Annotated in this window: 214 protein-coding genes, 1 tRNA gene, 2 other RNA genes and 2 pseudogenes (1 of these 219 cut by a window edge); 106 read left to right on the forward strand and 113 right to left on the reverse strand. The window is 56.1% G+C overall.

Features of this window, described 5'->3' with window-relative positions; genetic code table 11:
• From fusA to rpsL, 3 genes are all read right to left on the reverse strand, one after another.
• A protein-coding gene (gene fusA / locus FHS27_RS05490) for an elongation factor G (protein WP_184302792.1) crosses the window boundary here: on the reverse strand, nucleotides 1–1,077 show its 5' portion. It extends 1,017 nt beyond the left edge of the window; 1,077 of the gene's 2,094 nt are visible here — the first part of the coding sequence; it begins with the start codon at nucleotides 1,075–1,077; the stop codon falls past the left edge of the window.
• A 187-nt stretch (nucleotides 1,078–1,264) separates the two neighbouring features.
• Nucleotides 1,265–1,738, reverse strand: a complete 474-nt coding sequence (rpsG, locus tag FHS27_RS05495; protein ID WP_008676203.1) for a 30S ribosomal protein S7 — start codon at nucleotides 1,736–1,738, stop codon at nucleotides 1,265–1,267.
• Between the two features lie 72 nt (nucleotides 1,739–1,810).
• The gene (gene rpsL / locus FHS27_RS05500) at nucleotides 1,811–2,176 is read right to left on the reverse strand and encodes a 30S ribosomal protein S12 (RefSeq protein WP_008676202.1); all 366 of its coding nucleotides are present in this window, start codon (nucleotides 2,174–2,176) and stop codon (nucleotides 1,811–1,813) included.
• 533 nt (nucleotides 2,177–2,709) lie between these two features.
• Between rpsL and dapA the strand changes: the two genes are divergently transcribed.
• Nucleotides 2,710–3,612: a 4-hydroxy-tetrahydrodipicolinate synthase gene (gene dapA / locus FHS27_RS05505; protein ID WP_184302795.1), complete on the forward strand. Its 903-nt coding sequence runs from the start codon at nucleotides 2,710–2,712 to the stop codon at nucleotides 3,610–3,612.
• 157 nt (nucleotides 3,613–3,769) lie between these two features.
• On the opposite strand, the gene FHS27_RS05510 is transcribed toward dapA, so the two are convergent.
• Complete coding sequence (locus FHS27_RS05510) at nucleotides 3,770–4,732, reverse strand: deoxyhypusine synthase family protein (RefSeq protein ID WP_009097212.1); 963 nt, start codon at nucleotides 4,730–4,732, stop codon at nucleotides 3,770–3,772.
• 208 nt (nucleotides 4,733–4,940) lie between these two features.
• Between FHS27_RS05510 and FHS27_RS05515 the strand changes: the two genes are divergently transcribed.
• Nucleotides 4,941–7,781, forward strand: a complete 2,841-nt coding sequence (locus FHS27_RS05515; RefSeq protein WP_184302798.1) for a leucine-rich repeat domain-containing protein — start codon at nucleotides 4,941–4,943, stop codon at nucleotides 7,779–7,781.
• A 205-nt stretch (nucleotides 7,782–7,986) separates the two neighbouring features.
• Here FHS27_RS05515 and FHS27_RS31520 read toward each other — a convergent pair.
• A pseudogene (locus FHS27_RS31520) lies at nucleotides 7,987–9,102 on the reverse strand (O-antigen ligase family protein); the annotation flags it as partial.
• A gap of 192 nt (nucleotides 9,103–9,294) precedes the next feature.
• Here FHS27_RS31520 and FHS27_RS05520 point away from each other — a divergent pair.
• The 3 genes from FHS27_RS05520 to FHS27_RS05530 all read left to right on the forward strand — a co-directional run bounded on the left by FHS27_RS05520 (nucleotide 9,295) and on the right by FHS27_RS05530 (nucleotide 14,100).
• Nucleotides 9,295–10,722, forward strand: coding sequence for an NAD-dependent malic enzyme (locus FHS27_RS05520; RefSeq protein WP_184302801.1), 1,428 nt, complete (start codon nucleotides 9,295–9,297; stop codon nucleotides 10,720–10,722).
• A gap of 157 nt (nucleotides 10,723–10,879) precedes the next feature.
• Nucleotides 10,880–12,994, forward strand: a complete 2,115-nt coding sequence (locus FHS27_RS05525; protein ID WP_246419142.1) for a LamG-like jellyroll fold domain-containing protein — start codon at nucleotides 10,880–10,882, stop codon at nucleotides 12,992–12,994.
• A gap of 212 nt (nucleotides 12,995–13,206) precedes the next feature.
• Nucleotides 13,207–14,100 (forward strand): rhomboid family intramembrane serine protease, encoded by an 894-nt coding sequence (locus FHS27_RS05530; protein WP_221224897.1) that lies wholly within the window; start codon nucleotides 13,207–13,209, stop codon nucleotides 14,098–14,100.
• Nucleotides 14,101–14,572: 472 nt separating this feature from the next.
• On the opposite strand, the gene FHS27_RS05535 is transcribed toward FHS27_RS05530, so the two are convergent.
• Nucleotides 14,573–14,773, reverse strand: a complete 201-nt coding sequence (locus FHS27_RS05535) for a cold-shock protein (protein ID WP_009097195.1) — start codon at nucleotides 14,771–14,773, stop codon at nucleotides 14,573–14,575.
• Nucleotides 14,774–15,182: 409 nt separating this feature from the next.
• Here FHS27_RS05535 and ruvA point away from each other — a divergent pair, with 409 nt between their 5' ends.
• Together ruvA and FHS27_RS05545 are read left to right on the forward strand one after the other, a co-directional pair.
• Nucleotides 15,183–15,809 (forward strand): Holliday junction branch migration protein RuvA, encoded by a 627-nt coding sequence (ruvA, locus tag FHS27_RS05540; RefSeq protein WP_184303359.1) that lies wholly within the window; start codon nucleotides 15,183–15,185, stop codon nucleotides 15,807–15,809.
• 118 nt (nucleotides 15,810–15,927) lie between these two features.
• Nucleotides 15,928–16,842 (forward strand): response regulator, encoded by a 915-nt coding sequence (locus FHS27_RS05545; protein ID WP_184302803.1) that lies wholly within the window; start codon nucleotides 15,928–15,930, stop codon nucleotides 16,840–16,842.
• Here FHS27_RS05545 and FHS27_RS05550 read toward each other — a convergent pair.
• Nucleotides 16,805–20,530 (reverse strand): PAS domain-containing protein, encoded by a 3,726-nt coding sequence (locus tag FHS27_RS05550; RefSeq protein WP_184302806.1) that lies wholly within the window; start codon nucleotides 20,528–20,530, stop codon nucleotides 16,805–16,807. The two genes, FHS27_RS05545 and FHS27_RS05550, sit on opposite strands and share 38 nt — an antisense overlap.
• Before the next feature lie 384 nt (nucleotides 20,531–20,914).
• Between FHS27_RS05550 and FHS27_RS05555 the strand changes: the two genes are divergently transcribed.
• The 6 genes from FHS27_RS05555 (at nucleotide 20,915) to FHS27_RS05580 (ending at nucleotide 28,269) form a co-directional block, all read left to right on the forward strand.
• The gene (locus tag FHS27_RS05555) at nucleotides 20,915–22,546 is read left to right on the forward strand and encodes a MotA/TolQ/ExbB proton channel family protein (RefSeq protein ID WP_315854468.1); all 1,632 of its coding nucleotides are present in this window, start codon (nucleotides 20,915–20,917) and stop codon (nucleotides 22,544–22,546) included.
• Nucleotides 22,495–23,367, forward strand: coding sequence for a hypothetical protein (locus FHS27_RS05560; RefSeq protein ID WP_246419144.1), 873 nt, complete (start codon nucleotides 22,495–22,497; stop codon nucleotides 23,365–23,367). The genes FHS27_RS05555 and FHS27_RS05560 overlap by 52 nt, the downstream gene beginning before the upstream one ends.
• Before the next feature lie 63 nt (nucleotides 23,368–23,430).
• Nucleotides 23,431–24,561: a hypothetical protein gene (locus FHS27_RS05565; RefSeq protein WP_184302812.1), complete on the forward strand. Its 1,131-nt coding sequence runs from the start codon at nucleotides 23,431–23,433 to the stop codon at nucleotides 24,559–24,561.
• Between the two features lie 197 nt (nucleotides 24,562–24,758).
• Complete coding sequence (locus FHS27_RS05570) at nucleotides 24,759–25,988, forward strand: formylglycine-generating enzyme family protein (protein WP_184302816.1); 1,230 nt, start codon at nucleotides 24,759–24,761, stop codon at nucleotides 25,986–25,988.
• 53 nt (nucleotides 25,989–26,041) lie between these two features.
• Complete coding sequence (locus tag FHS27_RS05575) at nucleotides 26,042–26,968, forward strand: NAD(P)-dependent oxidoreductase (protein ID WP_184302818.1); 927 nt, start codon at nucleotides 26,042–26,044, stop codon at nucleotides 26,966–26,968.
• Complete coding sequence (locus FHS27_RS05580; protein WP_184302820.1) at nucleotides 26,965–28,269, forward strand: ArnT family glycosyltransferase; 1,305 nt, start codon at nucleotides 26,965–26,967, stop codon at nucleotides 28,267–28,269. Before FHS27_RS05575 ends, FHS27_RS05580 begins: the two co-directional genes overlap by 4 nt.
• Before the next feature lie 50 nt (nucleotides 28,270–28,319).
• Here the strand turns inward: FHS27_RS05580 and FHS27_RS05585 are convergent, their stop codons facing one another.
• Both FHS27_RS05585 and FHS27_RS05590 read right to left on the reverse strand, forming a co-directional pair.
• Nucleotides 28,320–28,907 carry a hypothetical protein gene (locus FHS27_RS05585; RefSeq protein WP_184302823.1) on the reverse strand — a complete coding sequence of 196 codons (588 nt, stop codon included), beginning with the start codon at nucleotides 28,905–28,907 and terminating at the stop codon, nucleotides 28,320–28,322.
• Nucleotides 28,908–31,475 (reverse strand): DUF6797 domain-containing protein, encoded by a 2,568-nt coding sequence (locus FHS27_RS05590; RefSeq protein ID WP_184302826.1) that lies wholly within the window; start codon nucleotides 31,473–31,475, stop codon nucleotides 28,908–28,910.
• Between the two features lie 415 nt (nucleotides 31,476–31,890).
• On the opposite strand from FHS27_RS05590, the gene FHS27_RS05595 reads away from it, so the two are divergent.
• Entirely contained in the window at nucleotides 31,891–32,550 is a 660-nt protein-coding gene (locus FHS27_RS05595) for a 3-keto-disaccharide hydrolase (RefSeq protein ID WP_184302829.1), read from the forward strand.
• Nucleotides 32,551–32,637: 87 nt separating this feature from the next.
• On the opposite strand, the gene FHS27_RS05600 is transcribed toward FHS27_RS05595, so the two are convergent.
• Genes FHS27_RS05600 through FHS27_RS05625 form a run of 6 tightly spaced genes read right to left on the reverse strand, consistent with a single transcriptional unit; the run spans nucleotide 32,638 to nucleotide 41,191 of the window.
• Complete coding sequence (locus FHS27_RS05600; RefSeq protein WP_246419147.1) at nucleotides 32,638–35,322, reverse strand: hypothetical protein; 2,685 nt, start codon at nucleotides 35,320–35,322, stop codon at nucleotides 32,638–32,640.
• Nucleotides 35,322–37,520, reverse strand: coding sequence for a vWA domain-containing protein (locus FHS27_RS05605; protein ID WP_184302831.1), 2,199 nt, complete (start codon nucleotides 37,518–37,520; stop codon nucleotides 35,322–35,324). Before FHS27_RS05605 ends, FHS27_RS05600 begins: the two co-directional genes overlap by 1 nt.
• Complete coding sequence (locus FHS27_RS05610; protein ID WP_184302833.1) at nucleotides 37,517–38,548, reverse strand: vWA domain-containing protein; 1,032 nt, start codon at nucleotides 38,546–38,548, stop codon at nucleotides 37,517–37,519. Before FHS27_RS05610 ends, FHS27_RS05605 begins: the two co-directional genes overlap by 4 nt.
• On the reverse strand, nucleotides 38,545–39,336 hold the full coding sequence (locus FHS27_RS05615; protein ID WP_184302836.1) for a hypothetical protein: 792 nt from the start codon (nucleotides 39,334–39,336) through the stop codon (nucleotides 38,545–38,547). The genes FHS27_RS05610 and FHS27_RS05615 overlap by 4 nt, the downstream gene beginning before the upstream one ends.
• Before the next feature lie 2 nt (nucleotides 39,337–39,338).
• A complete protein-coding gene (locus FHS27_RS05620) occupies nucleotides 39,339–40,220 on the reverse strand; it encodes a DUF58 domain-containing protein (RefSeq protein ID WP_184302839.1) in 882 nt (293 codons plus the stop codon).
• Complete coding sequence (locus FHS27_RS05625) at nucleotides 40,217–41,191, reverse strand: AAA family ATPase (protein ID WP_184302841.1); 975 nt, start codon at nucleotides 41,189–41,191, stop codon at nucleotides 40,217–40,219. The genes FHS27_RS05620 and FHS27_RS05625 overlap by 4 nt, the downstream gene beginning before the upstream one ends.
• 495 nt (nucleotides 41,192–41,686) lie before the next feature.
• On the opposite strand from FHS27_RS05625, the gene FHS27_RS05630 reads away from it, so the two are divergent.
• The gene (locus FHS27_RS05630) at nucleotides 41,687–43,147 is read left to right on the forward strand and encodes a sulfatase family protein (RefSeq protein WP_184302844.1); all 1,461 of its coding nucleotides are present in this window, start codon (nucleotides 41,687–41,689) and stop codon (nucleotides 43,145–43,147) included.
• A gap of 534 nt (nucleotides 43,148–43,681) precedes the next feature.
• Nucleotides 43,682–45,160, forward strand: coding sequence for a Gfo/Idh/MocA family protein (locus FHS27_RS05635; RefSeq protein WP_184302848.1), 1,479 nt, complete (start codon nucleotides 43,682–43,684; stop codon nucleotides 45,158–45,160).
• Between the two features lie 123 nt (nucleotides 45,161–45,283).
• Here the strand turns inward: FHS27_RS05635 and FHS27_RS05640 are convergent, their stop codons facing one another.
• Together FHS27_RS05640 and floA are read right to left on the reverse strand one after the other, a co-directional pair.
• Nucleotides 45,284–45,697, reverse strand: a complete 414-nt coding sequence (locus FHS27_RS05640; protein WP_184302851.1) for a hypothetical protein — start codon at nucleotides 45,695–45,697, stop codon at nucleotides 45,284–45,286.
• A 25-nt stretch (nucleotides 45,698–45,722) separates the two neighbouring features.
• Nucleotides 45,723–46,742 (reverse strand): flotillin-like protein FloA, encoded by a 1,020-nt coding sequence (floA, locus tag FHS27_RS05645; protein ID WP_184303365.1) that lies wholly within the window; start codon nucleotides 46,740–46,742, stop codon nucleotides 45,723–45,725.
• Between the two features lie 478 nt (nucleotides 46,743–47,220).
• Here floA and FHS27_RS05650 point away from each other — a divergent pair, with 478 nt between their 5' ends.
• From FHS27_RS05650 to FHS27_RS05660, 3 genes are all read left to right on the forward strand, one after another.
• The gene (locus tag FHS27_RS05650) at nucleotides 47,221–48,165 is read left to right on the forward strand and encodes a DNA integrity scanning protein DisA nucleotide-binding domain protein (protein WP_184302854.1); all 945 of its coding nucleotides are present in this window, start codon (nucleotides 47,221–47,223) and stop codon (nucleotides 48,163–48,165) included.
• 121 nt (nucleotides 48,166–48,286) lie between these two features.
• Complete coding sequence (locus FHS27_RS05655) at nucleotides 48,287–49,711, forward strand: class II fumarate hydratase (RefSeq protein ID WP_184302857.1); 1,425 nt, start codon at nucleotides 48,287–48,289, stop codon at nucleotides 49,709–49,711.
• 50 nt (nucleotides 49,712–49,761) lie between these two features.
• Nucleotides 49,762–50,313: an RNA 2'-phosphotransferase gene (locus tag FHS27_RS05660; RefSeq protein ID WP_184302861.1), complete on the forward strand. Its 552-nt coding sequence runs from the start codon at nucleotides 49,762–49,764 to the stop codon at nucleotides 50,311–50,313.
• Between the two features lie 49 nt (nucleotides 50,314–50,362).
• Here FHS27_RS05660 and FHS27_RS05665 read toward each other — a convergent pair whose 3' ends face one another.
• Nucleotides 50,363–52,600 carry a sigma 54-interacting transcriptional regulator gene (locus FHS27_RS05665; protein WP_184302864.1) on the reverse strand — a complete coding sequence of 746 codons (2,238 nt, stop codon included), beginning with the start codon at nucleotides 52,598–52,600 and terminating at the stop codon, nucleotides 50,363–50,365.
• A 136-nt stretch (nucleotides 52,601–52,736) separates the two neighbouring features.
• Between FHS27_RS05665 and FHS27_RS05670 the strand changes: the two genes are divergently transcribed.
• The 4 genes from FHS27_RS05670 to FHS27_RS05685 all read left to right on the forward strand — a co-directional run bounded on the left by FHS27_RS05670 (nucleotide 52,737) and on the right by FHS27_RS05685 (nucleotide 57,640).
• On the forward strand, nucleotides 52,737–54,173 hold the full coding sequence (locus tag FHS27_RS05670) for a DUF1598 domain-containing protein (RefSeq protein WP_246419149.1): 1,437 nt from the start codon (nucleotides 52,737–52,739) through the stop codon (nucleotides 54,171–54,173).
• A gap of 195 nt (nucleotides 54,174–54,368) precedes the next feature.
• The gene (locus FHS27_RS05675; RefSeq protein ID WP_315849953.1) at nucleotides 54,369–55,331 is read left to right on the forward strand and encodes a mechanosensitive ion channel family protein; all 963 of its coding nucleotides are present in this window, start codon (nucleotides 54,369–54,371) and stop codon (nucleotides 55,329–55,331) included.
• A 205-nt stretch (nucleotides 55,332–55,536) separates the two neighbouring features.
• Nucleotides 55,537–56,517, forward strand: a complete 981-nt coding sequence (locus FHS27_RS05680; RefSeq protein ID WP_184302870.1) for a hypothetical protein — start codon at nucleotides 55,537–55,539, stop codon at nucleotides 56,515–56,517.
• Between the two features lie 268 nt (nucleotides 56,518–56,785).
• A complete protein-coding gene (locus tag FHS27_RS05685) occupies nucleotides 56,786–57,640 on the forward strand; it encodes a 5'/3'-nucleotidase SurE (protein ID WP_246419152.1) in 855 nt (284 codons plus the stop codon).
• Here FHS27_RS05685 and FHS27_RS05690 read toward each other — a convergent pair.
• On the reverse strand, nucleotides 57,637–57,885 hold the full coding sequence (locus FHS27_RS05690) for a carbon storage regulator (RefSeq protein WP_009096881.1): 249 nt from the start codon (nucleotides 57,883–57,885) through the stop codon (nucleotides 57,637–57,639). The genes FHS27_RS05685 and FHS27_RS05690 overlap by 4 nt on opposite strands.
• Nucleotides 57,886–58,362: 477 nt before the next feature.
• Between FHS27_RS05690 and FHS27_RS05695 the strand changes: the two genes are divergently transcribed.
• The 6 genes and pseudogenes from FHS27_RS05695 to FHS27_RS05715 all read left to right on the forward strand — a co-directional run bounded on the left by FHS27_RS05695 (nucleotide 58,363) and on the right by FHS27_RS05715 (nucleotide 66,380).
• Nucleotides 58,363–58,435: transfer RNA gene (locus FHS27_RS05695), tRNA-Asn, on the forward strand.
• A gap of 379 nt (nucleotides 58,436–58,814) precedes the next feature.
• Nucleotides 58,815–59,054 (forward strand): hypothetical protein, encoded by a 240-nt coding sequence (locus FHS27_RS05700; RefSeq protein WP_184302875.1) that lies wholly within the window; start codon nucleotides 58,815–58,817, stop codon nucleotides 59,052–59,054.
• A complete protein-coding gene (locus tag FHS27_RS05705) occupies nucleotides 59,051–59,368 on the forward strand; it encodes a VF530 family protein (protein WP_184302878.1) in 318 nt (105 codons plus the stop codon). Before FHS27_RS05700 ends, FHS27_RS05705 begins: the two co-directional genes overlap by 4 nt.
• A 290-nt stretch (nucleotides 59,369–59,658) precedes the next feature.
• A pseudogene (locus FHS27_RS31605) lies at nucleotides 59,659–60,009 on the forward strand (Swt1 family HEPN domain-containing protein); the annotation flags it as partial.
• Between the two features lie 9 nt (nucleotides 60,010–60,018).
• The gene (locus FHS27_RS05710) at nucleotides 60,019–63,261 is read left to right on the forward strand and encodes a DEAD/DEAH box helicase (RefSeq protein ID WP_246419153.1); all 3,243 of its coding nucleotides are present in this window, start codon (nucleotides 60,019–60,021) and stop codon (nucleotides 63,259–63,261) included.
• A gap of 2 nt (nucleotides 63,262–63,263) precedes the next feature.
• The gene (locus FHS27_RS05715) at nucleotides 63,264–66,380 is read left to right on the forward strand and encodes a sacsin N-terminal ATP-binding-like domain-containing protein (protein WP_184302882.1); all 3,117 of its coding nucleotides are present in this window, start codon (nucleotides 63,264–63,266) and stop codon (nucleotides 66,378–66,380) included.
• Between the two features lie 187 nt (nucleotides 66,381–66,567).
• Here FHS27_RS05715 and FHS27_RS05720 read toward each other — a convergent pair whose 3' ends face one another.
• From FHS27_RS05720 to FHS27_RS05735, 4 genes are read right to left on the reverse strand one after another with little or no spacing between them, the layout of a single operon-like run.
• Entirely contained in the window at nucleotides 66,568–66,750 is a 183-nt protein-coding gene (locus tag FHS27_RS05720; protein WP_184302884.1) for a hypothetical protein, read from the reverse strand.
• Between the two features lie 28 nt (nucleotides 66,751–66,778).
• Nucleotides 66,779–67,180: a hypothetical protein gene (locus tag FHS27_RS05725; RefSeq protein WP_184302886.1), complete on the reverse strand. Its 402-nt coding sequence runs from the start codon at nucleotides 67,178–67,180 to the stop codon at nucleotides 66,779–66,781.
• Entirely contained in the window at nucleotides 67,177–68,757 is a 1,581-nt protein-coding gene (locus tag FHS27_RS05730) for a recombinase family protein (RefSeq protein WP_184302888.1), read from the reverse strand. Before FHS27_RS05730 ends, FHS27_RS05725 begins: the two co-directional genes overlap by 4 nt.
• Entirely contained in the window at nucleotides 68,754–69,254 is a 501-nt protein-coding gene (locus tag FHS27_RS05735) for a DUF2924 domain-containing protein (RefSeq protein ID WP_184302890.1), read from the reverse strand. Before FHS27_RS05735 ends, FHS27_RS05730 begins: the two co-directional genes overlap by 4 nt.
• Nucleotides 69,255–69,351: 97 nt before the next feature.
• Here FHS27_RS05735 and FHS27_RS05740 point away from each other — a divergent pair, with 97 nt between their 5' ends.
• Nucleotides 69,352–69,528, forward strand: a complete 177-nt coding sequence (locus tag FHS27_RS05740; RefSeq protein ID WP_184302893.1) for a hypothetical protein — start codon at nucleotides 69,352–69,354, stop codon at nucleotides 69,526–69,528.
• A 61-nt stretch (nucleotides 69,529–69,589) separates the two neighbouring features.
• Here FHS27_RS05740 and FHS27_RS05745 read toward each other — a convergent pair whose 3' ends face one another.
• From FHS27_RS05745 to FHS27_RS05760, 4 genes are all read right to left on the reverse strand, one after another.
• A complete protein-coding gene (locus tag FHS27_RS05745) occupies nucleotides 69,590–70,528 on the reverse strand; it encodes a hypothetical protein (protein WP_184302896.1) in 939 nt (312 codons plus the stop codon).
• A complete protein-coding gene (locus FHS27_RS05750) occupies nucleotides 70,485–71,678 on the reverse strand; it encodes a hypothetical protein (RefSeq protein ID WP_184302898.1) in 1,194 nt (397 codons plus the stop codon). Before FHS27_RS05750 ends, FHS27_RS05745 begins: the two co-directional genes overlap by 44 nt.
• A 5-nt stretch (nucleotides 71,679–71,683) precedes the next feature.
• A complete protein-coding gene (gene lexA / locus FHS27_RS05755) occupies nucleotides 71,684–72,337 on the reverse strand; it encodes a transcriptional repressor LexA (RefSeq protein WP_184302901.1) in 654 nt (217 codons plus the stop codon).
• Nucleotides 72,338–72,545: 208 nt separating this feature from the next.
• Entirely contained in the window at nucleotides 72,546–73,070 is a 525-nt protein-coding gene (locus FHS27_RS05760; RefSeq protein WP_184302905.1) for a hypothetical protein, read from the reverse strand.
• Nucleotides 73,071–73,382: 312 nt separating this feature from the next.
• On the opposite strand from FHS27_RS05760, the gene FHS27_RS05765 reads away from it, so the two are divergent.
• The 11 genes from FHS27_RS05765 (at nucleotide 73,383) to FHS27_RS05815 (ending at nucleotide 83,593) form a co-directional block, all read left to right on the forward strand.
• The gene (locus FHS27_RS05765; protein WP_184302908.1) at nucleotides 73,383–73,994 is read left to right on the forward strand and encodes a sigma-70 region 4 domain-containing protein; all 612 of its coding nucleotides are present in this window, start codon (nucleotides 73,383–73,385) and stop codon (nucleotides 73,992–73,994) included.
• Between the two features lie 109 nt (nucleotides 73,995–74,103).
• Nucleotides 74,104–74,343, forward strand: a complete 240-nt coding sequence (locus FHS27_RS05770) for a hypothetical protein (protein ID WP_184302911.1) — start codon at nucleotides 74,104–74,106, stop codon at nucleotides 74,341–74,343.
• 36 nt (nucleotides 74,344–74,379) lie between these two features.
• Complete coding sequence (locus FHS27_RS05775) at nucleotides 74,380–75,138, forward strand: ATP-binding protein (protein WP_184302914.1); 759 nt, start codon at nucleotides 74,380–74,382, stop codon at nucleotides 75,136–75,138.
• Between the two features lie 52 nt (nucleotides 75,139–75,190).
• Nucleotides 75,191–75,649 (forward strand): DUF669 domain-containing protein, encoded by a 459-nt coding sequence (locus FHS27_RS05780; protein WP_184302916.1) that lies wholly within the window; start codon nucleotides 75,191–75,193, stop codon nucleotides 75,647–75,649.
• Nucleotides 75,650–75,746: 97 nt separating this feature from the next.
• Entirely contained in the window at nucleotides 75,747–76,268 is a 522-nt protein-coding gene (locus tag FHS27_RS05785; protein ID WP_184302918.1) for a RusA family crossover junction endodeoxyribonuclease, read from the forward strand.
• Nucleotides 76,265–77,926 carry a DEAD/DEAH box helicase gene (locus FHS27_RS05790; RefSeq protein WP_184302921.1) on the forward strand — a complete coding sequence of 554 codons (1,662 nt, stop codon included), beginning with the start codon at nucleotides 76,265–76,267 and terminating at the stop codon, nucleotides 77,924–77,926. Before FHS27_RS05785 ends, FHS27_RS05790 begins: the two co-directional genes overlap by 4 nt.
• A gap of 27 nt (nucleotides 77,927–77,953) precedes the next feature.
• The gene (locus FHS27_RS05795; protein ID WP_221224899.1) at nucleotides 77,954–78,400 is read left to right on the forward strand and encodes a hypothetical protein; all 447 of its coding nucleotides are present in this window, start codon (nucleotides 77,954–77,956) and stop codon (nucleotides 78,398–78,400) included.
• A 54-nt stretch (nucleotides 78,401–78,454) separates the two neighbouring features.
• The gene (locus FHS27_RS05800; protein ID WP_184302927.1) at nucleotides 78,455–80,659 is read left to right on the forward strand and encodes a bifunctional DNA primase/polymerase; all 2,205 of its coding nucleotides are present in this window, start codon (nucleotides 78,455–78,457) and stop codon (nucleotides 80,657–80,659) included.
• Nucleotides 80,660–80,953: 294 nt separating this feature from the next.
• Nucleotides 80,954–81,232 carry a hypothetical protein gene (locus FHS27_RS05805; RefSeq protein WP_184302930.1) on the forward strand — a complete coding sequence of 93 codons (279 nt, stop codon included), beginning with the start codon at nucleotides 80,954–80,956 and terminating at the stop codon, nucleotides 81,230–81,232.
• Nucleotides 81,233–81,380: 148 nt separating this feature from the next.
• Nucleotides 81,381–82,187 (forward strand): AAA family ATPase, encoded by an 807-nt coding sequence (locus tag FHS27_RS05810; RefSeq protein WP_184302934.1) that lies wholly within the window; start codon nucleotides 81,381–81,383, stop codon nucleotides 82,185–82,187.
• 95 nt (nucleotides 82,188–82,282) lie between these two features.
• Nucleotides 82,283–83,593, forward strand: coding sequence for a DNA modification methylase (locus FHS27_RS05815; RefSeq protein WP_184302937.1), 1,311 nt, complete (start codon nucleotides 82,283–82,285; stop codon nucleotides 83,591–83,593).
• Between the two features lie 9 nt (nucleotides 83,594–83,602).
• Here FHS27_RS05815 and FHS27_RS05820 read toward each other — a convergent pair whose 3' ends face one another.
• The 15 genes from FHS27_RS05820 to FHS27_RS05890 all read right to left on the reverse strand — a co-directional run bounded on the left by FHS27_RS05820 (nucleotide 83,603) and on the right by FHS27_RS05890 (nucleotide 89,532).
• Nucleotides 83,603–83,923, reverse strand: coding sequence for a hypothetical protein (locus FHS27_RS05820; protein ID WP_184302940.1), 321 nt, complete (start codon nucleotides 83,921–83,923; stop codon nucleotides 83,603–83,605).
• Between the two features lie 3 nt (nucleotides 83,924–83,926).
• Complete coding sequence (locus FHS27_RS05825) at nucleotides 83,927–84,154, reverse strand: DUF4314 domain-containing protein (RefSeq protein WP_184302943.1); 228 nt, start codon at nucleotides 84,152–84,154, stop codon at nucleotides 83,927–83,929.
• A 10-nt stretch (nucleotides 84,155–84,164) separates the two neighbouring features.
• Entirely contained in the window at nucleotides 84,165–84,404 is a 240-nt protein-coding gene (locus tag FHS27_RS05830) for a hypothetical protein (RefSeq protein WP_184302946.1), read from the reverse strand.
• Between the two features lie 250 nt (nucleotides 84,405–84,654).
• Entirely contained in the window at nucleotides 84,655–84,885 is a 231-nt protein-coding gene (locus FHS27_RS05835; protein WP_184302949.1) for a hypothetical protein, read from the reverse strand.
• A gap of 15 nt (nucleotides 84,886–84,900) precedes the next feature.
• Nucleotides 84,901–85,380, reverse strand: coding sequence for a winged helix-turn-helix domain-containing protein (locus FHS27_RS05840; RefSeq protein WP_184302952.1), 480 nt, complete (start codon nucleotides 85,378–85,380; stop codon nucleotides 84,901–84,903).
• Between the two features lie 28 nt (nucleotides 85,381–85,408).
• An RNA gene (locus FHS27_RS05845) (hammerhead ribozyme type II) lies at nucleotides 85,409–85,479 on the reverse strand.
• Between the two features lie 5 nt (nucleotides 85,480–85,484).
• Nucleotides 85,485–85,739 carry a hypothetical protein gene (locus tag FHS27_RS05850; protein ID WP_184302955.1) on the reverse strand — a complete coding sequence of 85 codons (255 nt, stop codon included), beginning with the start codon at nucleotides 85,737–85,739 and terminating at the stop codon, nucleotides 85,485–85,487.
• A gap of 162 nt (nucleotides 85,740–85,901) precedes the next feature.
• Nucleotides 85,902–86,123, reverse strand: a complete 222-nt coding sequence (locus FHS27_RS05855) for a hypothetical protein (RefSeq protein WP_184302958.1) — start codon at nucleotides 86,121–86,123, stop codon at nucleotides 85,902–85,904.
• Between the two features lie 155 nt (nucleotides 86,124–86,278).
• Nucleotides 86,279–86,557 carry a hypothetical protein gene (locus tag FHS27_RS05860; RefSeq protein WP_184302961.1) on the reverse strand — a complete coding sequence of 93 codons (279 nt, stop codon included), beginning with the start codon at nucleotides 86,555–86,557 and terminating at the stop codon, nucleotides 86,279–86,281.
• 254 nt (nucleotides 86,558–86,811) lie between these two features.
• Nucleotides 86,812–87,117: a hypothetical protein gene (locus FHS27_RS05865; RefSeq protein ID WP_184302964.1), complete on the reverse strand. Its 306-nt coding sequence runs from the start codon at nucleotides 87,115–87,117 to the stop codon at nucleotides 86,812–86,814.
• Between the two features lie 108 nt (nucleotides 87,118–87,225).
• The gene (locus FHS27_RS05870) at nucleotides 87,226–87,504 is read right to left on the reverse strand and encodes a hypothetical protein (protein ID WP_149752566.1); all 279 of its coding nucleotides are present in this window, start codon (nucleotides 87,502–87,504) and stop codon (nucleotides 87,226–87,228) included.
• Nucleotides 87,505–87,550: 46 nt separating this feature from the next.
• Nucleotides 87,551–87,775, reverse strand: a complete 225-nt coding sequence (locus FHS27_RS05875) for a hypothetical protein (RefSeq protein ID WP_184302967.1) — start codon at nucleotides 87,773–87,775, stop codon at nucleotides 87,551–87,553.
• 39 nt (nucleotides 87,776–87,814) lie between these two features.
• Nucleotides 87,815–87,976 (reverse strand): hypothetical protein, encoded by a 162-nt coding sequence (locus tag FHS27_RS05880; protein ID WP_184302969.1) that lies wholly within the window; start codon nucleotides 87,974–87,976, stop codon nucleotides 87,815–87,817.
• Nucleotides 87,977–88,108: 132 nt separating this feature from the next.
• Nucleotides 88,109–88,384: a hypothetical protein gene (locus FHS27_RS05885; RefSeq protein WP_145273592.1), complete on the reverse strand. Its 276-nt coding sequence runs from the start codon at nucleotides 88,382–88,384 to the stop codon at nucleotides 88,109–88,111.
• A 287-nt stretch (nucleotides 88,385–88,671) separates the two neighbouring features.
• Nucleotides 88,672–89,532, reverse strand: a complete 861-nt coding sequence (locus tag FHS27_RS05890; protein ID WP_068258885.1) for an amidoligase family protein — start codon at nucleotides 89,530–89,532, stop codon at nucleotides 88,672–88,674.
• Nucleotides 89,533–89,780: 248 nt separating this feature from the next.
• On the opposite strand from FHS27_RS05890, the gene FHS27_RS05895 reads away from it, so the two are divergent.
• The 12 genes from FHS27_RS05895 to FHS27_RS05950 all read left to right on the forward strand — a co-directional run bounded on the left by FHS27_RS05895 (nucleotide 89,781) and on the right by FHS27_RS05950 (nucleotide 100,275).
• Nucleotides 89,781–89,987: a hypothetical protein gene (locus tag FHS27_RS05895; RefSeq protein WP_184302972.1), complete on the forward strand. Its 207-nt coding sequence runs from the start codon at nucleotides 89,781–89,783 to the stop codon at nucleotides 89,985–89,987.
• Nucleotides 89,977–92,238: a terminase gpA endonuclease subunit gene (locus tag FHS27_RS31525; protein WP_184302975.1), complete on the forward strand. Its 2,262-nt coding sequence runs from the start codon at nucleotides 89,977–89,979 to the stop codon at nucleotides 92,236–92,238. The genes FHS27_RS05895 and FHS27_RS31525 overlap by 11 nt, the downstream gene beginning before the upstream one ends.
• Before the next feature lie 103 nt (nucleotides 92,239–92,341).
• The gene (locus tag FHS27_RS05905) at nucleotides 92,342–92,539 is read left to right on the forward strand and encodes a hypothetical protein (RefSeq protein ID WP_068258875.1); all 198 of its coding nucleotides are present in this window, start codon (nucleotides 92,342–92,344) and stop codon (nucleotides 92,537–92,539) included.
• 63 nt (nucleotides 92,540–92,602) lie between these two features.
• Nucleotides 92,603–94,102, forward strand: a complete 1,500-nt coding sequence (locus FHS27_RS05910; RefSeq protein WP_184302977.1) for a phage portal protein — start codon at nucleotides 92,603–92,605, stop codon at nucleotides 94,100–94,102.
• Complete coding sequence (locus FHS27_RS05915) at nucleotides 94,068–96,110, forward strand: phage major capsid protein (protein WP_184302980.1); 2,043 nt, start codon at nucleotides 94,068–94,070, stop codon at nucleotides 96,108–96,110. Before FHS27_RS05910 ends, FHS27_RS05915 begins: the two co-directional genes overlap by 35 nt.
• Before the next feature lie 56 nt (nucleotides 96,111–96,166).
• Nucleotides 96,167–96,496 (forward strand): DUF2190 family protein, encoded by a 330-nt coding sequence (locus FHS27_RS05920; RefSeq protein WP_184302983.1) that lies wholly within the window; start codon nucleotides 96,167–96,169, stop codon nucleotides 96,494–96,496.
• Between the two features lie 9 nt (nucleotides 96,497–96,505).
• The gene (locus FHS27_RS05925) at nucleotides 96,506–96,856 is read left to right on the forward strand and encodes a DUF2190 family protein (RefSeq protein ID WP_184302985.1); all 351 of its coding nucleotides are present in this window, start codon (nucleotides 96,506–96,508) and stop codon (nucleotides 96,854–96,856) included.
• A 14-nt stretch (nucleotides 96,857–96,870) separates the two neighbouring features.
• Nucleotides 96,871–98,457, forward strand: coding sequence for a trypsin-like serine peptidase (locus FHS27_RS05930; RefSeq protein ID WP_184302988.1), 1,587 nt, complete (start codon nucleotides 96,871–96,873; stop codon nucleotides 98,455–98,457).
• Nucleotides 98,454–98,834 (forward strand): hypothetical protein, encoded by a 381-nt coding sequence (locus FHS27_RS05935; RefSeq protein ID WP_184302991.1) that lies wholly within the window; start codon nucleotides 98,454–98,456, stop codon nucleotides 98,832–98,834. Before FHS27_RS05930 ends, FHS27_RS05935 begins: the two co-directional genes overlap by 4 nt.
• Nucleotides 98,831–99,277 carry a hypothetical protein gene (locus tag FHS27_RS05940; RefSeq protein ID WP_184302994.1) on the forward strand — a complete coding sequence of 149 codons (447 nt, stop codon included), beginning with the start codon at nucleotides 98,831–98,833 and terminating at the stop codon, nucleotides 99,275–99,277. The genes FHS27_RS05935 and FHS27_RS05940 overlap by 4 nt, the downstream gene beginning before the upstream one ends.
• Entirely contained in the window at nucleotides 99,277–99,831 is a 555-nt protein-coding gene (locus tag FHS27_RS05945; protein WP_184302997.1) for a hypothetical protein, read from the forward strand. The genes FHS27_RS05940 and FHS27_RS05945 overlap by 1 nt, the downstream gene beginning before the upstream one ends.
• A 33-nt stretch (nucleotides 99,832–99,864) precedes the next feature.
• On the forward strand, nucleotides 99,865–100,275 hold the full coding sequence (locus tag FHS27_RS05950; RefSeq protein WP_184303000.1) for a hypothetical protein: 411 nt from the start codon (nucleotides 99,865–99,867) through the stop codon (nucleotides 100,273–100,275).
• A gap of 57 nt (nucleotides 100,276–100,332) precedes the next feature.
• On the opposite strand, the gene FHS27_RS05955 is transcribed toward FHS27_RS05950, so the two are convergent.
• Complete coding sequence (locus FHS27_RS05955; protein WP_184303002.1) at nucleotides 100,333–100,662, reverse strand: hypothetical protein; 330 nt, start codon at nucleotides 100,660–100,662, stop codon at nucleotides 100,333–100,335.
• A 185-nt stretch (nucleotides 100,663–100,847) separates the two neighbouring features.
• Complete coding sequence (locus FHS27_RS05960; protein ID WP_184303005.1) at nucleotides 100,848–101,168, reverse strand: hypothetical protein; 321 nt, start codon at nucleotides 101,166–101,168, stop codon at nucleotides 100,848–100,850.
• A gap of 103 nt (nucleotides 101,169–101,271) precedes the next feature.
• Here FHS27_RS05960 and FHS27_RS05965 point away from each other — a divergent pair, with 103 nt between their 5' ends.
• From FHS27_RS05965 to FHS27_RS05980, 4 genes are read left to right on the forward strand one after another with little or no spacing between them, the layout of a single operon-like run.
• Nucleotides 101,272–101,772 (forward strand): hypothetical protein, encoded by a 501-nt coding sequence (locus FHS27_RS05965; protein ID WP_184303008.1) that lies wholly within the window; start codon nucleotides 101,272–101,274, stop codon nucleotides 101,770–101,772.
• Nucleotides 101,773–101,792: 20 nt separating this feature from the next.
• Nucleotides 101,793–102,005, forward strand: a complete 213-nt coding sequence (locus FHS27_RS05970; RefSeq protein WP_184303011.1) for a hypothetical protein — start codon at nucleotides 101,793–101,795, stop codon at nucleotides 102,003–102,005.
• Nucleotides 102,006–102,029: 24 nt separating this feature from the next.
• The gene (locus tag FHS27_RS05975; RefSeq protein ID WP_184303015.1) at nucleotides 102,030–105,956 is read left to right on the forward strand and encodes a phage tail tape measure protein; all 3,927 of its coding nucleotides are present in this window, start codon (nucleotides 102,030–102,032) and stop codon (nucleotides 105,954–105,956) included.
• Complete coding sequence (locus tag FHS27_RS05980; RefSeq protein ID WP_184303019.1) at nucleotides 105,956–106,747, forward strand: hypothetical protein; 792 nt, start codon at nucleotides 105,956–105,958, stop codon at nucleotides 106,745–106,747. Before FHS27_RS05975 ends, FHS27_RS05980 begins: the two co-directional genes overlap by 1 nt.
• An 81-nt stretch (nucleotides 106,748–106,828) precedes the next feature.
• Here FHS27_RS05980 and FHS27_RS05985 read toward each other — a convergent pair whose 3' ends face one another.
• The 5 genes from FHS27_RS05985 to FHS27_RS06005 form a co-directional block, all read right to left on the reverse strand.
• Entirely contained in the window at nucleotides 106,829–107,221 is a 393-nt protein-coding gene (locus tag FHS27_RS05985) for a hypothetical protein (protein WP_184303022.1), read from the reverse strand.
• Nucleotides 107,222–107,224: 3 nt separating this feature from the next.
• On the reverse strand, nucleotides 107,225–107,530 hold the full coding sequence (locus tag FHS27_RS05990; RefSeq protein WP_184303025.1) for a hypothetical protein: 306 nt from the start codon (nucleotides 107,528–107,530) through the stop codon (nucleotides 107,225–107,227).
• Nucleotides 107,531–107,682: 152 nt separating this feature from the next.
• Nucleotides 107,683–108,549: a hypothetical protein gene (locus FHS27_RS30985; RefSeq protein WP_246419155.1), complete on the reverse strand. Its 867-nt coding sequence runs from the start codon at nucleotides 108,547–108,549 to the stop codon at nucleotides 107,683–107,685.
• Nucleotides 108,550–108,888: 339 nt separating this feature from the next.
• Nucleotides 108,889–109,104 carry a hypothetical protein gene (locus FHS27_RS06000; protein ID WP_184303027.1) on the reverse strand — a complete coding sequence of 72 codons (216 nt, stop codon included), beginning with the start codon at nucleotides 109,102–109,104 and terminating at the stop codon, nucleotides 108,889–108,891.
• 102 nt (nucleotides 109,105–109,206) lie between these two features.
• Nucleotides 109,207–109,485, reverse strand: coding sequence for a hypothetical protein (locus tag FHS27_RS06005; RefSeq protein WP_184303030.1), 279 nt, complete (start codon nucleotides 109,483–109,485; stop codon nucleotides 109,207–109,209).
• A gap of 6 nt (nucleotides 109,486–109,491) precedes the next feature.
• Between FHS27_RS06005 and FHS27_RS06010 the strand changes: the two genes are divergently transcribed.
• From FHS27_RS06010 to FHS27_RS06070, 13 genes are all read left to right on the forward strand, one after another.
• Nucleotides 109,492–110,064, forward strand: a complete 573-nt coding sequence (locus tag FHS27_RS06010) for a hypothetical protein (protein WP_184303033.1) — start codon at nucleotides 109,492–109,494, stop codon at nucleotides 110,062–110,064.
• A gap of 40 nt (nucleotides 110,065–110,104) precedes the next feature.
• Nucleotides 110,105–111,412, forward strand: coding sequence for a glycosyltransferase family 25 protein (locus tag FHS27_RS06015; protein WP_221224900.1), 1,308 nt, complete (start codon nucleotides 110,105–110,107; stop codon nucleotides 111,410–111,412).
• Between the two features lie 8 nt (nucleotides 111,413–111,420).
• Nucleotides 111,421–112,173, forward strand: coding sequence for a glycosyltransferase family 2 protein (locus FHS27_RS06020; protein ID WP_315854470.1), 753 nt, complete (start codon nucleotides 111,421–111,423; stop codon nucleotides 112,171–112,173).
• Nucleotides 112,166–112,879 carry a glycosyltransferase family A protein gene (locus tag FHS27_RS06025; protein ID WP_184303039.1) on the forward strand — a complete coding sequence of 238 codons (714 nt, stop codon included), beginning with the start codon at nucleotides 112,166–112,168 and terminating at the stop codon, nucleotides 112,877–112,879. The genes FHS27_RS06020 and FHS27_RS06025 overlap by 8 nt, the downstream gene beginning before the upstream one ends.
• 110 nt (nucleotides 112,880–112,989) lie before the next feature.
• Entirely contained in the window at nucleotides 112,990–113,496 is a 507-nt protein-coding gene (locus FHS27_RS06030) for a YiiX/YebB-like N1pC/P60 family cysteine hydrolase (protein ID WP_184303042.1), read from the forward strand.
• Nucleotides 113,493–114,344, forward strand: a complete 852-nt coding sequence (locus tag FHS27_RS06035; protein ID WP_184303045.1) for a radical SAM protein — start codon at nucleotides 113,493–113,495, stop codon at nucleotides 114,342–114,344. Before FHS27_RS06030 ends, FHS27_RS06035 begins: the two co-directional genes overlap by 4 nt.
• Before the next feature lie 23 nt (nucleotides 114,345–114,367).
• The gene (locus FHS27_RS06040) at nucleotides 114,368–114,724 is read left to right on the forward strand and encodes a hypothetical protein (RefSeq protein ID WP_246419157.1); all 357 of its coding nucleotides are present in this window, start codon (nucleotides 114,368–114,370) and stop codon (nucleotides 114,722–114,724) included.
• A gap of 365 nt (nucleotides 114,725–115,089) precedes the next feature.
• Nucleotides 115,090–116,286 (forward strand): elongation factor Tu, encoded by a 1,197-nt coding sequence (gene tuf / locus FHS27_RS06045; protein ID WP_184303050.1) that lies wholly within the window; start codon nucleotides 115,090–115,092, stop codon nucleotides 116,284–116,286.
• Between the two features lie 222 nt (nucleotides 116,287–116,508).
• Complete coding sequence (locus FHS27_RS06050; RefSeq protein WP_184303053.1) at nucleotides 116,509–119,928, forward strand: AAA domain-containing protein; 3,420 nt, start codon at nucleotides 116,509–116,511, stop codon at nucleotides 119,926–119,928.
• A 135-nt stretch (nucleotides 119,929–120,063) separates the two neighbouring features.
• Entirely contained in the window at nucleotides 120,064–121,278 is a 1,215-nt protein-coding gene (locus tag FHS27_RS06055) for a hypothetical protein (protein WP_184303056.1), read from the forward strand.
• Nucleotides 121,275–123,473 (forward strand): AAA family ATPase, encoded by a 2,199-nt coding sequence (locus tag FHS27_RS06060; protein WP_184303060.1) that lies wholly within the window; start codon nucleotides 121,275–121,277, stop codon nucleotides 123,471–123,473. Before FHS27_RS06055 ends, FHS27_RS06060 begins: the two co-directional genes overlap by 4 nt.
• 17 nt (nucleotides 123,474–123,490) lie before the next feature.
• Complete coding sequence (locus FHS27_RS06065; protein ID WP_184303063.1) at nucleotides 123,491–124,771, forward strand: DUF2357 domain-containing protein; 1,281 nt, start codon at nucleotides 123,491–123,493, stop codon at nucleotides 124,769–124,771.
• A 47-nt stretch (nucleotides 124,772–124,818) separates the two neighbouring features.
• Complete coding sequence (locus tag FHS27_RS06070; protein ID WP_184303066.1) at nucleotides 124,819–127,218, forward strand: hypothetical protein; 2,400 nt, start codon at nucleotides 124,819–124,821, stop codon at nucleotides 127,216–127,218.
• A 59-nt stretch (nucleotides 127,219–127,277) separates the two neighbouring features.
• On the opposite strand, the gene FHS27_RS06075 is transcribed toward FHS27_RS06070, so the two are convergent.
• On the reverse strand, nucleotides 127,278–128,597 hold the full coding sequence (locus tag FHS27_RS06075) for an McrC family protein (RefSeq protein ID WP_184303069.1): 1,320 nt from the start codon (nucleotides 128,595–128,597) through the stop codon (nucleotides 127,278–127,280).
• Nucleotides 128,594–131,134 (reverse strand): DUF4357 domain-containing protein, encoded by a 2,541-nt coding sequence (locus FHS27_RS06080; protein ID WP_221224901.1) that lies wholly within the window; start codon nucleotides 131,132–131,134, stop codon nucleotides 128,594–128,596. Before FHS27_RS06080 ends, FHS27_RS06075 begins: the two co-directional genes overlap by 4 nt.
• 324 nt (nucleotides 131,135–131,458) lie before the next feature.
• On the opposite strand from FHS27_RS06080, the gene FHS27_RS06085 reads away from it, so the two are divergent.
• From FHS27_RS06085 to FHS27_RS06145, 13 genes are all read left to right on the forward strand, one after another.
• Complete coding sequence (locus FHS27_RS06085; RefSeq protein WP_184303076.1) at nucleotides 131,459–131,662, forward strand: MerR family transcriptional regulator; 204 nt, start codon at nucleotides 131,459–131,461, stop codon at nucleotides 131,660–131,662.
• Nucleotides 131,663–131,694: 32 nt separating this feature from the next.
• Nucleotides 131,695–134,958, forward strand: coding sequence for a DISARM system SNF2-like helicase DrmD (gene drmD, locus FHS27_RS06090; protein WP_184303078.1), 3,264 nt, complete (start codon nucleotides 131,695–131,697; stop codon nucleotides 134,956–134,958).
• A 219-nt stretch (nucleotides 134,959–135,177) separates the two neighbouring features.
• Entirely contained in the window at nucleotides 135,178–135,930 is a 753-nt protein-coding gene (locus FHS27_RS06095) for a hypothetical protein (protein ID WP_184303082.1), read from the forward strand.
• Between the two features lie 22 nt (nucleotides 135,931–135,952).
• The gene (locus tag FHS27_RS06100; RefSeq protein ID WP_184303085.1) at nucleotides 135,953–140,674 is read left to right on the forward strand and encodes a type IIL restriction-modification enzyme MmeI; all 4,722 of its coding nucleotides are present in this window, start codon (nucleotides 135,953–135,955) and stop codon (nucleotides 140,672–140,674) included.
• Nucleotides 140,634–142,589, forward strand: coding sequence for a hypothetical protein (locus FHS27_RS06105; RefSeq protein ID WP_184303088.1), 1,956 nt, complete (start codon nucleotides 140,634–140,636; stop codon nucleotides 142,587–142,589). The genes FHS27_RS06100 and FHS27_RS06105 overlap by 41 nt, the downstream gene beginning before the upstream one ends.
• Before the next feature lie 241 nt (nucleotides 142,590–142,830).
• Nucleotides 142,831–143,322 carry a hypothetical protein gene (locus tag FHS27_RS06110; protein WP_184303090.1) on the forward strand — a complete coding sequence of 164 codons (492 nt, stop codon included), beginning with the start codon at nucleotides 142,831–142,833 and terminating at the stop codon, nucleotides 143,320–143,322.
• Nucleotides 143,323–143,462: 140 nt separating this feature from the next.
• Complete coding sequence (locus FHS27_RS06115) at nucleotides 143,463–144,653, forward strand: hypothetical protein (protein ID WP_221224902.1); 1,191 nt, start codon at nucleotides 143,463–143,465, stop codon at nucleotides 144,651–144,653.
• Complete coding sequence (dcd, locus tag FHS27_RS06120) at nucleotides 144,650–145,261, forward strand: dCTP deaminase (RefSeq protein ID WP_184303096.1); 612 nt, start codon at nucleotides 144,650–144,652, stop codon at nucleotides 145,259–145,261. The genes FHS27_RS06115 and dcd overlap by 4 nt, the downstream gene beginning before the upstream one ends.
• Nucleotides 145,262–145,439: 178 nt before the next feature.
• Nucleotides 145,440–148,838: a DISARM system helicase DrmA gene (drmA, locus tag FHS27_RS06125; RefSeq protein ID WP_184303098.1), complete on the forward strand. Its 3,399-nt coding sequence runs from the start codon at nucleotides 145,440–145,442 to the stop codon at nucleotides 148,836–148,838.
• Nucleotides 148,835–150,664 carry a DUF1998 domain-containing protein gene (gene drmB, locus FHS27_RS06130; protein ID WP_184303100.1) on the forward strand — a complete coding sequence of 610 codons (1,830 nt, stop codon included), beginning with the start codon at nucleotides 148,835–148,837 and terminating at the stop codon, nucleotides 150,662–150,664. Before drmA ends, drmB begins: the two co-directional genes overlap by 4 nt.
• A gap of 1 nt (nucleotide 150,665) precedes the next feature.
• Nucleotides 150,666–151,460 (forward strand): DISARM system phospholipase D-like protein DrmC, encoded by a 795-nt coding sequence (drmC, locus tag FHS27_RS30730; protein WP_221224904.1) that lies wholly within the window; start codon nucleotides 150,666–150,668, stop codon nucleotides 151,458–151,460.
• A gap of 262 nt (nucleotides 151,461–151,722) precedes the next feature.
• Nucleotides 151,723–152,091: a recombinase family protein gene (locus tag FHS27_RS06140; RefSeq protein WP_184303104.1), complete on the forward strand. Its 369-nt coding sequence runs from the start codon at nucleotides 151,723–151,725 to the stop codon at nucleotides 152,089–152,091.
• A gap of 236 nt (nucleotides 152,092–152,327) precedes the next feature.
• Complete coding sequence (locus FHS27_RS06145) at nucleotides 152,328–153,815, forward strand: recombinase family protein (protein WP_184303106.1); 1,488 nt, start codon at nucleotides 152,328–152,330, stop codon at nucleotides 153,813–153,815.
• Nucleotides 153,816–153,911: 96 nt separating this feature from the next.
• On the opposite strand, the gene FHS27_RS31780 is transcribed toward FHS27_RS06145, so the two are convergent.
• Genes FHS27_RS31780 through FHS27_RS06160 form a run of 3 tightly spaced genes read right to left on the reverse strand, consistent with a single transcriptional unit; the run spans nucleotide 153,912 to nucleotide 155,480 of the window.
• Complete coding sequence (locus tag FHS27_RS31780) at nucleotides 153,912–154,133, reverse strand: hypothetical protein (RefSeq protein WP_184303380.1); 222 nt, start codon at nucleotides 154,131–154,133, stop codon at nucleotides 153,912–153,914.
• Nucleotides 154,134–154,150: 17 nt separating this feature from the next.
• Nucleotides 154,151–155,131, reverse strand: a complete 981-nt coding sequence (locus FHS27_RS06155; RefSeq protein ID WP_184303108.1) for a reverse transcriptase domain-containing protein — start codon at nucleotides 155,129–155,131, stop codon at nucleotides 154,151–154,153.
• 10 nt (nucleotides 155,132–155,141) lie between these two features.
• Complete coding sequence (locus FHS27_RS06160; RefSeq protein ID WP_184303110.1) at nucleotides 155,142–155,480, reverse strand: helix-turn-helix domain-containing protein; 339 nt, start codon at nucleotides 155,478–155,480, stop codon at nucleotides 155,142–155,144.
• 779 nt (nucleotides 155,481–156,259) lie between these two features.
• On the opposite strand from FHS27_RS06160, the gene FHS27_RS06165 reads away from it, so the two are divergent.
• Both FHS27_RS06165 and FHS27_RS06170 read left to right on the forward strand, forming a co-directional pair.
• Nucleotides 156,260–156,865: a hypothetical protein gene (locus FHS27_RS06165; protein ID WP_221224905.1), complete on the forward strand. Its 606-nt coding sequence runs from the start codon at nucleotides 156,260–156,262 to the stop codon at nucleotides 156,863–156,865.
• Complete coding sequence (locus tag FHS27_RS06170; RefSeq protein ID WP_184303116.1) at nucleotides 156,862–157,404, forward strand: hypothetical protein; 543 nt, start codon at nucleotides 156,862–156,864, stop codon at nucleotides 157,402–157,404. Before FHS27_RS06165 ends, FHS27_RS06170 begins: the two co-directional genes overlap by 4 nt.
• A gap of 30 nt (nucleotides 157,405–157,434) precedes the next feature.
• On the opposite strand, the gene FHS27_RS06175 is transcribed toward FHS27_RS06170, so the two are convergent.
• Nucleotides 157,435–157,818 (reverse strand): GIY-YIG nuclease family protein, encoded by a 384-nt coding sequence (locus FHS27_RS06175; protein ID WP_184303119.1) that lies wholly within the window; start codon nucleotides 157,816–157,818, stop codon nucleotides 157,435–157,437.
• Nucleotides 157,819–157,880: 62 nt separating this feature from the next.
• The gene (locus FHS27_RS06180; protein WP_246419162.1) at nucleotides 157,881–158,306 is read right to left on the reverse strand and encodes a hypothetical protein; all 426 of its coding nucleotides are present in this window, start codon (nucleotides 158,304–158,306) and stop codon (nucleotides 157,881–157,883) included.
• Nucleotides 158,307–158,546: 240 nt separating this feature from the next.
• On the opposite strand from FHS27_RS06180, the gene FHS27_RS06185 reads away from it, so the two are divergent.
• Both FHS27_RS06185 and FHS27_RS06190 read left to right on the forward strand, forming a co-directional pair.
• Entirely contained in the window at nucleotides 158,547–159,218 is a 672-nt protein-coding gene (locus FHS27_RS06185; protein ID WP_221224907.1) for a metallophosphoesterase family protein, read from the forward strand.
• A gap of 99 nt (nucleotides 159,219–159,317) precedes the next feature.
• A complete protein-coding gene (locus tag FHS27_RS06190; RefSeq protein ID WP_184303122.1) occupies nucleotides 159,318–160,076 on the forward strand; it encodes a hypothetical protein in 759 nt (252 codons plus the stop codon).
• A gap of 148 nt (nucleotides 160,077–160,224) precedes the next feature.
• Here the strand turns inward: FHS27_RS06190 and FHS27_RS06195 are convergent, their stop codons facing one another.
• Complete coding sequence (locus FHS27_RS06195; protein WP_390852807.1) at nucleotides 160,225–160,590, reverse strand: DUF6992 family protein; 366 nt, start codon at nucleotides 160,588–160,590, stop codon at nucleotides 160,225–160,227.
• Between the two features lie 151 nt (nucleotides 160,591–160,741).
• Nucleotides 160,742–161,818: an integrase core domain-containing protein gene (locus tag FHS27_RS06200; protein WP_184303127.1), complete on the reverse strand. Its 1,077-nt coding sequence runs from the start codon at nucleotides 161,816–161,818 to the stop codon at nucleotides 160,742–160,744.
• Nucleotides 161,819–161,943: 125 nt separating this feature from the next.
• Between FHS27_RS06200 and FHS27_RS06205 the strand changes: the two genes are divergently transcribed.
• Together FHS27_RS06205 and FHS27_RS06210 are read left to right on the forward strand one after the other, a co-directional pair.
• The gene (locus FHS27_RS06205) at nucleotides 161,944–162,093 is read left to right on the forward strand and encodes a hypothetical protein (RefSeq protein WP_184303130.1); all 150 of its coding nucleotides are present in this window, start codon (nucleotides 161,944–161,946) and stop codon (nucleotides 162,091–162,093) included.
• Nucleotides 162,094–162,205: 112 nt separating this feature from the next.
• Nucleotides 162,206–163,045 (forward strand): IS66 family transposase, encoded by an 840-nt coding sequence (locus FHS27_RS06210; protein WP_246419165.1) that lies wholly within the window; start codon nucleotides 162,206–162,208, stop codon nucleotides 163,043–163,045.
• A gap of 255 nt (nucleotides 163,046–163,300) precedes the next feature.
• On the opposite strand, the gene FHS27_RS06215 is transcribed toward FHS27_RS06210, so the two are convergent.
• The 11 genes from FHS27_RS06215 to FHS27_RS06265 all read right to left on the reverse strand — a co-directional run bounded on the left by FHS27_RS06215 (nucleotide 163,301) and on the right by FHS27_RS06265 (nucleotide 181,089).
• On the reverse strand, nucleotides 163,301–164,101 hold the full coding sequence (locus FHS27_RS06215; protein WP_184303132.1) for a hypothetical protein: 801 nt from the start codon (nucleotides 164,099–164,101) through the stop codon (nucleotides 163,301–163,303).
• A 36-nt stretch (nucleotides 164,102–164,137) separates the two neighbouring features.
• The gene (locus tag FHS27_RS06220) at nucleotides 164,138–165,001 is read right to left on the reverse strand and encodes a hypothetical protein (protein ID WP_184303137.1); all 864 of its coding nucleotides are present in this window, start codon (nucleotides 164,999–165,001) and stop codon (nucleotides 164,138–164,140) included.
• Nucleotides 165,002–165,059: 58 nt separating this feature from the next.
• Complete coding sequence (locus FHS27_RS06225; protein WP_184303140.1) at nucleotides 165,060–165,728, reverse strand: hypothetical protein; 669 nt, start codon at nucleotides 165,726–165,728, stop codon at nucleotides 165,060–165,062.
• A gap of 677 nt (nucleotides 165,729–166,405) precedes the next feature.
• Nucleotides 166,406–167,392: a ParB/RepB/Spo0J family partition protein gene (locus FHS27_RS06230; RefSeq protein ID WP_184303143.1), complete on the reverse strand. Its 987-nt coding sequence runs from the start codon at nucleotides 167,390–167,392 to the stop codon at nucleotides 166,406–166,408.
• A 1,157-nt stretch (nucleotides 167,393–168,549) separates the two neighbouring features.
• The gene (locus FHS27_RS06235; protein ID WP_184303146.1) at nucleotides 168,550–169,281 is read right to left on the reverse strand and encodes a M48 family metallopeptidase; all 732 of its coding nucleotides are present in this window, start codon (nucleotides 169,279–169,281) and stop codon (nucleotides 168,550–168,552) included.
• Entirely contained in the window at nucleotides 169,281–172,412 is a 3,132-nt protein-coding gene (locus FHS27_RS06240; protein WP_184303149.1) for a type I restriction endonuclease subunit R, read from the reverse strand. The genes FHS27_RS06235 and FHS27_RS06240 overlap by 1 nt, the downstream gene beginning before the upstream one ends.
• A 7-nt stretch (nucleotides 172,413–172,419) precedes the next feature.
• Complete coding sequence (locus FHS27_RS06245; RefSeq protein WP_184303152.1) at nucleotides 172,420–174,819, reverse strand: DUF262 domain-containing protein; 2,400 nt, start codon at nucleotides 174,817–174,819, stop codon at nucleotides 172,420–172,422.
• On the reverse strand, nucleotides 174,816–176,609 hold the full coding sequence (locus tag FHS27_RS06250; RefSeq protein ID WP_184303155.1) for a DUF262 domain-containing protein: 1,794 nt from the start codon (nucleotides 176,607–176,609) through the stop codon (nucleotides 174,816–174,818). The genes FHS27_RS06245 and FHS27_RS06250 overlap by 4 nt, the downstream gene beginning before the upstream one ends.
• Nucleotides 176,610–176,721: 112 nt before the next feature.
• A complete protein-coding gene (locus FHS27_RS06255; RefSeq protein WP_184303158.1) occupies nucleotides 176,722–178,038 on the reverse strand; it encodes a restriction endonuclease subunit S in 1,317 nt (438 codons plus the stop codon).
• Nucleotides 178,035–180,773 (reverse strand): type I restriction-modification system subunit M, encoded by a 2,739-nt coding sequence (locus FHS27_RS06260; protein ID WP_184303161.1) that lies wholly within the window; start codon nucleotides 180,771–180,773, stop codon nucleotides 178,035–178,037. Before FHS27_RS06260 ends, FHS27_RS06255 begins: the two co-directional genes overlap by 4 nt.
• An 85-nt stretch (nucleotides 180,774–180,858) precedes the next feature.
• Nucleotides 180,859–181,089, reverse strand: a complete 231-nt coding sequence (locus tag FHS27_RS06265) for a helix-turn-helix domain-containing protein (protein ID WP_221224908.1) — start codon at nucleotides 181,087–181,089, stop codon at nucleotides 180,859–180,861.
• A gap of 172 nt (nucleotides 181,090–181,261) precedes the next feature.
• Between FHS27_RS06265 and FHS27_RS06270 the strand changes: the two genes are divergently transcribed.
• The 5 genes from FHS27_RS06270 (at nucleotide 181,262) to FHS27_RS06290 (ending at nucleotide 186,565) form a co-directional block, all read left to right on the forward strand.
• The gene (locus FHS27_RS06270) at nucleotides 181,262–181,540 is read left to right on the forward strand and encodes a hypothetical protein (RefSeq protein ID WP_184303167.1); all 279 of its coding nucleotides are present in this window, start codon (nucleotides 181,262–181,264) and stop codon (nucleotides 181,538–181,540) included.
• Nucleotides 181,537–182,604: a helix-turn-helix domain-containing protein gene (locus tag FHS27_RS06275; RefSeq protein ID WP_184303170.1), complete on the forward strand. Its 1,068-nt coding sequence runs from the start codon at nucleotides 181,537–181,539 to the stop codon at nucleotides 182,602–182,604. The genes FHS27_RS06270 and FHS27_RS06275 overlap by 4 nt, the downstream gene beginning before the upstream one ends.
• A gap of 74 nt (nucleotides 182,605–182,678) precedes the next feature.
• On the forward strand, nucleotides 182,679–183,392 hold the full coding sequence (locus tag FHS27_RS06280; RefSeq protein ID WP_184303173.1) for an ImmA/IrrE family metallo-endopeptidase: 714 nt from the start codon (nucleotides 182,679–182,681) through the stop codon (nucleotides 183,390–183,392).
• A gap of 57 nt (nucleotides 183,393–183,449) precedes the next feature.
• On the forward strand, nucleotides 183,450–185,135 hold the full coding sequence (locus FHS27_RS06285) for an SIR2 family protein (protein ID WP_184303176.1): 1,686 nt from the start codon (nucleotides 183,450–183,452) through the stop codon (nucleotides 185,133–185,135).
• On the forward strand, nucleotides 185,132–186,565 hold the full coding sequence (locus FHS27_RS06290; RefSeq protein ID WP_184303179.1) for an argonaute/piwi family protein: 1,434 nt from the start codon (nucleotides 185,132–185,134) through the stop codon (nucleotides 186,563–186,565). Before FHS27_RS06285 ends, FHS27_RS06290 begins: the two co-directional genes overlap by 4 nt.
• A gap of 39 nt (nucleotides 186,566–186,604) precedes the next feature.
• On the opposite strand, the gene FHS27_RS06295 is transcribed toward FHS27_RS06290, so the two are convergent.
• From FHS27_RS06295 to FHS27_RS06450, 33 genes are all read right to left on the reverse strand, one after another.
• Entirely contained in the window at nucleotides 186,605–186,904 is a 300-nt protein-coding gene (locus FHS27_RS06295) for a hypothetical protein (RefSeq protein ID WP_184303183.1), read from the reverse strand.
• 244 nt (nucleotides 186,905–187,148) lie between these two features.
• Nucleotides 187,149–187,559 carry a hypothetical protein gene (locus tag FHS27_RS06300; protein ID WP_184303186.1) on the reverse strand — a complete coding sequence of 137 codons (411 nt, stop codon included), beginning with the start codon at nucleotides 187,557–187,559 and terminating at the stop codon, nucleotides 187,149–187,151.
• Nucleotides 187,556–188,362 carry a radical SAM protein gene (locus FHS27_RS06305; RefSeq protein ID WP_184303189.1) on the reverse strand — a complete coding sequence of 269 codons (807 nt, stop codon included), beginning with the start codon at nucleotides 188,360–188,362 and terminating at the stop codon, nucleotides 187,556–187,558. Before FHS27_RS06305 ends, FHS27_RS06300 begins: the two co-directional genes overlap by 4 nt.
• On the reverse strand, nucleotides 188,359–189,072 hold the full coding sequence (locus FHS27_RS06310; RefSeq protein WP_184303192.1) for a glycosyltransferase: 714 nt from the start codon (nucleotides 189,070–189,072) through the stop codon (nucleotides 188,359–188,361). Before FHS27_RS06310 ends, FHS27_RS06305 begins: the two co-directional genes overlap by 4 nt.
• Nucleotides 189,065–189,838, reverse strand: coding sequence for a glycosyltransferase family 2 protein (locus tag FHS27_RS06315; protein ID WP_246419168.1), 774 nt, complete (start codon nucleotides 189,836–189,838; stop codon nucleotides 189,065–189,067). Before FHS27_RS06315 ends, FHS27_RS06310 begins: the two co-directional genes overlap by 8 nt.
• Entirely contained in the window at nucleotides 189,831–191,204 is a 1,374-nt protein-coding gene (locus tag FHS27_RS06320) for a glycosyltransferase family 25 protein (RefSeq protein ID WP_246419170.1), read from the reverse strand. Before FHS27_RS06320 ends, FHS27_RS06315 begins: the two co-directional genes overlap by 8 nt.
• Nucleotides 191,179–191,745 carry a hypothetical protein gene (locus tag FHS27_RS06325; protein ID WP_184303194.1) on the reverse strand — a complete coding sequence of 189 codons (567 nt, stop codon included), beginning with the start codon at nucleotides 191,743–191,745 and terminating at the stop codon, nucleotides 191,179–191,181. The genes FHS27_RS06320 and FHS27_RS06325 overlap by 26 nt, the downstream gene beginning before the upstream one ends.
• Nucleotides 191,742–194,447: a hypothetical protein gene (locus FHS27_RS06330; RefSeq protein WP_184303197.1), complete on the reverse strand. Its 2,706-nt coding sequence runs from the start codon at nucleotides 194,445–194,447 to the stop codon at nucleotides 191,742–191,744. Before FHS27_RS06330 ends, FHS27_RS06325 begins: the two co-directional genes overlap by 4 nt.
• Nucleotides 194,447–195,238 (reverse strand): hypothetical protein, encoded by a 792-nt coding sequence (locus FHS27_RS06335; protein ID WP_184303200.1) that lies wholly within the window; start codon nucleotides 195,236–195,238, stop codon nucleotides 194,447–194,449. Before FHS27_RS06335 ends, FHS27_RS06330 begins: the two co-directional genes overlap by 1 nt.
• Nucleotides 195,238–198,369 carry a phage tail tape measure protein gene (locus tag FHS27_RS06340; protein ID WP_184303203.1) on the reverse strand — a complete coding sequence of 1,044 codons (3,132 nt, stop codon included), beginning with the start codon at nucleotides 198,367–198,369 and terminating at the stop codon, nucleotides 195,238–195,240. The genes FHS27_RS06335 and FHS27_RS06340 overlap by 1 nt, the downstream gene beginning before the upstream one ends.
• Nucleotides 198,327–198,611, reverse strand: coding sequence for a hypothetical protein (locus FHS27_RS30735; protein WP_221224909.1), 285 nt, complete (start codon nucleotides 198,609–198,611; stop codon nucleotides 198,327–198,329). Before FHS27_RS30735 ends, FHS27_RS06340 begins: the two co-directional genes overlap by 43 nt.
• Nucleotides 198,611–199,126 (reverse strand): hypothetical protein, encoded by a 516-nt coding sequence (locus FHS27_RS06345; RefSeq protein ID WP_184303205.1) that lies wholly within the window; start codon nucleotides 199,124–199,126, stop codon nucleotides 198,611–198,613. Before FHS27_RS06345 ends, FHS27_RS30735 begins: the two co-directional genes overlap by 1 nt.
• A 421-nt stretch (nucleotides 199,127–199,547) precedes the next feature.
• Nucleotides 199,548–199,964: a hypothetical protein gene (locus FHS27_RS06350; protein WP_184303210.1), complete on the reverse strand. Its 417-nt coding sequence runs from the start codon at nucleotides 199,962–199,964 to the stop codon at nucleotides 199,548–199,550.
• Between the two features lie 15 nt (nucleotides 199,965–199,979).
• On the reverse strand, nucleotides 199,980–200,537 hold the full coding sequence (locus FHS27_RS06355; protein WP_184303213.1) for a hypothetical protein: 558 nt from the start codon (nucleotides 200,535–200,537) through the stop codon (nucleotides 199,980–199,982).
• The gene (locus tag FHS27_RS06360) at nucleotides 200,534–200,977 is read right to left on the reverse strand and encodes a hypothetical protein (RefSeq protein WP_184303216.1); all 444 of its coding nucleotides are present in this window, start codon (nucleotides 200,975–200,977) and stop codon (nucleotides 200,534–200,536) included. Before FHS27_RS06360 ends, FHS27_RS06355 begins: the two co-directional genes overlap by 4 nt.
• On the reverse strand, nucleotides 200,974–201,354 hold the full coding sequence (locus FHS27_RS06365) for a hypothetical protein (RefSeq protein ID WP_184303219.1): 381 nt from the start codon (nucleotides 201,352–201,354) through the stop codon (nucleotides 200,974–200,976). The genes FHS27_RS06360 and FHS27_RS06365 overlap by 4 nt, the downstream gene beginning before the upstream one ends.
• Nucleotides 201,351–201,629 carry a hypothetical protein gene (locus FHS27_RS06370; protein ID WP_184303222.1) on the reverse strand — a complete coding sequence of 93 codons (279 nt, stop codon included), beginning with the start codon at nucleotides 201,627–201,629 and terminating at the stop codon, nucleotides 201,351–201,353. Before FHS27_RS06370 ends, FHS27_RS06365 begins: the two co-directional genes overlap by 4 nt.
• Nucleotides 201,630–201,634: 5 nt before the next feature.
• On the reverse strand, nucleotides 201,635–202,669 hold the full coding sequence (locus FHS27_RS06375) for a hypothetical protein (RefSeq protein ID WP_184303225.1): 1,035 nt from the start codon (nucleotides 202,667–202,669) through the stop codon (nucleotides 201,635–201,637).
• Nucleotides 202,659–203,270, reverse strand: a complete 612-nt coding sequence (locus FHS27_RS06380; protein ID WP_184303228.1) for a hypothetical protein — start codon at nucleotides 203,268–203,270, stop codon at nucleotides 202,659–202,661. The genes FHS27_RS06375 and FHS27_RS06380 overlap by 11 nt, the downstream gene beginning before the upstream one ends.
• Before the next feature lie 23 nt (nucleotides 203,271–203,293).
• Nucleotides 203,294–203,644 (reverse strand): DUF2190 family protein, encoded by a 351-nt coding sequence (locus FHS27_RS06385; RefSeq protein ID WP_184303231.1) that lies wholly within the window; start codon nucleotides 203,642–203,644, stop codon nucleotides 203,294–203,296.
• A gap of 21 nt (nucleotides 203,645–203,665) precedes the next feature.
• The gene (locus tag FHS27_RS06390) at nucleotides 203,666–203,995 is read right to left on the reverse strand and encodes a DUF2190 family protein (RefSeq protein WP_184303234.1); all 330 of its coding nucleotides are present in this window, start codon (nucleotides 203,993–203,995) and stop codon (nucleotides 203,666–203,668) included.
• 55 nt (nucleotides 203,996–204,050) lie between these two features.
• The gene (locus FHS27_RS06395) at nucleotides 204,051–206,072 is read right to left on the reverse strand and encodes a phage major capsid protein (RefSeq protein WP_184303237.1); all 2,022 of its coding nucleotides are present in this window, start codon (nucleotides 206,070–206,072) and stop codon (nucleotides 204,051–204,053) included.
• Entirely contained in the window at nucleotides 206,041–207,534 is a 1,494-nt protein-coding gene (locus FHS27_RS06400) for a phage portal protein (protein WP_184303240.1), read from the reverse strand. The genes FHS27_RS06395 and FHS27_RS06400 overlap by 32 nt, the downstream gene beginning before the upstream one ends.
• A 60-nt stretch (nucleotides 207,535–207,594) precedes the next feature.
• A complete protein-coding gene (locus tag FHS27_RS06405) occupies nucleotides 207,595–207,792 on the reverse strand; it encodes a hypothetical protein (protein ID WP_184303243.1) in 198 nt (65 codons plus the stop codon).
• A 109-nt stretch (nucleotides 207,793–207,901) separates the two neighbouring features.
• On the reverse strand, nucleotides 207,902–208,144 hold the full coding sequence (locus FHS27_RS06410; protein ID WP_184303246.1) for a hypothetical protein: 243 nt from the start codon (nucleotides 208,142–208,144) through the stop codon (nucleotides 207,902–207,904).
• A gap of 166 nt (nucleotides 208,145–208,310) precedes the next feature.
• Complete coding sequence (locus FHS27_RS06415) at nucleotides 208,311–209,069, reverse strand: phosphate ABC transporter ATP-binding protein (protein ID WP_184303249.1); 759 nt, start codon at nucleotides 209,067–209,069, stop codon at nucleotides 208,311–208,313.
• Complete coding sequence (pstA, locus tag FHS27_RS06420; protein WP_184303252.1) at nucleotides 209,066–209,959, reverse strand: phosphate ABC transporter permease PstA; 894 nt, start codon at nucleotides 209,957–209,959, stop codon at nucleotides 209,066–209,068. Before pstA ends, FHS27_RS06415 begins: the two co-directional genes overlap by 4 nt.
• Nucleotides 209,952–210,779: a phosphate ABC transporter permease subunit PstC gene (gene pstC / locus FHS27_RS06425; RefSeq protein ID WP_221224911.1), complete on the reverse strand. Its 828-nt coding sequence runs from the start codon at nucleotides 210,777–210,779 to the stop codon at nucleotides 209,952–209,954. Before pstC ends, pstA begins: the two co-directional genes overlap by 8 nt.
• Nucleotides 210,780–210,786: 7 nt before the next feature.
• Nucleotides 210,787–211,647 (reverse strand): phosphate ABC transporter substrate-binding protein, encoded by an 861-nt coding sequence (locus FHS27_RS06430; protein ID WP_184303257.1) that lies wholly within the window; start codon nucleotides 211,645–211,647, stop codon nucleotides 210,787–210,789.
• Between the two features lie 63 nt (nucleotides 211,648–211,710).
• A complete protein-coding gene (locus FHS27_RS06435; protein ID WP_184303259.1) occupies nucleotides 211,711–212,628 on the reverse strand; it encodes a sulfurtransferase in 918 nt (305 codons plus the stop codon).
• A 33-nt stretch (nucleotides 212,629–212,661) separates the two neighbouring features.
• Entirely contained in the window at nucleotides 212,662–212,985 is a 324-nt protein-coding gene (locus tag FHS27_RS06440) for an ArsR/SmtB family transcription factor (protein WP_184303261.1), read from the reverse strand.
• 71 nt (nucleotides 212,986–213,056) lie between these two features.
• Complete coding sequence (locus FHS27_RS31530; protein WP_184303264.1) at nucleotides 213,057–215,324, reverse strand: terminase gpA endonuclease subunit; 2,268 nt, start codon at nucleotides 215,322–215,324, stop codon at nucleotides 213,057–213,059.
• A complete protein-coding gene (locus FHS27_RS06450; RefSeq protein ID WP_184303266.1) occupies nucleotides 215,314–215,520 on the reverse strand; it encodes a hypothetical protein in 207 nt (68 codons plus the stop codon). Before FHS27_RS06450 ends, FHS27_RS31530 begins: the two co-directional genes overlap by 11 nt.
• Before the next feature lie 249 nt (nucleotides 215,521–215,769).
• Here FHS27_RS06450 and FHS27_RS06455 point away from each other — a divergent pair, with 249 nt between their 5' ends.
• Nucleotides 215,770–216,627: an amidoligase family protein gene (locus FHS27_RS06455; protein WP_184303268.1), complete on the forward strand. Its 858-nt coding sequence runs from the start codon at nucleotides 215,770–215,772 to the stop codon at nucleotides 216,625–216,627.
• An 18-nt stretch (nucleotides 216,628–216,645) separates the two neighbouring features.
• On the opposite strand, the gene FHS27_RS06460 is transcribed toward FHS27_RS06455, so the two are convergent.
• Nucleotides 216,646–216,855 (reverse strand): hypothetical protein, encoded by a 210-nt coding sequence (locus tag FHS27_RS06460; RefSeq protein WP_184303270.1) that lies wholly within the window; start codon nucleotides 216,853–216,855, stop codon nucleotides 216,646–216,648.
• A 56-nt stretch (nucleotides 216,856–216,911) separates the two neighbouring features.
• Here FHS27_RS06460 and FHS27_RS06465 point away from each other — a divergent pair, with 56 nt between their 5' ends.
• From FHS27_RS06465 to FHS27_RS06510, 10 genes are all read left to right on the forward strand, one after another.
• Nucleotides 216,912–217,187: a hypothetical protein gene (locus FHS27_RS06465; protein ID WP_184303273.1), complete on the forward strand. Its 276-nt coding sequence runs from the start codon at nucleotides 216,912–216,914 to the stop codon at nucleotides 217,185–217,187.
• Nucleotides 217,188–217,258: 71 nt separating this feature from the next.
• Nucleotides 217,259–217,468: a hypothetical protein gene (locus FHS27_RS06470; RefSeq protein ID WP_184303276.1), complete on the forward strand. Its 210-nt coding sequence runs from the start codon at nucleotides 217,259–217,261 to the stop codon at nucleotides 217,466–217,468.
• Between the two features lie 251 nt (nucleotides 217,469–217,719).
• On the forward strand, nucleotides 217,720–217,962 hold the full coding sequence (locus tag FHS27_RS06475; protein WP_145215351.1) for a hypothetical protein: 243 nt from the start codon (nucleotides 217,720–217,722) through the stop codon (nucleotides 217,960–217,962).
• A 6-nt stretch (nucleotides 217,963–217,968) separates the two neighbouring features.
• An RNA gene (locus FHS27_RS06480) (hammerhead ribozyme type II) lies at nucleotides 217,969–218,053 on the forward strand.
• Complete coding sequence (locus FHS27_RS06485; RefSeq protein ID WP_184303279.1) at nucleotides 218,041–218,565, forward strand: winged helix-turn-helix domain-containing protein; 525 nt, start codon at nucleotides 218,041–218,043, stop codon at nucleotides 218,563–218,565. The genes FHS27_RS06480 and FHS27_RS06485 overlap by 13 nt, the downstream gene beginning before the upstream one ends.
• Nucleotides 218,566–218,577: 12 nt before the next feature.
• Complete coding sequence (locus tag FHS27_RS06490; protein WP_184303281.1) at nucleotides 218,578–218,808, forward strand: hypothetical protein; 231 nt, start codon at nucleotides 218,578–218,580, stop codon at nucleotides 218,806–218,808.
• Nucleotides 218,809–219,070: 262 nt separating this feature from the next.
• Nucleotides 219,071–219,256: a hypothetical protein gene (locus FHS27_RS06495; RefSeq protein ID WP_184303284.1), complete on the forward strand. Its 186-nt coding sequence runs from the start codon at nucleotides 219,071–219,073 to the stop codon at nucleotides 219,254–219,256.
• Nucleotides 219,253–219,486 (forward strand): hypothetical protein, encoded by a 234-nt coding sequence (locus FHS27_RS06500; RefSeq protein WP_184303287.1) that lies wholly within the window; start codon nucleotides 219,253–219,255, stop codon nucleotides 219,484–219,486. The genes FHS27_RS06495 and FHS27_RS06500 overlap by 4 nt, the downstream gene beginning before the upstream one ends.
• The gene (locus tag FHS27_RS06505; RefSeq protein ID WP_184303291.1) at nucleotides 219,486–219,716 is read left to right on the forward strand and encodes a DUF4314 domain-containing protein; all 231 of its coding nucleotides are present in this window, start codon (nucleotides 219,486–219,488) and stop codon (nucleotides 219,714–219,716) included. Before FHS27_RS06500 ends, FHS27_RS06505 begins: the two co-directional genes overlap by 1 nt.
• Nucleotides 219,717–219,719: 3 nt before the next feature.
• Nucleotides 219,720–220,040 carry a hypothetical protein gene (locus FHS27_RS06510; protein ID WP_184303294.1) on the forward strand — a complete coding sequence of 107 codons (321 nt, stop codon included), beginning with the start codon at nucleotides 219,720–219,722 and terminating at the stop codon, nucleotides 220,038–220,040.
• A gap of 9 nt (nucleotides 220,041–220,049) precedes the next feature.
• On the opposite strand, the gene FHS27_RS06515 is transcribed toward FHS27_RS06510, so the two are convergent.
• The 10 genes from FHS27_RS06515 to FHS27_RS06560 form a co-directional block, all read right to left on the reverse strand.
• Nucleotides 220,050–221,360 carry a DNA modification methylase gene (locus tag FHS27_RS06515; protein WP_184303297.1) on the reverse strand — a complete coding sequence of 437 codons (1,311 nt, stop codon included), beginning with the start codon at nucleotides 221,358–221,360 and terminating at the stop codon, nucleotides 220,050–220,052.
• Between the two features lie 127 nt (nucleotides 221,361–221,487).
• Nucleotides 221,488–222,054 (reverse strand): SMI1/KNR4 family protein, encoded by a 567-nt coding sequence (locus FHS27_RS06520; protein ID WP_184303300.1) that lies wholly within the window; start codon nucleotides 222,052–222,054, stop codon nucleotides 221,488–221,490.
• A gap of 389 nt (nucleotides 222,055–222,443) precedes the next feature.
• Complete coding sequence (locus FHS27_RS06525; RefSeq protein WP_184303303.1) at nucleotides 222,444–224,666, reverse strand: bifunctional DNA primase/polymerase; 2,223 nt, start codon at nucleotides 224,664–224,666, stop codon at nucleotides 222,444–222,446.
• A 47-nt stretch (nucleotides 224,667–224,713) separates the two neighbouring features.
• Nucleotides 224,714–225,169 carry a hypothetical protein gene (locus tag FHS27_RS06530; RefSeq protein ID WP_184303306.1) on the reverse strand — a complete coding sequence of 152 codons (456 nt, stop codon included), beginning with the start codon at nucleotides 225,167–225,169 and terminating at the stop codon, nucleotides 224,714–224,716.
• Nucleotides 225,170–225,217: 48 nt separating this feature from the next.
• Nucleotides 225,218–226,879, reverse strand: coding sequence for a DEAD/DEAH box helicase (locus FHS27_RS06535; RefSeq protein WP_184303309.1), 1,662 nt, complete (start codon nucleotides 226,877–226,879; stop codon nucleotides 225,218–225,220).
• Complete coding sequence (locus tag FHS27_RS06540) at nucleotides 226,879–227,466, reverse strand: RusA family crossover junction endodeoxyribonuclease (protein WP_184303312.1); 588 nt, start codon at nucleotides 227,464–227,466, stop codon at nucleotides 226,879–226,881. Before FHS27_RS06540 ends, FHS27_RS06535 begins: the two co-directional genes overlap by 1 nt.
• Nucleotides 227,467–227,560: 94 nt before the next feature.
• A complete protein-coding gene (locus FHS27_RS06545) occupies nucleotides 227,561–228,043 on the reverse strand; it encodes a DUF669 domain-containing protein (RefSeq protein WP_184303315.1) in 483 nt (160 codons plus the stop codon).
• A 52-nt stretch (nucleotides 228,044–228,095) separates the two neighbouring features.
• Complete coding sequence (locus FHS27_RS06550) at nucleotides 228,096–228,854, reverse strand: ATP-binding protein (protein WP_184303318.1); 759 nt, start codon at nucleotides 228,852–228,854, stop codon at nucleotides 228,096–228,098.
• 38 nt (nucleotides 228,855–228,892) lie between these two features.
• Nucleotides 228,893–229,132 (reverse strand): hypothetical protein, encoded by a 240-nt coding sequence (locus FHS27_RS06555; RefSeq protein ID WP_149495336.1) that lies wholly within the window; start codon nucleotides 229,130–229,132, stop codon nucleotides 228,893–228,895.
• Between the two features lie 109 nt (nucleotides 229,133–229,241).
• The gene (locus tag FHS27_RS06560; protein WP_184303320.1) at nucleotides 229,242–229,856 is read right to left on the reverse strand and encodes a hypothetical protein; all 615 of its coding nucleotides are present in this window, start codon (nucleotides 229,854–229,856) and stop codon (nucleotides 229,242–229,244) included.
• Between the two features lie 324 nt (nucleotides 229,857–230,180).
• Here FHS27_RS06560 and FHS27_RS06565 point away from each other — a divergent pair, with 324 nt between their 5' ends.
• Nucleotides 230,181–230,654, forward strand: coding sequence for a hypothetical protein (locus FHS27_RS06565; RefSeq protein ID WP_184303323.1), 474 nt, complete (start codon nucleotides 230,181–230,183; stop codon nucleotides 230,652–230,654).
• The last annotated feature ends 32 nt before the right edge of the window (nucleotides 230,655–230,686 follow it).

Consider the following 230,686-nt stretch of genomic DNA (forward strand, 5'->3'; position numbering starts at 1 on the left):
CCAGATCTGTGCGATGTTCTCTTTCTTGTCTCTGTTTGGGCAGAAGACACGAGAGTTCTGTTCGAGTTTGCCGCTGTAGACGCGGATCCAGTAGTTGTCGCCCGTCTTTGCAGGAAGGATTTTAAAAACGAGCCCGCAGAATGGTTCGTTGGAATCCGGTTTCCTCGTTTGTGGCTTGTCTTCTTTTCCAGGCGTGATGCCGACGACGGGAGGTCGGTCGAGCGGGCTGGGGAGGAAGTTCCCGACGCCCGTCATCAGGGGTTGGACGCCGATCCCGTGAAGAGCCGAGCCGCAGAAAACCGGTTGAATGACACGGTCGAGGCAGCCTTTGCGGAGGGCTGCGATAATCATCTCACTCGGTACCTCTTTTTCCTCGAGGGCGAGTGTCATCGCCTCTTCGCTGAGTTCATAAACCACTTCCATCAACTGTTCACGCCAAAACGTTGCGTCGTCCATCAATTCGTCGGGCAGTTCGGTCTCGGTGACCGTCTTGCCTTCGGTTTCAGGGTCAAACTGCAGCAATTTCATGCCGACCAGATCGATCACACCACGGAATGGGTTGTTAACGTGAGTGGGCCCTTCGCCGACCGGAATCTCGACCGCAACGGGGCGTCCGCCTAGTCGTGGTCCGATATCGTTGAAGACATCGTCGAAGCTGGCCCCTTCGCGATCCATCTTGTTGATGAAGACGATCCGCGGGACTTCGTAGCGATCCGCCTGGCGCCAAACCGTTTCGCTCTGAGCTTCAACGCCTTCGCGAGCGGAGAAGACCACGACGGCGCCATCGAGAACTCGCAAGCATCGTTCGACTTCCGCGGTGAAGTCGACGTGGCCGGGGGTGTCGAGTAGGTTGACGTTGTATTCGCCCCACGTGTATTTCACACACGCGCTGAAGATCGTGATCCCGCGGTCCTGTTCCTCTGGGTCGTCGTCGGTGTCGGTTGTCCCGTGGTCGACTCGCCCGACACGGTGCTTTTCACCACTGAGGTAAAGCATCCTTTCGGTGACTGTCGTTTTTCCGGCGTCGATGTGAGCAATGATGCCAATGTTGCGGAGCTTGGATATGTCGGCGGCCATGAGCGGGAACTAGGAGTCAGGTAGGCGTGCAGGGGCGGGGCAAAAGCCGTACGGGCGCAAAAAAAATCGCGATTCGGAAGAAACCGAATCGCGAGCAATTGTGATGTGTTTCGGCGTCGACGGATAGTCGAGTCGTCCTCTCTAGTGAAGGGAGCGACGTTATTGCCGGGGCAACGTGACCGAGTGCTTACCAGGCAAAGTGTGCGAACGCCTTGTTAGCGTCGGCCATGCGGTGAGTGTTCTCACGGCGGGTGTAGGCGGCACCTTCCTTCTTAAATCCTGCCAGCAGTTCGTCGGCAAGTTTGAGGTGCATCGGGCGACCCTTCTTCTCACGAACGGCACCGAGGATCCAGCGAATCGCAAGGCTCTGCTGACGAGCCTTGTTCACTTGCATTGGAACCTGATAGCTCGCACCACCGACCCGTTTGCTACGGACTTCGATGTAGGGCTTGATGTTTTCCAGTGCGGCTTCGAATACTTCGAAGGGGGTTTCCTCTCCTTCGTGTCGCTTGCCGATTTCTTCAAGTGCATCATAGAACACGCGTTGTGCGGTGGTCTTTTTGCCATCGAGCATGAGGCAGTTGATGAACTTGCTGGCGAGCAGTGACTGGTGCCGTGGATCGCCTTTGAGTTGCGAGCGACTGGAAGTGATTCGTCCCATGAAAGTACGTCGGTAGAGTGAGAGTTTGTGTGAGGTTGGATCAGAAGGTTCGATTGCGGCCGTGACCAAAAATTACTTTTTGGCACCGTAGCGACTGCGGGATTGTTTCCGGCCGTCGACGCCCAGTGCGTCACGCGATCCGCGAACAACTTGGTAACGCACACCGGGCAAGTCGCGAACACGACCGCCGCGGACGAGCACGATCGAGTGTTCCTGCAAGTTGTGACCTTCGCCAGGGATATACACCGTGACTTCTTTGCCGTTGCTCAACCGAACACGAGTGATTTTCCGCAGAGCGGAGTTTGGTTTTTTCGGCGTCATCGTCCGAACTTGGAGGCAAACGCCCTGCTTTTGGGGGCATTTTTCGAGAACCGGCGACTTGCTCTGGCTCTTCTTCAGCTTCCGGTTCTTGCGGACGAGTTGGTTGATTGTGGGCATAAATGGAAATCTAGACGTAAAAACCGCTTGGGGAGACGGATCCACCACAGCGATTGACAACGAAAGGGTGAGTCACTGGAAGTCGCGAAGTATCGCGAGTGAGGCAGATTTGTCAAGGCCGAACAAAAGACTCCGTTTTTCACTCCCTGTGAAACGCGTTTAGCCCTCGTGAAACATGGGTTTCTGCCGTTACACTGGCGTCTGTCTTCCAGGCGAATGCTGCCAAAATGCACCTGTCCGGCTGTAACCTCCCCCGTGGGGAGGCCCGCCAAGGCTCAACAGGTGCGAAATTTCGTCCGCTGCCCCTGAACCGATCGGTCCGCGGGTTGCCGGGACGAGGTTGGGCGTGTTGGTGTTTGGCTAGACAATTTCGGGCGAGGCAATTTTGCAGGTTCACGGCATTTGACTGGTTCGCGACGCGTCCGAACCTGATGCCCGCCGAACCCGCGTGGGTCTTCCCAGCTCGCTATCTTGCATTCCCACCAAATCAAATCAAACGATACACCTCTAGACGAGAGAGAGACCACCCGCAGATGAATCAACGCAAAGGGAGCGAGTTCGCCGGATTGGCAGTCGCTATTATTACGCCGTTTCGTGACGGAACATTGGATGTCGCTCGGCTCCGGGAACAAATCGAATTCCAAATCGATGCCGGAACGAACTGCATCGTGCCCGCCGGAACAACGGGTGAGTCGCCGACTCTGTCGCACGACGAGCACGAACGGGTCATCGCCGAGACGATTGCCTGTGTCGCGGGCCGAGTGAAAGTGATGGCGGGAACAGGCAGTAACAGCACCGCCGAGGCCCTGCGTCTAACTCGCCGGGCGGCTGCCGAGGGGGCCGACGCGACACTGCAGGTTGCACCGTATTACAACAAGCCGACTCAAGAAGGAATGTATCGTCACTTCAAGGCGATCGCCGAAGACGTCGATATTCCGGTCTGCGTGTACAACATCCCGGGCCGAACGGGCAAAAATATCGAAGTTGAAACCATCCAACGGCTCGCCGAATTGCCCGGGATCACGATGGTCAAAGAAGCAACGGGCTCGCTCGATCAATGTTCGGCGATTCTTGGAACGACCGATTTGACGGTCCTCTCGGGGGACGATTCGCTGACTCTGCCGATGATGAGTGTCGGTGCCGAGGGCGTGATTTCCGTTGCGGGGAACGTGGTGCCGAACGTCATGCTCGAATTGGTCCGTGCGGCCGCTTCGGGGGATTACACCACCGCCGCCGAAGTTCACCACCGGCTGTATTCGTTCTGCAGCATCATGCTCGGATTGTCGACCAACCCGATTCCCGTCAAGGCGGCGATGGAGATGCTCGGTCGCGATACCGGCGAACTGCGTTTGCCGATGGTGGCCTTGGACGATGCCGAACGAGCGATCCTTCAGGAATCACTCCAGAAATTTGGTATCGAATCCGCGGTTAGCTGATTCGTTGCCCTGCGCCTGATTCATTGCTCTGAGGGCGAGGCCGAGCCTGCGGCCGTTGTTCGCAGGTCGGCGCGGTGCCTGGAGTGATCGACGCTCGGGAGGTTGCTGCTCGTGTGATTAACGCTCGTCCAGGAGTGTTCCGAGCCGATTTGGTTTATTACCAGCCGAGTACGTGTGCGAAGACGAGCGGTGCACAGATGGACGCATCGCTTTGAATCATGAATTTCGGCGATTCGGGATCCAGTTTGTACCAGGTAATTTTTTCATTTGGCACGGCGCCGCTGTAACCGCCGTAGCTGGTGACCGCGTCGCTGATTTGGCAGAAGTAACCCCAGAGGCGGACATCTTTTTCGAGGTCCTGTTTCAGCAGTGGGACGACGCAGATGGGGAAGTCACCGGCGATGCCGCCACCGATTTGGAACATCCCGATTGGTGCATCCGCGCTGGTCGCTTCGTACCACTTGATCAGTCTCCCCATTTGCTCCGTGCCTGTGGCGAAGGCGGTGTGATTGGGGACGGTCCCGTCATAAACGCGTGCCGCATAGATGTTTCCCAGCGTCGAGTCTTCGATGCCAGGTGTATACACCGGGATTCCCGCGTCTTTCGCGGCCGCCATCCAACTGTTCTCGCGTGGCACTTGGAAGTGTTCCGCAAACGTGGGGTCGTCAAGCAAGGCGAACATGAAATCGGCAGGCATCCACGTCTCGTCGCTCGCAGCCTGTTGCACCCATAGTTTGGTTAGGCGATGTTCGAGGTGACGCATCACGGTTTCAGGGATACACGTGTCGGTGACCCGGTTGAAGCCTTCGTCTCGTAGTCGGACTTCATCTTCGACGGACAATGCTCGCCAGTCTTGAATCGTTTTATATTCGTCGTGAGCGACCAGGTTGAAGAGATCTTCTTCGAGGTTGGCCGCCGTGCACGTGATCGCGTGAACTTTGTCTTGGCGAATCATTTCGGCTAACGAGAGTCCGAGTTCGCCGGTGCTCATCGCGCCCGCGAGCGTCACCATCATTTTACCGCCGTTGTTAACAAAATCACCGTACGATCGAGCGGCGTCACGCAATTCGCGAGCGTTAAAATGACGAAAATGGGTTTCTAAGAAATCTGTGACTTTCACGGGTGGACTCGGGGTTGGCGAACAAGGACGCTAAACGGACGAACGCCAAATTGGTAGTGTTTTCTTTCTCGCGCGTCGATATGCCTCACAAAAACACTGGCTTTTCCAGAACAATTTGACAACGGTCTGGTTAAAACAAAGACAGCGCTCCTCTTGTTAGAATTGGCTCGAATCGCCGGTTTGCCTTATCTGAATTTGAAGTCGCCTCATGGTTTCCACGTCTCAAAGTGCCCCCACGCCAGCATCCGTGGAGAAGTCCCGGCGAGTTGCTCGTGCAATCGTCGTCGGGGTGATCATGGTGCTGTGGATGGGCTGGATGTGGGCCCCGCGGACGATATCGTCATCTGAAGCGATTTGGTTTCTACCGATGTCGACGGTCGACTCCACTGAATTTGATTATCAGCGTGCTAGCCGCAACGGCTACGTCGACAGGACGTTTTCTTTCTTTCCTACCATTAGCAACGGATGGAGCGTGGGAGGTTTTCCGGTCGATGCCTACCATTTCGTTCGCAACAGCAGGAGTACTCGATTCACGATCGTGCCGTTGGCGATGACGCTCAACCTTTTGTCGGTTGCGCTTTTGTTGGTTGGCGGCGTCTACTTAACGTATTTGGAGTCGCCGAAGGATGTGATATTAACCACGCTGTGGCCACGCGGTGGACGACGAAGTCGGGTCCTGATCGGTTTGACGCTGATCGCGTGTGTTATCGCGCCAATCGCATCAGTCTATTTTCGACGGTGTGAACGGGTGAACCGTCAGGCGTATCAGGCTCGCGAAGCCGGCGTCATCCGGTCGGTCAATCATCCCTTCATGACCTACATGCCGATTTGGTTTCAATCGGCCTTCACGCATATTCATCGGCTCGAGGTTTACGCGTCCGCGTGGGAATCGTCCTCAAAACAGGGCCGTTGGAGGGAACAGACGGATATCGAGCTCGCCAATTACCCTGCCCTTCAATCGGTCGGCCTGATAGGTCCGTTTTTATCGAAGAGTTTCGATGAAGTGGCGGAGTTGCCGCTGTTGGAATCACTCTCGTTGTATCGCGTCGAGAGCATCGACCGGGTCCAGGAGTTGGTCGCTCGAGTTCCCGTGCTCGATACACTTGAAATTCAAATGTCGCGAGGTCGGCGGTATCGCGGCGACCGCGGTTTGGACCGCTTTGATGAAATGAATTTTTATGCCGGGGGCTGGGACGATCGCGAGTGGGGGCGTTACGACCAAGACGACGAATCGTTCTACGAAGAGTCCGCAGACGATGAGAGCGATGAGGCTGATAGTGAGAGAGATTTTACTATCGCAAATTCCGGTGCAACGTTTGATTTCAGGCATCTCGACACCTTGCGAATTCTGAGGCTCGGTTATGTACCGGCATCCGCAGTGAACTTGGAAGCCGTCGTCTCATCGGCGAGAGAGTTGGAAGAGTTGGATTGGCAGGTTGCCGGATTGATGGACAAGAAATTCCATGTCGCTGAGCTTCCGAAGTTGAAGGTGTTGGTCATCAGTACGACCGAGACGGACGACATTCCCGTTGAGATTGAAGTCAAGCGGATGCCAAACTTGCACTCGCTGTTCCTGCCCCGGGAGCAATTGTTTGATCTCACATTGGATCGTGTGCCATTGCTGTCGTCGATTGAGTCGCGAGCGTTTTTCGCGATGGATGACGAAGACGGTGTCGACAGCATGCCGATGATCACTGGGCTCACGATCAAGGACGCCCCGAGTTTGATGACGCTGGATATCGTCTCGAATGAATTGAAACGCTTTGAAATCGAGGGGTGTGCTTCATTGCGGACACTGTCGCTCTCGGGCGAACGTCCCCCGGTTCGTTGGGGCTCGGGATCCTATAGCGATTTCGATCCCAATGATAACCCTGATGCTAGCGAGGCACTGCGATCGTTCTGGGAATGGCTGGCTAAGGAGCAGGGCCTTAATTCGCTTACTCTCGCCAATCTTAATCTGCGTCGCGTCGATTTCTCTGCGTTCGACAAACTGAAGTACCTTCGCTCCGTTTGGTTCTCTGATTGCAACGCGGCCGTGAATCAACTCGAGTTATTATCCGGTTTGCCCTCGCTGCGAGAATTGCATGCTCCGACAATCCAATTGTCTGAACGAGGAGTCAAACGGTTGCTCGAAGCCAATTCCAAATGGGAAGTCTTGCAGCTCGATTGGTCCAAGTTGGCAAGGATTGAGATACGCGACCAACTTCACTTGCGTAGTGCGATGGGAAACCGAGAACTCAGTGCGCAGACGATCCAACTCGAGAACCTGCCCCGTTTGCATGATCACATTTTCACTAAATCGAGTGTTCAAAAATTAGAGCTGCAGAACGTTCCGCAGCTTCAGGGCATTTTCGTTGCCGGTCGGATTCCTAAGGATGCTGAGATCGGAGGTGTGTCCGCGTTGGAGCATTTTTGCATCGCCGCATGTGACTTCACTCTCGAGTATCTCGAGGCGTTGAAGAGGTGTGAGAATCTGCAGACTCTTTGCTTGCCAAACTGCACTGTTCCGAACGAACTGTTCGAGCAATTGCCGAGCTGGCGAAAGCTATCCGCCGTTGACCTGAAGCTTCTTCGTATCACGCAGGACTCCGGAGAGGTCGTGCCATTTTCTGATGTGCACACCGCTTCGCTGGCTCTGATGCCGGGGCTCAGTCGGGTCAATTTGGATCGCACCGCAATCACTGGGCGATCGATTGCCATGTTGTCCAAATGCAAGGACTTGCAGGCTGTATCGGTGCGTGGTTGCAGGCTCAAACCGGGTGACCTCGATCCGCTCACAGAGAACCGCGTTCTGACGGAGCTCAATGTCACTTCGCGGATGCAGGTTCCAGAGGAACTCGAAGACGTGGTTGTTCGCGGTGGATTGATTGACGATCCGGACGAGATGAGCACGTTTGATATGTCGTGGAACTCGATCTTTACGGGTGAGCCACGGGCGAGAGAACGCTCCCGCGCGGTGCGACCAGAACGGCGCGGTCCGACGCCCGCCGGCGGAGCGGGGCCGCTGTCACGTCGCCGGCAAGAGCGTCGGCGTGAACCCACACCGTGACCGTTAAACCAGCGAGCGTGAAGGTATAGGTGTGGACCATTTCGATCACGCTGACGTCATGGAACATGCCGTTGCAGAAGTAGCCTGATAGGGCCCCGATCATCAGCATACCGATCTGGCGGTGCGGTGATCCATCGGGGTGCATTCGTGACAAACGCCATGCGATGCAAAGAACGCTGAAGACGAACAGCACATGTAGGCTGAGCCCGATCAGTCCCAGGTCGACCAGCAATGACAAGAACACATTGTGTTGTACATAGGGCCGTACGTTTTCGAGTGGGATTCCGTGGCTTCGGATGGAGTGATACGGCTCCGCCGCGGTCAAGTATTGGCCGAAACCGTGTCCGCCGAGTGGTCGATCAAGGAACATCTCCCATGCGACCGTTGCCAGCAGTGGGCGAAGCTCGACGCTCTTGGCCGCCTCGTTTGCGCTGAGTGCTTTGTCGCGTTTGAACGCCAGCAGCTGTTCTTTGAGTCCGAGCGTCATCGCTCCCGCAAAGACGATGGTTGCCACGAAAGCGACGACGCGCACCTTCACCGGAACATACAGCATTCCCAGAATCGCCAGTGACATCGCGGCCCCGCACCAAACGCTGCGAGTGAGTGTCGCGTAGCAACCCGCCAGTGCAACGACCGCGAGAAGTCCATAGATGGCTTTGCCGATGCGACCCGATGAGAAGAATCGGATCACGCATGCGCATAATCCCAACGTCATGACGATTCCATTTCCCGCCGGATTGAGCAACGGGCCGCGGCCTCGTCCATAGAATTCCCAAACGTCTCGATCGTTGATGAATCGTGGGAAGACCAACGCGCGTAGGTCCAACATCTCGCACACGGACGTTAATGACAGATAGGTGCCCAACACAACCAACATGGTGACAAGGGCGTCGATCGAACTTGTCAGTTCACTGCCGTCTTTTCCAAATCCGGTTCGTGCAACCAGGTAAGTCGCGGCAGGGATCGCAAGGTAAAACAGCCACCGGGCGATCGGCGGTTGGTCGGCATTGAACATTCCAAATCGCAGGCAGCTCAGGAGTGCCCAGATGACGAGGCCGATCACGACAAAATCGAGTCGATGGAGTTGCGGGATTGGTTCGCTCCGCCGGATCATGCGAAGGGCCAGAATCAGCATCACGCCCGCCCACGCGATCCGGTCCAAGCTCAACGAGATCGGGCCTTGAATCGAGAAAAACGAGGGGCCGAAAACCGTCCCCAGAACCAAAATGCCGATCACTGCCGAAAGCACGCGCATGCGTACGGCCAGGGGAAAGGCCCACGGGAGTGCGGCAATCATGAAAAAAAGTACAAGCCAGAACATGCCCAATCCTAGGTCGCGATTTTCGCCTTGGGAGAAAAAAATGCGGTGAGATCAACCGCTCCGCCGTCAGGGATCTCCGCGTTGCGCCGGTTATGATCTCGGCCGAGGTTCCCCTCCGGATGTGTTGGGATGCCCTTCATGGTAAAAGACTGCAATAGCGCGTCTCGCTCTTTTGTTCTCATGGTAAAAAAAATGACCCAGCACAGTCCCACCTATGCCATCACGATTCGTTTACGCTACGCCGACGCACCCGGTGCCATGGGCAAAATTACGACCGCGATCGGGGATGCCGATGGGGCGATTGGTGCGGTCGATATTGTCAATATCGCTGGGCATGCGATCTCACGTGACTTCACGGTCAACGCGAAAGACGTCGAGCACGGCAAGCGGATCGTCGAGTGTCTGAGGCAGGTCGAAGGGCTCGAGGTGGTCCACGTTTCCGACCGTGTGTTCCTGATGCACTTGGGCGGAAAAATTGAGGTGCTGTCAAAGTCGCCGATCAAGACACGGGACGACTTGTCGATGGCATACACGCCCGGTGTGGCGCGAGTGTGCAACTCGATTGCAGCAGACCCCGACGCCTCGTTCGCGCTGACTATCCGCCAAAACACCGTTGCCGTTGTTAGTGACGGTTCCGCCGTGCTCGGCCTCGGCAACATCGGGCCTCGCGCCGCGATGCCGGTGATGGAAGGGAAAGCGATGTTGTTCAAGGAGTTCGCGGGCGTGGATGCGTTTCCGATCTGTCTAGACACCCAGGATACCGAAGAGATCATTCGCATCGTTCAGTGTCTTGCTCCGACCTTCGGAGGGATCAATCTCGAAGACATCTCGGCGCCGCGGTGTATTGAGATCGAAGAACGTTTGGACAAGCAACTCGAAATTCCCGTGTTCCACGATGACCAGCACGGGACCGCGATCGTTGTTCTCGCCGGGTTGAAGAACTCGTTGCGGCGGATCGGGAAGGCGATGTCTCAAGTCCGAATCGTGATCAATGGTGCGGGTGCAGCGGGGACAGCGATTTGCAAATTGTTGATCACATCGGGGGCACGCAACATTATCGCGTGTGACCGAAGTGGAGCATTGCATTCCGGGGAAACGGAGTTGGACGCGACCAAGGAGTGGTTGGCGCAAAACACAAATCCGGAAGCCGTTTCGGGCAGTCTCAGTGAAGTGATTCGCGGCGCCGACGTCTTCATCGGTGTCTCAGCGGCCGATGTGCTGACCGTCGATGACATCAAGAGCATGAACAATGATCCGATCGTTTTCGCACTGGCGAACCCGGACCCGGAAATCAATCCGAGTTTGGCGGGGCCGCACGTCCGGATCATGGCGACCGGGCGAAGCGATTTCCCGAATCAAATTAACAACGTGTTATGTTTTCCCGGATTGTTCCGCGGAGTGCTTAATGTCCGAGCGACGACCGTCAATAATGAAATGAAAGTTGCCGCGGCCGATGCAATCGCCGACGTGATTCCGCCCTCCGATTTGCTCGATGACTACATCATTCCGAGTGTTTTTGATCGCAGGGTGGCTCAGGTTGTCGCTCAGGCGGTTTCCACCGCTGCGTTGGAAACGGGAGTCGCACGACGAAAAACGAAAGCTGCTTACCATCTCAGTTAAGCGGGGACTCGACTGTTCGTGTCAAGGCGAGTCGTCCGGATGGGCGTCGAGTATGCTGATGTGCGGTCATCGTTTTCAACCGGCTTGCGAGCGGGGTGTGTTTTCGCAGCGATGACTTTTTGAAGACTGCACATTTTCTTGCAAACTCGAGGTCCCCATGCGTTCGTTTTGTTCACCAGAAGACTTTGGCGATGATCTGTGTTTGATCCAGCAAACGGTCCGGGGGTGGGCATGGCAAACGCGTCTTCTTGTTGGACTGGCCGTTTGCTTGGCCGGGTCGGTGACGTTGTTTGCACACGAGGGAGCACATCCCTCGGGGCATTCGCACGCCGAGGGCGAGTCTGTCGCGGATGCGGTGAAGACCTCGCGGTCTAATGCGGTAATCCTGCCGTCACCCCCGACTGGCGACGATGTCTTTCATTTCGCCATTTATGGTGACCGTACCGGTGGTGTGCCTGCCGGTTTGAAGGTGCTCGAACAGGCCGTTGTCGACACGAATCTCCTCGATCCTGATCTCGTTATGACGGTGGGAGATTTGGTGCAAGGTTACAACGAGTCGGGCCAGTGGCTCGAGCAGATGCACGAATTCAAGGACATCGTCAACCGTTTGAATATGAAATGGTATCCGGTTGCGGGCAATCACGATGTTTACTGGCGGGGGCAAGGTCCGGCGCCTCAGGGGCATCACGAATCAAACTATGAAAAGCACTTTGGCCCGTTGTGGTATAGCTTCACGCATAAGAATGCCGGATTCATCGTTCTTTATTCGGACGAAGGTGATCCTGCCACGAATCTGAAGGCGTTCAACGTGGGGGCTCTGCAGAACATGAGCGATGAGCAGATGGCGTTCTTGGAGTCGGCGCTGTCGGAAATGAAAGAAAAGGATCACGTCTTTGTTTTTCTGCACCATCCTCGCTGGACCGGTGGAGGATACGAAGGCAGCAATTGGTCTCGCGTGCATCAGATACTCGCCGCGGCGGGCAATGTCACGGCCGTCTTCGCGGGGCATATCCACCACATGCGATATGACGGCGAGAAGGACGGCATCGCTTACTACGCCCTCGCAACGACAGGCGGTGCGCTGCGTGCGGAAATTCCTGACGCCGGTTATTTGCATCACCTCAATCTGGTGACCGTGCGGCAAGACCGAATTTCAGTGTCCGCGATCCCCATCGGCGCTGTGATCGATCCGAAACAGTTTACGCCAGAGTTCTTGGCCGAAGTCGAAGCCGCAGCCAAGGTTCGATGCGTGCAAACATCATCGGAACTCATCGTCGATGCGGACGGATCGTGTCGTGGCGATGTGACGATGAAGATTAAGAATCCTGGCTCTCGCGATGTCGATGTCACGTTAATGAATCTCCCGGCGAGTTCGCAAAATGGATGGCAGTCAACGCTGGATCACAGTCACTTCGTCATCGCAGGTGGCGAAGAGAAGGAGATTGCGTTTGAGATTGCTCGGAGTGTCGGTTCGATGGGACAGGTGGCTGTGCCGGCGGTTCGTATGGAAATCGACGTGTTAACCTCGGCCGCTCGCGTTCGACTGCCAGTCGTCGATTCACCGCTGAAAATCTCGCCCGGGCAGGTTCCCGCAGAGTATTTTGCCGGCAATGTGGATCGTTGTTTGTCGGTGACGAACGAGGCATCGGCGATCCGTATCGACTCTGCCGATCTCGATTTGCCCAATGGGCCCATGACCGTTGAGGCCTGGGTGCGGCCCACGGAGGTTGCCGGATATCGCGGTGTCTTGGCTAAGACCGAGAGTTCCGAATTCGCAATCTTCAGCGATGAAGGTGTTCCAGAATTCTCGATCCACGTCGGTGGGCGGTACGTCGTTGCGAAAGCGACTCGGCCAATGGTTGTTGATCGCTGGACGCACTTGGCCGGTGTGTTCGATGGCGACGAGGTGCGGTTGTTTGTTGATGGGACGCGAGTGGACTCGAAGCCGGCGAGAACTAAGGCAGACAAGCAGGAGCAACCTGTTCGGCGGAAGCGAAACAAGTTGCCGTTGTTTATCGGCGCGGACACGGACGCCCGCGGTGTGGCAGCGCGAGGGATGAGAGGATTGATCGACGAAGTGCGGATATCGAAGTCTGCCGTTTACACGGACTCTTTCACGCCTGAGGCACGCCATCTCCCAACGTCCGATACGGTCCTGTTGATGCATCTCGATCGTTCGATCGGTCCGTTCACGCTCGATCACAGCGCCTCGGCGTCGAAAGGCATGCTCGGGAGGTCGAGCGTTCTTGTCGAGAGTCCACCGAAAGACTGATCGGCGGCGACGGTTGGCGTGGTATCGAGATTGGATGCTGCAATGGCTATTTGTGAGGGCAGCGGCCTGTCGGTGTGGTAGCAAGCGTGTTTGAGGCGGATGGTGCGGGGCATGTCCGCCTGAGCGATTTTGCAGTTGTTTTCCCGTCGATGAGTCAGGCGATTTTGCGGTCCCGGGTTGCCCGTTTTGGTGCACGAGGTGACGATTGAGGAATGGAAACACCCTCAGATCAGCCCGTTGTTGCCTTTGAGTCATCGCACCGCGCTCCCTGTCAGGAGGTCAGTTTGGTGTTGCAGGCGATTGGCATTTCGTCCGAGATCGCCCGTGACAAAAACGGCTGGGTAGTGGTCGTCGACGCCGCCCGGCATTCGGTTGCGGTGGACGAAATTGACGACTACCTGCGAGACAAATCCGTCGAAGTGCCGCGAGTGGAGTCGCGGGTTCGTTTATTCGGTGGAGCGGTTGTTGGTGTCGTTTTTTACGTTTCGATACTCGTTTCCGTGTTCGTTCTCGACGGTATCTCGGCGTACGGTGTTTCGTGGAGCGACGTCGGGCATATGCGTGCCGGCGACGTCATGTCGGGCCAGTTCTATCGCACCGTCACAGCATTGATGTTGCATGCCGACGCGTTGCACCTGATGTCGAATTTAGCCTTTGGCGGATTCTTTGGTTTGTTGGTCGGCCGAATTTTTGGGGGCGGGATCGCGTGGTTGGCGATAGTCGTTTCGGGAGCAATGGGAAACGGACTGAACGCATTGCTGAGAGAGGCCGGGCACACATCGATTGGTGCTTCGACTGCAGTTTTCGCTGCGTTGGGAATTCTGGTGGCGCACGCGCTGCGCCCTCGGGCAGGTGACGCTTCGACCAGGATGCAGCGTTGGAGTCCTTTGATCGCCGGCGTGCTGATGTTTGCGTTCATCGGCCTCGAAGGGGAACGCACCGATGTGCTCGCTCACACGACAGGGTTGGTTTCAGGGTTGGTCGTGGGGGCGTTGTGCAGTCGATTGCCGGAGCGGATGTTTGCGAGCGAGGCGGCGCAGTTCGCTGCCGCGGGGATCACGTTTGCGATCATTGTCCTGTCGTGGGCAATTGCAGCAACCGGTTAATGCCGCTGAACGCGGATGCGGGCACATGCTCTCGCGGGAATACCTCGAGCAAACAGCTTCGTTTTGCCTGGTGCAGGGCAAACTTAACGAATCATTCAAATTGGCGAGGCGAGGCGTCGCGAATCGCTGCGAGAGTTTTTCCACGGTGAGCGTTGTTCGATCCGGCGTCGGCGCGCGGATTTGCAGCGTCGGGACCGTTTTTGGTTTAGGGGGAGCAGCCGCAAAAGAAACCAGAGCCGTCGGCAAAATCTGGTGGTGCGGGAGAGAGCGATACGCCTGATGTGGTTTGTGAAAACCTCGTCATGACGACCGCTCAGCAACCTCACGCGGCAGGTTGTTCCGGCTTGTTTCAAACCGTTTGCCGCGTTTTCTAATTCTTCACTTCTTCACTTCTGTATTTTATTCAACGAGCGGTGCGTATAACCGTTGTGATCGAAAACGACCGGTCGGGTCAACGTCCGCTGAGAATCAATTACTCAGCGAGTGAGACGTTCTCAGCGCAAGGTCCCTTAGGGCCTCGACCTTCGGTGTAAGTCACTCGTTGACCTTCGCGAAGGTCGTCGAATGCGACCCCCTGAAGACTCGACGAGTGAAAAAACAAGTCTTTGCTACTTCCAGTGTCGATGAATCCAAATCCCTTATCGGTGACTCGTTTGATCGTACCCTCTGCCATCTGTTCATTCCTAAAAGGTGTCTTGTAGCCGAACCCAAAAACAGTGTGCCCTCGGTGCTCGACTACTGCGGAAAAGTGTATCGCCCAGAGGCGGTTTTGGCGATGCAGGCCGCGGATTCAGTTTCGCATTTTTCGTTTTCCAAACGCGTTGACCCTGCGAATCGTTGTGAAATCGGCAACGAAAGAAGTTTCATGAAAACTTTCGTCAAGCAGACAATTCGGGCAGTTGTGTCCAATTTCAGCGTGTTCGCTCGGATTCGCGCAGCAATTCGACACTGAATCGGAGGCCGGCGGTCCGGCCCGATTGCGAATCTCTGGCGGCATGGCGGTTGATGTACTAAATTCGCCTACACGACGCACTTACATTGAATCATCCATTGAAAATGTCTCCATCCACGAAGGAAGCGAATTGATTAGCGCGATTGCTGGGACGCTCAGCCATGTCGGAGAAACAAGCGTGACGATCCAGGCCGGACCGTTCGACTACGAGGTATTTGTTGGTGATTTCACGCGGCGTCAGTTGCAACCGAAACTAAACGAAGACGTCCGACTGCATACGCTCGATTACATCGAGGGGAATACGACGGGCGGGCGATTGACGCCTCGCTTGGTCGGGTTTTTGACTCTTCCGGAGCGGCAGTTCTTTGACCTATTCTGCAGCGTCGACGGGGTTGGCGCGAAAAAAGCATTGCGAGCGATGGTCCGCCCGGTTCGTGAGCTCGCCGTTTTGATCGAGGAGCAAGACACCAAGTCGTTGTCGACGCTTCCCGGAATCGGCGCCGCGACGAGCGAACGAATCATCGCGAAGCTGCGTCGGAAGATGCCCCGGTTCGCGTTGATGGTCGCCGGAGAAGAATTGTCCGGAGGCGGAACGACGCAAAGTTCGCCGGTGGTCGAAGAAACCTACGAGGCCCTCGTCATGCTCGGCCACAGCGAAACCGATGCACGGCATTTGATTGACGAGGCCATCGCGAGCGGACGTAAATTCAAAGATACCGAGTCGTTGTTGACTGCGATTTACCAGAAATCAAAGTAATCACCTTGATTGCCGCGAACCTGATACAATCGTGGACGTGAACCTGTCACGTCGGCGATGGGGAGGGACACCCCTGGTCCGTCGGTTTCCTGACCAATTCAACTGTCACGAATTGAACATGCCTGAACCCACTCTCGTCCTTGCCGTTGATGACAGCATCACTCAGGTTACCGGCATGCAGATTATGCTGCAGCAGCACGGATATGAGGTGGTGACGGCTAGCAACGGACGACTGGCGCTCGAATCAATACGCGAACGCAGACCCGCGATCGTGGTGACCGACCTTCAGATGCCGGAAATGGACGGCCTGCAATTGGTCGCTGCCCTCCGCGAGGAATTTGCCGGTTTGCCGATTGTCCTAACGACGGCGAAGGGCAGCGAAGAAATTGCGGCCAAGGCACTGCGTCTCGGTGCGTCCAGTTACGTTCCCAAGCGAACGTTGAACGAAGATTTGGTGCCGACGATCGAACGCATGTTGTCGATGGTCGATGTGGCTGATCATCACACCAAGCCATCGTCACTGTTGAAATCCGTCCACCTGGAAATGTCGCTCGGCAACAACGACGTCGAAGTTCCGAACGTGATTGCCCGGTTGGAACAACCGTTGACGGAACTCGGCTTGCTCGACGATACGATGCAGATGCAAATTTCGACGGCGTTGGATGAGGCGCTCATTAACGCGATCATCCACGGCAACCTCGAAATATCGACCGAGTTGCGTTACGAAGGGACCGACGAGCAGTTCCGCGAAGTCGTTCACGCTCGACAAAAGCAGGAACCGTACCGTGATCGACACGTGACGATCCTGATGGAGGCCAACCGTGAAGAAGTGACCTTCACGATTCGTGACCAAGGCACGGGATTTGATGTCGGGGCGTTGCCCGATCCGACTGACTTCAGCAATCTCGGTGAATGCGGCGGACGAGGGCTTTTGTTGATCAACGCGTTCATGGACAAAGTCACACATAACGCCGAAGGCACCGAAATCGTGATGTTCAAGCGGAAGGCGGACGCGTCTCTTGAGACTGATTGAGGTCGCTCATATACGACCGAGTGCATCGAACGAGCTCGTCGAGCATCCACGCGGCCGTCGAAATGTCGCCCGTGTTGGCTTGCCTCTCTAAACGTTGGGCGGACGCCATCACCGGTTCGGCGCCGAGGCAACCGGCGGCACCTTTGAGCGTGTGAGCACTGCGGTGCAAGGCCAACGCATCGCTTTCGTTGAGTTGATCACGCATCAACGGAAGCAATTGGTCGGCTTCTTCGATAAACGCGAATGCGAGTTGCCTCGCCATCTCTTCGTCGCCTCGCGTTTTGTTGAGGACCGTTGCCCATGCCGAAGGGCATGCGTCCTCATCCGTGTCGAGCGAGTGGGGCGTGGCTTGACGCGTCGGCAACTTCTCGCCAAATGAACCGTCGTCGAGCCTCGCATTGGTTTGAGTCGATGGGTTTTCCGACTCGTCATCGTGCTCCGGTTCGGATTCCCTAAATGAGGGCGTCTCATCCAATGCCATTTCATGCTTGGGGGCAACGCGGCGTCGATTTGTGTTGTCGTGTTCTTGGGCGTTGACGCGTTCGGTCTCGCTAGCGTGCGTTGAAGTTCTGTCTTGGGGGTTGCTCTCGGAGTGTGACTGGCCTCTCACGCCGGTCGGTTGCTCTCCGCGTGCTTCCGTTTCGTGAGACTCAACTTCGGTTGTTTCGTCGCGGTCATCTGCCGGATCGGTCGACGCGGGCTCTCCAACGCCATTGGGTTGTGGTTGTTCAAAGGAGCGAATGCGTTCGTTCTGTGCCGATCGCTCGTTGAACAGCGACGCTTCGTTCAATGCGACGGCATCTTTCGGGTTCAACGATTCATCATCCGCGTTGAGTGACGCCGGGGCTTCGGCGAGGACTCTCTGTAGGTCGGCAACATCGAAGGGTTTCGAGATGTAGTCGTCCATGCCTGCGGCGAGGCAATGTTCGCGATCGCCTTTCATCGCTTCGGCGGTCATTGCGACGATGAATTGGTGTTTCCCTGTCGTCTTTTCGCCTTCCCGAATCACCGTGGTGGCTTCGAAACCGTTCATCTCTGGCATTTGAATGTCCATAAGAACGATGTCGAAATTCTCCCGTTCAAGTGCGTCAATCGCTTCGCGTCCGTTGACTGCCAACTCGACTTGGTGTCCCCATTTATTGAGGAATCCCAGAGCGACCCTTTGATTAACGATTCCATCTTCGACCAAGAGGATTTTTCGAGGTGCGATTTTGGGATGCGGATCTCTCTGCGGCGGAAGCAAACGTTTCTCATGGTCGACCCCCATGACTTCGAGTACGACGTCGCGGAGTTCGGACGCGATGACCGGTTTCGTTAGATAGCGGTTGATCCCGAGTTCACGCATGCGCGGCGAACTCAAGCCCGCGAACGAGGACGAGAGCATCACGATCGGGCCATGTCGAAACTCGTCTGACCGTTTGACGAGTTGTTCGGCAAAACCGACACCGTCGAGATTAGGCATGTGGTAATCGAGGAGGATCAGGCCGAACGGATTGCCTTCGGAAATTGATTCGGCGATGACGTCGAGGGCGGTCTCGCCGTCATCCGCCATGACCGGTTTGAGATTCCACAACTGCAAAATTTCTTGCAAGATACGACGGTTCGTCGCGTTGTCGTCAACGACGAGCACGCGGGTTCCGGCGATTTTGGAAAAGGCGGCGGGCCGGCGTGGAGTCTGGTCAGGCGAGATCCCCAGTCGCACGTAGAAATGGAACGTCGTGCCCACCCCGAGTTCGCTTTCGACCCACACTTTTCCGTCCATCATCTGGATCAACCGAGCCGAAATCGTGAGCCCCAGTCCCGTGCCTCCGAATCGCCGGGTCGTCGATGCGTCCGCTTGTGAGAACGCCTCGAAGATTTTCTCTTGTTTTTCTTTCGCGATCCCGATGCCGGTGTCGCGCACTGTGACGTGCAAAACTGCTTCGTCGTCGTCGAGTGTTTCGGGGTTAACGTCAACGACGACCTCACCGCTGTTGGTGAACTTGATCGCGTTGCCGACGAAGTTGACAACGATTTGACGGAGTCTGCCGGGGTCGCCGATCAATTCGTTCGGAATCCTCGGGTCAATGCGTCCAGCGAGTTCGAGCCCTTTTTCGTTGGCCTTGAGAGTGAGCAGCTTGATCGCTTTTCCGATGCAGTCTCTTAAATTGAATGTCACCGTATCGAGTTCGAGTCGACCGGCTTCGATCTTTGAAAAATCTAGAATGTCGTTGAGAAGTCGCAGTAGCGAGTCCGCAGACTGCTGCACCAGCGTGAGGAACTCTCGCTGTTCGGCGGTCATTTCGGTTCCCGAGAGCAGTTCCGTCATGCCGAGGATACCGTTCATCGGGGTCCGGATTTCGTGGCTCATGTTCGCCAGGAATTCGCTCTTGGCAGAGTTCGCAGCGTCCGCGATTTCTTTTGCCGCCAGCAATTCTTCGGCCGCCATGCGACGGGCGGTGATATCGCGGCTGATGCCGACCATCCCCATCACGTTGCCGTCTTTGCCGAACAACGGAACCTTTGTCGTTAAGAGCCACGTCGATTTACCGTCGGTCGATCGGAAGATGGTTTCTTCCTGGTCGATCAAAGGTTCGCCTGAACGCATCACGACTTGGTCGTCGGCAACGAAATTGCAGGCCAGCTCCGGAGGTGAGAAATCGTAATCGGTCTTGCCGATGAGCTCGCTCACATCCTTGACGCCCAACATGTCGAGGATCGCCTGATTGCCCGTCATGAATCGGCTGTATCGATCCTTGACATAGATGATGTCAGGGATGTTGTTCATGATCGTCTTGAGCAAGTCACGTTCGCGTGCGAGTTCCGTTTCGGCACGCACTTGGGCGGTCACGTTGCGTGAAATGCCAAACGTGCCAATGATTTCATCGCGATCGTTCCGCAGTGGCATTTTGGTGGTCGAGCACCACGAGTCCGGTTTGCCTTCGCGGGTTTCCTTTTCGACTTTGCCGATGATGGATTCCCCGGTGCGGATGATCCATCGCTCGTCTTCGAGTGCATCGGAGGCATGCTCGTCACCAAAGAAATCGGCATCGGTCTTCCCTACCGCGTCGTCCGCTTTAGCGAGACCAAACATCTCCGCCTGCGCTTGGCTGATTCGGATGAATCGACTTTTGCGATCTTTGAAGTAAACCGCGTCAGGAATGTTGTCGAACCAAGCGTCCATCAGAAAACGAGTGTGCTTTAGTTCAGCCTCTGTCCGCTTTTGCTGTGTCACGTCCCAACAGATCACCTCGACACCGGTGATGGTTCCATCGGAGTCGTATGTCGGAAGGCGGATGACCTCGAGGAAACAGGCACCGCAGAGTTCCCCGCGAAGCATGTCGAAGTCGAGGATGTCACGGTCGCGAACTTTGGGTAGGTACTCCTCGATCACGTGATCAGGTCGCCCGCTCTCCATCACCTTTTGTTCGATCTCGCATCCGACCTGGGCTACTTCCGACGAAAAAAGGTCGTAGTCTGTTTTGCCAATGATCTGATCACGCTCCAAACCGACTGATTCACAGAAGGCCTCGTTCACTTCCAAAATCCGTCCTTCGCGATCCTTTCGTAGAACGCATAGGTCCAGTCTTTCGCTTCGATTTTGACGTGAGCAAGCGGCCTTTTGGTAGAGGCTGTGGTAGACGTCGTGCGACGCCGCACCGTTGTCGCTGGCAGCAGACCGAGTGTTTTGAGGCTTGGAGTGGTTCATGAAATCGGCTCGCGTGGGGAATTGCTCGTTTTTATTCTACCCAGCCCACACCGAATTAACAGAAAACAAATTGGCCCGAAGCGATTGATTTGATGACTCAAACGCCACAATCCTCACCCACGCAAATTGGTGCGTCGTCGCATCGGATCGATTACGTTGAGACGATGCCATCTGGGATCCCCGAGTTTTCGCGGTGAGTTCATTTGGGTGCGACGCGGGTTTAATCAATCCATGTCTTCATTTATCGGTCTTCCCACGAGTACGTTTCGAACGCGCGCAATGGCCACGTTTTTCAAAATCTCCTGCCCCGAATGCGGCAAGTCACTGAAGGTCTCTGACAACTTGTGCGGCAAAAGTCGTGCATGCCCCTATTGTCGAGCCACCGTGCGAATTCCAGATTCGCCACCCGCAGAATCGAACGAACCGGAAGGATCGTTAAAAGACATCAAGATTGATCCGCGACCGCCGAGCGAGCGAGCGAGCGAACGAGCAGACGCGGCATCCGAGGCGACGGCAACCGTTTCGACAACGTCCGGTGGTGGCGTGGACCGACCTGCCGCCGAAAATCCGGGTGGGCAATCCGCTGCCGTTTCGGCCGCCGCAGGGGCGACACCCTCGATTGCGGTCGAAGCTCCTAAACGCGGCAAAACCGTCCGACGAAAGCGGGCCGAAAAGAGTTGGTTCCGTTCCAACAGCGAGTCGGCCAGCAGCGATGTTAGCCTCGTGTTGTCTGGGCTCATCGCTGCGGCAGTCACGGTGGTTTGGTTCGGCGTGCTGTATCCGTTTCGAGAGAGCTACTTTGGTGCACTGTTTTGGTTGCGGGGGCCGGTGCCTTTTCCCACCACGTTCTTGATGTTTTGGGCGATCGCCATTCTGGTGTTGAAATGGATGAGGTTGCAACAACAACGTGATGCGATGCTGCTTGACGTGTTGCCCACTGAGGTCTCACCCGAAATCACGATCAATTCGATTGATGGCTTTATCGAGCATATCAACGAATTGCCGGGAGCCAGCAGCGATAGTTTCTTGATCAACCGTGTTGTTCGAGGGATCGAGCATTTTCGAGTACGAAAGAGTGCAGCCGAAACGGTCACGATGATGGAATCGCAATCGGAAATCGATGCGAACAACGTCGCCGGCAGTTACACCGTCCTGAAGGTCTTCATTTGGGCGTTGCCGATACTCGGTTTTATCGGCACGGTGATGGGCGTTAGCAGCGCCGTCGCGAGTCTCGCGGGAAGCCTCAGCAGCGGCGGCAGCATGGATGCGATGAAAGGTGCGTTGCAAGAAGTCTTCGGAGGTCTTGGAACCGCGTTTGACACAACCTTGCTCGCGCTGATCATGAGCATGCTGGTGAAGATTCCCGCGTCGGCCTTGCAGAAAGGCGAAGAGGATCTGATCACACGAGTTGATGAGTATTGCAACGAGAATCTCCTGCGCAGGTTGAACGATGGTCGTGAGGGCGGTGCCGAACGTGGACTCGCAAGCGGCGAAGATGCGGCCGACACGCAAGTGTTTCGCGATGCCGTTGAGCAAGCACTCGGAACACAACACGCCGAAATGGAACGATGGCTTTCGAAGCTCGATGCCATCGGGGGACGGCTCACGTCACAGGTGTCCAAAGGATGGGACGAGGTGAACAACCGAATCGAGGAGCAGCAGAAAAAACATGTCCACGTGCTGCACGAACAACAACTCGATCAGCAGGCACGTCTGCAGGCTCAACTCGATCAGATGGCCAACGCTGCAGATAAGATTCAGTCGACCCTCACCAATCTCGCTTTGCAAACCGAATCGCTGCAGAATCAGGTCAACCAGACCTACTCGCAAACCGGCGAAACGTTGACGAAGCATCTCGACGGAGTTCAGACGGGGCTCTCCAGCCTCAGTTCGGTGCTGACCCAACTCGGTGACAAGCAGGTCATCGTGCAGCAGGTCGAATCGGCGTCGACGGCGAAGAAGGGATGGTTCGGTCGCAACGCCAAGGCTTCCCGACGCGGCGGCAGGAGGCCGTAGCCATGGCGAGGAGGCGAAACAGTTCCGACGACGACATCTCTTTGTTCCCGTTCCTCAGCATCATTGCGTCGGTCATCGGCGTTCTGACGATGATGATCGCAACGCTCGCGCTCGCCCAGACCGACACGCCTGACGTGGCGCAGATCGAGGAGTTCGAACAAAAGACGAAAGAACTCCGAGAAACTGACGAGGCGATCGAGAACCTTCGTCGCGAGATTTCGGTTTCGAATTCATCCGCCTTGCAACTGCGTGAACAGAAACAATTGCTCAGCATGACCGTCACCCAGCTAGAGGAGCTACTCGCGGAACTCGAGCAAGTTGAAAAGGAGCTGGCGGAACAGAAGGCGGTTGAAATCGTCATTCCGCCGGTCGACCAATCTTTGCGAGAAACCGCCGCCGACATGCAATCCCAAGCCGACGCACTGCGATCGGAAGTCGCTCAGTTGGAAAAAGACCTCGCCGAAAGGATTGATGCGAGTGAAGCAAACGTGACGGTGCTGCCTCAGGGCAGCGGGTTGGACTTCATTCCGCACTTTGTTGAATGTGCCGCCGATTCGATCGTTCTGCATTCAATCAATCCCACCAAACGGATTCGCCGAGCAGACGTCGCCAAGGACGAGGACTTCATCGCACTGATGGAGAAAGTCGTCAACGGCACTCGTGATTCGATTGTATTTCTGGTTCGCAGCGATGCTTTGGGGACTTACCGGGCATGCAAAAGCCTCTGTGATGAACGCGACGTTCGCAACGGAAAAATTCCGATCGTCGGACAAGGGCGAATCGATCTGAGTCAGTTCGCAACCGACGAACCTCGCGAGTAATCTCGCTTCGATAGGTCTGACTTCACTCTATTTGAACATTCATTCTCTTTCCTCCTGTCACTTATGCGACGCAAACCAGACGACGATGACGACGGCGGACTCGATTCTCTGCTCGACACGATGACGAATGTCGTTGGCATCTTGGTGCTCGTGCTTATCGTGACGCAGATCAGCGTGGCGGACGTCGTGACCAGAATCACCGCTGAGAACCAAATCGACGATGAAACGCTCGTTGAACTCACCGAGCAATTGGTCAACAAGAAAGAAGAGCAAGACGAACTGCAACGTGTTCTTGTCGACCCTCTCGATATCGATCCCGAGAAACAACGCCGTGAACTCGAGCTCAAACGTGAACTGCTCGAACGACGGCAGAAAGAACTTGCCAAAAAGCAGCAGGAGAAAAATTCGTATGCCGTGAAGATTGAAGAGGACCGAGAGAAGGCCGAAGCGAACCGGAGGATGATTGAGGACACGCAGGCCACGCGTGAAAAACTGCAGGCCGAACTCGAACGTTCGCTCGAACGCAAAGCCGAACTGCAAGCGAAACTGGAGTCAACGCCGAACACGCCCGCACCTGCGGATATCGAGGTCAGTATTCCTAATCCACGGCCGGCACCTTCGGGTGCGAAACAGTTGGTCTTGATCTGTGCCAACGAGCAACTCTATCCGCTTCGCCTCGACGACTTTCGAGAGCGAGCGGAAGCTCAGGCTCGACGGATCATCGCCAGGTTCAAACTCGATCGCGATCCGAGCAAGGGCATCGACGCCAATCGGTTTACGGAGTACTGGCAGCGATTGACGGATAAGGATGAGTTTTTTGATGTGGAGTATTTTGTCGCAGCAAACCGCTTCCCGCGTCTGCGTTTTTCGCCGCGTCCGGACGACGGTGCGGGAGAGAAGGAGATCGCTAACCCACGCTCCCGAATTCGCTCACCTCGCTTGCTAGGGGCCATCGATCCGGAAAAAATGTACGCTCGCTTTTTCGTGCTGCCGGATAGCTTTGGCGTCTACGTAACGGCTCGCCGTTTCTTCACCGAATCGGGCGTTCTCGCGGGTTGGGAGCCACAATCAGGCGATTGGCAATACCAGACGGGAGTCCCCGGTGGCATCGAGTTGGGGCCGCCCCGGCCGAAGAAGCCGACTCCGCCGCCAGACCCGAATACGAAACCGAAGCCGAACAATTTGATCGACTGAATTCGACCAATCGGCGGAGACAACAAGCGACCGAGAGCAGCTTGAGATGCCGCAGGCTGAGAAAATCTCGCCTGGGTAGCGGTGGCATTAGCCGCGAGGACGTCTAGAATAGGGGCTCGCTATGCAAACCCGTTCTTTCCCGCCTCAACACCCTCCCTCAATCTGAAGCCTCGATCTGATCTCGTGGCTTGAATCTCATGCTTTGCACCAAACCGAATCGAAAATTGAAATACTCTCCCCTGTTGGCCTGGCTGGTCGGTCTTGCTCCCATTCTAGCTTGCTCAACGGTTTCATTCGCTGACGCGACTGCCACGAAATCAAGTTTGGGAATCGCGACGGAGAAGCCCGCCGAAGGGCCGTCGGTTGCTCTGGAAGACGGCACGTTCATGGTGCCTTACACCCAACGGATTCCTGGAACGGACATCCAGTTTGAAATGATTCCTGTCCCCGGTGGCGCCTTCACGCTCGGAACACCCGAGGACGCCGAAGATTTCGTGGACGATGAGGGGCCAACGATCCCATTGAAAGTCAAACCGATGTGGGTGGCCAAGACGGAAACTCGCTGGGACATGTACAAAGAATACATGCGAATGTACGGCGTTTTCAAAGAGTTCGAATCGCAAGGGATCCGGCTCGTTGATGAGTCAAACATGGCCGACGCGGTGACGGCGCCGACGGAACTCTACGATCCATCGTTTACGTTCGAATACGGTTCGAAAGCAACGCAGCCTGCGGTCACGATGACACAGTACGCTGCTCAGCAATTCACTAAATGGCTCGCTCGAATGACGGGCGTCCAGTATCGCTTGCCAACCGAGGCGGAATGGGAATACGCGGCACGTGCAGGAACCACGACTGCATACAGTTGGGGAGACGATGCGGACGAGATCGAAGACTACGCGTGGTATTTCGACAATTCGCTCGACGGTCCCGGTGACGTCGGATCTAAAAAGCCAAACGCGTTCGGACTTCACGACATGCACGGCAATGCTGCCGAGTGGACGGTCAATGAGTACACCGAAGACGGATACGAATGGATGAAGGAAACCAATCCCGGCGACGCCACGAGTGCCACGCGTTGGCCCGAGAATCCTTACCCGTGCGTAGCCCGCGGTGGCAGTTGGGAAATGGATCCGCCAGACCTTCGCAGTGCTGCACGCTTGGCATCGGACGATGAAGAATGGAAATCGGAAGATCCAAACTTTCCACGCAGCCCGTGGTGGTTTACGAGCGACCCGTCTCGCGGTGTTGGTTTCCGTTTGTTCCGTTCGCTCGAATCGCTGCCTGATGAAACTATCAGCAAGTTTTGGGAAGCATCCTCGCAAGAAACGCTCGACGACGTCGAAAGTCGCGTGAGCGAAGGACGCAGCGGATACGGCTATGTCGACGAAGAGCTCGGCGAAGCAGCCAAGCAACTCGGTGAATAAACTCTCTTCGCCGTGGCCACTTTCGCGGTAAACACTGGAAGGACCGAAGTTCGTTGAATCACGACGGAGCAGTATCGCCTGCGGTGGCAGGCAAAACGCCGATCGGTTGGGTTGGCACAGGCGTCATGGGACGTAGCATGGTTGGGCATTTGCTGTCCGCCGGTTTTCCCGTCACGCTGACAACTCGGACGCGATCCAAAGCCGCGGATTTGCTCGACCAAGGCGCCCAGTGGGCCGATTCACCGAAGCAAGTTGCCGAGAAGGCTGAAATAGTTTTCGCGATCGTTGGCTATCCCGCTGACGTGCGAGATGTTTTCATGGACTCCGAAAGTGGCGTGCTCGCAGGGCTGCGTCCGGGTGGAGTTCTCGTCGACATGACGACGAGTGAACCGTCGCTGGCTATTGAAATTCACGACGTCGCCAAAAGTCGCGGTGTGCATGCTCTCGATGCACCGGTGTCGGGTGGTGACCGTGGCGCGAAAGAAGGCACATTGTCGATCATGATCGGCGGTGACGATGATGTCGTCCAACGCGTGATGCCGTGCTTTGAATGTTTCGGTAAAACGATCGTGCACCAAGGCGGCGCGGGCGCGGGCCAGCATACAAAAATGGTCAATCAAACACTGATTGCCACCGGCATGATCGGCGTGTGCGAGGCGCTCGTGTATGCGTCCCGTGCAGGGCTCGATTTACCAACTGTTCTCAAGTCGGTTTCCTCCGGCGCCGCTGGCAGTTGGTCGTTGAGTAATCTCGCACCACGGATGATCGAGCAAGATTTTGAACCTGGTTTCTATGTTGAGCATTTCGTCAAAGACATGGGCATCGCCCTCGCCGAGGCCAAACGGATGAAGTTGTCGTTGCCCGGGCTGGCACTCGCCGAACAGCTTTATCTTTCGTTGATGGCCAAAGGTGGCGAACGAGCGGGGACGCAAGCTCTCGTTCGAGCCGTCGCCGACATGTCTGGAATGGACTGGACTTGAATATCAGCTTTCGTCGCGGTTGGCCATGTTGGCTGTTCTTGGTCATCGCGGTGGTGGTCGTTCGAGGCGGATTTATTATCGCGAGATCGCACGCATTGAGTGATGATCCGGATGCTTACCGCGTGATCGCGGAGACTCTTTCCTCGACCGGTGTGTTCGGATTGCCGGTGGGAGACGGTGAGGCTCGTCCGACCGCGTTTCGTCCGCCGTTGTACCCGTGGCTCCTGTCTTGGTTCGTCGGTGCCGACGGGAAATTGTCGAATCTTCCACCCGCCATTCTGCAGTTCGTCCTCGGTGGGATTGCCGTCGGACTTACATGGGATATTGCCCGTCGACTGATTTCCGTTCGCGCCGGTTTGGTGGCAGCAATGATCGTGTTGGTCGACCCTATTCTGCTATGGCAGTCCACGCTCGTGATGACCGAAACGATCGCCACGACGCTCGCGATGATCGTTTGGTGGTGGTGGGTGGTGAGGGTTTGTCGTGTGTCGGTATCTGATACATCGGACGATTGTAACGTTTCGAAGATGCCCTCCTATCTCAACGCGGGCGTCATGGGGGGCTTGCTGTTGCTAACGATTTTGTGTCGACCCACGTTTTTGGTTTGGTCGGCGATGATTGTGCCCGCTATGTGGTTTGCCGGCCCGGTTTGTCGGATTCGGCGTACCGCGGTGATCGCCGCTGCGCTCCTCGTGATCGTGGGAGGAGTCAACGCCTGGACGCTCAGGAATATGACCGCGATCGGCCATCCCGTGTGGGGAACGACGCATGGTGGTTACACGCTTTTGTTGGCAAACAACGATTCATTCTACGACTATCTCGAACAGAAGCCGTGGCAACCTCTGTGGCATAGTGAAGCGTGGGAGCCGAGTGAGTTTTTCGAAGAGTATCAATCGCTGCCACACACCGGTGATGAGTGGGCCGATGACCGAGTCGCGTATGAGGCGTCCAAGTCGGTGATCTCTTCTCGTCAAGAAATGTTTTGCTACTCGTGCGGCGTTCGTATGTCGCGTTTGTGGCAGCCATTTCCTCACGCAACGGTTGGTCGGTCGACGGCGTCGATTCTCGCTGTCGGTCTCTTTCACACTACGGTGTACGTTTTCATTCTCGTGGCGGCGTGGCGATACCGGGATTACCTCTATCCGCGTCACTGGCGAGAATGGATTCGATGGTGGCCAGCGATCGCTTTGGTGATCACGCTGAGTGGAGTGCACGCGGTTTATTGGAGCAATCCGCGAATGCGATCACCGGCGATTCCAGCGTTGGCCATCGCCGCTTCCGCGGTCGTGCGGCGACGGTAGTAATCCTCTTGAGGCAGGTTGAAACGCGGTGTGCGTCGGGAGGAAGCGGTTCATTGCGGAGGTGCTGGAATCGCGTGAATCGTCCAGTAGACATCTTCAGTAAATGGCGTTCCGACATCATCCGTTAGCTTCATTTGCAGATGGAGTTGATCGGCAGGTTGTAAGTCCGGGATGTGCAGACGCAGCGTTTTTCCGTCCCTATCAAGCTTGGCTTGCTCGATCAGCAATCTCTGTTTGCCAACCTCTCCGGTGACAGGATGGTAATTCGCCGATCCGTACCCGCGTGTCCATTGGTAGTTCCATTGTTCGGCAACATAAGAACTGACGTTTTGGGTAGACTGACGATCGAGTTCGAAATTAAAGGTCAGTTTTAAGGTGTCAGAGTACACTTCGCACTGCGTCACCATGCGTGTCGGTTTGCCTGTGTAGCGAACACGGTAGATGCCTCCATCGGCCAATCCCGCTCGCCCGTTTTCGTTCCATCCGTTCATGCCGGTCACGTACACTTGCCCGTCAAACGGGTTGACGCGTCCACGCATGATCCCCGTTCCGAAATCATGTGGGCATTGCACGATCGCCGCTTGAGTGATCAATTCGCCTTCCTCGTTCGTGACCTCTTGTTGCATGAGATAGTACAATCACCCTTTCCCAAAACTGGTGTGCAGCAGTCGACCTGAGAGCGGGCCGAAACGCTCGTCGTCCACGAATAACTGTCCGCCCGATGAGTTGTCGACCTCCTGCGGCATCCAAATGATCGGCTGGTCATAGGTTTCTGGCGGAATGACTTTCGTGTGGTCGATTCTTCCACCGTCGGGGGCCCACTCGCGACTCCGCTGTGTTTGGACGTAACCGTAAAAGCCACCAGGCTTCACCAGGCTGATTTTTGACGCGGGCATCCACGTGCCTTGGTTATCACTTACCGTGACGCGATCGTCGGGAAGAATCCCCATGCCGTTGGGCGTTCGGAAACCAGTGCAGACCACATCGCGTGTTTTCCCATCGGGGGAAATTTTGATGACCGCACCGGGCAGTTTGTAGTCAGTGTATTGACCGCTTTTGGCGTAGTAAAAGTTGCCTTCGGTATCCGTTTGAAGGTCAAAGTTGAACGCGTGAAAGAAAGTCGATACGTCCGTGTCTGCGCTAAAGCTTTCATAGAAATCGGCTTCACCGTCGTTGTTGAAATCGTGCAATCGAGTGAGTCTGTCTTTGCACGTAACGTAGATCAGCCCGTCAACCACTTTGATGCCGAACGGTTCATACATTCCACCCGCAAATCGTTTCCATTGGAGGTTCAGCAGATCCTCGTCGATGCCCGAGACGATCCACACATCACCGCCCGTGGTCGCAACCGCCATGCGACCATCGGGAAAAAAGTCGAGTGCCGAGGTGCGGAACCAAGTATTCCAGGGCGTGGTTTTGGGCATCGTGATGGTGTCGACCGCATACGCTCCACGTTCAAAGCCTTGATAGCCAACCGTTTCGAGCGTCTCCGGCCATCGCGGATCACCTCCGTGCGTCATCGTCAGAGGTTGGATTGGAGGAAGCGGTTTTGAGGAGTCGGCGTCCGACGCGGATGCGAAACGAATAACATCAATCACTCGTGTTTGTTCGTCGGAAGGTATTCGGATGATCCAGCGATTCGCGTAATCTGTTTTCAAAATAACGCCATCGATGTCGCCGGAAATCCATGGCGGCTGAGAATCTGGGCCAGAGATTGCGGCGGTCAGCACGAGTGGTTTTCCGCCGCCGATTTGTAACGTGTGGCGGATCGCATCCTGTCCTTCAACGCTTGCGGGAACCTCGAGTATTTCGCGGCCGTCAATCGCATACGCGAGGACAACCTGGTCGCCGTGAAGGTAGTGACCATGGTAGTCGAGCCAGCGTTCTGGGAGCGGACCACGCGGCAAGAGATCCTCTGTCGGATAGTCAAGCGTTATATCGTGTCCCCATTTCCACATCGAGAGTCCATCGATCCGTTTCCCTTTCGGCTTCGGTTGTCCTTCGCCACGCCCTCGTTTGTGTTGCGTTTGGTCGACGTCCAAAAAACCTCCCGACCAAATGGCCGCTTGGTCCAACGTGTGCAAGTCATACGAGATGGTTTGGTTGGTCAATTGGATGGTCAGCGCACTGTTGACGTCGCGTCCCAATTGCGAGGCCAGTGCCGGACCGTAGTTGCGATCGGGGGCAGGTTTGAACTCGCCCATGTCAGTACCGGGCGGCAGCGACGCTAGGTATTCGTCAGTGACCGGTTCGTAATCTGGGTTGGACGCCTTCATGAATCGATGGCGAATGAAACCAATGACTTCGTATCGCTCTCGTGGCGATAACGCGGATGTTGCCGCCATCAAGCCATTTCCGCGTGACAGCGTCATGAACATGCTGTAAGGATCCGCGCCGAACTTCAGTTTTTGTTTTCCAAACGCACGTGCGGTCGGCAGCGACGGAGTGTTGCCATCGACGCCATGGCATTGAACGCAGGACGCCTCGTAGATTTTACGACCGCGTTTCAGTTTGCCTGATTCGATGGTGCGGATGATATTGGCATGATTTAGATTGCTGAGGTCGTCGTTGGACGTGAGTTGCTCGGGCGACGGTTTGAGTTCCGTTGCCCGTGTCGATCCGCCCTCGTGAATTGCAAAGAGGTAGCTAAGCAAATCCAGTAGCTCTTTTTGATTCTTGAATGTCGCCGTTAAGCCTTCTGGCATCATTGACGTCGGAGCACTCGAACGAACGTCAATTTCGTCCTTCTTAATGGAGATCTCTGATTGCAAATCTGCTGCGTCGCGAAGAACAATCGTCTCATCATTTTCACGCACCAGCATGCCTGAAACGATGTCGCCGTCATGAGTCACCAAGCGAATGGTCTCGTATCCTTTACGGATTGATCGAGACGGATGCAGAATCGCCTCAACCAAATGCACGTCGGTAATCCCTTCACCCAATTGCGAAAGAATAGGGCCCAACGGCGACGCCTGATTGTCACCTTCATGACACGCCGCACACGAAGCCGCCGAAGCATAGTAAACCAACGCCCCATCGACCGGATCGCCCCGCAAACGAGCCTCGTTCGCAACCCATTCCAATCCAGCCTCCTCAATCAGTTCTAGCAAAGACTGGCTTTCGCCACCAGATGATGGGAGACTGCCAGTCATCATCAATAGAGCAGCGAACACAAAACTAAATCGTGAAACGAATTCCGGCATCATAAAAGATCTTTCACGTGGGTTTCAAGCAACGTTACGTGGGTGTTAGCGTCTCAGCGTAACAAATCAGTTTGCATGCTGTACGGCTCGGCGCGAGCATGCGTCCGTAATGATAAAGCAATTGCAGACATTGCTCACAATCGGTTGGATGCCGGACTAGTTAGGACAATTCGTGTAGGTTCCCTACATTCGCAGGTTGGTTTGTTGCGATCAAGAAAGAACTCAGTCTGTGTAGAACTGTTGAAGAGCAGCGTATGTCCTGAGAGGGGCCATGCTGAAGGCGCTGATTTTGTTTGGGTTGGTCGGATTTGTGGTGGGGGTGGAGTACAATCTTTGCGGGTTTGGTTTGTGGCGTTTTTGACCGCGAACTTGTTGCTTTTGCCTTGCTGCCTCTTCCCGTCACTAGGAACTTGAATCAATGTTGATGCGATTGATCCCTCGTTTTGTTTTGCCGCTTTGTTTCTTTTCGGTGGTGTTTTTCGCCGCGACTTGTGGGGCGGGCGAGAAGGCCTCGCAAGCGGATGCCGCGGAGGAATCGTGGGTTTCGCTTTTCGATGGGGAGTCGATGGCGGGGTGGGAGAAAGTTGGCAAACGGGACAGTTACTGGGAAGTTGAAGACGGTGCCCTGTCAGGGTCTGGCAGTCAGTCGATGTTGGTTTGTACGAAAGGCCCGTACAAGAATTTTCGATACCGTGTTGAAGTGAAAATCAACGACGGTGGCAATTCGGGAGTCTATTTCCGTACCACACGGAAACCAGGTTTCATGGATGGATACGAGGCTCAGGTCGACAGCACTCACCGGGACCCAATTCGCACGGGTTCGCTGTACGGTTTCTGTCACGTTTACAAGCAACACGTTAAACCTGACACCTGGTTCACTTATGAATTAGAAGTCCGCGACGATGTCTGGCGGGGACGCGAGATGACACGGGTGAAGGTGGCCGTCGATGGCAACGAACTGTACGAATACATGGACTTCGCCAAAACCTATCCCGCGGGCCACTTTGCGTTCCAACAGCATGACCCTGGTAGCAAAGTTCAGATTCGCAAAGTCGAAGTCATGCCCCTGGACGATTGAATGCCACCCAGGACGAATGTTGCTGGTGTCGGCGGTCCTGCTGCGGTGGATCCGGGCCCGTTGCTTTGCTTGCAGAAGCTGAAGAGTTTAGAAGCGGCGATTGATAATTAATCGCGTTTCATCGGCGGGGATCCAGCACCGTCGGCCGTCGGCTAATTCGATCTCGAGCCAGTCGTCGCGGCGTGAAAGGACGCGGAATTCCAAACCGTCATGCAGCGACTCGTTGAAGGCGGTGTTGTACGTGTAGGAAGGGCCTTTGCGACCATAGATTTCACCGACGATGACAACCCCTTCTCCGCCGGAATGCATGTGGGCGTTAACGGCTAAAGCGATTGCAGCAAGAACGGTCGTGGTGGCAACGATGCAGCTGATTTTGGTTGCGAGGTTGCGATAGCGTTCATGGATCAATAGCAGTGCTATTAAACCGAAACCTAGAGGCACAATCGCCGCGCAGATCCAACGAAGCGGAAGTGCGCTCAGGCTCAGCGAGCGAGGTTCTTCCAATACGTCGACCGTTAATGCTCTCGCGGCACGGAGGTTTTCTCGGACCTGTTGGTCAAAGGGGCTGTAAATCTGAGCTTGACGATAACATGCGATGGCCCGCCCCAGTTCACCGGATTGGAACCATGCGTTGCCGGCGTTAAACCACGACGCACCCGGGCGGTGTTCTGAAGTGGCTGCACTCTCGAACTTCAACGCAGCCTGAGAGTACAACGCATTGGTTTCGGGCAATCCTGGCGTCGACTTCAGCGCTTCCTCAAAGAACGATTCCGCTTCGTTCCATTCTGACCCGAAGCCGATCGACGGTGTTAACGCTCCGATGAGCAGAAGGAGAGCGGAGAGCGTGCGGAATTTTGCAAACAAACGATCGGCAAGATGGTTGAGATTCGGCACCGTTGACGTCGGTTTCTGTTTCGAGAAATCAGATTGGTCGGCTGCCTCGTGTGCTTTCTCGATTAGCTCGATGTCGTCGTCTGCTAAGTCGAGGTCACGCAGCCGCCGTTGTGCATCCCCGCTCGTCCATGCACCTTCGGGCATTGAAAAACCCGTTGCCAGAAAGTTGCGGAATGCGAGCCATTTTTCGGTGGTTCCCTCGGGTGCGTTTCGCAGTTGTTTGTAAGCGAGTGCCTGAAGTCGATACAACGGGTTAATTGCGCGACGTCGTCGTTCGATCACCCAGGGACGAGCGATCGCGTAAAGCACGACGCCTGCGATTAGCCAAACGTAGAGATATTCGGCCAGGATTCCGGAGAAGCGATTCATGAAGTCTGTCATCTGTGTTGGCCGTGCGTTGTGCCAAATTCCATCGGGTTGATCAGTTAAGGTCGGTTCTGTCACCAGCCTTCGGACATCGAAAAAACGACTGCCTTCGTGCGGGTTGACCGTCAGGGGCACCGAAGCGGTTTGAATGTCGCGGTACGTTCCACGCTCGCTGTCGAAAACCGGGATTTGTAATGAGGGAAACGCGGTGACGTTGGTGGTAAGCGGGCGTACTCGGGCGCGGAACCCGGTTCCGTCGGGATACCAGGTTCGGCCGAATTCGGGTGAAACATGGAATCGACCACGCAGGCTACGTTGGAGTGTGAGTGGTTTCAGGTCCAGCATGCCGTGCGGTGCGTTGCTGTGGACGCGAAGATCGACCTCGACGACTTGCCCGACTTCCAATTCTTGGTCGGAAATCGAAACTTCGATTTCGCAAGGAGTGAAAAGGTTACTGAACCTTTCTGAACGATTTTCGCCGGGCAGAGGCTTTACGTCGATTGACATCGGCGGTGATTCGGCAAACACCCGCTCGTAGGACGTCAACGACGAGAGCGGTTCAAACAGTCCGTTGTTGTAGTAGGCGGCGTAAGGAGCGAAGGCGCCACCGTTTCCGTTTTGTAAGGCAACTTCCAGTCGCACCGCCGGAATCTCGATGAGCCCCGGTTTGTGAAACCGGACGAACATTGAGAAATGCACCGTGCCGAACTGTGTCGGTTGATCTTCGGGTGGTACACGTTCGACAATAAGCCGTCGACCACCGAAGGGCATTCCCATTTGGCGGTCTTCTTCCGCGGTGCAACGCGGGATTACGACTTCGATGTCATCGTTGTTGAAGAAGGCTGGGAAACAGCGCAAAGATCGGAATCGATTGGTGGCCTCTCGGCTCGACCATGTGACGTCCATCCGCAGTGGATCGCCCGCGTATACCGTAGTTGATGCGGGCGACAGTTCGAATCGCATTTCTTCGCTCGATTTGGGAGCACCGACGATGAACTGGGTGGCGGGGGTCCGATAGGAATGTGTCTCGGAGACGAATTCGAGTGAAGGGAAAACCGAGAGACCGGTGCGTCGTGGTAGGAAACGGATTACTGCTTTATGGGCGTCACCACTCCGAGTTTTTGCGCTGATGGATATGTCGATGAGGGAAACATCGTCGCTGATCGGCATCTCGTCCGGTTCGACGACCGATTCGGGAACCTCAACGGTGGCTGTCGCAACGACATCGGTGAACCAAGTTACTTGATCCAAATTCAACGCGACTTCGCTGATCTCTCTCTCAACGGTGGTCGCGTCGGTTTGGTTGGGATCGTTGGTTGCTAAATCGTTGGTTGTGATGTTATTGTTCGGACGGTTGTTTTCCACCGGTCCGTTTTCGTTTTGCGCGAACACGACCGACGACGAAACGATGGTCAAGACGATGAGCAGCAGCAACGACGTCATGCGTGAGAATTGAAGCGAGACCGCTGTGTTGAACCGTGTGCGTGCGCGAAAGACGGAAGAAGCAATCATTACCAATCTTTCTCCACGTTCGCCTGATTGCTCTTTGCTCGCTGCTGTTGTCTGAACTGCAAACTGCCCTGCTCTTCCATCAAGATATCTTCGACACTGTAGTTGGGCACCGGCAGCGGTTGCATGGACGAACCGCTCGCGAAGTCACCTTGTCCTTGCATCGATGACATCATGGCTTCTTCGGAGTCACTCGCTTCCATCATCTCATCGTATTCGGCGTCTTCATCCCACTCGCCTTCATCTGATTCCCCTGAATCGTTGCTCGATAGCATTTCAAGAATCTCTTGGATCTTTTTGATCGCGACGAGCTGTTGATCGCGTCCCGCGGGCCATGAGTTCCATTGTTGAAGTTTGCCGATCGCTTGTTCCTGCGCGTCGACGACTTGATCCATCAGTCGCAGCGGTTCCTCTAAGACGCTGACCTGTGGTTGCGATGAGTCGTTCACCTCGGAATCCGAAAGCGGGGCCTCGTTTTGCAATGAGATAGATTGGTCGATTGATCGCATGATCTGTCGAATCGAGGAACCTTCGTCGTGGAGCGATCGTTGAGTCTGCCTAAAACGTTTGGCGTCGGAAGACGCGGAATCGGGAGCCGATGGTGGAGGTTCCACGCCGGATTGGCCGCGTCGAGATCGCGTGTTCTGATTGGGGCGACCAGGAATTTCGTTTCGAAGTTCTGTCTGTTTCTCTTCTAGTTCTTTGAGCAGTTTCAATAGGTTTTGCATCTGCTCCTGGAGTTGTTGTTCGCGTTCATCTTCTTCCTCGATCAGTTGAATGTAATTCTCGATCAGCGATGCGGTGGGATCGAGTCGCATCGCCGCTCGCACGAATCGCGGGTTCATTCGGCACGCTTCCAAGAAACAGTTTTGTGCAATTTGGGCTCGCGAAAGAGCCTGTCGCGGTTCCGCTTCGGCTTGCTCCTGTGCTAGCGACACGTGACACAGTCCTTGATTGAATCGAATGGTTGCTAGTTGCGTTGGGGTAAGGCTCGAGGCGAGCCATTGTGATTCGATTGCATCGAACGCTTCCAATGCTTCGGAGGTTTTGCCGCTGTTTTGCAAACGGGCCGCTGTTTCAAATTGGCTGGTAAGACTCGTGTCCTCCGCGTTCACGGTGTTCCAGCCGATAGTTGAGAGCAATGCGATTAGCAGTAAGCTGGGCGATGGATTTGACGTCGGTTCACGCGTCGAAAAATGTTTTCCGGAAAGATGTCCAGCAATTTCCGCGGCAAGCAACATGGCAATCGCGATTCCGATGAGTAGGAGGCCAACTTCGCGGTAGACCACGTAGGTTTCTCCTCCCGCGGTGCCTGCGATCGGTTTGTTGATCGCGTATTGCGCATAGGTGCCGGCGAGGTCGAATGCCGATGTGCCGGCCGAAACATAAGTTGCATCGGTCGACATGCGTGCGAGCTGTTGCAGGCCCGTTTCGTTGAGTTTTGTCATTACGACATGACCATCGTGCTTCAAAACGTCTGGCTCGCCATCGTCTGATTCGCCATCGTCTGATTCGATTGGGATTCGAGATCCGACGGTGGAGTCTCCGATGCCGATGATGAGTAGACCGGTCTCGTTTTCTTGAAGCAGTTCGGCCACCCGCTTGTTTTGGTCGCCGTGTTCCTCGCCATCCGTCAGCACGACGAGATCCTGCATGCCCTTGCGTTCGGAATCGAATACGTTGTCGACGCTCTTTTCGGTCGCCGAGAGCAACGTTGTACCGCCGAAGTCGACTGCCCGCGGAGTCGCTTGGTCGAGCATGTAGCGGACGAATTCGTAGTCATGCGTGAGGGGGCAAAGGATGTTGGCGCTGCCCGCGTAAACCACCAACGCTACTCTTTCGGATCGAAAACTATCGAGTGCGTCGCGGATGCCATTTTTTGCAGCTTCGAGTCGCGAGGGAAACGCGTCTTTGGCCAGCATGCTTTGGGAGACATCGAGTGCAAAAACAACGTCGCGACCGCTCTGGGTGACCGAATGACGCCGAGGAAAAATGCCAGGGCGAGCGACCGCCAATAGTAGGAGCAGCAGCGCGAACAGCCGCAAGCCATCACGTAAAGAGGAGGGTTGGTTTGTGGAGCCACCCATTTGCCGGCGAACGATCTCGCGACGTTTCCGTGCACGGAGCATCAGCCAGCCGACCGGAATCAGAGTTAACAGCAACGCCAACAGGCTCGGGTTTTGGAATGCAAATGGACTCATGGCACCGTCCGCAACCAAGTCGCTTCGAGGATCAAGGCGGGGACCAACGCGAACAAGCCAACTGCGAGTGGCAGCCAAAACAATTCCGATACTCGTGTGTAGTTTCGAGTCACGATTCGCGACTGTTCGAGTTGGTCGACTTCGGCGTAAACCGAGAGCAGCGAATCGAAGTCAAATGCGGTTCGAAACAGTCCACCTGTTTCCGTTGCGATGTGTTCGAGCACCCGTTCGGCTTCGGAAAGCTGCGGTGGAGCTGAAGGGGAATTGGGATTGCCCGGCGCGTGGTCACCGAGACTGATGCAGTAGATGCGACATCCCCATTGACGGGCGAGTCCCGCCGCCTCGATCGGTTGGTGTTGCCCCGAATTGTTTTCGCCGTCGGTCAAAAGGATGATGACGCGGCTAGAGATTTCGCCTTCGAGACTTCGACGTTGGCGGACTTCGGGATCGTCGAGTTGTTCCAGTCTCGCGGCCGCTACCGCCAAGGCATCACCGTAGGCGGTGCCGTCTTCGTTGGGACGTTCTTGGATCTCGAGTGAGCGAACGAGCTGCAATAACGCGTCATGACCGAACGTCAGCGGGCTTCGTGTGTCGGCGTACCGCGCGAACGTGACCAGCCCTAAAAGATCGCCTTCACGACCGCTGAGCTCTTCACCGTCACCGGCGATAAACCGTTCCACCAATTCTTTTGCGACTTCCATTCGTGTTGTCTGTTCTTGGTCGGGCAATTGAATGTTCATTGCCATGCTGCTGCTGACGTCGACCAACAATTGGATTGCGATTCCTTCATTGACCTGAGTCGTGTGTGTTGATCCGGCCTGCGGCCTCGCCATAGCCAAGATGAACAAGGTCATGGCGAGGACACGGAGGGTCGGTGGGATCCAAAGAAACCGGGCTCTTCCCGAATCGGCGTGTTGCCAGAGTTGCAACGAGGGGACGGCGAGGGTGCCCCGGGTTCGTCGTTGGAAGAAAACCGCTATCGCGGGCAACGGCAGTAATAGCAAGAGCCATGGGTAGGCGAAGCTCATACCTGCAGCTCCGTTTGCAACGTGGAAGCCAGTGCAGCCGCATCCCTGGCGTGCTCCGGCACCTGGGCGGTGTGAGCGTACAGTGTCCGTTCGATCGTGGATCGCGTTTCGTGGGAGAGTTGGTGTTGAGGATCGTGTAGCAGCCGTTCGAGGTCGTCTCGTGGGATCGTTCCGGATTTCAAATCACGAATGATGCCATCTGTTTGTAAACGTGGTGCGTCCGTTTGAACGGTTTCTTCCGGTGCTCGTTTTCCAATGAGGAGACCGCCCAAAATGAGTAGTGCGAGCAAGCTCAGCACCGCCGCGACGGTTGCCGCGAATCGAGGAGATTGTTTGGCATCAGGCTGTTCGGCGGGCAGTGGTTCGGGCGTGTTTTGGAGATCGGTTTCGCCGAAAGGGGCCACCTCTAATTGCAATGCAGGAAGTTCGATTTGTTGGGTGCCCTCAGCCGTCGTGAGTGACACGGAGGCGTCCTCAATCACGGTGGTTCCCGAGGCAACGGGTTGGAAGAGCAGGCTTTCACGCTGTCGATATTGGCCTTTGGAAAACTCAACAGGCACTCTCTCGATAGCGATCGAATGCAGTTCAGAATGGGAGGGGACGTGCAATTCGAATTGTCCCCAACGCGTCCGGTTCATCTCCACGCGGAGTTCAACAGCTTCGCCAGGGTGGGCATGCTCGGGATGAAATCGTGCGGTGATCCCCGCAGACAGGTCGGTGGCTTGGGTAGTCAGCCAACCGGTAGCACCGCAAAAAACGATGATTGCAATTCGAACGAACTCCATCACGTTCACCCTCCCGTTTCGTCGGCAATTCGTCGCTGACGTGAATGGAAGAATCCCGCCAACGCCGTCACGCAATCTTCGCCCACGGCGACCTCCATCAGGCTAATTCCGCACTGCAGCATTTGTTCCTGCAAATCAACGTGATGGGGGCGATCTTGATGTTGAGTGCGTGACAGATCAACGTATCGATGATCACCGGTCTCGGTGTCCTGCATGTGGACGAGTTCATTGATCGAGTCCGTTTGGGCGGGCGGTTCAAGAACGTTGACTGCGTTGACGTCGTGACGGCCGGCGAGAGCTCGGAGTTCTTCGAGGTAGTCGGGAGCGAGGAAATCCGACAGCACAAACACCACCGAGTGTTTTCGGGCCATATGTCCGAAACGACTTAATACCGATTCAAAATGAGTGGTGCGGCCTTTGGGTTGAAAATGAAGGAGTGTGTCCATGATCCGCAACGCGTGGCGTCGTCCTTTTCCCGGTGGGATCACCATTTCGACGCGGTCGGAGAATAGGATCAGGCCCACACGGTCGTTGTTACGGATCGCGGCCATGGTCAACAGCGATGAAATTTCGACGATCGTCGCCCGTTTGCGTCCCTCAGGTGATTCGATAATCGAGGCGGAGACGTCAACCAAGAGATAAAGGAATTGTTCTCTCTGTTCGATGTACCGTTTGATGTGAGGTTCGCCGGTGCGTGCGGTTACTTTCCAGTCCATCGATCGGACGTCGTCTCCGGGTCGGTATCGGCGCACGTCTTCGAACTCGATCCCTTGTCCGCGGAAGATCGAGCGGTATTCGCCCGCGAGCAGATGCTCAACCGGTCGTCGGCACTGCAACTCTAAGAGCGAAAGCCTAGAGTCGGATTCGGCAACAGACTCCGTGATCATGACTCAACCACTGGCACCGCGTCGAGCATTTGTTCGAGCAAGTCGTCCGAGGTCACGGAATCGGCTTCGGCGCGATAAGTGATCGCCAACCGATGCCGAAGTACATCGTGCGCGATGTCTTTTACGTCCTGGGGAACCGTGTAGTCACGCCCATTCATCATGGCGTTACCTCGTGCAGCGAGCGACAGATAAATCGACGCTCGGGGTGAGGCACCAAACCGTACGTAACGTTCGATGTCCAAATTGTATTTGGACGGATGGCGTGTGCAGTCGACGAGGCGAACGATATACCGTTGAATCTTTTCATCCAGGAACGTTTTGTCCAAGACGGCACGCATCTGTGTCAGCTCTTCGAGCGTCAGTACCGGCTGGATATCGATCTTGGCTTCCGTCTTAGCCATCCGCTGCATGATTACCAACTCGTCTTCCATCGACGGGTAGCCGACCTTCAGTTTAAACATGAAGCGGTCGACTTGTGCTTCAGGGAGAGCGTAGGTGCCTTCTTGCTCGATCGGGTTCTGCGTCGCGAGTACCAGAAACGGCGATGGCAAATCAAAGGTCTCTTTGCCGAGGGTCACCTGTTTTTCCTGCATCGCTTCGAGCAAGGCGGATTGCACCTTCGCCGGGGCACGGTTGATTTCATCGGCCAACAAGAGGTTGGCAAACACCGGGCCCTTTTCGGGCGTGAACGTGTGGTGCCGAGGGTCGTAGACCAAGGTCCCCGTGAGGTCGCCCGGCAAGAGGTCAGGGGTAAACTGAATTCGGCTGAATTGAGCCTGAACGGCATTGGCTAGGCAATTGACAGTCAATGTTTTAGCGATGCCTGGCACACCCTCCAGTAGCACGTGCCCGTTGCACAGCATCGCGAGTAATAACCGGTCGACCAGTTCCTGTTGCCCCACCACGAATCGTGATACTTCGGTTCTTATCTGATCCAGTTTCGTGCTGGAATCGATCATTTGCGTCGCCATCGAATGGTGTTGTCGTAAGGTGGGTGGCTGTTTCTATCTAGCAGGGCCGCTCGACCAGCAGAGCTCTAATTGAACACGTTTTTCGAAAACACGCCACATGGGCGGCTTCATTCGCACCAGCGTGGACAAACGTCGCGATTCCCTCGTGTCGGTATAACGCGAGGGGCGACCTGTCGGCGACGCGTTTGTCGTGGAATGTTAGCGAGAACGTGTGCGCTCGCGTGCCCGAGGTGACCGCATGATAGTTATCGAAACTCGGCAAGTGGATCGGCCGGGAAGTAACCGAGCAAGAAAGAGGCGGCTAGCAATGTTTGAAGGGCGATAATCGACGAATGGGGAGGTTGGCGGGGTCGGCGTCGGGGGGCGGTCACGAACGGAACCACCACACGGCATCGTCGAGCAGCTATCTTTGGTGAAACGAGCTCTGGCAATTTTTAGAGAAGATGTGCGGGGGGCTCGCGGGACGGCATCCAACACAGAGGTGGAAAACGAGATATGAATACACTCACCAAACTGATTCTCGTCATCGGTTGCGTTCTCCTCATTGACGCTCGCTCGGGGCGTGAATGTCGGGCCGGTAATTGGGATCGTCCGAATGTTATTTTGGTGATGGCTGATGACATGGGGTGGGGGCAGACTGGATATTACGGTCACCCGATACTCCAAACGCCGAATCTGAATGCGATGGCCGCGCACGGATTACGAATGGATCGGTTCTACGCGGGCGGACCCGTGTGTTCGCCGACGCGAGCGAGCGTGTTGACGGGGCGGACGCACGATCGTACGGGAGTCTTGTCTCACGGGTACGCGTTGCATCGACAAGAGCGATCGATCGCGTCGGCCATGCGGGCAGCCGGATATGCAACGAGTCATTTTGGGAAATGGCATCTCAACGGTGTGCGTGGTCCGGGAGTACCGGTGCTGGCATCGGACGCTCACCACCCAGGGCACTTTGGATTCGATCATTGGCTCACGGTGACCAATTTTTTCGACATGAATCCGATCCTGAGTCGAATGGGTGAGTTTGAAGAGTTTCGTGGTGATTCATCGGAAGTCATCGTCAAAGAAGCTCTGAAGCACATTAGTCAATTTGCCGAGGAGGGCCGCCCTTTCTTTACCGTCATCTGGTACGGCTCTCCGCACGGTCCTTGGGAAGCGTTGCCGGGTGACCAGATTGCCGGAGAGCGTGAGAAGTCCGCGCATCATCACGGTGAACTCGTCGCCATGGACCGCAGCATCGGCACGCTTCGCGATGGCCTCCGCGAGTTCGGCGTGGATCGGGACACGCTCGTTTGGTTTTGCAGCGACAATGGTGGGCTCCCCGGTGTCGGTCATGATTCGGTTGGCGGACTGCGCGGCCACAAGGGAAGCGTTTGGGAGGGCGGGATTCGTGTTCCCGCTATCATTGAATGGCCCGCGAAAATTCGGCCCCGGGTGACTTCATATCCCGCGTCAACGATGGATATCTTCCCGACTCTGGTTGATGTTGTCGGTTTGCCCCGAGAGGTAATGTTGGAGAATATTGATGGGATGAGTCTTAAGCCCCTGATGGCGGGCGAGATCGAGCGACGTACCAAACCGATACCGTTTCACTACAACGAAAAAGCCGCGATCATCGATAACAGTTTGAAGATCGTTCAGGAGAAAATCGGTAGTGACAAATATCTATTGTTCGACCTCGATGCGGACAAGACTGAATCGACGGATCTCTTTGCCGCACGACCGGATGACGCCGAACGCATGAAAGCAATCCTTGATGAAACGGTAACGTCGATCAAACGCAGCCAAGCGGGTGAGGATTATCCCGAAGGTGAGGTGACACGTGAGGGGCCTCATGGACGCTTCTGGACCGAGATTCCTGATTATCAAAGGTTCCTCGATGAGTGGAGCTTGCGTCCTGAGTATGCAGGGCAGATTCGAAAGAGCCAAACGGCGAATGGTAAGGCGACGAAGTAGCCGAGCATGCGCCTAATCTGATCGCTTTGAACCATGTCGAATGCAGCACTAATGGGTTCAATTATTGAGTAGGCGATTCGGTTTCGTCTTTGAGGTGAGTTGATTCCGAGTCGCGACGCCTTTCTTCGGGCTTTTCTTTCAAAATGTCCGTAACGTTACCTCGTTTTTTGACATTTCCAAGTTGGGCAACGTCTTGCTGAATCGAGGTCTCCCGACTCGCGAGTACGAATTGCGACTGTCTCTGATGCGTGTGCCGATGTTGCATAGTGGCCGCAATTGCGTCTTGCCGGGAAACACCATCCGCTGGCATCGGGCGAGAGAACGTTTTCACGAATCAACGTGCTGCTGATACCGCGGACTGTTCGTTTCGTGCGTCGCGGACCGAATCTCGGTTACGCCATTTGCGATAAGGAATGGTTGCTCCATTCCGTATTGCCGAGTGAATGCCCGCATTCTGTACGGTTACAATCTTTAGTAGCCATCAAATGGAACTCCTTTGACTCAACTCTCCGTGTCCCCCTTAGGAATCTACCTGTGAACGAAATCCCTTCGTCTTCGAGTCGTCGAAACTTCATCAAGCATACCGCGGGAGCCGCTGCGGTGGCGTCGTCGGTTGGGCTGTCGGCTCAGCGAGCCCAAGCTGCCGCTGGTTCCAATGAACGCATGCGAATCGGATTTATCGGCCCAGGCGGTCGAGGATTTGGCGCTCATGTGAAGTCACTTTGTCAGCTCCATGAGTCGGGACGGCAGATCGAATTGGTTGGTGTCGCCGAGGTATACGAAACTCAACGAGACCGCGTTGCCGATCATATTAAGGAACACACGGGGACCAACCCCGGACGTTATGTCGACTACCGCGATATGATCGAGAAAGAAAATCTCGATGCGGTTTGTATCGGGACGCCCGACCACTGGCACCACAAGCAAACCGTCGACGCGTTGAAAGCCGGTCTAAACGTCTACTGCGAAAAGCCGATGACGAAGACGGTCGAGGAAGCGTTCAGTGTTGAGAAGCACTGGAAGGAGAGTGGCAAGGTCATGCAGGTCGGCGTGCAGTCCACGAGTCTTCCCGTGTGGGACGAGGTTCGCGCGTTGCTGCAAGAAGGAAAACTCGGCAAAGTCCTCGGGTTCCAGACCGAGTATTTCCGCAACAGTGATGTCGGACAGTGGCGTTACTACAAACTCGAAAAGGGAATGACGCCCAGCACGATCGACTGGAAACGTTGGCTCGGAAGTGATGAGGGCTTGGCACCGGAGCAGCCGTTCGACCGCGAAGTCTTTCGGCAGTGGCGACGATTTTGGCCCTTCGGCAGCGGGATGTTTACCGACCTATTTGTTCATCGCACCACGTCGATGTTGAAGGCGACTGGATTGCGGTTGCCCGGACGCGTTACCGGTGCGGGAGGGATTTTTATGGAGTATGACGGACGCGATGTTCCCGATGTCGCTACTGTGGTTGCCGACTTCAACGAGGGAGTCCAGGGATTAATTACAGCGACGATGTGCAATCAAGAGTCACGCGTGAATCAATTGATTCGTGGCCACTTTGGTACGTTCGAGTTCGGCAACGGAGAACAGTTCGACGGTTTTGATTTTGTTCCCGAGCGTGGTCCGGTCACGCACGTCCGTCAGGCTCCTGAACGTATTTCGACGACACCCGTCAAAAATACGACGCTGGCGCACTTTGAAAATTGGCTCGATGCATGTGAAGCGGCGGATCCGATGAAGTGCAACAACCCACCGGACTTGGGTGCGTCGGCAATGGCGGTTGTTAATCTCGGCGCGCAGAGTTACCGGAAGGGCAAGGTGTATTTCCTTGACGGTGAGAAGCGAGAAATTTCGACCGACGATCCTGGGTGGGCGAGTCGTTGGGAGAAATTGTCGGCCGCTCGTGGTGAACCGAATCATATTCCTGGCTGGAAGGCGGGCGATTACGGCAGCAAACTGATTGATCCCGAATACATGAGATACGGCGGTCCGTGGACGGACGGGGTGGATCCGTCGGAAGCGTAGGCGGGGCTCGTCACGCTCGGTTTGTTGCGTGACTCAAACGCAGGCGAGCGAGTTGTGTGTATGCAACTCGCTCGCGGATTGGGTGAGCAGCAATCCTCACGCTTTTGCTAGACCGTGGCGGGATTAGAAACGAGGGCGATTGAGAATCTCGCGGATTAAGAACGCTTGTCGTACGCCATCGGGGCGCGCCAGCATCGCCTTCAGTTCGCTCGCGGTGCTGGTCTGGCGTTTGGCAGGTTTTGCGTGGCCATGGGAGAGCCCCACTGAGTGTGAGATATCGGCGGGTTGAACGCGATTGCTATCGAAGCCTCGACTTTCCTCTTCGAGGATTTCGATGCCGAGGATGGTTTCGTCGTCATCGTCGTAATCCAACTGTGCCGCGTCGACCTGACGCTCACTCAGTGCGTTGGTGTACTGTCGCGGGCGCGAGCGGTTTTCTTGCTCGGCCGCACGTTGCGCTTCGACGCGCTGTTCGAGCGACTTTTGTTGTCGAATCTCGGCGGCGCGGCGGAGGAATTCTTCGAGATCGTTAGGCATCGCGGGGCGACCTTCGTAGAGATGATTATTGGTGTGCGTTGATGCTGGCCGATTCCGGACGTTCACCTGAGAGCGAACGCCGCATCTCGGTATCCGCGATGACGTTCTGCATTCGGTAGTAATCCATGATCATCAATTGGCCGCTGCGAAACGCGTCGGCCATGGCTCGCGGCACGGCGGCTTCGGCTTCGACGACTTCGGCCCGGCTCTGTTCGATCTTCGCTTGCATTTCTTGTTCTTCAGCGACGGCCGCGGCCCGTTTGCTCTCGGCATTTGCACGGGCGACGGCGGTGTCGGCTTCCGCTTGGTCGGCCTGCAGGCGGGCACCGATGTTGGCACCGACGTCGATATCCGCGATGTCGATCGAGACGATCTCGAACGCGGTTTGCGAGTCGAGCTTTTTGGCGAGCACCGCTTTACTGATCACGTCAGGATTTTCAAGAACGGCTTTGTGGTTGTCGGCGCTGCCGATCGCACTAACGATCCCCTCGCCGACCCGCGCGATGATGGTTTCCTCGGTGGCACCGCCGATCAATTGTTGTAGGTTGGCTCGGACGGTGACGCGAGCCTTGACCTTCAATTGAATCCCGTCTTTCGCGACCGCGTCGAGCGATGGTTTGGCGGCCCCCCGTGGCGGGCAATCGATGACTTTCGGGTAGACGCTTGTCTGGACCGATTCGAGAACATCGCGGCCGGCCAAATCGATTGCGGTGGCTTCGCGGAAAGTTAACGAAATTGTTTTGGCTTTCTTCGCGGCGATCAGTGCCCGGATTACCTGTTGCACGTTTCCGCCGGCCAGGTAATGAGCCTCCAACGCGCCGCCCGTCAGGTCGGGATCGTCGAGCCCCGCTTGGGTCGCCATGATCTTGCTTCTCACGATGGCCCGCGTGTTGACTTTTCGGAACGTCATCGCGATCAGGTTGGAGAAGCCGATGTTCGACTTCGTCAGCACGGATTGAATCCACAATCCGAAATAGCTGGCAAAGACGAAGAAAATCACCACGATGGCGACAAAGATCACCAACGCGCCGATGAGTGCGGCCATGTTCGTATTGGAGATCGCCGCGACCAGGCGGGGAGCCGAGACAAACGTGTCTTGAAGCAAATTCATGTGGCTTTTCGAGTGAAATTGGGGATGACGATTGGGGAAGAGGCGGACGGGCAATCGTCTCGGTATTGTAGCAGCGTCCGGCCCGATGGTGTGCCCGATTCATGCGATCTCGATCCCGTGAGGGGCGTGTCTCACTATGGAAAGTAAGCGAGTTCAGCTAAACTAGTGCACGGCCATCACCCTGTATTCGAATTGCTGCTGCGATTCTTGCAAAAGATCACATCCGCGGTGGGGACTTTGCAGGGGGATCCGGAGGTTGAAATGGCGAGCCTTTCTTCGCAAAAAGTTTCTCCTGTTTGAAACAACCGCTGGGCTCTCCGGTTCGGTGGCATTAAGGGCGTTGGCGGACATGTCTCCGTGAGCGACCGTTCGAGCGTCTGACATTTTCCTTTTCCAGTAGAATCTTCCAACGATGGCAACTCAGCGACTAACGAAACACAACGCAGCGATGATCCGCGCGGGCGTTTCGTTGTTGACCGATCGCGGGGCCGACGCGTTATTGCTGTTGTTGGACGGTGGGACGGACTGGAAACGGGTGTCGGAACTGTCCGATGCAACCAAAAATACTGTGATTATCGCGGTCGACACCCTCGATGATCTCGACGGAGCGGCCGAGGCGGGGTTGCGTCCGTTGGCCCTGAACAAAGAAAAGGCGCCGTTGCTCGAGCGTCTCCAAGAAGCGTTGCTCGAAGCCGCCGCCGATGAAATGATCCGCACCAACGGCGAAGTCGTCGCCGTGTATAGCGGTTTCCAACAAGGACGGCTCGATTCGATCAGCCACCTGCAGTTGGACGAGCGAATGCGGCGATTCACGGTCCGCGACCTGCAAACGCTCGAAAGCAGCGTGCCTCTGAAAACGATCAAAGCGGTCGTGGACCTCGCCTCGCAGATCGGTCGGGAAGGCCGCGAGGGAAAACCGGTGGGCACCATGTTTGTCGTCGGGGATACCCGCAAAGTTCTCGAGCATGCCAACGACAGCGGCGTCGACCCGTTTCGTGGTTACAACAAAAAACACCGCAATCTGCTCGACCCGAAGGTTCAAGAGGACGCGAAAGAGGTCGCCCAACTCGATGGCGCGTTCGTGGTTACCAGCGAAGGAATCATCGAACGCAGTCGTCAAATGCTGGAGGTGTCTCACGAAGACTTGAAAATGACCAAAGGTCTGGGGTCGCGACATTGGGCCGCAGCGGCAATTACGCGCAAAACGAAAGCCGTTTCGGTCGTCATTAGTCAGTCCACGGGTACCGTGCGTTTGTACCAAAATGGCTTTTTAATCCTGCAAATCGTGCCGATGGATAAGGCCGTGAAGTGGCAGGAGTTCGCCTTCGAACCGCCGCCGCAATCCACCGAAGACTGATCGCTTCGCCGATCGCTGGTCGTTCGCGCCTTGGCTCGGATTTGTTAGCTTCAACAGGCAATGAGGAACCCCACGGCGGGGCTCAACTTTTTCTGTCGCCAACTAATCTGAATCCGTCACCATGACCAAGACACGAACCGAACGCGACTCGATGGGCGAAGTTCACGTTCCCGCAGACGCTTATTACGGTGCCCAAACCCAACGGGCGGTCGAGAACTTCCCAGTCAGTGGTTGGGAATTGCCTTCCTCGATGATCTCGGCGATGGGACGCGTCAAGCTCGCCTGTGGAATCGCCAACCGTGATCTCGGCAAGCTCACCGGCAGCGGCAAGAACCCGCTTTCGGACAAACAAGTCGAGTCGATGCTTGCCGCTGCGACCGAAGTCGCCGAAGGGAAGCTCAGCGGCCAATACCCCGTCGATGTCTTTCAGACGGGCAGCGGGACGAGCAGCAACATGAACGTCAACGAGGTGATCAGCAACCGCGCGATCGAAATCGATGGCGGTGATCGCATGGCCGAAGTCAAGCCGATTCATCCCAATGACCACGTCAACATGGGACAGAGCACCAACGACACCTTCCCGACCGCGATTCATGTCGCAACCGCTGTTGAAATTCAAACACGATTGATCCCCACGCTCCAACGGATGCACGCGGCGTTAGTCGAGAAAGCAAAAGCCTGGGACAAGATTATCAAGATCGGACGCACTCACCTGATGGATGCCACGCCATTGCGGTTGGGGCAGGAATTCGGTGGGTTCGCACGTCAGATCGAATTGTCGATCGCTCGTGCTGAACGTGCCCGCGACGCGGTTCTGGAATTGCCCGTCGGTGGTACCGCCGTCGGCAGCGGAATCAACACGCACCCTGAGTTCGGCGCTCGTGTCGCAGCAAACCTCGCTGAGCAAACCGGGATCGCTTTTGTCGAGGCGGTCAACCATTTCGAAGGCAACGCCAATCGTGACGGCTTGGTCGAATCACACGGCGAACTGAAATGCATCGCGCAGACTCTGCTCGGAATTGCCAACAGTATTCGGTGGTTAGGCAGTGGCCCACGTTGTGGTTACTACGAGGTCAAGTTGCCGACCCGGCAGCCCGGTAGTTCAATCATGCCCGGCAAGGTCAATCCGGTCATGTGCGAATCCCTGATGCAGATCGCCGCACGCGTGATCGGCAACGATGCCACGATGACGATCAGTGGCGGTTGCGGCGGCAACTTCCAGCTCAATATCATGATGCCCGTCATGGCTCACACATCGCTCGAGTCGATCCGATTGCTCGATGGCGGTTGTGCCGCGTTCATCGACTTCTGTATCGAAGAAATGGAAGCCAATGAAGAAGCCTGCAACGCCGCCGTCGAACAGTCCTTGTCGATGTGCACCAGTTTGAATCCGTTGATCGGATACGAACAGGCCGCCGCGTTGGCGAAAGAGGCGTTCAAGACCGGGCAAACGATTCGCGAACTCTGCGTGCAGAAAAATATTCTTCCCGAAGATCAGCTCACCGAAGCACTTGATCCGTGGAAGATGACCGAACCGCAGGCGTAGGTTGGTGTCATGAGGAGTGAAGCCGTCACGACCTTGAACCGCACTTTCTCATGAATAAGAAACTCGTCCGCACGAGCAAATTTCTCAGCCTGGTGCTGCGGCATCAGCCTGAGGTGATCGGAATGAATCTCGACCGGGAAGGTTGGCTCGATATCGGTCAGTTGATCGAGAATGCCAACCGACGCGGCAATGTGATCACGCTGGAAATGCTCCACGAAGTTGTCGCAACCAACGAGAAGAAACGTTTCGCCCTGAGTGAGGATGGGCTGCGGATTCGAGCCAGCCAGGGACATTCCGTGTCGACGGTGAATTTGAATCTACCTCCTTCTGAACCGCCGAAGCTGCTGTATCACGGCACCGTCGCCGTGTTTCTCGACAGCATTCGCCAGCAAGGACTGCAGCGACGATCTCGCAATCATGTTCATCTGTCCGCGGATCGTGAGGTCGCCAAAATGGTCGGCCAACGGCGTGGTAAGCCCGTGATCCTTACCGTCGCGGCGGAAGACATGAACGCAGATGGTCACGCCTTTTACTTGTCCGCCAATGGCGTATGGCTGACCGAGGAAGTGCCGGCATGCTATTTAACATTTCCGTGCAATTGAAAATAGGGACACTGGTCATCGTTGGTGCCAAGTGTTCACCTCGGCGTTCTCAGTGGGTCGCGGTGTCCTCGGCCGCATATCGTTTCAGTTTTCGATCGAGCGTGCTGCGTTCGATGCCTAGAATCGATGCCGTTTGACTTTTGTTGCCGCCGGTGCGTTTGAGTACGCGTGCGATGTGTTGTCGCTCGAGTTGAGCGAGCGAGATCGGCGGTCCCGATTCCGAATTCGTCGGTTCAGGTGACTCGGTTTGCGACGCCGAACGTGACATCGGTGGGGGCGAGGGAGTATCCCCGGCGACGGCTCGCGTGAGCATCAACTCTTCGGCACCGATTTCGTGGAGCCCCTGAGTTTCTAACGGCGCCATCACGACGGCGCGTTCAATCACGTTACGCAATTCCCGGACGTTGCCCGGCCATGGATATTGGAGCAACTTCTTAGTCGCATCCGTTGTTAACTTCATTGGGCCACGTCCCATCGCTTGCACGAACGTGCCGACGAAGTGTTCGGCGAGCAACACAATGTCGCGTCCTCGTTCTCTCAGTGGCGGGACAACGATTTCAATGACATTGAGCCGGTAGAAAAGGTCTTGCCGAAACGTGCCCTTTTGCACCATTGCCTGTAGATCGCGATGAGTCGCCGCGATCACACGCACGTCGACGCGGATCGACGTGTGCCCACCGACTCGTTCGAACGGATGGCCCTCCAGCACGCGGAGCAATTTGGCTTGCAGGTCGAGGTTCATTTCACCGATCTCGTCTAGCATCAGCGTGCCACCGGAGGCGGCTTCGAATTTGCCTTTCTTCAAATCCGTGGCACCGGTAAATGCGCCTTTTTCGTGTCCAAACAGTTCGCTTTCGAGAAGGTCTTTCGAGAGTGCGGCGCAGTTCAAACAAACCATCGGTTCGTCCGCCCGCGGGCTCGCGTAATGAATCGCGGAGGCGACCAACTCTTTTCCGGTGCCAGATTCACCTCGCAACAAAACCGCTGCACCGGAGCGAGCCACTTGTGCGATCTGGTACTGCACCTGGGCGATCTTTTCGCTGCGGCCGAGAATCTGAACTCGCCCCGCGATTTGTTTTCGCAAACGGCGGATCGTCTCTTGCGAGTGATGCAAGGTTTGTTGCAGCCGTTGGCGCCGAGACAGCGACCGGCAGGCTTCGCAGAAAATTTCACATGCGGTCACGATTACCGCTAAATCGCGTTCGCTTAACGAGGGATCACCCGCGGTGGTGATCACGTGAAGTAGTCCGCTCGCGCCCGATCGTTCGTGTTTTTGGGTGTCGTTCTCGAGGGGCTTGTCGTTTGATCGCGATTCCGCGTTTGTTGCTGGTTCTGCTGAGGTGATCGTGGGCAGGTCCAGCGGCACCATTACGATCGACTCCACATCGATTTCGCCGCGTGTGTCTTCCGTTGCGAGCCTGCGGTCTCCGACGACATTTCGCGCCAACAGTGCGGATGCCCCCGGTGCACGAATTTGGCGAACGAGCGATTCGGGGGGACGCCGATATCTGTGCCCCTCACGCTGATGCACGTGACGGGGCATTGGAAGGTTGGGCATCGGAAGGTTTCCATCGGACTCAAAAATGTAAAGTCCGATTTCCGCTGCCGGAATTTGCGCCGCGAGCGTTTGCATTAATAGTTCTGCCGCTGGCTCGAAGTCGTCGTCGGGCAGTTCCAGGCGGCCCAACGCGAACGCCATTTGCAACAGCGACTGGTCCGACGCCGATGCCGGCCCGATCTGTCCGGGTCGGGAGGATTGTTCGTTGAGCGGGCGTGGCGGGCCGGTTTGATCCGTTGCGGTTGAATCGTTTTGGGACGCCAACGTTGAGGCGGGTGAACGCGAGACAATATCCAGCCACTCGGATTCCGTTTCATTGGCGAAACCCTCGCCGAGCATCAAGTCGTCCTGGGTTGCCTCGTCTTCGTAGTTTCTTGTCGCCTGGTCACTTGCGAGCCTTGAGTGATTCGGGTCGCCGCCCGACCAGTGTGCGAGATCGTGCGTGAATCGCATCTCGAACCCAGCGACCTGCAGCCGATCGCCCTCACCGAGCCTGGTGGGTTGCTCGATTCTTGCGTCATTGACGAAAACACCGTTCCGGCTGCCCAGGTCCTCGATGTACCAACTCGTCTCGTCGCAGGCCAATCTCGCGTGCCGCCGGCTCGCCCTGCCACTTCGTAAAACGACCTGGTTTTCCGACGATCGACCCAGGATTACCTCCGATGGAGGGACTAATCGGTACACGTCGGTCCAGCGAGAACCGCGATGAAGCACCAGATAGGCATCCATTATCGAGGAAACAGCGGGTGGCGGGGCAGGCTTGCTTGTCACTGGAAAACACCACAAGTATTCTAAACGGTTGCTAATAGTCTCAATCGTAGTCTCGATCCTACGAAACTTTTCACCTGAGCAGGAATCTGTCTCGATGCGTTCTCTCTTTCGACGCCCGTTTTCCACCAAATCCCCTCGGTCTCGCGTCAGTTTGCGTCGATTCGATCGAACGCCGATGGTTGGCTTGGCGTGCTTGACGTTCGTTTTGTCTCTCAGTGTCGTGTCGTCGACCGCTGAGGCAGGCCTTGGTTTAGGACAATCCAGTGCCGTCGGGGGTGTGATGATCGACCCCGAAGGCAACGTGCGGGCCGCCACACCACAAGAAGCCAAGGAAATGGCCGAATTGGTGCGAGCCGCCATCCAAGGTCCCGTCGGTGAACTCGCCGAAGTGACCGATAAACGAGTCATTTCTCTTGCCCGTCTGCAGCAGGCCCTTCGCGAAATGCACGAAACGGGCGGACGAATCGATGATGAAACCGCGTTCCTCGCTGGCTTGCAACGGATCGAATACGTCGTCGTTGATAAAGAGAACAATGACCTGTTGCTCGTTGGGCCCGCTGAGCCTTGGGAAGTCCGTGCCGATGGTGCGGTCGTCGGGAAGAACTCGGGCGGGTCGGTATTGCGACTCGATGACCTCGTTACCGCATTCCGCAGCGTCGAAGCGGCCCGCCGAGATGGCGGAATCCGTTGCTCGATTGAGCCAACCACCGAAGGACGACAACGCCTCCGCGGCTTCCTCAAAAACGTCAAACTCCGCCCCGGCCAAAACCCAGCGTTTCTGGAAGCCGGCATGCGAGAAGCGTTCGGTCCCCAAATGATCACGCTCGACGGAGTCGCCACCGACAGTCGATTCGCCCGCACGCTCGTCGCGGCCGACTTCGAAATGAAACGAATCGCCATGGCGTTGACCGAATCGCCCGTCAAAGGCTTGCCGAGCTACCTCGAGATGGCAAAAAATAAACGTCAATCGGCGGCTCAGAGCCCTCGTTGGTGGATGGCCTGCAATTATGACCCCGTCGCACGCGACGCCGATGGTCAGGTTTGGAAAATCAGCGGCCAAGGCGTCAAAACCATGACCGAAGAGGACATTGTCGCTGCCGACGGTTCGGTCGCCTCCGACGGACGTCAGGACCCGCTCGCCTTGAAGTGGGCCAATACAATGACGGAAAAATTTGATGCCTTGGCGAAAGAACGCCCTGTGTTCCGTGACCTGCGAAACGTCATGGACCTCTCGGTCGTCGCCACGCTGATCACGCAGGAAAACCTCGATCAGCAAAGTGGAATCGACCTCAACGTGCTGCGTGGCGGCGATTCACTGATCGAAACGGCCAGCTTCGACATGCCCAAATCGCTGACACCACAGTGCAGTTTCATTCACGGGCGTGCCGGTTGGACCGTCACCGCATCCGGTGGTGTTAGCATCAACGCATTTGGGATCGTCGATAATCAGGTTGAACAACCTGAATTGAAAACGCTCGTCTCGGTCAGCAGCGCGAGCGATTCGGATCGCTGGTGGTGGGATGGCGAGTGAGTAAAAGATCGAGACTCGTCTTGATTTGGTTGCCGGGCAATCGGTAAATCAGGGAGGTTTCACAGTCGACATGCGTACCGCTGTGACCATCAACTCCTACCTGTTCATTGTACCGGCATGAATCCATCTGAAAATTTCCCCAGCGATGCGGGAACTGTAACCGTTGACTCATCGGCCACAACGACGGCCGCTGATATGGCTCACACTCAGGATTCGATGGGCATTGCCGATGCCACGTCGACTCAGATTGCCAACATGACCAACGGAGACTTCAGTGGCCTCGCCGATTATGCGACCACGCACTTGGCACCGGCCGTCTTATCGGCCGGCATTGGCCTGTTTGTCATTTTCCTCGGGTATCTCGTTGCGAAATACCTGATGCGGGTCATCAGCCAACCGGTTTGCCGCCGTGTGGACGAAACCCTCGGTAAGTTTGTCGGCAAGATGGTCTTTTATCTGATCATGTTCGGCGTCGTCGGAGCTGTGCTCAGCAAACTGGGAGCCCCACTCGGTGGTCTCGCCGCCATGCTGGCTGCCGCGGGCTTCGCCGTCGGTCTCGCTTTCCAAGGAACGCTCAGCAATTTTGCCGCCGGTGTTCTGATGCTGGTCTTCCGCCCCTTCAAGGTCGGTGACGTTGTGACCGCGGCATCGGTGACGGGCAAGGTTAACGAGATCGACCTGTTCACGACCACACTCGATACACCCGACAATCGCCGCATCATTGTTCCGAACAGCTCAATCGCGAGCGGCACGATCGAAAACATGACCCACCATGCTCATCGGCGAGTGGAGATCTGTGTGGGCGTTGACTACGCCGCCGATCTGCAGACGACCCGCGAAGCATTGCAGCAAGCGGTTGATAATCTTGCCGCGAAAACCATCCCCGGTGAAGGCCGAGGTAGCGCCATCGTTCTCGCCGGGCTGGGTGACAGTGCCGTTAACTGGAAGGTTCGGATGTGGGTCTCCGCTTCTGACTACTGGCCCGTCAATGAACTGTTGCTCGCCGAAGTCAAAACACAGCTCGATGCAGCCGAGATCTCGATCCCGTTCCCACAAATGGACGTTCATGTGAAAACGGGGACAGACGCCGTTCTGTCAGCTTCCCCGTCTTCGCGAGTTCGCCCAGCCCGCCGCGCCGCCGACCGGCTCGCGAGCTAGAATATTTGCTTATTCCTGTCGCTGCCGTCACCAGACGGCGGACCACCACATCAGCCTCCCGCACGGGAGGTTGTTTCGTTTTGGAGGTCTGTCATCCGTATCACAATGTCAGCGATGACATCGGAACAAGCTCGTGCTCCTGTTTCTCGCGCGGTGCCCACGCTGAGAGATTGTCAGTTGGCAAGACGGAACTGCTGGATGAACGTTGTCTCGCCTCGAAACGTCGCGCATCTCTTTCGCCCGCATTGATATCCATCATGGCTTCTCACGCGTTGTGTCCGGTTTGTCGGTGAGGCTCAATCCGCTCGCTAGCCAAGCGGCCGCAAAAGACTATCCTGTGTGGCACGCCGGGCCGCGATCGGACGGCGCCTTGAATCTGATTAAAGGGCGAACAATGTGGCACACGAGTGACGGTGATCGTACCCTCGTCCGAGACGAGGCGGCCCTGGTCGGTAACGCGATCGACTCTCTCATCGACCGGTTGCTTGATCGGCTTAATTACGAGTCCCGAGATAGTAACAACGGCCAACCATTGAACGTTGAGACTGGTGTTACGCTGTTCGACGCGTTGACCCCGCACCAGCAGATTTGTCTTTTGCATTCGGTTGCGAGCTACCTGCTCCAGCCAACCGAGGACGTTCTGCCGCTCACCGCCGTGAACGAATCGGCGGTCGCGGCAATTTATGCGAACGCCACTCGGGAGATCGAGTTGGAAATCGCGGCGTCACAACTTCGCGTCCACGAATTTGACGACCGCGGATCTGCTGCCCGCTCCCGGTTCGATGATTTCAAGGATTTCTGTCCTGACGCTCCGCAGGATGCCGCGTTTGCCTATCCTGTGGATCCGTGTTATTGGCGGCAGCTTGCCGCCAATGCGTACAACGGCACGGGAGAATTCGCGTTCGTAGATGATGATGACGTCGACATGGTTCCTGAACTCGACTCGCCGGACGTGGACGAATGGCGGTATCTAGTCGAAGCCCTCAGTGATTGGGTGCTCTGGGACCGTGACTACGAAACGGCGGCATGCTTCCTCGATATTGATCCCAGGCGGGCCACAGCGACCAAAGCCGTCATGGGGATTGAGGGGGACTACTTTACGGGGCTTGTGCCTGATCCTCAGATGACCGAAATTCCACATCTCGTGTCCGCGACCCGAGAGATCGTGCGGCGTAAGCCTCGTTAGGACGCTTGCTCGTCTGCTGTAGCCACCGTCGCGAGGCGACGGACCACGTTCAGGTGAGGGTCGCTACGACATTCTAAGTCTTGGTTCGCTCATCAAGCTGCTCCAGAAACACAAACAGCCCACTCGCCCTCGGAGGCTTCATCTCGAGAATGGACCGTCTGAAAGTCGAAAAAGCATTCGTTCACCCGCGGTTCGTGTTTGCAAAAGGTTTGACCGTTTCACGCGGCAATCGACGCGTTCTCCGCCTCCCCCAACCCCGATGATGGGCATGCAGTTTCTGATCACTAACGATGACGGGATAGACGCACCTGGGATCCAAGCACTTCATCACGCTCTGCAGGCCTACTTGGTTAATCGCGGATATCACGATAGCGAGCTATTTGTCGTCGCTCCGGACTGTGGCAGAAGCGAGTGCGGGCACAGCGTAACGACCACTCGAGACTTGACCATTCGCCAAGCACGACCGGGATGGATAAGCGTCGACGGCACACCCGTGGACTGCGTGAGGGTCGCGTTGACGTGCATTTGCCCGTCGGTGGTTGCCGTTTTTTCCGGAGTCAACGCGGGGGCAAACGTCGGGTTGGACCTCATGGTCAGCGGCACTTTTGCGGCGGCGAGAGAAGCGGCGATCCATGGGAAGCCCGCGATGGCGATTTCGCACTACCGCCGTCCTGACATTCCTAAAACATGGGATCATGTCGGCAATTGGCTGGAGTCCACGCTTGACGCATTCTTCCAGCGTGAAGCGAACTCAATGTCGACGCACGGTAGGTCGACAACAACTTCTGCGTCCACCGCCGAGCGACGCGAAGTGATAGCGAAGAATAGAGTCGTTTGGAACGTGAACCTGCCTGCGGTTCCGCCTGATGTGCCCCATCCGCCACCGGTAGCACAGTGCTTTGTGGACGAAACGCCGTTAGTGCGACGCGGTCCCGAGCTACAGACGCTCCTTCACCCAGGTCAAAACGGCGACTCGACCGGCCTGCCCGTGGATGCCACGGTCAAACTCGTGTCCGAATTTCATGATCGCCCGCGAACGAGAGGCTCTGACGTCCAGCAATGTTTTGCAGGAAAGGTAACCGTCAGCTACGTGGATGCCCACGTAGCTTCCCGGGATCTCTAGCGATCCATTTGACCTGCGACCGAGACTCCACGCTCCAACATCGCGGCAACTGCCGATGGCGAAGCACTGTCCGACTTAGTCGATTTAGTGACTTGCTGCGTAGCTAACTCGCCTCGGACGATCGAGACCTCGCGAGGAGCCTCAATTCCGATTGCGACCCGGTTGCCCGCGATGCGGTTGACCGTGATCACGATGTTGTCACCGATTACGAGCTGTTCGCCTTCTTTGCGACTGAGAACCAACATGGTGAATCCTTTCTAAGGTTTCTTTAGGGTGAGTTTAGGGGATGCTTTGCATCGTTAGCCGGTTTAAAGCAATTCGCGGGCCAAATTCGCTCGTGCGGAGGGTTTGTTCACGAAAACTGATGCGGGAATCGGAGAAAGTTGATTTTCTTCGAGTTTTAGCTCAATGATCTGTGATTGATTGCCGATCGAAAATGATTCAGAGATGCTTGGTTGGTCGAACGATTTTTGCGTATCCTGGTCAAAACGAGACCTCGTCTCAACGTGAGACGATTTTGAGTCAGTGAGTTGCCCGTCTGACACTCTTACTATCAGGTGTCGGGGTGACACGTTTGGTCACCCCGAAATCGGAAGCGGCAAAAAAACGGCAAGAAATGTTTTGCCAACCGGGGCGAACCCATCTTGAAGCCGAGGTGCGACGAAGTTAACATCTCGCCCTTACGAGTGAGCGAGCGATCCATCGCCCCGCACCACTCCCAATCCCCTGTAGCTCAGTTGGTAGAGCAGGCGGCTGTTAACCGCCTTGTCACAGGTTCGAGTCCTGTCGGGGGAGCCTTCGTGGACAGTAGCGAAATGCTGCTGCCCACCAATTAACGCCAAAGGCCGATGCACCCGCATCGGCCTTTTTGCGTTTCGCCCCGCGTTTTGCGGGACTTTCGCCCGCGGCGTGGTTTTTCGCCTGCTTCTTGGACGGTTCGGGCACAGTGCCAAACCATTCCTTTCCCGCTGTCTAACCCCGATAGGACGACCGAAACTCTCGAAGTCTCTGGGTTAACATGGGCAGCCCAGTTAACAAAAATCGGCAGGCAGAGAGCTTTCGCGGGTCAGCAGAGAGAGAGTTCGAGACTTTCCTTTTCGACCATTGATTTACGCGGTCCCAACGGTCCCGATCAGCAGAATTGCCACGAGCTATTAGAGACAGAAGGCTTCCCTTGTTCGACGAAATCGCGACGCTCTTCGCCTCGGCACCGTCGGCCGATACGGTGCTTCAATTCCGACCTTCTTCGGCGTCAGTGGATCGTGCCAGCGAACTCTTGGAGCTGAACCGACGCGGCACTCTCGACGATGCCGCCCGAGAAGAACTGAACCAACTTGAGTTCGCCGAACTGCTGATGCAATCCGTGAAAGCTCGCATTCGACGCAAAACAACTGAGACCAAATCCTCGCCATGAATCAATCCGCGCCCGATCAACCCCAACCCAACAACCCGCTCCACGGCGTGACGCTTAAAGCGATCCTGGAATATCTGGTCACCGAGTATGGCTGGGATCGTCTGGGCGAGCGGATCAACATCCATTGCTTCAACTACGAACCGACGATCAACAGCAGCCTGAAATTCCTTCGCAAAACCGACTGGGCGCGAGCGAAGGTCGAGCGGCTGTACCTCGACTCACTCAGCTTCGATGAGCGGAAGGGCAAAAACGCGTCGGCCGACGAACCGACCGAGATGGCCAGCGTTTGGGATCGAGCCCATCGCGGCGAGTGACGGCCGCCGACGAATTCAAAATCCCGGCATTTGCTGCTTGTAATCGAACTGCAAATCAGCCTGGACGGAGTCGGCCGCCGACTATGCCAACATGAGCCTGGAAGAAACGCTCGCGATCCTGGATTGCGGGCCGACCTCTGCATTCAAGGTAGTCAGCATGCAAAGCACTGAAGCGTTTGCTACATCTATCCGCGGCCGAATGCGGTGTATTGCTGACCACCGATATTTCGTCTGTTAGAATGCCGATCTAATTTGGAAAAAATGAAGCCCTTGCTGTTTACACCCGTTTTATGAACGAACTTCTCCATCTATCAACCAGAGCATTCGCAGGTTTTTTGTCGATTAATTTACCGCAGCTTGGTGACAATTGGTGGCAGAAATTCGTCGTGAGTAAACTGAGTTTTCAGCAACAGCGAATGGTCGAGGAAAAGCGCATCGACGATTTGAAGCAGTTCGATTTTGCGGCCCTCGTAAGGCTTGTCGACCAGAATTGGTACGAACTTTCACGGTCTTTCAATTTACCACGCGAGGGTCGTAGTTGGATCAAGGAACTTCAGACCATTCGCAACCGCTGGGCACACCTCTCTTCGGAGTCCGTGTCTGCAAGTGATCGCTACAGGGATGCAGACACCCTGGACAGGGTTCTAGCGATGCTCGACGCCGACGGTGTCTTGCGTGGCAAAGTCGAGAAGTATAAGGACAAAGCGATTGCTGAAATGTCATCGCTGAACGCAAATGAGGAAACGAAGTCGAATTCCAGTCGTAGCGTCTCCTTCGATGTCAACAGCTCAGCATCCCCAGCCGAACCGGATGACAAGCCTGATCAAACTTCAGCGTCTTTCAGCGTAGGCGACATTGTTGTACTGAAGTCAGATTCTTCCGTTCTGGTTCCCATCATCGGTATCGACACTAGCGGAAGCGAAGTTAGATACAGTGTGTTCCACGAGGGAACGACCGCTCAGTACTACGAAAGCCAACTGACGGCAGAACAGCAACCAAGTGCTAAAGCGTCCACATTAACCGCGAAAGAACTACACGCGTATTTGACAAGTCTGATTTTGCTGTCGCCTTCATCGACGAAACTGTTCTCACTACGCAGCGGCCGAGTGCAATTCGTCCCCTATCAGTATCGGCCCGTTTTGAAGTTGGTCCGTGCTGATCGACCGCGATTGTTGATCGCTGATGAAGTCGGCGTTGGTAAGACGATCGAAGCGGGCTTAATCATCAAGGAACTGAAATCACGGATGGACATCTCCTCCGTGCTCATTATTTGCCCGAAGGCGCTGGTGGCTGAACGCAAATGGTACTTGGAGATGAAGCGATTCGATGAGCAATTCACTGCCTTGGACGGGTCAACCCTCCGTCATTGCATCAAGGAAACCGATCTCGATGGCGAGTGGCCTCAGCAATACCAGAAAGCAATTGTCCCCTTCTCGCTTTTTGACTCAAATTTGCTGTTCGGGCGCGAAGGAAAGAGTCGCAGAGCGAAGGAAGGCTTGCTGTCTCTCGATCCACCACCGAAGTTCGATTTAGTGATCGTTGACGAAGCTCACCACTTGCGAAATCCGCAAACGTTTCTGCATCAAGGAGTTAGATACTTTTGCGAAAATGCCGAAGCTGTCGTTTTCCTGTCGGCGACTCCTGTGCAGCTCGGCAGCGAAGATCTGTTTACGCTGCTAAACGTCTTGCGACCAGATTTGGTAATCGACCATGCAAGTTTTAATCAAATGGCCGCGCCAAACAAGCCAATCAACGCCGCGGTGAGTGAGTGCCGAGGCGCAGAAGTCGGCTGGCAAGGCCGAGCAGTTGAACATTTGCAAGAAGCCGCTGAGACCCAATGGGGAAAACTGTTCCTTCGCGAGTCGCCTGCATTCCAATCTGCCTTCGATCTTGTTCGACGTGACGAAATCTCGGATCACGATCGAGTCGCTATCACCCGAACGATCGAGGAACTTTACACATTCAGTTCGCTCATCAATCGTACCCGTCGTCGTGACATCGGCGAGTTTACAGTGCGAACGCCAGAAACGTTAAACGCCCCTTTCACCGTTAGGCAACAAGAGCTTCACGATAAGCTTTTGGATACGATCGCGAACATCCTGTCCATTTCCCATGGTCAACAGAACGTGAAGTTCATGATGACGACCGTTCGACGGCAAGCGGCAAGTTGCTTATACGGGCTCAAACCGCTGTTGAGCGATATCCTTCGAGGCAAATTGAAAGACTTGGAAGTCACTGACGAGTCCGGTGATGCACCAGCCGAGCTTGAGCCAGCATTGCTATCTCAAATCAAAGCAAGCGTAGATGAGATCATTTCGCTGGCCGAGAATCTCGATCCCGATGATCGCAAGGCGGATGAGTTGCTCCGGGTGCTACGAGACAAGGGCAAGATGTCAAACAACAAGGCGCTTTTGTTTACCACTTTTAGACATACGCTGAGCTACCTCGCTGGCCGCTGCGAACAGGAAGGCTTGCGTTTCGGTGTGATCCATGGCGGCATACCAGATGAGGAACGTGCCGATCTTCGCAAGCGATTTTCGTTTGAAAAAGAGCGTGGTGATGCGATCGACGTACTTCTCTCTTCGGAAGTCGGCTGCGAAGGTCTCGACTTCCAGTTCTGTGACTTGCTAGTCAATTATGACTTGCCTTGGAATCCGATGCGGATCGAGCAACGAATCGGTCGCATCGACCGTTATGGGCAGAAGAGCCAATCGGTTGCGATCGTTAATTTGATCACCCCAGGAACGGTGGACGCCGAAATCTACGAGCGATGCCTGCTTCGTATCGGGGTCTTCAACCACTCGGTAGGCGGTAGCGAAGAGATACTCGGTGAGATTACCGAACAATTGCGGAATATCGAAGAGAGCTTCGCCTTGACCGCAGAGCAACGCGAAAGGCAGTTGCAGCAGTTGGCCGACAACGGCATTAGGCGAATCCAGGAAGAGCAAACATTGGAATCGAAACAGGCTGAGCTATTCGGTTTGAATGTGCCGAACCAAACGTGGGAACGGGAAATCGAGGAGGCCGAATCGTTCTGGCTCTCTTCCCAATCGCTGCAGAAAACGGTGGAGGCTTACTTCGCGAACAAGCTCGATCCGTCTGGAGAATACGTCTTGGGCGAGAAGCCACTCAAAACGCTTCGACTCAATCAAGAGGCTCGGGCCACACTGCTCACTGATCTTCGTAAGTTTCCGCGTTCAATCGAACCCGTTTGGCGACATTGGGAGAAATGGCTCAAGGGAGATTTGCCAACGCTATCCGTCACGTTCGACCAAAAGACAGCGGCCGAAAACGACGGTACGACCTATCTCAATGTGCTGCATCCCCTGGTGCGACAGGCTGCCGATGCATTGCAGCGAAGCGGAGTTCTTACCGTTAGCCTGGAGGTGGTTGATGCCAATCTCGCTCCAGGCGAGTACGCATTTGCCGTCTACCAATGGCGAAACACTGGAGTGAAGCCAGACGAAACGCTCGTCGCTGTTTGCGATTCGCCCGTGGTTGAAGCTCGGCTGATGACACTGCTTCAGATGGCCACTGATTCAACCGATGGCAAAATTCAAGAAGCTGAACAGACTAAAACATTGGACGCACGACATCACTCGAAGTGGAGCGACGCTCGCGCGGAGCACATCGCTCGCAATCTTGAGTTGGTCCAACATCGGATCCAGAGTTTGCTTGCCAGTGGAAAAGCCCGTTGCCAATTACTCGAGGATCAAATCAACGCAGCAACGAATGACAAAATCACCCTGATGAAGCAACGTGAGCTTGCGTCGGCGCAAAGGGACGGTCAACGGCGACTTGAGGATCTAAAGAAGTCTTCGGAGACTGCGGACATCCACGCGAAACCGGTTGTGGTAGGACGCTTAGCGATCACGAACGAAACGGAGCGTTGAAAATGAGTTTTATCGAACAGGTTCGAGCGAAACGACAAAAGCTAGCTGATGTCTTAGTCGACGAGGAATACTCGGGGCTCCGGCAGTTCGTTGAAGAACTCTACCCCGACAAGGCTCACTTTCTGTATGAACTGCTGCAGAATGCCGAGGACACGGGGGCGGGCATTGTGCAATTTCGACTGGAGAAGAATCGGCTGGTTTTTGCTCACGATGGTAGACCATTTACTGACGACGATGTATGGGGAATCACCAATATTGGTAAAGGAACGAAAAGAGACGATGAGGACAAAATCGGACGTTTCGGCGTCGGTTTCAAAGCAGTGTTTGCCTATTCTGAAACTCCGTCGATCTGGTCACCGACGCATAATTTTAAGATCTGCGATCTCGTTCTTCCGACAGAAATCAAACCGCGCACCGCGAAAGACAACGCAACGGTGTTCGACTTCCCGTTCAACAACCCCAAGAAATCAGCGGAGGCTGCTTTCGACGAAATTGCGGAGGGCTTACAGTCGCTTTCCGAAGAACTACTGATCTTCTTAAGCCACATTCATCGCGTGAGGTGGGAGATTGTCGGTGGCGCTGAAGGCGGGTTAAAACGCATCGACCGGCCGCCACATTTGATCGAAGTACAAAAGAAGGTTGGCGGAAAGGTACTCGCGAGTTCTTCGTTCCTGCGTTTCAAGAAATCTGTTGATGGCTTGCCTTCACAGAACGTGTCTGTTGCGTTTCCGCTGGAGGCGAAAGACAGTGAAAAACCTCTTCAAGAGTCGGACCCAATCTCGGATGTCTTCCGCGTTGTTCCGGGTGCCCCTGCGCGGGTGTCCGTCTACTTTCCGGCTGAAAAGGAAGTCTCGGGTCTCCGATTCCATGTTCACGCACCCTTCGTTCCCGAATTAAGCCGCGCGAGTATTAAAGATACTCCAGCGAATGACCCACTATTCCAGCAACTGGCGGGAATGATGCCAGATGTTCTGGAGCAGATTCGCGGTCTCGGTTTACTAACAGTTGAATTTTTGAATGTGCTTCCACATTCGCAGGACGGTGTTCCCGCCAAGTACCAACCAATTCGAGATGCGATCATCGGGGCGATGAACTCAAGTCCACTTACGCCCACGCAATCGAAGAAACACTTGCCCGCAACGCAATTGTTTCAGGCAAAGGCAGCCCTGAAGGATTTGCTGCCAAGTGAAGATCTCCGTCAAGTATTGGAAGATGACACTGCATTCGATTGGGCTGTCGCTGCCCCGCAACGAAACAGCAATGCTGACCGCTTTCTTGGCAGCTTGGAAATTAAGCGATGGGACGTCGACCGTTTCGTGAGCCTTCTTGAACGCAGAAAGGGAGACGATGAGTACTGGGATCAGCGGACCTACAGGTACAAAATATCGGAGCCAAACGAAGAATTTGACGCTTGGTTCGCCTCCAAGGATGCCACTTGGCTCCAACGGTTGTACGCAATGCTGCATCGGGAATTGGGAGAGAACGGCGGGCTGGATCGTTTCAAGTCAATTCAGATCGTGCGGCTCACAGATCAGTCGTTTGCAAGGCCAGACCGATCGTTCTTCAGCAGAAACGGAATGGCAATTGATGATCGGTTTCCGCGTGTCGATTCGCAAGTTTACGAAGGCGGGAAAAGTAAATCAGACCAGGATGCAGCAAAGAAGTTTCTGGAAGCTGCCGGTGTTCGCGAAGTGGGAGAGAGAGAGCAAGTCGAAGCGATTCTGAATAGCACTTATGTAGGGAAAAACGAAATCGCATTTGACGATCATGTGAAGGATCTAAACCGATTTTTGCAACTGATTCACTCCGATCCCAATGCCGTCAAATTGTTTGTCAAGCGTCTGATATTGCTTGACGAACACGGCAAGCGCTCGTCCCCATCTGATATCTACCTCGATGAGCCTTTTGTTTCGACTGGTTTGTCGGCATTTTACAACGCATTCGACACAGGCGAAGGGCGTCATGCTTTGTCACCACGGTACGCGGAAGTCCGCAGCCATCGAGAGTTCATTTGCGAGTTTGCCGAGGCTGTGGGGGCATTGTCACGTCTGCAGGTCTGCCAGGTAAGCTGTGATCGAAACCCGAACGTAGGCTATCTCGTCCATCAAGCTCCCGGCAACCCGAGTCGCCACAAGATTGACAAGGACTATCAAATCCACGGTCTGGTGAATGCGTTAAAGAATCCATCGGTGCCATTGGCGAGACTTATTTGGTCAACGCTTGCAAGACAGACTGACATCAAATGGACGCGAGCAATTTATCGGAGCAATCAAACGCAGCAACTACGTGAAGATGTTTCGCAGTTGGTTGTGACCCTGCGAGATGCGAAGTGGTTGCCGCAGGGAGACGAATTTGTACGACCGGCCGAAGCTGATTTTCGATTGTTGCCAGAAGACTTCGAATACGCGCCAGGCTGGAAATGGCTTGCTGCGATAAAATTCGGCGAGAATGTCACTAAACGAACGGAAGAGTACAAGAAGAAAAAGGAGTTTGCAGCTGAGCTTGGTTTCGACGACGACCAATCCCTTGAAGATGCTAAGTGGTTTGCTGCCTTAGACGCCGAAGCTCGGCAATTGTTTAAATCCGAGTACCGTTCGCGTATGAGTGTCGATTTGCCTGAGCGTTCGTCCGCGAATCCCGAGCGACGCAGCGACAAGGTTGGTCAACTCGCACTGGACGCACCTGAGGAAGAGAAGGAAGTTCGTTCGAGATCGGTTTCGACCGTTATTGCGAGTGTGAAGAAGGAAATCAAACCGTACCTTCGAGAGCAGTATACGAACGCTGATGGCGTCATGTTCTGCCAGATTTGCCAGGCCGGTGTTCCGTTTTCTTTGGCCAATGGTGAACCCTACTTCGAGACGGTTCAGCTAGTTCCTAAAACGGAAAAACTCTTCTTCCAAAACTATTTGGCTCTCTGCCCGAATCATGCTGCGATGGTTCAGCTAGCGAACGATTCAAAGGACGCCATTGCTGAGCAGTTCGCAACTCTCGACGGTGACCGTTTACCGATCGTACTCGCTGGCAAGTCGCTTCATGTCTACTTCACCGAGACTCATCGGAAAGATCTTCAAGCTGTTATCAAATCGACCGGTCAATCCGAAACCAGCGAAGACCAATAAGAACGCTCAACCGCCGGCAATTGCTTTGGCGAGTTGCTCAAGGCCGTATAGATGGCACGTCGGCCTGCGATAGATGGCGATCGCCTGTGATGATGTGCTGAGGAAAATGCTGACGCTACGAATTCAGTTTGACGAGGTCACAGATGAAAACGGACCGCTGCGTGTGATCCTCGGTTAGCACGTTTCGTCAACAAGCGACGGCTTGGCGGCGACCGTTGATGTTCACGCCAAGGCCAGCGACACGCTGGTGATGCGTCGGTTGATCAGCCACTCGAGCGGTTCGTCGGTCGAGGGAACGAGTCGGCAACGCCGTATCTTGCATTTGGAATTCGCCGCATCGCCGGAGTTGGCCGACGGCGTTCAGTGGCATGATTCTGTTTCTCCGGCTTTGGACCTTGCTAGATAGCTTTGCCGGCGACCAAGCGTTTCCATGCGGTGCGTTGTTTGGTCCAGTTGGGTTCGATGGCGATTTGGCGGAGTTCTCGTTCTCGGAATTTCGGCTTGATGTCGGTGGTGGGCTGGAGGTCGAGGAGTGCTTGTTGGATGTCGGGGGCGAGGGTGGAGAGGTTGAGGATTTGCGTGACTCGGGCGCGGGTGATGCCGGCGGTGCGGGCGATTTCGGCTTGGTCTTTGAGTTGGCCGGTTTCGAGCAAGTCGTCCAGTCGAATAGCGAGCGCCATCAGTTTGGCGATGTGTGGGATTCGCGGTGGTGCAGGTTGTCGGCGGGGACGTTTTGAAGTGACGCGTTTTCGACCTTGCGGAGCGATAACGAAGTCGTATTGGTTTTTGATGTCGCTCATCGGCTTTCCTCTTGTTGCTGTGACTTGTGTTCGGCACTGAATGATTTCAGTCCCGTGGGGCTGAGCGTGATGGCGAAGGTGCTGTCGGAAGCGTCGTGGTCGATGCGTTCGATCAGCTTGCTGATTAGACGTCCGCGTTCGCCGTTGGTGAGGTGTTCCCAGAGCGATTGCAAATCCTTGATCGCCGACATGATCGTGTGACGATCGGGGGCCGCCGTGTGGATGTTGTTGAGTTCTTGTTGCAGTTCGGTGCGGCGGCGGAGGTCACGGGCAACTTGCTCGTTGAGCGACGCCAGCGTGTCGAGCCGTTTGGGTTCGCGTTTGTCGTCGCCGGTCGGCGTGGCGTAGGCTTCGATCGCTCGTTCGGTGTTTTGCAACGTCAGCGTGAGCGCGGTGAGTTCGTTTTCGAGTCGTTCGCCTTTGTTCCGAACCGTCTTGCGAACTTTCAAACAGGTTTTCTCGAGAAGGTCTTTGTCGATCGTGAGCGATTGCAGTTGGCCGACAATGAACTGTTCGACTTGGTCGGCCGGCAGCGACGGGCGGGGGCATGTTTTATGACCGCCACGGTTCGCTTTGCTGCAAACGTAGTAGCGGTATCGCTTGCCGTTCCCGCTGCCGCCGCTGGTCGTGTGTGTCATGGCGGAATCACAAGCGACGCAGCGAATCAGTCCGGTCAACACGCCCTGAGTTCGCCCGTGGACGCGATCACCGATGTTGATGCGGTTGGATCGTAGTTTCTTCTGGACCGCTTGGAAAAGTTCTTCGTCGACGATCGCTTCGTGTTCGCCTTCGTGGACCTCGTCGTGGTAGGTGACCTTGCCGAGGTACATTCGGTTGGTCAGCAACGTGTGCAGCGTGTTCTTATAGATCGGGCCGCCGCCGATCGACTTGCCCGACTTTGTGATCCACAACTTGGTTCGCCACCCGCGAACACGCATGCCTTCGATGGTTCCGATCAGGCCTTCGCTCTCCAGATAAAGCTCGAAGATTTGGCGGACCCGTTCGGCTTCGGATTCATTGACGACCAGCTTCTTGTTTTCGCGGTCAAGGTCGTAGCCGAGGATCGGTCGCCCGCCGAGGTATTTGCCTTTGCGACGAGCCGCGGCCATCTTGTCGCGAGTCCGTTCGCTGATGATCTCGCGTTCAAACTGGGCGAATGAAAAGAGGATGTTTAGAGTCAACCGGCCCATGCTGGACGTCGTGTTGAATTGCTGTGTCACCGAAACGAACGAGACATGGAGGTCGTCGAACGTTTTCATGATCAGGGCGAAGTCCATCAATGAGCGGCTGAGCCGGTCGACTTTGTAGACGATCACACAGTCGATCTTGCCGGCCTTGATGTCGTCCATCAAACGAGTCAACGCGGGACGGTCGATGTTGCCGCCGGAGAACCCGCCGTCATCGTATCGCGTCTCGACTTCGACCCAACCTTCGTTGCGTTGGCTGGCGATGTACGCCGAACCGGCTTCGCGCTGAGCGTCGAGTGAATTGAATTCTTGTTCGAGGCCTTCGCTGGTCGACTTGCGAGTGTAGATGGCACAGCGGATGGTCGTCGGTTCTTTGCTGGGAGCGATCATTTGGTGCCTCCTTTCTTCGGGTTGAGTTTGAAGAATGCGAATCCGTTGACGTGTGAACCGGTGACCTCGTTGGCGATCGCGGAAAGCGTTTCGTAGCGTTTGCCGTTGAAGTTGAAGTCGTCCTGGTTGACGGTGACGGTGATCGTTTGGCGCTTGTAAATCCTCACTAACACCGTGCCAGCCGGCGGCAAACGTCTGTCACGTCCTGGATCCGGCGCGACCGTGGTGTCGTCGGCGGATTCGACTTGTTGGGTGAATGACCGTGGTGGTCGCTTGCGAAGATCGGCATCGTCGGCCATTTCGAGGGCACGCCGGCGTGCTCGTTCGGGCAGTCCGCCCTCCTCGATCGCTTGCATTCGCCAGATGATCTTTTTGACCAACCAATCGCGGTTGTGGCTGCGCGGTGGGCAGCCGCAAACGTTTTCGTATTTGTCTTTCAGTTCGCCGGTCGTCAACCGTTTCATGTCGGCGACCTCGCGGGTGATGTTCAAACTCATGGGGTTCTCTGTGATGGAGAAATGGGGCGTTGAAAATCTCGGCGGTGTTTACCACCGGTCACAGAGAGCGATCGTTTTCGGGTGAGCTCAAGCCGACATGAGAACGATTCGGCGAGTCTTTTTCGGCCGGTTTGTCACGGGCGGCCAACCATCGGGCAACCCCATTGGCCAGGATCTCGGCAACCTCGCCAAGGTTAGTGTCTACATTTGCGTCGTCATCGTGCGGCATCCGGTACTCCGTTCGGGACAGGTCGAAAGTGGGCAACGGAGTTAACGCACCGTCGCTACTTGTAGACCTACCGGAAGAGATGCCGAAGTGACGAATGCGGCCAAGATTATTTCATCATTGGGTGACCGCGGCGGAGTCGCAGGATGGCTTCGATGTTGATGGCGGTGGACCAGAGCAGACGGAGTTCATCGGCTTGTTTGTCTTTGAGGCAGCGACTGACGTCCGAGGGTGTCATGTTGGTGGCTCGGGCGAGTTGGCTTTGCGTGGGACGCGGTAGAAGTTCGGGATAGCCGGACTCTTCGCTGGTTCGCATCGCGTGTTCGTACGCAGAGGCGAGGTGTTGTTTGAGTTCTTTGCGGAGAGCTTCAATCTTGGTGGCTCGGCTGGATCGTTTAGGTTTGGATGGTGATTCGGTGAGTTGGAAATCGAGGATTACGTCGTCGACCGCGTCCCACTCGAGAGTGAATGCTTCGTTGGTTATGGCTGCGACTTCTTCGATGGAGCTGACAGTGTTTGAAAGTTGTTCAGTCCAGTAGCTCGCGACCATTCGCGTCGGTGTGAATACGATCGCTTTGGGGCGAGTGGCGAGATGATCGCGGATCGTGTCGTCGTGTTTGCCAACGCTGCTCCGAATGAGGATCAACTCGCGACTGGTTCCATGGAACGCTCGGCGGCCGATTTGCCAGAGTCGTTCGGTTACGATTGGTTGCACGGAGATTCGTACATCCGCGAACAGGTGTGTTAGCGTCCGCGCGGTGTCAAAGATCACTTGATCGAGTTGATCCGGGTGCAACTTTTGAATGCCGCAGGTTTCGCAAACGATGAAGCCGTGGCGATTGCCATGGACATCGTTGCGATAGATCACTTCATGGTCGACCGCGCAGCCGGAGCATTCGCGAGTGACCGCCGGCGTCGTTTGGCGTAGCAACCCGAGTCGTTGGAACGGACCGAGTTGCGCTTTGTGAACGCGATTGACTTCGTCGACCGTGAAGACCGGCGGGTCAAGCTCCCAGCGACGCCAGACCGGATTGGTCGTTCGCTGCACCGTCGATCTCCCAAAGTTTGAGGTGTTTCTGAACGATCTCGGCGCGGTCCGGCGTCAGGCTTCGCAGATTGCATGTCCGTGGTGAGATGCGAATCTTGCGATGCCCGGCACTGGCGAACTTGGTGGCCGGAAAGTCGAATCGGATCTCGACCGTTTTCACGCGGAGTTCCCAAAGTTGCTGGTTCGATGCCACCAATTCTTCACTGATCGCCCGGTGGATCGTGTCCTCGGGATTGCCTCTGTCGATACCGGTGAACAATGGCCGGTTGGTCACCGGGTTGAGCATTGAGATCGTTTCGATGCGGGCGCGGATGTTGTCGGCCGGGTCGGTGGCGAGAGTTCGGGTGGGGTCTTTCAAGTGATCGAGTAGGTACGCTTGATTCGGATCGAACGGCCCGAGTTTCCAGCCCAACGCGACCTCGGAAAAAATCTGTTCGATGCGTTCCTTACGTGGTTGCTGCAGCGCCGTGCTGAGTTCGATCGAGCCGACCGCGCGATCGTAGGCCATGATGATTTGCACCGTCGGCCGAATCGCGATCGTCTTCAAATTGCCGCTGTCATCGTGAGTGTTTTCACAGCGAACGTAGTCATCGGGATTCGCGATGAAGTATTCCATCTCGCCTCGCGTGACTCGTTCGACTGTCACGTTTTGCCCGCGACCGTCATCTCGCAGCAGATTGCCGATCGCGATCGCCAGGTGTTCTTCGACGTTGCCGGCGAATTTCAGGTTGGCCGGGACGTCGTTGCGGCGTCGCCAATAGTTGCACGTTTCAAGTTTCAAGAACGTGGACGACGCGGCGAAGATCTCTGGTTCGTTCAAGCGAATCCACATCGCTCGACCATTCAGGTCGAGTTCTTCGGGAACGCGTGACATCAGGTCTTGCACGTCGAACAATCGAGCAGTGTCGTTGATCGCGGCCATGCCGGCTTCGCAAGCGAACGATCGAATGTTTTGTAAATCGACTTCGACGTCTTTGCGTTCACTGGGCAACAAATCGGTCAGGCAATTCAGCAGCGGACTGATTTCACGTTCGCCCAATGCGTCCCAGGGAACATCGGCGTGACCGGGGACGTGGCCTTTGAACCACGGTCGCAGCAGCGAGTTGGGGACGACGCGGAGCATCGTGGAGATCGGAGCGGGTTGAGGCATAGCAATTAACTTTCAGACTTTCGAGAAACACCAATGACTTTTCCAAGCACACGAAAGTCACTATCAGGCTGAACTTCGATCGGTTTGTACTTTCGATTTTCGGGCATCAACCGGACCACGCCGTCGTCCGTTTCCAGCCGCTTCACGGTGGCCTCGTCATCAATCATCGCGACAATGATCTCACCGTTTTCAGCGATCAGTTGCCGGCGAACGATCACGACGTCACCGTTTCGCATGTCGGCGTCCTTCATGCTGTCGCCACTGATCTCCAGTGCAAAGCATTGTCCGCGGCCGACCAAACCCGACGCCACCATCACTTCACCCAGACGGTTTTCCTCTGCCAACATCGCCGGCCCGGCTTTGACCACACCGATCAACGGCACCGACTTCATGGATCCGATCGACTGGCTCGGCCGGCGGATCACACGAAGGCTGCGAGCCTTTCGTGGTTGCCGGCGGACGTAGCCTTTGCGTTCGAGTTGCAGGATCAATTGGTGGGCACTGGCGGCGGTGATGCCAAGCTGTTCACCGAGTTCGGTCATCGTCGGGGCGATGCCGTTGCGGTCGATCGCGGCGGACAGTTCGTCGAGTGCTCGCGATTGACCTTCGGTGATTTCGGTTTGGCGTGGTCGTCCTCGTCCGGGTTTGGTGGGCTTCATGATGCGGCTTCCATTGCGGTGAATTCCTGTGGCTCGAATTAGCGCTGATATACTTCGTTTCGTGCTACAGCAAATCTAGTCCTGCCGATTGTTCCGTCTAGGCGAAATTTGCTAGCAAACCCGCAAGTCGTTGGCTGGCAAGGAAATCCATTCTTGAATTCGCGCTGATAGATGAGGTGGACATCGGGGCGGGGCGAGACATTCGGTGCTAGGTCAATTCACACAGCAACGGAATGTCGTCGGTTCGAGCGGGCCGAGGATCGTTTGCGAAGCGGGCATCGAACGCCGGCTTGGTGCCGAGGTTGGTCGTTTGAATACCTTCGATCGCAGGCACGAATTCAAAGGGCGACGATTGAAACCATGGCTTGCGGTTCTCGTCGAGGAGGCAGCCCACCAGATACGGCATGACGAAGGTTTCGCGACGCTCTTGTGAGACGACAGCGTAGTACCCGAACTCGCCGAGGCATTCTTTGATCGCATCCCAACTCGAGCCCGGCGGTATTACTTGGTCGACGATGATCTTTCGATAGCCGCACAAGAATTGAATCATTTCTTGGTCGGCGAGGATCTCGTCCGTGATATCGCAGCGGTCAAGTTCGGGGTTGAGCAGCAGTCGAACCAACTGTCCGAGCATCTTCTTCTCAAGGCGTTCCTCAACAGTCTCGCCGAAGAGTTCGTAACCGTATTTTCCGAGTGCTTCAGGGTTGTCGGGATCAAAGAGGGCGAGAGGCATCGTTTGGCTCCAAGGTAGATACGAAAGTTGAAAACAGAGTCCGCCAGAATGACGAGGAGTCGTGACACGTTTGGTCCAAGGCCCGAAAAGTTTTTTCGCCAGCGTCCCCACGAGCGGGTGGGCCGCGTTGCAGTTGGTGCGATTTCGTGCAACTGCAACAACAGAAATCTGGATGCGAAAAGACCGTGTTTTGCTTGGTGAAACGGCAATTCGCAAATTGCAAAGTGCGATTTCGTGCAACTTCGCCGGAGGGTGTGGCCGCTGCCGTGATGCGGCCTTTTCAAAACACTCGCCAGCCGACGGAGTCCGCTCGTGCCCAGCATTTCCGAACCCAAGACCACTCCCATCACACCCTCGTTGACGAAGGATCCATTCACCCGAAAGGTCGTCAGCCGCCGCGTTGGACAACTGCTCCGCCGGCCCGAGTTCGCCGGCGACACCGAAGACGATTTGACGCAAGACTTCCTCGGCCGACTCGCCGACGCGATGACCCGGCACAGCGACGAGGTCGGCCATCGCAACCCGTTCATCGTGATGATCGTCGATCGTTACGTCGCGACGCTCGTTGAACATCGTCAAGCGTCGATGCGACGGACCGAGACGCCGGTGTCGTTGAGCCAGACGATCGTTGACAGCGACATTGGTGCTGTCGAGATGGCTCAGACGATTGGCGAACACGAACAGGACCGGCGTTTGGAAACTCGCCGACTTGATCAAAACGATTACTCGAACTTGAAGCACGATCTGGCTGTGGTGCTTTCCCGGTTAACGCCGCAGCAACAAGAGTTCGTGCGTTTGCTCGGCGATCATTCGATTGCCGACATCGCGAGGCTGATGGGAGTGCCGCGAACGACGCTGAATTTTTGGCGAGCCAAGATTGTCAAAATCTTCGAGGAAGCGGGCCTTCACGAGTACACGTCGTGAATTTCTTTGGCCGGGCTTCGTCATTTCGAGGTTTGTTCCGGTAGGTCTACAAGTAGCCGGGGATCACTTCTTCGGCGTCACGCTTTCAGACCTCTCGCCGCCGGATCCCATGCCCGACATTTCCCTCGACATCGAACGCCGCGTCGCCCTTTCGCTTGCCGTTGGTCGCTACCTGCGATCGGCCGACCGCTTCAACGAGGCGTCGCGTGAATTCACCGGAGCCTGCAAGTCGCTCCGCAAACGACTCGGCAGCCAGCAACGGTTTGTCGTCCAAGTCGACTGGAAGCATTACCTCGTGACCAGCGATCGCGACGGCAATTTCGATGTCGAACCGATCGCGTCGCTCTAAATCAACCACTTACTCAATCAAGGAACTATCGAACCAATGACCAACCTACTTGAAACGATCCAGTCCGGCCGCCAATCGAAGCCGCCCCGTGTCTTGCTCTACGGGGTCGAGGGCATCGGCAAGTCTACGTTTGGCAGTGAAGCACCGAAGCCGATCTTCATTCAAACCGAAGATGGGCTGGATGAGATCGACTGTGACCGCTTTCCGCTGGCGACGACGTTTGATGATGTCATTGCAGCGTTGAAGACGCTCGCCAATGAGAAACACGATTACGAAACCGTCGTGATCGACTCGCTCGATTGGCTCGAGCGTCTTGTCTGGGACAAGCTCTGTCAGCAGTATGCCGTCGAGTCGATCGAGAAGGTCGATGGCGGGTACGCACGCGGTTACATGCACGCCCTCTCTCTGTGGCGTGACGTGCTGGATCTGCTCGGGACGCTTCGATCTCGCGGGATGGTGATCGTGTTGATCGCCCATTCCAAGGTCGAGCGTTTCGAGGATCCGGAATCTTCGCCCTATGACCGCTATTCGCCGCGGCTGCACAAACACGCCGCGGCTCTCATCAAAGAGTGGTGCGACGCGGTCTTGTTTGCGACGCGAAAGATGCGAACGCAAACCGAGGACGGCGGGTTCAACCGCAAACGCACCATCGCTCACGCCATCGGCAAGGAAGGCGGCGAACGTGTGGTGCGTGCTTACGGATCGCCGACCTGCGTGGCGAAGAACCGTTACGGCATCGCCGAAGAATTGCCGCTCTCTTGGCCGGCGTTTGTCGGTGCGATGACCGCCAACTGAACCATTCCTGATTCACTGAACTTTCCCTTTCCATCCAACCAAGGAACCAACCATGGCCAACCTTCAAGGCTTTGATGCCAACACCGTCGAACCATCCAACGACATGGAACCGATCCCCGACGGCAAGTACGTCGCGGTGATCACCGACAGCGAAATGAAGCCGACGAAAGCCGGCACGGGAAATTACTTGCAGCTTGTTTTTCAGATCGTGGAGGGCGAGTACGCGAACCGTCTGCTCTGGGTGCGACTCAACCTCGACAACCCCAACGCGACCGCGGTGGACATCGCCCGGCGGGAGTTGTCCGCGATCTGCCGATCCGTCGGCGTCTTGGTGCCCTCGGATTCGACGGACCTGCACAACTTGCCGTGCCTGCTGACGGTGAAGTTGAAACGTCGAAATGACACCGGCGAATTGCAAAACGAAGTGAAGGGCTATGCCAAGGTCGGCGCGACGGCCGAACCGAAGCCGGCCTCACAGATCAGTGGCACGGACGCCCCTTGGAAGCGATAGCCGCGGCCTCTTTTGGATCGCTTCCAAGCCTGACGCTCGGCCGGCACGGAATGCCGGCCGGGCGTTTTTTATTCAAACACTTCTTTGATGTTGCACCATGCAAAAACTGAAACTGCCTTATCCCCCTTCGGTCAATCGCTACTGGCGGCACGTCGGCTCGCGCGTGTTGGTCAGCAAGCAGGGGCGAGAGTATCGCACGGCAGTGGGCATGTACCTACATCGAAAGAACGTCAAACCGCTCGATGGCGATCTGGTCGTCGACATCACCTTGGAACCACCAGACCGACGCAAACGCGACGTCGACAACGTGCTCAAAGCGATGTTGGATTCGCTGCAAGCCGGCGGTGCGTTCCACGACGACAGCCAAATCGTGCGTTTGTCGATCGAAAAGCACGCTCCGTTCCCGAAAGAGGGGCGGGTATACGTTTACCTACAAACGCTGCCCGAGTCGATCGACATCTCAGAAGCGCGCACGTGCCTACGTTGCAACTTCGTCTTTGCCGCAAAGGGACCAGCCAACCGCATTTGTCCCGACTGCACCTTCATCAACAACACACTTCCCAACGCGATGCCGATCGTGCGAGGGGAAAAGCGACACAACGGGGAGCCATTGAGATGAAACTCCGCGGTTACCAACAAGCCGCCGTCGATGCGGTCTACGATCACCTTCGCAACCGCGACGACAATCCTGTTGCCGTTTTACCAACGGGTGCCGGCAAGAGTCTCGTGCTCGCAAAGATTGCGTCGGACGCCGTGAACCAATGGAACGGCCGCGTTCTGATCTTGGCTCACGTCAAAGAATTGCTGGAACAAAACGCCGACAAGGTTCGTCGGCTGTGTCCCGACATCAACGTCGGTTTGTATTCTGCTGGACTGAAAAAGCGTGACACCAACAATCCCGTGTTGGTCGCCGGGATCCAGAGCGTTTACAAGCGAGCATGTGATCTCGATCCGTTCGACTTGATCGTCGTCGACGAAGCCCACCTGATCTCAAAGAAGGGCGATGGCATGTATCGGCAGTTCCTTGCCGATTGCAAAGTCATCAACCCGAACGTACGAGTCATCGGTTTGACCGCGACGCCGTTTCGTCTCGATTCCGGCATGATCTGTTCGCCGGACCACTTTTTGAACAGCATCTGTTACGAGATCGGCATCAAGGAACTGATTCGTGACGGTTACTTGTGTCCGCTAGTTTCCAAAGCTGGTGTCAACCGAGCAGACTTTGGCGATCTTCGCGTTCGTGCTGGCGAATTCGTGACGGCGGATGTTGAACAACTGGCCGGCGATGACGCCCTCGTGTCCGCCGCGTGTGCCGAGATCGTTGAACTGACGTCTGATCGCCGGGCCGTGTTGATCTTTGCGTCGTCGGTGGCACACGGGCGTCAAGTCGTCGAAGCGTTGCGAGACAATCACGACATCGAATGCGGCTTCGTGACCGGACAAACACCGGCGGGCGAACGTGACGAGTTGCTCGCTCGTTTCCGTGGCGACGCACCGACATCATTGCTGGCCGACGAGCCGCTGCGATTCCTTTGTAACGTCAACGTGCTGACGACTGGCTTCGACGCGCCGCGAGTCGATTGCGTCGTGATGCTGCGTCCGACCATGTCGCCGGGCTTGCTCTACCAATGCGTCGGCCGCGGTTTCCGTCTGCATCCCGACAAACAGAACTGCTTGGTCCTCGACTTCGGTGGCAACATCGAACGCCACGGACCAATCGACCAAATCAAACCCAAGGACAAAGCCGCTCGCCCTGGCCAAGAACCGCCAGCGAAGGAGTGCGAGAAGTGTCACGCCCTGGTCGCTTGCGGATACGCGAGCTGCCCCGAGTGCGGTCACCCGTTCCCGCCACCGGACCGCGAAGCCCACGACGCCAAAGCCAGCGAGGCCGGTGTGCTTTCCGGTGAAGTTACAGACACGGACTATGACGTTCACGATGTGAGCTATCGCATCCACCGCAAACGTGACGCCGACGATGACGCGCCGCGATGCCTGCGAGTCGATTACATGATCGGCCTGGATCACTTTCAAAGCGAGTTCATCTGCATTGAGCATTCGGGCTATGCAAGACGCAAAGCCGAAGCGTGGTGGCGAGATCGTTGTCTTGATCCGTGTCCAAGCGACGCAGACGAGGCAATGGACCTCGCCGCGGCCGGACTACTGGCTGCGCCGGAGTCCATCACGGTTCGATCCATCGCCGGTCAGAAGTACGACCGCATCATCAAACAAACGCTTGGCGAACTGCCGCACGAAGCCCTCGAAGAAGCCCCGTTCTAACTCATGCCCTCCAATCAAGGATTTCCATTGGAACACACCATTCAACTCAACGACGGACCGCTCGATGGCGTTGAACTCGTTGTCGACAATCCGATCGCTTGCCGCATTCGCAGCATCACCGCAGAGGTGGCACTCGATCAAGACAAAGAACTGCTCGACGACAGTGACTTCACCGCCGCGAAGTACGATCTTTACCTCAACGAACCGACGGCCAGCGGCGAAGGCTGCGATCTGTGTTTCTATCACGAAGAATCAAAATTGCTACCGAACCATCCGTTGGCGAAGTTGCGAAACTTTCTATCCGAAAACGATCGCGAGTTCTGGGACGAGTGGGTGTTTGAAGTTTCGATGGCTTTGGATGCGTGCTTCGAGAACATGAGGACAAACACACGCGACGCCGCCGAGGCCGCCGAGCAATACAGGCTCGCAAAACGGCGTCTCAGCGAGGTGCCCAAGTTGGTCGACGAGTTCTAACCAGTCGCCGGCGTTGTTTGTGTTCTTGTTTCCTTCTCTGTTTTGTAGCTGGCGATGGCTCCCACCGATCAAGCCGACGTCCGATCGCAAGTCGCGATCTATCGCCAGCGCGGCTGGTTCTGTGTTCCGCTGCGCCCACGGTCGAAGTCGCCGTCGCGTCGTGATTGGACAAACCTGCGTTTGCAACCCAGGGCGATTCCCGAGAACAGCAACATCGGCATTATCCTTGGCGAACCATCCGGTTGGCTCGTCGACGTCGACCTCGATTGTTCCGAAGCAATCGAATTGGCCGACAGCTATCTGCCTCCAACGCCGTCGATCACCGGCCGGCCGTCGGCATTGCGATCGCATCGTTGGTACATCGCCACAGGCGCGAACACCGAAAAGCACCAAGACCCCAGCGACGGTTCGATGATCGTCGAATTGCGATCCACCGGAACGCAAACCGTCGTCGGTCCAAGCATTCATCCCGAAGGTGAACCGTACGATGTTCTCGATGCCGAACCAGCAACCGTTCCCGCCCCCATGCTGGCCGCGTGCGTGAAAGCTCTCGCAGACGCTGTGATTGTCAAACGTGGCGTGAGCTTGCAGCTTGCGAAGCCTGAGCCAAGACCAGAACCGAAACCATCGCAAGCTGGAAGCTTACGCCACCGCGACATCGAACCCCGAGCGATTGCGTACCTCAACTCCATGCCGCCGGCGATCTCCGGCAGCAGCGGTCACTCGCAAACCTTCGCCGCGGCGACCGCTCTGGTGCACGGATTCGGTATCGAGCCCGATCGAGCGTTGACGATCCTGCAAACCGAATACAACCCGCTATGCACGCCCCCGTGGTCCGATCGCGAACTGCAACACAAGATCAACCAAGCCGCAACCAAGTCACACGACCGCCCGTTCGGATGGCTTCGCGATGAGGGACCGAACGAATCGGTCGGCGAAACGGTCGACCTCAGCGGCTTCATGGTCGCACCAAAGACCGTTGCCACCAAAGCCACGGAACCCAAGCTCGCCGACTGTCCCGATCCCGGCCACCTGCCCGAACATCTGTTCAACGTGCCGGGCTTCGTTAGCAATGTGATGAAGTTCACGCTCGCCAATGCACCGTACCCCAACGTCGCGTTGGCGTTCTGCGGGGCGATGGCGTTGCAGTCGTACCTGGCGGGCCGCAAAGTCGCGACGACCGGTGATCTACGAACCAACATCTATCTGCTCGCGCTCGCCGGCAGCGGCACTGGCAAGGAATTTCCCCGCAAAGTCAATTCACAGATCCTATTTCAAATCGGCGAATCGCAATCGCTCGGTGACAAGTTCGCGTCCGGCGAGGGCATTCAAGACGCACTCGCCCGCAGCAGCAAGATGCTGTTTCAAAACGACGAGATGGACGGTGTGCTGCGACAGATCAACCTCGACCGCGACAGCAGCCGCGAATCCATCCCGAACATTTTGTTAACGCTCTACACCTCCGCCGGCGACTTCTATCCGCTGCGAGTGAAAGCCAACCAGAAGGAAGGCGGCTACGTCGACCAACCGCACCTAACGTTGTTCGGCACCGCAACGCCAAAGTACTTTTATGAATCGCTTTCACAGCGAATGCTCACCAACGGCTTCTTCGCCCGTCTGAACATCATCGACGTCGGCAAGCGTGGCAAAGGCCAAACGCCGGGATCGGCTCGTGACCTGCCCGATGAGATCCTCGAAACCGCGAAATGGTGGGCCGACTTCCATCCCGGCGGCGGCAACTTCATGGCCGTTCACCCGAAACCGCTGCGCGTGCCACTGACGACCGGAGCCGAAACTGCCATCACGGATCTGCGTCTGCAAACCGAGGTCGAATACGACAAAGCCGATGATGCCGGCGACGAAGTGGCTCGTGCCGCCTGGAGTCGCACATGCGAACACGCCAAGAAGCTCGCTTTGATCTATGCGGTCAGCGAAAACCATCTCCAACCCCAGATCACGCTCGATGCCGTTCGTTGGGCCAGCGAGTTCTCACTGCATCAAACTCGTCGGCAACTTTATCTCGCGTCCGTCCACGTTGCTGAGAACCCGTTTCACAAAGAGTGCTTGAAGTTCATGAAACGTCTTCAAGACGAAAGCTCCGGCGTGATCAGTCGTCGCCAGATCATGCGAGCAATGAAAATGAAATCGAACGAATTTGACCAGGTCGTTGATACGCTCGTTCAACAAGAGCAGATCAAGCCCGTCTGGATCGAATCGAAGACCAAGCCCGGTAAGGGCTATCAGATCACGGTCGATTAATCCGTCACCAATCTGTCCCAATTCGTCACCGCGGCGTGACGGTTCCGGCGATTCTTGCTGACCAAAACGGCTTTCAAACCGAGAACCGTCCCAATCTGTCACCCCCGAAAGTGACGGATTGGTGACAGATCTTTTCGGGCGAAAAGTCCCTAAATAACAAAAAAAACTCTCTCTCTTTCTTTATCTGTCCCCGTGTCACGCCCATGCCCCCGCGATACGCGTTTGTGCGCACGAGGGGGTGTGGCGACAGATTTCCGGTGACAGACTTCTTTTCCCAACCCGACGGAGCTGCCGATGCAAATCCGATGCGACGAGTGCCGATATTTCGAGCCGACGTTCAACCACCAAGGTCGCTTGACTGATCGAGGCGAGTGCCGTCGCCGTCCGCCCGCGATGGTTGGCGTCACCTCTGAAACGTTCATCGCCGACGGTCACTTCCCCATCGTCAATGACCACGACTGGTGCGGCGAGTTCGCATCGAAAGGCGACGCCGAAGCCAACGCCGCCTTCGATGCGGCAGCCCGCGAGGACGCGACCGACGCCGCCGTGTGCGGCCACGCCGGCGACGCGTAGGTACTCCCGGCCAGGGCGTTCTCTGGTCAGGGCCGCGGGAACAGCGGCGGTATTAGGCACAGTTTGTTTCGCTTGTCCGAATGAAACATGTCGCGTTGGTTGTTTGCCCTCGCCATCGTAAAATCGCGTGCAAAAGGACCGGAACGCTTTGAATAAATCTGCCCAACCTACCGTCCATGTCATCGCCGGCCCGAACGGTGCCGGCAAGACAACCTTTGCGATGAGCTACTTGCATGCGTTTGCCGGTTGCCGGGAATTCCTTAACGCAGACTTAATTGCCGCCGGCTTGTCGCCATTCAATCCAGACTCACAAGCGATTCCGGCCGGCCGCTTGATGCTCGGGCGAATTGAGGAACTCACTCGCGGACGCAAAACCTTCGCTCTTGAAACAACGCTCGCCGGCCGCGGACATGCCCAGCGGTTGGCAAGGCTCAAGCACGAGTACGGCTATCAAATCGAAATCGTCTTCGTGTGGTTACCGACCGCTGACTTCGCCGTCGATCGCGTCGCCAACCGAGTTCGCCAAGGCGGTCACAACATCCCCGAACCGGTCATCCGCCGGCGGTTCGACCAAGGCATCTTCAACTTCGCGAAACACTATGCCCCCGTCGCCGATCGCTGGGCAATCCTCGATGGCACTTGGTACCCACCCAGCCCCATCGCTCTGCACGAAAACAACCAAACAGTCTGTTTCGACACCCCAGCAATCAAGGCGATTCAAACTCAAACGCCAAACTTGCTAGACAAACCCCTGGCGATTTCAGCGAAACCAACTTCGTTTTTCGATCGACTTGAATCAGCCGCGAGTGAAACCACTCAAACGATTATCGCCGCGGCCGTCCGCGTTCCAACGCCGATCCTCGTTTGGGGCGACGGAGAAACCGTTCGGATCAATTCCATCACAGAACGACGCATTCCCGACCACGTCGGCGACGACTGGATGGATCAGATCTAGATAGCAAGCCAGCCAGCCAACCCACCCAAACATCTAACCAACCGCCCAACGACCGACCCTTTTCCGCTTCTTCCCCTTTGGAAAAGGACTCTGCCATGCAGGTCGAAATGTGGACGCTTGATCGGATCAAGCCTTACGAAAACAATCCTCGCATCAACGACGACGCGGTTGCCGACGTTGTGCAAAGCATCAACGAATTCGGCTTTCGCCAACCGATCGTCGTCGACACCGCCGGCGTCATCATCGTCGGCCACACGCGATTCAAAGCCGCCAAGGTTTTGAACCTCGTCGAAGTCCCGGTCCACGTCGCGACGGACATGGAACCCGAAGCGGTGCGGGCCTACCGGATCGCCGACAATCGCACCGGCGAGAACGCGGAGTGGGATTTTGAACTGCTGCCACTGGAAATCGGAGCCCTGCAAGACAGTGGGTTCGATTGTGAGTTGCTCGGATTCGACAGCGATGAACTAGCCAAGTTGCTCGACCCCGGCGTCGACCAGGGTTTGACCGATCCCGACGACGTGCCTGAGCCTCCCGACGAAGCGATCACCCAGCGTGGCGACATCTGGATCCTCGGCGAGCACCGTTTGATGTGTGGTGACTCGACCAGCGTCGAAGATCTCGATCGACTATTGGCCGGCGCGAAGATTCAGCTTTGCAATACAGATCCGCCGTACAACGTGAAGGTCGAACCCCGCAGCAAGAACGCGATCGCGGCCGGCAACAGTTCGTTCGAGGCCGGCAAGGGCAAGACGAAAGATGGCCCGAAGAAGATGCGGGCCAAGGACCGGCCTTTGGAAAACGACTTTGTTTCCGACGAAGAGTTCGACCGGCTGCTCAAAGCCTGGTTCAGCAACATCACCCGTGTGCTCGAACCCGGCCGGTCGTTTTACATTTGGGGTGGGTTCTCAAACATTGCGAACTATCCGCCGGTACTCGCCGCGGCCGGTTTGTATTTTTCGCAAGCGATCATTTGGGACAAACAACATCCTGTGATGACGCGAAAAGATTTTATGGGGGCGCACGAATGGGCGTTCTATGGATGGAAGGAGGGTGCGGCTCATAAATACTTCGGGCCGAACAACGCCACCGACCTTTGGCACGTCAAGAAGATCGCGCCGCAGAAACTCGAACACCTCACCGGCAAGCCCGCCGAACTTGCGGTCTTGGCGATGCAGTATTCGTCCCGCCGCGGCGAGAACGTACTCGACCTGTTCGGCGGTAGCGGTTCGACCTTGATCGGAGCCGAACAAACCGGGCGCAAAGCGTTCTTGATGGAACTCGATCCGCCGTACTGCGACGTGATCGTCGACCGCTTCCAACGCTTCACCGGCAAGAAAGCGGTTCTCGAACGAACCGGCGAGTCACCGATTCCCGTCGGTGCACGCGAGGAGAACATGCGATGAGCGGTCGCGTCAAACTTCTTGGTGCGTCCAACCCTTTTCGTTCATCAGGTAAACATGCTCGGCGTTCAGATATCGAGCCAACGCCGGCAGTTCCGCAGCGGATTTCAGTTCGTTGGTTTGCCGGCTGGTTTCAAAGTACTCCGGCAACGCCGGTCGCGGCGAAAGCGATCGGATCTCGCCAGCTTGGATCAGTTCGAGGGCTTCGTCGGGATCGACGTAGCCGGTTGTCAGAATCGGCATCACGTGGTCAGGGTAGCCGTCGAAGTGCAGGTAAGTTGCGAGGATGGTTTCGTCCGGCAACCGGATGGCGAGGATGGCTCTTGTGGACATGGATCAATCTCCGTGGGGTAGAGTTGTCGGCGTGTCGATCGTTGCGACGACATCCGGTGGAATGGAAAGCATCAATGACCGGCCGGTGTCCCAATCAACATCGACTTGCGTCCAATCGCCATGCGGATAAACGCCGGCCACCGTTCCGGTGGTGCCGACGGGAATCGGGTCGGGGTCGTCGGTCATCGAAACCAGGCGGACGCGGTCGCCCGCCTTCAGTTTGGTTTGCATGGTCACGTCCTTAGTTGCGAGCGTTGTTGGTTTCGTCGACCAGGGCGGCCACTTCGGAAAGCTGGGCATTGATCAAATTCAAAGCCCGAACGTGCGTCCAACGCAGAGCCTTGTTGTCGGGCTTCAACATGCGATCGAGTTGCAATTCAACGTGCTGCAGCAAGTCGCGTGAAATTTGGTGAGCGTTGTCGTAAGCAGCGGCTGGCTCGATCGGCCGCGGGGCGAGGGTTTGAACGTTGGCGTTCTTCATCGTGTTGTTCCGTGTGGGGAAGAAATTCGTGAAAACCGTTTCGGTGAGCACAGAGAGCCATGACTTTTCGCCGGCAGCAAGCGAAGTCCGGCGGACGTTCCTAGGAATGTTGAATGTTTTTCATTGCCGGCGAACGACCGCAACAAAGGCCGCGTGTCGGCCGACTCCGGTGCGCCGCATGGTTTGCCGCACAACGAGAAAACGCCCGACCGTGGCCAACGTCGGGCGAGTGTGGCGAAGCGTTCGCCGGCTAGAAGGAAAGTGGAACCAAGACGTGAGCGTTCGGTCCGGTTACCGCGAACTCGTGTCCGTTGGTTGTTGTGGCAAGGATGCGGTTGCCGCGGCGGGTGATCCCGACCACGGTCCCGCGTTCAAACCGGCCGGCGATCGTCCGCAGTTCGTAACCCATGTCGGATTCCGGCTTGGCGGTCTCGCCGTCAACCAAATCCTCGACCTCGCGTATGTCACCAATCGTTTTCATAGCGTCGCCTCCCCTTCAAACCCGCACCGTGAACCGGCCGCGTTCGGTTTTGACAAACCGGCTTTCGTCGCCGCGTTTGAGGTCGCGCAAAATGGCCGAGTACAAAGTCGCGTGCGGCGTCTTCCCGCCGGGGCTTTCCCAGAGGTTTTGTTCCACCATGGCGGTGATCATCTCTTGCGAGTTCATCGGTTCGCCGGCGGTTTCCAAAACCTGCAAAGCCGCTTTGACGCACGAAAGCTTTTTCTGGCCGCCGGCTGCCGTTTCCGTCTTCGCTTTCTTCTTCAACACCCGTTTGGGTTCACCGGTCGCCTGCGTCGCCACGCGGGCCGGCCCTTGAAGTCGGGCGGCGGTTTTGATGCGGACCTTTTTATTGGTCGCCAAATTGGTCGCGTCCCAACCGCCGGATGCATTCTCCGCGTCGATCCGGACCGTGACTTTTTTGTTGGTGACTTTCGCGAAGTACTCGCCGCCGATCTTTACGTCTGCCTTTTTCATCTTCGTCTCTCCGTTTGGAATCGTTCGTGGTTGGCTGCCATCGTCAGGCGGCGGGCACCAACCCGCCGCGACGCCGGCGTCCGTGCCGGAGTTTCGGCTTTGGTTCAAACGACCCCGCCCAGGTTGCTCTTGCGAAGCAGGTCGTACATTTGGGCAAAGATGTAGTGCTCGTCCAAAAGCGGGCCGGCCTTCGCCCCCAGGTCGGCGTCGGCCATTTCAAGGGCGTCGGCGAGCGGTTTGAGGTTGTCCGCGATTCGGTAGAAGTCTTCGCGGATACGTTGGTATGCGTCCGGGTCCAGCTTTTGCATCTCGGTGCGAAGGTTGGCGATCGCGGTCTTTTGGGTTTCGTTCAAAGCCATGTTTTGGTCTCTCGGAAAGGGTTTTGAAAAAGCGTTTTGCCGTTCGGCGTTAACACACATGAGCCATGACTTTGAAAACACCTCAAGCGAGTTCGGGCAGCTTTTCGCAGCCTTTTCCCATGTTTCTGGAAAGCTGCGATAACTCCCGACACACGGGCGAATTCAGTCTTTGAAATTCTTTTGGAAGTTCGCCAACAGTCCGTCGACTTCGTCGTGCAGGTCGTCCAGTTCACCAAACGTTTCGACCAGCCCGCGTCGCGAAACCGCTTCGGCCAGCGGCATGTTGGCGACCGCGTCGCGTAGTTGTTCGATCAAAAGCAACGCCGACGTTTGGGCGTACAAAACGTCGGCGGTCGAAGGTCGGTTTTGGGTGACGGTTGCCATGGGTGTGTCTCCGTTTGGAAGGGTTGGAAAGAACCGTTGCGGTGACACACATGAGCCATGCGTTTGCGAACGCATCAAGCGGAATCTGCCGGCGGTCGGCAATCATTCAAGAAGTTTTTCAAATGACCGCGACCGCCGGCCTTCGCCGCGGTCGGCTACCGGCCGATGTCGTCGTGAAGCGTCGCGTTCAACTCCATCAGCCCGTCGTAGAAACGTTGCAGAGCCGGGTAGACGTGCTGGCCGTCTTCGGGAGCGTAGATACCTTCGGGGTCAAAGTTGTCGACGTAGTCGGTCAATTCCGAAAGCATTTCGAGCGTCGCCGCCTTCAAGCAGCAATCCGCCGCTTGGCGTTGCCGCGCCGCGTAGCGCTTTTGCAGAACTTCGAGGCGGTTGGGGCGAGGGCGGCGGCCGTTGATTTGGGTTGCGGTTCGCATGGGTGTGTCTCCGTTTGGAAAGGAATGAAAAACCGTTTCGGTGACACACATGAGCCATGGGTTATTGAACAGCTCAAGCGAAGTTCGGCAGCAATTCGCAGGGTTTTTGAATGTTTTTTGATGTCGCCGATGTGGCCGACAAACGCGACGTGTCGCGTCGTTGCAACTCGCCGGCGAACCATGCCCGAACAAGAAAACGCCGCGGCGTTGGGCGAACGTCGCGGCGTGTGGCGGAGCGGCAAGTTCGCCGGCGGTCAGTCGTTTTCGTCGATCAAGTACTGCAGCAATTGGCGGTGTTCAAACAATGCCGTGAGTTTCGCTTTCGCTTCGCTAGCGTGGCGGGCGTCTTGTTCGGCGAACTCGGTCCAGCCCATCGAACACGGTTCGTCCGCGATCATCGCGTGGCATTCCTTGACCGCCGCGATCCCGCGGGCGGCCAATCGTTCGGCGGCTTTGGCGAGGTCGCGTTTGGCGTCGGGAATCATCCATTCGAGTTTCGCCAGTTCGGCGCGGATGGTGGTTTCGGGTGTCTTGGTTTTTGTCTCGGTCGCGTTTGCCATGGTGGCGTCTCCGGTTTGTTGGGTTGAAAGAAGAATCGTTTCGGAAACACACATGAGCCCTGAAACCGAAACGACATCAAGCGAAGTCCGACAGGATTCCGCGGGTTTTCAATTCATTTCGTCGGGCGGCACGATGACCGGCAAAATTCCGCTGGTCAGTTCTCGCATCGCCTTTTCGACTCGGTCGAGTTCGGCGATCAAAATCCTGCGTTCGTCACCCTTCGTTTTCCGGATCGCAATGTCCATCGCGTCGCGCAGGTCGGTCATCGTTTCGTAAGCCGAAAAGATTCCTCGGGTCATTCGCCGGCGAACGCGGCTGTCGAGTTTTTCCATAGTGGCGAGCAGCGTGCGTGCGTCCTTCTTGTCTTGTTCGGTGTAGTGCGGCATGTTTGGTTCCTTGTTTAGGTTCAGGAAAAGTGAAATGGTTTTGGGGTTAGTTTCCCGCGTCATCCGGCGAGAAATGGTTCTTCAAATCTTGCAGTTGTTCGCAAAGATGTTTGAGCGATCCAACGTCGTCCCAGCCGATCGCCGGCCCGTCGTCGGTCGGTGCCGGCGTGTCTTCAATGCGTTGGTGCAAGTCTTCGAGAAGCGTCAACGCCCGAGCGTGGGCGGCGATGTATTCGGCTTCGATGCGTTGGCGGATGTTGGCGTTGGGCATGTTTGGGTTTCCGTGCTGGAAGGGGAGGATTGGTTTCGTTCAGACGGTGGCGATCGTTGTGTCCAGCGTGGCGACTTCGATTCGTGTCCCGTCAACCATCGGGATGTAGAAGCCGCCGAAGGTTGGTCGAGCGGTATCGAAAACTTCGACACCGTTAATTCGGTCGCCGGGTTTGATCTCGTGGGCTTTGCGTTGCGTCATCGCGTCGTCTCCGTTTGCGGGAATGAAAAACCGTCTTGCGTTGACACACATGAGCCATGCGGTTTCGATCCCAGCAAGCGAAGTTCGGAAAACATTCGAGATGTTTTCCGAACTTCTTTTCACCGGCCGCGGCTAGCAATCTCGGCAGGTTTCCCAAGCCCGTTTGCTGCCGTAGCAGATCTGGCCGCCTTCGACGATGTAGACCATCGCGTCGTCGGCTACGTCTTGGTCGTCGAAGAATTCGCTAGCGTCTTCTTCGCTCGCTTCGTTCATCTCCGCGCCGCTGGTCAAACCGGCGATGCGGTTTTCAAAGGGCCAGTTTTGCTGCGTCATCAACCGCACTTCGCAGTCGTCGCCATGCGTTTCGCGGTACTCTTCCAAAAGCGTCATCAGTTCGGAAACCGTCATGTTTGTCTCTCCGTTTGGGTGAATGAAAAACCGTCTTTCGATGACACACATGAGCCATGCGTTTCGAGACGCAGCAAGCCGATCCCGGCAGTAATTCGCAGGGTTTCTTCATGTTTCTGGATGTCGCCAACGTGGCCGACAAACGCCTTGTGTGGCGATCGGAAAACAATGGCCTCCTACCTTTGACCTACCGGAAGAAGGCCACGTTTGACGAACGTGGCCGCCAGAAAACGAAGAAACGCCGCGGGGCAAACCGCGGCGTTGGTGATGCGGCAAGCCGCCGGCGATTAAACCGCCCGGTCGTACTTGCGAGCCATTTCGAGAAGCTTCTTTTTGACCGGTTTCCAATCGCAGGTTTGGTCGCCGGCGGTCAGTTCGCCGAACCGTTTGTTACGCAGGTCGCCCTTGTACCAACCCTTCGTCCAACCGAGTCGGTAGAACAGCCGGTTCAATTCCGTTTCCCCTTCGCCGGCACCCGGTCGGTCCCAGCAACTCTTTGTGCCCGGTTTCTTTGCGTAGTCCCAACCCGAGCACCGTTTGCTATTCAAGGCGAGTTCTACCAAGCCGAGTACAAGTTGCAGGTAGCCGGCAATTTTGTCTTTGTTGAGACTGCCGGCGAAGGCCCGAATCTCGATACGGTTCTTGCCGCGGGCGAGGTGCGTCAGGTTGAGCAAGTGGTAGCGGTCCGATTCACATTGGCGTTTCGCGGCGTCTTTGTTTCCGTAGTCCTTGATCCGTTTGGCCCAGCGGTTTTGTTCGCGGCGTCGCGTGCCGGTCGAAGCGTAGATGGCTCGTTCGTGGTTGCCGATCAGCGAGATGAGTCGCGAAAGGGCCGCGGCGTCGTTGCCGAAGCTGACCGTGACGTGAATGCCGGTCGAATAGTTGACCCGGCCGCCGCGAGCCGCGATCGCGTCGACCGCCGTCATCACGCTTTGCAGTCCTTCGTATCCCCGAAGGACCGGCGATACAAATTCGCAACCCTTCCGGCCGCGCCCCAGCGTCATGATGCTCGAATCGCGTTCGGCTTTCCAACCCGCCGGCAACCAAGAAACCGGCAATCCGTTGTGGTAGCCGCCGATCGGCGTGGGGTCGTTTTCAGGCATGGTGGTTTCGAGTTCGATACCGAAGGCGATGTCGTTGGCGTGCATGTTTGTGTCTCCGAAGGGGTTAAGAATTCGTTTCGTTGACACACATGAGCCATGCGTTTCGAGACACCTCAAGCGAAGCTCGGCAGTAATGTTTCAGTAATTCGCAGCTTTCTTTTCACGCCGACACGCGGCCACGTTTGCCCCTGTTTTGTTGTTCCAAACATGCGGCGAACCATGCCGGCGATGCCATTTCTCGCGACAGTCGACGGCGTGTTGCCCCTGTCGCGAAGTCCCCAACGGAGCCCGTCATGGAAGACAAGAAGCCGTCCGTCAGCCCCAACGCATTGACGGTCCAACAACTCGCCCAAGTTCTTTCCGCCGCGGCCCAACGCCGCGTGCAGGTCGAAAACATCCAGGCCGATATCGAAGCCGGCGCACCAACCAACGCCGACGGAACCCTCAGCGTTCTCGACTACACCGCATGGCAATTGCAGGAGATGCACCGTGGCCAATGACATCCGACGACTGAAGCCGAGCGAGTGCTGCCGGATGCTCAATAGCACGGCGCTCGGTGAGGTGATCAACGAACGGCAGCTCTACCGCTATCGAACGCGAGCCGGCAATCGCATCGGAGACGGTCAACACGTCGATCTTCTCCGGTTCAGTCAATGGCTACTCGAAGAACGAAACAAACCGAAACCGCCGGCGAGCGAAGACCCGTATGCAGACGCAAAAGAGCGAGCACGATCACGCAACGCAGCGATCGCGCAGGCCGGCCGAGACATTGGCGACCTCCCCGTGGTCGAGGACGCCGAGCGAAAAACAAAGGCCGCCGGCAGCTTCCAGTTCTTTTGCGAGGCGTATTTCAAGCTGACGTTTCATCTTTCGTGGTCCCCGGACCACATCAAGGTAATTCGCAAGATCGAAGAGGCGGTCGTCCGCGGCGGGTTGTTTTCCCTTGCGATGGCCCGCGGCTCGGGCAAGAGTTCGCTCGCCGAGGTCGCGTGCATTTGGGCGGTGCTCAACGGCTATCGCGACTTCGTTTGCCTGATCGGAAGCGACGAGGGCCACGCCTGCGACATGCTCGATTCGATCAAAACCGAACTCGACGCCAACGAACTGCTGTTGGCCGACTACCCGGAGGTCTGCTTTCCTATTCAAGCCCTCGACGGAATTTCCAACCGAGCCAATGGCCAGCTCTACCAGGGCAAGCGAACACAAATCGGTTGGACGGCCAAAGAGGTCGTGTTACCAACGATCGCCGGCAGCAAAGCGAGCGGCGCGATCATCAAGGTTGCTGGCTTAACCGGTCGCATCCGCGGCATGAAGTTCAAACGCCCTGACGGGAAAACGGTTCGGCCTTCGTTGGTCGTGCTCGACGACCCACAAACCGACGAGTCCGCAAGATCGCTTTCGCAATGTGCCAACCGCGAAGCCATCCTCGCCGGTGCGGTGCTCGGACTCGCCGGCCCTGGCAAAAAGATTTCCGGCATCATGCCATGCACCGTCATCCGTCCTGGAGACATGGCCGACAACATCCTCGACCGCGACAAACACCCGGAATGGAACGGCGAGCGAACGCGAATGGTCAACTCGTTCCCCACCAACGAAACATTGTGGGAACGATACGCCGAGATTCGCAGCGAAGGATTGCGAGCCGGCGATGGCGGAACTGCCGGTACCGAGTTCTATCGTCAAAACCGCAATGCCATGGACGCCGGCGCGGAAGTCTCGTGGAAAGAACGCTGCAACCACGACGAATTGTCGGCGATCCAACACGCGATGAATCTCAAACTCCAAGACGAAGCCGCGTTCTTCGCCGAGTACCAGAACGAACCGCTGCCAGCCGAGACCGTCGACGCCGATCAACTGACCGCCGACCAAGTTGCCTCCAAGTTCAACGGGATGCAGCGATGTCTGTTGCCGATCGCAGCCAATCATCTCACCGCCTTCATTGACGTCCAAGGCAAGCTGCTCTTCTATGTTGTCGCCGCTTGGGAAGACGATTTCACGGGTTACGTCGTCGACTATGGCAGCTTTCCTGAACAAAAACGTCCTCACTTCACCTTGAGAGACGCCCGGCATACTCTCGCAACCGAAGGCACCGGTCTGGAAGGATCTCTCTATGCCGGCATGGATCAGCTCACGACAGACTTGCTCGGTCGCGAGTGGCAACGCGACGACGGAGCGGCGATGAAGATTGATCGCTGCTTGATCGACGCCAACTGGGGCCATTCGACGGATGTGGTCTATCAATTTTGCCGACAGAGCCCACATGCCTCGGTGTTGCTTCCTTCGCATGGTCGGTTTGTCGGTGCTTCATCGAACCCTTTTAGTGAATACAAACGCCGCCCCGGTGATCGAGTCGGATTGAATTGGCGGATTCCGTCAATCCATGGTAAGCGGGCGATCCGCCATATCATCTACGACACGAATTGGTGGAAGTCCTTCACGCACGCACGTCTCGCCGTCGCGATGGGTGATCGAGGTTGTCTTTCCGTGTTCGGCGATCGGTCAGAGATGCACCGAATGTTCGCCGAACAAGTCACCGCGGAATACTTCGTGCGAACCGAAGGCCGGGGGCGAACGGTCGACGAATGGAAGGCACGACCCGAGCAGCCTGACAACCACTGGCTCGACTGTTTGGTCGGGTCCGCCGTTGCTGCTTCGATGCAAGGAGCCTTGCTTTTCGGCACCGATGCACCTGCAGCGCCGAAGCGACAACGAGTCAGCTTCCGAGACATGCAACGACGCAAACGCGACTAGCGAAAAACTATTTTCCAAAATTCGTGAGCCGTCTTCGTCATTTCGCATGTTCTTCCGGTAGGTCTACAAGCAGAGAGCCATTGTTTCGACCAGCGGAAGTTTAATGCCAGACGACCTCGAAGACGAGATTCGCGAGAACGCTGCCGGGCCGGCTAAGGCGTCCGGCGATGCCGGCAGTGTGGAGCAGCACAAGCTGACCGATCAGATCGCTGCCGACAAACATCTCGCCGGCAAGAAGGCTGTTGCCAAGCCGCATCGCGGGCTTCGCTTCAACAAGATCGTGCCGCCGTCGGCTGGCTGATCTTTCTTTCAATCCAACACCACGACCACAGGGCTGCCGGGGACGGCAACAGGAACAGCACGGATGCTGAAGCGTTTGTCAGGGATCATCGAGCAATTGCGCGGGCGGAGTCACCTTCCTCCGAACGCCTCTGGACGCTCGCCCCGGCAGCCCTTTTTTTCACGATTGCGAGCGAAGTACGACGCGGCGAACACGACGCTCGACAACATGAAGCACTGGTCGCGAGCGGATGGGCTTTCGGCCTCGTCCGCGAACAGTCCCGAGGTTCGACGCACGCTTCGCAACCGATCGCGTTACGAAGTCGCGAATAACAGTTACGCTCGCGGGATCACGCTGACGCTGGCGAACGACGTGGTCGGAACCGGCCCACGTTTGCAAATGCTGACTGCGGATGACGCTGCGAACCGTTTCGTCGAAGCAGAGTTCTTTGCTTGGTGCGAAGCGATTGGTTTGGCGGAAAAGCTGCGAACGATGCGGTTAGCCCGAGTCGCCGATGGTGAATCGTTCGGTTTGCTGACTAGCAACGAGCGACTCGATACGCCGGTCAACCTCGATCTGCGTTTGATCGAAGCCGATCAAGTCGCATCACCAACTCTTGCGAACGATTCAGCACGCTATGTCGACGGCATCCGTTTCGACGCCGATGGCAACCCGACCAGCTATGACGTGCTTCGCCATCACCCTGGCGACGATTTCTTTGCTTACGAAGAAGAATACAACACGGTTCCAGCCGCTGCCGTGCTGCACTACTTCCGCTGCGATCGACCGGGTCAGATTCGAGGCGTCCCGGACATCACGCCGGCGTTGCCACTGTTCGCACAACTGCGCCGCTTCACGCTCGCGGTGCTAGCCGCGGCCGAAACAGCCGCCGAGTTCGCCGGCATCCTGTACACCGACGCACCGGCCAACGGCGAAGCCGACGCTGCGGAACCGTTCGAGCCAATCGAACTGGAGAAGCGAATGCTTCTTACCATGCCCGGTGGCTGGAAAATGGCTCAGATGAAGAGCGAACAACCGGCGACGACTTACGCCGAGTTCAAGAAAGAAATCCTCAACGAGATCGCTCGTTGTTTGAACATGCCATTCAACGTCGCCGCCGGAAATTCGAGCGGCTACAACTACGCGTCCGGCCGTCTCGATCACCAAACCTACTTCAAGTCGATCCGCGTTGAGCAGACTCAACTTGCTCGCGTTGTCCTGGATCGAATCCTGACCGCTTGGCTCCGCGAAGCCATTCTCATCGAGGGCTATCTGCCCAACTCGCTTCGCACGCTCGATTCAACCTTCGAGCATCAATGGTTTTGGGACGGGCATGAACATGTCGACCCGGCCAAAGAAGCCAACGCCCAAAAGATCCGTCTCGCCAGTCATACGACAACTCTGGCCATCGAATTCGCGCGGCAGGGGCGTGACTGGGAGACGGAACTTAAACAGCGTGCGAAAGAACTTGCACTGATGCGTGACCTCGGTCTGACGATCGAGTCCGACGAATCTGATTCACAACCCGAAACCGAGGTCACGGAAGACAATGCCGAAGAGTCTCAAAGACAACAAGCCAATTGAAGCCGAAGCCGAATCGGTCCCCAGTTCACTGCGTATCGTTTGCGATGACGCCGCAACGATTCAACTGGCCGCCGCCGATGAACCAATCGAAGGTGAAGACAAACCGGCGCTTCGCAAGTTCAGCATGACTGCCTACACCGGCGGCGCGATGCGACTGGGTGGTTGGCCTTACCCAGTCGTCGTTGACCTCGCCGGCATGCGGGTCACCCGCAAGTCACGGCCGATCCTCAAAGACCACGATCGCGGCAGCATCGTCGGGCACACCGACGACATCACGATCAACGACAAGTCGCTTGTCGTCGCAGGCGTGATCAGTGGTGTTGGCACAACCGCCCAAGAAGTCATCGCAACGAGCGAGAACGGTTTCCCATGGCAGGCGTCGCTTGGCGCGAGTGCCGACAAGGTCGTCTTCATCCCCGAAGGCAAGATCGCTCAAGCCAACGGACGCGAACAAAAAGGCCCGGTGTACATCGCCCGCAAGTCAACGCTCGGCGAAGTTTCATTCGTCGCCCTCGGTGCCGACGACAACACCGAAGCCCGTGTCGCTGCCGGCAACTACGCCGACGTCGAAGATCCTGGCAATGAACCAGAAGAAACCGACACCGATCCCACCGACGACCTCGAACCCGTCAACGCAAGTTTGAACATGAGCACAAAACCCAAAACCGAAACGAAACCCGCCGAGAAGTCGCCGGTTGACGAGATGCGTGCCGAAGCCGCCGCGGAGTCGCGTCGTATCTCTGGCATTCGCAAGCTGTGTACTGAAAAACATCCCGACATCGAAGCCGACGCGATCGAGCAAGGCTGGTCCATCACCAAAACGGAACTCGCCGTGCTGCGAAGCGAACGCCCGAAAGCTCCCGAACAAACGCAAAACTCGCCCCGTCACGATCGCGTCGTCCTCGAAGCCGCCGCGTGTCTCTCTGTCGGCATTGAAGAGAAGGTTCTTCTGGCCAGCTACGGTGAGAAGACGCTCAACGCCGCCGACCCGTTCCGCCACATCGGCTTGCGAGAACTCGTCGCCGAATGTGCCCGCAGCGAAGGCATCGACGTTCCGCGAGTGTTCGGCGACGGAACAGCAACGATCCGCGCCGGTTTCAGTTCCATGAGCCTGCCCAGCATCATGGAAAACGTCATGAACAAGACGTTGCTGGCCGCCTACCAAAACACGCCGATCGCGGCGTTCGATCTATGTAGCGTAGGAACCGTCACCGACTTCAAGGAAGTGGCCCGCTATCGCTTGCTCGGCACTGGCGGCTTTGAACAAGTCGCACCCGACGGCGAATTGAAACACGGGAAACTGTCGGAACAGAAGTACTCGAACAAGGCCGACACCTACGGTCAGATTCTCACGCTGACCCGTCACGACATCATCAATGATGATTTGTCCGCGTTCATGGACATCCCACGTCAGATGGGACGATCCGGTGCCGAGTCGATCGACGATCTGTTCTTCACTCTGCTACTGAAGAACGCAGGCTTCTTCTCGTCCGCCAACGCCAACTTGCTGCAAGGTGCTGACACCAAGTTCGGTCCCGATGCGTTGACCGTCGCCAAGACAACCTTCCGCAAACAGAAAGCTGGTCCGGGCGGAAAACCCAAAGACCAAAAGCCGATCAACATCCGGCCCGAGTACTTGGTAGTGCCGGTGGAACTGGAAACCGAAGCTGAACTGTTGATGGGATCGTCACAGTTGATGATCGATGCCCAAGGATCGCCCACCAAGATTCCCGTCGATAACCCGCACCGCAACAAGTACCGCATCATTTCGACGCCGCACCTGTCGGATTCTTACTACCCCGGTGCCAGCGCCGCCGCGTGGTACTTGTTCGCCAACCCGAACGTGCTGCCGGCGTTTGAGATCGTGTTCCTGAACGGTCGACGCACGCCGATCATCGAGCGTGTCGAAATGCCGCCCAACACGCTCGGCATGGGATTCCGAAGTTACATCGACTTCGGTGTGAATTCGCAAGACCACCGCGCCGCCGTGAAAGTCGCCGGCGAGTGATCGCGGGCTGACTCATCTTCCTCAAGCCTCACCCCTCAGGTCTCAAGCCTCCCATCATGCAAGCTCAATACATCCACGACGGCAAACAAGTCGACTTCACCCCCGACGTTGACGTTCCCGTTGGTTCCCTCGTCATTCAAGGTGACCTCGTTGGCGTCACCAAACGTGATCTCAAAGCCGACACGCTCGGTTCCATCGCGGTCGAAGGCGTCTTTGACTTCCCGAAAGATCCGGTCGACGCCGAAACCTACACCGCCGGCCAGAAGGTCTTCGCGACCAATGACGGCATCGTGACCGAAGTCCCCGACGGCTCGGTTTTCCTCGGCAAGGTCGTTGACGATGCCGAACCCACCGACAACATCGTCCGCGTTCGTTTGAGCCAGTGATGAACCGACGTGAGCAATCCCATCATCGCACCCATCGGGGCGACGTTCGTCCACGAGGGCGTGGCGATCCCGATTATTACCGAAGCTGAAATCCCGGCCGGTAACGTTGTCGTGCTCGGCAAGCTGGTCGGCGTCGCCAAGTTCGGCATCTGTCCCAACTCACGCGGCAGCATCACCGTCGCCGGCGTCTTCAATCTCGTCAAAGACCCAACGACCAACATCCCGGCCGGCACAATTCTTTACTGGTCCAAGATCAGTCACCACGTCATCAAGAACGCCTACGAGCATTCGATGATCGGCATCGCCGTCGAAGACGCACCGCCGAGCACGCTGCGAGTTCTCGTTCGTCTCAAGCAATAGGCAGTGTCGCCGTCATGGAACACAAACTCAAAAACCTCTTTGAATCACGACGCTTCTGGGCGGCAGCCGGCGGTGTCGTTCTCGTTCTCTTGCTGCCGTTCGAGGTCAAGCTCTTGGCAACCATCCTCATCGCCGCCTGGATCATCGGCGATTCGATCCGATCCACCAAAGCAATCTTGCTCGCGGTCGCGCTCAGCATGTTCGGCACCGCTGCGACCGCTGGTGACCTGCACGACACCTGTCGCGAAGCCACCGTGCGAATCCGCAACGGCAACTCGATGGGCAGCGGCACGCTCTTCCGAGAAAGCGAAGAACATCTCTACGTTTTAACCAACGCGCATGTCGCGGGAACCGGTCTGGGCAACCGCGTCCAAGTCGAGTTCTGGAAAGAAGGGCACCAATCCCGGCCCATCGAAGCCGAAACGGTCGCGGTTGCCTACATCCCACGAGCCTACCGTGACATCGCCGTCGTCCGCGTCGATCGCCGGGCACTGGGCAACTACCGCCCGCCGGTCATCCCGCTCGCCGATTCGCAAGACTCGTTCAACTACCAGAACATTTTCAGCGTCGGTTGCCCCAGCGGACGGTGGCCGACTGCTTTTGAAGGTTTCGCACTTCGACGCCAAGCAAACGGTGGCGACACGATTCATTTCGTGCCAATGCCAGCGGGAGGCCGGTCCGGTTCAGCGATCTTCGACGTCAACGGAGGCGAAGCTCAAATCATCGGCTTGATCGCATGGCGAAGCACCGACTCGGGCGGTCACGGTCTCGACGGCCGAGGTGAAACGCACGGTTACGGCATCGCAATGACGCATCAAGAAGTCTGGGCAGGACTCAGTGGCAAGCAAACGACTTCCTCGGTGTTGCTTGTTCCTCCGCCGGACGCCGTGCCACTTGGAACCAAGGTCGAACCTTCGTCGAAAGCGACACCAGACACCAAACCCGAAGTCGCCGACGGTGAAGAGAACCAAGGCGAATCCGACGAAGTGATTCTCAAATACTCCGATCCTTTCGCAATCGAACGTGATGTTGAATCCATCCGCGCCCAACGCTTGCCGTCGGGCATCCCCGCGACCGGTTCCGACCGCGACATCATGTTGCTGTACCAAGACTCCATCACCGAAGGTCCGCAATCCAGTCCGCCGGCGATGGCGTTTCAAAATGCATGCTGTCCCAACTGCGGATGCAACCTCACTGTCTCAGGCAACTGCCCCAACGGCCAATGCCCGCTTCCCGATCGCCGGCAACAACAACCTCAACAATACGGACAAGACCGTGGCGGTGGTGGGCTGTTCCCGAGCCTACCCCGCAACCGCGAACAAGGCGAACTCGAAAACCACTTGCTACGTCGTCCCGGCGAACGCTTGCGAGAACTCTGGCCTTTCCCGTCCACGCGAGACATCGTCACCTGGTCGATCGTCGCGTTCTTCATCCTCTACTTCATCGGCAAGTTCGCCAAGGCAAAGGTCAAGCGAATCGTCAACGATCTCGCCGTCAACTTGGCGAACGTCGATGACGAAGTCGAACCCGAACCGCCGGCACCCAAGCCACGAGCAAAGCCGGCCGCGACGCGAACCCGCAAACGCACCGCCGCTAAATGAGCGACATGCTTCACAAAGGTCAGTCTTGGCTCGCCGCCAAGCTGACCCGGTTCGCCTCGCGGATAGTCACCTACCAACGCGATGATCTCTCCGTCGAGCTTCCCGCCACCATCGGCAAGTCCGAATACGAGCAAGACGATGGCGAAGGCGTCATCACCCGCGCCCAAGTTCGTGACTTCCTGATCAACACCAAAGATTTGCTGGCATCGCCCATCGGCACCTGGCCCCGCCGCGGCGATCGCATTCTCGAAACCGAAGGCGACACCACATTCGTCTACGAGCTGATGTCAATCGGCAACGAACCGCCGTGGCGGTACAGCGATCCCTTCCGAGTCAAACTCCGCATCCACACGAAACTGGTCGACACCATCACATGACAGCAACGACTCCCGCCACCGTCATTCAAATCGCCGAAAGCGTCGTCGCCGAAATCAACGCCGGCGACTTTTCAAAGAAGAACCTGTCGGCCCAACGACTCTACGTTCCCAACTTCGATCTCGAAGACATGAAGGAACTGCGAGTCACTGTGGTGCCACGCGAGGTCGAATACCTCCCGCTCGATCGAGCCACCAACAAGTTCCACGCAACGATCGACGTCGCCATCCAAAAGAAGTTCAGCAAAGGCGACGCGAAAGAAATCGACCCGCTGGTGTTCTTCGTCGAAGAGATCGCCGACTACTTCCGTCTCAAGCGACTCAACTCCTACGTCGCCGCCCGCTGCATCAAGGTTGAAAACTCTGTTCTCTATTCAACCGAGCATTGGACGCAGTTCAACCAGTTTACCAGTCTGCTGTCGCTCACGTTTGAACTCGCCAAGTGATGCACATCCGGACGCGTGTTCGCTTCAATGCCAACCGCGTCAAGAAGAAGGTTGACCAAGCGTCGTTCAATTCGCTCGGTCATGCCGGCGGAGCGATTCGCAAGACCGCCTATCGCAGTATCCGCAAACGCAAAAACCCGTCGCGGCCCGGCAGCCCACCGAGCTCGCCCACTGGCCGACTGCGACGTTCGTTCCGCTACGAAGTCGACCGACGCACGCCCGGTGTCGTCATCGGCCCGGTCAACGAAATCTCCGGCCAACTCTGGAACCTCCACGAATTCGGCGGTAGGGCAAAGAAGCGTCGACGACTCAAACGCCATCGTTTCCGAGTCGGCCAGCACGGTCCCATCCGAGCAATCCGTCCCGGCAAGTTCGCCCGCATCGAACTGCGAACCGCTGCCCAAGCCAACCGCGCCCGCCGACTGATCGACGAAGAGAACCAACGTCGCGGAGCAACCAAACCCGGACGCTATCCCAAGCGACCCTTCATGAAGCCCGCCCTCGACACTCACCGCGCCCAACTCCCCAAATTCTGGCGGGACTCCGTCAAGTAACTTTTCCCGATCCACGGATGGAACCAAACCTCAATGTCCGCTGAAGTAAAACTCGGTCTCGACGCAGTCCTGACGATCGACGGTGCCGAGATCAAGAACGTCAAAGACCTGACCGTCACACTGGAAAAGGCGGAGGCCGATGCATCGACCCGCGACAACAACGGTTGGCGAGCCACCGTCGGCACGCTTAAAGATGCGTCGATCGAATTCACCGTGCTCAACAAGTCCGGAGACACCGCGTTCGGCATGCTGCAAGGCTTGTGGTCGAGCGGTTCACCTACCGATGTAGGAATCACCGACGCCGGCGGAGCACTGACGTTGACTTGCGAAGTGATGAACTTCAACGTCAACCAAAACCTCGAAGAAGTCGTCTCAGCCGACGTGACACTCAAGCCGACGCAGTCGTCGTCCGGCGGTGGAATGAACGTTGGTGGCGGCCCTTGACGTGCAAAGCAAGATCAACTGTAAAGCTATTTCGTGTGCCGCTAAAGTGCCGACGCACTATGCGCGAAGAGAGGCATAACGCACGGCCTTGGTACCCAGCGATTCGCGAAGATGGGCATCAAGGCCGTCAGGTTCAGAGTCAAATTCGGCGATAATCTGGAAATTGACGCCTTTCGGACAGTCCGGCATCCAGGTCTCGATCGTGTGGGAGTCAGAGGCTCGCGTCACATTAATCGCTATCGCGTTTGAGTTGGCGCTGGCGTACCGCCAAGAGTCATGACAATCGAAATAGAAGTCTGGAAGCGATAGTCGTGCTTGCAGCGCGTTGCAGACAGATTCGAGCGATGCATCAGAGCTTGCAGCGAAATACGTCGTGATGCGTGCCATATGAACAAACTGAGGCTGTCAACGGAAGGTTTTTATGACACTTCTCTGAACGAAGCGGACGATGCCTGAACTATGAGCGATTCTACCAGTGCCAGCCCGCGTTGCCAAACAAGGAAGGTGTGCCGAAGGCCTCAGCGTAAAAAAGATGTTGGCCGACGCCCCTGCATAAGTGCGTGATGGTAGTGTCAGTCAATGAATGATGGGATGTCCACGAGTATTATATCTGTTGCGCTACACGTGATATCGTAGATCCAACGGGCTTCAAGAACCCGCTTGAGTTCGTCGGCATCATTGGGGCCTGCATGTTCGATCGTGCTCTGGCGAAGATCAGTGGACAACTGCAGTTCAATCCGCACAGTACGATATTGAGAGATGTCGCCGGAGCCTCTCTCCAACACCACAGTTTTGTCAGCGTCGCGGACATCCAGAATAACGGGGTTGTCAAATTCAAGCGTCCGAGCAAAGCGCAAGGCACGACGGCGAATTGGTTCGGTGCTATCGGTCACAAGGCGTTGGACAACAGGTTTTTGTACGACATGCCACCAAGGATGATCACCTTTTCAAACAGCACTCGACTTGTCTGTATCTTAAACCACGGAACGGAATCCCATGCAAAAATTTGTTGACCGCCATGGTCGCGTTTGGATCGTTGATATCGACAACACGACGCTTCGCCGCGTGAAGACGCTCACCGGCGTTCGCTTGCTCGATGCTGTCGATGGCGACTTGATCCCACAGATGACGCAAGACTTCCTGTTGCTCGGTGAAGTTTTGTTCGCAGTGTGCAAACCGCAAGCGGACAAAGACAGCGTCGATCAGGAGGTCTTCGAGTCCGGACTGTCGGGCGATTGCCTGACCGAAGCACGCAACGCACTTGTCGAAGCGCTGTTGGACTTCCTCCCGGAGGACCAACGCCGTCTGCTGAGCAAAGCGGTGACACATCAACGCGAGGTGACGGCACGCGGGATGGAGATGCTGCACCGGAAACTCGACGACCCGACGCTGGCGGACAAGATGGTCGCGGAGCTCGAAGCGAATCTGGAGGTGCCCGGCTTGAACGCGAAATCTGTCACCTCGCCGGCATCCTCGGTGTCGACCCCGGACCGCTAACGCTCCGGCAACTGTGCTGGATGATTGACGCCAAACGCAGACACGATTGGCAACTCGCCAGCACGCTGGTGTGGATCACCGCCGAAGTCAACCGCGACCGCAAGCGACGTCGAAAGCCGTTCAAGCCCGACGACTTTAATCCGTGCGTCACGACGCGGCCCGCTCCTGCAAAGGCGAGCGTCGAACAAGTCGCATCGCTACTCGGTGCCAAGTTCACCAAAGCTAATCGCTAACCGCTAAAGGCTAATCGCTTCCCCATGTCCCAAGTTCGTGCCGGAGCCGCTTTCGTTGAACTGACGCTGAAGAACTCAGCGTTGGTGAAGGGACTGCGTTCGGCACAGAAACAACTTTCATCGTTCGCATCATCGACGTCGATGATGGGTGCAAAGCTGACCGGCCTGGGTGTCGCGATGGCCGCGCCGCTGGGTGCCGGCATCCAAAAGTTTGCCGAGTACGACGACGCGATCCGACAAGTCGCCGCCATCACGGGAGCCACCGGCGCGGCGTTCGATCGTTTGAATGCGAAGGCGAAACAACTCGGAGCGACAACAAGCTTCTCGGCCGTCGAAGTCGCCAGCCTGATGACGGAACTAGGCCGTGCTGGTTTCGATCCGCGACAAATCGAAGACATGACTGGCAGCGTCATGAATCTCGCCCGAGCGACCGGCACCGATGCCACGCTCGCATCAGGAATCTTCGCCGCTGCGATCCGCCAATTCAACATGGAGGCCGGCCAAGCCCCGCGAGTCGCCGACGCACTGACGGCCGCCGCCAACAAGAGTTTCAACAGCGTCGAGTCACTCGGTGAAGCACTGAAGTACGCCGGTCCCGTCGCGGCCGATGCGAACATGAGCCTCGAAGAAACGCTCGCGATCCTGGGAACGCTTGGCAACGTGGGCATCCAAGGCTCATCCGCCGGTAACGCACTGAAACGATTGCTGACACTGTCGGCCGCCGAGTCGGAAAAATTTCAAAAAGTGTTCGGTGTCGCGACCAAAGATGCGGCCGGAAACGCTCGACCGCTGGCCGACGTTCTGGGCGAAGTGGCCGAGGCCACGAAAGACCTCGGTTCGTCCGATCGGGCAGCCAAGTTCAACGAAGTCTTTGGGATGCTCGGTATCACCGCTGCGTCCGCGATCGGTAAAACGGTCACGGACACTCGCGAGTTACTCGGTGAACTGGAAGGTGCAGGAGGCATCGCCAAGAAGACAGCCGACAAAATGGAATCCGGTCTCGGCGGAGCGTTCCGAGTTCTCGCCAGTTCCTTTGAAGCCGTCCGCATCGCGATCGGCGAGGCTCTCGAAAAGCCGATTCAGCGACTGACCGAAAACGTCTCGCTCGCTGCTTCCTCCATCACCGACTGGATCGGCGAAAACAAACGAGTCGTCCAAGTTGCCGCGTTGGTCGCAGCCGGAGTCATCGCCGCCGGTGCCGCACTACTCACGATCGGTTCGGCCGCCGCGGCAGCGTCGATGGCGGTTGGCGGGTTACTTGGGATCTTCTCCGCGATCGGCAGCGTCGTGGGCATGGCCGGTGCAGCGGTCTCAGCTTTGCTTTCGCCCATCGGTTTGGTGGTTGCTGGCGTTGTAGGGCTTGGTCTGTACCTCGCCAAAACGTCCGGCCTGTTGTCTCGAGTCTCCGCGTTCTTCAAAACCGCGTTCGCTCAAATCGCGGTCGACTCTCAATCTGCCTTCAAAGCCATCGCTGCATCACTCGCATTCGGTGACATCACCGGTGTGGCCAAAGTCATGTGGGCGTACTTGCGTGGCTTATGGAAACAAGGCGTCGCGGCTTTGGCCGACGCGTGGGATCAACTGTCATCCAGCCTCGATGGGTTCGCCGGCGGATTGCTGTCGGCGGTCGGCAGCTTGCTTCGCAGCACACTCGCGTGGGCCAGCGAAAACCGAGCCGCGATCCTGACCGCCGTGGCGGGTTTCGCCGCAATGAAAGTCGGTGCCGCCGGCGTCGGTGCCGCGATGATCGCCCTGAAGGGTATCACGATCGGTTTGTCCGTCGCCTCGAAAACGCTCGCGGCAACTTGGGCGGTCTTGAAGACCGTCGGTGCAGGCATCAAAGCGGTCTTCATCGGTTTGGCTGCCGTCAAAAAGATCAACATCGCACTGGCCGGCGTCTATGCCGCAGTCACCGCCGGACTCTCAGGAGCGTTTGGATTGCTGACCGGAGCGATCAGTTCTGCAGCCGGTGCGATGGCTTTGTTGTTCTCGCCACTGGGTTTGGTTGTCGCCGGCGTTGTCGCTCTCGGTGCCTACTTCCTCTACACGTCGGGTGCGATCGGCAGTTCAATCGACTTCCTCAAAGGAGCTTTCCAAAACCTGAAGGCCCACACGATGGCCGCATTCGGTGCAATCGCCAACGCTCTGCGAGCCGGCGACATCAACGCGGCCGTCGATGTGCTGTGGTCTTACATCAAAATGCAGTGGACCAAAGGCACGACCTGGCTCTCAGGCATGTGGTCACGATTCACCGCATACCTTTCCGACGCTTGGGGCGACGCGGTCTACAAACTCGCCGACCAACTCATGCAAGGTTTCGGCGGATTGCGAGCGATCTGGAACAGCACGGTTGCCTACCTCGCCGACGGTTGGACGATCCTCACGTCGGCGGTCCAGAAAGGTTGGAACAACACAGTCGGGTTCCTGAAGAAAGGTTTCCTGAAACTTCACGAATTGGTCGACATCGCCGGCGACGTCGCGATCCAGATCGGCGGTGTGTTGGTCAACGCTCTGGCCGGCGTCGAAGGAGCGTGGGTCGAAACGATCGACTACCTCGCCGATTCGTGGGCCGTGTTCGTTGGTGAAGTCCGCAAGATGTGGAACAGCACGGTCGGGTTCCTCCGCAAGGCCTGGGTGAAGTTGAAATCGCTCTTCGACGACGACATCAATGTCGAAGCCGAGGTGCGGAAGATCGACAACGAAACGAACGCCAACAACGCGGAAGAACAACGCAAACGGCAAACCGCGATCGCCGGCCGTGCCGAACGCCGCCAAAAACGCAAAGCCGAGATCGAGGCCAACCGCAAGGCGATGCAGGAAGACTTGCAACGCCAACTCGAAGATCGCAAGAAGTCACGCGAAGGCCAAGACCTCGACGCCGACTTCGCTGCGATCGACGCCGAGACCAACCAACAAAACGCCGCGGTCGATGCTGAACGGGATCGTCAATTCGATGCCAACGCCAAAGCCAACGAACAACGCACTGCCGACACGGAGGAATTCGCGACCGGCGTTCGCGACACACTCGACGAAATGCGTCGCCAAGCAAAGGCCGACGCCGCCGCCAAACGTGCCGAGCGATCCCTCGCCGAAGCCGATCGTCAAACCAAAGTCGCCGAAGCCGAAGCGGACTTCCAAGCTGCCATCGACAAAGCAAACGCTCTGAAACCAGAAGGCGACGAGCAAGCGATCAACAGTGAGACCACATCGCCACAAATCTCGGACGACCTGGCAGCAGCGATCGCCGAAGCCAAAGCGTCACTCGAAGCCGCTCAAACCGACGCGGGACTAACGGGCGAAGATGCCGCCGGTGATGAGCGTCTCGACAAACTCAAGGCCGGCATCGCGGCGATGGAAGCCAAGGCAGCCGCGATCACCGATCGAGCCGGCAACGAAAGCAAACTCGACTTGCCGCCCGCTGAACTCGACGACAATTCAGTCGCCTTGGAACTCGACCGCGACGCCCAAGCCTCAATCGACAATTTTTCAGGCACCGACGTCCGCGATCAATCGAACGAGTCCGTCACCGGAAAGTTTGATTCACGCGGCCTCAACATCGGCAGCGGTGCTCGCAAACTCGAACCGATCGGTCTTGATGCTCCCGCTGAGAAGCTGAAACCTGAACCGCTCGACGAAGAACCTGAAATCATCGTCGCACCGAAGCTGGCCATCGACGAACAAGCCGATGATGCGATCGCCCAGCAAGGACCAGAGCCCGACGCCATCGCCGACTCAGGCCTGCAGCAAATCAACGATCGCCTCGTCGCCATCGGTCAATATTTGATGAAGTCCAACGAATTACTAGCCGGCGGAAGTGGCAGCCTCAGCGAGTCGGGTGAACGATCCGGTCTCGGCCTCAGCGAGGACGTCCAACGAGCGATCGTCGAGACCGCCAACAACACTCGCAAGCTCGCCGAACGATCCACCGGCGGCGGGTTGGTGTTTAGCTGATGAGTTTTTCATACGGAGGCTACAACTTCGACGTCGCGGCTCTGTCGGAGAAAGCGTCACGCGGCAAAACGAATTCGGACTTCACCGCTTACGTCGCGACCAACGGTGGAAACGTCAGTCCACCGGCCGCCGCCAGTGCCGCCCAATCGTATTACGAAGACAACTTTCCCGACCTGATTCCGTTCCTGCAAGTCGACTCGGAATTCATCAACGCCAAGCACGCGTTGGTCAGCGTCACGCTCAATGAAACCAAGCTCGATCCGGTCTCGTTCAATACCACGGGAGCCACAACGCACATCAACCAAAGTTTGCTAACGCGAGGCATCTATGCCGCGCCCGGCAAGATCGCCCCAGACTACCGCGGCGCGATCGGCGTGAGTGATTCAGGTGTCTCGGGCGTCGATGTCACCGTGCCGGCGTTTGAGTTCTCGGTCCGCAAGAAGTTTGAGTTCGTTTCGACATCGTATCTGCTGGCGGTCGTTTCCATGACCGGCCGAACGAACTCGACGGCATGGTCGATCTTCGGCCCTGGCGAAGCCCTGTTCCTCGGGGGCGAGGGAGGCGAGGACGACAACAACTGGGTCGACATCACCTACCATTTTGCCGCTCGCCCCAATCAGCCGGCATTGCAACTCGGCAATATCGGCAGCGTCAGCAAACGCGGTTGGGATTACTTGTGGGTGAAGCATGACGAAGAGGTCGTCGGCGATCGCGTGCTGCAAACGCCAGCGGCGGCCTACGTCGAACAAGTCTATCCCGATGGCAATTTCGCAGCGTTAGGACTTTCGTAGGTGGCAAGACGTGTTCGACCCGGCGACAGTCTCAACATCACCGCGGTCGAATACAACCGACTGCTGGCGGCGGCCGAGGCGTCACATCGCAACCGTCTGCCCGGCGGCGGTGGTCAACGAACACACCTGCGAAACGCGTCGACCGTTCGCGTTCACAACACGTCGGGTGCGGTCGTCCCGATTGGCGGCATCGCCGGATTCGATTCGCCCATCACGGATCCCGAAGCCGGCCCGGTTGAACTGGCCCGCTTCGTTCGCGATGCGACCATCAAAACGGTTCGCCCGACCGAAGACGACCACACGGGCCGATTCGGCGTCGCGATCGAACCGATCCGCGATGGCGAAGTCGGCCGAGTCGTCTTCGACGGAGTCGTCGCGGCCCAAGTCGATGTCACCAAAACCTGGCATCGCTTCGCCGACGTCGCCGAATCGGGTGGCGACACATTGCAGTCGAAGCCCGACGGATCGGCACAAATCTTATGGCGGAAAGATCCGGCGAAGACTGGCCGACAATGGGCAGTCGTCCGAGTCGGCCGGCCCGCCGATCCGGTTTACCTCGTCAAAGTCCCGGCCGGCGGCATCGCGGCCCGTCGCGGGATGCGAGCCGGCAGCGCCGATTGCGACCTGTTCGAGCTGGATAAAGACGGCGAGATCCAACCCGTTGATGATCCCGCCGGTGACGTGGTCCGGATCACCGCTCGCAACCATTCGGCTCAGCGAATCCGCGGCCCGATCGAAGGAAGTGGCGAAGACCAATACATCGTCGTCAACTTTGATGGGCATCGGTCCTGGGTCGTCGACCCGCCCAAGCAAACACTTCTGTGCAAACCGACGAAACGTATCAAAGCAAAGTCGTGGGGAACGGCTCGCGAGCTACGTTTTGATGGCGGATGGAAACCGATTGGCCCTGCCGTCTCGGTTTACAACGTTTGCGATTACGCATTGCTGGCAAGCCAACAGATCGTTTGCCACTTCCATGAGGACACATCAGCATATCTGACAATCGGTTGCCGTTGCTGTGATGGCAGCAGCAGTTCGAGCAGTTCATCAAGCTCCAGCAGCTCGTCGAGTTCAGGTTCCAGCAGCAGTTCTAGCAGCGATTCATCGTCCACCAGTTCTTCTTCGTCTCCCTCGTCATCATCTTCATCCTCGTCATCGGGAAGCTCATCAAGCAGCAGTGGCTCGTCGAGTAGTTCGAGCATGAGCGGTTCAAGCTCATCGAGCATGTCGTCGAGTTCCAGCAGCTCCCTGTCGTCTTCCAGCAGTTCATCAGGTTCGAGTTCGTCTAGCAGCGGACCGTCGTCATCGTCGTCCGGCAGCCCATCGTCCTCATCAAGCAGCGGTTCGTCATCGAGCAGCAGTTCCGGCAGTTCGTCGTCTTCATCAAAGTCATCTTCGAGCAGCGATTCATCCTCGAACTCGTCGTCATCCGACAGTAGCGATTCTTCCCTTAGTTCGTCCGCATCCAGCAGTAGCGATTCAAGCGACAGTTCAAAGTCTTCATCCAGTAGCGAAAGCAGTAGCCAATCGAGCGATTCCTCGGACAGCAGCGATTCAAGCACATCGACAAGTCTGCCGAGCGTAAGCAGTTCATCCAGTTCCGACGGTTCCTCGTCCGCATCGAGTGATTCATCGGACAGTTCGTCCGATTCCCAGTCCAGCGACTCATCGACAAGCGAATCGAGCGATTCCAGTACGTCGATCAGCCTGCCAAGCGTGTCCGCGTCCAGTTCATCGGCGAGTGATTCGTCGTCGAGCAACTCGCAATCAAGCGATTCCGGTTCGTCGAGCGATTCGTCCACCTCGCAATCAAGCGAATCCGCCAGCACGCCATCCGTCAGCAGTTCGCAATCGTCTGTCTCCGAAAGCGAGTCATCGACCAGCGAATCATCGAATTCTGAATCGAGCCGATCCGATTCAAGCTTGTCAGAGAGTGAGTCAACGAGCCAATCCGACTCGGAAGGTTCACGATCCTATAGTTGGAATTCATCGGCAAGCAGCGACAGCGTTTCTGATTCAAGCGAGTCTGAATCTCAATCCGAATCTGAGTCGACTTCCGAATCAACATCGCAATCAGCGAGCGAGTCTGGCAGTGAGCCTCCGAGCGAATCAAGCATTGACCGAAGTTCGGACTCGCAAAGCTACTCACTGAGCGGATCGGCTTCGCACTCCAACAGCGATTCAGGCAGTGGAAGCAATAGTGGTTCCACGTCTGGAAGCGGTTCAAATTCCGATTCCGGCAGCGATTCCGGTTCCGATTCTCGATCGACGAGCGACTCAACCTCGGGCAGTGATTCTGTCAGCGATGGCTCAACAAGCGTCGCAGCGTCGTCGAACGGTTCGGATTCTGAATCCAACCCGCCATCCACAAGCGAATCTGACTCCGAAGGCTCAGACAGCGATCGGCCCAGTGCAAGCGACGACCCGAGTGTCGGCGATTCATCGGGTAGCGACAGCGATCAACCATCTGAAAGCAACGACTCAACATCCGACTCCGACCCACCCAGCGATGGTTCCGACCGACCCAGCGAAAGTGCGTCCGACAGCAGCGACGGCTCCGATCGACCGAGTGAAAGCGATTCAACCGAGGAACCATCCGAAGATCGCAGCGGATCCAGTGAACCTTGCAACAGCACGTGGATTTGGTCGTGCGGTTGGGAGTTGGTGAGCAGCGATTGTGAAGACCCCGGCGACCCACCTAGTTCGTCCGGTTCATTCGATGGCGCAGTAGCAGGCATGACAGCATGATCCATTGCCCACATCTAACGCCCGACAACCAATGCGAAGTGGCCAACCAGATCGCAGGTTGTCGCGTGCAAACAACGCCGGCTGCCTGCAACGCGTGCCAGACCAATGACAACCCGTGCGCGATCAATGTCGTCACGATCGGCATGGCATTGGTCAACAAGAAGCGACGCAAACAGGACGTCACTGAGTTGGAGTCACTGCTTCGCAACTACATGCCGGACGAAGATCCGATGCCGGTGACGTTGAAGATGAGCAGTTACAAGCCCGGCCCCGGCAACGAGCTCAAAAAGATGATCGCTTGGTTTGCCAAGCCAAGCGAAACGTGCAACTGCGAAACCCGTGTCGACACGATGAACGACTGGGGTGCCGAAGGTTGCCGCCAAAACATTGACACGATCGTCGATTGGTTACTCGAAGAAGCCCAAGCAAGAGGACTCCCACATGGAAGGTTTACGGCCACAGTCGCCCGCAGTCTCGTCAACACTGCCATCCGCAAGTACGAGCGGAAGTTCCCCGAAGGGGCACCCGAACCAGACCAAGACGATCCCGAGGACGAATTCAATCGTTGAACGCTGTTTCCTAATTAACCTCGATCGCCGCGATGATCGAATGCGAGAATGGATGCGGCAACTTCCTGATCCTTGGCCGTTCCCCGAACCAGAACGCTTCGCCGCGATCGACGGCCGGCGCGTCGCGACACCACCGCAGTGGCGAGCAGGTAATGGTGCGTGGGGGTGTTACCGATCTCACTTACTAATTCTCGAAAAGTGTCTGCTCGAACACATCGACTCGTACGTTGTCTTTGAAGACGACGCAGGGTTCGGCGACGACTTCTGCGAGCGACTGCAACAGTTTATTGCCGAATTGCCTGCCGATTGGGGCATGGCGTATCTGGGTGGCCAACACCTCTACGCCGGAAAGAACCCGCCGCAAAAGGTTAGCGAACACGTCTATCGACCCTACAACGTGAATCGCACCCACGCGTTCATGGTCCGCGGGCGCGACGCGATGAAAACACTCTATCGGCATTTGACCTGGAACGATTGGCACTCCAAGCACCATATCGACCATCACCTCGGTCGCTTAATCCAACGTCGCTACCAAGCTCTCGTCCAGGGGAAGAATATCCAAAAGGAATCCATCGGGGTCTACACACCTGATCGCTGGCTCGTTGGGCAACTTCCCACGAAGTCCAATATCTGCGGACGCAAATGGAGTCAAACACGATTCTTCAATGACGCCAAAAACGCGGATCATTCCGACGCACCGTTCTTTGCGGTCCTCGGCCCGCACCGCGCCGGCACGTCGTGCGTCGCGATGGTGATGCACCATCTGGGCGTTCACATGGGAAATCAACTCGGTGGTTACGAAGCGACCGGAGGCGGCGAGGCGCTCGGGTTAGCACAGCTTTGCGAAAAAGTGATGCGGTTCCCGGCAACGGACCCGAATGTCAGCGACGACCAACTGACTCAAATGCTCAAGTCGTGGATCGTCAGTCGCAAATCGGAAGCCAACCGCGACAAGACTGTCTCCGGCGCAAAGTATCCGCATCTATGTCGCTTCGTGAATCACCTTCACGCCGGACTGGGCGATTCACTGCGAATCATCTCCGTCGAACGAGACATCGAAGCGTCGATTCGTTCGCTGCAAAACCGAAGCGAGAAACATCGTGGCCAATGGTTCGCGGCGAACGACGAGGAATGCGAGGTTCTGCAACGCAGTCTCCTCGCCCACCGAGACAACTTCATCGCCGAGCATCCCGAAGTGCCGATGTTCCGGATCGAGTTCGCCGAATTGGTGACGTATCCCGAGGAGGTGATCAGCAATCTGGTCGAGTTCCTCGGGATCACGCCGACCCAGGATGAAATCCAGTCGGCAATCGAGCACGTCAATCCAGATCTTCGGAAGTTTGGGTGAGCATCATCGTGAACAACATCTCAACAGCAGATATTACGTTTTGCATCAAGACGATTCACCGACCTTGGTCCTGCCATCGCCTGGTCAAATCGCTGCGAGAGCACATCGCCGATCCAAGGATTGTTGTTGTCGACGACGGTCGGCCTGAGCTTCGTTTCAGTGAGAAATATCCCGAAACCGCTATGCTTTGCACGGTCATCAACCTTGATCAGCACGATGTGGGCGTTGGAGTAGGACGTAACGCGGCGATCGACGCGGCGCAGACTGAGTACATCTTTCTGCTCGACGACGACCATGTTGTCACGCCGGACTTTCACATCGACCGCGTTTGCGAGTACTTCACGAAGCACGAACTCGACATCCTTGCCGTCCGACAGGGTGGAGGTGGTCGACCCACGATGCTTTCGCCGCTGATGAACGGCAAACGCATCTGGATGCACCGCGGTGAAAAGAAACGTGTCGGCACCGTGGCCTGGTGCGACATGGTCAGCAACGCGTTTCTCGCTCGCAAGGAAACAATCGCGACGCTCCGTTGGGACGAAGCCCTGAAAACCTACGAGCACTGGGAGTTCTTCTACCGAGCGAGTCACCTCGCCAAGCTGCAAATCGCGGTCGCGACGGATTGTTCAGTCGTCCATGCACACGTGGCCGGCACTGGTTACGGCAACCTACGGGGGAGATCAAAGTTCCGTGCGATAGGGCTTCGCAAGCACGGTTTCCATTCGATGCGGTATCCAGGAGGTCAAATCGTCCGTGCGTGAACAAATCACCTTTTGCATCAAGACGATTCATCGCCCGCAGTGTTGCGCCGCACTCGTCCGCAGCATTTACCAACACTACGGCGAAGAACGACCCGCAATCCACGTGCTCGACGATGGAAAGCCGGAGTTGCGATTCTCGTCGAGTTGTCCCGACGAGGCGGCAATGGTCGATCGACTGATTGAGACCGAATACGACATTGGCTTGTCGGCCGGTCGTAACCGATTGCTCAACGCTGGCGACACCCCGATCGTGGTCTTTGCTGACGACGATCACTTGGTTACCAACCAAACGCGTCTGCAAGAATTGGCGGCCAAATTGAACCGTCACCATGACCTGGATCTCTTGGCCGGTTTATCGAATCTTCAAGAACGTCCAAAGCTGATGAAGTCTGATGGTCGGACGCTGCGGATTCCGCATGGGCACTACAAACGACGTGGCTCAATTCGCTGGTGTCACTACGTCGGGAATTGCTTCGTCGCCTACCGTGACATCCTCCAAGCGATCCGCTGGGACGAATCGCTCAAAGTGGAAGAACACTGGGACTTCTTTTGGCGATGCAAGATCGCCGGCGTCAACGTCGCCTGCGACATCGACCACTCGTTCAAGCACGAACACATCGACCCACCCGGCTACCGACGGCGACGACCCGAGTTCTTGACAACAGCCATTCGGAAGCATGGACTCGACCGAGTCATGTGGCGCTGACGCTGTCATTCATTTCTAACCATCCATAGAGCCGACCACCCAGCAAATCACTGATTCATTCAGTCACGGCGTCTCTGGTAAATCTCGCTGACACGAAATGGAGTTCTCAGATGCACGCGTTCATGCGATGCCTCGCAGCGTCGATGTTCTTGGTCTTTGCCTGCGCCGAGTGTTCAGGCCAAACTTACCCCGATGGCACGTTGGTGATGTCCCGATTGAAAGGGCGTTTCGGCAACTTCCTTTCGCGGGTGACCGGAACACACTACACGCACACGGCAATCGTGATTGATGGCGAGGTTTGCGAATCGACGTTTCCGCGAGCCAAATGCACACCGCTGAACCGGTATGCGGCCGGTAAGCCGTGGATCGTCCGCTACGTTCCTCCAAGCGAACCGCTCACGCCCACACAAACGCAAGGCATCCGGGACTATGTCCGGAGGAATGTCGGCCGACGTTACGGATTGAAGCAATTCTTCAATCCCAACTCCCACCCCGATGGACGCATTTACTGCAGCCAGTTCGCGCATGGAGCAGTCTCGTCGGCGGGTTTCCAACTGCCGGCGAAGTCCTGGCACACCCCAGATCGCCTTCTACACGGATCGCCGATTCACCAATGAGCTTTCCAGGTGACCTTAGTAATCAAGGCGACCAAGCGATGATCGAACTGCCCGCATTGGAATACCACCTCGCTCACGGTTGCAACCTCTCGTGCCAGCAGTGCAGTCACTACTCCAACTTCCACGTTGCCGGCGCAATGCCGACCATCGAAGACGCGGATGCCAACTACGCGAATTGGTCACATCGCTTGAAACCAAGGCGATTCGCTCTTCTCGGTGGCGAGCCACTACTGAATCCACAACTGATTCAGCACATCCGACTCGCACGGCAACACTGGCCCGACAGCAACCTCATGCTAGTCACCAACGGATTCTTTCTTTATCGCTTTCCTGACCTGCCGGCGGTTCTGGCGAAAACCAATTGCCGGCTTGAAGTCAGCCAGCACGGAACGCACGCAGACTACGTCAAACGATTTCGCGAGGTGAGGCACCTCGTCTGGCGATGGCGAGAAAAACACCCCGAAATCCAAATCAAAATCCGCCAATCGCATCGTGGCTGGATGCGGCAATACAACGTCGAGAACGGTAAGCCGATGCCGTTCGATTCCAAACCGAATGCGGCGTTCAAAGTCTGTATGCAGAAGACCTGCACGCAACTCGTCGCCGGCGGCGTGCTGGCGAAGTGTCCCGCACTTGCGTACTTCGCTCAGCTTGAATCCAAGCTGAAGTTGCAAACTCTCCCGCAGTGGCAACTGTTCCGTGACTACAAAGCGATCACCGCCAACGCCACCGACGATGAACTTCGCACCTTCATCGAAACCAAAGCCATCCCGCAGTGCGGCCTATGCCCATCACGTTGCACCAAGTTCGTCCATCCCAACCCCCTGCAACGGAGTGCTTTGAAATGACGCATGGTCCCTTCGAGCCAGAAATGCCACCCCCTCCTTTCTTACCGCCTTTCGATCCGCCCGGCAGCGAATCGCCGTACGTTCCCGAAGGCAGTTCCACCGATGACGACGGTTCCAGCGACGACTTTGGACCCCGTCCACCTTGGTGGCCCGAAGATTTCCCCTGGCCACCCGAGCCCGAGGAGCCCACCGTGATCGAATCCTACCCGCCAATCCACACGTGGCCGCGTTTGCCGCCGGATCACCCGTACCACGTCCCACCTGGACACTCCGCGCCAGACAACCTGCCACCAGGTCACCCCGGCGAACACTATCCCGCCATGCCGCCAGATCCTGTTATCTATCCTGCCAGTTCCGAAGATGGATCAACCTCAGGCTAGAACGATAGAGTCAAGCGAACCTCGCCGGCAGTAAAGTGTCTTTGCACCAGTCCGTCAATTCTGGAAATCAAGATGACCACCTTCACTTCATTCACAACATCAACGACCGACTCGTCCTTCGAGGGTGAGGCGGGGATGGTGCGTCGTGAGTGAAGGTTGATTCCGAAACGATCCCCAAAGCCCGCCCGGTGAAATACTTGGCGGGCTTTTTTTATGGGTTGTTGTTTCTTGATTGATGGCGTTTTCCTGTTTCTTCGTTCCCTGTCATCTGGCGCTCATGCGAGCGAAAAGGCGATCGAGGCTGCTCACCTCGGTCGCTGGCGATCGGTGCGAAACGCTTCCTTTGAAAAAGGAGTTTGCGAGCTATGGTTCAAAACGAAATGACGCAAAAGACGTCGGTCAACGTTGGCACGATCGGTCACATCGACCACGGCAAGACGACACTGACATCCGCGATCCTGCGCGTTCAATCCGAAAAGGGCCTGGCCAAGTACAAGTCGTACGAGTCGATTGCCAAGGGCGGCATTGTTCGTGACAAGAATAAGACCGTTACCGTGATCGCTTCGCACGTGAAGTATGAAACAGCCGGTCGTCGCTACGCCCATATCGACTGTCCCGGCCATGCTGACTACATCAAGAACATGATCACCGGTGCGGCCCAGATGGACGGCGCGGTGTTGCTGGTGTCGGCTGCCGACGGTCCGATGCCGCAAACTCGCGAACACTTGCTGTTGGCTCGTCAGGTCGGCGTGCCGCACCTGGTCGTGTTCATGAACAAGTGCGACTTGGTCGAGGACGCCGAATTGCTGGACTTGGTCGAAATGGACTTGCGGGAAATGCTCAGCGCATACGGATACCCCGGTAACGAGGTTCCCGTGATTCGCGGGTCAGCGAAGCAGGCTCACGACGATCCAGCCAACCCCGTAAAGATCGCTTGCATCGAGCAATTGCTTGACGCACTCGACGGTTCGATTCCCGATCCGTTACGATTGATCGACAAGCCGTTCTTGATGCCGATCGAGAACGTCTATTCGATCGCCGGTCGCGGCACGGTCGTGACGGGCAAGATCGAGCAGGGTGTCGTGCGAGCTGGCGACGCGGTCGAGATCGTTGGCTTGGCCAGCGAGACCGGCAGCGACGTGATCACGCAAGTCGAATCGTTCGGCGAAGTCTTGGAAGCAGGCCACGCCGGCGACAACGTTGGTGCGTTGCTTCGTAAGACCGCTCACACGGCGATCACGAAGGGACAGGTGTTGGCGAAAGCCGGCAGTGTGACTCCGCATCGCAATTTCGAGGCGGAAGTCTACGTGTCGAAGAAAGAGGAAGGAGGCCGCCACACGCCGTTCTTTGACGGCTACGCACCACAGTTCTTCTTCCGAACTACGAACGTGACCGGCAGTGCGTCGGTGATGGACGGTGTTCAGATGGCGATGCCCGGCGACGGAGTTCGCTTGAGCATCGCATTGAAGCAACCAATCGCCATCAGCGACGGCGACCACTTCGCCATCCGAGAAGGCGGCAAAACCGTCGGTTCGGGGGTCGTCACGCGAGTCGTCGCCTAGTTCGTCAAACGCAAAACGCCCGCGGTGGAGCAATCTGCCGCGGGCGTTTCCGCTGCGCTAACAGGTTTGTGTCAACTGCCGCTTCTCACGGATGTTCGGTAGCATGGTTGCGAAAGCAAATCGCATTCACAATCGAGGCATTTTTGATCGTCAGTGGCAGACAGCAGGTTATCAGTGAATGAGCAGGAAATTCTGCGAAGGCTAAGCGGGCGTTCCGTTGGAATGACGGCTCGTGAACTGGCGCGATCACTGAAAGTCCGCCCCAGTGAAGTCAATCAGTGTTTGTTGAAGCTTCAAAGTGCTGGACAGGTGACATTTCGCGGAAGCAAATGGTCCGCAGTCCATTCGCGAGCGGATTTGGGTAGCAACGTATCTGCAATTCCCACGGCCCCGGCTTCATCGCCACCGCCGGGCATTCCTGATCAGTCACCGCGTCAGAACGTCAAGCCAGAGCCTTCGGACGGTTTGGCACGGCAACCGCGGGTGAAGGGGAATGTCACTTCTCGTCATCTCGATCGTCGAGGTTCTCGGTGGTCAACATTTCGACGCCTGTGTGATTATTACGCGGAGTGCGTTCGTTTGGATCAGCGGTCGTCGATTACCGCGACGGCTGCCGATGAGTTTGAAACCATCGTTTGTATGGATGGGGCGCTACCGAACTCATCACAACTGCGAATCCGAACGCGGGAGTCATGGCACAAATGGGTTCGGAAGGTGACTGAGGATGACTATGTTTTTGTTGGGTATCCGTTGCAGCGATACCGATGGCGCGACACGCAAAAAGGCGAGGATGTCGATTTTGTTTCACCCGTCTTCGTGCTTCCGTGCCGAACACAACTGCGTGGGACCGACCTTGAGCTTGAATCAGTTGGTCCAGTTCGCATCAATGAAGGTTGGCTAGAGCGTCGTCTCAAGAATATCGACGAGCGGCGCACCTTCCTGGAACTTTGTGGCGTCGATTCGGCGAATGATGACGGAATCAGCTCAACGTCGTGGAGTGAATGTGCACGGTTGTTGAACCACTTCTATCCAGATTGGCAAGTCGAAACCCTCGATCCTGGCCGAGTGCAGTCATCGCCAAGTCTTGCGAGTCTCGCGAAGGATGGCATCTACAACCGAGCCGGTCTAATCATCCCGAAGAAGTGGAAGTTTACCGGTGGTCTCTACAAAGAACTCTTGAAGCTGGCGAACGAAACGTCGGACGAGCAGCTCGATAAGAGTGCCTTGCGGCATTTCTTTCCATGCGATGTAGCAAAGACCCAATCGACGGAAAGTGAAGATCTTCCCGACGTTGATTCCCCGCCAGACGTCGTCGGCGCTCAAGTCTTGACTTTGAACCATGAACAAATGACTGCCTCGCGTGCTGCGGCGGAACATGACCTTTCCATCGTGGTCGGTCCGCCGGGAACCGGAAAGTCGCGTGTCGTCGCAGCGGTTTTGGCTCAGCAAGCGTTGCTCGACCGCAGTGGGCTCGCGGCAAGTCGCAACCATCAAGCACTCGAAGCGGTCGTCCCCCGTGTAAACGCAATCACCGAACCCTGGCCGATCATGCTTCGTTTGGCTCGGCCTTGGGGCGCGCCCGCTGACATGTCGATGCAGGCCGCGATCGGACAACTGGTATCAAGCGACTTGGTCGGCGATCGCGACCACCTCGAGAACGTCCGCCAAGCATTGGCAAGGCGAATTGCCGATCATGCAGAAGCTGCTGGATTGGTCTCGAGGGTTGGAGAACTGCGTGAGTCGCTCCGCAAACGATCATTCAACCTCGACGAAGTGATCCGCTTGGTGCCGGAGGCTTATCAAGATCTCGCAACCCGCGGCCACGAACAGGTGCCCAGTACATCCGAGATCAACGCTGCGATCGAAATGCTTGTGGATCCGGCACCGTTCAGTTGGTCATTGATTTGGTTATGGCAGCGATTGTTCCAGAAGAAACGAGTGCAGCAGGGGCTGGCGATCGCGATCGACATCGACGAAAGAATGAAGCGGGTGTTCGATCAAGTGAAGAAGCTCCCGGCGATGGGACGCGTCGCAACACTAGAAAACATCGCCTTCAGTAGGCAGGTGATGGAGTTTTGGAAACCGATCGGGCAAGCGAACGAGGCAGCGTGTTTGGTCGGCGAACTACGACGACAACTTGATGCACTGCCTCCCACCGATGATGCATGCCGCGCCGAGTATGGGGCTGCCCAAAAAGTTGCCAAGTTGTCGGCCGAATCGTTTCTGGAACTGGCAAGGCAAAGTGGCGCGGAGATCTCGGACGAAGAGCGCAGTCTGCTGGCGAACATCTTGGCGACTATTGAAAACAGAAGCGGTCTGGACACCGAGGCCGATCATCGTCGGTGGTCGGAAGCGATGCGGAAAGCGTTTCCGATATTCCTGAAACACTTTCCATTGGCAGCGACGACCAATTTGTCTATTCGCCGAGACATCAATCTGGAACCAGCAGTCTTCGATCTATTGGTCATCGACGAAGCGTCGCAATGTGACATCGCTTCGGTCATCCCGCTGATGTTCCGTGCGAAGCGTGCCATGATTGTTGGTGACCCGATGCAGCTTTCGCACGTGACAAGCCTTTCGTCAGCGACCGACCGCCACTTACGTCGGCAATTCGGCGTCGATGACATTGAGTTAGAACGATTCAGCTATCGAACCTCGTCCATGTTTCACTTGGCGAACACGTCTCCCGGCGTCGGATCTCGAGTGTCGCTGCGACAGCATCACCGATGCCATCCTTCGATTGCCGCTTATTGCAGCGAGACGTTCTACAAAGGTTCTTGGACGGTCTTGACCGAAGACACCGGCAAACAGGGGATTCAATGGACTCACGTTGCCGATGACAGTCAGGCCGCGCCAGGTGGCGGTGCGTTGAGCCAGAATCAGATCGGTCAGATTTGTGACGAACTGAAACGTTTGCACGAAAGTGGATACGCGGGATCGGTTGGTGTGGTCACTCCATTCCGCCAACAAGCCAACCGGCTACGCGACGCCGTTCACCAAGCCTTGCCTCACGACTTCATCGTGACGTCTCGGTTGTTAGTCGACACGGCCGACGGGTTTCAGGGGGACGAACGCGACATCGTTCTCTTCAGCTTGGTTGGTGGCGAGGGACTTACCGAGGGTTCGCTTCGGTTTTTGTCGGGCGGTCCCAACCGATTCAATGTGGCCGTCAGTCGAGCGAAACAGTTGCTGCATGTGTTCGGCGACCTGACTTGGGCACGCAACTGCAAGATACGCCACATCCGAACGCTCGCCGAGTTTTGTGACCGCGAACTTGCTGAAAGATCGAAGGCGGTTGAATCCGGATTTCGTACGGACCTGGTGGGGCCGGTTTGGGAGCCGGCGCTGGCGGAGGCGATGACGAAGGCTGGCTTGCAGTTTCACCAGCAGTATCCTGCGTGCGGAAGATTCCTCGACTTCGCGCTCTTCAATGATGAGATGAAGTTGGATGTCGAGGTCGACGGTGAAACCTATCACCGCAGCGGTAGCGGCGATCGCGTGTCGGACGACATTCGCCGCGATCAGGCACTGATTGCGAATGGTTGGACGATCCTGCGATTCTGGGTGTATGAACTCCGTGAAGACATGGACCGATGCGTTGAAAAGATCAATCAGACCATTGGCGACCGCGGTGCCGGCTAGACAAGCCGCACGGTGCCTGGAGCAGTCAGCCTCGAAGCCTATCCTCCACCTCCGCGGCAACTACAATGGGCGTCTCAGGGCAGCTATCTACGGCTGAAACCGGAGTTTTCATACGTATTTCGCCGTCTTCTTTTCATGACTGCTTATCCCGAACCGCCATCACCGCCGGATTACCCCACCACCGGGCAATCGCAGACGCCAGTTGAGCTAGACCTTGCGGACAACGTTCGTCCAGAACTCCCGTCGACGGTTTGGCCATGGTTGATTGGTATCGCGGCACTCGCGGCGTTGTCCTTGCAAACGTGGTCGCTGTTGGGGCTTCTCAACGCCGGACGGCAGGAATCCGATTTTCAAGCGAAGGTGGCCGCTTGGGAATCGGCGAACAAGAACCGCCAAGAGGCGATCGACACCTGGAACAGTATCGAACAGCAGGCGAGTCAAAACGTCGATCAGTTGCGTGAGCAATCATCGTTGCTGCAAGGAACAATTGACTCGCTTCAAAAGCAACGTGACCAGTTAGTCGAAACCACGACGTCGCAAACCAAGACGCTTTCGTCACTCCAGCAAACACGCGAGTCGCTGCAAGGCGAACTTGAATCCGCGAAAGCGAAACTGGATGACGTGAATCAGCAGAAGCAAGCGGCCGAGTTGGCTGTAACGGCATCTGATTCGGCGAGGACTCAAACCGAAGGCCTGAACGATCAATTGATCGAGCGTGGCAAGAAGATCAAAGCAGCGTTGGCGAAATTGGAATCGGAATCCGCGGAAGCCGAAGCCAAGGTGGAAACGCAACAGAAGCTCCTTAACAAGAGCGAAGCTGAGCTTGCCGCGATGGAAGCTCGCATCACCCAGTTCGATGCGTTCCTGCAAAAGAAGTTGGCAAGTGTTGCGGAGTTCAAGCTACAGCAAGAGAAATCAGCCGACGCCGCGAAGGAACTGGAGGCAACCGCTGAAGAGCTTCGTCGTCAAACCGCTGCTGTCGCCAAAGCATCCAATGACTTAGCCGCGCTCAAGAAGCAGGTCGATGATCAAACGGCGACGCGAGATAAGACAAGTTCGGAACTGACGTCGATTCAGACTGATGTGAAAACAGCCGAAGCGAAACTTGCCGAACTGCGAAAGAAAGAGCAGCAGCTCGCCGAACAAATGGCGACGATGACGACCGCACTCAATTCCGCTGCAGCAGATGCCTCGAAATCGCTTTCGGAAATCTCTGCGACGGCCGCTTCAACGATCCAGGAGATGGCAACGAAGGCAGAAGAGGTTCGCAAGGCCGTCAGCGAGATCCAAGTGCCTGACATGAAACCGCCGGCATCACCGCCTGAAGAAACCGAAGGTGATCAACCATGAGCGATCCTAACTTTTGGTCAATTGTCTCGGTTGCCCTCGCATTGGCCGTGACTCTGATCGGTGCCATGCTGGCACTATTGGCATACGGACACCATCGCCGTCAAGCGATTCGATTTTGGGAACGTGAACAGCGTTTACCTGACGCGACGCGACTCGCCAATCTTCAAGTCCAGATCGAGGAGTTGCGGGATGAGTACGACACGCTGAAGGACAACGTGTTCGACGCTCAGCAAACAATCGAAGCAGCGGAGAACCAACGTCAATGGATGGAAGACGCGAAGGAAGAAATCGCAAGGCTTGAGGAAGACAAGCGAGAAGTTGCACGCATTCAAAATGAGCTCGAAACGACGCAATCGCAGCTCGCGAGCTTGAATGAACAGAAAGCGAATCTGGACGGTGAAATTGCCGATCGGAAATCGCGTCTGGAAGAGTTGGATGAGAAGCAACGCACCCTGACACGTGAGTTGCAGGATCTTGAACGGGAACTTGAACGTGCCGCGGCGCTTCGCGAAGAGATTACGCAACTGGAGGACCGCAAAAAGGCGGCACAGGAACAAGCGGAGCAACTTGAACAAGCTGCAGCGCAATTGAAACGTAAGCTAGAAGATCAACTCGATCAGCAAAAACGCGATGCGAGGGAAGAGGCGGAACGTTTCGAGCAAGCAGCGGCTCAGGCGAAGCGGAAGCTAGAAGACGAATTGGAACAGCAGAAACGAGCTGCAAAAGAAGAAGCGGATTCGCTCGACCGTGAACTGAACGATCTGAAGCGTCGTCGCGAGGAATCGGAATCAGCGGCAAACAAGCTGCAGAAGTCCCTCGATCAATTGAAAAACGAGAAGACCGACCTAGAGAAGGAACGTCGTAAACTTGCGAGCGAAGTTGCAGAGCTCGAGTCGAAATCGAACGCGCTGAGTGCACAGATCCCGACACTGGAAACCATGTTCGACAATCTTTCGTCGGCCGTGGCTCAACATGATGGGCCGACCAAGCCCGAGGAAAACGAGATTTGGCAACCGGTCTTGCCCATTGTTGACCCGGCACGGCAAAGCTCCCGCAGCGAACAAGAGTGCCTTGAAGACGTCGAGGGCAGCTTGAGGTCTCATGGGTTGAAGTTCGATCGTCGAACGCTTTATGCATTCCATACATCGTTGAAGACGACCGACAGCTCTCCGCTGGTGACGCTCGCCGGCGTCAGCGGCACGGGCAAAAGCGAATTGCCCAGGCGCTACGCCGAAGCGACCGGCATGAACTTCCTCAACGTGGCAGTTCAGCCTCGATGGGATAGCCCGCAGGACTTGTTTGGATTTTACGATTACTTGGAACGACGTTTTCGCCCAACCGACCTGACACGGGCGCTGATCCAAATGGATCCGATCGGGCCGGAGAAGAACCGTGGTTGGGATCCTCCGAAGGGCTACGAGAAGCAGCGATTGCCGAATCAGTTGTTGTTGGTGTTGCTTGACGAGATGAACCTGGCTCGCATCGAGTACTACTTCAGCGAATTCCTAAGCCGTTTGGAGACGCGCCGCGGAGTCGACGCCAGCAATCCGCAGAGACGAAAGCTCGCCGAGATTCCGCTGGACGTTGGTGGCCGGCGCAGTGGCCAACCGCCGATGCAATTGTTTGTCGATAAGAATGTCTTGTTCGTCGGAACGATGAACGAGGATGAAACCACGCAGGCATTGTCGGACAAAGTGATTGACCGAGCCAACGTGTTGCGATTCGGCAGTCCAAACTCCATCGTCCCCGTGCCGGCTTCAGAGCGTAATGGTCGTGCGACGGAAAACCAATCTCGGCTTACTCGCCAAACGTGGAAGGACTGGTGCAAGACCTCAGATAGTCTGAGTGACGAAGAGCGGACGACACTGTTGGATTGTATCGGCGAATTGCGAGGGTCCATGGACCAAGTTAACCGTCCGTTCGCCTACCGTGTCGCGCACTCGATGCTTGAATACGCTGCGAATTACCCGGATGTCGAACGTCGCTTGGACTTCGTCATCGCCGATCAGATTGAACAGAAGATTCTGCCAAAACTGATGGGGCTGAACCCGCAAGACCCAAGCGTGCAAAGAGCATTTGGAACAATCGACCGAATTCTTGATAAGGTCGACGATGACGCCTTGAAGACCAAGATTGAAGTCTGTCGCAAGGACGATTACTTCCAGTGGACGGGCATCGACCGCTCAGAGCCTTAATATGGTGGGGGTCTAGCGTGTTGGAATCGACGATTGATTTGGCGGATGTCGCACCGGAGGAGTCACCGGTTCTAGACGCGTTGGAACAGTTCGCGCAGTTCGCCGATGAGATGGTTGACTCCGAAAAACCGAATCCGATTTCCTGGGAAGGCAATCCAAGCCAGGTGGCGGTTCGCAGCGTCGGTCGAGTTCTCAGCAAATGGCGTCACGCGAGTAAACCGAATCGTCCGCCCTTTGCTCTAGTCGTTCGCCTGGCAAGAGACCTGCCAAGCGTACTGACTGACGTCGCCGGACACCCCAAACGAATTCTGCAGCGACGGCGTGCGATGGAACCGATCAATCGCCTTCGTGAACTCGATTCAAGCTGCGTTCGTTGGCTGACACGTCAACCAGGCAACACGCTCGCGGAGAAATCAGGCCATCGACGTGCCGTTCTCGCGGTCCAACGTTACGAGAGCGTTGACACGCTAGAAAATCGTGTCGTGAGAGATCTGCTGAAAAGGTGCATCGCCTTGGCAAGCGATTATCTTCGTCAGCATCAATCGTACTATCCGAACCACGATTGGATTCGGATGACAGATCACTTCCGAAAACTCTGCCGGCGTTTGGAGTCGCTGCCACAACTGCAGGAAGTTTCCGGATTGCCGAGTCTGCCAAAGCCGAACTACGTGCTGCTGCACGAATCACGCTACAAGCAGGTCTGGCGTTCGTACATGGAAGTCATTCGCCAGCAGCGTCGGCGACAACAACTGTGGACATGGCGACATCAAGCGTTTGCCGACATGGTAACGGTTGCGTGGATGAGTTCCGCCAGCCGCGGATTGGCTGACCGGCAAGTGAGGAAAGCGGCCCATCGCTTTGATCTACGGATTCGCGAAACGCCTCTTCAAGGAACGTTCTTTGATTGGGCTGCATTGCCGCCGATGTGGAATTTGGTCGACGATACCACGTTTTATATCGGGCCGATCGAATCCATCGTCGATGTTGCGAGACTCGTCAAGAGTTCCGGCGTCGACCTAGATATCGCGAAACTCTCGCAGGGTTTCAGCCATCAGCAACAAGGCACCTTCGTCACAATCTGGAACCAAACGAAATGGAACGTCGCCAAGTTGGAGATCTCATTTGCTGGTGACACCGAGCGGACCGAAGGTATTGGTGGATGCAGCGAGAACGAAGCCTTGGTCACGCTGGTTGATTGCATGACCGGAATGCAGGCTGGAAAGCATATCGTTCCATTAAAATTGATCGACAACCCGAGATCTTTAGACATGCTTCACCATCAATGGTGTCTATCGTGAACTCGCACGCGCTCAATCGACATGCCTGGGGAATCAGTTTGGGCTCCATGCACTGGTCTGCCCAAGGCATTCCACGTGATCTCGAGCAACGCCCCATCGAAAGAAGACCGAACGACAAAAACACTGCGCCGTCGGTGCTACTAAGCCGCACGGTCGGCGAGCCGCGGAGGCTGGACTACTGGTCGCCGCCCCATCCGCGTGGAACCGCGGCACCCTGGCCACCCGAGGCCGCCGTGAACGGAGACACGGGTGGTGGCCGCTTCCCGATCGCCGCTGCGTGGACGGGCCGAGTCGACGACGGCAATGAGCTTTGGCGATGGATTATTGATGACGAAGATCATGAACTCAGTTCACTCGACGCACTTGCGAGCGGTGCATCTCAGCTTGCCAAGATGCACGCAAAGGACGCTCCATCGGCGATCGTCATCCCCAACGACTTCCGACAACGAGAACAGCAAAAACTGCTCGACGCATGCGCCGCTGCAGGCGTGAACGCATCATTGCTTTGGCTTCCCGTCGCCGCGGCGCTAGCCTGGCTTGAGCAACAGCAGGACAAATTGACGCCACCACGAAGTGTGTCCGATGATCCGCTGACGCTGCCAATCGTCCATGCCGATTGGGGGCAAGTCAGATGTTCGACCCTTCAGCTCGTGCCGACGAAAGCCGAGAAGGGATTTCGATGGATTCCGGCTCGCAAGCGTCCGAAAGAAAGCGACTGTCCAATACCAGGGTTTGGTTGGGGGGAAGCCGCCGCTTGCGAAGCCAGCAATTCACAGGCCATTTGGAAACAGCGCTTCGCTTCTCCCGTACAGGCCCGCAGTACTAACCCATCAACCTCCGATTCAAATCTTCTGGAGCAAATCGCGGGCTGGTCGATAGAGCAGAAAAGCAACTGGCAGGTCGATCTGACGCTTGCCGAGCACCTGAAGTCGATTCCGTCGGCAGCAGCTATCGTCTTCGTCGGAGATTTTGCTGATCAGGTTGCCAGCGGCGAGCACGTCAGCCGTCAAACAGCGGCAGCCGGGATCCCTACACTGATCGCTGATGGCGTCGTCGGCGAGTGCCTACTTGCTCGGGGTTCAGCTATCTTTGCACTTGATCGCGTCGAAGGCCGTACCAGCTATCTCGACACTCTTCCCGATCTCGAACTCTTCGTCGATCGCAACCATCAATACGACTGGCTTAGCTTGCTCGGCGACACAGACCAATTCGTCTCCGGCGGCGAAGAGTGGAACCTGCCTCGTCCGATCGAAGGCCTCGCGCTGCGTCGCGGTGCAACCAGCATCAAATTGGTCGTCGCCCACGACGAATACGATGGCGTGCGAGAGTTGCAGGTGACGCTCGATCGACCCGCCGAGCAACGTCTCTCTGCAACGCTGCGCGTGTCGGCCACACCAGCGCAGGGCAACGCAAAGCTGCGGCTCTTGACGCAGCAGCAGGGTGAGATTCCATCTCGTTCGATTCAGGCAAACTGGGATCGCATGAAGCCGGTCCTCGATCACGAAGGCCAATCGGTCGACAAAGAAACGTTTTTGAAAATGCAGCCGCGGGCCTTCCCAGAGCTATTCCCAAGACGATGGAGCCACGGCAAATGGAGGGCCGCAATGCCGACTGTCCAGAAGATGATCCAGCGTGTTTCAAACGAGCTTCCCGAAGCAATCATGAAAGACGACTGGGCGATCACCCATCTCAAAGATCGACTTCTGGCAAAGGACCAATCTCAATCGCCATACGACGCAACCGCGATTGGTTCTGATTTCAAAGCACCCTACGACCAAAATGTGCTGGAAGCTCTCGGAGAATCGCTGCTGAAGTTGTGGCGTTCAACGAATCACCTGAACTCGCCGGCGCTCAGCACGCTTGTTAGAGCAATGGGATACCTTTCAATCGAGGATTCTGATTTCGATTTATGGTTGGCCATCAATCTACAAAACAGCTTTCGAGACAGACAATCGGTACTTCACACCTCGGGCCTCGCGATGCGAAATCCCGAGAGCATTGCTGCTCTCTTCGACTTTGTTTTCTTCCCAAATGGTAGATTGGCATCGCCAGGCGCAAACGAACTGAAGGCAATTTCACAGGTATTGCGTTATCGAACCAATGCGACACAGGGAATTAGCAGCGTCAAATGCGAACAAGTCATTCAGTCCTGCATTGGAATCTTCGAGCGTGGCATGGAACGTGGCGGTGGAGGTTATCCGTTCCGATGGGCAAGCCTCATTATCGTCTACATGCTTCGGAGAAGAATGTTCGACCTTGACTTCCTTGATCCTGAACAAGAGCTCGCAACCCAGGCAAAGGAACTGTTTCGCACCGCGATCGAGCGACACAAGCAACGACGCCTTCGCCCGATGGGCGGTTCCGTTGATTTGCCTGCCGCACTTCAACAAATGATCAACTACATCGACCGAAAAGGGTCAGGTGATATCCTGATGGCCAGCGAGTAACGAACCGTCAGGACAAAAATCGTTGAAAAAATAAGGGGCATGTGTTGTCTCCCCTCCCCTTAGGCAACCGCCGCACCGAAAGCTAGTCGCCTCGCCTCACACGTTCGGAGCTCTTTGGCTTGGCGAGTGTCGCTGCTGACGAGTTCTTCGATCCGCTGCAAGTTCACGGGTCTCAGGCAGACCTGGCCCAACTTGGTGCCGCGTACGGGATCCTGAATATTGATCCGCGACTCTTTCGCTTGCCGCTCCGCCGTTGGATACAGGATGCTCGCGATGGGACGATGCGGTTGGCTGATTGCGTAGACAACCAGCTGGTAGAGCATTTCACGTGGCAATGAACGTTGCCACAGATCACGGTACTTGGCGTCTAGCAAAGTCAGAACGCGGCCGTTTTGCTTCACGGCATAGTCTGGACGGGGTGTTGGGGACGGCCGGCGTTGAGGGTTGTAGTCGGGGTCGTACCGCATCATTTGCTTGAGCCCCTGTTCATCCAGCACCTCGTAACCGGGCAGGTTCTCTCGAAGGAATCGTGAGATCAAGTGTTGGAAGAACGCGTTCATGTCAAACAGGAAACCCGGAAGCCGATCCGCCTGAGACCGATCTTCCAGCGTGACACCTTGCGAATTGAACAGTAACCGAATGATGGACAAGGCCGGCTCATAACTTTCGGTCAGCCGGCTGAGCGACCGTTCCGCGTCAGCGAGCCTGGCGGCGTGCAATTGAACCGACGACACGGACTCCTCCATCAACAACGCGAGTCGTCGAGATTCCCGTCGAAGCATCAAGCCGCTGGCCATCGAACCGGCAAGTTCAAGCCCGGCTCGAAGAACTTGATTCAGTTTCGTGTTCTCGATGCGCGGATAGTGCCGGCACGGCAATGTCGCGGTCAGCAATCCGCCATCACGTGCCAAACGTCCAACGTCGATTCGTCCGCGCGGCGACGACAGACGTTCGTCGCGTGGAACGTACGATCGCCGCAGGCCTCTTGAGATCAGCTCCTGGGCTTCGACATTGAGTTGCGCAACCAACAAGTCTTCAAAGCCGCACGGTTCCATAAATTGTGGCGAGTTTGACAATAGACGAAGGTTGCGGAATCCGTAGGCGTACCGCAGCAAGTTCAACATGGAAGTCCCCGGAAGCTTGGGCAGGACAGTGATGCTAAGATTGCCGACTTTCAAACGACCAACGTGGGAAAACGCCTGAACACGCAAGCCATGCCGAAGTTCCGTCAAACGAATCAAACGCGAATCGTGAAGTGTTTGAATCGTCGTTGACGTCGCCTGAGATTCGTCGAGAAAGAACCCCTGTAGTGCATCGCAGTTCGTTGGATCAAGCGTTTGCCACTCCGATAGCACGATCCCGCGCTCGTGCCCGCTCATGACAGTTCGTCTTCCGAATCATTGTCTTGCAAATCATTGTCTTCCTCGGCAACCTCATCATCACTTTCGGCTTCGGACTCCGATTCATCTGACGAGATCGCCTCGGTGGTCGTCATTATCTCGGGGCACGGCGCGAGCAACGCCTGCACCAACGCCTCCTCTTGGCCCGCGTCCAACAACGATTGGCGAATTGTCAAATTGACCGTGTCGACCAAATCGGTCCCAAGGATTCTCGCCAGCGTCGCGTAGTCTTCATAGCAATACTCCTCCAGCAACGGAATGATGTCGTCACGAAGCGCACGCCGCAACGACGCGATCTCTTTGATCGGGCTACCCGATTGCATCAAGTACGAATGACCGATCTGCAAATTGCGAGCGTCCCGGCCGACGTGTTCGCGAATACGTGCGTTGAGCGATTCAAACCATGCTCGCAGCGGAATGCCGCTGACCTTGGTGTCTCGCAGCACTTTGCCATCGGGCATCAATTCAACAAAACCGAACCGTCGACGCAGTGCCGAATCGAGCAGCGTGATTGAGCGGTCGGCCGTGTTCATCGTGCCGATCAGATACACGTTCTTCGGCACGACGAACGACTCTTGGCTGACCGGCAGCGTGATCGGCTTGCCGCGTTTATCTTTCTCGAGCGTCGTCAACAACTCGCCGAAGATGCGTGGAATGTCACCACGATTGATCTCGTCAACGATCAAGAAGTAATGTCGGTCGGCGTTCGATGCCGCATCATGGCAGAGCTTCTTAAAGATCCCGCTGCGGAGTTCAAACGAAACGTTGCCGCCCGTCGTCGTTGGGCGATAGCCTTCCAGAAAGTCTTCGTAACCGTAGGACGGATGAAAACAGCACATTCGTACCAGCCCTGATGACTCGTTCTCGCCAGTGATCTGCGTTTGCTGCTCATCCGATAGTCTGTTGTGTCGTTTGCCGAAGTTCGCAATCGCTGCCAACTCACGCGTGGTTTCAACGGACCAATACGTCTTTCCCGTCCCGGGCGGCCCGTAAACGATGACCTGCGATTTGCGATCGAGAACGGATTGGATTCGGCCTTGCGTGTCATCCAAGCGAATGCCGGTCAAACCTCGCACGACGGGTTCAGGCAGATCGACGACCGGTGGCGGATGCTGAATTCGACGTTCTGTTTCAACAATGTTCTCGGGGTATTTCTTGATCTCTCGGACGGACGACTGCAGGCCCTCATGAATAGGCGTCGCCCATTCTTCCAAGCTAAGCCATTCCACGCTTCGCTGATGACAGAACTCAAACTCTGGCTCGTGACGATAGGGACCGCTGACTCGTCCGATACCAAGAACGGTCGCACCGTTGGCGGCCCAGATCACGTCACCCTCGTTGATCTTCGCGATGAAGTTTGACAGTTCCGCCGCTGCTCGGCCTTCCGACTGAGGCGTGCTTGGGTACTTCTCGGCTAGCAACGCTTTCAACTTGTTCTTTGACTCGCGTTTGGCCTCCACCCAAGACAAGTCACCAAGCTCGTTCCAGCCAACCGCCACGCATTCGCGGTCCCGCATCATGGGCCAGTGACTTGTATGCGTATCGCCTTCTGAAGTACCAACACGCCAGTAGTAGTGCAGTCTTCCTTGAACTTCGTTCAAGGCCGCGGTGAAATGATTCATCGGCAAACCAACCTCAGCCGCCGCCGACACGAAACGCCCCGCGCAAACGTATCGCCCGTCGCCTTCGGGTGGCAATTGCAGCAGTTTCATCAAGTGAAAACGCTGCCACTCCGGGCTGTGGTAGTCATCCAGCTTCTCTGGGAACAGCAAACTGAAATACTTGTGTCCCCAAGCCAGGCGGCCGACATCCGGCGCGAGTTCATCCAGTTGATCTTGCAGTTCCGCGTAGTCGTCGTCCGTCGCATCGTCAGGTAACTCACTCAGCAACGCCGCGCCCGCCAGCAATTGATCGCGATGCAACGTCGCGATCGCAATCCCTTCCTCCACCGAAATGTCGACTGGCTTGTTCTTCTTGTCACCAGCTTGCCAATGCCCTGTTTCACTACGCCGAAAGATCCGAAACTTCATCGCGCTCCCACCAGCGATGCTTCCAAAGCGTTTCGTGTCGAAATCTTCGTCGCTTTTGAATTCCAACCAATACACAAGGCTGTCTTGATCGCTGTGGTCATGCATGCGATTCAAAAGCTCTTCGCCCTCCAGATCCGACAGCACATCCGGCCCAAACCGATCAGCGAAGGTCGCGTACTGCTGACGAAGTTTCGCCTCGGTGAACATCTCCCCTTCGTCGATCATCTCGCGGGCACGATCCATGATCTGTTGCCGTTTGGCATCATCCAGCATCGTCACGCCGACCGGTCGCGACACACGGCGAACTTCGCTCATTGTTCGCCCATCCGAGTGTTTCCAATCCTTCCAGCCGTTGGACGTTCGGCCCTGCACCATTGCCGACGCTGCACTCGGCGAATCGAATTCATAGTCACGCATGAATCGGTAGTGACCATCGAACTCTTGCAGCACTCCCTCAGCGAGCAGTCTTTCCCGTTCACGAGGCAAATTGCTAGTCCTCGCCGAAGGCACAATTGCCTTCCGTGCAATCGCCCCCTCGCAGACGACAAAGCCACCCTCGGTTGGATAGCCCGTCGCTTCGGCCTCAGTGGCACGAATTTGGAAACGATTCGTAGGCTCGCTGGTCATAGCCTGGGGCAGCAATTTAAGTAGATGAATGACCGAACGCACCGAGTCTCGATCTATGACGACGATTCTAGCCGTTGGGCTGTTGGCCGAGTATCAGGGCGCTGCAGGGTTTGGTACCCTGTCGGGGCAACGACTTGTGGGGCAGTTTTGAACGTATGGGCCTCTGAAGACAGGGATTCAGCCATGACCAAGCTTTCCGATTACGCGTTGACCGCCGAGGCAGCCGATATCCTCGGGGTTTCGCAGAACACGATTCGGACCTGGTCGAAAGACGGCAAGATTCCGGTGCATCGCAACCCGGCGAACGGTTACCGGTTGTTCAAACGACGCGACCTGGAACAGTTCCTCAAACGCATCGAACGATCCGCAAAGCAAAAACCCAAGTAAAGACCAGAAAGCCGCGTGGCAGGAAGGCCAGTATGACGACCACCATCGAAACACTTCAGCCCGGACAGATCGCTCGGATTCGGCAACGAACCTACTTGGTCGAGCAGATCGTCAAACCCAAACGTGTCGCCGACAGCACGCTAGTCAAGTTGTCCTGCGTTGATGACGACAACCAGGGTGCGCCACTTGAGGTGCTCTGGGAAAAAGAACTCGATCCGCAAGTCTTGACCAGCGAAGCGTGGGAAACGATCGCCGCGAAAGGCTTTGACGAATCGAAGTTGTTCGCTGCGTACTTGAACACGCTGAAATGGAATTGCGTCACATCGACTGACCCGAAACTATTTCAATCGCCGTTCCGTGCCGGCATCCGCTTGGACGCGTACCAGTTGGAACCGCTGCGGAAGGCCCTCCTGCTTCCACGCGTCAACCTGTTCATCGCCGATGATGTTGGTTTAGGGAAAACGATCGAAGCAGGTCTGATCGCTCGCGAGTTGCTGCTGCGGAAGAAGGTCCGCGAGATCTTCGTTTCCTGTCCGCCGTCGATGTTGTTTCAATGGAAAGAAGAACTCGAATCACGGTTCGGCCTTACCTTCGAGATCCTCGACAAGGAATACATGAAGCGTGTTCGACGCGAGCGTGGTTTCAGCGTCAATCCGTGGAGCACCCACACCCGTTTTCTGATCTCGCATCGGTTGCTCATTGACGAGGCCTACGCTGGCCCACTTCGCGATCACCTTGGCACCTTCCGCAGCGGCTCGTTGTTCATCCTGGACGAAGCCCACCATGCGGCACCATCGAGCGGCCAGAAATACGCGATCGACTCACAAATCACTCGGTCGGTCCGCGACTTGGCTCCGAGGTTCGAGCATCGGCTATTTTTGTCGGCGACGCCGCATAACGGGCACTCCAACAGTTTCTCGGCACTACTTGAAATCCTTGATCCCCAACGCTTCTGTCGCGGCGTTCCCGTATCGGCCAAGCATCGCGACGAGACGATCGTTCGCCGAATCAAAGAGGACATCCGCGACATTCAGGGTGGCTTCCCAAAACGTCGTGTCGTTCAAGTCACGATCGACGGGCTGTCCGAAGATGCACCGGAACTGAAGCTTTCTCGATTGCTGAATGAATACCGACAAACACGAGAAGAGCGTCTCAGCAGTGAAACCAAACGGAAGCAGGCCGCTTCCGGTTTGCTCATCACCGGACTGCAGCAACGGTTGCTTTCATCCATCGAGGCTTTCGCCAAGACGCTAAAAGTCCACCGCAAGACCGTCAAGCGTCAGTGGGAAAAGATGCAGGCCGAGGCGATCACCGAAGCGGAAGCACCGCGTCACGCCGACCTCTTGTCCGGCAGCGTCGACAGCGATGACGAGCGTGCATCGCTTTCCGAAGAAGAAATGTCGAGCGAAGTCGCCTCACAAGTGGAAGCGGTATCGGCCAGCACGATGGGGCCGACCGACGACGAGGGCTCCAGGGGGCTCTTCGTTCGCGAGCAACAATTGCTCGAACAGATGACTGACGTCGCCGAACAAGCACGTGGTAAGACCGATGCCCGCACCGAAAAGCTGATCGAGTGGATTCGCGACAACATGTGTCCAGATCTAGGCAAGAAGGGTGCCCAGTGGAATGACACCCGTGTTTTGATCTTCACCGAGTACGACGACACCAAACGCTATCTGGTCAGCCGTTTGGAATCCGCCATCGCCGGCAGCGACCGAGCCGACGCACGAATCAATATCTTTCACGGTCCGACCCCACCGCCCAAACGCGAGGAGATCAAGCAGGCATTCAACACCGACCCCAAGAAACATCCGGTGCGAATCCTGATCGCGACCGATGCCGCTCGTGAAGGCTTAAACCTGCAAGCACACTGCAGCAACCTTTTTCACTTCGACGTGCCTTGGAACCCGAGCCGCATGGAGCAACGCAACGGACGGATTGACCGAAAGCTGCAAGCCAAGGACGAAGTCTTTTGCCACTACTTCGTTTACAAGCAACGACCTGAAGATCGCATTTTGCAAGTGCTGGTCCGCAAGACAGAAACGATCCGAAAAGAACTCGGCAGTCTGTCGCAAGTCATCGACGCCAAGCTCACCAAGTCGATGAGTCTGGGCATTCGTCACGGTTCAATCGACGACATGGAAGCCGAGATCGACGCGACCGACATCGCAGAGAACCAGCGGGCTGCGATCGAAGACGAGCTCGAAGCGTCACGGATGCGTCAAACCGAACTTCGCGAACAAATAGACCGACTGCGAACGCTGCTTGAAAAGTCTCGTAAAAGCATCGGGCTCAGCGATGAACATTTTCAGTCCGCCATCTCCTGTTCGCTGGCGTTGCTCGGCACCGAGACGCTCGACGAAACCAAAGACGACAACGGTGCCACCTGCTTCACCTTTCCCGCCATCGACGAACGATCCGGTGCCGATCCAACCTGGGCCGAAACGATGGACACCCTGCGGGTTCCGCGAAAGCGAGACCAGAAGCTGTGGGAGTGGCGACGATCTTCGCCCATCCGGCCGGTCATTTTTGAAGATCCCGGCGTCGTCGGCGACGATCTCGTTCATTTGCATCTTGAACAACGCGTCGTCCAACGTCTGCTCGGCCGGTTCACCGCTCAAGGGTTCGTCCATCACGATCTGTCCCGCGCCTGTTTCGCGCAGGCCACCGACTCGATTCCTCGCGTCGTCCTACTCGGTAGGTTGGCCCTGTACGGTGAAGGGGCCGCGAGGTTGCACGAAGAGCTGATTCCCGTCACCGCTCGCTGGTCCGACCCCGCCATTCGCAAAGGACCGCTTTCGCCGTACGCCAAAGACGCGGAGGCAAAAACGATGGGCCTGCTGGACGATTCACTGCTCGGTGCCGGCGGAATCAAGCTGACACCCGAAGTCGTCGAACAACTTCAGCAGTCCGCAGCCGGCGACATACACGAATTGCTACCGCATCTAGAAACACGCGGCGAAGAATACGCCGCCGATGCGGAAAGAAAGCTTGCCGCCCGAGGAACCGCGGAGGCCAAGGCGATGCGAGAGATTTTGGAAACGCAACGCAAACACATCTCGGACACGATCAAGCGAATCTCCAAGCTCGATCCAAATCAAATGCGATTCGACTTCGGTGAAATCGACGACGAGCTTCTGCAGCTCGACGCCAACAAACGTTACTGGGCCAAACGCCTGGAAGAATTGCGTGACGAACTCAAGACCGAGCCTGACCGCATCGCGAGGATCTACGACGTTCAAGCCAAACGCATCGAACCGGTTGGTCTTGTGTACCTCTGGCCAGTGACAGGGTAAGCAACGCACATGGATTCCGTACAAGAACAAACAACTCAGTTAATTCGACCTCTCATCCCAGCGGATGCAGAGGAAAGGGTGGGTCGCGCGGTAAAGCAATGGAACGCCACACTTCGGAAGCACATTCGAGACTCAACTGGACTTCGACTGAATGACCAGGATTCAAATCAGTCGATACCTGTCCGAGTGGTCGAAGGCTTCTCGAGTGAGCTTGCCAATTTGATCAATCGCTACAACGACCCCGTGCTTTGGAAATTGATTGTCGGCCAGCCGAAGATCGGTGGGTTGGTTGCGGGAGCGGACTACCTGCTCAATTTCTGGGAAGAACTTCAGAATTGGGAGAAGTTGCCGAAGAAATGGCAGAGTTCGGAACGCTCGCTGACTCGTTCTCGAGATTTGGGGTTGTTCCTGCAGAAGCTTGCGATCGCTGAAAAGGTCCGAAAAGAAATCAAAGGAATCAGCGAAGACATCCTAGGTGCCTATTTCTACGGTTCGGAAAGCAAAATTGAAATTTATTGGATCGCGATTGCGATGACGGCCGCTATGGCGGATGTGCGAATTGAAGACTTAACGATTGTTGTCCTTATCCATGAATTAGCCCATGGATACACACATCTCGGCAAAGACATCGACGGCGGGGAATGGCAAACTGACGGCTTCCTTGGATCCGATGCAGAAGTCAAGGAAGGTCTAGCCCAATTTTACACCCATGCAATTACGGAATCTTTAGCGTTGCGAACCCCTGGTCCACGCTTGGCTTATGAGGCATTCCTTGAGATGCAAGGAGGGCCATACCTCGCTCACTTGAAATGGCTAAAGCAACATCCCAATCGAACTGGTGAGATTGTTAGGTTCACCATGGTCGCTGCTCGCTCAGGAGGAGAAGTGAAGCATGTCGAGTGGCTCAAGCAGATGCGGAAATCGGGATCTTCCCTAGGAAAGAAAAGCAAACAACCAGCTGGGTCGACCTAGGGACAGACAAAAAAATAACACCATGGCAAAATCACCTGAAGAACTCGCTCACATTGAATGGCTCGGATACGTACAGCCCATCGGCCTGGTCGTTTCCATTCCGGCGATGCTGGAGGCTCAGTGTTACGTCAACAAGAACATCATGGGCGAACATGCCCGGTTCTTGGAATGTTTGGCGCAAGACGATGCCGGGGTCACGCGGACCGAACTTCGCGATCTGCGTGAGTTCGTTCAAGCCGTACTGGGTTGGGAAGCCGAAGACCTCGTCGATGTGCCCGCTCGCCAAGTGCTTGGTGGCGACATGGGCCGGTTGGAAGTCGTCCTGCCGCAGTACAACGAAACGCTGCGTCCGACGCACGCCGTTCCCGTCTTCCGTCCCGAGGAAGATCAAAACCCATGGCAGTTGTTGATCCAAGAACTGTCGACCGGTACCGACCTCGATGATGCCGGTGAAGCCGATAGCAGTCGCCATTGGAACGCGTCGCCGCAGGCCAAATTCGAGCGACTGCTGCGCGAGACCGAAGTGCCGATCGGCTTGCTGTCCAACGGCCGCTCTCTGCGACTGGTCTATTCGCCTCGTGGAGAAACCAGCGGATACGCGACGTTTAACGTCGACGAAATGGCGCAAGTCGCCGGCCGGCCGATGTTCGCCGCCCTGCACATGCTGCTGTCCGCCGAACGCATGTTCTCGATGGGCGACAACCAGCGATTGCCCGCGATCCTGGCCAACAGTCGCAAGTACCAAAACACAGTTTCGACGGAATTGGCCGAGCAAGTCCTGGCGGCCCTTTACGAATTGATGCGAGGCTTCCAAGCTGCCAACGATGTTCGCGGTGGTGAATTACTCTCTGGCGTGCTCGCCCGCGATCCCAACCAAGTCTATTCCGGTCTGCTGACCGTGCTGATGCGGTTGGTGTTCATCCTATACGCCGAAGACCGTGACTTGCTGTCCAGCGATCCGGTCTACAGCAACCACTACAGCGTTACCGGTCTGTTCGATCGACTTCGAGAAGACGATGGGCGGTTTCCGGACACGATGGATCAGCGATTCGGTGCATGGAGTCAACTCGTCACGCTGTTTCGCCTGGTTTACGAAGGCGGCCAGCACAGCGAATTCAAATTGCCGGCCCGCAAAGGCTACCTGTTCGACCCCGACCGCTATCCATTCCTGGAGGGGCGAAGTGGGATAGGCTTCCAGCCTGTCGATACGGATGACAGGCAAGATGCCCATCCTACCGTTCCGCGTGTCTCCGATGGCGTCGTCTTTCGCGTCCTGAAAAACCTGCTCATCCTCGACGGCGAACGACTCAGCTACCGAACCCTCGACGTTGAACAAATCGGCAGCGTTTATGAAACCGTGATGGGATTCAACTTGCAGGTCGCCGCCGGCAAGTCGATCGCGATCAAGCCCGTCAAGTCGCACGGTGCCCCGGCGACCATCAACCTGGACGAACTACTCGAAACGCCCGGCAAAGACCGAGCCAAGTGGCTCAAGGAAAACGCGGACCAGAAAGTCGGCACCGCCGATGCCAAGCTACTTAAGGCCGCGACCAACCTTGAAGAGTTGCTGACCGCCCTCGACAAGAAGATCGCCAAGAAAGTCACGCCGCGTGTCGTCCCGGCGGGCGCGATCGTGTTGCAACCGTCCGACGAACGACGCCGCAGCGGATCGCACTACACGCCGCGATCGCTGACCGAACCGATCGTCCGCACGACGCTCGAGCCGATCCTCGCCCAGTTGGTCGGCGGCAATCCAACCACCCGTGAAAATACAAGCCCGAAGCGCAAGCGAGAGGACCAACCCGATGACACCGGAGACAGTCACTCGCTTGCGCGTCGGGCTTGTAAGACGGATGAGCTTGAAATTGAGTCACCGCTGCCGGCGGTCTACTCGCCCAGCAAAGAAGATAAGAAACGCTACACCCAGGGCGAACTCGATGCCCGCGTGCGGTTGTCGCAGAAAGCCGTCGAGCACGCGCGGCGGGCACGCGAAGTCGGCACGCCGCATCCGTCACAAATTCTAGATTTGAAAGTCTGCGATCCCGCGATGGGCAGCGGCGCGTTCTTGGTCGAAACCTGTCGTCAGTTGGGCGATGAGTTGATCAAATCGTGGTACGCCCACGACGCGGTGCCGAGTGACATTCCGCCCGACGAAGACGAAGTACTGTACGCGCGGCGGCTGGTGGCGCAGCGGTGTTTGTACGGCGTCGACAAAAACTTCATGGCCGTCGACTTGGCCAAGCTCGCGTTGTGGCTGGTCACGCTGGCACGGGATCATGCGTTTACGTTCTTGGATCATGCGCTGCGTCACGGCGATTCGTTGGTCGGATTGTCGCGAGAACAGATCATTGGCTTCCACTGGGAACCGAAGAAGCAGAAGAAGTTTGGTGAAGACTTGATCCAGCGTCGTCTGGACCGAGCGACGGAAGCCCGCGCCAAGATTCTCAACGCCCGCGAAGACGTCGCCTACCGCGACCAAGAGCAAAAGATGGCGTTGGCCGAAGAAGCCCTCAGCGGCATTCGTTTGCTCGGCGACGCCTGCGTCAGTGCCTTCTTCGCTGGCAAGAAAAAGAAAGAGCGAGAAGACCGCGTCGACCAGTTGTTCGGCATCGCCAGCGCGCACCTGGAAAAGCTTAAAGAGGGCAAGCTCGACCACGAGTTACGCAAGTCGCTCGAAACCGCGGCAAAGTCCTTGCAAGAAGGCGAGCACCCGATCCCCGCGTTTCATTGGGAGATCGAGTTCCCTGAAGTGTTTTCACGTGAGAATGGCGGGTTCGATGCGTTTGTTGGGAATCCGCCGTTCTTGGGAGGAACGCGAATTTCATCAGAAGTAGGCATGGAGTATTTTCAGTGGCTCGTGGACCGCTTTCCTCCAGCCGGACATCATTGCGACCAAGTCGCCTATTTCTTCAGGAATTGTTACGAGCGTCTTCGATCACTCGGGACATTCGGACTTATTGCTACAAAGACTGTAAGTCAGGGTGACACCCGCGAAGGCGGACTTGTTCCGATATTGAAAGCAGGCGGCGTGATTTACAGCGCTACCAAGCAATATCGTTGGCCAGGAGCCGCCGCCGTGATGGTTGCAATTGTTCACACTGCAAAGGACTCATTTCCGCAATCTCCGTTGCTTGAAGGAGCAATTGTTAATCGAATCAACGCATACTTGTTAAACGGCGACATGGACGAGTCGCCTGTTCGACTCGCATCCAATCCAGACTTTTCCCTCGGTTGCAAGATATACGGGCAAGGATTCCTCTTTGCTGAGGATGATGCTGATTGCACCCCGCTTTCCAAAGTCGGTGAAATCATCGAGCAAAATCCTTCCGCTGCTGACCGGATCAAGCCCTACATCGGCGGCGACGAAGTGAACTCGACTCCTACGCATGAACCACGTCGGTCCGCGATTTACTTCTCAGACATTGCGGAAGAAGAAGGACTGAGCAACTTCCCGCACTTGCGTGAAATCGTTGCCACAAAAGTTAAACCGGGCCGTGATTCGTTGGGATCGAATCCAAACAACGTCCCTCTAAAAAAACGATGGTGGGCATATCAAGCACATCGGCCAGACTTCTATCGGCAAATCGCGGAGATGCAACGAGTTCTGGTAATCCCACGTGTAACGCAGCATATGGGATTTACGTTTTTGGATGTTGGGATGGTTCACTCCGAACAGTTGGTTCTATTTGCCATCGAGTCGAATTGGCAGTTTGCAATACTGCAATCGCGGATTCACGAGGTATGGGCTCGCTTCTTTTCGTCGTCACTTGAAGATCGGCTTCGATACACTGCGTCAGATTGCTTCCAGACATTTCCCTTTCCAAGGGACGGTGAAATTGCCCTTAGTACCAGTGGGCAGAAGTATTTTCAATTGCGACGAAATGTGATGATCTCGAATGACGAAGGTCTGACGAAGACCTACAACCGCTTTCACTCACCCGACGAACGCGACCCCGGCATCCTAGAACTTCGCGAGCTTCATGACGAGATGGATCGGGACGTGTTGCGGGCTTACGGGTGGGACGACTTGGCCGAGACGGCTCGCTGTGAGTTCCTGCTCGACTACGAAGAGGAAGAGGACGACCAGCCGGGGGCGAAGAAGTCCAAAAAGAAAAAGCCCTGGCGTCTCCGCTGGCCCGACGACTTCCGCGACGAAGTCCTCGCCCGACTCCTCGAACTCAACGAACAACGACACAAAGAAGAGTTGTTACTCGCCAAGCAAAAGAAGGAAGAAGCCAAGGCACCGAAGAAGGGCAAGGACGAATTGCCCATGCCGTTGCTGGACGACCAGATGGCGTCGGACGATGACCAAGCAGCGTTGACCGACGACGACCGCATGACGTTGGCAATCTTGGCTGCCTGGGGCGAAGGCACACTGGTTGACCGGGTGCTGTTCGGCGAGTCAATCGTGCTGTGGCGTAACGACAAGCATCGTCGCTTCCGTGGCTACCTTTCCGAAGACCGCCAGAAACGCCTCAAGCCCGCGGTGAGCATGAAAAAAATCGTCGGCCGTGCCGTGCGGAAGGGATGGCTCACCCAAACGGCCCGCGGCGAGATCGAGTTCTTGAAGCTCATCATGCAGCCGTCTCCGTTGGGCGAGCTGACCGACGGTGAATCAGAGAAGCTCGACCAAATTCGGGACATCGTCCAGAGAGAAAAAGAAGCGGAAAATTCAGTCATCGAAGTTACGGAGGATTCTATTCGTGCATCAGCTCCATTTGCTGTCGCCAGACCAGCATCTTGAACCGGTCGAGATCGCAGCCGGTATCGCCTCGCCCATGTTGTGGGCGGAAAAGATCGTGCTGCTATCGCATCCCGATCCGAACAAAGAACTACGTCGTATTCCGTTCACGCGCGGATTGAACGTTGTTCGTACGGAGCGACGCAAGCCAGGCGAACGTCGATGCGTCGCTCATGATGTCGGAAAGACGCTTTTGGTTCGACTGTTGCGGTACACGCTTGGCGATCCTTGGTTTGGCGACCGAGCGACGATGGACCGAGTTCGTGAGGCGTACCCGTTCGGTTTGGCGGTTGCTCAATGGCATTTAGCCGACGGTCAATGGACGATCGTGAGGGCTTTGGATGAACGGTGGCAACCGGGCTACGTTGTTCGCGGTTTCGATTGGGCAAGTTCACTGGATGCCCCAGATGCCAGGCTGCCGATGGACGTCTTTTTTGAGGAAATCGACGCTCAAATGAAGGCCGAGCTTCCGAAGTTCTCGCTTCCCAATACGAAGGAAGCTGGATTCGCAGACATCTTGCCATGGCTGGCTCGAGACACGCAGTTCGGTTTTCATAAAGCCGATTCGTGGCGTGACAAAGATGTCAATTCAGGTCCGCCGAACTCGCCGTCGACCAATCGTCTGCTAATGAAGTGGCTGGCCGGGATGATGTCTCCCGCGGAGGTGAACTCTCGAAATCTGAAGCAAACGTCACGAACTGAATCTAAGGTGAACACGGCGACGCACGAGAAAAATGCCACACGACTGGCAACACTGTATGACTCGTTGAAAGACGCCACCGGTTTTGTGCCACCACTGCGTTCGGACGACGACGAGGCGATCGCGACCGAAGAACTAGCTGGCGAATTGATTGCGTTCATCAAGGATCAGTTTGGGTCGATCCAGTCATTTAATGCCGACGCAGAACGAGCAGATACCGAATTACTCACCAAAGCAGAGGGCAAGTTCAAACGGCTCCGTGACGAGCAATCCGAAGCGATGCGACAGGAAGAGCAGGCCAAAGCCAAGCTACAGCAGTCGACAAACAACTTGGCCAGCGAGGTGAAGGAGGACAAACCGCCCCCCGGTTGTCCCGCCGGCGCTCAGTGCCAATGGCGGCTCGAGATCGAGAAAGACTTGTCGGCTGGTGGAGCTATCAAGGAGGAATCGCATCTGGACCGTCTTCGATCCGAACAAATGGATGCAAAGGCACATCGCGACGTATGCTCGTCGAGCTTGGCTTCTGTCAATGAAGAATACGAGGCGACAGAACGTGAACTCGGTGAACTGCGAGAACGGGTGCAAACCAATCGGTCAAATCGTCAGTCCTCGTTCGCGAAGTGGGATCAACTTGCCGCGATGACATCGAGTTTGGCGGCGGCGATCAAAACGTTTGATACGTCAAAGCATCAAGCGGACATGTCGGAATCCGATGTAGATTTTCACCAGAACGTCATTCGGCAAGAGGAGAAGAGCGAAGCCAGTCGATCCAGCCTGACTCGAGTTGAGCAGCACTACTCTCATGCCTTGTCGCGAGTCATGGGGCACGTGGTGAGGGGAAAGCTAGAAACAGCCGGCGGATTTCGCCCGAGCCGCAGCCAAGAAACCACTCGTCACGGCACCGCTTTGACCACGATCGAGAACATTTTGGCATTCGATCTCGGATGCGTTCTGGCAAGCATGTGCGGAATCGGCCGCCATCCCCGCCTGCTCATTCATGACGGTCCCCGCGAGGGCGAAGCGGAATCCGAATTATTCACCAACCTGCTCAGCACCGCCGAGTGGATGCAGGGACTCTGCGAACCCGCCGACGTTTCGTTCCAGTACATTATGACAACCGCCGACGCCCCCGAAGCCTATTCCCAAGATCACCCCGCCGTCGCCGACGTCCTCCACGGCCGAAGCCCCGATGGGTTGTTACTGCGGAAAGCGTTTTGAGGAAGAGTCGACTCCAACCGTAACGAACCGGCAAAATGGCCTTGGCGCGTCATTCGCTAGGAATACTCGCATCCCGTCGGCTCAAAGACCGAGTTTTCCGGGCAGGTGCCGTTGTTCGGCCAGATTTGGCGGCGTAAAATGCTCAGCTAGATTGATGTTGCGTAGTTTCGGTGATCATTGGATGATCCCGAACGGACCCGCTTCGCGGAAAAAACACGGATGTCAATCGAGGCAAATAATTATGACCACAGAAGATCTTCGGAGAATTGACGAACTCGTCCACAGTGCCGACATGGCCGTTCGCGTCGCTTCACAGCTTCGTTTATGGATTAAACGCAACCAACTCGGAGATCCCGATTCCCTGAAAGAGTCGCTTCGGTTTCTGGATGAAGCATTAAGTGGCGGTCGGTTCGTTGCAACCGGTGACGTCGCATCGGCATCGTCGTCACTGTCTCCTTTGACTTGGTCTGCTGACATTCGATTTGGTTTCGCCCAGCCTTCGATGCCTAGCCCGGAAAAGAAGCAGTATGAGGAGTTAGTGGATTTCCTTGGCAGCATTCGAGAAACAATCGACAATGTGCTCTCAAACACTCCTCCGCAGGCCGAGTCTGTTGAGTCTGCCGCTCGTTTCTTTTCTCAGTTAGGCAAGTTGCTCGGTGGAAAAGCTGATAGCGCGCTACGATCTCCAGCAGGAGGAACTCAAATGCTTCAAGACCGCTTTTCTTACCAATGACACCGCACCAGTTCAAACGAGTACTGCTTCATGTTCGATACGAACTGAATCGTTATCAAACGGCGCTTCAAAAGCTTGAGTCTTGTGAGTTCCCCAGCACCATCGCGTTGACTCTTGTCTCGGAGCAACAGGCAACTTGCTTGGCCGCGAATGCGGACCTTGATCAAATTGAAGCTGACCGCGTGGACGATCCTGATGGAGCCGCAGATCGGTTGGTCTCTGAATTCCGCAAGATGGTGAGCAGAAGGCGATATCTCGAGGTCCTCGAGAAAGCTCGTAGCGATGAGGTGCCCTGGAGCCTGGTGCCGAGTATCGAAACACTAGCTCGTCAAATTTTGCCGGGCTACCAGGTTTTGATCACAACCACCCCGGATATGAACTACATGATTGGTTGGGGTGGGAATTCAGTAACCATCTATCTCCCACGTCTGCACCGGGCAAATGGCTTTCTGCATGTTCTGATTGGTCACGAACTTTTTCATCCAATCGTTACTGATTTTTTCGTCGCAGAGAAACCGAAGTATAGACCGAAACTACGGGATCTCTGTCAGCAACATCTCGCGAAAATGGGAGTGCCAGCAGATCTGTTTTTTCAGCAGAGGCTGGACGCGTTGCTCGATCATGCGACGCAGCAGTGGGAGAAAGCAATAACCGAGTTGATGTGCGACATGGGTGCCACAGCGTTGTTTGGTCCCGCAGCAATTTGGACCCTTTCAGGTTTTGCCGCGACTCAAGAGATGAACTCACCGCCAACTCCTCAGTCTCAATACTATCCGCCTTGGCGAATGCGCATTCGGGTGGTTCTTGATTTCCTGGAACGAAAGCTCGGGGCGGGCGATCTTCTGGATCAGCTTTCGATCCAGCTTGAACAGGTTGGATTGGCTGAGCACTCAACTGCGCTGAAGTCGAGTGTTTCGGAGGAGCAAATGACCTTTGGAAGCAATGACTTGGCATCCGAACCGTTAAGGGAACTCTCGGTGCAAGTATACGATCTTGTAGAAGAGTGCATCTCCGACGCGGGTGACTTTGTAGTTGCCAAGGCGTCCCAATTTCCGAAACGATGGTCCGAAACGCTTCAGGAGATCCCTCTGCTGCTAGGTCGACTAATGATGAATGTCCCACCGAGTGAGTTGATTGAAGGCCAAAAGCAAGAGAGCAAAGCGGCCTCCATGACTGGCATCGTCATGGCATGCTGGCTCGAGCGGTTGCGACTGGAAAAGTCTAGCCAGCTTGAACTTGATACGTTCCATCGACTTTGTCGACTAATGCTCAAGGCAATTGAAGATGCAGAGTTAAAACGCAATTTCAGCGATTGGGCGGCGACTAAATGAGCGTGCTTTCCAAAAAACCGCTGTGGGATCGAATCCATCGCGCTGATGATCCTTTGGCAATCTCCCCACTTCTTGACCCTTCGCAAGTGCAGGCGGCTTCGATTGACGTGCGGATCGGACATCAGTTCATAATTCTTCAGCGTGCCGCCGTTTCGCACATTGATCCAAGCGAGGCTTCGCTTCTCAGCAAGAGTCTTTACCGGACGCAGCAAAAGGTTAGGGTCCAAACCAAGCAGCCTTTTGTTATTCATCCGCGGCAATTAGTTCTTGCTGCCACGCTCGAGTACATCTCGATGCCGCGAGATTTGGCAGCGATGGTTGAAGGACGCTCCTCTTGGGGGCGACTCGGGTTGATCATCGCAACCGCTTGTAGCGTTGCCCCAGGATTCAAAGGCTGTATCACTCTGGAGCTTGTGAATGATGGTGAAGTGCCGATTGTTCTAAGGCCAGGTATGCGGATTGCACAGTTAGTGTTCTTTGATGCCGACAAGGAAGCGGACTACCGTGATGCTACAGCGAAAGCGAGCGGCGGAAACAAATACGATTGCCCGACAGGCCCCGAGTTCAGCAAAATCCATGGGGATCAGGAAACGGCATTCTGGTCATAATGCTTTAGTGGCATTTATCACGATCTCTGTCTTCGGAGACGGGGGCATTATAGTGCTTCAGTGAAAGCACGCTCATCGTGAATCGTTGAACGCTGCCGTCTGTTGAGAGGCTGCTGGGCTGATACAATCAGACCTTCCAAAATCTGCAGTTTCGACAGACGAGCATGAAGCCCATTCAATGAGCACTGAACCAATTCAAGTCCGCCAATCATTGCTGGATGCGTTGCAGATTGATTTGATTGGCCCGTCGGGGGCACTCGGTGATCATCGCGAGGTTTTGCCGCAGGCTCCGTCGCGTTGGTACCTGACCGGGTTTCTGGTGCCGACGGATGCCGATGAAGAACAGCGGTTTGATCCCAACAGCGATGATGACATGGATCAGACTCCGGCGGTCGCCGGTGTTGATGAGAATGCAGAGCCGGAGAAGTCGGCGGCGCGGCGATCGTATTTGCCCAGCAGCCTGGGATTAAGCGTTCTGGTGCCGGCTGAAACGCGGGAACTGCAAGCGATCGTTCGCTTCGGTGAATATTTGCGTGTCGAGCAGGAAGAGGGCAGCAAGCAGGGTGCACCGGTTCAGTGGCGACGTAACCCGCACGAAGAGATTGTCTCGGTGGCACTCGGCAAGAAGGTGCCCGCACAGGGCGTGGTCGACGTGCCAGGTAGCCGAGGTGTTGAAATCGTCTGGTCGTTGCGTGGCGTGCCCGATGGTGACGTCGATGGTGGTTTGCCGAAGGGAACACGAAGCTTGTCGATGTTCGTGGTCAATCGGCGCAAGGCGTCGCCGGATGAAGTACGCGACGAAGGGTTTATCTTCCAAGTCGAGCTGGAAGTGCAAAGCGATCTGTCGTTCATCGCGAGGCCAAACCTGCGGAGCCTCGAAAGTGACGACTGGGATGAACGCGTCTCCGACTTGCAGTATCGCGATTCGTTCGAGTTTTCGGTGGGACACAGCGTGGCGACCGAGTCTGTAATCGAGGATGGGCTCTGCAAAACCGTTCGCACCTGCCATCTACCGACCGCGGAAGTTGAAAAGGTGGCTCCGTCAAAGATTGACGGTGTGACACTGAACATGGAAACGCTGGCGTTCCTTCGCGATGGCGATGACGCGATGGAACAACTGGGGGGATTCGCCAGCAGCTATCGCGACTGGATCGCAAAGCAAACGTCCGGGCTCGGCGGACTCTCGCAGCGACGCATGGATACTGCGAAGGAGTTGCTGCATCGTGCCGATTTGGCCGCCGGCCGCATTCAAGCGGGGATCGAATTGTTGGCTGACCCGGATTGCTTGGAGGCGTTTCGCATCGCCAACAAGACGATGGCGGCTCAGGGGCGACGCCGGCTGGCGTTGCAGTTGGGAAAGGCTCCCGAAGAGATCACGCCGGCGTGGCGACCGTTCCAGTTGGCATTCATTTTGATGAACTTGAAGGGCATCGCAGAGCCGACCAGTCACGACCGCGACTTGGTCGACTTGCTGTTCTTTCCGACCGGTGGTGGTAAGACGGAAGCCTATCTCGGGCTGGCCGCGTTCACGTTGGTGCTGCGTCGACTTCGCAACCCTGGGCTAACATCGTCGGGGCTGAGCGTGTTGATGCGATACACACTTCGGTTGTTGACGTTGGATCAACTTGGCCGAGCCGCGGCGTTGGTTTGTGCGTTGGAATTGGAGCGGCAGAAGGATGTTGAAAAGTTGGGCGAGTGGCCGTTCGAGATCGGTTTGTGGGTCGGCCGCGCGGCGACGCCCAATCGCATGGGTCGCAAGGGTGAGAGCGACCGCGAGTCAGCACGAGCGAAAACAATCGCGTTCAAGAACGACGACCGCAAGCCTTCGCCGATTCCGTTGGAAGAGTGCCCTTGGTGCGGGACCAAGTTTCGATCCAATTCGTTTCAGTTGGTGCCGAACACCGACAACCCGACCGATTTGCGTGTGACGTGCGCGAATCGCCGGTGCGAATTTTCTCGCGGCAACCCGCTGCCAGTTCTTTCGGTCGACGAACCGATCTATCGTCGCCTGCCGTGCTTCCTGATCGCGACGGTCGACAAATTCGCCGCGATGCCGTGGACGGGCGAGGTCGGTGGCTTCTTTGGCAAGGTGAACCGTGTCGACAGCGAAGGTTTCTACGGACCCTGCGATACCGGTTCGGGACGTCCATTGCCGGTTGATCGTTTGCCGCCGCCCGACCTTGTGATTCAGGACGAATTGCACCTAATTTCCGGACCGTTGGGGACGATGGTTGGGTTGTATGAAACGGCATTGGATGAGTTGTCGACAATTCAAGTCGATGGCCAGGACGTCCGGCCGAAGATCATCGCTTCGACGGCGACGGTGCGCCGGGCACTCAGTCAGATCCGTTCGTTGTTCAATCGACCCGACGTGGATGTGTTCCCGCCGCCGGGACCGGACATCCGCGACTCGTTTTTCGCTCGGACTCACTCGACGGCGGAAAGTAATGCACGAAAGTACGTCGGCATCGCGGCGCAAGGACGGAGTCCGAAAGTGATCATGTTGCGGCTCTACCTCGCACTGCTCGCGGCGTCACAGAAGGCGTATCACGAACGCGGCGGCGCTAAAGCGGATCCCAATCCCGCTGATCCCTACATGACTCTGCTCGGGTACTTCAACAGTTTGCGAGAACTCGGTGGTGCTCGTCGGTTGATCGAAGACGAAGTGCGAACACAGTTGACTGGTCGAGGTAGCCGAAAACGAATCGGTGAAATGGAGGGATTGTTCAAGGATCGCACGATCGCGTACGAGCCGGTGGAACTGACCAGCCGAGTGAGTACGGACAAGGTTTCCGAAGCGAAGCGACGATTGGAGCAAGCGTTCAAAGAGAAAGACCGCGTCGACGTGGCGATCGCGACAAACATGATCTCGGTCGGTTTGGACATCACGCGTCTGGGCTTGATGGTGTGCTTTGGGCAACCAAAGACCAGCAGCGAGTACATTCAAGCGACCAGCCGTGTTGGTCGTGATGACAAGCGACCCGGTCTGGTGATCACAATTCTGAATATTCACCGACCGCGTGACCGCTCGCATTACGAACGATTTGCGGCCTTCCACGAGTCGTTCTATCGCAGCGTGGAAGCGACCAGCGTGACACCGTTCTCACCGCGAGCACTCGACCGCGGCTTGGCTGGTACGTTCATCGCGCTGGCACGTCACGGACACTTGCCGATGACGCCACCGCGTGGTGCGACGGAGATCTTGCGTGAGATGCCGAGCTTGCAGTTTGCGGTCGAGCAACTCGCTGACCGGGCGTTGGAGACGCACCACGATTCCTCTTCGCCGGACGCGGTCGAGCTTCGACAAAAGGTTCTCGATCGCTGCAAGGATCTGCTGGATACGTGGAGCACGATTGCAAAAGAACTGCACGACACGGGCGGTGCCTTGCAGTACCAAACCGAAACCGGCAGTGCCCAACGGTTGCTCTACGAGTTTCTGAACCCGGAATTGAAGATGCTTCCGAAACGTCATGACAAGTTTCGTGCCAATCGTTCGATGCGAGATGTTGAGCCAAGTGTCAATCTGTGGCTAAAGACCATCGACGGGATCGAGATTGACGTGGAGGATGATCAATGAGCAAGAAACCTGGAGCACGTCCCCACGGACAAATTCGACAAAGCCAACTGATCACTTCTTTTGGTCCGGGCTCGATGATGGACCTTCCGAATCACTCGGTGCTCATCGGCGGCCTGGATTTCTGGTCGGCCAGTGGAGATGAAGTCATCGAGCCGCGGTTGGTCGAAAAACTCAAGCAGTTGTTTGATCCGCCACTGCAAGTGCTGAAGCTTTTCAGTCCGCCCCCCGACAACGATGACCCGACAGCCCCGCAAACCGGGATCACGGCATGGCAGTTCCCCGAGTGGTTCATTACGCAGGACGTTGATCGTGATGCGAGCTTCGGCGTCGTGCGTGCACGCATGTTGGTGCATCGCAAACGGCTGACGAAGGGGAAGTTTATTGACGACAACAAAAAGAGACGCAGCGTCGTTCCCGTCCGTTTCGTTCGAGCGTGTCGTAGTGGCCATATCGGTGACATTGACTGGTACAACTTCGTGCATGGCGGCAACACGGAGTGTCGAAGACAGCTTTGGATCGAAGAGCGTGGCACGAGTGGCGATTTGGCCGAGGTCTATGTTCGATGCGAATGTGGCAACGCCGAACGCAGCATGGCACTCGCAATCGAACAGCCGGACACGATGCTGCGCTGTGACGGAAGCCGTCCGTGGCTCGGAGCTTACGCCAATGAGAAATGCGGAGAGCCGAATCGGCTGCTAATCCGAACGGCGAGCAATGCTTACTTCACTCAATTGATGAGCGTGATTTCACTGCCCGATCGGAATGTCGAGCTTCGTGAAGCAGTCGAGTTGGTTTGGGATTTCATCGGTGAAGTGGAAGACGTCGGCGAACTCAAGTACGAACGCAAGAAAGCCAAGGTCAATGCGGCTCTCGACGGCTACGACAACGAAGAAGTGTTTGCCGAAGTGAAGATGCGTCGCGGTCAGTCGGCTGGGCCACCGAAGACAATCAAGCAAGCGGAGATGGAGACGCTAATCGCTAGCAAAGATGAGCTTGGCGACGATAAACCCGATGGAAACTTCTTTGCCAGAACTCTGCCGAAGGAGGTTTGGGACAAACCGTGGATGCAGTCGGTCGAGCGTATCGTGCTGGTGCATCGGCTTCGCGAGGTGATGGCTCAGGTTGGGTTCACACGTTTCGAGGCGGTTTCGCCGGACATCGACGGCGAACTCGAGATGGGTGTTCGGCGTGCCTCGCTTGCTCGCGAGATCACTTGGCTTCCTGCGGTCGAAAACCGTGGCGAAGGCGTCTTCATTCAGTTCAAAAAAGAAGTGGTTGAGAATTGGGCGACCCGGCCCGAGGTTCAGGCCCGTGGGATGCGTTTGCTTGGCGGCTATGAAGCTTGGAAAGCCGAGCGAAGTGGAGCGACCAAGAAGTTCGTGGAAGAGGGTGGGCTGCTTCCATACGTTTTGTTTCATTCCTTCGCCCACATGCTTATCACGGCGGTCTCGCTTGAGTGCGGTTATCCCGCCAGTTCGATTCGCGAACGGATCTACACAATCCCCGACATCGGCTACGGAGTGCTGCTTTACACCGGAACTTCGGACGCTGAAGGAACGCTTGGCGGATTGATCCAGGTGGGCCGTCGAATCCACGAGCACATTCGCGGCGCTCTTGAGATGGGTGAGCTGTGTTCCAACGATCCCGTTTGTGCACAGCATGAACCGGCCAATCAACACGAACGGCGATTCCTCCATGGGGCCGCTTGTCATGGATGCTTGCTGATTTCCGAGACATCGTGCGAGCAACACAACGAGTTTCTCGATCGGGCACTGGTCGTTCCGACGGTTGACAACTTGGGCATCGAGTTCTTTGGGCTGAGCTAGTATGCACAACGTCTTTTCTCAGCTCAGTGATAACTCTCTCAAAGCGATTGCGAGTGGACTTCAATCGGGCCGTGTTACGTTGCCAGGATCTGCGCTGCAAATAGGCCGACTTGTTTCTCGTGACCTTTGTGATGCTGTCGTCCAAGAGCTGGATGCACTTTCAAATCTGAACTTTACTTCCGATCAGGTGGCCGTACTGCTGGAAAGGCTTTTGTCAGATCGACAATCGCACCGCGACAAGCGATCAAGTGAAATCGACTTGGTGACATCAGGCCCAGAAGCACCCGGAATCACCAACCGCGACACTTCCGTGGTAGTTCGAGAAATGTTCGCACACGCCGAGCGGTCAGTCACCGTTGTCGGATACGCGGTCTATCAAGGCCAAATGGTTTTTGAAGCCCTCGCAAAACGTATGGACAAAGTCCCAGAACTCGAAGTGGAGTTCTTCCTTAACATTTCACGTCCAGATCGCGACACCACCAAGTCTGACATCCTGGTCTCGCGATTTATCGAGCGTTTCAAGACAACTCAATGGCCCAGCGGAAGTCGTTTGCCATCCGTCTACTACGATCCTCGATCCGTTTCCGATGAAGGACGCGTTCGCTCTTCGCTACACGCCAAATGCGTCATCGTTGACCGGCGTCACATCTTCATCTCCTCCGCCAACTTCACCGAAGCCGGCCAACAGAGAAACATCGAGGTTGGGTTGTATCTCAACTCGGAACATCTCGCGAACAAGACGTCACTTCATTTCAAGAACATGCTGGAAGCCGATCTTTTCTGTCGAGCTTTGTGAGTTCTCGAGATTAAGCGGCTTGTGTTTTCAACCGGAATCGCCGGTTCACAAACCAGAACGTATCGAAATCGCAAGGACGCTTCGTTTGATCACCGAATACAATCGACGCTACAGAACGGCGGCCGTCTGTGATGTCTTGAATCTTGGTGCCGAACCGGGCATAGCCGCTTGATGACTGCTTGGGTGCTCTCGTAAGTGTTGGGTTGGGTTCGTTGGCGTTGGGCCGGCGGCTTGATCTTAGCTTTGCGAGGGAGTTTGTCTCGTGGTTGATGAATTGAATTTGGATTTGCTGCCGGCGGTGGAGTCGGTTGGGACTCGGGCGGTGGCTTACTTTCGGTCTTCGTTGGATGACGAGGGACGATCGGTTGAAGTGCAACGTGATTTTGTTCGGCGGTGGGCGGCGGCGAATGGGGTGCGGATTCTTCGGGAGTTTTGTGACTCGGGGCCGGGGACGGTGGAGGATCGGTCGGGGTTGGTTGAGATGATGGAGGAGTGGGTTGCTCGGCGGGATGATTTTGAGGCGGTGATTTGTTTTGATCGGACTCGGTTGGGGCGTTGGGTTGACGGTGGATGTGCGGAGCTTGCTGCGGTTTGCGAGGAGAATGGGAAGACGATGTTGTTGATTGATTAGGTGTGGTTCTTGATTTGGTGAACTTTGATTCTCGTCGATGGGTTGGCCGTCGGCGAGAATTTTTTTGTTTGGGTTTGTTGGTTGGTTTCGCATCGTGTGACAAAGTCTCGGGAATCTGGGCGACAGGTGTGACTTAGCCGCTTGAGGCATGTGGGGGTGCTCTCGTAACTGTCTTGTCGGTGCCGCGAACGTTGGGTTCGCGGCCACGACTTGGATAGATGCGAAAGGACTTTGACGTGAATCATTGGTGGGAAATTGAAATTCCGGATGCGGACGCTCCGCCTCTGGTGCGGGCCGTGGCGTACTACCGGCACTCGGCCCAGGACCGGCAAGAGAACTCGATCCCGATTCAACAGGATCAGGTGCGGGCTTGGGCTCGCGAACATGGGGTCGAGATCATCCGCGAGTTTTGTGACGCGGGGCGGTCGGGACTCAACTCCGAAGGACGGCCGGCGTTCACGGAGATGATGGAAGAATGGATCGCGAAGCGGAATGACTTTGAGTACGTGTTGTGCTTGGACGTTTCGCGTTGGGGTCGGTTTCAAGACATCGACCTTTCGGCCCAGTTCTCGGCGATCTGCAAGAAGAACAAGAAGCAGGTCATCTACACGACGATCGGCAAGCCGAAAGAAAACGATCCGCTCTATCCGGTCTACGTCCAGTTCGAGCGGTTTCGGGCGGCCCAGTACAGTCGCGAATTGAGTGACAAGGTTTGGCGGGGCTGTGTGAAGATCGCCGAACAAGGCTATCTCGCCGGCGGACCGCCGCCGTACGGGTTGGCTCGGTTGTTGTTGGATGAGAATCGGAAGCCGCTTCATGTGCTGGAGGCCGGTCAGCACAAGGGGATTCAAAACCAACGGGTGACGTTGACCGCAGGACCGCCCGAAGAGGTCGCTGTCATTGAACGGATTTTTGACGAGTTCGTTGTGAAGGGCTTTTCCGAATACAAGATCGCGGAAGGGCTCAACGACGACGGGATTCCTTCGCCGAGCAACGGACGCTGGGGCGCGGGCGGTGTGATCGCACGGCTGCGAAATGAGAAGTATGCCGGGACGATGGTCTACAACCAAACGTCCGGCAAACTGAAGACGCCGAAGTTGCCGAACCCGCCGGAGCTTTGGGTGAGAACTCCCGAGGCCTTTCCTGGCATCGTGGAGGCGGAGCTGTTTCTTCAAGCTCAAGAGATTCTTGAGAAACGCAAACAAAGATATGACCCGCAATACATGTTGCGGGTGCTCGATGAACTTTATCGGTCACGCGGCATGGTGCGGCCGGGACTGTTGCGATTGGATGACGAGCTGCCTTCGTCGGGGGCTTACTCGCGGCAGTTCGGATCGCTCGACCAAGCGTTTCAAAACCTGTTCGACGGCGAACGCGGGAAGGCTCGCGAGAACGTTCACGAACAGATCCGCGGGCACATTCCCGAGGTGACGACTTACTCGGACTTCTTGGTGCTCGACCAGAAGTTGACGGTCTCGATTCAACCTGCGGTGCCAATCCCGCACGGCTACGAATTTTACTGGCCGATCCGCCGCGACCCTCGGCCAGTGATCGACATGACGCTCGGCGTGCTGCTGTCCGAGCCCGCCGACTTCAACATCCTCGGCTTCATCGCTCTGCCGCGGTTCGGATCAGATTCCAAACCGCTTCGTTTCACCAGTTCATCGGTCCGCACCGAATTGTTCGGTCGTACCGATTTGCAATTCCTTCAACAACTTCTCTAACGAAAGCAAACCATCATGGAACCACTCAACAACATTTGCCCCATCGCCCAGCGACGGTACGAAGATGTGCCGATCGACAAGGTGAAAGTAATCAACTCACGGAACCGCGATCAAGAACAATTCGACATGAACGTCGAAAGCATCGAAGGCGTCGGGTTGATGAAACCGATCCGCGTGAACGACAAGTTTCTCGAATCGACCGGCAAGTACGAACTGATCTGCGGCGAGGGCCGTTTGCTGGCCCACAAACAACTCGGCAAGACGCACGTCGCGGCTGAGGTGGTGACCTGCACGCGGAAAGAGCTCTTGAACGGGCAATCCCTAACGCTGAATTTTCATACTGAAATATGGGATCCCCATCGAGCAGCCAACTCGGTTGCGGTTTTGATTTCCCACCAACGCCACCGTTTGCAGTCGAGTTGCGCTCTCTGTAATCTGGATTTTACAGCGTTGTCGGAAACACGAATGGCTTTTGCTAGATCGCTAGTCAGCAAGTCTTGCGACTGACTGCTGTAGTGGAACCATCCGTTAAGCTGGCGTCGATAATCTGCCGCACGCTCAAGGCTCTGTGGCTGAACTGAGCGGCAAGCTCCAACGGTTTTCTCAGCGACTTGCCTTGCGCGATTTCGGTGCTCATCGCAGAGCAAAAGTGAACCCGACGAAATTTCCAATGAATGCACCAGTTGTTGCCCCGTGTTTGGTTGAAATCCGACTTTGGCTCGCTTCTTTTCATTCACCGTCAGGTCGAGTTTTGCCAAACCTGCAACAAGTTTATCGACAGCGTGTTCGCCCCTTGAGCGTTCTTTCGCACCCACTACGATGTCGTCTGCCATACGAGTGAACGAAATTAGTCGTTTCCAGCAATACTCCGCCATCTGATAATCGAGCGCCATAAAAAACAGATTCAGAGCGAGATTGCTAGTTGGGCAACCTTGAGGAATTTGTCCTCGACAGAAAAGCGTTTCCGCAATTATCTTTTGCATCGCTGGAGTCACTCCAAGATGCCCCAACTCACTTGCGAATCGGTCAAACTTGACCGACGGAAAGCAGTTTGTGACATCTATCACCCACACGAAAGGTGCCTTGATGTGCGACTTTGCGGAAGTAACCGAGGACCGGCGTTTCACGCCGCCATGGGCAACGCGGTGAAAAAGCCGATCGAATCCCAGCGACTTGTTCAGCATACGGAAAATCCGCATGTCACTTGGTTTTGGTACGTCTAGCTCACGGAACTTGCCGGATGAACTATCTATCCGAGTCGGCAAAAAGCGTTCGTCTCCCCGCGCAACCCAATCGAGGAAAGTATGTTCGGACAACCTCGATTTTTCACCTAGCTTTCTTGCGTCCAGTTCGCGAAGTCTCTTTACCGGCCTGCTTCCTCTCAATGACATTCGTAAGCCTCTTTTCAAGCTTTTCAAAATCAGCAAAGACGCTTGACAATTCGCCGTGGCTCTCTGTCTCGCCGGAGCTGATGTCAAACAGAAAACTCGGTGGAACTCCCAAGACTTCTCCAAGACGACGTACCACGTCAACTGACGGAGAACGCGAGTCACTTTCTAGTAATGAAACGTAAGACTTATTAACGCCAAGCTTATCGGCCAACTCCACCGCCGTCAGGCGGTTAGCGTCACGGAGCAGTCGTATTGTTGAACCAAGAGACTTCATAAGCTCGATGGTAAGTATCAGTGTTTAGTTGCGGTTATCCTGTTTCCACAACCGTGGCGTCGTCTAAGATTCGATGGATTTCACGAATCCAGCGTTGTGCCAGGCACTCAGCAAGATCAATTTCATCCATTGCCCTCACCGCATCCGACTTTCGAGATTTTTCAAGCAGTCGCTCAATTGTCTCTCCAGTCCGCAATGCGGAACGAAGCCTCCTCTGGTCACCGATCCGGCGACCACGAAGCACGCGAAGGTTGTTCAACGTGCGTCGCGTCCAACAGTCAAGTTCGGCCGAAGCCGCCCCTGACAAACTGGAACTACCAACAGCATCTCTGTTTCGATTCATAAATGAACCTCCAGAACACGAAAAGCACACTCAGGATATCCTTCTTTCAAAGGAACCAGAGTTACAGCGGTACCTCCAAACAACTCAGAGGTACTAAAATCACTGCTTGAATCATTCGTGCAAGGATCAGGTGATCACGGGCATATGATCCAGGTTCGGTTCGACCTAGCCTCGCTTGATCGTCCCGAAAAAGGGCTGTGCGCTTTTCACTGCGTGTAGTTATGTCAAAGATCAATGTTGGAGGCATTTAAACGCATCCACCGCGTGGAGTCAACGCCAGAAAACAAGTTTACAGGTTTTTTCTCGGAGGCTGCCACGGGGAGTTTAGTAAACAGAGTGTTGGACCAAGCAACGAGTCATCGGACGGCTGCGAGCATGGGCCGAACGATCCGGCGAAACGGATCTCGGAACGAGCGACCAGGCTTTGTCATCCGCCGTGTTGCGGTTCTTCGGAAGCCACGACGCCGCATTTGAAGCCGCCGGGATTGAGTCACCGGCACGACGCTGGACGAAGGAACGTGTTGTCGCCGCCATCCAAGACCGTTTCATCTCCGGCGACGCGTCCGATCGAATCGGATTCGGCGACGAGAAACTCGCAAGTGCGGCTTATCGGCATTTCGGTTCTTGGCCCGCGGCCGTCGAGGCGGCCGGGTTGATCGACAAGGTGACGTTCAAACCACAGCTTCGACGATGGAATCAACAACGAGTGATCGCGGAGATTCGAGCTTGGCATGACTCGGGCCATCGGCTTGCCGAAGTCAGCCGTAAATACCAAGCGTTATTTCATGCGGCGCGAACGCACTTTGGCACTTGGAACAAAGCCATCATCGCCGCGGACCTCGAACCGGAACGACGCTTTTACACGAAAGCGGAGATCCTCGACATGATTCGGCAAAGACATGAGGCCGGCGAATCGCTCAGCAGCGGACATCCCGACGTTCGCAACCTCGCGATGCTCACCATTCGGCATTTCGGAACGTGGCGAAAGGGATTGGCCGCGGCCGGTGTGGTTCAATTCGGACGAAAGAAGGTGGCGTCATGATTCGCGAAGCCATCATCCGCAAGATCGTCGAACGCGACGTCGCCGGCGAGAGCCTGCTCGAAGACGAAGTCCGCTCTGACGACGAACTCTTGCACGCCGCCGCGATCGAAGACTTCGGTTCGTGGGAAACGGCACTGGAATACTCCGGCGTCCGTGCCCGCGACGTTGGTCGCAGTCGCGAGCTAACGGCCGAGCGGACTGCACAACAACTCCGTCGTCTGTGTACAACAGGCTATGACCTGGCGGCCAAGGTGAACCGATCCCGCAACCGCCCGCTCTACGACGCCGCGCTCCGCCACCACGGATCGTGGCGAGCCGCCCTGACCGCCGCCGGCATTAACCTGGCCAACGTTTCCCGCCGTCGACCAGAAAACTTCGACCGCGAAACCATGACCCTCTGGCTCTGCGAGCGTCAAGCCGCCGGCCAGTCATTGGTCTACAGCGAAGTCTGTCTCGAAAACCGGGATAAAGCGATGGCCATCCGCCGCACGTTTGGCAGTTGGTCCAAAGCGATGGAGGCGGCAAACATCGCTGGCTAGTTGCTTTGCGCTCGGGCGAATGACCGGCGTTCAGCAGAAGAGCAATCGCTGATGATCGAACTCTTCTTCCTCGAAGGCGGATGTTGTGTCTCCTGCCTTCAGTTGCTCGATGTACGCTTCGATCTCGTCGTCGTATGGGAACCAGTGAAGCATCATGTGTGTGATTCCGTCATCGTTGATGGCGTTGAACCATTCGCATCGCTTCCGCATGTCTTTGAATGTTGTAGTCAGCTTTTTCTCAAACGCAGTCGCTTCGGGATCCGACATCGCTTCAACATGTTCGACGTGAAGTCGAAAAGGGCAGCCTGATTGAAGCTGGTTGCGCCGTCGTTGGATGTTCGTGGATCGTCCGACCTTGACGAAGCGTCGGCCAAAGAATTCGCAGGTGATGAAATAGACTCCAAAGTTTGACACGGTTGGTGCTTTCGATCTTGGTGATGGGCGAACTGGACGCAAGATGATCTATCAAGGTGATTCTACGACGCCCGCAAGCTGACCAAGTGCTGGCCGCCGGTGCTTGCGATTTCTGTCTTTACTTCCAGCCCCGGCGACAGACGCGAAAGCCGATCGACGAGCCACTCGGCAACGGCGTCGGCGTCTTGCCGCGTCGGGCAACGAGCCATCGCCTCGCGGCCACCCTTTCGCTCCAATCGTTCCGCCGCAGCGATGATCGGAGCCGGGTCGACGACGATCAAATGATCGGGCCAAGGAACGACCGGGGCATTCGATCCCTTACCGGTGTTGCAACTCTTGTGAGCCAGACGCTCGGTCGGCAAGTTGCCCTTGTCCTGTTTTTCTTTTTCGCCTTGCCCTTGCTGATCCGAGTGTCCAAGCTCGCTCTGCGGGGATCGTTGGGCGACATGTTTGGATCCACTGGTTCGTCGCACAACCAACATCGCCATCCGTCCGCCTCGCCCACATCCTGAAGTTGACTCATTCGTTTTATGCCTGCCGTGAAAATTGGTTTTGATTGGATTTCTTGCCAAGGTACCGAGTTGGCTGTCGCCAAGTTGATTGTTTCTTGCGATCGACGCGATCCTCGCCATTGCTTTTGTAGTCTTACCAAATTGGCTTGACTATCGCGGTTGCTTTCACCACGATTCAATGGTCTTACGAATCAAACACAAATTGACTTCTTCAACATGGTGCGAACACTTGCGATTGGTGACATTCACGGTTGTTACCGATCGCTCGATGCACTGGCTTCATTTGTGGCGCTCGCACCAGATGATCGCCTCATCACGCTTGGTGACTACGTTGATCGTGGCCCCGATTCCCGTCGGGTGATCGAATGGCTCGTTCGACGCCACGAGAGCGGAGGGCTGGTTCCATTGCGGGGCAACCACGAACTGATGATGCTCGCGGCTCGAAAATCGGACCGGCATCGCGAGGAATGGCTGGCGTGTGGCGGCGAGGCGGTGTTCTCGTCGTATTGCACCGATCGTTTGTCTGACATTCCGGACGAGCATTGGGCGTTCTTGGAAGGTTCGCTTCGGTCTCACTTCGCAACCAAGACGCACTTCTTCGTTCACGCCAACGCGTATGCGGAGATCCCGATTGATGAACAGCCCGATTTCATGCTGTACTGGGAATCGTTCGGCGACCCGGCCCCACACGAATCAGGGCTAACGATGGTCTGCGGTCACTCACCACAACGCGATGGGATTCCATTGTCGGTCGGTCACGCGATCTGCATCGACACATGGGCGCACGGGCGAGGCTGGCTGACTTGTCTCGATGTTGACTCCGGTCTCTGCTGGCAATCCAATGAGTCGGGTGCGACCCGTCGCTTCTGGCTCGACGAGGGGCCATGACGTCGTCGACGTCCTACTTCACGATCAGTCAGGCGATCACAAGTCTGACATTGTTGATTTTTCGCTCTCACTCCAGACTTGATTGCGGTGGCACGTCACATGAAATCTGAAATTAGCACATGGTCGCCTGATTCGATTTGTTTGAAGTTAGACGCAGCGGATTCTCGACCGCTTGCCAAGGCGATGTATGAACGAACGTGTCGGACTGATTTTTCGCAGCCCGGGTTCTGCGTTGTTGATGCCGGATCGGAGATCGACTCGATCTCATTCCGCAGATTGATGCTCGAACTCAAACGAGAGATGGCCGCGATCCACGAAGTGCAGACCGGTAAAACACTCGTGCATCTTTCTGCCGCGCGTTTTGATCAACAAGAAACGACCCGCCCTCATTTGGACGGTGGACCGGACGAATGCTTCTTGATGTTAGGTTACGAGCCATCCGCGGTCGATTCCGATCTTCAGATCACCGACTACACCAAGTGTGCATTCGACCTTGGACTCACGCCCAAGGAACTGCTGGTCAAGCACAATCCGATGTTTCAATCCAGTTTTGAAATCTTGGAACCTTATTCGACGCGAGTGCCTTGCTTTTCAAAGACGAACTATCAAATCATTTGCATCAACAACTCGTCCGCTGGGTACTCATCGTTAGAACCCGCATGGCAAGGAACACTCCACACGGCAACGATCCTGACGCCGGACGAAGACGAACGGCGAGTGATCAACTCGACAATGATTGCTTCGGTGCCAAAGGGAACCCCGGATACCATCGACGCGAGTGTGCTGAACGAGTTCGCGTCCACTTCCGCGGTTCGACGTCGAGGTTACGACAAGCCGCATTTGGATGATGATGACTGAGCGGGTTTCGCGACTCGATTTTTTAGTTCCACGCCCATTCGCCGATTCATCGAAACCCAGGGTATCGACCGCGAACGTCTGATTCAGCCGAGTAACGACTGGGTCATTCATTTCCTCAAATCGGCTCCGTGCTTGACCGACCACGGACTCAGTTCGATAGACGCCAGTAGAACACCGCATCTATCACACCAAGCAGAACCGCAGAAACGAGAACGCCCCAGCCGAAACCCTTAACGAGCGGTTTGGCTCGGGTTGCCAGTACAATGCCGGTCGGCAGGTAGACAAGCTGGAGAAACAAGTTAATTCCCAACACCCAGCGGAGCTCGTCCGGGGCCATTGGATCTTGGATCAATGCCGGCCACACGATGGCTCCGTCGAGGAGACCCCAAAGCCCGACCATCAACCAGAAACCGCGCACCGAATCGCGTGGTCGCATAAATAGTGCCACTGTGGCGCTGCCGAGAGAAACGAGCGCTAACGCAAAGATCGTCGCGATAAGTTGTTGGTGAATGATGGGACTCCGGTGAGCAGGGGCAAAGCATGAATCATTCTCTAACCGCTACAAAACTCCGCAGCACAACAATGCTTACGGCAAGGCACAGCCGCTCGTTTGAGGACCAATACAACTGATCCGTCGAGCCTACGCGGCGAAGGATCACGACCGCCTACGCCACGTGCCGGTACGACAGCAAGTGGCCGCCGAGTTCCGAATCACAGACGACGCTGTCTTTGCTGAACTTGATTGGTACCGTGACCACGTCGTCGCGAATCGGTGGCAGGTGATCTCGGGATGAATGGCCTCGACGCTGGTTGTACCAACTCTGCGTCGTGTGAAGGATGCCGTCGAGGTGCTCGTTGGTCACGATGCAGAACGCGTTGAGCACTTCGTGTTTGATCGTTTGGATCACCCGCTCAACGTGAGCCTGCAAGTTGGGCGACCGGATCGGCGTCAGCTTGATCTCGCAATCCGAAGTCTTGAACACATCGTCAAACGAATCCACGTACTTTCGATCGCGGTCCCGCATCAAGATCTCGCACTTCAAGTCATTGTCGTCAACATGCATTTGAAAGTTGCGTCCCTGCTGCGTCGTCCACTCGCCCGTCGGGTTCTCGGTGCAAGGCGAGATCCAAATCTGCCGCGTGCCAAGATGAATGAAAACCATGAAGTAAACGTCGACCAATCCCTTGAGCGTCCACTTCTTCTTGCAAGCGAAATCGCACTGCCACAACGTGTCGGCGTGGCGTTTGAGGAACTTGTGCCATGTGTCCGGGTGGTCGCCTGGCGTCGGTGCGAAGCCGGCGTCGACGATCACGTTCTTCACCGTTTGACGAGAAACGTGAATGCCCATCCGCCGCAGCTCTTGCAGGATCTTCGTGTAACCGAAGCCGGTTTCCTTTCGGATCCGCAGGATGGTTTCACGAACGTCTTCAAGCACCTTCGGCCGGCCCGCTCCTTTCTTCGTGGATGTCTTCGCTGGCTTTGGCGTGTCGTCCTCCATCTTCCGAACCCAGCGCCGGAACGTCGAGTACGACACGATCGTCATCACGTCTTTGATCTTCCCGCCCAGCTTTTTGCCGTGTTTGACCAGCGTGTTTCTTTCACGATTGTCCAACGTGACGCGACCGGGTAACTTGGACCGAAGGATTTCGTTCTCCGCCTTCAGGTAACGAATCTGCTGAGCCAGTTCCTGCCGCGTCAGCGACGCTAGCAGTGTCAAAAGTGGGTGGACAATGTTCGCCATCGTGCGATCAAAAGCCTTGCAAATCCGGGGACAATCGGAGTGGCAGAGTATTTGTACCCCGCCGAAGCGACGAGCCTACGCAGCGATCCGATTCCCGCAACTTCCGGTGAATTGATCCGGCGAGTTTGCAACCGAATCAGACGCTGCGATACCGGCTGACCGATGCAATCGCCAAAGCCAACGACGCCCCGATCCTGCCAAGACGCAGCAAGATGCAGTCGCTGTTAACCAGCCGAGCTAAGAATTTCACGGGCGAAGAAGTCGCCGCCGGTTAACACATTCAAGTTAACCCGATGCGCGAACCGGACGCGGAGGTCCGCATCGACCGAAGTGGCAACGCGGCAGGACAAGAACCGCTCAAACGCTGTCCAAAAGCCTGCAAATTCAATGCAACAGCCGAGAGCTTTTGCAGAGAACGTCCTGTACGGGGAGATGCTTCGCACCGCCGGTCGACTGGAGGACGCCTACGCTCAGGTCCGAAGGGCCGTGCTAGGTTCGCCTCAGGTGGTCGGAGATGAAACGGGTTGGCGAGTCGATGGACGTGGGGCTTGGCTTCATGCGTTCGTCGGACTGACCGCGACGTGTTACGAAGTGGATGCGACGAGAAGCATCGGGCCGGCGGAAAGACTACTGGGCATCGACTGGGCGGGAATCTTTGGTCACGACGGCTGGGCGGTCTATGACAAGTTCACCGCAGCGACTCATCAACAATGCTTTGCGCACCTGTTTCGGCGATGTGAATCGTTAATCGAAAGCGGGACCGGTGGTGCGTTGGCGTTTCCGCGTGGAGTGAAAGACCTGCTGCTCGCAGGCTTCGAGTATCGCAACCGTTTTCGGTCCGATGAGATGACTGCACACGGGATGAAAGTAATGGCGGGCCGATTGACTATAAAGATGTGGAAATTGGTTCGTCACCCAAAGAAGCATGCTGCCAATGAACGCTTCGCGAAGTTCTTGGAAAATCATCTCGATGAACTATTCACGTTCCTGCATCGTCCCGGTGCCGACGCAACGAACTGGCGTGGCGAGCAGGCGATCCGTCCGGCGGTCGTGAATCGAAAAGTATGGGGCGGCAACCGCACCGGAGCCGGAGCGTCGACCCAGTCACGAATCATGAGCGTGATGCAAACGTGCAAGCAAAGACTGGCCGATCCTTTCGACTTCATCCGTTGTCAATTGATCACGACGAGCCCGCTTGCCCTGCCTCTGCCCATCGCGTCACGGTAAACAAGTACACTTCGATGTAGCCATTGATCGCTTTGATCGGCTCTGGTTTCAACTAGTACGTGCACCGATCAGCCCTGCAGACGTAGGTTCGATTCCATTTCGTCTCGGGTGATTTGCATCGGAGTGGCGGCGAATTTCGGTGACGAGAACGACGAAACAAAAGACGCTGCGAAGCACGACAGTCCGTCTCCTTCATCATGGACTGCATTGACAACTGGACCGAGCCGAAGGTTTGCAGTCTACGTGCCGCAGCGTTTATCTCGCAGACTTCTTCTCGGCTTGGGACTTTTTCGACTGCTTGACGTGTAGCCGGAATGCCTTGCTGATCTTGCTCCATCGCTTCTGCGACCGGCCCATCGCCGTGCCCCAATACGACGCCCGGTTCATGTCCCCACCAGCCAAGCTGGGCATGATCGAGCTCCGCATGACATCCAGCCAAGCCAGTACAGTGACCTCAGCGTACATCTGGCTGAGTCGATCGTCGCCAGCGTCCTCGAGGATGGCGGAGGTGTCCGAATCGATCTTCTTCTGCCAAAGCACCGAGTTTTCGGCGGAGGCAGAGCCGACGATCTGAATTAGGTAGTCTCGTGCGGTCCCGATCATGTCGGTAGCCTCGCTGAGGATCGCGGGCGTGGCTGCGATCCAGGCATCGAGCTGCCGCTGGGCGTCAGCATCACCTTCTTCGGCTAGTCGGCAAGTCTCGTTGAACTCTTGCAAGCACGGGAGCTTGTTGTCGGATTCGGTGGTTGGTGTTGGTGCTGCCGTCGGTTTGCTGTGCATCTCTCGCTCGTGTAGTTGTCGAAGTACTTTCCAATGAGACGACCACTGACATAGCCATTCGAGTATCTCGCGTGCGGCCCTGTCGTTCTCTTGCTCGCGGGAGCATTCTTCGCGGTATGCGAGTTTCTCCGCTGCTGCGAGACGCTCGTTCTCGGCGAAGAGTTGAATCGCCGGGTCAGTGACCTTCCCGATGTAGCGTTTCGTGGCCTTGCCGTTGATCCGTTGCGTGCGAACCGCGTACTGGTTCGTCGTGCCGTGTCGTCTTTCGATTTGCATCTTTTTTGTGTAACACGTCCCAAAAATCGACAAAAACTATGCGGACAGCTTGATCCGGCCCACCTCGGTGTGCGAATCATCGGCAATTTGCACCGTTTGCAGTGCGTCTTCCTCGTGAGGTAGAAACTTGCCCAGTTGGTGTGCAGTTCTTTGACCTAAGGCGTGGCCGAGGCTGACGAAGGTAAGGGACGGGCGAGATAGCAGACCACCAAGTCTCACGGCGATCTCGTTAAGATGATTCCAGTCCTCTCGTTCAAGTTGATACAGCTTTAACGCTAGCTGCAAGCGTTTGATTTCGCGTCCCCGACTGGTCGTCAGGTCACACTCCTCATCGAGATACGGGATTCTCGCCAGCCAGTGCTCGCAGACCGCAGAGCCACCCCAGCAGGAATCACGGCACACGACATTGTGCAGGTTGCTGACGGACTTGTTGCCGCCATCAATTACGTGACAGGCCAGCCAACTCTTGCTATCGAGGCAATCCAAGACGTCAAAGAAGATGTCGCAGTAATCTCGCACGTTATGAGGGGCGACGTCGCTGCGTGCAGCGACTACGTCAAGCGGTAGTCTAGCCAGGATTCTGGCCTCGACCCGTAGCCGTAGCACCGGGTCATGGAAGATTGACTCCGCCGCCGCGACATCGAGCAAACGATCGCCTCGACGCGTCCCATGCGTGCCGTCTGGCAGCCCTCCCAGGTGATCGACGATCTGCCAGAATTCTGAGCCGTACTCCGTATGTGCCGACACATGCCCGCGAGAGACGGCCCGCTGTGCCTTTCGCCATCGCCAATTCGGCCCCGACACGAGACGCCCGTAATGCCTCAGCGTCTCTGCGGATGTCGTCTCGTCACGTTGCGAGTGTAGTGAGGACATGTCGAGTGCCGCGGGAGATCCTGTCATGGTTTTTCGAAGGGTATGGGGCCGAGAAACAGAGCAACGTGTTGGTGATCGGGCTAAATCACCGAGGCTTCTTAAGCACCCTGCGAGGCGTATGCTTCGCAGCTGGTTTGATTGGCCGCAACTTCTCATCACGGTTGTACGTACAAGGGTAGGTCTTGGGGACTGTGAAGAGTTCGTTCTTGCCGCTGTAAACGATCGGGGTTAGGCGGCGAACCATGTTCAGCCTGTCCTTTCCGGTGAGGTGATAATCGTCGATCAAGTCGAGGCGATTCTCTAGGACCTCGGTAGTTGCCTCCCTTTCGAGTTTCGTGGGCCGTGGAAAGATGGCAGCAGCAAACGCCAGTTGACACCCTACGGTGAGGCTGAGTTGAAGCGGTTTGTTGGCCTGAGCATCTTTTATGTATTTGCTCATCGTATTGCGATGCAGGCCTAGGCGTTCGCGGATCCACTTGGCACTCGGTATAGAGTCTGCACCCAGGTGAAACCGTTGCCCTCGCTCCCCGATAAGTCGGAGGTATGCGGCGAGTCGGGTTTCGATCGACGTGCCGTGGTTGCTCAGACGCTGGGAATCCAGTCGAGAGGTATACCACTTGCAGTACTGCGAGTACATCTTCGGATTCGAGATCGATAGATCAAGCGTGCTCAATCCGTCGTTCAACCCTATCAGTAAGCAGAAGTCAGTGTCGATGGGTTCGGAGCTGGGTGGTGAAGGTGCTGTGGCAGACACGATTGTGTTCCTTGTTAGAGTGGTGGTGTTTTGCACCATGCTAGGTGCAATCATCCGGGCTCCAAAAAGGTGCACAGGGGATTGTGCTGATGAGCTACGAGGAAGAACAGGCTGACTCGTCCGCTGCCGTGGGGCCAACCTAGTTGACCCGACGATGATCTATCCCATTCATCAATGTCCTAATCAACGTGCCTCTGCGATTTGAATCCTCTGCAACCCAGCGGTCGGCATCGGCTAATCTTGCCCGCTTCTCCGTCCCGACTTCTCTAGATGAAATGCCAGGGCAAATCCCTGACAAAATTGCGAGAATAGTCATGGAATCGAAATTAATCTGCTTCCTACGGCCCATCTTCAACTTTGAGAGCGTCGTCGGATCACACTCCAGATAGGCTGCGAGTCTTTTGATAGTCGGGTAGCAGTCATGTCCCGGTTGGTATCGATGCCCGCGTTGATCGCATGACACTAAATACTTTCGAATGCGTTCATCAAGAGCCTGGTGAGCGAGCCCCGGCTCGCTCTCGATCTCGTACGTCTTCGAGTCCGTCATGTCGGCGACACCTGATAGGTTGTTGTTATTGTTTTTCAAGTTGTTAGCTGGAAACGAATGAGAGGGCAGAAGCCGTCCTTCGGGAAGATGCTGCCAGAGACGCAATTCCCGAGGGACGCTCCTCGGCACATTAAGCCTGTTTTGCTTGAGTGATGAGCATAAGCTTCTTTTTCAAGTAGTTGATTGCTTGCTCCACTACTGGAGTTTCCGGGGCGACTGCAAAATGGTCTTCATCATCAGTTGCCCCGATATACTTGTCGCCGGCTGGTCCATACAAGATGATCGAAATATCGAGTTTTGGGTGCGTGAGAACCGAAATGCCTGGTGCTTCTAATTCTCGAATGCCATCTCCATGCTCGGTAACACTGCGAAGATCCTGGTGCTGCCGCACCTTCTTCTGTGTCTTCGGTTTTGAGGTCTTTAGTTGCTTGCGAGATACACCTGCAAGCTTGGCCGCATCGTCGAGCGAAAGCTCGCCTGATTCTATTTTACCGCGTACCTCCGGGGTTGCCGACAAAATTTTCTCGGTCAGCGCCAGGTCTGCTCGTGGTACTGATTCGTCCTTGGCTACCTTTTCAAGCACGCGTGTGCTTCGTTTCTTAGGTTTTTGGCTTGTCGCACGTTTTGCGCCAGCCTGCTTCTTTTGGCTTTCACGACCTTTCTCCGCACCGCTGGCTCGACGTTCTGCCGCGTCCTTCCGCTGCTTGGCAAGTCGATCTACTGCCCTCATCAGTTTTTGATTGCTGGTGAGGTGCCGGCGAGCCACATTTGATTGAGCGATCGCCTCGGGGCTATGCTCACTGACCTTCACGTGGCCTGGAGCGATGGAAACGCCGGCCGCGAGGCACGCCATGAGACGAGAACGCCCGTCGAGTAGCTGGTTTTTATGATCGACGTAGATGGGCTCAAGTAGGCCGTTCTCCTTGATCGAGTCGACCAAGTTGTCGAAGTCTTGTTGAGAAATTCTCGGGAGGGCGTTGCACGCTGGATGCACCTTTCCGACCAACGCACCTGCATATTTAATCGCCTCGTGGAGATTCGGACGTTCGTACCGAGGCGAATGCCTGTTCTGGTTCATGTTATTAATTTCAGAAAAAGGGACAGCGGCACGTGTCACCGTGATTCGCTCGAAGTAGTCGAGCAGAATTTTGCCGCCGTCCCTCTATGTAGTGAAACCACGATGACCTACTCATCATGCATCAAAATTTGGCAACACCAAAAACGTAGCAGCACTGACCGAACCGCGACGTTCGGCACGTGCTGCGCCCAGTCGGCAATCGCGCCAGTCCATGGGACACGCACTTGGCTAATTTGGGCTTGCAGCGGTGCATCGAACTGGCTTCTCCCGTTGCCGGTTCGTTAAACACCTTTGACGGGGGCCGTCCCCAAAACCTGCGATGCCCATACGTCCCGCTGAACAGCGTTCATTTGCCTAGGCATGACAGACGCGTCGGGGCTAGAGCTTCGGCACGATCGCATGAAAACCAGCCGTGCCTGTTCGGAGAGGCATGGATCCCACCTTCCTTCAATGGCGATGTTGCTTCGTCAGGGTGTTCCTAGGATGAGCGTGGCTCGGCGATAACCGAGGCGAATCTGGTGGGCACACCGTTTTTAGGAAGTGCAAACGGAGTCGGCGTCATGGTTGCTTGAAACTGGATCGTCGGTGGCATGCAGACCACAACGTTGCCGTCGAGGCTACCGTGCCGGGCAGGACTTGAACGTTAAGGCGATCTGACTCGCAGGTGTTTAATTAGTTCGGTCAACTGGGCACAGTCCAAGTGTTCGCGGATGCATGCGGCGAGCATCGCGGCCGAGGTGGTGGATTTTGTGGTGTTTTCGTCGTCGCCGGAAAAAACGCCGGAAATTTCCGCGTCGGGGAAGTCCTGTCGGGGGAGCTGAATTTCAAAAAGCGAAAACTCTCGCGAACCAGTTAACGCCCGTCGGTCCAGCAAGGCCTGCGGGCGTTACTCGTTTCGGCCCCCTTTTTCGCGGTCATTCGCCACCACGGCGGCCAAATCCCGAGTTCCAACTTTCGCCGAGAGAGTCCGGGCATCTGCGTCCAACCGCCCTGGTTCGCCCCGCACCCCAGAGACAACCCCGAGAACTCTCTGAGTCTCTGTTTGACATCCCGGTGTCTCGGTTTACAGCCATGCTGCGAACCGAGAGCCAGCTAGACCTCTTCACTAGCTCCAGCGGTACAGCGGCTTACTGGTAGGACCGTAGCAAATTCAACCCACTCGTGGGTCACGGCCAAGCGCGGGTATCCGACACCCTCTACTCGACTCCTGAGCTTTTCGGCCAATCTTCGGCGGCAAGCGGCAGGTCGTTGAGTTCGGAGCGGGCATCGCGCCACGTTGGATAGTGCTTCGTCAGCAAGGTGATGAAACGTTCGTTGTGCGTTGGCTCAATGAGGTGGACCATTTCGTGAACAATCACGTATTCGAGCAGGTCTTTGGGTTTCTTGACCAACTCGGTATTCAGACGAATGTGCCCGCTCTCGTGATTGCAGCTTCCCCACTTCGTTTTCATGCGTTGAAGGAAATATTGCTGGACAGTAACCCCCAGCTTAGCCTCCCATTTCTTAATCAGCGGCGGAATGACCTCGTGTAGAAGCGATTTGTGCCACGCGTGCAGAACGGTCTGTCGCTTGGCATCGTCACTTCCAGGTCGCACTGTGAGCGTGATTCGCTTGTGATCGATAGAGACTCGCGGCTTGGAATCTTCATAAACGATCGACATCAGGTGCCGGCGTCCCCAGACGTAGTGGCTTTCGCGTTCCACAAACTGACGCGGCGTTTCGCGGGGCTGTTGCTCCAGCTTGCGCTGCTGTTCGGTTATCCAGCCGAGCTTGGAAATCGCGTAAGCACGCGCGACGTCGAGCCGTGTCGCCGTAGGGGCGACCAAGGTCACGCGTCCGTCCGGCGGATGAACGGAAAGGTGAACGTTCTTGACATCCTTGCGATTTACTACGATTGCGAGATCGCCGATTTGAATAGTTTCGCTCATCAATAACCCGGCTGATTCTTGATAATCTCGAAAATTGCCATGGTGGCTTCGCGATCGCGTTTCATGATTGGAAACAGATTATTGAGCACTTGTTTCTCACGCGTGTCGTCGCCTTTCCAGCCGGATGGAGCCTTCTCAGACATCGCTCGATCAAGTTCCAATGCCAACGCTGCTTTGGCATCGTCGTCATCCGGGCAATGGAAAGTCGTTGCGGGAATTGTGGCAAGATTATTGAACAGGACGATGGCCTCAGGAAAACCGTTCAGGCAAGCCGGATGGCTAGTCGTGTGCTTTTTGCCCAGTTTCTGTACGATTTCTTCGGCTCGCTTCAGAAACTCTTCGTATTCGATTGTCCCTTCTTCTTTCTGTTTGATGAGATCTTCAAGAAGCAGCGACATCTCGCTATAGAACCTGGGATCGGTAAGTTGATCGCGGATAATTGTCTTGCGAACGTTGTTAATGATTCCTTCGGAGATCGCATTCCTGGATAGTTTGCCCTGAGCGTTAAGCTTCTTGGCGATCGCGTCATGAATGCCCGTCTCGATAATCAGTTCCGTCAGCGTCAATGAGCTGAGATTCCCCAAATTGTCTGCGGGGTCTGCTTGAATGTAGGTGTTGATCAAATGCCGCATGTCAGATTCGTACGGCTTGATATCCAATTCTTCGCCGGAGTGTTTCTTGATGGCGGCTCGAATCTCTGTGTACAGTTTCGTCTCGGCTTCCATCGCCGACGCCTCGTCGGGCGTGTAACCAGCCTCGGCTAGACTTGGGGCAATTGCGCCGTAGGCACGAACGTAGGTGACGACGGATTTGTAAAACGAAATCCGCAATGGTTCCGTTTCAATCAGTGCGGTGGGGCTGTTTGCATCCCCACAGAAATATCGCAGGTAGTTCTCCATCTCGCGCGGCGAAGCAACTGGTTCACACAAATAATTGATCGCCTTGCGGGCGGCATCGAGACGGGCCTTGCCCTCCTTTAGCCAATCCTTCAATTCGACATTGGAATCGGCACCGCTATCGTCAACTTCCAGTTCATCGCTGCTGTAGACAGCGATCGTTTCTTGAACATCGCCATACAGTTCTTTGTAGTCCACGATGTATCCAAAATCTTTGTCGTCGCCGTCGAGTCGATTCGTCCGACAGATCGCTTGGAACAGATTGTGGTCGTAAAGCTCGTTGTCCAGATAGATATAGCTGCACGATGGCGCGTCAAAGCCTGTCAGTAGTTTGCTAACGACGATCAGCAATTTCATCGTCGCAGGCTCTTCGATGAACCGTCGTTTCGTTTCATCCTCGTAGGCCTTCGTTGTTTGGCCGTCGTCGAGGACGTGCTCCGTGTAGGTGTCGAATTTGTAACGTTCGTCACTGTTCTTGGCCTCGCGAGAAATCGCGTTGTGATTTGGTTGAAACGACGTGATGATGCCGCAATGTTTGCCGAAGCTGGTGTTCTGGAACAGCCGATAGTAGTGGCAAGCTTCGTAGATTGACGCCGCCACGAGAATCGCGGTGCCGCGGTCATTGCTCAACCGTGGCTTGACACCAAAGTCGTGAATAATGTCGGCGATGATCCGCTGCTTCCGCTCGCCGGCGCTCATCAGTTCTTCCATCGTGGCCCAACGCTTTCGCAGAACGGCACGTTGAAAATTGTTCAGCCCCTTCGTCTTTTGCTCGAACCAATCGTCGATCGCCTTCTTGCTGGTCAAACGCTGCGGAACCTTTCTCGCTTCGTACTTCAAATCCAGGACGACCTTGTCCGCAACGGCCTCGTGGAACTTGTAGGTGTGAATGTTGGTGCCAAAGACGTCACGTGTCATCGGCTTGTCCTTCTTCAACAGCGGAGTGCCTGTGAAGCCGATGAAGATTGCGTTTTCGAGCCAGCGTTTCATCTGTTTGTTCATGTCGCCACCCTGTGTCCGGTGGCACTCGTCCACAAATACATAAAAGCGACCATGGATTGGCGGTCGAGCCGCCTTCAAATCAGGCTCGAACTTGTGCAGCAATGCGCACAACACGCGTGGCGTGGTCGCAGACAACTTCTGCAAGAATTGTTCTCGCGACGTAATTCGCGGTGAAGGAGAATCCTCGCCAACAATTCCCGCGTTCCGCATCACACCTTCAATTTGCTTGTCCAATTCGTCGCGATCGGTGACCACTAGAATTCGAGCATCAGCGTCGTGTTCCAGCAGCCACTTGGCAATGAGCACCATCAGGATGCTCTTGCCACTACCTTGGGTGTGCCAGATCACACCGCCTTCCTGCTTGGCAATTCGTTCCTGAGCCTTCTTAACCGCGTGGTATTGGTGAACGCGAGGAACCTTCTTTTGCCCGCCATCAAACAAAATGAAATTGCGGAGCAAATCCAACAAACGATTCTTCTCGCACATTTCCGCCAGCGGCTCATCCAAATATGCTCCCGCAGTTCCTCCGACGGTGTAGCCAACACGCTTTTCACCGACCGCCTCAGCCAGCGAATCATCGGTACGCCGTTTCCATTCCACGAAGAATTTTTCGGGCGTGCCCGTTGTGCCGTATCGTAAACCTTGCGAGTCATTGCCGGCGAACACAAGCTGGACCGTCGCGAAAAAGCCCTCGTTGAAGATCGTTTCTTGATTGGTGATCAATTGGCGGACGCCCTCTGCCACCTCGACACTGCCACGCTTCAGCTCAATGACGCCGATGGCGATCCCATTCAGGTACAAAACCAAGTCGGGCCGACGCTGATATCCACCGCGCAGCGTCACTTCTTCAGCGATTGCGAAATCGTTTCGAGTGGCACCCTTCTCACTCCAATCAATCAAGTGGACAGTCTCATGGGGTTTCCCGGCGGCCACCTGAACAGGGACACCAAATCGAAGCAACTGATAGGTTCGTAGGTTTGCTTGATAGAGCGAAATCCCAGTGCAGTCAGCAGCCGTTTCCAGTTTTTGAAGTGCTGCTGAAATGTGGGCTGCCGAATAGCCACGGTCATTCAAGTTGGCACGGAGCAGATCGGTCTCGATAGGTCGATTGTTCTCACGAGAATTCCAATCTCCCAAGAACCGGTAACCCAAATAGTTCGGGTTCGATCTATCTGTAAAGAGTGATATGACTCGATTCTGCGTGCGACGTTCGGAGCGTGGTTGGTCGGACATGACTGGTTCAAGCTCCTGCTTCGCCGAGGTCTTTTGCCAATCGGACCAGTGTTTTCTTCAATTTGTCAATCTCGATACTGATGCATTGATAATCGTCGACCGTTACGAGATCGCCATGCTTTTCAAGGCAATCCCTTACGTGAGTCATGCTTGCTAACTTGGACGTCAACGCCCCAATTCGATACTTCTGCTCAAAAACATCGACCTCGATTCGCATTTGCTTTTTACCTTCGCGGTAGATCAAGTCGAAGTAGGGCTCTCGCTCAATACCGTTCACATCGGCGTACTCGCCGATCGTCAGTGGGCCGAGTGATCCTTTGGCCGCCATCGCACGGAGTTCATTATTGAAAAAGCAAAATGAGTGGACCTCTGCATGGGCTGCACTCATCCGCATCTTCTTCAGCAAATAAATGTAGCCATTCTCAAAACGCATCAGGTTTTTGCCATAGCTAAACGCCTGCGGCGTTTTGACGACCGCGGCACGCCAGGCGGGCATTGTCTCGTCGCCTGCCTTGATGATCTCCAAGAGCTGATCTGGAAATGGACGGTGGTCATCTAGTTTTGCCCACAGGTCGCGCAACTTGACACGAGCGATTCGTTCAGGAGGACTGAACGCACGAAGCAAACGTTTCCAACTGCCCTGCACAGTAGTTGCGTTGACCAATAGCGAGCGATTGCGATTGCCGCTTTCCAAAGTGTAGTCACCCACGGTGAGCAACGCTCGCTCCCAAAGGTGGTCTTGCGAAGCGATCAATCCTTCTGCGTCAAACATCGCTTCTGCCTTGAGAAGTGAGCTTTCAAACTCAGCTTGAAGCTTCACATGCGTCGGTGCATCCCAATCGTCGATCGACGAAGCGTTTGCTTGATCGACAACGCCGCTGAAATTTAATGCAAAGTCAATTTGGCCGTCGAAGTAGCCATGCAACTCGGCACGCTCAATGAGCGGACGCCATCCATCGTGACTCAGCAACAATCCAGCCTTCAGGATTTCCTCCTTCAACTGAAGCTTCACATTCATCGGCAACTCATCCGGCACCTCCCAGGACTGGACGTATTCCAAAATTGAACCGGAATGTGGCAGAAGTCTCTGAATCAAGTTCATCCCGATCGGCAGGCGTTCAGCTCGCTCGATATTGACATTAATAATCAGGTTGTAGATTACCCGCATCCATTGCTGAAACTTATCCGCGTCTAGCGCTGGTTCGTGTTCTCGGATGAAGAACGCGTATGCCATGAACAGCAGAATCTCGGAAACGTCCAAGCTTGTGGAGTTCCGTGTCAATCTTTCAAAAATCGCTCGTTCATCAAAATAGTCTTTGTTGGGCAGCACGATGTGCAACCCTTTGTCACCTGAAGACCAGCACTCAAGAAGCGGGATTAGTGTTCGAGTAAAGGTCTCGTCCAGCCAATTGCTATCGTGAAACGTGGCATACGTGGGCTGTGTACGTGTCAGTATCAAGACATCCTTGGTGCAGCTTGCCGCGTCGGGATCGCGAGTGATCAGAGCAACCAAGCGAAACACATTGAAAAAACTCTCGTCAACGATTTCCGCCGACCGACGGTTCCCGGACCAAAACAGATCCAACCAAGCCGTGTCCATTCTTCGAGCCACGAACTCGTTGACGGGAAACTCGTGTCCGCCAATCGCACGGCTTTCGCCTGCGAACTGTTTCGAGAGGTCTTGTTCATACCTCGCCTTGAAAGTCTCGAATGGCGACAACGATTTGCCGCGTGCGTTCATCTTGATGTAGAGATCGTCCGTTAACTCGAAGTTTTCGAGGTCGAGTAGCTGGAACGTGATCGCGGGATGGTCTTCACTAACCAGTCGCTCGAAAAGTTCTTCACTGGCGGCGAAGCGGGTGTGGATGGCGTCCAACATCGATAACACGGATTGAATCGTTGGATCCAATCGCCAACTTCGGAAGTACCAAGACTGGTTTGCGATCCAATGACTCAGTTGCGCTACCTCATCGGGCCGGTCCTCGGGTTGGCACTGAACCAGGGCATCAAAGAACTCATTGCTGCTTTGACGGACGCTATACGAAAAACGCGAATGATCCCCGTCACGGAACAAGTCCTCGAAGTCATCAAATCGGTCATCGCTCCACGCTAAGTACCAATGAAGCAGGTACAGCGTTGTCAGTCGTTGCTGACCATCTAGCGGTGAAAACTGAGACAGTTCATCTTCATTCGCAACGCTACCGTAGATAAAGTCCAGGTTCATCGGTAACGACGGATCACCGGGAGGCTTATTGAGGGCATCTTCGATCGCGGCCAAAAAGTCTTCTCGGACCTGCGCAACCGATGGACGACCTTGTGCGTAGTCCCGCTGAATCATCGGGATACGGATCGAATTGTGTCGTTCGAGCAATTGTTTGTAATTGAACTGGCTGCCAATGTCGCTCACTGGACCACCTCCGGTTTGGGTACAAAGAAGTCCGTTAGCGTTGTTGTCATCGCCTTCAGATACGCATCCCGGTCCGACTCTTTCCAGAACATCGCGTGGTCGACGCGTTGGCTGTAGCACTTCAGAAACACGTTTCGCGTACACAGAGGCACAAAAATGCCAGCGCGGTCCAGCGACAGCAATCTTTGCCGCTTCAATGCGAACACCGCATTCTTGTAGCTGCGGTTCGTCGCTGCGTCCAAAAGCACCAAATTCGCGAGCCCATGATCCGGTTCGGGTTCAGTCTTTTCGTCGAAATGCTTGACAATCGTCTCGTAAAGCTTCGCAAATTCCTCGACCAGCGATTTCGGGTTTGGCTTCGCTAGAAACGCGTCGATCTTTTTGCGAAGGTCTGGCTGCTCGTCCTGCGATTCAAAGTAGCCGCGGACTTCGGTCAGCCATTCGTTTCGTTGAGAGACCGAGTTCAGATCATCCGCCGAGACTGACCGTACATGTTCGATGTCCCATTCACCGCATTTGAAACTGTCAAACTGAAACCGCAAATTTGATTTCTTGCTTTCCAGCAGCGTGGCGACGTTGAACAGCAACAACACCGAACGAATCGTCGCGTTGTCCAGCGGTCGGCCGTATTGCAAGGTTTCTAGCCGTTCGCTCACAATCCCTTGAATTACGGCTCGTGTCATTTTCTCTGGTGGGGAGCCGATGATTGACTTGAACACCAGGTCACGCAATCGCTTCTCGAACTGGTCTTTCGTGCATCCCTGTGAAAGTTTGACGAGACTACCGATCGTCTTTCCTGTGTGAACGAGGAATCCCACGATATGGAATAGCGTCCGGTCGTCATACCATTCCTCCAACATCATGAACATCTGTTTCGCCCGTCTCCATTCCATCTCTGGATCTGCGTCATCCGCGTTCAGCTTTTCGCTGAAGTGGTTGAAGACCGGGTGCTGATCGTGCGTTGCATCCGTCGACATGCCATCGAATACGGCAACCAAATGGAACAGGAATCCGATTCGGTTCTGGGTAGCGCCGGGCTCATTGCTCAAGAAGTACCAAAACGCATCGTTTTGTAACGTCTTCTCGACGATGTCCCATTCGTGCGCGATCCGCAATTGTAAATCGCTGGCGTTCTTGGGCTTTTCTACCGGCCGGCGAAGAAAGAGTGCGCGGATCAGCTCGTCGTCGGTCAGCGGGATTTTGCCGACGTTTAACCGTGTGAACGCGTCGACCGGATTGTCGGAATCGGACAACTGGAACCAAATCACTTTGGTTTGATTTAGAAACGCGTTCTTGATTAGGTCGACTTCGTTCTCTCGTTCATCGAACCATTTCTCAATTGCGTTCATTGCCTTGAACAAATGATAAAAGTCGATGTTGCTGTCAGCATCTTTCTGATTTGGGTCGGCCAAGAATGCGTCCAAACTGGGCCGTGTTTCGTAATCCAGCGTAAACGATGCCATTTGCCTTTTTTGCGAGGCAAATTCGTTGAAGCATCTTAGAATCAACAACAGCGTGGTTAGCCGTTGCTGGCCATCAACGACCTCATACCCTCCACCTTTGGCAATTTTCAAGACGATTGGCTGAAGGCAGTAGAAGTGATCGGGCTGTGGATTTCTTCGCTGAGTGAACTCGCGAATGTCATCCAGTAGTTGAGTGACCTGCACAGGAGACCAGCGATAGCCACGTTGATACGCCGCAATGTGATAGCGCTGCGGGTTGCCCGATTCTTCCAATCGGAGGTCGTTGATCGTTTTCAGAGTGATCAGTTGGTCGCTTGTTTCAGCCATGCTCATTTCTTTCCGCACGATGAAGCGGCGTTGCCCGCAGTAGTTTGATTTGTCTTCTTCGAGACGCCGATTGGCTCGGACGGCATCGGATGGATTGGTCGGTTCAGTTCGCTCATATCAACCTCGTCTGACCAGTCAGCAATTCCTGCATCATGCCCTGTTTGAGCATCTGCGTTTTCTCCAGTCGGGCTTCGAGTTTCTCGATCTCCGCGTCCATGTCGGATAGCACCGTCGCAATCGCGGTTTGTTCCGATTGCGGCGGCTTCGGCAACGGAATGGTCTCGAACTTGTCTTTCGGCATATGGGCTATGCTCGTCTGCGTAACATAGTTTCTAAGAATCCCTCGGTCTGACCAGCGTTTGAGGAATGCAATCATCAAGCGGGAATTAAAATTGTCTCGTGCCCGCAACCGATGAAGCGCTTTCTGGAAATAGCATTCATCAAGTTGAGATCGCCAGATGGCTGCGCGGCCAACATCGCCACCCTCGCACACCAGAAGATCACCGTCGATCAATCGGAACTTTGTCAGATCCGTTTTCGACATCGGCATCGTCTGCAGTTCTGTGACATCAATTCGTCCCCATTGAACTGCTCGATTGCCAAGATAGTACTTTGGAACCCCAACGTTCTTCTCGGCATCTAACATCTTTCCAAGCTGAATTTCAAATTCTGCACCGACGGAAGAAACGTCCCAATCGCAGGGCACTGATCCGACGGCAGTTTCTTGGACACCCGTCTGCTTCGTTCCAAAGCCAGAGAGTCGGGTTTGGCCGGTGAGCAGTTGCTGCATGGCGGCCTGTTTGAGATCACGCTTCTTGGCGATCAACCGGCTCAGCACGTTCAGCGTTGCGTCAACATCCGAAAGCGCTTCCGCAATCGCTTCTTGCTCAGCGAGCGGGGGAAGAGGGACAGGAAAAGCCTTGATATCCCGACTGGTGATGTTGGGATCTTTCCGACTGCTGCTTGCTACCGTCTTCCAATAGTCGATGCGAAAGTTGAGCGTGTCTAATAGGTATCGTGGTTCAAGCAGGTTGTTTCGCGGTTGAACTGCGGTAATTGCCTGATTGACAGTTGCCGCAATGCCAAGAAGTCCCGTCCGTCCAATCTGCTGAAATCCGCCGTACATCGCAACAAGTACAGTTCCAGGTGGATTAAGGCTAAGCGATGTCTCACGCAGTGCAAGTTTTGTAACTCGCTCTGATGTATCGACAAGATATGTATTCCTTAAATCCATCGTCTTCACCCATGGAATCGTCCCACGTGAGAAGTATCGATCATGCGACGCCCGCGCTGGCGTAGTCCCAGAAGACAACGTGGCCACGCTTTCCAGCGTGGCACACTTCCAATCATCAGGAATCAACCCTGCTTCCGTGTGCTTGTAACCTTTCCGCACTGCGTAACCAACGTTCTTGTCGCGAACTTGGCTCATGAGGCGGCCCTCATTTTGGCCAAGTGAGCGTCCACTCTTGCCGACAAGGCTTCAAGTTCATCGACCAACTCAGGCAGCGGTGTTTCATAACGCTCGGCAAGTTGTCGTACTCGTCGGGTGAGCGTTTGCGAGACGCGGTCGACTTCGGTTTGCACCGTTGCTGAGACTGTGGGCATCCATTTGTCGTCGATAACCATCGACTTGATCTCGTCAATGCTCAGGTCCGAGTACTTTGCCCTCGCGGTGGCATCGAGCGCGTCAACGGCGACCTTCATTTTTGCTTTTAATTCGCTCTGCTGATCGAGCAATGCCAAATAACGCACCGTAACGGCTAGGTCGTCATAATTGTCCGGGATCGGATCTTCGTCGAGGCGAGCCATGATGGATTTCTCCGCTGCCGCCAGCAGCTTGGCCGCTTGTTTGGCGTCGGACTTCTGCGACTTATCTGCATCGAGATAGCTTTTTAAAACTCTCGCTTCATCGGCAGCCGGGGCTTTTTCGACTCGCGTTTTGACCGCCTTCAGTGTCAGCTTTCCCTTGGATGTTTTTAACGCCACCAAAAACCGATGATCCGCAAGCTCTTTCATTTTGGCTGCGTGAGCGCCGGCGGTTTCGACCAGTTCAGTGTATTGGTCACAGGTCGCCTTGGCCTCTTCGCTCCAAATCGGAATCATCGCCGATACGCGAGCTTCTTCGACATCGGCTTTGGACGAAACGCCCTTCAAGACGCCTTCTTCGCCGCCGTGTTCCTCAGATAACTCGACAAGCTCGGCGGCGATGCACGCCAGACGCGATTCCATGTCATCAATCTCAGCTTGTTCGTCGGCAAAATACCGAGCCACTAAGATCGACTTCGGCACCAGGTCACACACCCAGCCTCGATACTTCATCTCGCCCTTCTTCTTCCCCGATTTAATCTGCTCCCAAATCTCACGCGGCTGGGCCACCCAGCCTTCGGCGGCAATCTGGTAGCAATCGTCCTGCATGATGTCGGCCCAGTAGTCCATCAGATGCTGGTAAACGTCATAGGCATCCAGCAACGCGGCCTTCTTAAACCCGCTGAGCAGTGTTTCCGCAATGTCAGCGATCAAAGACTTTGGGTGATCGTTCTGGTCGAACGCGTTGAGCTTCGGCGTAGTGGACTTTCGCCACTTGGAGAAGATTTTAGTGGTCGTCGCGACGAATTTTTTGAATTGCTGATGATCGAAGATCGCCGAGTTGACTTCCGCGATCGGTCGACGCAATTGACTGTAGCCCGATCGGTCGGCTCGCTTGAATAGCTGTTTGCGGACTTCGGGAATGACTTCCCAATAGCGATCCATCGCGTCGATGTCACGGTTGGGGATGCCACCGAGCAGGTGCCCGTCGATGTCTTGCAAGTCCTCCGGATCGCTGCTGTCGATGTATCGCGGTAGGTTCAGGTTGTAATCGTTCTTGGGATCGGCAATCTCGCTGCGCAAGACCATCCGCGCGTACCGCGGGTCGCTGCTATCGCCTCGGTTAAACACATCGACGATGCGATGAATATCTTGTTCACGCAGCCGGTTCTTGTTGCCGTCTTTGATGAACCCCTTGGATGCGTCAATCATAAAGATGCCCTTGCGGGCGGTTGCGTTCTCTTTGCTAAGCACCAAGATGCAAGCTGGTATGCCGGTGCCGTAAAACAGGTTGGCTGGCAGTCCGATGATGCCTTTCAAGTAGCCTGAATCGACCAGTTTGCGGCGGATGACGGCCTCGGCGTTGCCACGAAACAACACACCATGAGGAAGGATACAAGCGCCTTTGCCTTCGGATTTGAGCGATCGAATGATGTGGAGCAAATAGGCGTAGTCGCCTTGCTTGCCCGGCGGCTCTCCCCAACTGAATCGCTGGTACAGATCGGCCGACGGCGTCAGACCTGTGCTCCATGTCTTGTCACTGAACGGTGGATTGGCTACGACGTAGTCGTATGTCCGCAACGACGCGCCGTCTTTGAACTTGGGATTGGCAAGCGTGTTGCCGGCCAGGATGTTTGCAGTCGAAAAGTCGTGCAGGATCATGTTCATGCGGGCGAGACCCGCGGTGGTCACGTCTTTCTCTTGACCTTCCAGCGTGATCCGCACGCCGGCCTCGGCGGCAACCTTCAACAACAGCGATCCCGAGCCGCATGTGGGGTCATACGCGGTCGTGGCGGCGACGGCGTTGTCAGGCGAGATGCCGATGACCTTGGCCATGATCCGGCTGACTTCTGACGGCGTGTAGAATTGGCCCTTGCTCTTGCCGCTTTGCGATGCGAAGTGGCGCATCAGGTATTCGTAGGCATCGCCAAGAATGTCGTCGTTCTCGGCGCGGTTTTTGGAGAAGTCCAGCTCGGGCTTCTCAAAGATGGCGACCAAATTGGTCAGCCGATCGACCATCGCTTGGCCTTCTCCGAGCTTGTTGGGGTCGTTGAAGTCGGGGAAGTCGCTGCGGGCCAATCGCGGATTGTTGTCAATCAACGGCTGAATGATCTGCGTATTGATCTTGTCGCCGATGTCGCTCTTGCCCTTGAGCGCGATCATGTCGGCGAAGCTGGCTCCGGCGGGAATTGTCACCTCGGGGGCAAAGTCATCCGAATCGCCGTACTTGTCCGACACGTACTTGATGAACAGCATGAACAGGACATAGTCCTTGTACTGACTAGCATCCATGCCGCCCCGAAGCTCATCACACGATGCCCAAAGTGATGAATAGAGATCCGATTTCTTGACTGCCATTCGTTGGCGATTCCTGCATGTTGTTGTGTTCGTAATGCCTTGTGACGTAGGCGATTTCTGTCCTCTCGGGTCCGGTGGATCCCATTCAGTCAGCGAAGTATTCCTCGTGTAGTGCTTTCCCCTTGGCACCCAACTCGATGACTAGGATTTCGATTTGCTTCATCGCCAGCGGTGACGGCTTCCGGTGCCCGTTTTCCCAGCGATTTACCGAAGAAAAAGTGACCCCAAGCTTGGCGGCAAACTTCTCTTGGCTCAGCCCGAGCTGTTCGCGAAGCGATTTCACGAGCCGCCCCAGATCTTTAGTTGTGTCAGCCACAGTCATCAGCTCCGGTCCCCGTGCGTATTGAAGGTGCTATAGACGCTGCCTTGATTGTCGGAGACGGCATTATCCGGGTCAATCGGACTGCCGTAATCGACAGCTATTGACTCCGAGTCTGATGTGCGTAAGATTTACTGAAAATCTACGCCATACCTACTGAGGATTTCAGATGAGTGACAAGGCAAAGGGTCGGAGAGTCACGATCGACCTGACGGCGTCTGCCGTCGATGAGCTTGACCGGATCCGCGACGTGACCGGATTGACGACGGCAGATTTGTTTCGCAACGGATTCAGTCTGCTACGCCTCTACATTCAGGCAAAAGAGAAGGGGCAGTCGTTTGTCGTCTCGGACGACAACGATCCCACGTCTGTGATAACCCGAATCGAATTGCCGTTCATCGTTCCCGAGAAAGAACGTGCCGGAGCCAAAGGCGAGGTAGGAGCATGAGCGACGATGATTTTGACGATGGTGGAGACGAAGACGGGTGGAGCTTCAGCATGGATTTCGACGACGACATCCAACTTGGTTTCAACAAGACGATGAGCGAAGAACTTCCTGGCGAGCCTGTCATCCGTATTTATGCGGCCGGTCCGCTCACTAATAACGACGAAACCGCTAACGGGGAATGCGACGAAGTTCGATCGATTCTTCAGCGTGTCTTCGCAGACTACGACTATCTGGGAGTTCAGTTCGAGATCTACCATCCTGGTGAAGTCACGATGCCGGGGTCGAACCACTCTGCAGAAAATGTTTACGTGATCAACTACGAACAGTGTGTCTTGGCAGATCTCGTAGTCTTCAACGTAACCCAACCATCATTGGGCGTCGGTTGCGAATCACAGATTGCGGCCGACGCCACCGTGCCGCGTGTGGTACTTGCCAAGATCGGTAGCAAAGTCAGTCGAATGTTCGAGGGCGAGTTTTCAACAACGCTCGCAACGATCAAGTACGAAAATCGCCAAGATCTTGAGCTGCAACTGATACAGCGTCGCGAAGAGATTTGTGGTGCGATTCTCGAATCGGCGATTCGTCGTCGGCCAATGCTGAATGACACTTCTCATCAAAAAATCGGTCAGACTATCCTGCGTCAGCGGATTCTGCATGGTGTGACTTTGGACGAGCTGGCACAACGCACCGACTGCAAAGCGAGTTGGATCCACGAACTTGAAAAGAATCCACGACTTGCGCTCGCATCGTCGTTGATGTCGTTGTTCCGAATCGCCGCTGAAATTAGCTGCACTGTGCAGTGTGCTAGCCCGTCGCCACCAAAGTTGGTGCCAAACGACACGCCAATGAGTGTTTCTGAATCGGAGTCGCTCTCAAATCTGGTTCACTATGTCTTGGCCAGCGACGGTCGAATTTCAGAACAACGAGCATTCAGTTTGTGGCACGATTTCACTGAGGACATGAAAGAGCAATCGCTCGAGGCCGTCGAATATCGCGAAGGTTATGACGAGGCGTTGACCGTTGAAGACTGGCGGCAGCGAGATGGAGCAGGCGGGTTGTTCTAACGATGCCGAACAAATCAACCGTTGCAAAAGCAATTGAATCAGCGAAAAGGTTTGTAGAACCACATTGCAATGGCGTGAGCCCAATTGACCTTCACCTTTTGGCGGAACTGAAAGGAGTTGTCGATATCGCGCCAAGGGAAATGAAGGCGGACGGGTACTTGGGCGTTCGCGAGGACGGTGCGTTTGTGATCCGGCACCGCGCGGGCGCACGTCAGACTCGAACAAGGTTCACAATAGCTCACGAGATTGCCCACATTTTGCTGGCTGAGGTCGAAGGTCAATCACTCAATCGAGACGGCAACTATCGTCGGGACGCATCGGAGGAAATGGCAGTCAATCGAATCGCCGCCGAGCTGCTTATTCCCGAGCTGATCGTGAGTCGCGAAATCCGTCGCGATTTCGGCGAAGGTCGCTTGCCGCGATGGTCGTTCGTTTTCCATCTAGCAAAACGCTTCAATGTCTCTTGCACCGCTATGGTCCTGCGGCTTTTGGAGTTGCCATCCATCAACGCGATCTCATTTCGTGTAAGCATCGAAGGACTTGGGCAACACAATCCATTCTGCTCAACGGAGAACAAGTGGATGCGGCTCGCGAACGGCGTTGACTACGAAATGGACCGGGTTTGGCGAGAGTCTCGACGTACCAACAAGCACCAACTGGCAATCGCGTTGGACGGGCAGGAACTCACGGTCGACTGCGAGGGTGAGTTGCGCGAGTTTGCAACTCGGCTCGGTGACGCCAAAGTTTACTGGCTAGTTGGTTGGCATGTTCCAGGATTTAGTGGGTAAGGCGGCAAGATGGAGCTAAGCGAATTTCTGCGAGAGTATCCGCTTCGGAGCCCAGGGATGATGTGGTTTCTCGGTGCCGGAGCATCAGCGGCGTCAAACATCCCGACCGCTTGGGACATGATTTGGGACTTCAAAAGGTCCATCTACTGCAGTGCCAACAGGGTCCCCATTAGTGCGTGCGACAACGTCGCCGACCCTTCCACAAAGCGTCGAATCCAGGATTTTTGCGACTCACTTCCTGATTCGCCGAAGGAGGACAGCACTGAGGAATACAGTCACTACTTCAAGAAAGCCCATCCGAAAGAATCGATTCGGCGAAAATACATCGAACGCTTGGTTTCCAACGGGGTTCCATCTTTCGGCTATTTGTCCCTGGCTTCACTAATGAAGCTGGGCGACGCTCCAATTATCTGGACGACTAACTTTGACCGAATGCTCGAAGATGCCGTCGCTCGGGTATATGGCTCTACAAGCAAACTCACCGTTGCGTCGCGTGGCTCCAACGTCGATCCGAATCGGGCATTGGCTGAAAGCAACTTTCCACTTTACGTCAAGCTTCACGGGGACTTTCAGTCGCAAGATTTGAATAACACCGAGGAAGAATTGCTGTCGCAAGACGAAAACATGATGCACTGCATGTCGACTGCAACTCGATCACGCGGGATGGTTGTTGTCGGCTATAGCGGACGTGACAAGTCGGTAATGGATGGGTTTCGTGCGAGCCTTCACGCCGGCAAAGGTTTTCCAAATGGACTGTTCTGGATTCACCGTCCGGGCCGCGAACCGTTGCCTGAGGTCACATCGTTCATTTCGGAAGCGAATGCCGCAGGCGTCGATGCCAACATCGTCCTCGCAGACACATTTGATGAATTCACTAGCGACGTGCTCGGGCAAATGCCAAACGTGCCTCAAGAAACGAAAGATCTTCTTGAGCAGCGACCCAGGCGAATATCGAATCATCGTCCTGGAACGGTCAACGGAAGCTGGCCTGTCATTCGTACAAATGCCTTTCCGGTGATCAAGTTCCCCAGTGTCTGCCGAAAGGTCGTTTGCGAAATCGGTGGGTACAGCGAGATCCGAGAAGCTGTCGAGACTGCTGGTGTTGATGTCTTGTGTGGCCGAAACAGGTCTGGTGTTCTCGCATTTGGTGAAGATGACGACATTCGCGCCGCATTTGGTGGGCATTCAATCAGTGAGTTCTCGCTGCACAACATCGAGCCGCGAAAATTGAGAGGAGGCCAGTCTGCGGAATTTGGACTTCTCTACGATGCTATTGGCAAGGCTCTCGTTCGACAGTGTCCACTTGATTTTGCTGACACGAAAGCAAAACGCACTTTAGTGGTTCGGTCGGGTATGGTGAATGACGCAGTGTTCGACTTGCTGCGAAAGGAGACGCGAGCGTTAGCTGGGCAAGTTCCTGGCACGCCATACAAGTTTCGCGAAGCCATTCGACTCCGACTCGATTACCAAAGAGATCGGCTATGGCTACTCATTGAACCGACAGTACGGGTAATGGGGGATCTCTCGCTTGCAGATCGGCAAATGGCGAAAGACTTCATTCGAGATCGCCTTGCCAGGCGATACAACGATCGGTGGAACGCTCTGCTGGATGCCTGGGCATTCATTTTGTTTGGCAAAAACAAGACATGCGAATTTGCCTCGTACGACTGCTCATCAGGCGTCGACGCATGTTTTGAGATCAGCCGCACTTCTGGATTTAGCTGGCGGGGGGGCGTGCGATGAGCGCTTCACAACTACCCTCTCACCAATGGCTCTCGGAGTCCGAACTTGTCTTTGACCCTGTGAATGAAGATGCTCGGCACATTCACCCGCTTCAAGGTCTGATTGAATTCGGACCGTACAGCCAAGTGCTAATGTCGGATACGTTTCGGCCAATCCGAGTTGCATTCATTGTTCCTAACGGAATGAAGAAGCGTGCTGGCCAACTGCTCCGCGAGTTCCAAGAACCGGCAAAGCCAGACGAACGAAAAAACTACCTTCCCGAGTTTCCAGGATTTGAATCTGTTTTTCGGACGAAGATTGAAGTCGCTCCCAAAGGCATCCACGTGGAGCTTGACGCTTCGCTCGATGAAAAGATTCAGAATGCAGCCGAGCCGCACTCAGTCTTGGCAAGCGAACTGTCAACGCAGTTGGCGCACTTGCAATCCAACCGGTCTCAATTCGATGTGGTTTTTATACTTTTGTCGAAATCTTGGAAACGAGCTTTTCGATCGGAAGAAGCCGATGGGTTTGACCTGCACCATTACTTAAAAGCGATATCGGCGACTCGTGGAGTACCGATTCAGTTACTCAATGAGGATCGAGTCTTCGACTACGCCTGTCGATGCAGCGTGGCCTGGCGATTAGCGATCGCGTTGTACGCCAAGGCTGGCGGGATCCCGTGGAAGGTAGCGGGCGCCGACCCGAATACCGCGCATGTGGGCATCAGCTATGCGATGCGGAAGACAGCTGCGGGCCAGCAATTTACAAGCTGCTGCAGTCAAGTGTTTAGTGCTGACGGAACCGGCTTGGAGTTTCTTGCGTTCGATGTTGATGGAGTCGATTACGTTTCGCGCAACAACCCCTTCCTGACTCGTGCTGAGATGCGGCGTGTCATGGCTCGCACTATGTCGCTTTACCAGCGACAGCATGCGGGGCAGTTACCGGCGAGACTGGTCGTCCATAAGTCGACGCATTTCACAGCGCCCGAGGTAGATGGATGTTTTGACGCATGTGGTGCAGTCAAAGACATCGAGCTGATTCAAGTGCAACGAGACACCTCCTGGCGAGGCGTACAAATCAATCGAGACGCTTCCAATCCGAAAAAAGGACTGCCCGCCCGGTACCCATGCAAGCGAGGGTCTTTCTTACAAATTGACGATCGTGCCTCGTTGCTTTGGACGCAGGGAAATGTCCCCATGCCAGGCGGACGTGATTATTTCAAGGAAGGTAAAGGGATTCCATCGCCGCTGTTGCTTCAGCGATTTGCGGGGCACGGTCCGTTTGATCGAGTCTGCCGCGAAATCTTGGGGCTTACCAAAATGAACTGGAACAATGACGGTCTCTATGACCAACTTCCAGTAACGCTACACTACGCAAATCTGCTCGCTCAAACGCTGTCGAAGATGTCGCGTCTGGACAATCGCCCCTATCAGTTCAGATTCTTCATCTGATGCCGCGATTTCTATGGTCAGAGCACGCTGTTTGAAATCTCAATCCCGCTTCGTCCGACCACTTGCAATCAGACACGCATTCAGCCAACTGCTTTCAGGTACGTTGAGAATCAAATGCGATGAAGGGCCCTCGGTAACATCGATCGCCGCGTTCCAGCCGATGTCACCACCATGGAGTGTGGCGGTTCCGGTCTTGCGATCGCGGGTGAAAATCCATTGCTCGCCGTGTTCGTTTTCAAAATAGCCGATGTAGCAGCGCCCTTCTGCACCGTTGACGATTGGCGGATCACCGCACGACGCAGCGTGATGGTTTGGAATCTTTAAGAGCGGTTCTGACATTGGATGGTTGGCTCCGTCTGTTGATCTTCGACTGGCTTTTGCTGTGACTGCGTGGTCCAGTGAGTCTGTTCCTCGAACCTATCGAGACCTGTTGGTCTCAGCAAGCTGGATGCTGGGAACTTGTTGCGTTGATTTCGACGGGAGAATTGGGCCAGTGCCAAAACGAAAAAAGCCGGCGGTTAGCCGGCTTGAAAGTTTCTCGATTTTGATGCTCGTTGACCGTCAGTCGATAAATTGCAGCAGGTTAAGACTCGCTGCCATCATTCGATGATTCTTCGTCGGGTTGGACTGGATGCACGACGGGATATGGCGGCATGCCTGGGTAGTACTCGCCGGGGTGCCCCGGCGGCAGGTTGTCCGGCGCTGAGTAGCCGGGCGGAACGTGATACGGATGATCGGGCGGAAGCCGCGGCCAGGTGTGGATCGGTGGCGGGGCTTCAATCACGACGGGTTCTTCGGGTTCGGGCGGCCACGGCCAATCCTTGGGCCACCAGTCGGGTCGCGAACCGGAAATTGAAGTTTCATCGTCGGTGCTGGAGCCTTCCGGCGGGTCGGGATTGGCTGGCCACAATGGTGATTCACTTCCCGGCGGATCAAACGGCGGGATGAATGGAGGCGGCGGCATCTCGGGTTCGAATGAATCATGCGGTGTCATCGCAGGGCACTCCGTTGCAATGGATTTGGATGAACGAATTTGGTGCGGTCAGAGGGGCATAGACCGCACTGGGGAATAGCCTTGCGTTGCAAGAACCGGTGAACTTCAGCATCGCTCGCGTCGGGCGGGCAGGCATGGTAATCGCGGAATGGCTGCCACTGCGGTAGGTGGTGCAAATTCAGCTTGGCTTCGACTTGGTTGAAGTAGGCTAACGCCGGACATTTCCACAGCATTGAGCGGTAGAGCTGCGTGCAGGTCTTTTGCATGCACACTCGATAGGCCGCGGCCGGCTTTGATTCGAAAGGAATCGGCTTGCCATCCTCGACGTTGTATTGCCGCATCCAACCTCGATGCGACTGTCGGATCTTGATTTGGATGCCCGGGTACTCTTCGCGCCATCGCCAGACGAGATGCTTCACCTCCCGAAACCGTTGCACGTAGGCTTCGTGAGTTCCGTGTTGACTGACTTCGAGGCGGCAATTCGTTTCCAGCAGGATTTCCGGCAACTTGGGAAATCGGTGCAAGAAGAAACCGTTCGTCACCAACATCAAATGACTATCAGACCAATGCTGTCTGGCGAGCTGAATGTGCCCGATGATCTGTGGATTTAAGAGTGGCTCGCCGCCTAGCAGCGCGAATCGCGTCGGCTTCAATCGATGCGACCAGTTCGAATACTCCACGTCGGCGTCCTCAATGGTCGGCAACTTGCCGGCGACGTGAAAGTTGCTGTAGTGGCTGCACTGCTGGCAGGAGAGATTGCAACCATGAGCGACGTGGTATTCCAGGGCGGGCAGATCGATCATCGCCAGATCACCTTTTCCAATCCGTGTTTCTCGAGCCCGCGTTTCAGGAATTGCGGGCGATGTCGCTTGTAGCCAGGCGGATCGATGTGTTCATGCTTGAAGGAGTGGGAAACGTCGCAGGCCACATTGACGCCAGCGACTTTGCATCGCCAAAAGAAATCCCAGTGTTCTTCAACTTTCAGCGATTCGTCCCAACGGATCGCTTGCAGAATGTCGCGGTAGGCGACGAAGCAATTGCCGACGTAATGACACCACCGAATCGAGCCACGTTGTTTCAGAACGCCACGATGGATACGGAGACGACGACCGTTACTTCTCAGTAATCGTGGACGCTCTTCATCGTTGCTCAGGGCAGCAAGCAGATCGATGTCGCTGTGCTTGTTGAGCTTGTCGACCAGTTCCGGAAGTCTTGTTCGCTGCGTCACCAAATGATCGTCGTCGGTGAAGACAACGATCGGCGTCCCGCCAGCGTCAAGCAATCGATTGCGCCCGGCGGATAATCCAATGTCGAAATCTGTCTCGATCAATTGGTCCACCATCGCCGTTTCGGTCGGGCAATTGGTCGAGAATCGCAGTTCCGGCTTACCATCGTCGAGCACATGAATCGCCGGGCGATTCGTTCCGTAGTGTTCGTGGATGCTCTGCACGAGCGCGGCACAACACTGGGGTCGATGAATGGTCTTGATACAGAAGGTGACTTGATCACGCATGGACGATGCCACCTCCCGGGTATCGCATTGAATGGAATCCATGTTTGCGAAGGCCGAGCTTCCTGAACTTTGGCCGACAGCGCAGATCGCCGTAGTGTTTCGCTCCAACGTGGGCATGAACGACCATGCAGTCCTCCGCGACGGCGACTTTCAGTTTTTCAATGTGGCTGGCCCGATAGAAAAACTCCCAGTGTTCGTAGGTCTTGATCTCGGGATCCCATCGCAGCTTGGCCATCGTGTCGCGACGCGCGAGAAATGCGTTGCTGGACATGTCGCACCAGGCCAGCGGGCCAATGCGCCGGTGTTCGCCTCGGAACATCCAGATTCGCCGGCCATTCATCAGGGGCGCAAACAATAGTGGCCGACCGCCGCCGCCCTGTCGGACGCCGAGGATATCGATGTCATGCTCCTGAAATCGATCGTAAACTCGATTGAAGTGCAGGTCCGGAGTGACGACGTGATCGTCGTCGAGTAAGAAGATGAGCTCGGTTTCTGCGGCGTCGATCGCCGTGTTGCGGCCAACGCCAACTCCGACGTCGTGCCGGTCGAGGTTGATCACATGGCAGTGCTTGGCCATGTCGGAATATTTTTCCGAGAATCGCAATTCTGGCCGGCCGTCATCGACGACCACGATCTTGGGCTGGTTGAAGTGCTTTCGTAGCGACTGAACCAATCGATGGCATGCCCAAGGACGATGGATCGTCTTGATGCAGAACGTGATGTCGTCGGGCGTGAATGGTCTTGCTTCCACCATTGGCTCACCCATGCTTTCGAAGGTCTGGGTTGACGTGCGCGATGGCCGAGGCGATTTCGTCTTCGGTCGGTTCAATGCCGAGGAATTCAATCAATTCGCCAATGACGCGATCGGGCTCCGCGGTCAGCTCGGCAAACTCGATCTTGAAGACCGGAACCTCTGGATGCGTTTCGATGAATCGATCACGGTGTTCCAAAAGGCTCCGCTGCAGACGGTCGCAAGATTCATCGTCGGCAGCGAACCACTGCCCGGCGTGCTTGCGGGAGCGATCTTGCAAACTGCGGATGGAGGCTTCGATGTCGCGGTTTACAGCGATGATTCGTAGTGAATCGCCGAGTGCCGTGTGCAGATGCTCTGCGAAACGACAGAGATGTGGATATTTTCCCCCGGCGACCGTTTTGTCACGATTGGCTTCTGACTTTCTCGTGACAACCCAAGATTTCAGTTGCTGGATCAACTGCTGGTCACTGATCACCGGATCGGTCGCCGGGAACCGCATGGCTTTCTCGCATAGCTGCGCGAGTCCAACCGCTTCGCCGCCGCCGGTCGCCTCGTAGCCACCGAGTTGGTTGCCCATGTGAACTCCGAGATGATGCATGACCATCGCAACACATGAGGTGCCCGCGCGGTGCGGCCCGAGAACACCAAAGAATGGTGCGTCCGAGTGATCGGCGTTGCGGGCGTCGTTGAAGAACCGCGTCTGATTCCACTTCCGGCCGCAGATGTTGGATTTGGTTGGCAACTGCCCCGCCATCCAACGGTCCGGCGTATAAACCGCGATCGATTCCTTTTGAATGTTCTTGCCTTGGACCAGTGCTTCATAGCGGCGTTGAATGAAGCGACCGAGGTGATGATCGATGTGGTGTTTGTGGTGCCAGTCGTTCCATGTCAGATGCCGGTACAACGCTTTCATGTTCTCGCGACCGCGGACCATGAACGCATGGGTGCGATTGACGTTGTAGGGGCGATAAACATGTTCGCTGACCTTCTGCGGTGGATGCTTGCCGGCATAAAGGTGCTGGCCGCCGAGGTAGGCCAGTCCCCAATCGGCCGGCAACTCATCGACGAATGCGCGGAATCGCGCGGGAAAGTCCTCGGAAAATCCCGCGTCATCCTCGAACACCACATACGAATCGATCTGTTCGGTCAGGCACTTTTCCAAGATCAATAGATGCGATCGGTAGCAGCCCCACGCTCCGTTTCCGGCTCGCCATTGCGGCGGTGTGGCGACGTGCCGACCATCGATTGCCGGAAAACGCTCGGGTTCGGGTAACGGCCACGGATCGGGCAACTGTTCGAGCCATTCCCGCAATCGATCGGGCCGGCGGTCGAGGTTGATCAGGAAGCAGCGATCAACGATCGAATGGCTCTTCAGCATCGTCGTTCGGCTCGGATGCCCCTTCGGGGAACTTTTGTTCGAACTTGCGGATGGCGGTGTTGACGAGTCCACGGGCGATTCGAGCCGTAAACCTTCCATGGGGCAGACCTCTTAATTGGGCTTCTTCGAGTAACCAGTCGACGATCGTGTCGATGTTGCGGCGGCAGCCTTTCGCACCCCAGTCGTTCATCGTGTCGACCCGGGTTTCGCAGTTGCACGTTTCGCTGGGTTTGGCAAACCAGGCCAACATGCGTTTCAGTTCATTGCCAGGACCAGGACGGAAGCGATCGATCTTGATCGTCTCGCGTTCATCACGCTCGGGCAGATAATTGCGGAGCAGAGATTCGAGTTCGCGTGTGTCCTGTTTGCGGCGTCTCTTGTTGACCAGCGCCATGCCGATCGTGACCAGGTTGATCGCTCGTGGGTTGTCGTTCGCTTGGCAGGCATTGCAAGCCGAGGGGATTGTGCGAACCTTGCAACCAGCCATTTGCCCGGCGACTTCGCAGGCGTTGTCTTGGGTCAAGTGCGGACAGTGAATCATGCCGTCATCCCTGCAACTTGACCGTCGTAGGCTCCGGAACTGCTCGGTGGCTCGCCGGGATCTTCGCAGTCGCTATCGACTAGTTCCCAACCGCAGGACCAGATCCAGGTGCTATTGCACGGTTCACTCGATCCGCTGCTGTCCTCGGACGGTGGTTCGCTGGCACTGTGGCTCGGTCGTTCCGATCCTTCGCTGGATTCAGATCTGCTTTCGCTGGGGCGATCGGAACTATGGTCGCTGCTTTGACTCGGCCGATCGGATTCGGAGGTTGACCGATGACTTTCTGAGGGAGGCTCGCTCTGGCTCGCCGAGGAATCCTCCACGCTGGGATCGTCGACGCTGTCGCTGGGGCGGTCACTGTCTGAGCTCGATTCAGAATCACTATGGGAGCGTGAATCGGAGCCGCTTTGAGATCCAGAATGCGAATCGCTTGTTGACGTTGAGCCTGAATCGCTTTGCGACCGGGAACCGCTTCGAGAGTCCGAATCGCTCGCCGATGATGGCTGGGACCCACTCGGTTCGCTGACGGATCCTGAGCCGGAGTCGCTTTGTGATGTTGAATCGGAGCCGCTATTGGAATCTGAAACGCTTGTCGAGTCGCTCGCCGATTCCGAAATGCTGCCGGAGCCGGAGTGACTCAGTGAGTAAGATTCGCTCGTTGATGAATCGCGTGAATAGCTTGGCTCGCTCTGTGATGCACTGGTGGATTCGGATTCGCTTTCTGACTCAGACGTTGACTCGGATTGGCTTGATTCCGATTGGCTTAGGCTGCTAGCGGACTGGCTGTCGGAATCTGAGCGTGATTGGCTTGGTTCAGAATAGGACTGACTTGTCGATTCGCTTTCCGAGTCGCTACCTGAATCACTCGATTCAGACTGAGACTTCGAAGATTCAGAACGCGAGGAACTCCCGCTGGATAGGTCACTTTCGCTTCTGGAGCTTTCGGATTCCGATTCACTTGATTCAGATCCGGACGAACTGGCTGAATCGGATCCCGACGATGAATCTGACGATCCTGATCCGGAGGAGCTGGCGGAACTGGATGAACTGTCGACGCTCGGGAAGCTAACCGACCGACTTGATTCGCTTTCGGATTGGCTTGATCCGGAGTCGCTGCTGCTTGCCGATGACGCGCTCGAATCGCTGGATGAGGAATCGGAGCTGGATGTATCGGACGATTCAGACTTCGAATCGGATGATTCTGACGAGTCAGAGGATGACGCCGAGCTGTCGCTGGATGACTGGCTTGACGAGTTCGAGGATCCGCTTGATGAACTCGATTGGCTGCTTTTGGACGAACTTGAGTCACTCGATGATGAGCTGCTGTCGGATGAAGACGAACTGGACGATGAGGAACTGCCGGAAGACGAACTGGATGAACTCGATGACTGACTTGAGCTGGATTCCGACGAACTGACGGAACTGCTGGATGAGCTGGGACTTGATGATGACGAGGAGCTGCTGGATTCCGACGACGAAAGCGAGCTTGATGAAGAGCTGGAAAGCGAGCTACTGGAACTCGACGAAAGACTGCTCGAGCTGGATGAGCCCAGGCTGCTCGACGAACTTTGGCTCGACGATGCGCTGCTAGAGCTACTGCCGGACGACGAGTCACTGGATGATGAACTACTCGACGAGGAGCTGCTTGACGATGAGCTGCTGGAGCTTGAGCTACTGCCATCGCAGCAACGGCACCCAATCGTAAGGTAGGCCGATGTGTCCTCGTGGAAATGGCAAACGATCTGCTGCGATGCCAAGAGCGCGTAGTCGCAGACGTTGTAGACTGAAACTTTGACGCCGACTGGCCGCCACTGCGACCCGTCAAATCGCAGTTCGCGAGCCGTGCCCCAGGATTTGGCTTTGATCCGGCGGGTCGGTTTGCAGAGTAGTGTCTGCTTGGGAGGGTCGAGCACCCACGACTGGTTGCCATCGAAGGTGACCGAGAGATACTGGTCCCCGGAACCTTCGATTGGCCCGCGAATCCGTTGGGCCGAGTGATTCCGAGCAACAATGCGGACCTGTTCACCGTCGACGTCCAACACCGGTTCGATGTTGCCGGATTGGTCCAGTCGGTGGAGATCACATGTCCCGCTGCCGGTCGTTGTGCCTTGGCGGGCGCTGATGCCGCCGACCGGAACCTTGACCAGATAGGCGATGTCGGTCGGATGGCCCACTCGGACGACCGCCCACTGCAAACCGGTTTCCGACGGATTACGTCGCCAAAGGATCTGGGCCGATCCCTCTGGTTTGGATTCCAGATAGAAACTCGGCGACAGTGATGCGTCGGCGAAGTCATGCCAGGTCTCGGTGATGTTGACTTGGGCTGCGACGACACCGTCGAAGACGACGCGACCAACCTTGTCTTCGGCGATCGGTTCGATCGCGACGCCCACTCGCCCCGTTGAATCGCTCGCCCCGGGCTTGCCGACTTTGATTGTCGCATCGCGAACGAATCGAGCGAGTTCGACCGGACCGTCGAGCGGGTCGGTCAGTGGCTGAATAAAACCAGCGGCGCCACCGATCGGAATCGTCTGCGTTGTGATGTTGTGAACGCGAACCGTCGCCGCATTCTGCAGGTGCGTCCGTGGTCCGCCTCCACCGGGCAACCGATTCTTATGCAGTGCATCAGCCGCCGCCAACAGCCGGTTGTACTCGGTGGCGGTGATATTGTACTGGTCGCCGGGGCGAACTCGTCGTGTCATCAGTTGATGCCCAGCGCGTTAAAGTTGCCCTCCGGATAGACTTGCTCGACGTAGGCGGCAGCCGGACGGCGTAGAACGCGATCGCCGACCACCTCTTCATCGTGCCGGACCCACAAGTAGTCCCATCCCCGCTTGCTGATTCCCGAGATTGCGCCAACGGACAATGCCGGTTGATTCGGACGCGCGGCAAAGTGATAAGTGATGTCGACCCAATTCTGATCGTCTTCGCCACCCTCGCCGCCGAGAAATAAGGCTTCACCGGGTGAAAAGATCGACCAATTGGTCGAGTTCGTGCGACCGGTCATCGACACGACGGCCAACAGATAGGCGGTCGAAACCCACTCGAACTTCTTCCGCACCGAGAACTCGAATGCCGGTACAGTCACATCGACGCCTTCGACACCGGAGTCGCTGACGCCGATCGCGCCCTGGTAGATCGGAGCGACCTTGCCCGGTGCGGGATAGATTCCGCGGGTACCGAGCGATTGATTGAGGTGCGTGGTTGCTCCGGTCGTGTTGAACGAGACCGGATCGAGCTTGGTCTTGTTGGTAGTGACGCTGACCAACGCGTGTTTGGCGTTGATAAACTCAGCGTCGATCTGCAGGTACGGAATCAGGTCCGGGAAGTTGGCTTTGTAATAGCCGTAGGCGGCGCTGGCAGCCGCCGCCGGATCGACTGCGCCACCGTTGGTCGCAACATAGGCGACGAAGTCCGAATGCGATTTTCCTCGCGATGCCTTTTCGGAGAGCGCCGCGGTCTCGAAGTTGTATCCGCCGGCCGAAAAGCTCATCAGCTAAACACCAAGCCTCCGGACTTCGATCGCTCGACGAGCCGACGCGTATTTTCCGCGGTCGCGATGATCGCCCGTTTCATGTCCTCCGTGATGCCATCACCGGACGAAGCGGGAAGCTGCAAACGCGACGTGGCACCGCTGAGTGCCAAATCGAATTCGCTGAGCGACTGACGGACCGAGGCGAAGGTTTCGTTGATGGCAACAACATCCAGGGCCGGTTCATCAGCTTCAGGCTCCACTACTGCCATTGCCTCGACGACAGGTTTATCTTCCTCCGGAATTTTCAGCTGCGGCGCCGCGATTACCTCCTCGTCCAACGGCTCGATGGGATCGAGCTTCAGAGGCTCCAGCTTTCTCGCACTACTGCCGAGCCCCAATCCACGGGAATCGAAGTTGCCTGCCGACTCGACTTGCGCCGTGTTGTCGGGACCGTCTGCAAATCGATCCATTGATGCCTGAGCATCTGGATCGATCCCGAGTTTTAGATCCTTCGGGTTCGGAGGCTGCAGTTCGGGATCATCGATCCCGGGGAGATCGACCGGGGGAATATTGACCTCATCACGATTGATCGGTTCAGGCAGCGCCGGCGGTTTCGGCGGCTCGGCAATGTCAGGTGGGGAACCAGGTTTAGTGCGGTCGGATGGTGCGGTCGCATTGTTCGCCCGATCAATGGCGGCCTCGAAGTCGGCTTGAGCTGCGGCAACCTTTTCGTCTCGTTCCCGCTGGCGATCGCCCAACTCATTCGTACGCGCTGCCTCACGAGCTGCTTTGGACTCCGCCCGCATTTGGTCGAGGGTGGATTGGACACCGGCCGTGGTGTCTTCGATCAGTTGCTGTCGTTGAGCCTGAGCAGAATCGTTTTCCCGAAACTGTTGCTGTTTCGACTGATCGACGACCGCATTCTTAGCATCGGTCTCCGCGTCAATGGCTTGCATTTCCGCATCGAGATCGCGACCTTCACGTGCTTTGCGCCGTGCTTCGAGTTGAGCCGCGATGCCCTTTTGCATCTCGATGCGGTTGGCTTCGATCTGCTGTTTCCGTTTCGATCGTCGCTGTTGCCGCTCAATAATTGCCTGGTTGCGACGCTGTTGCTCGGCTGCTTCGGCCGCGCGGGTATCGGCGTCGATCTTGGCCATTTCGACGTCGACATTGATATCGTCGTCGAACAGAGCTTTGAGTTTGATCCATGCCTTCTTGAGGAAGCCGACCGTCGAATTCCACATCGATTTCACCTGGCCGACAAACACGGTCCATGTGTCGGCCAAGTAGTCGACTGTTTCAACCCATGCTTTCTCAACGCCAGCCAGGGCATTGATCAGTACGCCACCGATTTGCACGGCAACGTCACCGGCGATATCGACCAGTTCGTGCAGTTTCAGGAATCCCTTCTTCAGAAAGCCGATCGTATTGTTCCAGCCTTTCTGGACCGCGGACGTCAGAATGGTCCAGCCGTCCGCCATGAATCCGAGCGTGTCGTTCCACACACCGGCTAGCCCGGACAACGCACCGATCAATACGTCACCAACGGCATACGCCGAGTCCGCCCAGACATCCGCGATGTACTGAGTGAACTCGGCCCATTTGGTTTGCAGAAAGGTAGTGCCTTTGATCCACTGCAGTTTCAGGTACGACCAAAGCACGTCGGTGGCTGCAGTGATGTCGCCGGCCGCCAGCGCGTTGGCGATCGCACCGAAAGCGGCGAGTGTTTCAGCTTTGAGAACTTCAAAGACGGTGCCCAGGTACTCGATCGCCTTGCCAGCGATGCCGGTGGAATACAGGAAATAGCCACCGAGGGCAGCGATGGCAGCGACGACAAGGCCCAGCGGCGTGAACAACATGCCAACGGCGCTGACGATCACGCCGATGGAGGCACCAATGAAACTAAAGATGCTGGCCAAGCCTCCAACGGCGAAGGATGCCGCGGCGGCAAACGAACCAAGCGTGAACAGTGCGGCGCCGATTCCGATGATGGCGACCGCACTTGCCGCCGCAATCTTGACAATCTTTTGATTCTTATTGATCCACTCGATCACCCCTGAAGCAGCCCGGCTAAACGCATTGACCATCTTGGTGACGCTACCTTCGAGCGATTCGCCGATTGCGATGGCGACGCCTTCGATCGAAGATTTGAGAATCCGAAACGCGCCGCCCAGACCGCCTTCCATTTCCTCCGATGTCTTTGCCGCTATTCCACCGGCGTTCTGAAGTTCTTGGTACAGCTCACGCGTATCAGCGACTGATTTCCCGATGGAGCTGGCAGCCGTGATGCCCAGCAATCCGAAGACTTCGTTGAGTTTTTCCGCCTTCTCGGCGGTGCCCATGTTCGCGGTCGCTGCAGCGACTTCGCCCAGGATGTCGACCAGCGATCGGGCGTTGCCCTTGACATCCTTGGTTGCCACACCGAAGACGGCTTGAAACTTCTCCGATTCCGCTGCGCTGATCGTCAGCAATCGACGCATGGCGTTACCGGCCGATGAACCTTGGATGCCCATGTTGCCGAGTGTTCCAAGCACCGCCAGAGTTTCTTCCAGACTCATGTTGGCATCGGCGGCAACGGGACCGGCATAAGACAAGGCTTCGCCGAGCGATTCCACCGTGTTGAATGATTTGTTCGCCGCGGCGGTCAAACCGTCGGCGACACGCGTTGCTTCGCCGGCTTCCATGCCAAATTGCCGGATGGTGGCGGCCATGATGCCGGAGGCCTGTGTGGCGTCGGTACCGGTCGCGCGAGCCATATTCATCACTGCGGCGGTCATTCGCTCGATCTGCTCCGGCTTGAAACCGGCACGACCGAGTTCCGTCATCAGCGAGGCGACTTCGCTGGCCGAATAGCTGGTCGTTGCACCGAGCTTTTTGGCGGTATTGCGTAGCGACTCCAGCTGCGTTTCCGTCGCTTGCGTGATCGCGGCGACACCGCGCATGGCATCGTCGAAGTTGGAGAAGATGGCCACGCTACCGCCCAGAGGAGCCGCAGCAGCGGCGCCGAGTCCCATGAGTTTCGTGCCGAGCAAGCGAGTTGATTGCCCGAACGATTGCAGTCGCTTCTGAGCAGATCGAAGCCCCTTCACGAACGCTGCATCCTTGGTCAGCAGTTCGACGTAGGCGGCTCCGGCTCGGACTTGCGACATGGGGAATGGCTACTTGCTAGAAGCGATGGGCTAGAAGGCGTGAACGCAGCACCGAGAAGAGTGGCAACCTGCTCGACGGTTGCCTGGGCGGGCACGGGCTTGGCGGCCGTGTACGGATTAAAGTCATCGGGCTTGAACGGCTTGCGACGACGCCGTCGATCGCGATTGATCTCAGCGGTCAGTGCCATGACGCTCGAGGCGATGTTCCAGTCGTGGCGTCGCCGAGCATCCGCCATGCGCATCAATTGGCGGAGGGTGAGTGGTCCTGGATCGACTCCGACGACGCCAGCGAGTTCGATGACGATGCGCTCAACGTCGGCACCCCGAGTTTCTGTTCGAGTTCGCTCACGATCGAGTCCACCAGTGTCGGATCGTCCAGTCTCCGTTCGATCGCTTCGAGTCCCCGTGTCTCGATCATCCGCTGTTTGTCGGCCGCCTTCCGCAGAAGACGGCGACGGGACTCCGGGAAGTAGGCCACCAAAGCATCGACAACCGCTTTGCAGGCTTCATCGATTGCGTCGCCCGCCAATCCTTCGGCGAATGCTTCATCGTCTACATCTTGCTGGTCCGCTTGCGGTTTGCAAATCGCAAACAACACGTCGCCCAGCAGCAAGGGATCGGTCGCCAGACGATTGATCAAATCGCCATCAATGGCATCGAGCAAACGAACGTCGGTGAGTGTTTTCACGCGGCGAAGCGTCGTATTATCGATATCGACGATCCATACCCGACCGCGACGATCAATGAATTTCTGCATGGTAAAAACTGCTATAAACTTCTAGGTTTCATTCTGCGTAAGGGGCAAGTTCGTCTCGCAAAGCCAGTACGCATGAAAACGATGTAGAATTGACGTTCAATCAACGGAAAAGGATTATGCGAGACTGCTTCGAACTTGTGGAACTATCTCTGTACATAGTCGGGATAGCATTGATTCTGCCAGTACTACAGATATTTGATGGCCGTGGCTCTGTTGGAGCTGTTCTGTTCCTATGCTTGGTCTTTCCGATTCCGTTTTTCCTTGCTCGACTGCGAGTAACATTCCCTGAGCGGATTGATGTCGCGTTCGAGCAACTCGCATACTGGACGTTTTTCGTTGGCTTATTTGTGATGGCAATCCTATGCGTAACCGCGGCATATCGATGGATAGCCTCTGTTCAATGAAGAAGATGTGACGTCGGTCACGCTCCGCTTCCGCTGCCCACATTCATCCCGCCACCGGACGAAGACTGTGTCGGCTTGAGTGTTACGTCCGCCGAGACGACTTCTTCGAGGTTTTGGTTGACGTTAAAGTTCATGACTTCGCATGTCAGCGTTAGCGCACCACCTGCATCTGAAATGCCGACATCGCACGGTGTGCCGCTGCTCCAGAGTCCTTGCAGCATCCCGAACGAGGTGTCGCCGTTCTTATTAAGCACCGTGAACTCAATTGAGGCATCTTTCAGCGTACCGACCGTTGCTCTCCAACCATTGTTGGCTCGCGTTGATGCATCCGCCTCGGCCTTCTCAAGATTGACGGTCAGGTCTTTGACGTTCTTGATCTCGGCGCCATCGATGGTGAGGACGGCGTCGAGACCGAGGACTACTTCTGCTGACATATTGATTCTCGCGAGTTACTTCACACTGTCACGCCAAAACTTGGGCAAGCGTGATTGATTGGCTTCGAGGGCGGGCCGCATAAATGGCCGTTTGGGATAGCGACGCGGCTTTGAAGTACCGCGCCGCTCGTTTTCTGCTTCGATCAGTCGGGTCGCACGGTTGGCTTGGGCTCCGGTCAGCAACTTTGTCCGAGCAAACTTGCCAGGCCGGATGACTCGAATCGGACCGTGTTCACCGACGCGGAAGCGATGACGTTTGAGTTTGCGGCGCTTCGTGGAAACGCCTCCAAACTCGTGCAGGTTCCACAGTCGGCCAGCAATCTCGTTGACCGGTCCGATGACAGCTTCCTCACGGTCGCGATTCACCTCGTAGCGAATCACGCGACGAAGCATGCCGGTCTGCGTGTGCGGTGGCGATCCTGGACTGGACGGCTTTTTTCGTTTGCGGATCGACCGTTTGGCGGTCAGTCGAATCGTTCCGGCTGCGTGCCCGAGCGATCGAAAGTTTGCGGCCTGAACCTTCTTTTGGACCTGGCCTTGGTTGAATCGGACACGAGTCCGGATATGGATCACTTGGCCAGTTCAAACGTAAGTGTCAGCAGGCTAGTGAACTGATTGAACTGCGTCCAGTGTTCGACGGAGTAGAGCACTGCATTCTCGACTTTCACGCAGCGGGCGGCGACAAGCGAGTTGAGTCGCTTCAAACGGAAGTAGTCTGCCAACTCTTCGACAAAGAAGACCAGCGGGTCGATCTCTTTAGCGTCACCCTTGGAGAACTTCTTCTGGACCGCCACGTCGATGGTTGCGTGAAACTTGTTGCTGGCTCGGTCAAGTGGCAAGTACTCGACTTCCCGAGGCACGACGGTGACTCGCAGTTCCTTCATATCTTCGAGGTCGAAGTTGGGAACGTACAGTCGCTGGGCTGCGAGGTTCTTTTTGCTGAAATCGCCGGCGTTGATTTCGGCAACGACACTCTCGGCGATCTGTATAACGGTGGCGGGATTCGCGGTCATGAAATGGTATCAACCAGTTTGGTATGGATGCGGAGTTTGACGCGAAAGGGATCGCTGTAACGCCATGGCGGCTCGTTGCCGATCGACATAAGCTCATAGATGAACGTCGTGTCACCGTCCGTTTCGAGTATGCGGTCACCTCGGCGAGGCCAAGTGCCGATGGCACTACTGAGCAGATCTTTGGAGTTGATCAGAAAGTCTCGGACTTGGGCTCGCGTGATGATGCCTTCGCCATCTTCTTGCTCGTATTCCGACTTTCCGATCGTTGCGGGAAGCTCGACCGACAGTTCATCACGTTGGTAGGTGACCATGCGTGATGCGTGTTTGGTCAACTTGTCAGAGAGCCAAGCCTGACCACGTGCGAGCAGGTCGCTCACGATTTGGTGGAACGTAATGTGGATGCCGGCTTCGACTTGAGCAGCGTCGCTGCCTTCTCGCCCAGCTCGTCACGCCACGCCTCATCGGCTCGCCGTTGATATTCGTCGGCGATTGCTTCGGCTTCCTCGTTGAGCTGTTGTTGCCGGAAGTTGGCTTGCCTGGCAAACGGCTGAGTGAAGTTGAGGTTGCCGCTGTCTCGATCACGCTTCTTTGCTGGAAGCAAAGCCACGGCGACGAGTACCAGGACGACAACGGTTGCAATTCCAAGAATCATGAGCCTTACATGCCTCGCTTGATGAGAATGAATCCGAGCAGAATGATCGCGACGACAATCAACGCGAGCGTCGCCAGTTCGCCGGCACCGGCCCAGATGAATGCGTTGCGTCCACCGGAATCGCGGTCGAAGAGTGGTTCGCGATCGCGGTCTCGATCACGATCGAACGGTCGCCACGTTGGTTCCGTCGGTTCGATCGGACAGTAACCGTCGGGGCAATCTTCGGGAGAGAGTTGAAGCGTCGGTGAGATCGCTGAATCCCAAGAGTAGCCGCGTGACTTCAGAGCGCCAGTCTTCTGAGCTTGGCGAGTTTGCTGATAGAGTTCGTAACCGTGTCGCAGGTCATCGAACAGTTCCGCCGGAGTCGACGGCAACATTGTGTAGCCTGCGGCATGAACGTGACCGCCACTCGAGTCCTGGAAGAGGACGACAGGGAACTGGCTGGCCGGAACAATGTCCGCATAGCGAGTCTTGTAGAGGGCGTTGCTTTCGGTGTAGACCTGGAACTCGCAACTTTGTCGGAGTTTCGAGAGCTTGGCGTCCTTGTTGAACCAGTCCGTTAGTTGCTGACTTTTCGCGTCGTTGCCGACGAACAATGCAATCTGGTATCGCTTCGTCGCACGTTCTGGAACTGCGTTGCCCGCGGAGTTCGCTGGCGTGACGATGATCGGCGCAGGAACCGTCGGAGCTGGCACGGTTGCTGGAATTGGCGTCGACGGGCGGACAACTGGCGAGGCCGGGACCACGCGATACGGTCGCAGTGTCGGTCGCACAACTGGCGGACAAGGCGGCGGGCAGTATCCAGATTGCTGCTTGAGTTCCCCTTGTGCGTCGAGGTTTACCTGAGCAGGCTCGGGCAGCTTTTCAATTTTCCGGCCAACCGGCGGAGTTGGTCTCGCCGTGGGAAGTCGCCAGTCATCATTGGTTTGCGGCCGAGGTGCTCGGTGCAATGCCGTGAAGACTACGCCCAGCAAGACGGCATGCAGGACCGCCACGACGATCAGGCCAACGCTCAGCCGGATCCGAATTTCATCTTTCATCAACAACCTCATAACTTCGATAGGGCAAGGAACTGGCGGGGTCTTCCATGACGGTTAGTGCGAATCCGCCGTAACCCGCCCAGAGGCGTACAAACTGTTCACGTGGCGTGAGCTCAAAGCGGCCGGGATAGTTGTTGTCCAGGATCGCGGCGTACTGCTGACCGTTTCGCTCGACCCATCCGACAAAGGTGCAACAGTGGGCGGGCTTCCACCAAAGAATCGCACCACGTCGTGTGGCATTGGCCCAGTCGAGGAAGCGAGGGTCAGCTTTGACTGTGTAGCTGTAGTCGATGCCGGCCGCATCGAGCCGGTTCCGCAAACGTGTGTCCCACTCGCCGTCGCTGTAGGTCGCTCGCCAACGTTCGCCGAGTTCAAACTCATTCAGCCATCGCAGGTGATTGACCAGCGACGCGTGAACGCAGCTGCCTTGATTTAGCCGGCCAGTCCAATTGCGTTGATGCAACTGAGGCGGCAGGTTAGCGATGGGCTGCTCCGGCGGCGGGGCCGGCAACGGTCGCACTTGCACATCGCGTTGCGGTAAACAACCGGTGCAGACAATGAGGGCACAAAGCAAAACGAGAGATCGCAACTTGGCATCCATGCGAATAATGACCTGATGCAAGATTACTGAAGCAGCCGAACTCGAACGGCCGGAGTACTCGGCGGAGCATCTTCGACCGAGATTCCGATCATCGAGTGCTCGTACTGGTTCTTGATCACGTGATGGCTGATCTCGGACCAGTAAAGAATCGTGCCGGCAGGAATGTTCGTGGTCGGATCTTTGACGAGGCTGAAGACGCCACGAACCGTGATGCTGCCACGAGCCCCCGCGTAGATGCCGAACTTGGCGACGCCGACCAGCTTGTTCAGAACGACAACGTCGCCAGGTGCGATGTCGACATCTGGCACGAATGGAATGGTGTCACCTTCATGAACGAAGGTGGCCCCAGCGGGAACGATGATGGCGTTGCTCACGTGGCTTCATCACTTGGTTGATCACTGACTGAGACGCACGCGTACAAACTCATCGGTCGTGGCAACGTCGGCGACGACCTTGCCGAGATACACCGTGTTCGTGTCAATCAGAGTGATGATGCCGTCATTAGTGGCATACACCTTCTGACCGGCCGAGTACTCGTCCTCGCTAGCCATGGCTTTCGGGAAATCGAAGACGCCTTCAACGGCAACCGAGCCAAGCACATCCGCCTTGAGGTCGCGCTTGGTGATGCCGACCAAATCGCCTTGAATGACGATTGATCCAACCGGAACGTCGACATCAGGCGTAAAGTCAACGTGTTTGCCGTCGTGAACGAATTGAGCTTGCATGGGAGTCCAAATAAAAAGCTGAGAGATCAAGAATCAGTTGAGACCGCAGCGAGGATTACTCGCCGGCGACCTTCACGGCAGCGCGGTGATCCTGAGAGTTCACACCGAAGTCGATGTAAGAGCGGAAGCCCATGCCCAGGGTGTTCGGCGGCATTTCCACGCGTTCGATGACCGGTGTGCGACGTCCGTTGAGGAACACGATCTCAAACGCGGGCAGGACTCGCGGGTTCGCGAATAGATACCAAGCTGTGCCAGACGCACCTTGGTAATACGTATCCGACAGATGCGGCGTGGAGATGACGCGATACTTGTTGCGGTGCGGGTTGTCGACGGGGATCTTGGTCGGCGACCCTTGAGCGTCGATCATCAGCTGGGCCGAGCCCATCAAAAGTTCCGCTTCGGTTTCCAATTCGACCGGAACCACCAAGTATTCGGGCCGAATGTTGATCGGCTTCTGGTCCTTTGGCTTGCCGCCTGGACCTGCCTTCTGCTTCCGGAAAGTTGTCTTGGCAACGGTCAGGCTATCCGGACCGAACTTGGTGTCGGGACCTTGCAGGAAGTTGGCGTTCGCTGACGAGAAGAAGCCAGAGTTTTTCAGCAGCAACGTGAAGAACAAATCGTCGATCGACTCGGCACCCGAACGTCCCATTTGTCGAGGGATATCCATGAAGGCGTTGAGGTCATCGTTGATGATGTCGTGCCGCGTCAGCGTGAGGATCTGACCGTACGTGTCGGCCTTGTTCGTGAACTTCTGGTCCGACAGTTTTCCATGCTTGAGCTCGCCGTCGGGAGCGACCTGTTCAAAGCCGCCGGTACCAAGCAGGCGATAGCGTGAGACCTCTTTGAAGTCAGAGACGGTGCCGACACTGCAGAGATCGAAAGCGGCGATTGGTGTGTTCTGGTAAGCTGCGAGCAACGTCTTGTTCATGACGTTTTCCATGATGCTCGGCAAGCTCATGGATGAGAAACCGGCGCGGATGGTTTCCGTTCCGTCGCCGAAGACACGCGGCACATTGATGCCTTCGCTGCGAGCACACTCGGCGACCAGTTCCTTCAAGCCAATATGACGGAGCGGGTTGGCGGCTTCGAGTGTTCGCTCGCCATAGCTGGCGAGAAGTGTCTTTTCGTCGATGCCAACCGACAAGCAAGCCGCGGCTTCGAGGACCTCGCGGTTGTATCGCGGAGAGTGTTGCGATTGATCGGGAGCTTTGGGGCGTTCGCTGCGTAACACGGTGAGCTCCGTCTTCGTGACTGACCAGCCTTGCTCGATCGCGTCGGCTTCGATGGTGGGATGCTTGTCGCCGCAGAGCTTGCGAATGCCGGCGATGCGACGTGATTCGGCGGCGGCCTCGGCACGCATTTGTTCGACTGCCGAGACCGGTTGAGATTGCGGTTTGGCTTTCGGCTTCGTACTCATGGCGAGACTCGCGTTAACTGGTTCAAGTTCGTCCGTGGTTTCTTCGTCTCCGGTATCCGGATCTTCTTCCGACTGGCCGGCAGCGACGCGAGCCTCGGTGTTGTCGTCGGCACCGAGTGCAACAAAGGAGACTTCACCAAGAGTGGATTTGCGGGCGATGTAGAGCGGGCCGTTGTGATTACGCCCGTTGGCTTTGGCAGTTTTGCCTTCCGGGATGAAGACCACTTTGTCGGCGCTGGCCCCGAGCGACGCCTGCCACGGGAATCCGTTCTCGCTTGTTGCGATCACTTCCTGAGCCGTTGCACCAACGCCCGAAATGACACCGGCGACCTCCAGTGATCGGTCGCTGATTTTGATGTCGTCGGTGTGGCCGACGATTGATCCACGGTCATGGTCTTTCAGAATCGGACGTGACTTTCGAGTCACACGCAGACCAGCCAGGTCAACCACGACCGGATAAGGCCAACCGCCAAGCCGCATCGCTCCGCCCGTGTAAGCGACCATCGAAAACTTCCGCAGCGCCGGCTTGTCGTCACCTTCGATCGGTGGATCAGCCGCTGCTAGCGTGATCGTCGCGGCGTCATCGCAGACGATACGCAGCGAACTGGGGACGGATTCGGCTTCCGCTTCAAGCGGTTTGGGGTTCAGCGTCTTCGGCATGGTCTTCCGTGACTTCGGGTTCGGATGAAGAATCAGTTTCGGACTCGATCGTCAGACCGAGGTCACGCATCAGGGCGATTTCTTTCGCACGTTGTTTGAGTTCCGTCTCCCAGTCACGCCCCTGCCGCGCAAATTCGATAGCCAGAGTTGTCGTATGACTGGCGAGACGGATCTTTTGGGCATTGGCCTCTTTGGCGGGATCGACATGTTCGTGTCCGTCCCAGAACCATTGGTGCTCGAACGTCGAATCGAGTGTGCGAAGCGAATTGGGCAGGTAGCCCTCGATGAGAATGGCTTCGCGAAGCCAAGCGTGCAGGATGCGATCGAGCACCACGCGGGCGAGTTGTGATTGCTCGACACGAATCGATTTGAAATAGGTCTGGTGATCGAGCCGCCCACTGGCATAGTTGTAGCCCGACGAATTCCCAGCAGCGACGTTGAACGGCATGTTCAAGCAGCGAGCGATTTCGTTGAGGATTTCCTTCTTGAACTCCGCGTAAGTGGTCGATGGCTGCTCGCTCTTCATCTGAGCCATCTTCCAGCCGCCAGGCATCGTCAGCAGCATGCGTTTTTCGAGCTCGATCGGCTCGAAGGGTTCCGCCGCATCAGCTTCACCGTTGGCCGGCGCATCGGTGTAAAGGATGCCGGCGAATTCAGCAGCCGTTTCCGCAGCGGCGAGAACCGCCAGGGTGAATCGTCTCAGTTGTGCAAACAGCGGCAATGCCGGCGTGATGTCTGGGATGCCGCGAATCTGTCCGGGGCGATCACAGCGAAAGTAGTGGACCACATCCACTGCAGGCACGGTGTCATATTCATCGTCGACGACAAAGAATCCATCGCCGGGGTGATTCTTCAAGACGTCGTACGATACCGGGTTTCCATCAGCATCAAACTGAATGCCATCGAGGTAGCGGCGTGTGTCGGGTGTTAGCGTCGGCGAAGAAACTTGGTCGGCTTCGATCAGACGCAGATCCAGATTCACTGGAGTCTCTAGCCGCTCATTGCTGGTTAGCAACCCAAACGACTCACCGTCTGCGACCCGAGCCAATCTCATGGTTCGCAGCTTTTCCGAAAGACCAACCGCTTCGCACCAGGCGAAGAACTCTGCCTCAACAAACCGATTTGCCGCGTCATCACCGGTGAGCATCTGCAGTCGCGGCCCAGTTCCAACGACATCGTTGGCAAGTGTCAGCGTAATGCCGCGTGCGTAGCTGTTGTTGGCGACTTCGTAACGCGATCGATTGCGAAGCGTCCGTCGAACATCGGGGCTGTTGGCCGTAGCGGCGGAAAGTCCGTCGGCGCGCGACCAGTGTTTGAGATTGTCGAGTGTTGTGTTCGCTGCGTCGTATTTGGCACGCAAGCGAGAGAAGAAGGACTGCCGGGGCGAGCGTCCAGAGGCGGCGGACAATTGTGCCGGCCCGCCGCGCAGTTGCTCGATGATCCCTGACAAACGTTTCAGCATCCGTGCTGTTTCCTGTTGCCGTCCCCGACAGCCCTTGTGGATTGGAGAGCGAAAGAAAGATCAGCCAGCCGATGGTGGCACGATCTTGTTGAAGCGAAGTCCGCGATGCGGCTTGGTCACGGCACTCTTGCCGGCGAGATGTTTGTCAGCCGCGATTTGGTCGGTCAGCTTGTGCTGTTCCACCGACCCAGCATCGCCCGAAGCCTTCGCCGGCCCTTTCGCGTTCTCGCGAATCTCATCTTCGAGGATTTCAGTCATCAGACGATCTAAAGGAGGAATTGATGCTTCCCGTTACCTCTAGACCTTCCAACTTTCGAAGTCAAAAGTCGAAACAGGTATTCGTTTTTCCCAAAACTTATGTTGCCGTTTAAGTCTTTGTGGTCCGTTGAAGCTCAGTCGCTCTCGCCAATTTGCATGCCGCCGACGGCGGCACGATCTTGTTGAAGCGAAGCCCGCGATGCGGCTTGGCAACGGCCTGCTTGCCGGCGAGATGTTTGTCCGCCGCGATTTGGTCGGTCAGCTTGTGCTGTTCCACCGACCCGGCATCGCCCGAAGCCTTTGCCGGCCCGGAGGCGTTCTCACGAATTGTGTCGTGGAGGTTTTCCGTCATCGTCTGCTCCTGAGAACCATTGTCCGTTCTCAGGTTACTTATGCCGCGATTAGACGACTTTGTTCGCTTCCACCGTTTTTCACACTGCGGTCGCGACAACTTTTTTTGGGCTGGATTATAACCTTCTATCGACTTGCTAGCCGTTAAGCGATAGAGCCCCGTTCACTCAGCCCTTGCGACCCGTTAGGTACGAATCAACAATTGCATTAGATGTCTCATTAAATACCGTTTCAGTGTCGCCCTGCTCAATAATTCGACCGACGCCATCTTCCGTCCAGAAGATTGTGATCTGGTCCGACAGTCGGCGTGCTTGAGCCAAGTTGTGAGTGACGATCAGAATTGTGTATTGACCTCGCATCGAGTCGATCAACTGTTCAACTCGCTCAGCCGACATTGGATCCAAGGAACTGCACGGTTCATCCATCAGCAATACCTGTGGCTTGATCGCAATGGCGCGGGCAATACAAAGCCTCTGCTGTTGGCCGCCCGACAAATTGAGCGCCGACTGGTCAAGACGCGTGCTCACCTCGTCCCACAATCCAACATCTCTAAGAACTGATTCACAGATCTGCCCCAAATGCTGCCGATCGTGGATTCCGTGCTCCCGAAGGGGCAGCTCGAGATTGCGACGAATCGACATGGCAAACGGGTTCGGCTTTTGAAAGATCATGCCGATATGGCGACGCAGTTCGACCGAAGATGGAAATGCAGTGTCGATGTCTTGTCCGTCAAATTGAATGCGACCACTGACGCTAGCACCCGGGATGATCTCTGTCAGTCGATTGAGTGCGGCAAGAAAGCTGCTTTTGCCACATCCGGAGGGACCTACCAAGCCCAAGATTGAGCCTGGCTTTGCTTCAATCGTCGCGTCCCGAAGAACGGTACGGCCGTTATACGACACGCAAAGGTTTTCGGTGGTAATCAAAGCGAACCTCCTGTCGTGCTTCGATTGTGCAATCCAGCGAGCCGGAGCAATAGTGCCGTCGCCGCATTGATCGCGAGTAACAACACCACCAGTACACACGCCGTCGCGTACGCTTTCGATCCTCCTCCAGGAACGTTCATCGCGAGGTCATAAATGTGTACGCTCAGCGAACGTCCGGAATCAAGAAGCGATTCGGGAGTGCGAGCGACATATCCCGAGGTGAATATAAGGGCAGCGGTTTCTGCCAAGGCGCGTCCGATACTCAGCACGACGCCGGCAGCCAGTGCCGGCATTGCAACTGGCAAAACAACCCGGAATAAGATCGTGGTGCGTTTCATACCCAAAGCGGCAGCAGCATAACGATACTCGGCAGGTACAGCTCGAATTGCTTGTTCCGAAGTGCGAATCAAAATCGGCAATACCATGCAGGCCAGCGTCAAGCCGCCAGAAAGTATCGAATATCCCAATCCAAGCGCAATCGCAAAGAATGCGTTACCAAACAGGCCGAACACGATGGACGGGACGCCAGCCAATACGTCCAGTGAGCGACGTACATTGCGTGCGAACCATGATTCTTTATCAAGTCGCTCGGTCAATGCGATTGCGGTGCCGAAGGAAAGCGGGACCGCAACGACCAAACAAACCAAAAGAATCAGCCCGGTGGATAGAATGATGGGCCCGATTCCGCCTACTCGACCCGCGTCTTGGACGTCTTCTATCAAGAAACCGAAATTGACTTCAGCAAGACCTCGAATCGCAATATCCGCCAGGATCCAGATTAACACGCAAATCACTGACGTCGCAGCAACCCAGACAGCAACCGCTACGCAGAATTCACGCCAGTGGTGCCGGACTTCGATTGCTCTAGAGGTTGCTGGGCCGCTATCCATCACGCCGGGTGCCCTCTCGACGCGAGACAAATAGGACGATCACGCTGACTACTAGCATCAGCATCAATCCGCTGACGAATAACACGGACCGATGACCCGCCGAGGCGTAGCCCAGTTCCAAGGCAATATTTGCGTTGAGCGTTCTGCCAGGAGAAAGCAGCGACGAGGGCATTTCCACAATGTTACCGGCTAGCATGAGCACAGCCATTGTTTCGCCCAACGCGCGGGTGAGTGCTAGGATGATTCCGCCGCCAATGCCCCGACGTGCGCCCGGCAACACAATCCAACCAACGATTGCAGATCGACCCATGCCCAATGCCGCCGCCCCCTGAATCCACTCTCGTGGCAAAGCGGCGATTGCTGTATCCGACAGGAGTGCAACCGTTGGCAGAACCATCAGTCCGAGAACGATTGTTGCCGTTAGGAGGTTTTGCCCGCTTCCGCCAAACGTGGCAATGATTGGCGCTAGCACCACCAGTCCCCACAAGCCAAAGACAACCGAAGGAATCCCCGCCAGCAACTCAATCAGCCTGCGATGCCAAGCCGCCAGTCGGCGCGGCGCGTAGAAATTCACAAACACGGCCGAGCCAATGCCCAGCGGCGCTGCGATCACGATCGCTCCTGAACTGGTCACAAGAGTTGCCACGATCATCGGCGTCAAATTGAACTGGCCCGAAAGCGGATGCCAACTCGCATCGGTAAAGAATCGAGACCAACCCAATTGCCGTAGCGCCGGCGTTGACTCTCGCAACAAAAAAAGAACGATCAGCAATACGATCGCCGCCGAAATGACTGCCAAGGCGCGAGTGATAATCGTCAAAGATTGATCACTTCGCAACGGCAGACTCGCTTGTAATTGGCACGAAGTACTGAGACTTAACTAGATCGTGCACGTCGGCGGATTGACAGAATTGAATGAACGTGCTGGCCAGCGGTGAGGGAGAATTGGCAGTGACCAGGTTTAACGGCCGGCTCATTGGAAAGGCACCGCTAGCCACGTTTTCCGTATTCGCCTTCACTGCATCAAGGGGCAATAATCGAATCCGAACACCTGATTCAATATCCGCTTCGGCCGTGCCGATGGAAACGTAGCCGATGGCCCCCTCTGTCCCGGCGACTGTTTTGACGGCGTGCTCGTTCTCGCCAACAATGACGTCGCCTTTCACGCTCGGATTTTCGATTCCGAAATGCTTCAGGAATACTTCCAGTGTTGCGCGTCCTTCCGCTTTGTGAACGACGGTGATCTCCTTGTCTTCCCCGCCGACCTCTTTCCAGTTGTTGATCTTGTCCGTGTAGATCGCAATGATTTGTTCCTGCGACAATTCTTTGATCGGATTGGAATCATGAACGATCAGCCCCACACCATCGGCGGCAATTCTGTGGGCGGTGAGATCAGCCTCGTCCGCCGCAAGGGGGCGACTTGCCATGCCGATATCCGCCACGCCTAGGCGCACATCCGCGATACCCTTTCCGCTACCGCCCGTCTGAACGTCGATACGGACCTTTGGATGCTGCTGCTCGAATCGCTTTGCGATTTCTGTAGCCAGCGGAGCAACCGTGCTCGATCCGGTGAGCGTTAGTTGTCCGGAGAGTTCGCTCGAGCCGCTTTGCGTCGATGGAGATGATGTGCAGCCGACCAGCGTCAAGCACAGGAGAAAAAGAGAGGAAGTTGCAATAATTGATTTCATCGAGGGGAAGCCTATTGGGAGCAGAATCAAAGGGCAGTTTGTCAAAGTTCTGCGCGGGCCTATCTAGTTTGACTTTGTCTCAGCCGGGTATTGCTCAAGGGACGCGTATTCTTTCCATGAACCTTCATAAAGGCGAACGTTTGGAAATTTCGCTACGTGCCGGAGATAGAATCGCAGCAAGCTGCCCTCTCGTGATGTCCCGCAATAGACAATGATCTCCTTGTCAGGCGTCAAGCCTGCCTTCTCTAGGTCTGACTTGACCATTGAGTACGGAAGAAACTTGTGGGTGTTCTCCTCTTCCATGAGTCGAGCCCAGTGAAAGTTGATGGCACCTGAGATGTGACCCTTGCGAACCCAAATATCGTCTTCGCCGATGTATTCGTTATGAGGTCGGGCGTCGACAAGAACCACATCAGATTTGTCTTTACGGCTCAACAGTTTGTCCAGGTTCACGCCAATTTCTTTGTTCATCGCCGTCGGCAGATCGCCTTCGGGGTTCCCGAAGTACTTTTGAGTGACCGGAAGACCTTGAGCCTTCCACTCTGCCAGTCCTCCATCAACGATTCGAATGTCTGTCACTCCGAATTTCTCCAAGACATACGCAACCATTGTCGCGCTCAATATCTCGTCGTTCGGAAGTACGTCACCGGTCGCGTAGACCAAATGCGTGCGATCTTTATCGACGCCGGCACGAACAAGCAATGCGGCCGTCAAATCATCGGGAAGGTACTGAACCGGGACGCCATTGTCCGTTCCACGCAGCGTTCCAAAATTGATGTGGTGAGCTGTTGGCAAATGACCGCGGAAGTAGTCTTTGTATCCTCCTCGCGTATCAAGAACGATTGGCCGCCGAGTCTCGTCGGTTTGTTCAATCAGCTGATTGGCGTCTTGCGGGGAGATAACGGTGATCTCGCCGAAAGCCACGGTACCAAGGATGACAAAATTTATGACAAAGAACAGTGTCAAGATGCGATGTGTCATGGCGATTCTCTGGAAGTAAACAAGCTAGGAAGATCAAGAAAACGAAATTCTGCAGCAGCCTAGGTCTATCGAGCGACCTTTACGACGTGCCACTAACTCCGGGGCAACTGCATACACCGAATAGCGACCTTGCCTGGTTCGCGTCACCAGTTTCGCTTCACGCAGTGCCTTCAGGTGATGGGAAAGCAGTGTCGATTCCACGCCGAGCGTCTCGTTGATCTCCGTCACCGTTAACGGGCCATTGAGTAGCCGTTCGACCACCGCTAAGCGAGTGTTGTCCGCGAGCACTTTGAGTACGCTCGCGCAGCTTGGATCCTCTCCCGAATCATCAAGAAGCACATCAAGCGGAGCTTTCATTATTTATACCCTCATGGCCGTTCAATTGAACAGTCATTCAAACATGCGTAAAGCCGTACGTCAAGCGGAGCTTAATTTCTCTTTCTGCGCTGCAGTTCTCGAAAACTCAGCCGTTTGCGATCTTTCTGTGTCGAAAGATCCGTTCCAAAGAGCAGCGCACCCTGCATGGATGCGGCGACGGCGGAGCCAACGAGGCAGTCGAGCCAGTGGTTGTCGGTTTGTTCGGGGCGGACTTTCCATTCATCGACCGTTCGGCCGCGGCCTTCGGTGCGGACGTAGTACTCGGCAGTGACTTGCCCGGCAAACATTCGGTGTTGGTCGGGGCGATCGCCGAAGATGGAAAGGCAACCTCGGTCGCCCATGGCTACTGCGAGTCGCGCGTGTGTGAATGACTTCCACCAGTTCGTGTCGTAGATCACGTGGCGGATGGCTCGTTTTCCGTTGATGGTTGGAACACGCCAGTTGAGTCCGACGCGATCACCTGGCCGGCGTTTGTATTCGCTGAAGGGATTGGATGAGGCGCCCACGAATCGCCCGTGCGATGGCAACAGGATCGAGGCGTGGGAGCTTTGCCGGCAGAATTGGTAGACGACGTTGGTCGAGTGGCCCCAGTTGGCATCAATCAAGCAGCGACCGATCTTCATCGCTGCACCGTCGTCGCGTTGCCACTCGCGACCGAGTAGCTCCTCCGTCAAAGATTCAAGGCCAGCATAGATACTGCCTTCGAGTCCGGTGCCCTTGGCGGCCGTAGCCAATGTGTACCGCGCGTCGCGTAGCGTGAAGTAGGTTCGCTGTTGATCGGGGTAGGTGCCATAGTCAACAACGTATCCGGTGAAGTCGTCTTCCCAGGCGGCGACGACGTAGAACAAAAGTTTGCCTTGGACGTCGATGAACGCAGTCAGATGGTTGCCGGCGATTGGAACTCGGCGTCGAGGCAGGTTGTTGATCTTGGCAGCGACTTGGTCGGCGCTCAGTTGATCGGCACCGACGGTCTCTTCCGGCAGCGGTTCATTCTGGTATTCGGCGAAGAAGGCGGCTTCGTCTTGAAGCCTCAAGTTCATCGCGTGTTGGATCGCGGATAGCTCGTCGTGGTTGAATCGCTCCTTCCACGAGACATCTGCGCCGGCGTCCATCGCTTCACGGTTCTGACGATAGAACTCGGTGCCGGCCGCTCCGCCGTCGCCGGCCCGCAATCCTTCCGCGCGAATCTCGGCGTAGCGTTGCCAGAGCGTTTCGTTGGCCGGAAAGGCGTTGACCATGCGAGTTCGCTCGCCGTTCCATTCTGGGTGCAAGTCGCGATTGAGAATGTTGTCTGCCATGTCGCCTGGACGAATGACTGTGCAGGGCATGATGCCCGAGATCTTCTTGCCTGGTCCAGCGAGTCCAAGCACCGCGCCGGCAAGGATCGCTTCACGGTTGGCGCATTGGGATAGCGATCGAGCGGACTCGTCCGTTTGCGGATCGTCGAGGACTACGAGAGATGGTCGCACGGTCTTGCCGTCGGGGCGTTTGAATTTCATCCCTCGAATGCGACCGGTGAGACCGGCGACCTTGATGATCGCGCCACTGGCTTCACTTCCGGCGATGGTTGGCAAGACGATTTCTTTGGCCGTCCATCCGATTTGTGTTCGCTTCCCCTTGAATAGTTGTCCATTCGCTCGGTTGGCAATTCCGTCGAGGGCTTGGATCGGAAAGCAGCCTTCTGGGTAGTCGGCGGCAAGCACCTCGTTGCTGTCGAGTTCGGTTTTGATCGAATCGAGCATATCGCAGGCGTGACCTTCATCGCTGCCGATCAAACAAACGAAGTCGCGATAGCCATTGAGTACCGCCCAGATGCAGGCGACTTCGGCGAGTGAGCTCTTGCCGGATCCACGAGCCATGGCGAGCGAGAAGAGACCGCCACGAATGACGGCTTCTTCAATCTTGTTGATCACCTTCAAGTGGTCCGGCGACCACTCAAGATGAAAGGTCAACCGAAAGTACGCCTCGCAGAACGCTCGGAATGAACCGGCAGCCTTCGCCTTGCGTTCGGGATTTTCGACCGGAGGCAATTCTCCGATGTCGCGACCGGCGAGAGCGATAGCGGCGTTTCGCGCGCGGGCACTCTCTTTGAGTTTTGCGTACGGATCGACTTCGGAAACCAGTTTCGGTGCATGCCGTTTCTCATGCAGCCAATCAGCGTAAGCCAATAGATCAACGTGCCGGCCGTCTCCGATGCGATTGCCTGCTTCCACTCGGTGCCGATGCAACTGCCGTTCGTTGATCACGGTGCCGAGGAGCGTCGAGTTGAGTAGCCGGCAGCACTCGCTCGGTTTCAGTTTGCGTGGGTCATTCGCCACGGCCGGTCTCCTTCAACATCCATGCGGTGTAGGTCAACAGGTTCAAGCGGTCCGAACCGTTGGTCGGCGCGCCGTCCTCGATGTCCGCTTCAATTTCGGCAACGGGAACCCTTCGCCGGCGCAACTTCGAGAACAAGGCGGCCGTCTGTTCGGCAGTCATCGCATTCGGGTTCAGTTCTTCGTTACTGCCTTCCATGGCGGGCTCCGTGGGGAAACTGCGACTGCGCTAACACGTCGGCGACTGTCGCGATCATGTGCATGTTTGCGGTCAGTGGCCGCATGTTTTCGGCGGCGACGTGGGGCCAAAACTGGCCGCCTGTGGGCGCGAAAAGAAAGCTGCAGATTACTGGAATATTACTTTCAAACTTCGCTTGAGGTGTCTCAAAACGCATGGCTCATGTGTGTCAACGCAAAACGAATTCCATGCTTTTCGGAGACACCAAACATGCACGCCAACGACATCGCCTTCGGTATCGAAATCGAAACCCACATGCCCGGAAACGACCGCACGCCGATCGGCGGCTACCACAACGGCCTTCCGGTTTCTTGGCTGCCGGCGGGGTGGAAAGCCGAACGCGACGGCAGCATCCGGACGCCGGCCGGACGTAAACCTTGCGAGTTTGTTTCACCGGTCCTTCGCGGACGCGAAGGTTTGCAAAACGTCGAGACCGCGGTCGACGCGATCAAGGAACGCGGCGCTCGGGTCAACGAATCTTGCGGGCTGCACATCACCATTTCTTGGAACGGCGACGCAGCGGCCCTGGCCCGACTGATTTCCTTGATCGCCAACCATGAAAACGCCATCTACGCATCGACCGGAACGCGACGACGCGAACGAAACCAATGGGCGAAGCAAATCAAAACTTACGGCAACAAAGATGCTGCGAAGACACGCTGCGAAGCCGACCGCTACCACCTCTTGAACCTGACGCACCTGGCCCGAGGCCGACAACGGATAGAGATTCGGGCCTTCGCCGGAACGCTCAACAAAACGAAACTGATCGGGTACATCCAAATGATCCTGGGCTTGGCCGAACTTGCGATGAACCAAAAACGATGCGCGGGTTGGGACTACGCCAAGAAACCGGGAACCAAGTCTTGCTGGGACCGACCGGACGCCGGCCACGGGGAAACGGAATTGAACCGGCTCTTCTACCGGCTGGGTTGGACGAAGGGTTGGTACAAGGGCGACCTTCGCAACAAACGATTCGGCGAACTGACCACCGGCGAAAACGGATGCGACTTTCGCCCGGTCAAAAAGAAGCTTCTTGACTTGGCCCGCAAATACGACCAGGCAATTTGATCGCCACCGCTACGGATTTTAGAACGCCGCGTTGTAGAACGCGGCGTTTCGCCGTTTTGTGGCGAACACGTTGGCCTCGGTGGCCACGTTTTGGAAGGTCCAAAGGTAGACGCGGCTTTTGCCATGTTGCGACACGCGGCGAATGTGGGCGACACGGCCGGCCTCCATAAACCTGCGAAAAGCCTGTGAATTACTGGCCGGAATCGCTTGCTGTGTTTGGAACCGCATGGCTCATGTGTGTCATCGGAAAACGGTTTTTCAATCACCCCAACGGAGAATCAAACATGACCCTTGGCGAACTGATCGGCTTGCTAGAAGAGTACCGCGACGAGCACGGCGAAGACTGCGAAGTGCGATTGATGACGCAACAAAACTGGCCCTTTGAAAACCGCATCGCCGGCGTAACCAGCGGCGCGGAGATGAACGAAGCGGAGCATGACGACCCACACGAATTCGCGGACGAACAAGACGTCGCCGTAGACGCGATGGTCTACATCGTCGAAGGCGGCCAGATCTGCTACGGCAGCAAGCGGGCATGGGAAACCTGCCGCGATTGCTAAACGCGAACCAATAAGCCGGCGGCGCGATAGAGCGCCGCCGGCCTTTCTATTCACGAACTGAGGAATAAACAATGAAGAACCGAGACAAAATGGAAAACGCCTATGCAGCCGCGCACATTCGAGCTTTGACCTTGCTCGAGGATTTGCACGAAACCGTCGAGGACATGCCGGCACCGGGTAACGAAGAGTTCCCGATCGATTGGGGGCATGTCGGATCCTTGAACCATCTTTGTGAACAACTGGCGGAGTTGAAAAAGCACTTCGCTTCGGACGAAGACTGATCGGCACTTGTTCTCCTTGCCCGACACGCCGCGACGTTCGCAACCTGTCGCGGCGTTTTCTCGTTTGCGAGTGCTTTGCCGCATGCCCATTGGACGGCAACTCGGCCGAACGTCGCGGGCCGATCGAAAGCTGCAAAAAGATTGCAGATTCCTTTCGGACTTCGCTTGCTGTGCTGCGAAACGCATGGCTCATGTGTGTTAACGCCGACGGGGCGAACCAAGAACCACGACCTTCTACCGGAGACAAAACCATGGCCAAAGAAAACAAGACCGCCGACCTTCGCAGTGCGATGCAAAAACTTGATCCAGCGACCTACCAAGACATTCGCGAAAGCTACTACCGCATTGCCGACAACTTGAAACCGCTGGCCGACGCTTTGGAGAAAGCCGACGCCGACCAAGGTGGCCACGCCGGCCCGCTGCTCGACGAGCATTTTCTCTTCCTGCAAATGTACGACCTGCTTCGCAAGAGCAACCTTGGCGGGGTGGTGTGAACCGAAAGCCGAAACGCCGGCCCCTTTCCTCGAACGAATCGGGCCGGCGTCGTCGCGGGCGGTTCCCGCGGCCTGACGATGGCAGCCAACCATGAACACGAATTGGGAGATGGAAACATGAAGAAGGCAGACGTAAAGATCGGTGGTGAGTACTACGCGAAGGTCACGAACAAGAAAGTGGTCGTACGCATCGATGCGGAGAACGCCTCGGGCGGCTGGGACGCGACGAACCTTTCGACGAATAAGAAGGTCCGCATCAAGACGGCCGGTCGGTTGCAAGGACCAGCGCGGACGACCGAGGCGGCTTCGGAACCCACCACGCGAGCAAAAAAGCGAGTCGCCAAGAAGAATTCCGAAACCAACACCGGCGGCGAGAAAAAGCTTTCGTGCGTCAAAGCCGCCTTGCTGGTTTTGGAATCCGCCGGCGAACCCATGAACACGCAAGAAATGATCACCGCGATGGTCGACCAGAACCTTTGGGAAAGCCCGGGCGGAAAGACTCCGCACGCGACGTTGTACTCGGCGATTCTTCGTGACTTGGCGAAAGGCGACGAAAGCTGGTTCGTAAAGACGGAACGCGGCCGGTTTACGGTTCGCGGATAGGAGGCCGGTGAAATGTTTATCGGAGACGTTCGACAAATCGAGGACCTTGCGGAAGGGGAAACGGCAACGCCGGAACCCGACATGGGGTACGAACTGCGGACCGCTAATGGCGACCGATTTGAACGCGGCACGGTGGAACACCTGGTTCGACGCGGCGACATGATCATCGCCCGAACAACCGCCGGTGAAGAGTTCGCGGTTGTCGGCCGGAACGCGCACGTCTTGGTCCCCCTCTCCTTCTAGCTTCAACCCTTTTCACCCCCGGCGAACACTTCGCCACACACGCCCGACGTTGGCCACGGTCGGGCGTTTTGTCGTTGGTCGGCTGCCTGGCCGCGCAACTTCACGAGGCCACACACGGCAACGACGGCCGCGATTTCTCGAAGACGAAAAACATGGCGGATCTTTCCGCATGCTTTGCAAAGTTCGCTTGCTGTGTTTGCCGGCGCATGGCTCATGTGTGTTAACGCGAACGCCGTTTCTTACCACGAACATGGAGAACCCAATGCCAAACCTGCAACCGCAACGCTGGCGATCGACAGTTGTCTTCGCCGACGGCAGGCGAATCGAAGTCGATGAACCGCTGCCAGTTCAAACCATTGTCGCCGATGCGAAACGCGCCGGTGCCACCAAGGTCGAACTCGAGAACGGAACCGAAATCTTCCTCAACGAAAACGGAGAACAACGATGAGCAAAATTCAAACCCTCACGCCTCGGCCGATCGAGCCGGCCCCGGCATACGAGAACGGTCATCAGATCGCTCGCGACTTGTTGCGGCACATCGAGCTGCAACTTGATCGCATGCAGCGTCCCGACTCCAAGGACCTCCGATGGCATCACGTTCGTGCGGTCAATCTCATCAACGCTCAGCTATCAGAGGTCGCCACGCTACTCGACGAAACCAACGGAGTCCGTAACTGATGAAACCCAACTGCAACCTCAAGGCGGGCGACCGAATTCGTTTGCTTTCGATGGACGACCCCGACCCGATTCCCGCCGGCACCATCGGAACGGTCGCCGCCGTGTATCCGCAAAGCGATTGGACGCAAGTCGACGTGGATTGGGACGGCGGACGATCGCTGATGCTCTCCATTCCGCCAGACCAAGTTCAACGCATCGATGCCTCACCCCAAACCCAATCAGGAGAATGAAACATGTCCACTCGCGCTGTAATCGCTCTGCAATTGCCCGACGAAACGGTCGTCGCGACCTACTTGCACTTCGACGGGTATCCCGATCACGTGATGCCGATCCTCGAAAGCGGCTACCTTGATCCAGACGAAGCACTTGAGTTGATCGAAGGTGGTGAACTGCGATCAATATCGCCGCGGCCAGCCGAGCCCGAGTACTTTGCAACCAACCGGCCAACCGAAGTACTACACTCCGCCGGCGAGCTGCCACGTCTAGCTCGCTATCTGAATGCTGAGCACATCTATCTCCTCGGCGAAGGGCGGTGGACGCATCAAAGAACCTGATGCCGCCGCTCATCGCATGTTCTCCTCGCGAGCGCCGACGGGAATCGGCGACTCGCCAGTCCGCTCGAGCACGGCGGCTTTGCCGGTAAACCGCTGGTAGCGATCCACGATCACGTCGCAGTACGGTGGGTCGAGTTCCATCAAGAAAGCCTTGCGGCCGGTCTGTTCGGCACCGATCAAGGTCGATCCGCTGCCGCCGAACAGATCGAGAACGTTATCGCCGCGCCGCGATGAATACTGCATCGCCATGACGGCGAGTTCTGCCGGCTTGCCGGTGAGATGCTCCAATTGCTGTGGCGGAATTTTCTTGACGTGCCACAGGTCCGTCGCATTGTTCGGTCCGAAGAACTTGTGGCCGGCCCCTTCTTTCCAGCCATAAAACGCCCATTCGTGCGCGCCCATGAAATCTTTGCGCGTCATGACAGGATGCATCTTGTCCCAGATGATGGCCTGCGAGAAATACAAACCGGCCTTGGCCAACACGGGTGGATAGTTCGCGATGTTCGAAAAACCTCCCCAAATGTAGAAGCACCGGCCGGGTTCCAGGACGCGAGCGATGTTACCGAACCAGGCTTCGAGCAATCGGTTGAACTCTTCGTCCGAAACAAAGTCGTTCGCGAGCGGCCGGTCCTTGGCTCGCATCTTCTTCGGACCATCTTTCGATTTGCCCTTTCCCGCCTCGAACGAGCTGTTGCCGGCCGCGATCGCGTTTTTGCTCCGTGGTTCGACCTTCACGTTGTACGGCGGATCGGTATTGCAAAGTTGAATCTTTGCACCGCTCAACAGCCGATCCAAATCTTCGACGCTGGTCGAGTCGCCGCATAGCAGTCGGTGATCGCCGAGAAGCCAAAGGTCGCCCGGTTGAGTGACTGGATCGTCGGGAGGCTCGGGAACATCGTCGGGATCAGTAAGTCCCGGTTCAACCCCTGGATCGAGCAGCTTGGCCAACTCATCCGTGTCGAAACCGAGTAGTTCGCAATCGAATCCGGCATGCTGCAGTTCACCGATTTCGAGTGGCAGAAGATCATAATCCCATTGGGCATTCTCGCCGGTTCGGTTGTCGGCGATGCGGTAGGCCTTTACCGCTTCGGGTTCTAGGTCCGTGGCCACGTGGACCGGCACCTCGGCGAGATTCAGCTGCTTGGCAGCTTTCCAACGCGTATGGCCGACGATGATGACGCCGTCGGGATCCACGACGATCGGTTGCCGAAAACCGAATTCGTTGATGGACTGGACGACCGGAGCAACCGCATCGTCGTTGATTCGAGGATTTTTTTCGTAAGGCTTGATCCGATCAAGCGACCACATTTCGACCTGCATGTGCAAAAGCCCTTCCAAGGCGAGGAGAGAAACGGAAGGGTTCGGTCGGTGGCTAGGTGGATGGGTGGTTGGTTATGTATTCTGCGGCTGCAATTCAACGCAGGAGGAGTTCTAGAATTCTCACCCGTTAATTGCCGGGAAGGGTATTGGCGTCTTCATCGATCTCTTTGCCGTCATCATCGAAGAACTTCCTAAGTCGAACAGCCTCCGATTTCAAAAAATCATTGAGTGTCTTCCATTCGGATAGAATCTCTCCGCTGTCCGGATCGCGTACTCGAATCCGACTTCCTTCTTCGACACACACCGGTGACCCATCCCAGTTGTAACTACCCACGATCCAGTACTTCTCGCCAAGCCATGCGGGACGTTCCACCGTATTGGGCGTAATGATCGAATACGGCTGACTCTGAACCGCCTCCTCCGTGCGTTTGAAATTCTCTCGCCACCCGAAAATCGAGAGAGTCCCGAAGAAAACTTCCAGCCCATTCGACAAGCTCAAGAACTGTCTGAGCGGGGTTGGCAACTTCATTCCGACCGCTGATTCAATTTTGCGAATCCCCTCCTCAGGACATGGTGGGTACGTAGCGTGGAGGTAAGCTCGCTGACCAAAGTGCGGGACCTTTCCAAAGAGCCTGGCCCCATTCTTCATCGTCTTGCAGCCGAGAGCTTCATACTCGGAAAAGACGGATACCATTTTGTTAAATCCAGTTTTCACGTCAATTGTCTCAATCTCGGGCGTTGATTCGGAAAGCTTCTGATTCTACGAAAACTCACGTTCGGACAAACAAAACAAACTGTGCCCAATTAGGCGGCTGTTCCCGCGGCCCTTGTGAGAAAACGATTCGGCCGGAAGTACCTAAACGACTTCGCCGGCGTCGATTGAGAACTTCTTTCCCTCTTTCACCCCCTGTCGCATAGACACACACGTACGCGGGCATGTCGCGTGCGCGGGTGGGTGCGGGTGAACACGTGAAAGAAGAGATTTTTTTCTTATATTTACGTGTTTTGCGGCCAAACTTCCTTCACCCTTCTTTCTCGTACGTTCACTCTCTTTCACCCCGCGACGACCGACTTCGTTCACTTTCACCCCGTTCCTTCACCGTCCTCTTTGGCCATCGCCTGCTCGGTCATTCGGTAACCGCGTTGCGGACGTCCTGCGGTCTCTGCGGAGATGATGTTGAGGTCGCCTTGCTGGACCAACGTGTCAATCAATTGATGAAACACCTTCGCTTCCATTTTCATCCGCTTGAGCAACACACTATGCGGTAGCGTCCGCTCGGGTGCCTTCCGTAGCTTTTCAAGCAATCGCAAGCATTCACCATGAAACGGGTTCTCGGCCACGTGAGACGCAGCCATAAACAGCATGCGACGCGTTTGATGCTCAACGACCTCGATGGCCCAGCGGGCGGATTCGGCATCGATGATCGGATCACGGCAGTTGCGACTGATGGCATGGATCAACGCGAGTTTGCGAGTCTGTTCGCTCACTCGCCCCCAAACCGTCGTTCCGACCGAATCATTGTCCTCCTCTGCGGCATCGTACATCTCCTCCGCGTTGACTCGGGCGTCGCTCAGAAGTTGCCGAGCGTCATCGTCATGTGGAACGATCGCCGGCGTTGGGTTCCAATCGACAAGATTGCCGGCGCCGGGACGAAAGTTTTCCCACCATTCGGCAGTTTCGCGAATCGAGTCGGGGATTTCTCGGATCTTGGGCTCCTGGCCTTTGCCACGCCGACCGCATTCGAAGATCAACATTCGGGCGAAAAGACCATTGGTCAGCATTCGCTCCGAGAGAGCGGCGTAGTAGTGGTTCGGGATCGCAGTGCCGAAGACAACCAAGTGGGGTTGGTTGATAACGCCGGCCGCTTCTTTCCCCGCCTTGCGTCGCATCGGGTACACGCTGTTCGCCGACGAGTACATGGTCAGCAGCGTTGACATGATTTGCTCGTGCCGGGCGTCGCGGGATTTGTTGATCGATTGCAGTAGTCCGTCAATTTCGTCGGTTTGAAACAGCATCGACTCGGTCAGAAACAACGAGTCTTGGATGCCTTCGCCCGATGCAAATCGTTCCCCGACGCAGTCCGCCATGCCGACTTGTTGGAGGATTTGCATGTTCAGCTTGCGGGGCCAGTCCTTGCCCGCGGCGGAATGAGCGAGTCCGAGCAGATAGAGATTTGTTCGGTTGTCGCCGGGATCACGAACGCGTCGGCCCGCAAGAACGGCTTGCAACGATACAGCTCCGCAAAACGCCATCACTGTGTTTGGATAGGGCGCACATTCGAGGCAGTGGTCCATGACCTCGGCTATGAAACCAGGGCAACGCAAAAGCGACTCGGGCAATACGCCGGGATCCTCCGGCATCGGCTTTGGAAGATCAGGGTCGACTTGGACGACTTTGGTTACCGGCTCGGCACTGAAACCGCTGAGGTCCACGGCGACCCCGGCAGGTTCCATCGGACTGTCGTCGCGAAGCCAGCCGAACGGACGGTCATGCGGTTTGATGACCGCCTGATTGATTTTGTGTTGCAGTTCACGATCAGACCAAGGCGGATCGCAGCGTGGGTTGTACTCCGATTGCAGGATCGCGAGGGCTCGTTCGGGTTCGATACCGAAGCCATGCACGAGAGCGGTTGCAGCGGAAAACGTCTGAGAATGTCCGTTGGAGCCAGCGAAGGCGGGTGGCATCGCCGCCAGGTAGGCGATGGCTCGCTGTTCCAGGTTGTTGTCGTTTGATCGACCGGCGGCTCTCGGACACGGCTCTTGAACGGATGAAGTATCAACCTGACCGCGTTTGACGATGACGGCATCGGCGAGGGCCTTCACGCAAGCCGCCAACATGGGAGCGGGAACAGTCGCCGGCTGGGCAACGAGATTTTCATAGGGTTCACCATCTGGATGGATACTCGGGCCAACCACGGTTTGCGCACCGGTGGACCGGATCTCGACGATCATCGAGCCGTTGCGGTCGGTGTGCTTCTCGGTGGTCGCGCCGGCGGCGATGTACCAGCGGTGGGACTGGGGCGAAGACGGCCGGCCGGTGATCGCTGGCGTCGGTGGCAGGTACTGATCGGCCAATTCAATCGCTTCTGGGCAATCCAGGTCGACATCGACCAGCCATCCTGATGGCTCCCCCAAAATCAATCCAATGTTGCAGCCTTTGGGGAAGACTTCTGGGGTGAGGCGGAGACTTGTCCAGTCGCGTCGAGCCGGCGACTTGGAGCGTGGGCGCAGCGGAACAGCGAACCATCCACGCTCGCGGTAGTTTGCTACCCACGAGCGCACGTCCATCGGTTCGGGTTCCAACATCGACATCTACTCCCCCTGCAATTCCCAGAATGATTTCAGTCAACGACTCAGCGGTCGACCGGATCCATGTGTGGAATCTGCAGAACCAGGGTTTCGAACTCATCAATGGTTTCATTGAGTTCGTTGTCGCCGAATTGTTTCGCGGCGTCGCGACACGTCTCAGCGGCTGCGAAGATTTCGTATCGCCAGGTATTCCAGCGATGACGGTCTCCGGTCGTCATTGACCAAGCACACTTGGACCAGAAGTCCGTTGAAACCGGACATTTGACGGGCAGCGTCATGTTGTGATGCAGCCGGTGCACGATCGGATCACTCGACTCGTCGGTATCCGTCAAGTCGTATTTCGCAGACTTCGTGTTCATGGGATCGTTTTGGTAACAATCCTCATCGTCTTCATCGTAGAACTCGATGGCAAGACTTCGAAGCTGCTTGCTTGGAGGCAGATCGCTAACGATGTGGAGTCCGTCGAAGGGGCCATCAAATAGCTCGAAGCGTTGTTGCACAAACAATCCTTTTAGTGGCGGGGGAAAGAGTCGGTGTTCAGTGGTGATTTAGAACGGAGCTTCTTCGAGAGCCGTATTCGGAATCTCGGAAAGCTGATGGCTGACGATGCGGTCATAACGTTGGCCGGAGATCGAACGAACCGTAATCGACTCGGGTGCCGCCAGTAGTCCCGCATCGGCCAACTCCAGAGCTTCGTCCGCGTTGTCCGGACACGGGTCGAGGCATCGGTCCCGCCACCACGTTTCCGCTTTGCGTCTCGCGAAACCGGAATGCTCGATGCAGATGAATTCGCTTTGCCAATGATCGAGGCCGATCATGTAATCCACTCGCAAGCAACGAGGCGCATCGTCTTCGGCGTCACGCTTTCGGTGGACGCGATAAACAACGTCGTGGACATCGTACTCCGTGTCGGTGACTTCACCCGAAAGCACGCCGGCTTCGCTTGCTTGTGGATCGTGCGACTCGCGTTCTGGCGGAGGAAACGGCTGACCGCATTCCGGACAGTTCGCATAGCCGCAAGCAACCAACGCGTGGCACTTATCGCATTCTTTGGCCGGCGGCAGTTGGCCGGCTCGCGATTGCTTTTCTTTGGGTTTGATCTGATCGATCGGCCCGTGGCGTTCGATATTGCCGCCGAAATCGAGGACCAGACAATTCTGTTTATCGGCGTGCAATCGAAAGCCGCGGCCAACGCATTGATAAAGCAGTCCAGGTGACATGGTTGGACGCAGCATCACCACGCAATCAACGCGAGGCGCGTCGAAACCGGTTGTCAGCACGTTGACGTTGCAGAGATACCGCAGCGGTTCTCGGCCGAATAACTCGTTGCCGGCATCGCCACGAAAACGGGCGAGGATCTCATCGCGTTCCGCCGCAGGCGTCTGCCCGGTGACGAATCCACACTCGATGCCATGATTATTCCGCAGGGTTTCGACGACTTGCCCACCGTGTGCGACGCTGGTGGCAAAGATCAACACGGCTCGGCGATCGGCTGTCAGTTCAACGATTTCGGCACACGCGGCCGACACGAGCTCGTTATCGCCAGCCAGTTGTTCGACCTCTTCGCTGACGAACTCGCCAGCCCGCATGTGGACACCGGAGAAGTCCGCGCGATTGACGCCGGCCTTGGAGATCAACGGGCAGAGGTAGCCATCGCGAATCAGTTCTTTGATTCCAATCTCGAAGCAAACATGGTTGAGAAAGTGATCCGGCGAACAGATCATTCCCGAGTCGACGCGAAACGGTGTCGCGGTCAAGCCAATCACCCGAACGTGAGGATTGATGACTTTGCAATCAGCGAGAAACTGCCGATACATACCGTCGCCCTTCTTAGAAATCAGATGGGCTTCGTCGACGATCATGAGGTCGAATGGTTCGAAATCGCAAGCTCGCTTGTAGATGCTTTGAATACCGGCAACCAAGATTGGCGTATTGGTGTCGCGTTTCTTGAGACCAGCCGAATAGAGTCCGACCTTGATACCGGGACAAAGCCGGCGAACCTTGTCGGCGTTCTGTTCCAGCAACTCCTTGACGTGGGCCAAGATCAATACGCGACCATCCCATTGCCCTACGGCGTCACTCGCGATCTTTGCCAAGACTAAGGATTTACCAGCGCCTGTTGGCAACACCGCGACCGGGTTGTCGTCGCGTTCACGAAGATGGTGGTAGACCGCATCGACCGCAGCTTGTTGATAAGTACGCAGCTTCATCAGAGTGCCTTCCCGTTGTGTCGCTTTCCAAGCCATTTTGGGACGGCGTTCGGCGACATCTCTGACTGGCCTCGCTTGCAATCACTGCAAATTCGGTTGGCCGATCCGCTGGATGAGAACGGTTGGTTGCACTGCAGACAGATTCGTTCGATGTTTGGCTTGGCTTCTTCGGCAAGCGGAATTACCCAGACACGCGCCTCGCCTTCGAATGGCTTGGGTAGTTCCACGCCCGCCTCAATCTCTGCCCTTGTTCGACGTTTCAACTTTCCTTTCGGCTTGACTTCCGGAAGGATCTTCTCAATCGCTAAACGAAAAATCTGGGTGTCGTCTTCGTACACGCCGCCCCATTGAAGCGAATCCAAGATCGCTTTGAGGACGTTGTCGACGTCACGGCGGCGTCGGTCGGGTGTGTAGAGCTCGATCTTGACGGACGGCGGACCGGTGAGTGTTTCAATGTCGCGTGTCTGCAAATACTCCATGACTTGCTTGCGATAGTTGCGTCCGCGACGACTAATCAGCACCCGCTGGCCGACGTGTCGCCAGTAGGTGTTGACCGTTGGTGGGAAAGGCAACTTGAATTTGAACATGATGCGACGCCTTGAGCATGGAAACGAAAACAGCCGACCGGCATTCCGTGCCGGCCGGCTGTTGAACTTGGAAGCGATCAGAAAGAGGCCGCGGCTATCGCTTCCAAGGCGCGTCGGTCGAGGCGGCTGACTGAGGGCCAACGCCAACTGGGCTGGCGGTTTCCAGAGTTCCGCTACCCGGATCCCGTTTGCTGTAGCCCTTCACCTCGTTTTGCAACTCACCGGTGTCGCTGCGACGCTTGACGCGAACGTGGATAATGCAAGGCAAGTTGTGCAGGTCGGTGGAATCCGTCGGGGCGAGCACACCGACCGCGCGGCAGATCGATGAGAGTTCCCGGCGTGCAATTTCGACCGCCGTACCGTTGGGATTGTCGAGATTCAGTCGTACCCACAACAAACGTCCGGAATGATCACCTTCAATGATCTGGAACGTCAGCTGAAGATACGAGCCGGCACCGGACTTCGTGGGTTTCATTTCGCTATCAGTGATGACGGCGACGTACTTACCTACGGGAATCGGTTCGAGATCGTTGGCGGGTTCGACTTCATTGGCGTCAAAGCCTTGTAGATTGGCCATGGATGGTTCCTTGGTTGAGTGGAGTGAAAAAGGTCAGTGAAGCGCTGGACGGCTAACTCGCCGACAAAGCAGAAACGAAGGCGGGCCAGGAGAGCGGCAATTCCTCGGCGATGCCGTAGCGGTTCTTGGCAACGCAGCTCGGAGAGCCGTAAGCACGAATGACACGCTCCCCGCCGTCCTTGCCCACGGCGTGGGCGATGGTGCGTTTGCGATTGAAGCCGCCGTCTTCGGTTTGCGTTCGCATCTTGCGAGTTGCAAACAAGACAGCGTCGCACCACTCTTTCACCAATGCCGCGGCATGTTTGTGAAGGCGAGGTGAATAGCGGTCGTAGGGCGACGATTCGGGATCTTCGAATCGCTCAACCTTGGAGTGAGCGATCAACACGACGACCATTCCGCGAGAACGGAGAACGCCAAGCAAATCGAGCACTTCACGCCACAGAGAGAGGGCGTGCATATAACCGCGAGCATAGCCGCCATCGACCTTTTCGATCGATTCGACGCCATACTGCTGACAGAGTTTGTCCCAGATGAGACGCTCCAGCCAATCGAGCGAGTCGATCACGACGGTTTCGTAATCGTGCTTTTGATTGACGAGCGTTTTAAGAGCGGCGATGACGTCGTCGAAATTCACAGCCAATGGAAATCGATCGCATTCGATCTCATCGAGCCCGTCTTCGGTTTGAATGAAGATGGGCATGGGAGCCTGGCTGCCGAAAGTCGATTTGCCGATGCCTTCGACGCCGTAAAGCAAGACACGCGGCGGTTTGGATTGCCGGCCGGACTGGATGGTTTCAAGTAGGTTGGTCATTGTTTGGTTAACTCCTTGGTTGTTGTTTGACTGGATGGTTAGAGAGACTGGATGTGCTCGACGTCGAAATTGCCGTCGCGGTCGCTGGTCACGAGGTAGTGCTTGAAATCAACTTGCACCACGAACCGCTGGCCGGTTCCGAGTTGTTTTCGAAGTGACTTACACGCTCCGGTGAATTCGCGTGATGCTTCGTTGAAACGGTCGGCCGATCGCAAATAGCGACCGACCGCAAGTGAAATGGCGACGCGACGTTCGATGTCTAAAGACAAGTCAGGCATAGAGGCTCGATGTTTGAGGTTGTGTGGAGCAAGGACTTCTGTTGGCTTTCCGCTACCTCTAGACCTTCCAACTTTTCACACTGAAAGACGAAGCGGCGGCCAAAAAACTTCAGACGAGGTACTCGTGGAGACCTTGCTCACGAAACACGACGGCGATCTTGGCCATCCAGTACTTCAACGTCGAAAGTGGCACATCCATGATTTGCGAACACTCACGGAGCGAATGGTCGGTGCGCAGCTTCAGAAGCCGTTGCCAGTGCTGAGGCAGCGTTGCGATAGCCACGGCCAAGTCGTGCCGCAAATCAACCAACTCCGTGTCCGACAGCTTCGCCGTTTCGATGCGATTTCGGTTGTCGTCTTCGCTGATGCATTGGACCAGCTCGCGGCGCTCACCACCGGATTCCACCATCACGTTCAGCGACGTCACCTCGCGATCATCGCGAATCTTGTGCAATCGATAGGCACGCAGGTTGGTGGCTGCACGATTGACGACCATCGTGATGAACGGATTCCGATGGCCAATCGCCGCGTCGTGCGATCGCATCGCCCGATCGAGTTCAGCTTGCAGTTCCTGATGCAGGTCTTCCGATTCGTGCGGAGCGAATTCCGGGCAGCGCAGAAGACGAGCGACGCAGCGGCGAATGACCGTTTGAGCAAACGGGTCTTCGGTAAGCGTCGGGATGGCCGGTGTGGTTTGGGGCAGAGGAGGTGTTGAAACAGACATGTTCACTCCGTCGATGGGCGGTGTTGGAAAAGGCCGCGTCTCGGCAGCGGCCACACCCACCGGCGAAGTTGCACCAAATCGCACTCAGCGATTAGTGCGACAGCGTTTCAGCCTGCAAATCGCAGGGAAAACGCATCGAAGAAAATGTTGTTGCAGTTGCACGAAATCACACTAACTGCAACAGCTGGCTGCCCGGAAATGGCGGAGCGGAAGGCTGGAATGGGCGGCAAGTTTTTTCAGCGTGCTGGACCAAACGTGTCCATGGCATCGGTCAATCTGGACGGCCACTGTTTTTCCAGCCCTTCCTCTTGATGGAGCCTCACAATGAACGCCTATGTTGAACAGCTTTCTGGTACTGAACCCGTTGAAACCGAGATGGTTGGACGCCTGGCTCGGCTGTTGCTTGATCCCTCACTGGATCGCTGCGACATCGCCGACGGCATCTTGTCCGACATCGATCTGATCCGCTTCCTTTGCGGCTACGAGCAGATCGTGATCGAAAACACAGCGGCGCCCGGCACGAATTGGATGCTGGAGCAACGAGGTTCACACGAACTGAGCTTTTTGGCCCATGCCCTCAATGAACCGCGTGCTCACTTCGTCATGCCGCTGCTTCTAGGGTCGCTTTGCGATCACAGCGGTCGGCCGTGGTTTCAGTCCTCGGTCTATGAGTTCGTACCGGCCGTCGAAGGAATCAAGACAACCAACATCGGCGGCAAACCGATGTTCAAAGCCAACCTGCACCCGGCACACCGCCGCAGTCAGCCGGCTGCGCAAACGAACCCGGCCTTCAACTGACCGGGGATCGCATCGCGGTCCGATGTCCACTT

Source organism: Aporhodopirellula rubra (assembly GCF_014192335.1).
Classification (GTDB): Bacteria; Planctomycetota; Planctomycetia; order Pirellulales; family Pirellulaceae; genus Rhodopirellula; species Rhodopirellula rubra.

Coding starts and splice junctions, on each gene's coding strand:
- FHS27_RS05830 (WP_184302946.1), bottom strand. CDS start 84,404: ATGAAGAACGCCAACGTTCAAACCCTCGCCCCGCGGCCGATCGAGCCA.
- FHS27_RS06540 (WP_184303312.1), bottom strand. CDS start 227,466: ATGTTCAAATTCAAGTTGCCTTTCCCACCAACGGTCAACACCTACTGG.
- FHS27_RS05735 (WP_184302890.1), bottom strand. CDS start 69,254: ATGAGTTTGAACATCACCCGCGAGGTCGCCGACATGAAACGGTTGACG.
- FHS27_RS06330 (WP_184303197.1), bottom strand. CDS start 194,447: ATGACACGACGAGTTCGCCCCGGCGACCAGTACAATATCACCGCCACC.
- FHS27_RS05630 (WP_184302844.1), top strand. CDS start 41,687: ATGAATACACTCACCAAACTGATTCTCGTCATCGGTTGCGTTCTCCTC.
- FHS27_RS05570 (WP_184302816.1), top strand. CDS start 24,759: ATGCTTTGCACCAAACCGAATCGAAAATTGAAATACTCTCCCCTGTTG.
- FHS27_RS06310 (WP_184303192.1), bottom strand. CDS start 189,072: ATGCGTGATCAAGTCACCTTCTGTATCAAGACCATTCATCGACCCCAG.
- FHS27_RS06100 (WP_184303085.1), top strand. CDS start 135,953: ATGGCAAAATCACCTGAAGAACTCGCTCACATTGAATGGCTCGGATAC.
- FHS27_RS05515 (WP_184302798.1), top strand. CDS start 4,941: ATGGTTTCCACGTCTCAAAGTGCCCCCACGCCAGCATCCGTGGAGAAG.
- rpsG (WP_008676203.1), bottom strand. CDS start 1,738: ATGGGACGAATCACTTCCAGTCGCTCGCAACTCAAAGGCGATCCACGG.
- FHS27_RS05535 (WP_009097195.1), bottom strand. CDS start 14,773: ATGGCAGAGGGTACGATCAAACGAGTCACCGATAAGGGATTTGGATTC.
- FHS27_RS05670 (WP_246419149.1), top strand. CDS start 52,737: ATGCGTTCTCTCTTTCGACGCCCGTTTTCCACCAAATCCCCTCGGTCT.
- FHS27_RS06550 (WP_184303318.1), bottom strand. CDS start 228,854: ATGACCAACCTACTTGAAACCATCCAGTCCGGCCGGCAATCCAAACCG.
- FHS27_RS05620 (WP_184302839.1), bottom strand. CDS start 40,220: ATGATCACGGAGTCTGTTGCCGAATCCGACTCTAGGCTTTCGCTCTTA.
- pstA (WP_184303252.1), bottom strand. CDS start 209,959: ATGGATAGCGGCCCAGCAACCTCTAGAGCAATCGAAGTCCGGCACCAC.
- FHS27_RS06085 (WP_184303076.1), top strand. CDS start 131,459: ATGACCAAGCTTTCCGATTACGCGTTGACCGCCGAGGCAGCCGATATC.
- FHS27_RS05730 (WP_184302888.1), bottom strand. CDS start 68,757: ATGATCGCTCCCAGCAAAGAACCGACGACCATCCGCTGTGCCATCTAC.
- FHS27_RS06030 (WP_184303042.1), top strand. CDS start 112,990: ATGCACGCGTTCATGCGATGCCTCGCAGCGTCGATGTTCTTGGTCTTT.
- FHS27_RS05800 (WP_184302927.1), top strand. CDS start 78,455: ATGGCTCCCACCGATCAAGCCGACGTCCGATCGCAAGTCGCGATCTAT.
- FHS27_RS05885 (WP_145273592.1), bottom strand. CDS start 88,384: ATGACGGTTTCCGAACTGATGACGCTTTTGGAAGAGTACCGCGAAACG.
- FHS27_RS05950 (WP_184303000.1), top strand. CDS start 99,865: ATGTCCGCTGAAGTAAAACTCGGTCTCGACGCAGTCCTGACGATCGAC.
- FHS27_RS06210 (WP_246419165.1), top strand. CDS start 162,206: ATGCAACAGCCGAGAGCTTTTGCAGAGAACGTCCTGTACGGGGAGATG.
- FHS27_RS06400 (WP_184303240.1), bottom strand. CDS start 207,534: ATGCTGAAACGTTTGTCAGGGATCATCGAGCAACTGCGCGGCGGGCCG.
- FHS27_RS05625 (WP_184302841.1), bottom strand. CDS start 41,191: ATGGCGACGCAAATGATCGATTCCAGCACGAAACTGGATCAGATAAGA.
- FHS27_RS05525 (WP_246419142.1), top strand. CDS start 10,880: ATGCGTTCGTTTTGTTCACCAGAAGACTTTGGCGATGATCTGTGTTTG.
- FHS27_RS06285 (WP_184303176.1), top strand. CDS start 183,450: ATGATGTGGTTTCTCGGTGCCGGAGCATCAGCGGCGTCAAACATCCCG.
- FHS27_RS06390 (WP_184303234.1), bottom strand. CDS start 203,995: ATGCAAGCTCAATTCGTTCACGACGGCAAACACGTTGACTTTACGCCT.
- FHS27_RS06440 (WP_184303261.1), bottom strand. CDS start 212,985: ATGAAAGCTCCGCTTGATGTGCTTCTTGATGATTCGGGAGAGGATCCA.
- FHS27_RS05685 (WP_246419152.1), top strand. CDS start 56,786: ATGCAGTTTCTGATCACTAACGATGACGGGATAGACGCACCTGGGATC.
- FHS27_RS06220 (WP_184303137.1), bottom strand. CDS start 165,001: ATGACAGGATCTCCCGCGGCACTCGACATGTCCTCACTACACTCGCAA.
- FHS27_RS06240 (WP_184303149.1), bottom strand. CDS start 172,412: ATGTCCGACCAACCACGCTCCGAACGTCGCACGCAGAATCGAGTCATA.
- drmA (WP_184303098.1), top strand. CDS start 145,440: ATGAGCACTGAACCAATTCAAGTCCGCCAATCATTGCTGGATGCGTTG.
- FHS27_RS05675 (WP_315849953.1), top strand. CDS start 54,369: ATGGCTCACACTCAGGATTCGATGGGCATTGCCGATGCCACGTCGACT.
- rpsL (WP_008676202.1), bottom strand. CDS start 2,176: ATGCCCACAATCAACCAACTCGTCCGCAAGAACCGGAAGCTGAAGAAG.
- FHS27_RS06340 (WP_184303203.1), bottom strand. CDS start 198,369: ATGTCGCAAGTCCGAGCCGGAGCCGCCTACGTCGAACTGCTGACCAAG.
- FHS27_RS05825 (WP_184302943.1), bottom strand. CDS start 84,154: ATGCAAACCAAACTGAAGGCGGGCGACCGCGTCCGCCTGGTTTCGATG.
- FHS27_RS06500 (WP_184303287.1), top strand. CDS start 219,253: ATGAGCAAAATTCAAACCCTCACGCCTCGGCCGATCGAGCCGGCCCCG.
- FHS27_RS06450 (WP_184303266.1), bottom strand. CDS start 215,520: ATGGAAGGCAGTAACGAAGAACTGAACCCGAATGCGATGACTGCCGAA.
- FHS27_RS06505 (WP_184303291.1), top strand. CDS start 219,486: ATGAAACCCAACTGCAACCTCAAGGCGGGCGACCGAATTCGTTTGCTT.
- FHS27_RS05955 (WP_184303002.1), bottom strand. CDS start 100,662: ATGGCACGCATCACGACGTATTTCGCTGCAAGCTCTGATGCATCGCTC.
- FHS27_RS05750 (WP_184302898.1), bottom strand. CDS start 71,678: ATGCCTCAACCCGCTCCGATCTCCACGATGCTCCGCGTCGTCCCCAAC.
- FHS27_RS05840 (WP_184302952.1), bottom strand. CDS start 85,380: ATGAAAAAGGCAGACGTAAAGATCGGCGGCGAGTACTTCGCGAAAGTC.
- FHS27_RS05590 (WP_184302826.1), bottom strand. CDS start 31,475: ATGATGCCGGAATTCGTTTCACGATTTAGTTTTGTGTTCGCTGCTCTA.
- FHS27_RS05605 (WP_184302831.1), bottom strand. CDS start 37,520: ATGAGTCCATTTGCATTCCAAAACCCGAGCCTGTTGGCGTTGCTGTTA.
- FHS27_RS06380 (WP_184303228.1), bottom strand. CDS start 203,270: ATGGATGCCAAGTTGCGATCTCTCGTTTTGCTTTGTGCCCTCATTGTC.
- FHS27_RS06545 (WP_184303315.1), bottom strand. CDS start 228,043: ATGGCCAATCTACAAGGCTTTGACGCCAATGAAGTCGAACCCGCCAAC.
- FHS27_RS05940 (WP_184302994.1), top strand. CDS start 98,831: ATGACAGCAACGACTCCCGCCACCGTCATTCAAATCGCCGAAAGCGTC.
- FHS27_RS05640 (WP_184302851.1), bottom strand. CDS start 45,697: ATGCCTAACGATCTCGAAGAATTCCTCCGCCGCGCCGCCGAGATTCGA.
- FHS27_RS06180 (WP_246419162.1), bottom strand. CDS start 158,306: ATGGCGATGTTGGTTGTGCGACGAACCAGTGGATCCAAACATGTCGCC.
- FHS27_RS06190 (WP_184303122.1), top strand. CDS start 159,318: ATGAAATCTGAAATTAGCACATGGTCGCCTGATTCGATTTGTTTGAAG.
- FHS27_RS06360 (WP_184303216.1), bottom strand. CDS start 200,977: ATGACCGCGAATCCCGCCACCGTTATACAGATCGCCGAGAGTGTCGTT.
- FHS27_RS06555 (WP_149495336.1), bottom strand. CDS start 229,132: ATGCCTGACTTGTCTTTAGACATCGAACGTCGCGTCGCCATTTCACTT.
- FHS27_RS05545 (WP_184302803.1), top strand. CDS start 15,928: ATGCCTGAACCCACTCTCGTCCTTGCCGTTGATGACAGCATCACTCAG.
- FHS27_RS06470 (WP_184303276.1), top strand. CDS start 217,259: ATGAAGAACCGAGACAAAATGGAAAACGCCTATGCAGCCGCGCACATT.
- dapA (WP_184302795.1), top strand. CDS start 2,710: ATGAATCAACGCAAAGGGAGCGAGTTCGCCGGATTGGCAGTCGCTATT.
- FHS27_RS06455 (WP_184303268.1), top strand. CDS start 215,770: ATGCACGCCAACGACATCGCCTTCGGTATCGAAATCGAAACCCACATG.
- FHS27_RS05780 (WP_184302916.1), top strand. CDS start 75,191: ATGGCCAACCTTCAAGGCTTTGATGCCAACACCGTCGAACCATCCAAC.
- FHS27_RS05980 (WP_184303019.1), top strand. CDS start 105,956: ATGAGTTTTTCATACGGAGGCTACAACTTCGACGTCGCGGCTCTGTCG.
- dcd (WP_184303096.1), top strand. CDS start 144,650: ATGAGCGTGCTTTCCAAAAAACCGCTGTGGGATCGAATCCATCGCGCT.
- FHS27_RS30735 (WP_221224909.1), bottom strand. CDS start 198,611: ATGCGCATGGCGGATGCTCGGCGACGCCACGACTGGAACATCGCCTCG.
- FHS27_RS05710 (WP_246419153.1), top strand. CDS start 60,019: ATGCTCGACGCCGACGGTGTCTTGCGTGGCAAAGTCGAGAAGTATAAG.
- FHS27_RS06345 (WP_184303205.1), bottom strand. CDS start 199,126: ATGCAGAAATTCATTGATCGTCGCGGTCGGGTATGGATCGTCGATATC.
- floA (WP_184303365.1), bottom strand. CDS start 46,742: ATGGCCGCACTCATCGGCGCGTTGGTGATCTTTGTCGCCATCGTGGTG.
- FHS27_RS06305 (WP_184303189.1), bottom strand. CDS start 188,362: ATGATCGATCTGCCCGCCCTGGAATACCACGTCGCTCATGGTTGCAAT.
- FHS27_RS05560 (WP_246419144.1), top strand. CDS start 22,495: ATGGTTCGGTCGCAACGCCAAGGCTTCCCGACGCGGCGGCAGGAGGCC.
- drmC (WP_221224904.1), top strand. CDS start 150,666: ATGCACAACGTCTTTTCTCAGCTCAGTGATAACTCTCTCAAAGCGATT.
- FHS27_RS06475 (WP_145215351.1), top strand. CDS start 217,720: ATGGCCAAAGAAAACAAGACCGCCGACCTTCGCAGTGCGATGCAAAAA.
- FHS27_RS06410 (WP_184303246.1), bottom strand. CDS start 208,144: ATGACGGAAAACCTCCACGACACAATTCGTGAGAACGCCTCCGGGCCG.
- FHS27_RS06325 (WP_184303194.1), bottom strand. CDS start 191,745: ATGATTCACTGTCCGCACTTGACCCAAGACAACGCCTGCGAAGTCGCC.
- FHS27_RS05915 (WP_184302980.1), top strand. CDS start 94,068: ATGCCGAAGAGTCTCAAAGACAACAAGCCAATTGAAGCCGAAGCCGAA.
- FHS27_RS06075 (WP_184303069.1), bottom strand. CDS start 128,597: ATGAGCGGGCACGAGCGCGGGATCGTGCTATCGGAGTGGCAAACGCTT.
- FHS27_RS06375 (WP_184303225.1), bottom strand. CDS start 202,669: ATGAAAGATGAAATTCGGATCCGGCTGAGCGTTGGCCTGATCGTCGTG.
- FHS27_RS05550 (WP_184302806.1), bottom strand. CDS start 20,530: ATGAACCACTCCAAGCCTCAAAACACTCGGTCTGCTGCCAGCGACAAC.
- FHS27_RS05790 (WP_184302921.1), top strand. CDS start 76,265: ATGAAACTCCGCGGTTACCAACAAGCCGCCGTCGATGCGGTCTACGAT.
- FHS27_RS06270 (WP_184303167.1), top strand. CDS start 181,262: ATGAGTGACAAGGCAAAGGGTCGGAGAGTCACGATCGACCTGACGGCG.
- FHS27_RS05690 (WP_009096881.1), bottom strand. CDS start 57,885: ATGTTGGTTCTCAGTCGCAAAGAAGGCGAACAGCTCGTAATCGGTGAC.
- FHS27_RS06185 (WP_221224907.1), top strand. CDS start 158,547: ATGGTGCGAACACTTGCGATTGGTGACATTCACGGTTGTTACCGATCG.
- FHS27_RS06070 (WP_184303066.1), top strand. CDS start 124,819: ATGCACTGGTCTGCCCAAGGCATTCCACGTGATCTCGAGCAACGCCCC.
- FHS27_RS06370 (WP_184303222.1), bottom strand. CDS start 201,629: ATGATTCTTGGAATTGCAACCGTTGTCGTCCTGGTACTCGTCGCCGTG.
- FHS27_RS06005 (WP_184303030.1), bottom strand. CDS start 109,485: ATGCCTGCTACTGCGCCATCGAATGAACCGGACGAACTAGGTGGGTCG.
- FHS27_RS05805 (WP_184302930.1), top strand. CDS start 80,954: ATGCAAATCCGATGCGACGAGTGCCGATATTTCGAGCCGACGTTCAAC.
- drmB (WP_184303100.1), top strand. CDS start 148,835: ATGAGCAAGAAACCTGGAGCACGTCCCCACGGACAAATTCGACAAAGC.
- FHS27_RS05870 (WP_149752566.1), bottom strand. CDS start 87,504: ATGCCGCACTACACCGAACAAGACAAGAAGGACGCACGCACGCTGCTC.
- FHS27_RS05600 (WP_246419147.1), bottom strand. CDS start 35,322: ATGATTGCTTCTTCCGTCTTTCGCGCACGCACACGGTTCAACACAGCG.
- FHS27_RS05890 (WP_068258885.1), bottom strand. CDS start 89,532: ATGCACGCCAACGACATCGCCTTCGGTATCGAACTCGAAACCACCATG.
- FHS27_RS06495 (WP_184303284.1), top strand. CDS start 219,071: ATGCCAAACCTGCAACCGCAACGCTGGCGATCGACAGTTGTCTTCGCC.
- FHS27_RS06055 (WP_184303056.1), top strand. CDS start 120,064: ATGACTGCTTATCCCGAACCGCCATCACCGCCGGATTACCCCACCACC.
- FHS27_RS05820 (WP_184302940.1), bottom strand. CDS start 83,923: ATGTCCACAAGAGCCATCCTCGCCATCCGGTTGCCGGACGAAACCATC.
- drmD (WP_184303078.1), top strand. CDS start 131,695: ATGACGACCACCATCGAAACACTTCAGCCCGGACAGATCGCTCGGATT.
- FHS27_RS05965 (WP_184303008.1), top strand. CDS start 101,272: ATGCAAAAATTTGTTGACCGCCATGGTCGCGTTTGGATCGTTGATATC.
- FHS27_RS05665 (WP_184302864.1), bottom strand. CDS start 52,600: ATGGATGCCTATCTGGTGCTTCATCGCGGTTCTCGCTGGACCGACGTG.
- FHS27_RS05520 (WP_184302801.1), top strand. CDS start 9,295: ATGACCCAGCACAGTCCCACCTATGCCATCACGATTCGTTTACGCTAC.
- FHS27_RS05875 (WP_184302967.1), bottom strand. CDS start 87,775: ATGCCCAACGCCAACATCCGCCAACGCATCGAAGCCGAATACATCGCC.
- FHS27_RS06300 (WP_184303186.1), bottom strand. CDS start 187,559: ATGACACCGCATGATTCATTCGAACCCGAGATGCCGCCGCCTCCATTC.
- FHS27_RS06315 (WP_246419168.1), bottom strand. CDS start 189,838: ATGGGTGAGCCAATGGTGGAAGCAAGACCATTCACGCCCGACGACATC.
- FHS27_RS05655 (WP_184302857.1), top strand. CDS start 48,287: ATGACCAAGACACGAACCGAACGCGACTCGATGGGCGAAGTTCACGTT.
- lexA (WP_184302901.1), bottom strand. CDS start 72,337: ATGAAGCCCACCAAACCCGGACGAGGACGACCACGCCAAACCGAAATC.
- FHS27_RS05855 (WP_184302958.1), bottom strand. CDS start 86,123: ATGGCAACCGTCACCCAAAACCGACCTTCGACCGCCGACGTTTTGTAC.
- FHS27_RS06465 (WP_184303273.1), top strand. CDS start 216,912: ATGACCCTTGGCGAACTGATCGGCTTGCTAGAAGAGTACCGCGACGAG.
- FHS27_RS05880 (WP_184302969.1), bottom strand. CDS start 87,976: ATGACGCAACGCAAAGCCCACGAGATCAAACCCGGCGACCGAATTAAC.
- FHS27_RS06050 (WP_184303053.1), top strand. CDS start 116,509: ATGACGGCTCGTGAACTGGCGCGATCACTGAAAGTCCGCCCCAGTGAA.
- FHS27_RS06260 (WP_184303161.1), bottom strand. CDS start 180,773: ATGGCAGTCAAGAAATCGGATCTCTATTCATCACTTTGGGCATCGTGT.
- FHS27_RS05865 (WP_184302964.1), bottom strand. CDS start 87,117: ATGGCAAACGCGACCGAGACAAAAACCAAGACACCCGAAACCACCATC.
- FHS27_RS06170 (WP_184303116.1), top strand. CDS start 156,862: ATGATTCGCGAAGCCATCATCCGCAAGATCGTCGAACGCGACGTCGCC.
- FHS27_RS05975 (WP_184303015.1), top strand. CDS start 102,030: ATGTCCCAAGTTCGTGCCGGAGCCGCTTTCGTTGAACTGACGCTGAAG.
- FHS27_RS05860 (WP_184302961.1), bottom strand. CDS start 86,557: ATGCGAACCGCAACCCAAATCAACGGCCGCCGCCCTCGCCCCAACCGC.
- FHS27_RS05775 (WP_184302914.1), top strand. CDS start 74,380: ATGACCAACCTACTTGAAACGATCCAGTCCGGCCGCCAATCGAAGCCG.
- FHS27_RS06215 (WP_184303132.1), bottom strand. CDS start 164,101: ATGCAAATCGAAAGACGACACGGCACGACGAACCAGTACGCGGTTCGC.
- FHS27_RS06200 (WP_184303127.1), bottom strand. CDS start 161,818: ATGGCGAACATTGTCCACCCACTTTTGACACTGCTAGCGTCGCTGACG.
- FHS27_RS05565 (WP_184302812.1), top strand. CDS start 23,431: ATGCGACGCAAACCAGACGACGATGACGACGGCGGACTCGATTCTCTG.
- FHS27_RS06515 (WP_184303297.1), bottom strand. CDS start 221,360: ATGCAGGTCGAAATGTGGTCGCTTGATCGGATCAAGCCTTACGAAAAA.
- FHS27_RS05760 (WP_184302905.1), bottom strand. CDS start 73,070: ATGCCTCTCGCCCTCTTTGATCCCGACAACCCTGAAGCACTCGGAAAA.
- FHS27_RS06350 (WP_184303210.1), bottom strand. CDS start 199,964: ATGTCAGCAGAAGTAGTCCTCGGTCTCGACGCCGTCCTCACCATCGAT.
- FHS27_RS05660 (WP_184302861.1), top strand. CDS start 49,762: ATGAATAAGAAACTCGTCCGCACGAGCAAATTTCTCAGCCTGGTGCTG.
- FHS27_RS06525 (WP_184303303.1), bottom strand. CDS start 224,666: ATGTTGGAACCCGAACCGATGGACGTGCGCTCGTGGGTAGCAAACTAC.
- FHS27_RS06015 (WP_221224900.1), top strand. CDS start 110,105: ATGCGAGAATGGATGCGGCAACTTCCTGATCCTTGGCCGTTCCCCGAA.
- FHS27_RS06430 (WP_184303257.1), bottom strand. CDS start 211,647: ATGAAATCAATTATTGCAACTTCCTCTCTTTTTCTCCTGTGCTTGACG.
- FHS27_RS05920 (WP_184302983.1), top strand. CDS start 96,167: ATGCAAGCTCAATACATCCACGACGGCAAACAAGTCGACTTCACCCCC.
- FHS27_RS05610 (WP_184302833.1), bottom strand. CDS start 38,548: ATGAGCTTCGCCTACCCATGGCTCTTGCTATTACTGCCGTTGCCCGCG.
- FHS27_RS05990 (WP_184303025.1), bottom strand. CDS start 107,530: ATGCCCATCAAAGTTGACGACGATGTATTGGTCTTCGCCACTTCCTTC.
- FHS27_RS05770 (WP_184302911.1), top strand. CDS start 74,104: ATGCCCGACATTTCCCTCGACATCGAACGCCGCGTCGCCCTTTCGCTT.
- FHS27_RS06565 (WP_184303323.1), top strand. CDS start 230,181: ATGAACGCCTATGTTGAACAGCTTTCTGGTACTGAACCCGTTGAAACC.
- FHS27_RS05935 (WP_184302991.1), top strand. CDS start 98,454: ATGAGCGACATGCTTCACAAAGGTCAGTCTTGGCTCGCCGCCAAGCTG.
- FHS27_RS05725 (WP_184302886.1), bottom strand. CDS start 67,180: ATGAGCGACATCAAAAACCAATACGACTTCGTTATCGCTCCGCAAGGT.
- FHS27_RS06010 (WP_184303033.1), top strand. CDS start 109,492: ATGATCCATTGCCCACATCTAACGCCCGACAACCAATGCGAAGTGGCC.
- FHS27_RS06395 (WP_184303237.1), bottom strand. CDS start 206,072: ATGCCGAAGACGCTGAACCCCAAACCGCTTGAAGCGGAAGCCGAATCC.
- FHS27_RS06510 (WP_184303294.1), top strand. CDS start 219,720: ATGTCCACTCGCGCTGTAATCGCTCTGCAATTGCCCGACGAAACGGTC.
- FHS27_RS06520 (WP_184303300.1), bottom strand. CDS start 222,054: ATGGTATCCGTCTTTTCCGAGTATGAAGCTCTCGGCTGCAAGACGATG.
- FHS27_RS05905 (WP_068258875.1), top strand. CDS start 92,342: ATGCCAGACGACCTCGAAGACGAGATTCGCGAGAACGCTGCCGGGCCG.
- FHS27_RS05720 (WP_184302884.1), bottom strand. CDS start 66,750: ATGCCACTGAACGCCGTCGGCCAACTCCGGCGATGCGGCGAATTCCAA.
- tuf (WP_184303050.1), top strand. CDS start 115,090: ATGGTTCAAAACGAAATGACGCAAAAGACGTCGGTCAACGTTGGCACG.
- FHS27_RS05850 (WP_184302955.1), bottom strand. CDS start 85,739: ATGGCTTTGAACGAAACCCAAAAGACCGCGATCGCCAACCTTCGCACC.
- FHS27_RS06040 (WP_246419157.1), top strand. CDS start 114,368: ATGCCACCCCCTCCTTTCTTACCGCCTTTCGATCCGCCCGGCAGCGAA.
- FHS27_RS06275 (WP_184303170.1), top strand. CDS start 181,537: ATGAGCGACGATGATTTTGACGATGGTGGAGACGAAGACGGGTGGAGC.
- FHS27_RS06490 (WP_184303281.1), top strand. CDS start 218,578: ATGTTTATCGGAGACGTTCGACAAATCGAGGACCTTGCGGAAGGGGAA.
- FHS27_RS06405 (WP_184303243.1), bottom strand. CDS start 207,792: ATGACTGAAATCCTCGAAGATGAGATTCGCGAGAACGCGAAAGGGCCG.
- FHS27_RS06320 (WP_246419170.1), bottom strand. CDS start 191,204: ATGCTGAAGAGCCATTCGATCGTTGATCGCTGCTTCCTGATCAACCTC.
- FHS27_RS06110 (WP_184303090.1), top strand. CDS start 142,831: ATGACCACAGAAGATCTTCGGAGAATTGACGAACTCGTCCACAGTGCC.
- FHS27_RS06535 (WP_184303309.1), bottom strand. CDS start 226,879: ATGAAGCTGCGTACTTATCAACAAGCTGCGGTCGATGCGGTCTACCAC.
- FHS27_RS05895 (WP_184302972.1), top strand. CDS start 89,781: ATGGAAGACAAGAAGCCGTCCGTCAGCCCCAACGCATTGACGGTCCAA.
- FHS27_RS06035 (WP_184303045.1), top strand. CDS start 113,493: ATGAGCTTTCCAGGTGACCTTAGTAATCAAGGCGACCAAGCGATGATC.
- FHS27_RS06335 (WP_184303200.1), bottom strand. CDS start 195,238: ATGAGCTTTTCGGCCGGCGGATACAACTTCGAGACCGCGGCGCTCTCC.
- FHS27_RS05930 (WP_184302988.1), top strand. CDS start 96,871: ATGGAACACAAACTCAAAAACCTCTTTGAATCACGACGCTTCTGGGCG.
- FHS27_RS05595 (WP_184302829.1), top strand. CDS start 31,891: ATGTTGATGCGATTGATCCCTCGTTTTGTTTTGCCGCTTTGTTTCTTT.
- FHS27_RS06295 (WP_184303183.1), bottom strand. CDS start 186,904: ATGTCAGAACCGCTCTTAAAGATTCCAAACCATCACGCTGCGTCGTGC.
- FHS27_RS06560 (WP_184303320.1), bottom strand. CDS start 229,856: ATGTCTGTTTCAACACCTCCTCTGCCCCAAACCACACCGGCCATCCCG.
- FHS27_RS05815 (WP_184302937.1), top strand. CDS start 82,283: ATGCAGGTCGAAATGTGGACGCTTGATCGGATCAAGCCTTACGAAAAC.
- FHS27_RS06290 (WP_184303179.1), top strand. CDS start 185,132: ATGAGCGCTTCACAACTACCCTCTCACCAATGGCTCTCGGAGTCCGAA.
- FHS27_RS05835 (WP_184302949.1), bottom strand. CDS start 84,885: ATGAAAACGATTGGTGACATACGCGAGGTCGAGGATTTGGTTGACGGC.
- FHS27_RS05970 (WP_184303011.1), top strand. CDS start 101,793: ATGATTGACGCCAAACGCAGACACGATTGGCAACTCGCCAGCACGCTG.
- FHS27_RS05650 (WP_184302854.1), top strand. CDS start 47,221: ATGGCAACTCAGCGACTAACGAAACACAACGCAGCGATGATCCGCGCG.
- FHS27_RS06460 (WP_184303270.1), bottom strand. CDS start 216,855: ATGCGGTTCCAAACACAGCAAGCGATTCCGGCCAGTAATTCACAGGCT.
- FHS27_RS06255 (WP_184303158.1), bottom strand. CDS start 178,038: ATGAGCCAAGTTCGCGACAAGAACGTTGGTTACGCAGTGCGGAAAGGT.
- FHS27_RS06160 (WP_184303110.1), bottom strand. CDS start 155,480: ATGAAGTCTCTTGGTTCAACAATACGACTGCTCCGTGACGCTAACCGC.
- FHS27_RS05945 (WP_184302997.1), top strand. CDS start 99,277: ATGCACATCCGGACGCGTGTTCGCTTCAATGCCAACCGCGTCAAGAAG.
- FHS27_RS06235 (WP_184303146.1), bottom strand. CDS start 169,281: ATGAGCGAAACTATTCAAATCGGCGATCTCGCAATCGTAGTAAATCGC.
- FHS27_RS05740 (WP_184302893.1), top strand. CDS start 69,352: ATGAGAACGATTCGGCGAGTCTTTTTCGGCCGGTTTGTCACGGGCGGC.
- FHS27_RS05530 (WP_221224897.1), top strand. CDS start 13,207: ATGGAAACACCCTCAGATCAGCCCGTTGTTGCCTTTGAGTCATCGCAC.
- FHS27_RS05705 (WP_184302878.1), top strand. CDS start 59,051: ATGAATCAATCCGCGCCCGATCAACCCCAACCCAACAACCCGCTCCAC.
- FHS27_RS06060 (WP_184303060.1), top strand. CDS start 121,275: ATGAGCGATCCTAACTTTTGGTCAATTGTCTCGGTTGCCCTCGCATTG.
- FHS27_RS05715 (WP_184302882.1), top strand. CDS start 63,264: ATGAGTTTTATCGAACAGGTTCGAGCGAAACGACAAAAGCTAGCTGAT.
- FHS27_RS06250 (WP_184303155.1), bottom strand. CDS start 176,609: ATGGCTGAAACAAGCGACCAACTGATCACTCTGAAAACGATCAACGAC.
- FHS27_RS05785 (WP_184302918.1), top strand. CDS start 75,747: ATGCAAAAACTGAAACTGCCTTATCCCCCTTCGGTCAATCGCTACTGG.
- FHS27_RS06485 (WP_184303279.1), top strand. CDS start 218,041: ATGGCAGCCAACCATGAACACGAATTGGGAGATGGAAACATGAAGAAG.
- FHS27_RS05910 (WP_184302977.1), top strand. CDS start 92,603: ATGCTGAAGCGTTTGTCAGGGATCATCGAGCAATTGCGCGGGCGGAGT.
- FHS27_RS06435 (WP_184303259.1), bottom strand. CDS start 212,628: ATGACACATCGCATCTTGACACTGTTCTTTGTCATAAATTTTGTCATC.